Consider the following 229,843-nt stretch of genomic DNA (forward strand, 5'->3'; position numbering starts at 1 on the left):
CCGCATTAGAGCACAGCCGTGATTGCGATTGGGATGCGGTGCAAAAGGGCGTTGAGCCCGCCGAATGCGTTCCAGTTGAAGGCATGCATCCGGCCTATATTCTTTATACATCGGGGACCACCGGCGCGCCCAAAGGCGTTGTCCGCCCCACCGCAGGCCATCTGGTGGCGCTGCACTGGTCGATGAAAAATATCTATAACGTCGATCCCGGTGATGTCTTTTGGGCCGCCTCGGACGTGGGCTGGGTCGTCGGCCACAGTTATATTTGCTATGCACCGCTGATCCATGGAAACACCACGATTGTGTTCGAAGGCAAACCGGTGGGCACGCCTGATGCCGGCACATTCTGGCGCGTTATGTCCGAACATAATGTGCGCAGTTTCTTTACCGCGCCCACAGCGTTTCGGGCGATTAAACGCGAAGACCCCAAGGGCGAATTTAAAGCCAAATATGATCTAAGCGGATTGCGCGCGCTTTATCTAGCTGGCGAGCGCGCCGATCCCGACACAATAAACTGGGCGCAGGATTTGCTGGGCGTTCCGGTGATTGACCATTGGTGGCAAACCGAAACCGGCTGGACCATTGCCGGCAATCCGTTGGGCATTGAAGCCCTGCCCATTAAAGTCGGCAGTCCCTCGGTGGCAATGCCCGGCTATGAGGTCCATATTCTTGATGAAGCAGGCAACCGCCAACCGGAAAACACACTTGGAGCGATTGCCATTAAGCTACCGCTGCCGCCCGGCACCTTGCCAACGCTTTGGAACGCAGACGAACGATATCGCGCATCCTACCTGAACACCTTTCCCGGATACTACGAAACCGGTGATGCAGGCATAATCGACGAAGACGGTTATCTTTACATCATGGCGCGCACGGATGATGTGATCAATGTGGCCGGTCACCGCCTGTCGACCGGTGCCATGGAAGAAGTGCTGGCCAATCATCCTGATGTGGCAGAATGCGCCGTGATCGGGGTCAGTGATCAGCTCAAAGGTCAATTACCGCTTGGGTTTTTATGCCTCAGCAACGGTGTCAATCGCCCCCATAGCGAAATTGTCGCCGAATGCGTGCAAATGATGCGCGATGTGATCGGCCCTGTGGCCGCCTTTAAACTGGCTGTGGTGATCAAACGCTTGCCAAAAACCCGCTCGGGCAAAATTCTGCGTGCTACGATGGTGAAAATTGCAGACAGCGAAACGTTTAAAATGCCGGCCACCATTGATGATCCTGATATTTTAGACGAAATCAAAGAGGCACTGCAAAGCCTAGGATACGCGCAATAATAATTCCTATGGCCTTTTTTGAGGAAAACTCCCAGTTTGGGCACTGACGACAAGGGTTGATTTTTTCTTGCGAAATTTTCTCTGCGGTGTAGCGTTTAAGCCGTGAGGTTATTGGCATGACAAAAAGTGATTTATGGAAATTAGGCGTTGCTGACATTATTGCGGCAACACGGTCAGGCGAACGATCAGCGACTGACATCGTTGAAGCGGCGATTGACAGAATGGATCAGGTCAATCCGGCCTTGAATGCGGTGGTGATGGATTTATCCGATCAGGCCCGGCAGCGCGCGGCCGATTTAGACCGCGCCCGTGAAAGCGGCGCCGACCTAGGCCCACTGCATGGTGTGCCTGTCACCATCAAGGTGAATGTTGATCAAGCCGGATGGGCCACTACAAACGGCGTCAAGGCGCTTGAAAACTTAGTCGCTGTCAGTGATGCCCCGGTGGTGCGAAACCTGCTAAACGCAGGGGCGGTGGTGATCGGGCGCACCAACACGCCCGAGTTTTCCTTTCGCGCCGAGACCGATAATGAGCTGCATGGGCGCACCCATAATCCTTGGGGGGACCATACCTCACCCGGAGGCTCTTCGGGCGGCGCGGGCGCTGCGGTGATGGCCGGTATTGGCGCTTTGGGCCATGGCAATGACATCGGTGGCTCACTGCGCTTTCCCGCTGCAGCGAACGGTGCTGTGACTGTCAAACCGGGCCTTGGCAGGGTACCAGCATGGAACCCAAGCCAGACCGCCGAGCGCGGGCTTTTGGCGCAGTCCATGTCAGTGCAGGGCCTGCTGGCCCGCAGCGCGCAAGATCTGGATTTGGCGATGCCCGCCTTGATAGCGCCCGATGTGCGTGATCCATTTCATGTACCGCTTGGCTACCATGGCGCGACCGACCCGCCCAAGCGGGTCGCGCTGTGCAAAGACACCCCGGGCTTCGATACCCACCCAGACGTTCTTGCCGCGCTTGAAGCCGCCGCAGATGCGCTAAGCGATGCCGGCTATGAGGTAGAGCAAACCGCGCCGCCGCTGTTACAAGAAACCGCTATGGCTGGCTACCGCGCCCTTCTGGGCGAGGTTAAAGCCATGATGGGGCCGGATATCGAAACCTATGGCTCGGACACGCTGCAGCAGATTTTCGCCGAATATCACGAACAATTTTCCCCCTATGAGGGCGTGGAACTGTTGAAAATGATGGCGCAGCGCAGCCATTACGCGCGTGAATGGGCGCTGTTTTTGCAAGAATATCCTCTGGTGCTCTGCCCGTTTCTGCCGCAGCCGTTTTTCACCCCCGGCCGCGATACCGAAGGCGCAGATGGGGTACGCGAAGCGCTCGGTTCGGCGCTGTGGTCTTATTCGATGAATTATGTCGGCCTACCGGCAGGCTGCCTGCCCACGCGTCTGGCCCCCTCAGAGCGAGGGCCAAGGCCGATCAATGTGCAAATTATCGGACAAAGATGGCGCGAGGATAAAATTGTTGAAGCCATGATCGCGGTCGAAGCGCGTCTGGGCACGCTTGCGACAGAGCTTTGGGCGCGTATGGATCAGAAGTAAAAGGTCAGCGCCGCTAAACAAACTGCTCGCGGATCAGCCGTTCTTCCAACCCATGACCGGGATCAAACAATAAACGATGTGCAATCTCGCTCTCAGAGCTGATATCGACACGGGTTACACGGTCAAATGACCGGCTGTCAGCATCGGCCATCACCGGCCGTTTTTCCGGCTCGAGCACCTCAAAACTAACCATGGCCTGTTTGGGCAATAAGGCACCGCGCCAGCGCCTTGGCCGATAGGCATTGAGAGCCGTGAGCGCTAAAACCTCGGCATCAATCGGTAAAATCGGGCCGTGCGAAGAATAATTATAGGCGGTCGATCCGGCTGGGGTTGCAAGCAAAGCCCCATCACAGACCAGCTCTTCCATCCGAACCCGCCCATCGACGGAAATCCGCAGTTTTGCGGCTTGGGGACCTGCGCGCAGCAAGGACACCTCGTTGATCGCCAAACCTGAACGTTCGCTGCCATCGATGCAGCAAGCGCGCATCCGCAGCGGATTGATAACCGCCTCTTCGGCGTTTGCCACCCGCGCTGGTAAATCATCTTCTTGATATGCGTTCATCAAAAAACCAACGGTGCCACGGTTCATCCCGTATACTGGCACCGAATACTCTTGGGTGGCGTGCAGAGTTTGCAGCATAAACCCGTCACCGCCCAAGGCCACAATAACATCTGCCTGATCCATGGGGCAATCCCCATAGCGGGCTTTCAGCGTTGCAAGCCCACGCTGTGCGGTTTCTGCGGCACTGGCCGAAAAGGCAATTTTTCCAGTCATCGCATTCATGTTTCCAATACCCCACATGCGTTTCCAAAAGAGCCAAGCGCCCTATACTGCCACCTTAAATGCCGCGCCATTTAAGCGCAATGTCGCAATCTGCTCTTTTCGCGCGTTTGGCTTTCCGATACCAGAGCGCAACAAGGATTCTATTGCACCGGAGATCGAGCAATGACAGCGAATTTAGGAACGGACGGGTTTTTCACGCAGGCGCTTGGCGAGCGTGATCCTGAGATATTTGCCGCCATCGGGGCCGAGCTGGGCCGGCAGCGCGATGAAATCGAGCTAATTGCCTCGGAAAACATCGTCTCGGCGGCAGTGCTGGAAGCCCAAGGCAGCGTGATGACCAATAAATACGCAGAAGGCTATTCCGGCCGGCGCTATTATGGCGGCTGCCAATTTGTTGATATTGCCGAAGATCTGGCCATCTCGCGCGCCTGCACGCTGTTTGGCTGCGGCTTTGCCAATGTGCAGCCCAACTCGGGCTCACAGGCCAACCAAGGCGTGTTTCAGGCACTGCTGCAACCGGGCGATACCATTTTGGGCATGTCGCTGGATGCAGGCGGCCATCTGACCCATGGGGCGCGGCCCAACCAGTCGGGCAAATGGTTCAACGCGGTGCAATACGGCGTGCGCAAACAGGACAACCTGATTGATTATGATGAAGTGGCCGCGCTGGCCGCCGAGCATAAGCCAAAGCTGATCATCGCCGGCGGCTCTGCGGTGCCGCGGCAGATCAACTTTGCCCGCATGCGCGAGATCGCAGATACGGTCGGTGCCTATCTGCATGTGGATATGGCGCATTTTGCCGGGCTTGTGGCCGCCGGCGAGCATCCCTCGCCCTTCCCCCATGCCCATGTGGCCACCACCACCACCCATAAAACACTGCGCGGCCCGCGCGGCGGAATGATCCTAACCAATGACGAAGCGCTGGCCAAGAAATTCAATTCGGCGATTTTCCCCGGCATTCAGGGCGGCCCGCTGATGCATGTGATCGCCGCCAAGGCGGTAGCCTTTGGCGAAGCGCTGCGGCCCGAGTTCAAAACCTATATCCAGCAGGTGATCACCAATGCCAAAGCGCTGTCGGATCAGCTGATCAAAGGCGGGCTCGATACGGTCACCCATGGCACCGACACCCATGTGGTGCTGGTGGATCTACGGCCCAAAGGGGTCAAGGGCAATGCCACCGAAAAGGCGCTGGGACGGGCGCATATCACCTGCAATAAAAACGGCGTGCCGTTCGATCCCGAAAAGCCGATGGTCACATCGGGCATCCGGCTTGGCTCGCCCGCAGGCACCACCCGCGGCTTTGCAGAGCCCGAGTTCCGCCAGATCGCAGACTGGATCACCGAGGTGGTCGACGGGCTGGCCCAAAACGGCGAGGACGGAAATGCAAGCGTCGAGCAAAACGTCAAAACACAGGTCGAAGCCATGTGCCAACAATTCCCAATGTATCAGAATATTTAACCTTCGGCAGATAAAGCCAAATCAAGCCCCGCAGCGCGGGGCTTTTTATTTTCTGTGGTGGGGACGTCCAAAAAAGCACTTTATGTGCCCAAATATGAACCCAACCTTGAATTATTCTATCACTTCTCAGTTTTCTATGAAATCTGCCCCTTGACCACAGTTAAAAGCAGCGGCATTTCTGCGTCATGTTGGTTTATAAAATACTGCGGCGCCAAGAATGGGTGCAGCTGCAAAATAATGGGCGAAGCGCCGGTTCTTTGGCAGATATCCAAGATGGTTTCGTGCATTTTTCCACCGCCCAGCAGCTTGGCGCCACGGCTGCCAAACATTTCACCAAAGAATCCGGCCTTGAGCTGCTCGCCTGTGACGGCGCAGCGATGGGCGCAGACCTGCACTGGGAGCCATCGCGCGGCGGTGCGCTTTTCCCACATCTTTACCGCGCCTTGTCGATAAAGGATGTGCTCTGGCACCAAATTTTAGAGCTGGGGCCAGACGGCCATATTTTTCCGGAAGGTTTGCAATGAGGCTGCGCGAAAAAATAGGCTTGAAAGCCCTGCAAAAACTGAATCCGGAAACGGCGCACGGGCTAGCAATCAAAGCAATGCAGCTGGGCTTAGCATCAAAAATCACGCCGCCCACTTCGCCGCGTTTGCGCACGCGGATCGGTTCGCTTGAACTGCCTAATCCGGTCGGGCTTGCGGCCGGTTTTGATAAAAACGCGCAGGCGCTTAGTGGTCTTTTGGGATCCGGCTTTGGCTTTATCGAAGCGGGTGCGGCAACGCCACAGCCGCAGCCGGGCAATCCCAAGCCGCGGCTGTTCCGGCTGACCGAAGATAGCGCTGCGATCAACCGCTTTGGCTTTAACAATGACGGGATGGAGCAGATTGCAGCGCGGCTTAAAAACCGTCCCCAAAAGGGCGTTATCGGGCTTAATCTAGGGGCCAATAAAACCAGCCCCGACCGCGCCGCTGATTTTGCCAAAGTGCTGTCATGCTGCGGCGAGCATATTGATTTTGCCACCGTCAATGTCAGCAGCCCAAACACCGAAAAACTGCGCGATCTACAGGGCAAAGCAGCGCTATCGGCCCTGCTTGCAGGGGTCAATGAGGCGCGCGATACGCTGGCGCAGCCTATCCCGGTGTTTTTGAAAATCGCGCCCGATCTGAATGCCGATGAGCTTGCCGATGTGGCCGAGGTTGCGGCGGCGCAAAATATAGCTGCGGTGATTGCCACCAATACAACCTTATCCCGCGACGGGCTGCACAGCCCTCACCGCGGTGAGGCCGGCGGATTATCGGGCGCACCACTGTTTGAAAAATCGACCCGTGTTTTGGCCCAGCTTTCGGAGCTAATGGGGCCAAACGTGCCGTTGATCGGGGTCGGCGGCGTCCGCTCGGGCGCGGATGCCTATGCCAAAATTCGCGCCGGGGCCAGTGCCGTGCAACTTTATACCGGACTGGTTTTTGGCGGTGTCTCCTTGGCAGCAAAGATTGCCACAGACCTTGACCAGCTACTGGAAAAAGACGGCTTTGACAGTTTGGAAAAAGCCATTGGCAGCAACCGCGAGGCATGGCTGTGAATGTAGAAATCTGGCACAATCCACGCTGCTCGAAATCGCGTCAGGCACTGGCGCTGCTTGAACAGCATAACATTGCTGCCACTGTGGTGCTCTATCTGAAAACGCCACCGTCACGCGCGCGGTTAGAACAAGTTCTTCACCTGCTTGACCAGCCCGTGCTTGCCATGGTGCGGCATAAAGAGCCGTTGTTTAAAACGCTCGGTTTGAGCCAATCCAGTACCGATGCAGCATTACTTGAAGCTCTGGCAAATCACCCATCCCTTATCGAACGGCCAATAGTACTAACCGAGACAGCCGCGGTGATAGGGCGGCCACCGGACGCAATACTGACACTTCTATCGGCGACAAAGCGCCGCCCTTAGCGGATCGCGCTGACATATTGGCTGACGCCTCAAGACTATAACTTCTATACTAAACGGTCTTCAAATATGATCAGACTTTAGTTGGCTTTGATCACAAGGCCGGAAAAATGGCTTAGTTAATACCTAACTTTTGCCGTTATAATTATTAATATGACTTTCTTCGAAATCCCCCAAAAGTTCAAAATATATTCTTTCGTACTAAAATAATATCTTTTTTTCCTAATTAATTCGACAAACAGGCCGTTTATGGTGACGAATTACTTATCAAAAGGATATTAACATGAGGTCTACATATTTATTTCTTATTTCCTCATCACTTGTGGTGCTATCGGCCCCTTTGTATGCGGATGACTTTACCGTATCGAGCACATCTTCTAGTACAAACGGTGGCCACACAGTCAATGGCTCGGATAATTTGACGGTTACATCAGCGGGGTCGATATCGCCCGTTAATGCGCATGGGATTTCCACCACCGGGGGATCGAACACGATCACTGTCGAGGGCTCTATCACGACCTTAAATGGTCGTAGCGGCATCCAATCAACCAATGAAAGCGGCAATCAGATTACGCTTTCTGGTTCGGCACATATTACAAGCACTTCTAACGGCGCGCAGGGCACTGGTATCAACATCGGAGGCGGTAGCGGGGGCAATAATAACAGCATCACGCTATCAGATTCAGCAAGAATCACCACGATCGGAAACAGTGGAATTGGCATTTCAATCTTTGGCGACAACAATACTGTAACCCTGTCAAAAGGCACCGAAATTTCAACATCGGGGACCTCAGCAGATGGCATTTATGTCTATGATGGAAGCGGAAACACCATTAATGTTGCAGGGAAAATCAAAGCCACTAATACGGACGCGAAAGCAGTACATCTGGAAGGTGGCGCGAACGGTGTGGTTAATTTTCAAGAGGGCGCATTGATCATCGGCCCAATTCACACAGACAATGATTATGCCACAGGTTCGATTTTAAACATAGATGTGGGTTTAGGGACCTCATATATTTTTACAACCTCAGGCACTTGGACGGTGAATGATCTGGACGGACGCTCATTTACCTATTCGGGCAATGTGGCCTCGTCTCTGAGCGCGGGTAATAGCGAAACCGCCGATGAAATGCTGTTTATGAGCACTGGCAGCCTGCAATCCTCGCTTAAGAGCAATGTCGGCAGCGACGAAAGCGGATGGGTAGATATTTACGCCCGTTCCTCAGAGCGCAAGGCCAATACAGCGCAGCCTACGATGCTTCCCTATAAAGCAAACGCAAGCGGGCTGAGCGTCGGCGTGCCAGTGCTGTCAGGGGCACGCTCTCTAGATGTGGTGATCAACAGCCACCACGCAGCGCTGAATATCGCAGAAGACAGTCAAATTCTTGACAGCCTGTCCACCAAACTTGGGGTGGTACTCACACAAGCACCTACATCTGACGGCTGGCAACTTGCAGGCTCGGCATTTGTTGGCCGCACCAGCCATGACGGAACGCGCGGCAAGGTACTGGATAACCTGGCCGAGACCGGCATGCGCAGCCTGACCTCTGAGTTTTCCAGCAATGATGCGGTTCTGGCCATCAGCGCAAATTATAGCACGGAGCTGAGCAAAACCATGCGCTTTGAAGGCGGCCTTGAAGGCAGTTATGCCTATCAGGACATTGCTGCCTACAGCGAGAGCAGCAATTTTTCCTGGGCAGCGCGCAAACTGGCACAAACGTCAGGCAAGGTATCGGCAGGAGTGGTGTACCAATCTAGCGAAAATCTGAATTATCAATTCCGTCTCGGGGCTCAGCATCGCACCGTGATTCAGGGCGCACAGACATCCTATACGGCCTATGGCACCGCTTATAGCTTGGATGCAGGGCTGACATCGGAAACCTACTACGATGCAGAAGTTCGGTTCAACTATCTCGGCGGTGATGGCATGAACCTAACAGGAAGCCTCGGCGGCTTTAGCTCTGACCTCACCACCAGCGGCATGACGGCGCATCTTTGGCTCAACTGGGCGTTTTAAGCGCTAAAGGGGCCGACAACTTGCAGACTAAGCTTTGTCCGCCGCAGACTCCAGCGCCGGATAGCGCATCGCGAGCGTTGCCCCCCGCGCAACAAGCGAAACAAGCAATGCTATCCAAAGCCCATGCATTGCCAAAAACGGTAGCAGCGCAAGCAGGCACAGGATATATATACCTAGGCTGACCGCCATCATATCACGCATCGCCGCCGTTTGGGTTGCCCCTAAAAATACCCCGTCAAGCATAAAGGCCGGCAAGCTTAGCGCGGCCGCAGCTATTAGATACGGAAGATAGCGTTGTGCCTCGACTTGGACCTCGGTTGCTTTTGTCATCACAGTAATAAGACCCTCACCGCCTAGGCCGATGCCGGCGGCAAGAATGAAAACCATAGCTACCCCCCACTGTGTGCATTTGATCACGCTTTGACGCAGGGCCTGGCGGTTTTTGCCGCCAACCGCCTGACCTACTAGGGTTTCAACTGCAAAGGCAAACCCATCTAGAGCAAAAGACGTTAATGCGAAAAACTGCATCAGCACCTGTGTCGACGCCAGAGGGACATCACCGTAACGCGCGGCCACAAAAGTGAAGGAGACAAAAATCACCTGCAGCATCAAAGTGCGCAGTAAAATATCGCGGTTGACCGTCAGCATACGCACCAACCGCACGCGATTGAGCACAGCATCCCAAGCCCGAAAGGTCGGCGCCATCAGTGTGTGGCGGCAAAACCACAGTCCTAGGCCCAAACCCGACATTTCTGCCAGCACCGTTGCCAGCGCAACGCCTGATGCCCCCCACCCAAGGCCCAGCACAAACCACAAATCCAAAATGATATTGAGCCCGTTCATCCACAGCTGAAGATACAGCACCTCTCTGGTCCGCTCTTGCCCGATCAGCCATCCGACCAACCCCAATACCGCAATCGCCGCTGGCGCGCTATAAATACGAATGCGCAAATAGTCCCGTGCCATGGATTCGACCGCCTCAGAGGCTGGCGAGACCTGAAAAGCGCCCCAGAATAAAGGCGTTTGAAGCACAAATATCAACCCACCTGACACAATGGCAAAAAGCAGGACACGGCTTAAAATAGCGGCTACCTCAGCGCGATCACCAGCGCCAACCGCCTGCGATGTCAGCCCCGTTGTGCCCATCCGCAAAAATCCGAAAAACCAATACACTGTGGTGAGGATCAAAGCGCCGATGGCCACCGCGCCTATCGGAACAGGGGATTTGATCTGTCCCACAACTCCGGTATCGACCAACCCAAGAAGCGGCACCGTAATATTGGCCAGCAAAATCGGAACAGCGATTTTTAAGACACGCGAATGAGTAATTTGCATGCCTTAGCCCGCCATCATGCCTTATTGTCGCTATCTGGCATCAGAAAATGCCCTGTCGCTTGTGCGAAAATCCGGCTCCGGTTGTCTTGCCAGGCTTCCACATAAACCGACGCATAGCGCCGCCCCGAGCGGTTAACCCGTGCACGCGCATAAGCATCGCGCGGCAAACCTGATCTTAGATAATCCACAGAAAAATCAATTGTCTTGGGGATTTTAATCAAGTCGCCCTGCGCAATGGCTTCGGGCGTCAGGGTGCCGGTTTCAACACTTTTCCAAAGTCCAGTCCACCCTAGTTCAATCACCGCCGCCACTTCAAGAAAGGCGGCCGTCGCACCGCCATGCAGCGCTGGAAGCATAGGATTGCCCACCAGTTTTTCATGATAGGGCATCACTGCGGTTAGCTCATCGCCGCGGCGGTCAAATTGAATGCCAAGAAACTGGATATAGGGGATCGACGCCAGCAACGCGGCCAAGGCCGCATCGCGGCGCTGTTTGACCACTTGGACCGGTTCAGGGCGTTTTGATACCATTTTTAAGCTCCCGTCACAAAAGCGCCAGCGGCCGTGGCGACAGGTTTATCATCATTGTCATCAAGCGCCACCGCCCGCACAAAGGCAACGTTGCGGGTCACATTATAACAGGTGGCTTTGGCCCTGATATTTTGGCCCGGTGTGGCGGGCCGCATATAATCAACCCGCAAATCAATGGTCGCGGTCAGACCCTTTTGGTCCGGATGGCTCATTACAGCCGCGCCGCAACACCCGTCAAGCAGTGCAAAGACCGCTCCGCCGTGAATCACGCCTGTTGCAGGGTCGCCAATAAATTTCTCATTATAGGGCATCCCCATTTCCGCCGTCCCTTGACCGATGTCGTCAAGCCATATGCCAAGGGCTTTGGCATGCGGAATGGCTTCGGAGAATTGTTTTGCCAATTTTGTTTTATCGATAGCCATTGATTTCTCTTTCTTGCTGCATCCCTTAGAAACCCAAAACCATAAATCCGCAAGCGTGGCGGTTGCCCTTCTGATCGGATCATCCTAATTTAGGAGTCGGAGAGACAAACAATGCCAGATACTCGTATAACATTCAAAGAAATGTGCGCCACATTCAAGGTAACGCCGCGTACTTTACGCTATTATGAATATATTGAGCTGTTGCAACCCGAGCGCGAAGGCCGCTCGCGGTTTTATGGCCCGCGCGAGATGGCGCGCATGACTTTGATTATGCGGGGCCGCAAATTTGGCTTTCAATTGGAAGAGACGCGGCAATGGCTTTTGATCTATGATCAAGAAGGCACCCAAAAGCAAATGGCCGTGTTTACCAAGATGGCGACTAAAAAAATCGCCGAACTGGAAGAGCAGCAGATCCAATTGGCCCAAACACTTCAAGAGCTTAAAGATATGCGCGAAAAAACCGCGAAGCTTATGAAGGAAAGTTGACGTAACGTTTGGCTTACGTCAACGTCAACTATCGCCTATTCAATGTTCAGTTTTCCGAATCATTGAATAGGCTCTGCTTTGATGACCGACACCCCAATGACCATTCGCGAAATGAGCGATGCGTTCCAAATCACGCCCAGAACCTTGCGGTTTTACGAAGCAAAAGAGCTTTTATTTCCCGTGCGAGAAGGCCAAAAGCGTCTGTTCACTAAGCGTGATCGCGCCCGGCTCAAGCTGATATTGCGCGGAAAGCGATTTGGGTTTTCACTCGAAGAAATTCGCCAGTTGCTTGAAATGTACGATGTGAGCGATCCTGAGCAAACCCAGCTAAAAGAAACCTACACAATCGCACAAAAGCACCTTCAGGAGCTGAAAAACAAACGCGATGAACTGGATGGGGTCATCGCCGATTTTGAAGAACAGATCAAATGGGGCGAAAGCATACTGCGCGCCTCAGGGTCAATGCAAGACGCCACCGAATAACAACTTTATATAACAGAGAACACCATGCCAAATTATACTGCTCCGACCAAAGACATGCTATTCGTGCTTAACGATGTCTTGAAAATTAATACCCTTGATATTCCGGGATATGACGAACTTGAGGCCGATTTCACAGCTGCGGTACTCAACGAATGTGGCAAGTTGACCTCAGAAGTTCTCGCGCCTCTTAACGCGGTCGGCGACCTTGAAGGATGCCGACTTGAAAACGGCGTTGTGCGTACGCCCACAGGGTTCAAGGATGCTTTTGAAGCGGTCAAAGCTGGCGGCTGGGCCGGACTGGATTGCGACCCTGAATATGGTGGGCAGAACATGCCCTATATAATGGCCACCGCAGCGAGCGAAATGTTCGGCTCGGCAAATATGGCATTTAGCATGTATCAGGGCCTCACCCATGGCGCCTACTCGGCGATCCATACCCATGGATCAGAAGACCAAAAGGCAACCTATCTGCCCAAAATGGTCAGCTGCGAGTGGACCGGCACTATGAACCTGACTGAACCGCATTGCGGGACAGATTTGGGTTTGATGCGGACCAAAGCCGAACCTCAAGATGATGGCAGCTATGCCATCACCGGCCAAAAGATTTTCATCTCTGCCGGCGATCATGATATGGCTGAAAATATCATCCATTTGGTCTTGGCAAAAATTCCGGGCGGACCAGAGGGCATCAAAGGCGTGTCGCTTTTTATTGTGCCCAAGTTCCTGGTGAACCAAGACGGCAGCTTAGGTCAGCGCAATGACCTATCCGTCGGGAAACTTGAAGAAAAAATGGGCATTCACGGCAATTCAACCTGTGTGATGAACTATGACGGCGCCACCGGCTATCTGGTGGGCGATGCGCATAAAGGCATGCGCGCGATGTTTACCATGATGAATGAGGCCCGGCTTGGGGTCGGAGTGCAAGGCTATGCGCAGGCCGAAGTGGCCTATCAAAACGCGCTTGCCTATGCCAAAGACCGGCTTCAGGGCCGCGATGTCACCGGGGTAAAAAACCCCGATGGTTCTGCCGATCCCTTGATCGTTCACCCCGACATCCGGCGCAACCTGATGGAGCAGAAAAGCTTTGTCGAAGGCGCGCGTGCCTTTACCTATTGGGGCGCCCATATGATCGACCGGGCGCACCGCTTGAAGGACCAGGATGCAGATGGCTTGGTCAGCCTGCTGACCCCCGTGATCAAAGGGTTTTTAAGCGATAAAGGTTTCGATATGTGCGTTCAGGCGCAGCAAATTTACGGCGGCCATGGCTACATCGAAGAATGGGGCATGTCACAATTTGCCCGTGATGCGCGTATCGCGATGATCTATGAAGGCGCTAATGGCATTCAAGCGCTTGATCTGGTTGGTCGTAAGTTAACACATGACGGCGGCAAGCATGTCATGGCCTTTTTTAATCTGGTTCGCGGATGTATTGATGACAGCACTGATTTAGGTGACGATTTCAATCGCGACTTTTTAGCCCCGCTAAAAACAGCCAGCAAAAATCTGCAGGAAGCGGCGATGTATTTTGCCCAAAATGGCATCAAAACCCCCAACAATGCACTCGCTGGCTCTTATGACTTCATGCATATGTTTGGTCATGTCTGCCTCGGGCTGATGTGGGCGAAAATGGCCAAAGCCAGCCATCTTGCCCTGCGCGAGGGCGCCGATGACGCGGCGTTTCACGAGACAAAGATTGCTACTGGGCAGTATTACATGGCACGGCAACTGCCGGCGACCGCCATGCACCTGGCGCGTATTCAATCGGGCGCGGATACAGTGATGGCGTTAAAGGCGGCAAATTTTTAACCCTACTAGGGGTGGAAAGGGCATACACATGGGCATGCAACATTCCAACTGGATGACAGACGAGCATCAGATGCTCGCCGATATGACGGCTAAGTTCATCTCCGAAGAATGGTCGCCGCAATTTGAACGCTGGCGCAAACAGGGTGAAATGGATCGCGAAACTTGGCAACAAGCCGGCGAACTGGGCCTACTTTGCCCTTCAATCCCAGAGGAGTACGGAGGTCCCGGCGGGGATTTCGGCCATGAAGCAGCGATTTTGATTGAAGGCAGCCGGGCCAATTTGGCCAGCTGGGGCCAAGGCATCCATTCGGGTATCGTAGCGCATTACATATTGGCCTACGGCACAGAGGATCAGAAAAAGCGGCTGCTTCCCAAAATGATCAGCGGCGATCTAGTTAGCGCACTGGCCATGACCGAGCCTTCAGCAGGCTCTGATGTTCAATCGATCAAAACCAAAGCTGTGCGCGATGGAAACGCCTATCGTCTGAGCGGCCAGAAGACCTTCATCACCAATGGGCAGCATGCCAATTTGATCCTAGTGGCCGCGAAAACAAACCCTGAAGAAAAAGCCAAAGGCGTATCTTTGGTGATTTTAGAAACAGATGGCGCAGAGGGTTTTAGTCGCGGCCGTAACCTCGACAAGATCGGGATGAAATCTGCCGATACATCCGAGTTGTTCTTCGACAATATCGAAATTGCGCCAGAAAACATTCTGGGCGGTGAAGAAGGCAAAGGCTTTTACCAGATGATGCAGCAATTGCCGCAGGAAAGGCTGATCATCGGCTGCGGCGCGGTCGGCGCCATGGAGGGTGCAGTGGAACGCACCATTGAGTACTGTAAGGAAAGACAGGCCTTTGGCGGGCCGATCCTGCAATTTCAAAACACCAAGTTTAAGCTGGCTGAATGCAAAACAAAAACCACTGTCGCCCGGGCCTTTTTAGACAATTGTATCGAGGAGCATCTGCGCAGAGAACTCACAGTTGATAAGGCAGCCATGTGCAAATACTGGCTGACAGATACACAGGGCGAAGTTTTGGATGACTGCCTGCAACTTCATGGCGGCTACGGGTTTATGCAGGAATATGCGATTGCCGAGATGTGGACAGATGCGCGGGTTCAGCGGATCTATGGGGGTACCAATGAAATTATGAAGGAGCTGATTGCGCGCAATCTCTAGGTGCGGTTCTTTGACTATGGCGGCTGATTGCCTCCGGCGGGAGTATTTGACCAAAGAAAAAATGCACGCCTGCCTTTGTGTCTAGGACCTCGAGCAGGCGCGACTTTTCCTTCGGCGCCCATCGGCTCTCCAGCCTGTTGCGCGCGCCCAAGATGCAGCAAAGAGTTTAACAAGGCCTAAAAGACACAGATTTTTTCTTTGAGAAAATACTCAAAATTGAAACCGCAGCAATGCAAGGGAAGGTAAGGACAAAAACATGGGCATGAAACTTTACTGCTTTGGGGAAAGCGGCCACAGCTATAAAGCAGCACTAGCGCTAGAATTGGCTGGCTGTAACTGGGCGCCAGTATTTGTTGATTTTTTCGCCGGGGAAACCCGTAGCGACGCCTACCGCGCAGATATCAACATCATGGGCGAGGTGCCGGTTTTGGTGGACGGCGACCTCACGCTCACGCAATCCGGGCGCATTCAGGCCTATATTGCGGAAAAAACCGAACAGCACGGCGGCGCGACAGACGCAGAAAAAGGCGAGGTTTTGCGCTGGATTCTGTGGGATAATTCCAAGTTTTCCACGCCCATCGGAATAACCCGCTTTCTAATGAACTTTATCCCCGAAGCAAAAAGGCCACAGCAGGTGATCGAGTTCAATCAAGCGCGCCTTAAGGCAAACTATAAAATACTCAATGCAGCGCTTGAAGGGCGGGATTTTCTGGTGGGGGACGCAATTACCCACGCAGATATGACCTGTTGCGGATATCTTTATTACCCCGAACCCTTTGGATTTGATCGAAGTGCCTGGCCAAACATTCATCGTTGGCTCACAAATATCTCAGCAACACCGGGCTGGAAGGCCCCTTATGATTTAATGCCCGGCAGCCCTGCTGACCGCACTTGAAGGAGAATGAAATGACCGATGTTTATATTTATGACGCTGTGCGTACCCCGCGCGGCAAGGGGCGCAAAGACGGCAGCCTGCATGAGGTCACAGCGCTGCGGCTGTCGACCACAGCGTTGAACGCGATCAAAGCGCGCAACAATTTAGGCGGGCATGCGGTCGAAGATGTGATCTGGGGCAATGTCACCCAGGTGGGCGAGCAAGGCGCATGTCTGGCGCGCTCGGCGGTTTTAGCCTCAGATTTGGATGAATCCATCCCGGGTTTGGCGATCAACCGGTTCTGCGCTTCGGGGCTAGAGGCGGTAAACTTGGCCGCCAATCAGGTGCGCGGCGGCGCCGGTGATGCCTATATCGCCGGCGGTGTGGAAAGCATGAGCCGCGTTCCCATGGGAAGCGACGGCGGCGCTGTTGCGGTAGATCCTTCATTCACCTTTGATCAGTATTTTGTCCCGCAGGGCATTGGCGCAGATATCATTGCCACCGAGTTTGGCTTTGGCCGTGATGCGGCTGATGCGCTTGCAGTGGAAAGCCAAAAGCGGGCCAAAGCCGCTTGGGATGACAACCGCTTTGCCAAATCCATCGTGCCGGTTGCAGATGTGAACGGGCTGACCATTTTGGATCATGATGAATACATGCGCCCGGGCACTGACATGCAGTCGCTTGGCGCGTTAAAGCCATCGTTTAAGGATCAGGGCGAGGTGATGCCCGGGTTTGATAAGATCGCGCTGATGAAATACCCCCATCTTGAGCGTATCGAGCATATCCACCACGCAGGCAACAGTTCGGGCATTGTGGACGGATCTGCGGCTCTTTTAATTGGCAATAAGGAATTTGGCGAAAAATACGGCATTAAGCCGCGCGCTAAAGTACGCTCGACCGCGAAAATAGGCACTGATCCAACCATCATGCTGACAGGTCCGGTTCCGGTGACAGAAAAAATCCTGCGCGAAAGCGGGATGGAAATTGGCGATATTGACCTTTTCGAAGTGAATGAGGCTTTTGCCAGTGTGGTGATGCGCTTTGAGCAAGCCTTTGACGTAGATCATGACAAAGTGAACGTCAACGGGGGCTCTATTGCCATGGGGCACCCGCTGGGCGCCACTGGAGCGATGATCCTTGGCACATTGCTGGATGAGCTTGAGCGCAGCGACAAAGAAACCGGTCTTGCCACGCTGTGCATCGGCTCGGGCATGGGCGCTGCAACAATTATTGAGCGCGTGTGATGCCGAAAACCACAATCCCTCCTCTTCAGACCGAGCCCTCTGCGATGCATCCAGCACTGGGGGTTTGCCTCGGAGAGTATGAGTATAGCATTATCGGCGAAGCCGGAGGCCTGTCGCAGTTTGGCGTCCACATTGAGGTCCTGAGGCCGGGATCAAAATCGTCGCTGCATCACTGGCATAAAACCGAAGATGAAATGATCTATATGCTTTCTGGCGAAGTTATTCTGGTCGAGGACGATGAAACGCTGTTACGCTCAGGCGATGCAGCGTGTTGGCCAGCAGGAGTTCCCATAGGCCATCATCTTGAAAACAGAAGCGGCGCGAATGCGTCCTATCTTACCGTTGGAACGCGCAACAAGCGGGACGTTATACACTACCCCAATCATGACCTGATAACCCATAAAGACGGAAAGAACCGCCGCTATACTCACAGCGATGGTCGCCCTTTTAGAAAAGGAGTTTGATATGACAGATTTCACAATGACCAAAGATGCCGAAGGCATCGCGACGATTGTATGGGATTGCCAAGGCAAATCCATGAATGTGATGAATTTCGACGCCATGATGCTGCTGGATAGCATGATTGATGACGTCTTGGCCGACGAGGCCGTCAAAGGCGTGATCATTACCAGCGGCAAGAAAGATTTTGCCGGCGGCATGGATCTAAATGTTCTGGCCGATCTCAAAAACGCCTCGGGCAAAGAACCGGCGCAGGGGCTCTTTGATGGCATAATGTCCATGCACCACGCCCTGCGTAAAATTGAACGCGCCGGGATGGACGCCAAAACCAACAAGGGCGGCAAACCCATTGCGGCGGTTCTGCCGGGCACGGCTATGGGCATCGGGCTTGAGCTGCCGATGGCAACGCACCGTGTCTTTGCGGCCGATAACCCTAAGGCAAAGATCGGCTTTCCCGAAATCCTCGTCGGTCTGTTTCCCGGTGCGGGCGGCACAACGCGGCTTGTGCGTAAATTGGGCGCTATGGGCGCATCGCCTTACCTTCTGGAAGGCAAATCCGTGGCGCCAGCCAAGGCAAAATCAGCCGGTCTTATTGATGAGGTCAGCGCTGATCCAATGGCGGATGCACGCGCTTGGGTGCTGTCTGCGACCGATGCAGATCTGGTTAAACCATGGGATGCCAAGGGCTATAAAATGCCCGGCGGCGCGCCCTATCACCCCTCGGGCTTTATGACCTTTATTGGCGCTTCTGCCATGGTCAACGGCAAAACCCAAGGCGCGTTTCCTGCCGCCAAAGCCATGCTCAGCGCCATTTACGAAGGCGCGCAGGTGCCGTTTGACACAGCCCTAAAGATCGAAGCGCGCTGGTTCACCAATATTTTGATGAACCCTTCATCGGCGGCCATGATCCGCAGTCTTTTCCTCAACAAGCAAGCGTTGGAGAAGGGCGCTGTACGGCCAACGGGCGTCGCGGATCAAAGCGTCAAGAAAGTCGGCGTTTTGGGCGCAGGTATGATGGGGGCTGGCATCGCGCTGGTTTCTGCACAGGCGGGTATGGACGTTGTGCTGATTGACCAAAAGCAAGAAGCCGCAGACAAAGGCAAAGCCTATAGCGCCGCCTATATGGACAAGGGCATCAAACGCGGCAGAGCCACGCCTGAGAAAAAGGTAGCGCTGCTGGACCGTATTACCGCCACAACCGATTATGAGGCGCTGAAAGACGCCGATTTAATCATCGAAGCGGTGTTTGAAGATCCGGCAATCAAGGCCACAGTGACCAAAGCAGTTGAAGCGGTGATCCCTGAGGACTGCATCTTTGCCTCAAACACCTCAACCTTGCCCATCACCGAATTGGCCAAAGCCAGCGCACGGCCTGATCAGTTCATCGGCATTCACTTTTTCTCGCCGGTGGAACGCATGATGCTGGTGGAAATCATCAAAGGTAAAGAAACCGGTGACCGCGCGGTGGCCAAAGCGCTGGATTATGTGCGCCAGATCCGCAAAACCCCGATTGTGGTCAATGATGCACGGTTCTTCTATGCCAACCGCTGCATTATCCCCTATATCAACGAGGGCATGCGGATGGTGGCCGAAGGCGTGGCGCCGGCGCTGATTGACAATGCGGCACGGATGCTTGGCTTTCCGGTCGGCCCGCTGCAACTGGTTGATGAAACATCCATTGATCTTGGGGCTAAGATAGCCCGCGCCACCAAAGCCGCGATGGGCAATGCCTATCCTGACAGCGCCGTGGATGAGGTGGTCTTTTGGATGGAAGATCAGGGCCGCATCGGACGCAAAGCCAAAGCCGGTTTTTTCAAATATGACGAAAGCGGCAAACGGCTTGGCTATTGGGAAGGGCTTGGCGATAAATTCGAACGCCTAGAAGATCAGCCCGCGTTGACCGAGGTGCAGCACCGGCTGATGTTCGCCCAAGTGCTTGAGGCGGTGCGCGCCCTAGAAGAAGGCGTGTTGATGGATATCCGCGAAGGCGATGTGGGTGCCATCCTTGGCTGGGGCTTTGCGCCATGGTCGGGCGGGCCTTTAAGCTGGCTTGATATTTTAGGCACGCCCTATGCCGCCGAGCGCTGCGATGAGCTGCAAGCAGCCTATGGTGATCGGTTCGCCTGCCCACCGCTGCTGCGTGAGATGGGCGAAAAAGGCCAAAGCTTCTATGGCCGGTTTGACGCCAAATCAGAAGCTGCCTAATCTGATTTAAACCGCTCCGAAAAGCCTGCCTTATGGCTGGGCTTTTCGGGACAAAAGGCGCGGTTTGGGTTAAAGTGCGCTAGCCAAAACGGTATCCAAATTGGCTGATATCTGCGGCACAAAAGCTGGCAACAATCTCTGCCATCTCATCACTATAGTTCCTGCGGTAATCAGCCGTCCGCGCAGACCGGTTTTCATGCGGCAAGGGCCGCAACGAAAAGCCAAGGTGCTGCTCTAAAGAGATTATATCCTCTTCTAAATGCTCCAGCCGAATAAATAAATCGGCGCGCTCATGACCTTCAGCATCCCGCACATAACTGGCAAAGGTTCCAGTGCGAAAGCTGGTTTGCGTCATAGGATCGCGTAGGAAAGTGGCAAAGTCACTTCTCTTGGCCAGTGCCACCGCTGGATGCCGAAAGCTTTGAGCGCGTAGCCAAGCATAATAGCTAACCAAGCGATCCCAAGGATTGCGCACCAGTGTAAAAATAAAATAGGGCTCAAGCTCTGAGGCGCTGACCACCCCGTCGATATCTGCAAGCGTCGAGTGTTTCCAAAGCCGTCCTTTGGCGCGCAGCTTATCCAAGCGTTTTCGCCGCCGCTTGGCTTTAGGGGTATCGCCGATCAGAATATCATTGGCCATCGCCCGCTGCTCAAGCGCTACGGCTACCGAGGTGCCGCCAGTTTTTGGAATATGAACAAATATATAGTTGCGCCCGGGCGAAATAATCATACCCCGCAGATTAGCGCAATTATTTAGTTTCAGGAAGAGCGCCAGGCAATCACAATACCGGCAGCGGCAACAAGTAAAATTCCGCCCGTTTGAACGGCTGTCACAGTTTGCCCAAACAACATCCACGCGAAAAACGGTCCTGATATAAATACCGAATATTCATAAACTGCCACATAAGAGGCACTGCCGAGTTGATAGGCGCGAATGATAAGTCCGACACCCAAAACCGACCCTACAGCCTGCAGCAAAATAAAAGGCAAAGCTGCTGTGACAGGCCAAACCCAGCCGCGCTGGATGAACCCGGCGGCACCTTCGGGGACTGTAAGTTCAAACTGGCCCAGAACAGCCAAAGCAAGGGCGCCAATAATGGCCTGAATAATTAGCAGCATTGACAGCATTGACAGCGTGCTCTCGCCCTCGCAAAGCTGCCGTGTTGCCACCGCGCCCATGGCATAAAACAGCCCTCCAAAAACGGGTAGAAAGCTGGTCCAAGTCAGTGTTGCCCAGTCACTGTCCAGAACCAGCAAAATGCCAATAAAACCGATGATAACGGCAAATATGCGCGCCGGACCTACCGGCTCACGCAAAATAAACGCCGTGATCAGCAAGATGAAAATCGGCGAGGTGAAAAGACCGGCCAAAGCTTGCGCCAATGGCATAAAGGCCAAAGAGCCGAAATAAAACAGCATCGCAAAAGCGACAAAGAAGCTGCGCAGCGCCACCGCCCAAAGGCGGAGCGCCCAAAGGGTGCCAAAGCCGACAACCGAGGCCAAAACGACCAAGGGCAAACCCATGGCCGCCCGCAAAATCTGAAATTGCCACAGGCCTGCATCGCGGGCGATCAGGGCAATAAAATTATCAATGCAGCCGATCACCATCATAGCCGCAAGCATCGTCAGCGCTGCCGCACGGCCATTAATCGAAGAATTTTGTATCATTCTGCTTTTCTTTGACCAGTTGCTGCATTTAGTCTAGCCCGAAACCGACATGATGAAAGATTCGCTGGGAGGCAAAACATGGGTTGGATGAGCGATGAAACCGGACTGGACAAAAATCAAGCCAATTATGTGCCGCTGACGCCATTATCGCATCTCAAACGCGCCGCCGTGGTTTTTTCGGACTGCCCCGCTGTGGTCTATGGGGCGCACCGCAAAACCTACGGCGAATATTATGCACGCTGCTCGCAGCTCGCGTCAGCTTTGCAGCAACTGGGCGTTGCCTCAGGCGATGTTGTCGCCACGCTGATCCCCAACCTGCCCGCTCAGGCCGAAGCGCATTTTGGTGTGCCAGCCTGCGGCGCGGTGCTTAATACCATTAATACCCGACTAGAGGTTCACACAGTCGCCTATATTTTTGACCATGGTGGGGCCAAGGTGGTGCTCGTGGACAGCCAATTTCTTGAACTGGCCGAAGCGGCCTGCGCCGAAATGGAAAGCACACCGCCGCGCATCATCGAAGTGCCTGACGAAAGCGCCGGTTTTCCGGCCTCCGGCCGCCATCAGACCTATGAAGACTTGCTGACCACTGGGGATGCCACATTCAACTGGCAGATGCCCGAAGACGAATGGGAAAGCCTGGCGCTAAACTACACATCCGGCACCACAGGGCGGCCGAAAGGCGTGGTCTACCACCACCGAGGCGCTTATTTGATGACCATGGGCACGGTGGTCAGCTGGCGAATGCAGCTCAATCCGGTGTTTATGGCGATTGTGCCGCTTTTTCATTGCAACGGCTGGAACCACACTTGGATGATGCCGATGCTGGGCGGCACCTTGGTCTGCTGCCGCGATATCACTGCCGGTGTGATTTATGATGCCATCGCCGAGGAAGGCGTTAAGTTTTTTGGCGGCGCGCCGATTGTGCTAAACATGATCGTCAATGCCAAAGAAGAAGAGCGCCGCGCCTTTGATCATACGGTTGAGGTGTTTACCGCAGGCGCACCCCCTGCCCCTGCAACCTTGGCCAAAATCGAAACCTTGGGCTTTAATGTCACGCAGGTATACGGGCTGACAGAAACCTACGGCCATGTGACCGAATGCGTCTGGCATGATCACCGCTGGGGCGGTTTGGACAGTGACGGGCGCTCGGCGATCAAAGCCCGTCAGGGCGTTGCCTTTCCGATGATGGAACATATCACCGTGATGGACAGCGATATGAACCAAGTGGCCATGGACAGTCAAACCCAGGGCGAAATTATGATCCGCGGCAACTCGGTGATGAAAGGCTATCTAAAAAACCCCGCCGCTACGCAGGAAGCCTTTGCGGGCGGTTATTTTCATTCCGGTGATCTGGCGGTCCAGCATGCCGACAGCTATGTGCAAATCGCCGACCGGGCCAAGGATATCATCATCTCGGGCGGCGAAAATATCAGCTCGGTCGAAGTGGAAGGAACACTTATGGCGCATCCGGCGGTGTCGCTTTGCGCTGTGGTGGCCAAGCCAGATGAAAAATGGGGCGAAGTGCCCTGTGCCTTTGTGGAATTGCTTGAGGGTGCAGAGGTTAGCGAAGCGGATTTAATCGCCTTTGCCCGCAGCAAACTGGCCGGATTTAAAACTCCAAAACAGATTATCTTTCAAGAGCTGCCAAAAACCTCAACCGGAAAGATTCAAAAATTCGAGCTGCGTAAACAGATCACCCCGGCTGGCTGAGCGATTGTGATAAACCCCTGCAGTGTGCTATGATCGGGCAAAACAAAACCTGAGCAGCAGCCGCACATGACCGCATTGAAAAAATATGCCCGCCTTGAGGCGACCGGATTATGGCGTGAGCGCCCCGAAGAGCAGCGGCGCGAGGTGATTGTTTCGGTTGGCAACACAAGCTTGATCATCTCGGATAGTAAAGACCTGCCTTTGGCGCATTGGTCACTGGCAGCCATCGCGCGGGCCAATCCGGGTGAATTTCCCGCGCGTTATCATCCTGATGGGGATGCAGAGGAAAGTCTTGAATTTACCGAAAGTGAAGCGGAAATGGTCAAGGCGATTGAAAAGCTGCGCCGCGTGATCGACCGCCGACGTCCAAAACCGGGAAGGTTACGTTTGGTTATTTCAGGGCTTATTTTGGCAACCCTTTGTGCTTTAGCAGTTTTTTGGATGCCACAAGCGGTTCAAACATATGCCCTGCGCGTGGTGCCAGAGGTCAAAAGGGTTGAGATTGGTCTCAGCCTGATCGAAAAAATGTCGAGCTTATCCGGAGCGCCTTGCCATTCGGACAGCGCCAATACAGCGCTAGACCAACTCAGCCTAAGAATTCTAGGGCACGCAGGACGGCTTCGAGTGTTGCCAAACGGGGTTCAACAAACCGCCCACTTGCCGGGAGGCTTGATTTTAGTTCATCGCGAATTGCTCGAAGATTACGACGATCCGGACGTTGTCGCCGGATATATTTTGGCCGAAACCCTGCGGGCAAAGCAAAGTGACAGCTTGCAGCTCATGCTGTCTTTTACCGGCACATTAAGCGTGTTTCGCCTATTAACCACCGGACAAGTATCCGAGACGACATTGAAACAATATGCCGAGCATCTGTTGCTACAGTCGCCTTTACCAGTCGACAGGGATCTATTGATTGAGCAATTTTCCGCCCAGCGCCTGCGCGCAGCGCCCTATGCCTATGCCATTGATGTCACTGGCGAACAGACCCTTTCGCTCATCGAGGCTGATGATGCCTCGTCGGGCGAATTTATACCCAGCTTGTCAGACAATTACTGGATCCGGCTTCAGACTATCTGTGGCGGTTAGGCCGCCCAACTGCGGTACCTGACTTGCCAAACGACGAAAATCCTCTCACATAGGTCAAGTACTCTAAGGTTTCATTCAATGACGGCACCAGTTCAGCAAAATACCATTTTGGGGGCGCTTTGCCTTTTGGGCGAGATGATTTTTTCATTTGCGATTGCCAGTGCGGTAAAACTCTTAGAGCCACAAATCAGCGTTTTTGTGGTTTTATTTTTCCGCTATCTCTTTTGTCTCCCGCTGCTGTTTGCCTATGGATTCGCCACACGCGGGCGGCATCTTATGCGCATCCAAAACACTCGGATTTTAATACTGCGGACCATTTGTGGATTTTTGGGACTTTTGATGTGGTTTTTGGCCGTGGCCAATATCGACATCAGCTTGGCCACCGCTCTAGCCCAGACCATGCCTATTTTCATTACTGTTCTGGCGGCACTGATTATCGGCGAACAAGTCGGCATGCGCCGTATCGGCGCTGTTAGCTTGGGCTTTGCCGGTGTTCTGCTCTTGTTGTTTCCGATCACCGCTGAACTGGATATCTGGGGTGTCGGCTTTGCCCTATCTGGGGCCTTTTTTGCGGCCCTGATGTTTATATTCCTGCGGGTTTTGGGGCAAAGCGATGCCGTGATCTCATCCGCCCTGTGGTATAATTTGGCCGGTCTTGTTTTGGCTGCAATCCTTTGCTTGCTGTCTGGATTTTCGTGGCCGGCCTTTTCTGCGGCCACATCGCCAAGCATTTGGCAAGCCTTGATCTTGGTGGGCGTCTTGGCAAGCTTTCAGCAAATGCTGCTGGCAAAAAGTCATGCCTATGCCAAAGCTTCAGTTTTGGCACCCGTGCATTACGCCACGATTCCAATTGGTATTTTTGTAGGGGTTATGCTGTTTAACGAAGTGGTCGGGGTTAAATTTTTTATCGGAACCGGCATAATTCTTTTGGCTAATTACTACATTCTGCGCCGCGAGCGGGAGCAGGCGCATAAAGAAACCCCATCCCAATCAAATCTAACTTAAAAAATACGTGCAATGTAGCTTTAGCGGCGCGCCATAAAGGCATCGCCAAAGCCCGCCTTTCGCACCGCAGCCAAGGCCAGTTTGACCTTGCGAGGATCTTCAAACGGGCCAGTTAAGACAACATGATAGGTTTTGTCCGCCCGTGTGATACGCCGGACCTGAACCGGTAGACCCAGCGCCACCAAACGGGCCTTGGTTTTTGCTGCATTCGAACCAACACCGAACGTAGCCACTTGCACCAATAAATTTCCACCTTCTGTGGGCTGCAAAGCTGTCTGTCCCCCGCTGCCATCCGAGACGGCGGCGTTGCGCGGCACAAGCCTAATCGTACCATCGTCTTTTGGCTCAAGCACATAGTCACCTTGCGCCTCTAGAAACATCTTCTGCTGCTCGATATCAGTGAACGGGTATACCAATTGACCATGTTGCGCATGCGGCTTTGCCTTTTCATTCTGATTAATGATTTGGCTTGGCACATCCTGCGACCAGCGTTGGTCCGCATCGCGTAGCCCTTCGGCGGTCTGCAAACCACTATATATATTCAGCCGGTCATCTTCCCAAGCGCTTCTATAACCGTCTGGCACCTCTGTAGGCCCAATTGTGCCACGAACAGTCACAATAGTGGTTTCCATCGCTTCTGGCGCTGCTGCAACATTATCTAACTCTGGCTGCCAGTTCTCAACAGGGGTCTGGATGGACAGCGGATTTACTTGTGCTTTTTGACTTACAGCTGATTTAAAGCTCGGCGCAAACCCACAGATTACTTGGCGCATTCGGTTCACTCTTGGGATCCATTGCACCGTCCCGCCTTGTCCGGCACGAATATAAACGCAGCCTTTACTGTCAACATATTGCGCGCCGGTGAACCCCACAGGCGGCAACTCTGCAGGGCCAGTGGAATTGGCCAAGCTCTCAGCGGCCAAGCTATTGGATAAACTTAAAGCCGCTACGAACGTAAGACTACGAACCATCAGAACTAAAATCTTCATAACAAACCCTTAAACAATGAATTTATTATGCATTAACAGGCGCAAAGAGTAAAGCTATCTACCGATTACTTAGTTCCAAACATGCGATCACCCGCATCGCCAAGTCCCGGGACAATATAGCCTTTTTCATTCAGATGGCTGTCAACAGCCGCAGTAATAATCGGCACATCAGGGTGTGCTTCGTTCATGCGCGCAACGCCTTCGGGGGCTGCCAGCAGACACATAAAGCGAATGTTGCGAGCGCCGGCCTGTTTCAAAAGATCAATTGCCGCGACCGAGGAATTGCCGGTTGCAAGCATCGGGTCAACCGCGATCACCAAGCGATCCTCTAGGGTATGTGGGACTTTGAAATAATACTGCACCGGCTTTAGGGTTTCTTCATCGCGGTAAAGACCGACAAACCCAACCCGCGCGGATGGGATCAGCTCAAGCACCCCGTCCAGTAATCCATTTCCGGCCCGCAAAATCGAGATTAGCGCAAGCTTTTTACCGGCCAGAACAGGCGCATCCATCGGCTTTATCGGTGTGTCGATAGATTTTGTGGTCAGAGCCAGCCCACGAGTGGTTTCATAGGCCAGCAATTGGCTAATTTCCCGTAGCAATTGACGAAATAATGCGGTTGAAGCCCCGGCGTCGCGCATCAAGGTTAGTTTATGCTGCACCAATGGGTGGTCAACAATTGTCAGGTTCTCACTCATGTCTTCTCCAATCTTTCTAGCAGGCTTTGCCGGGTTTCAGCAGAGCAGAACGCGGCCTCGGCGGCTGCTCTATTCAAGGCTGTAAAATCCTTTGATGTCCAGCCAAAAGTATCGGCCAACTGGCGGTATTCTTGGCCAAGGGTGGTGTGAAAAAACGGCGGATCATCAGTGGAAATGGTGGTTTTCACTCCGGCGCTGCGCAACTGCTTGATAGGATGCGCACTCAGGGTTGGATAGACCCCCAAGGCCACGTTTGAACCGGGGCACACCTCAAGCGTGATCTGCCGGGCCACAAGTTCCTCTATCAAAGCCGGATCATCGATCACCTGCACCCCGTGGCCAATCCGCTCGACATTCAGATCAAAGACGGCTTGGCGCACGCTTTCCGCGCCGCCCCATTCGCCGGCATGAGTTGTCAGTTTCAACCGCGCTTCGCGCGCCATATCAAAACTATAAGCATAATCACCCTGCCGGCCCTGTAATTCATCGCCGCCCATGCCAAATCCGACAATAAAATCGCCTGCTGTTTCGGCAGCGCAGCGGGCGGATTTTCTGGCCTGATCAGGGCCGAAATGACGAATGCAGGTGACGATGCCTTTGGTAATAATCCCAAATTCACGCTCGCTGTGACCGGCCGCCTGTTCAATTGCGGCCAGATACTCTTGCCAAGCGGCCAAATCACAGCCTCCGCAGAAATCTGGTGACAGAAAAAATTCGGTATATATCACCCCTTGCTCGGCGCTTTGCTGCAGCACCTCGCAGGTCAATCGGTAAAAATCTTCCGGCGCCGTTAAAACACTGGTCCCGGCCTCATAAACTTTTAAGAAGTGCCCAAAATCCGTGAATGTATAATCGCCGTTTTCGGTAAAAATCCCGCCAATGTCCTTGTTCTTTTCGGCTGCAAGCTGGCGGATAAAATGCGGCGGCGCCGCGCCTTCAAGGTGCAGATGCAACTCAATTTTTGGGCAGGCTTCAATATCCATTGGCGGATGGCTCCTGCCGCGGCACGGGCACGCCAAGATGGTTGGCGATTATCCTGGCCACATCGGCAAAGCCAATATGGCCAATATGCCCCATGGGTTTGCCCGCGCAAAGCACCGGCACGCGCTCGCGGGTATGATCGGTGCCATGCCAGCTTGGATCATTCCCATGATCTGCGGTCAAAATCATCAGGTCATCGGGCCGCAAAGCGGCAAGCACCGGCAACAGCGCAGCATCAAACCATTCAAGCGCGCGGGCATATCCGGCAATATCACGGCGATGACCATAGTGGCTGTCAAATTCGACGAAATTGGCAAACACAAACGCCCCATCAGGTGCATTTTGGGTCTGGCTTAATAAATCACCCATTAATTTTCCATCATTGCCCTTGTGCAGCTTATCAATGCCGCGCATCGAAAAAATATCGCCGATCTTGCCCAGCGCAATTACCGGATGACCCGCCGATTGGACCCATTCGCTCAGCACCGGCTTTGGCGGCGGCATGGCAAAATCGCGGCGATGTTCCGTACGGCTAAACCCGCTTTGCTGCGTTCCAATAAAGGGCCGCGCGATCACCCGGCCAACCCGCATCTCATGCAGTTTCGGGGCGATATCACTGCAGAGCTTGATCAAACGCTCAAGCCCAAAGTGGGTTTCATGGGCTGCAATTTGAAACACGCTATCGGCAGAGGTATAGCAAATCGGGGCCCCGCTTTGGCAATGCTCTGCGCCTAAACGGTCGATAATTTCGGTGCCTGAGGCATGACAATTGCCCAAAATACGCGGAACTTCAGCGGCCTCACAGACCGTTTTTATCACTTCTTGTGGAAAGCTATCTGTTTTATCGGGAAAATAATGCCACTCCCACGGGACAGGCACGCCGGCGAGTTCCCAATGCCCCGATGGCGTATCTTTGCCTTTTGAGACCTCGCTGGCCACGCCCCATCCCGTGTGCGCGGTATCCGGCAGTCCGGCGCCGCCTTTGCCGCATGCAAGCTTTAAGGCAGCGCCGATCCCTAATTTGGTCAGATTAGGCAGATAAAGCGGCCCGCTGCGCCCGTCTTCGGCGCGCCCGGCAGCGCAGGCTTCGGCGATGTGCAACAACGTATTAGCGCCCGTATCCGGAATATCACCGTTAAAATATTCGCCAGCGTCCGGCGCGCCGCCGATCCCAAGCGAATCCATCACCACCAAAAACGCGCGGCCCATTAGTCGAACCGGTCCAGAACAAGGTCTTGCTGTTTGGCGGCTGATTTACCGATGCAAAGCGCCTTTAGAACGGTTGCTGAGGCCGCTTCGGCAGTTTTCACACGGCTTGCATGAACGCGTGCGATCACCGTTCCTTTGGTCACTTTACTGCCCAAAGCGCAGACATCACTTAATCCAACGGCGGGATCAATCGGGTCACTTTCGACCTGACGGCCGCCACCCAGTGCCACCACGGCCAGCCCCAAAGCTTCACAATCCCAAGCAGTGATCACACCGTCTTTGGGTGCAAGCACCTCATGAATAACCGACGCTTCTGGTAAAAACCGCTGCCAGTTTTCGGCAAATTTTAACGGCCCGCCCATCATCGCCACCATCTGGGCGAATTTTTCCGCCGCCTGCCCAGAACTCAGCAGGGTTTCAAGTTTTTCCATAGCCTGCGCCAATGAGGAACTGATGCCTTCTAGAACCAAAAGTTCAGCCGCCAGCCGCAGGCTAAGATCACGCAAACGTCCCGTCCGGTTGTTGCAGAGCACCTGCATCACTTCGGCAATTTCAAGCGCATTGCCCAGTGCAGGGGCCAAAGGCTGATCCATATCGGTGACCAAAGCAGCGGTTTTACACCCGGCACTTTTGGCGGTTTCAACCAAACAGGTGGCAAGTTCCTTGGCCGCTTTGGGCGATTTCATAAAGGCGCCGCTGCCGCATTTGACATCCAAGATCAGACCCTGCAGCCCTGCTGCCAGCTTTTTGGATAGGATTGAGGCGGTGATTAAGTCAAGGCTTTCCACCGTCGCAGTGACATCGCGGATCGCATAGAGCCGCTTGTCGGCCGGTGCGATGCGGGCACTGGCGCTGGCAATGGCGCAGCCCACCTGCCCGACGACTGATCGCAAACGGTCCGTATCTAGATCAACGTTTAATCCGGGGATGGCTTCAAGCTTATCCAATGTGCCGCCGGTATGGCCAAGTCCGCGGCCTGAAATCATCGGCACATAAACCCCTGCGGCCGCCAAAAGTGGCGCCAGAACTAGTGATACACAATCGCCCACCCCGCCGGTGGAATGTTTGTCCAGCACCGGCCCGTCAAAATCCCACTGCAAACAGTCACCGCTGTCGCGCATCGCGCAGGTTAAATTGACCCGCCCATCGGTTCCCAATCCGTTTAAACACACTGCCATGGCAAACGCGCCGGCCTGCGCATCGCTGATCTGGCCATCGGCAAGCCCGTTTGCAAACCAGCTAAGCGCAGCCCCGCTTGGCGTATCGCCGCCCCGCACCTGTGCAATTATGGCCCGGGCATCAAAGCTCATTCCGTGGGCTCCATATAGGCGGCTGTAAACGCACCGGGCAGCAGATCGGCAATCATCACCGTCTGTTCTAGGCCGGCGGTTGTGGCCAATGTCACTTTCACCTCGGGGCCGGAAAATTCGGCCAGCTTTTGCCGGCACCCGCCGCAGGGGCTAACCGGAAAAGGGCTATCGGCGATCACATAAGCTTCGGCGATCTCGGTTTCGCCATCGGCAATCATCGCAGCAATGGCGCCCGCTTCGGCGCAGGTGCCTTCGGGATAGGCCACATTTTCGACATTCACACCCGTATAGATCGCACCGCCTTTGCCGCGCAGGGCCGCGCCCACTTTGAAATTTGAATAAGGCGCATAAGCGTTATGACGAACTTTGGAAGCGGCTTTTTTAAGGGACATAGGCAACTCTTTTACAATCAGGTTTCAACAACATGTGTCGCAAAGCGCCCGGGCAGCGAGACTTCCAACAATTCAAGGTCAGTGCTAGCATTGCTATAGCAGGTGGTCATATTGGGCGGGATCACAAAAGCATCCCCTGCTGCAAGATCAAAGGGATCGCGCCCCTCGCCCTCTAGTGTCATTTGGCCTTCTAGCACAAATGTAAACAGGATGTCGCTTTCATGCCAGCTGCGCTGTGCAGCAGCGCCATCCGGGCGGATCACCTGAACGCCCGCAACATTTTGGGTGTTTTGGGCAATAGTTGTATCGCGGCAGGTAAAACCGGGGATGCGAAAGGGTACCCATTCAGCCTCGGGCGCTTTGTGATGCACAAACTTTTGCCCGTGAAATTGCCGCTCGGGGTTCGGCGGTCCGTTGGGCAGCTCCATCTCGTGATCAATGGTGGTGACATGCTCAGCGGGAACACCAATTTCTATCACTTCGATATTTTCGCTCGCATAAAGCACACGGTGGCGAATTTCGGGGGGCTGGATCACGCAGTTGCCAGCAAAAAGCCGAAACGGCTCGCCCTGATCCTCATAGACCAGATCCACCCAGCCGCGGTAGCAATAGATCAGCTGAAAGCCCACCGTATGGTAATGCACCATATCCGGCACCGGCCCACCGTCGGGAATGCGGATATGACTGGCGATAATAGACCCACCCAACCGGTCGGGGATTAAATCGCGGTAATGCATACCGGCGCGGCCGATCACCCAGGGGGCCTGATCGGCCAGTCGGCGCACTACAAAACTATGCTGTGTATTTGGCAAAACCATAGGGGTGTTTAACCCATCAATTTCGATCTCTGTACCATTGGGGGCGGTAAGCTGCCGATCGCCGTTGGCAAACTGGTCAGGATGCTCGCATAAAATCCGCAAGTGTCCTGGATCACCCTGAAACGCCGTGTCGATCCGGACCCGAAGTCCATGACCGGAAAATACTGCCACCTGCGGATCATCAGCCGGGTAGATCATATCCATCCGCAGTCCCAACACCTTGGTATAGAACGGAATATCCTCGCTTAAAGCGCGTGTGGGCAAAAGCGCCTCGGCAATTGTTTTCGACATTGCTTCAATCCTCCGATGTAAACTCTGCGCAACCTGTGAAGGTTATACAAGTGGCAAGCGGAAAAAACATCGTAGAATTGAAAAAGATACGGCTTTCCAGAGAAAGAAATTTGGTTTAACGTTAAACTAATTATAAAAACCAGACATATGAGAACTAGCAGATGAACGATTCCCCAGCGGATAGCCTACGCCAAGCGGCCCTTAATTATCATCGCCACCCCAAACCCGGTAAGCTCGAAATTCGTGCAACTAAGCCCTTGGCCAATGGCCGCGATCTAGCGCGCGCCTATTCCCCGGGCGTGGCCGAGGCTTCGCTTGAAATTAAAGCCAATCCGGAAACCGCCAATCATTATACATCGCGCGGCAATCTGGTGGCGGTGATCAGCAATGGCTCTGCGGTTCTTGGGCTTGGCAATATCGGCGCCTTGGCTTCAAAACCAGTGATGGAAGGCAAGGCGGTTCTGTTTAAAAAATTTGCCAACATTGACTGTTTTGACATCGAAGTGAATGAAAGCGACCCAGAAAAACTTGCAGATATTGTCTGTGCGCTCGAACCCACTTTTGGGGCAATTAATTTAGAGGACATAAAAGCGCCCGATTGCTTTATCGTCGAGCAACGCTGCCGTGAGCGGATGAATATTCCGGTATTTCATGATGATCAGCATGGCACAGCAATTGTTGTCGGTGCAGCGGCAACCAATGCCCTAAGGGTGGCCAATAAGAAATTTGAGGATATCAAAATCGTATCCACCGGTGGCGGCGCAGCCGGCATTGCCTGTCTAAACATGCTGCTTAAACTGGGGGTTAAGCGGGAAAACGTCTGGCTGGTTGATATTCATGGCTTGGTCTATGAAGGGCGCACCGAAGATATGACACCGCAAAAGGCAGCTTTTGCCCAAGACAGCGCGCATCGCAGTTTGGAAGATGTGATCCCCGGCGCGGATATGTTTTTGGGCCTGTCTGGACCAGAGGTGCTAAGCTCGGATATGGTGGGCAACATGTCTACCCAGCCGATTATTTTTGCGCTGGCCAATCCCACGCCTGAAATTATGCCAGAACTGGCGCGCGCCGCAGCGCCAGATGCCATCATCGCCACGGGCCGCAGTGACTTTCCCAATCAGGTCAATAATGTGCTGTGCTTTCCGTTTATCTTTCGCGGTGCGCTGGATGTGGGCGCAACCGAGATCAACGACGCGATGCAAATTGCCTGTATCCAAGGCATTGCAGATCTTGCGCGCGCAACCACAAGCGCCGAAGCTGCCGCCGCCTATCAGGGTGAAGCGCTTACCTTTGGGCCCGATTACCTCATCCCAAAGCCTTTTGATCCAAGGCTCTCGGCGGTGGTCTCAAGCGCTGTTGCCAAGGCAGCGATGGACAGCAATGTGGCCACCCGTCCCATTGAAGACCTTGAGCAGTATTGCGAAAGCCTCAATCAAAATATCTTTAAATCTGCCCTGCTGATGCGGCCTGTTTTTGATGCTGCAGCTGGAAATTCACGCAAGATTGTATTTTCTGAAGGTGAGGACGAACGGGTTTTGCGCGCCTCACAAGCCATTTTGGAAGAAACCAGCGAATTACCCATTCTAATCGGCCGCCCCGATGTCATCCAGCAGCGCTGCGAGCGACTTGGGCTGGATATACGTCCGGATCAGGATTTCAACATTGTTAACCCTGAAAACGATAGTCGATATCGGGACTATTGGGGCAGCTATCATGATTTGATGGCGCGCCGTGGTGTTACCCCCGATTTGGCCAAGGCGGTCATGCGCACCAACACCACTGCAATCGGTGCGGTCATGGTGCATCGGGGCGAAGCCGATAGTCTAATTTGTGGTACATTTGGTGAATATCGCTGGCATTTAAAATATGTCGACCAAATCCTAGGCAACGATACTTTGCAGCCCAGCGGTGCATTATCGTTGATGATCCTAGAAGACGGGCCGCTGTTTATCGCCGATACGCATGTCTGGGTCACACCAACACCTGAGCAGATAGCAAAGACAGTGATTGGCGCTGCGCGTCATGTGCGGCGCTTTGGGCTGCGCCCGAAAGTTGCCCTTTGTGCACAGTCACAATTTGGCAATATCGATAGCGATACAGGCCAGCGTATGCGCGCCGCATTGGCGATTTTGGACAGCCGTGATCTTGATTTTGAATATGAGGGTGAAATGAACATTGACGCCGCACTAGACGCTGATCTGCGGCAACGCATTTTGCCGTCAAACCGGTTGGACGGTGCTGCCAATGTGTTGATTTTTGCCCATGCTGATGCTGCTTCTGGGGTACGCAATATTTTAAAAATGCGGGCAAGCGGTTTAGAAGTCGGGCCGATTTTGATGGGTATGGGAAATCGGGCGCATATTGTATCACCGGCAATAACCCCGCGCGGATTGCTCAATATGGCGGCCATAGCCGGTACTGATGTCAAGCATTACGGCTAAGATTTGATCGCGCACTTGCACCACCGCGATAAGGACGCGATACCGACGTGATACAGATGCCGGGTTTTGGTAGTTTTCCGCCCTCTATGGTTTTCGCTGGTTGCCACCACGTAGGGCTTTTTCCAACCGGTCCGCATAGGCGCTGCGCTCAACAGCGCTCAACCCAATTAGGTGATCAAGTAACATACTGCGCGCCTCTTGCATCCGCATTTCAGCGCGGCTTGAGTGACCTTGCATCACCTTTGCAAAGGCACCGCTATCAAAGGGATCAGCACGCAGCACAGCAATCGCCTGTTCAAATCCTTGGGCAATTTCAGCGCGTGAATTTTTAGTCTTGCCGCCAGCCGGCCGCATTTTACGCCCCAACTCGCGGCGATGCTTTTTGTCCAATGCCCGCAGATAGATCGATCCGCTGTCAAGGACTTTGGCCGCCGGGTGTGGACCGCCGCCTTGGAACCGCCAAGTTGCCCCAACCACAACGCCAAGGACCGCCATATTCAGCGCCAGTGAGATCACAAATATGACCTTCCATAGCCTCTGTGGCTTTTGGGTTTTGCTTTGCTCGGATTCCATCTTCAGCCCTCCAGATACGTTAGATCAAGTCCTGCAAACGGATCAAGAAAATCAATTTGATCAGTTTTCTGCATTGATATGAATTCTAAGGAACTTATTGATATATTTGTTGAAAATGCGCCAACCCAAATGCCCATGACCGCTGCAGCTGTTAGCCCAGCCAAGGATGGCATGCCGCCAATATCACGCCATAGCTGATGCCACCACGGCAGTACAAATGATTGTTTTACCGATTGTTGATGCAAGGCTGACTGCTGCTGCGATGCATCAACAATGCGCTCAACAAGCGCGGCAGACGGCGCTGGAACGGCCTGTCTAGCGGCGCCAAACAGATCGTCTAATTCGTCATCTGGATTTTGATCAGATTGTGTCATCTTGGTATCCTAACGCCGTTTTACGGTTTTGCAAAAGAGCCTTTAGTTTTTGTTTTCCCCGGGAAATCAAGCTTTCCACTGCTTCGACCGAAAGCTGCATTTCACTGGCGATTTCCGGGTTCGCCAAGCCGTCCAGATGGCGCATACTAACGGCTTGGCGCTGCCGGTCTGGTAAGTCATCTAGCGCCCTGTAAAGCGCGTCAACGCGGGTCTGATCCTGCAATCTGCGGCCTGCGCTTGGACTTGGGTCTGCCGGCTCTGGCAATTCATCAAGAGGAGCGGTGCGCATTTTCCGCAAACGGTCGGTACAGAGATTGGCCACAACCCGATAAAGCCAGGTGGTGACTTGTGCCTGATCCTGCTTCCAGTCCGGCGCAATTCGCCAAAGCCGCACAAAAGTTTCTTGAGTTACATCTTCGGCATCTGCCCGGTTGCGCAATATATGATAGGCTTGTGCAAAAACTTTTGCAGTCAACCGTTCGGTCAAAACACGCGCGGCCTCTTGGGTGCCATTAGCATAGGCCACCAAGAGTGCGTTGTCGCTAAGCGATGCGAGCTGATCAAAAGGCATAATTTACTGACCTGCGCCTAAAGCTACAAAAGTTTGCGAATGCTCTAAGGTTTATTTTTCTTTCGACCTTTATGCCCACGTTCTTTTACCGATGCAAACTCCTCGGCACTAATCATCCCATCACCGTCATTATCGAGATGCTTGAACATTCTATCAGTATTTGGCGCTTTGCGGGCAGCTTGCATTTCAACAAAGCTGAGCAGCCCATCGCCATCTTTATCAAGTTGTTCGATCATTTTGGCGTGACGTGATTTCGCCATCTCAGCCGCCCGCGCCATATGCATTTTGGTGATTTCCTCGGCTGAAAGGCTACCGTCTTTATTGGTGTCGATTTTGTTAAAATGGGCCTGTGCATGACCAGCGACTTCGTCGGGCGAAATCATTTGATCACCATTTATGTCCAGCTCTTCAAAACTTGGGAAACGATCCGGACGATCGCCAGCATGCTTGTCGGCCATAACAAAGGTTGTTGATCCAGCCAAAATCAAAGCTGTTAGGGTGAGGATAGGTATTTTTCGTTGCATTGTTTTTTCCTTATTCAGTTTCTTGCCAATTTTATTGTTTGGTAAACATAGAACGTGCCTTGGCGCATTTTCCGTCGAAAAAAATAGTGCTTTGATTACTTAGCATCGCGAACAAATTTATTGCGACAAGCAGCCACAAGGACTAACGCCCTGAATTGAACTAAAGCAGTAGCACGCTCTAAAAGGTTTAATTGGTCTATTAATGATGGAAACTCTCAACACAGTTGGTTCGCCTGAGGGTCAAAGGAATCTGTTATCCGCAGTTCTAAAAGGCTGGCGTAGAAAGTGTCCTAGCTGCGGTCGGGGCCAGCTTATGGATGGGTATCTTAAAATCCGGCATAGCTGCAGCAACTGCGGTGCTCAGCTCCACCATCATCGCGCCGACGATGGCCCAGCTTACCTTACAATTTTACTAGTCGGGCATATCATAATGCCGCTGCTGCACTACGCATTTATTAAATGGCGCCCAGATCCCTATACTATGCTCGCTATTTTTGGTGTTGGCTGTATTGTATTATCGCTCTATCTTTTGCCTAGACTAAAAGGTGTTGTTGTTGCCTTCCAATGGGCACGACATATGCATGGGTTTTCAACCGAGCAGCAATCCAATAGCGAACAGGGCAAAGATGACCGAAGATAAAACCACAATCAGAAATGCAGCAACCGTGATTGTCGTTCGCGACCGCGATCACACGCCGAAGGTTTTAATGGGTCAAAGGGGTTCAAAAGCTGCCTTTATGCCAAACAAGTTTGTTTTTCCGGGTGGCGCTGTGGATATTCAAGATGGCGCCATTGACCTAAAAGCATCCATCACTGAACCCTGTCGCTCGCGTTTGCAAAAAGATGCTGATCCCACGCTGTGCGACGCTCTTTGTGTTGCGGCTATTCGCGAGCTATTTGAAGAAACTGGTCAAATACTTGGCCAATCCGGTGTTTGGTCGGGCCAACCACCAGAGGATTGGAGCGCATTTGCCAAAAACGGCTATCTTCCAGATGCCAGCAGTCTTCAGTTTGTGTTTCGGGCCATAACCCCTCCGGGCAGGACACGCCGGTTTGATGCTAGATTTTTTATGATTGATGCAGATAAGTTGCAAACAGACCTTGATGATTTCACGGCAGCAAGCGATGAGTTGTCGCATTTGCAATGGATCGCGCTTGAGGACGTCCGCGCTTTTGATCTACCGTTCATTACCGAAGTCGTTTTGGCAGAAGTAACAGCCCGCATCAAAGATACGGCCCCGCCAAAGTCAGTTCCATTTTTTAGAAACGATGATGAAGAAAGTTTGTTTTTGCGTTTGCGCGGCCACAAGGAACCCTATGAAGATTAAGCGCGCAGCACCAAGATCACAATACTGACCACCAAAAATCCAATCCCACCAAGTTCGCGCCCAGTGATCTTTTCGCGAAAAAACAAGACGCTGGCTGCAAGGCTTAGAATAAGTTCAATTTGCCCAACCGCCTTGACATAGGCCGCATTTTGCAAAGTGAAGGCGGTAAACCAGCCCAGCGAGCCACCAAGGCTGGTCAAGCCAACCCATATGGCTGTTTTGCGCGCATTCCAAACCGCCATCAACTGGCCAGGTTCACGCAGATAGAGCCAAATGGTCATAACGGCCATCTGCAATGTAATCACCAACAATAATGTCACACTGGCCCGTAAAATCGCACTATCAAAGCCGACTTCTAAAGTGGCGCCTCGATAGAACACGGCTGAAATTGCAAACAAAGACCCGGATAATATGCCCAGCCCTGTGGCCCGACTGGCAAATCTTGAAAGCCCTGTGGCACCTCCAAGCGGTTGGTCAGACAATAAAAGAACACCGATTAACCCAATCAAAATGGCCACAAGACCAATCAATGATACACCTTCACCCAAAACGAGAATACCTACACAAACCGCTTGGATCACTTCGGTTTTTTTAAAGGTAATGCCAACGGCAAAATTGCGGGTTCGGAACAAAGCAACCACACAAACCGTTGCCAATATCTGGCTTAGGCCGCCGACAGCGGCATATCCCCAAAACGCCAGGGAAAGCTGTGGAGGGGCAAGATCATTGATCCAAAAATATCCGGCAACCGCAATCCAGAAAAGCGGCGCAGAATAACAAAACCTGGCATAGGTAGCGCCGGCGGTGGACAATTGCCCACTGCTAAGAACTTTTTGCAGCATGAACCGTACGGTTTGCAAAGAGGCCGCAATCAAAGAGGCTAAAATCCAAAGCTCCATACTTCCTCTAACTTTGTTTTCAGCGATTTGGCCAGAGTAAATAACACGCCTTAAAAGTTTTGATCGCCTTTAATAAATTTCATTTTGAAATTATGCGGATGTGCCAAAGCCTTGGAATAATTTGCGAGGCAACAATTTTCCAAACAGAAAACACTGTTTTTATAATTTGCGAGTCGCCTGCAATCGGTTTTTCCCAACTCGTGTGTCTTTCGGCAACTGCGCCCTTGAAACCCATATGAATTCTGCGGCATAGAACCTTTATGGCTAAGCTCTATTTTCAATACTCAACTATGAATGCCGGCAAGTCGACACTGCTTTTGCAGGCATCGCATAACTATCGCGAGCGCGGTATGAACACCTATTTGCTGACAGCTCAGTTCGATAATCGTGCAGGCGAAGGCCAGATTGGGTCAAGAATCGGCATTAGCCAAGATGCAGATACGTTTGCGCCGGGGCAAAACCTTTATGATGCGATAGAAACGCATCTGTCCAAAGCCGCCTGTGCTTGTGTTTTTATTGATGAGGCACAGTTTCTTGAAGAGACGCAGGTCTGGCAATTGGCCCGCGCCGTTGATGATTTGAATGTTCCCGTGATGTGTTACGGCCTAAGGGTGGATTTTCAGGGCAAGTTGTTTCCCGGTTCTGCTGCACTTTTGGCGCTGGCCGATGAAATGCGTGAAATTCGCACGATCTGCCATTGTGGTAAAAAAGCGACGATGGTGGTGCGGCAAAACGAAAAAGGCGAGGCCATGACCGAAGGCGAGCAAGTGCAAATTGGGGGAAATGAAACCTATGTCTCGCTCTGCCGCCGCCATTGGAGAGAAGCAACAGGCAACTAATTGTGGCTCAAAGCGGCCGCGCCGCTCAATGAAGGCGCGCACCCAATTCCACCGGTTTATCCGGCCCAATAAGCACAATACCGCCGTCTGGATCGGATAGGCCAAGAACCAGCACTTCGGACATGAATTTTCCGATCTGCCGAGGCGGAAAATTAACCACTGCCATCACCTGCTTGCCAATTAAATCCTTAGGCTGATAATGCGCCGTAATTTGGGCTGAGCTTTTCTTTTCGCCCAGTTCACCCCCGAAATCGACCCAAAGCTTGATCGCAGGTTTGCGCGCTTCTGGATAGGGTTCGGCTTTCATGATTTGGCCCATACGGATATCAACCTTAAGAAAATCATCAAAGCTTATCTCAGCCATTGGCAAGCTCCCGTGATCTGTCTGTAGCTGCTGCCACTGTGTTTTCCATCAATGGTCCAAGGCCACTGCCCTCATTCATGAGAACTTCAAGGCCCGCCTGCGTGGTGCCATTTGGGCTGGTCACATTGACCCGAAGTTGTTCAGGTGTTTCGTCAGAGGTTTCGGCCAATGCACCAGCGCCCGCAACAGTAGCTTTGGCCAATTGCATTGCCATTGCAGAGGATAACCCCTGCGCGCGGCCTGCTGCGGCCAGCGCATCAATCATATAAAATACATACGCAGGCCCCGATCCCGACACGCCTGTCACCGCATCAAGCTGGGCTTCTGCCTCGCACCTAACTGTTTGGCCAATGGCTTTTAACAACTGATCTGCAACCTGTAACTGACCCTCTGAGACGTGAGAATTTGCACTTATAGCAGTGATGCCCTTGCCAATTGCGGCCGGTGTGTTGGGCATTGCACGGATCACCGGTGTTTGCGTGCCTAGCATGCTTTCATAGGCTTTAATCGGCGTTCCAGCAGCAACAGACAGAATAACTGTTTCCGGTGCATCGCCAAAGGCCTCGATTTGCGGCAGGGCCTGCTCCATTAGCTGTGGTTTTACCGCCACCAAGATGATCGCAGGCTGGGGCGGCAAGCTTTGATTGACATGAACGCCCTGCTCTAACAGCCAGCCCGAAGGTTGCGGATCAATAACCCAAACTGCTTTTGGATCCAAACCATCACGCAGCCAACCGGCAAGCATTGCCGATCCCATTTTCCCGCATCCAAGCAGTACCAGACCCTGACGGGATATATCATCAAAATTCATAGTGTCCCCAATGTGATTGATCTTTTCACTTTGGGGCGATGTTACGCGCGTCCGTAAGCCTCTGCAATGGCGACCTGTAGCGCCTGCTTGGGGGATTGATCGCCGTAGACAACCAATTGCAGCGCCGGATAATAGCGCTCGGCAGAGCTGACGGCAGACGAAATCAATGTATCAATTTGTTCCGGGCTCGCAACCTGACCGCCGCTTAAAACCAACCCATACCGGTACACCATCAGGCTGTGATCCTGCCAGAAAGTGAATGCCCCAGTCCAGCATTGGTCATTGATTGAGTTTAAAACCTCAAACAAAGCGCCTTGTTTTTCCTTGGGAGGCTGCATTTCAAACGTACAGATTAGCCTTAAGGTTTCATCAAAGCCTGACCATGCCAATGTAATGGAATATGTTCGCCACTGACCTTCCACCGACATGGCAATTTGATCATCTGCAATCCGATCAAAATCCCATTCATGGTGTTCGGCAATATGCTCAACAATGTCGATAGGATGAATTTCTTCTTCGTAGAAGTGTTCTGTTAGTGCCATAGCGCCACCTCTTTATTTTATTAGCGTGGGGATATGGCAGCATCCCCAAGCGCTTGGTGCCTGCTCTACAGAGTGCGGTTGATGACCGCTACCCTTACTACATATGGTGATGCGCTTTGCTCTCCCTGTAAAGGGAAATCTTTGGTCTACACATAATAATCTGTGGATAGATCAGTTCTGGCTCTTGAATGAGGCCAAGCTGACACAAGGCCACCCAATGGTTCAGGCGGCCTAAGAGTGCAGTCAGGTTTTAGGAGATTTTTTGCCGGTTTTCGCCGGTTTCTCTAACGCATCTAGGCGCAATTTAAGGGCTTCGTTCTCTTCACGGGCCTTGCGTGCCATGGAATGCACTGCATCAAATTCTTCTCGGGTCACAAAATTTTGCTCAGCCAACCAGCGATCAATCAGCGATTTCATTGCATTTTCAGCTTCTTCTTTAGCCCCTTGGGCCACCCCCATCGCATTGGTCATCAGTTGCGACAAATCATCGAACATTTTATTTTTGGTCTGCATGAGACTCTCCAAAGTTGCTTTCTCTCTTATATGGTCACTCTATGGTCAGTCTCAAGGTTGACTTTTTTGTCAAACCAGATGAACAGAAGGGCAAAGGTAAATTATGATTTCATTTCCCAACATATCCCCCGAGATTTTCTCGATTACCATTCTTGGAATGGAATTGGCTTTGAGGTGGTATGCCTTGGCCTATATCATCGGACTTATACTGGGTTGGCGGATTGCAGTATTGGCCGCCAACAGGCCAGCGCTGTGGCGCGATAACCTTTCCCCGATTGAAGCGGTACAAGTCGAAGATCTGCTCACATGGGTGATAGTGGGCGTTATTTTGGGCGGTCGGCTTGGCTATGTTTTCTTTTATCAACCGCTCCATTTTCTCTATCATCCCTTGGAAATTGTGATGATTTGGCAAGGTGGCATGGCCTTCCATGGGGGATTAGCGGGCGTATGTGTCGCCGCATTCCTGTTCTTCCGGCGGAATTTGGTGCCATACGATTCTGGTGCTGACTTACTGGCACTGGCTGCGCCTGTCGGGCTTCTTTTGGGACGTGTGGCTAATTTTATAAACGCCGAACTGTGGGGACGGCCCACTGATGTTCCGTGGGGTGTTATTTTCCCAGGAGAAGCCGCTCAGGCCTGCGGCCAAATTGCCGGCCTTTGTGCACGCCATCCATCCCAGCTTTATGAAGCTGTCCTAGAGGGTTTACTTTTAGGCGGGCTGTTACTGTTTTTAGCGTTTAGAAAGAATGCTTTGAAAAAACCCGGCCTGATCACGGGCATTTTCTTTGCCGGCTATGGCATCGCGCGCAGTATTGTTGAACTGGTGCGTCAACCAGATGCCCAGTTCCAGTCGGCAGAAAACCCATTGGGCTATGTCTATGAAATTTCTGGTATGGGCATCACCATGGGGCAAATTTTGTCTCTGCCAATGATCGTAGCTGGACTGTTTTTAATTTCGCGCGCCCGTAGGCGCAGTATCTCATGACAGAGCTGACGAAAGTCTTACATCACCGCATTACTCAGAATGGCCCGATGTCGCTGGCTGAATTTATGGAAACCTGTCTGCTGCATCCTACGCATGGTTATTATACCCAGCAAAATGTCTTTGGCGTCAGCGGTGATTTTGTGACAGCCCCGGAAACCAGTCAGATGTTTGGAGAATTACTTGGCCTATGCCTTGCGCAAACCTGGCAGGACCAAGGCTGCCCCACGCCTTTTGTTCTGCTTGAACTTGGCCCCGGCCGCGGCACTTTGATGGCAGATATTTTGCGCGCGACCGCACGCATTGAGGGCTTTCACCAGTCCATGCATCTGCATTTATTTGAAGCCTCAAAAAAACTCATTGATCAGCAAAGAAAAAGCTTAAGGGGCTTTGATCCGGTTTGGCTTGACAGTTTGGCAAACTTGCCAAACCTGCCGCTGTTTTGCGTTGCAAATGAATTTTTCGACGCTCTGCCTCTACATCAATATCAGCGCAAGGGGGAAGGCTGGCATGAACGTCAGATCGGCTTAACCGATGGTAAGCTGTCGATCGGATTGAATAAAAACCCAAGCGTCACGCCGCAACTTACAGCCCGAATTGAAGACACGGCAGAGGGCGATATTGTGGAAATCAACCCACAAACCCGAGCTATAGCGACCCAAATCGGCAGCCACATAGAGACCTACAAAGGCGCTGCTTTAATAATCGATTACGGGGATTGGCGCTCGCTTGGGGATACGGTTCAAGCGGTAAAAGATCATCAGTATAGCGATCTTCTTGCAGCCCCGGGCGAGGCCGATCTGACTGCACATGTTGATTTTGAAGCGATCATGAACGCCGCCTCTTGTTCTGCTTCGCGGCTCACACCGCAGGGGGTTTTGCTTGAACGGCTTGGCATTACGCCGCGCGCTCAGGCGTTGGCCAAAAAGCTAAGCGGCCCAGCACTTGAGCAACACATTGCTGCGCATAGACGCTTGACGCATCCAGATGAAATGGGAAAAGTGTTCAAAGCCCTTGCACTCTTTCCAAAGGCTTCCCCACCGCCGCCGGGATTTCAAACATGACACTTGAACGGATCACATCACAGCTTTTACAGCCATTATCGCACGGGTTTTACACCCGATTGGGCGGCGCCTCTTCTGGCATTTTTGCCGGTCTTAATTGTGGCCTGTCATCTTCTGATCAAGCTGAAATCGTTTCAATAAACAGAGCTCGTGTGGCCGAACACATGGGCATAAAATCGCAAAATCTTGTCACCGTTCATCAAATACATTCTGCCGAAGCACTGATAATTGATGCAGCAATACGGCCGGCCACTTCGGCGGATGCATTAGTGACCGCAACCCCACAGCTTGCTCTTGGCATACTTACTGCAGATTGCCAGCCAGTGCTGTTCGCCGATCCTAAAGCCGGCGTCATCGGTGCGGCGCACGCAGGTTGGCGCGGGGCTTTGGACGGTATTCTGGAAGCAACCTTAGAGGCAATGGAACGCCTCGGTGCGGACCGCAACAGCATCAGCGCAGTGATCGGCCCCTGCATAAGCCAAGCCGCCTATGAAGTGGGGCAAGAGTTTTTTGAACGATTTGCAGATCATGACCCAAACGCCTTGCAGTATTTTATAAACAGTCAATCCGTTGGGAAATACCTGTTTGATTTGCCCGGATATGGCCTAAACCGTTTGCGCACGGCTGGTGTTAAAACCGCCACATGGACGCATCATTGCACCTATGCAGATGCACGGCGGTTCTATTCCTATCGCCGCACAACACATAAAGGCCAAGCTGATTATGGCCGGATGATTGCCACTATTAAATTAGGGGATTGAACGGCCTTAGGGCTGCATTGCCAAACGCTCTTCAAGCACTTCAAAAGGCACGCCAGGGTCTTCTTTGGCTGCGCGGATCACAAGGGATGTTTTGACGCTTCCCACATTTGGAGCAGTCAGCAATTCACCCGTTAAAAAAGACTGAAAGCTACTTAAATCCGGCGCCACGCATTTCAGCATAAAATCAACCTCGCCATTGAGCATATGACATTCACGTACCAACGGCCAGGTCACGCAGCGCTCTTCGAATTCGCGCAAATCAACCTCGGCCTGACTTTGCAGACCGACCATCGCAAAAACCTGAACCTCAAAGCCAAGTTGCCGGCTGTTAACCTCAGCGTGATAGCCGCGAATGAACCCAAGCTCTTCTAGCCCGCGCACCCGCCGCAAACACGGAGGCGCCGAAATCCCGACGCGGCGCGCCAGTTCAACATTTGTCATGCGCCCATTGGCCTGCAATTCTGCTAAAATCAGCCGGTCAATAGAGTCTAAACGGGTTAAAGGCATCACAAAGCTCCGCTAATTTTCCGTTTCTTACAGCAATTGGGGGGGCTTGCGCAATATTATTTCAATTTTCCGCAATATTATTCGCAGCAGTGGGCCTGTGGCTTTGCCTGAAAGATAATTGGCTCTAAGGGGTTTTACAGCTGCTCTTAGGGCGATATATGCCTATGGAACGTCCGAAAATGAATAGGTAGATGATGTCTGATACCCGCCATACCAAAGTTTTAATCATCGGCTCTGGCCCAACCGGATACACCGCCGGGGTTTATGCCAGCCGTGCGATGCTAGCGCCCATTTTGGTGCAGGGTATTGAACCGGGTGGGCAGCTGACCACCACCACCGAGGTTGAAAACTGGCCCGGAGATACCGAAGTGCAAGGCCCTGATCTCATGGTCCGGATGGAAGCCCACGCCAAAGCCATGGGCACGGAAATTATTGGCGACATCATTAGCGATCTAGACCTGAGCCAGCGGCCCTTTACAGCCAAGGGTGATAGCGGCACAACCTATACCGCCGATGCAGTGATCCTTGCCACCGGCGCACGTGCCAAATGGCTTGGCCTTCAGTCCGAAGAAAAGTTCAAAGGATTTGGCGTTTCTGCCTGTGCCACCTGCGATGGTTTCTTTTACCGCGGCCAAGAAATCGTTGTCATCGGCGGTGGTAATACAGCCGTAGAAGAAGCGCTGTTTCTGACCAATTTTGCAAGCAAGGTTACGCTGATCCACCGCCGCGATGAGCTGCGGGCAGAAAAGGTTTTACAAAACCGTTTGCTAAAGCATCCCAAAATTGAACCGCTCTGGTTTCACGAATTGGATGAAGTGGTGGGCACTGATGCCCCGCTTGGTGTCGAGGCCGTGCGTGCAAAGCACACAAAAACCGGTGAGATTACGGAAATCTCATGCAAAGGGGTTTTCGTAGCGATCGGCCATGCACCAGCCAATGAACTGGTAAAAGATGTGCTCGAAACCCATAGCGGCGGCTATGTTAAGGTCGAAGCGGGCAGCACCCGCACCTCTATTCCGGGGGTGTTTGCCGCCGGTGATTTAACCGACCATATCTACCGCCAAGCTGTAACCAGCGCAGGTATGGGGTGTATGGCAGCGCTGGATGCGGAAAAATTCATCGCCGAGCAAGAGTAGCACAAGCGCCTGCTTCACGGGGATTAAAGCAGCAGCTCGCCGCTCATCAGCACATGGCCTGATCCAGCAACTTCTACCCCGGTGATCGCGTTGGCGGGGCCAAGAACCTTAACATTTGCCTGCCCGGGCCGACCCATCCAATGACCCTGTTCGGCGATAATTGATGGCTGCTTGATCAATCCGTGATGCCACAGATAGGCGGCCATGGCGCCAGTGGCTGATCCGGTAAAAGAATCTTCAGCCGGGTTGGGCGGCAACATCAAGAGCCGCGAAAAAGTATCTGCCTCATCACTGATGCCTTGCAACGACACCCAAAACGGCTCCATCCAATCGGTTGAATTATATTGTTGCTTTGCAATTTCAATAGCTTGTGGATTTGCATGTAGTTTACGCAGGATGCTGTGATCTTTTACTACAGATATACAAAACGGTATCCCAGTCGAAACAATTTGTGGCGGCGAGATGATATCAGCCGGTTCAATACTGCCGCAATCTGCTATGGTTTCTGGATCAAGAATTGGCCCAAATTCAGGCGCTATTTGTGTCATAAGAATTCTGGGCCGGCCCTGTTCATGTTCAATACGGATAGGAATAATTCCAGCGCCAGTCTCTACGGTCAGACGGTCATTGGTTATCTTTTCTCGATGAAGCAATGAAATGACGGTTGCAACCGTCGGGTGCCCTGCGAAAGGAATTTCACCGCTGGCCAGAAAATATCTGACTTTGACATCTGCTTTGGTCGAGTGTTCCACGAAAGTACATTCTGACAATGATGTTTCGCGGACAAACTTAATGCAAATTTCACCGCTCAGATCGCCAGCGTCGTGAACAACTGCACATCCATTTCCAGCAAAAGCTTCGCTGGCGAACGCATCCACCCAGTCTGTTTGATATCTCATTTATCACATCCCTCTTAGATTAAACACTTATCAATAATATAAGATTAATCTAGCGAACAGGGATCAATTTCACCAGCCTGTGTTGGTATGCAATTAATGAACCGTGACCGGGGATAGATCATTTTGCCGGGCCAGCATAAAGGCCATTTGACGGTCTTTTACCACTGCCAGTCTTTCGCCGTCGGATTTATGCACCGCATACAGGGTTTCGCCATCTTCAATCTGATCCCGAATTTCACCGGGTAAATCCTCGGCTGCCACAGGCCGGACATAAACAATCCTGTCCGTGTTATCGGTATTTTTAAAAGCCTCTACATCCATTGCTCTAGCCTTTTTTTATCTTGATTGTCTGCACCACAGTATCGGGCACCGTTTGAGTAAGATCCACATGCAGCAGCCCATTTTCTAGGATTGCCTCGCCTACATCAACACCTTCGGCCAAAACAAACGACCGTTGAAATTGTCGGGCAGCGATCCCACGGTGTAAAAACATCCGCTCAGCGCCATCCTCTATTTGTCGGCCACGCACCACCAATTGATGATCTTCCACGGTGATGGATAAATCCGCTTCGCTAAAGCCCGCAACAGCCAGTGATATGCGATACGACCGATCCGAGGTTTGCTCAATGTTAAAGGGGGGATATCCTTCGCTTCCGGATTTTGCTGTCCGTTCCAGCAAACGCTCTAATTGTTCGAACCCTAGCATATGAGGATAAGAAGCAAGCGTAAGTTTTGTCATCGAAACGTCCTTTACAAAAGCGACAGTCCTAAACATGTGGCCCCTAAACGGCGACCGTGTTTGAGATATGGGGCTAAAGGTGACGCAACTCAAGGGCTTTGCAGCAAAAATTCTTTTGGCTACACTATTCCTTTAACGACTCAATGGGCCGGCTATGACCGCATCTTCCGACAGTTCAATGAAAAATGAAGAGGTCCTGCGGATAGAACTTGAAGTCTTTCGCCGTGAGCACCGTGATCTTGACGACGCGATTGCAGCATTAAGTGAAAAAGGCACCAGCGATCAATTGACACTGCAGCGTTTAAAAAAGCGCAAATTGCAGTTGAAAGATAAAATTGCCCAAATAGAAGACCGTTTGACACCAGACATTATTGCCTAGCCGCTCACAATCGCTATAGTGCGCCGCTCAAACCGAGGATTGTGAATGACACAGGCAAAAGTTGGGATCATTATGGGCAGCCAGTCGGACTGGCCCACCCTGCGCGAAGCAGCTGAAATTCTGGAGGCTCTGAACATTGCATATGAGCGCAAGATTGTTTCGGCGCACCGCACGCCGGATAGGTTATGGGACTATGGTACAAAGGCCGTATCCCGCGGCCTTCAGGTGATTATCGCAGGCGCTGGGGGCGCCGCGCATCTGCCCGGCATGATGGCATCAAAAACCCGTATTCCCGTGATTGGCGTGCCAGTACAGACCAAAGCACTTTCAGGCGTCGATAGCCTCTATTCCATCTTGCAAATGCCGCGTGGCTATCCGGTGGCAACCATGGCCATTGGCGCAGCCGGCGCACAAAACGGCGCCTTGATGGCCGCTTCCATTCTAGCCCTTCAAGACAGCGAGATCGCCACACGGCTTGAGCAGTGGCGCGCCGATCTCAGCTCTTCTATTCCTGATGAGCCGCACGATGAATGAGCCCCTTGCATCCGGTTCGGTGATCGGCATTTTAGGCGGCGGCCAATTGGGCCGGATGCTTTCTGCGGCGGCAAGCCGGCTTGGGCTTCGCACCCATATATTTGAGCCCTCTGATGCACCGCCCGCCGCCGATGTGGCCCATGCGGCAACCGCTGCGCCCTATGAGGACAGCGCAGCGCTGAAACGCTTTGCCGAAGCGGTGGATGTGATCACCTATGAATTTGAAAACATTCCCACGTCCGCCCTAGATACGCTGGAAAAAATCCGCAATATACGGCCCGGCCGCGAAGCGCTGCGGGTCTCACAAGACCGGCTTACGGAAAAACTTTTCCTAAGCGAATTAGGTCTGAAAACAGCGCCTTACGCTACGGTCGACCAATTTGAAGACCTTGAAAAGGCGGTGCAAACCATCGGCGCCCCTGCAATTTTGAAAACCCGCCGCTTTGGCTATGACGGTAAAGGTCAGGCACGTATTATGGCCGAGCAAGATATAAAACAGGCCTTTGAAGATATGGCAGGTCAGCCCGCGATTCTAGAAGGGTTTGTCGATTTTAGTCATGAAGTATCGGTGATCGGTGCGCGCAATTCCGCGGGCGATGTCGCCTGCTTTGATCCGGGCGAAAATGTCCACCGCGACGGGATTTTGCACAGCACCACAGTGCCCGCAAAGCTGAGCGCAGGCCAACGGATGGATGCGGTTTTGCTCACTGCCAAGATACTCAATACGCTGGACTATGTTGGCGTGATGGGGGTTGAGCTTTTCGTCACAAATGGCGGGCTGGTGGTCAATGAGATTGCGCCAAGGGTGCATAACTCGGGTCATTGGACCCAAAACGGATGTGCGGTTGATCAGTTTGAACAGCATATTCGCGCCGTGGCCGGTTGGCCGCTTGGCGATGGCACGCGGCACAGCGACGTGGTGATGGAAAACCTGATTGGCGAGGATGTCCTAGGGGCGGAAAAACTTGCCAAAGAGCCCCATACGGCACTGCATCTTTACGGTAAAACCGAGGTTAAACCGGGCCGTAAAATGGGCCATGTTAACCGCGTCAAAACCCCGACATAAACCGCCAAAATGCGGTATCGGTATTGCGTTGGTATCACGGCAGTTTCGCAGTGGTGCCAAATTTGGCCCATTTAAAGCCTCTAAGAGCCAAAAAACTGCTGCGCAAGATCGCCGCTCATATAGCTCAAAGCGCCGCCTGCGAAACACGCAGCCACCTGTTGGCTTTTTGCATCAAGGATCAAAAGATCGGCGCGGTAACCTGCCTTTATGTGGCCGCGATCCTTAAGCCCTAAAATAGCTGCTGGTCCGGCTGACACCAGATGCCAAGCCGCCGGCAAACCGATCTCTTTGGCCAGAGCAAGCGCGGCCAATCGTGGTGACGGATAATGATAATCCGAGGCCAGCGCCGAACAGAGCCGCTGTTGGATCAATTCCAAAGCGCTAATATTCTTTTTATGCGAGCCGCCGCGCACAACATTCGGCGCGCCCATTATGATCGGATTGCCCAGCGCCGCCGCCGCTTCGGCGGCCTCTTTGGTTTCGGGAAATTCGCAGAGCGCCGCGCCCTTAGCAGCCCAGCCTTGGCGATCTTGCACACGGGCATCATCATGGCTGCCAAGGAACACCCCTGCCCCCAAGGCAGTGATTAAATCGGGTAGGGCGGCGGCAACCTGATCTGATTTTTCATGCAGCTCTTTGAGCAGATCAAGATGTGCCTCAGGGCTGCGGCCACTTTTGAGCGCTTGGCCCGTAAGCCGCGCCGGGCGTTTGCCCTGTGCCAAAGCCTGATGCGGCAGGTGGTCATTGAACACCACATAAGGCACCGCATAGCGCGCGCAGAGCGCTGCAAATTCTGTGTAGTGATCCAGCATATGGGTTTCAAAGCGCAATTGCGGCAGAAGCGTGCTGGGCACTTTGGGGGCAAACTGTTCTAAATGTTCTAGAAATGTCCGGGCAAATTCAGGGCTGCGCATGCCGCCTTCCCAACTGTAAAACTGCGCCAGAACTGCAGTGGTTATACCGTTCGATGCAAGCTCGCTGTGCAGTGCGTAAAACCCGCTTTGCAAGTCCTTGACTGCGCCGCGGCGCGGGGCGAGATGGCGCTCGAACCCGTCGCCATGCAGATCAACAATGCCTGGCAATATCTGATAGCCTGTTAGGTCAATTTGCCGGCCCGAACTGGCCTCGGCAATCAATCCCTCGGCGATGAAAAGCGGCTCTTGCACCAATCCCTCTGGCCACAGCACCTCGGCGTTGACGAATGACAGCGCCAGTGCGCTCATCGGCCAAGCACCTGCATTAAAGCCTGCCTATCCGTAAGCGACGGGTCAAAGCGGCCAGTCTCAAGATAGATGAGCACCTGCGCCATGACCGCAGGTGAATTCATCATAAAGGTATGCGTGACCGGCAAAATGATATGATCGCTCATGCCGTCCACTTTGGTCGAGGCAACGGCCACCTTGCCATCATCCTGACCGTCAATCAGGGCAGAATAGGCCGGATTAACGGTTTGCGATCCAGCGATGACCCCAAGATCAAAGTCCACATCGGGCAGACGCAGAATGACGCCGTCTTGTCCCAGCTCAAGCGCAGCAGGTCCATTAATCCATTGAAAGGGCGGTAAATCACCCAACACATCTACCAACTCAGACCCGTGGTTTGGCGGCGCCAGCATCACCACCCGTCCAAGATTTTCAGGGCGGTTTTCCGCCAACCAGTAACGGGTTAGAATACCGCCCATAGAATGGCTGACAATATGCGTTGTTTCGCCCCGGCAAGCGTCAAAACCGGCCGGTAGGACCAATCCAGCCAACGTATCAATCGATGCTTTCCTTGAGGGGTAATCCATCAGCGCGGTGCGATAGTCTTGCCGCTGCAAAACTTCGTTGAGCAAGGTTAAAGACAAAGACGAGCGTGCCAGACCATGCAGTAGAATAACACAGTCCGCGCGCGCGCTGATAGGGGCAAACGCGAGAATGAAAACCATTATCCGAAGCATATTTTGGATCATCAATTTATCCTGTTTGTGGATTTTCGGCGGGGGGCAAGCGGCAGAACCGATAGAGCAATACCGCCAAGAACCACCGCAGCCGCGCCAAGGGCCGTAGTGCCAATCACCTCGCCAAGCAGAAGCGCGCCGCCAAGCAGCGCAAGCACCGGCACGCTGAGCTGAGCAACAGCCGCCACACCGGCAGTTATTTTTGGCAGAACCGAATACCAGAGCGCATATCCAAGCCCCGAGGTTACAGCACCGGACAGCACTGCCAAAAAGGCGCCATAGGCGCTTATCCCATCTGGCAGGATTGCCACGGCAGCAACCCCAAGTGGCACCGCATAGATGAAATTTCCTGCCGTATCGGCCAAGGCATCCACGACCTTGCGCCCGATCAGCGAATAGACCCCCCACCCTGCGGCAGCTGCAGCCATCAAAGCCGCGCCGAGCGGATGAACGGCTGCCTCACCCCCGGGCCACAAAAGCCAGCATAAACCGCCAAACGCAATCAGCGCCCCAACCCAACGTCGCGTTGGAATAGGTTCGCCCAAAATGACCGATCCGGCAAACATGGTGATCTGAACCCCGCCAAACAGGATCAGCGCACCAAGTCCGGCGGGCAAGGTGACGTAAGCAAAGGAAAATCCAAGCACATAAAGCGACAGCGCGAGCATACCGTAAGGCTGAAACCGAGGCAGTGAAAATCCGCCGCCACCGCGCGCGCGCAGCAGCAGCGCAAGGCAAAGCGCGCCTGATATAAGCCGCAGCGCCGCGAAAGATGACGGACCGATCGTACCAGTTTGGAGTGCGGCGCGGTTGAGCAGTGAATTGGCGGCAAAAGCCACCATCACCACGATTATTAAACTCACAAGCCGCACCCAAGCATCCTTTTGTCATCTACCCAGCTTCTTACCATAAGCACCAGATAAAAAAAGAGGGCCCAGCACAGGTTTTGTCCCAAGAATGCAAGCTGTATTTCAATTTTAGCACCTTTGGGCCTTTGGTTTTTCTGCTGATTGTTACGGATTGGGTAAACGTCTATATCCCAGCCGCTGTTAGCCGTATGTAGTGCCGTAATCCGCGCTTAAGCGCTGGAATATTTTCCAAGTTTTCTGGTGGCAACACTTTATATCCCCAATCCCATGGGTTTTTAAATACAGGGCTGAGCCGGTTTTGGCTCTTAAATAGTGGATTTACACCTCTGCCTGCCGCGCCCTTTATACTTGGCGGCGCAGCGAGCCTGTTTCTACACTGCAAATTTTGGTTATGCCGTGAGGAACCAATAGATAACTGCAAGGGCGGTCAATACAATCGGCCCTATTCGCGCGGCAACCGGCGCGCCGCCGCGAAACTGCATGAACAAAGTGCTCGCCTGTGTAATAATAAGTCCCGCGATAGCCCATTTCACTGCGGTCAAAGACACTTGGGCCGGAACGGTAAGGTTAAGCAGGATCGCGGCCGCCATAATAAGCAAGCCAGCTCCATTGATTTTCATTAAGGTTGGGCTTTGCCCAAGCATTTCCCCGAACCAAGCCTTTGCACTTTTGGTGCCTAAAAGCGCACCTAAGCCCATTAAGCCTGTCCAACCCGCAATCGCGAGTCCAATTACCCATGTCACCATTGTGATGATTCCCTTTAGTTTTATAAAACACCGCATCTCGTGACATCACGGCTAAAGATAGATGTCAAGATTGCCTAACCATGGCGCATCTATTTTGCACAATGGCAATCCATAAATCGCAGTTCGATTCCTGATTGCACTCAGGAAGACGCGCGCATCACAAGGACTTAGTTTACCGCAAAATATCGCAGGGTGTTTGCCAATCTATTATGTCACTCATTCCCCCAAAAAAATCGGTGATTTGGGCCATAAAAAAAGGTCCGGCTGAAACCGCCGGACCTTTATATTTTTTGCGCTAAAAAGCGGCTGGCTTACATCATGCCGCCCATGCCGCCCATGCCGCCCATGTCCGGCATGCCGCCACCTGCGGCTGCACCGTCTTTGGCTGGCTTGTCAGCAACCATGGCTTCGGTTGTGATCAAAAGACCCGCAATTGATGCCGCATCTTCCAGCGCTGTGCGCACGACTTTCGCCGGATCAAGCACACCGAAGGAAAACAGATCGCCGTATTCTTCGGTTTGCGCGTTGAAGCCAAAGGTGACATCGTCGCTTTCGCGCACTTTGCCAGCAACAACAGCGCCATCAACACCAGCGTTTTCAGCGATTTGGCGCAAAGGCGCTTCGATCGCACGGCGCACAATGGCAACACCAGCGTCTTGATCAGAGTTAGCACCCTTTAGTCCGTCGAGCGCTTTGCCAGCTTGAACCAAAGCAACACCACCGCCAACAACAACACCTTCTTGAACCGCAGCGCGGGTCGCGTTCAGTGCATCATCAACACGATCTTTGCGTTCTTTCACTTCAACTTCTGTCATGCCGCCAACGCGAATAACAGCAACACCGCCGGCCAGTTTGGCCACACGCTCTTGCAGTTTTTCACGGTCGTAATCAGATGTTGTTTCCTCGATCTGGGCGCGGATTTGGTTAACCCGTGCTTCGATCTCGGCTTTTTCGCCCGCACCGTCAACGATGGTTGTTTCGTCTTTGGTAATCTGAACTTTTTTCGCAGTGCCGAGCATGTCCATGGTAACGGACTCAAGCTTCATGCCGAGATCTTCGCTGATCACCTGACCACCGGTCAGAATGGCGATATCTTGCAGCATCGCTTTGCGGCGATCGCCGAAGCCGGGCGCTTTCACGGCCGAGATTTTCAAACCGCCGCGCAGCTTGTTCACCACCAAAGTGGCCAGCGCTTCGCCTTCTACGTCCTCAGCAATGATCATCAAAGGCTTCTGTGACTGGATCACAGACTCCAACAATGGAACCATTGACTGCAGCGATGACAGCTTCTTTTCGTGCAACAGGATCAAGCAATCCTCAAGCTCGGCTGTCATTTTGTCAGCATTGGTCACGAAGTAAGGTGACAGGTATCCGCGGTCGAACTGCATGCCTTCGACAACATCGGTTTCTGTTTCCAGACCTTTGTTCTCTTCAACAGTGATCACGCCCTCGTTGCCAACTTTTTGCATCGCATCTGCGATTTGTTTGCCGATGTCGGCTTCGCCATTGGCAGAAATTGTACCAACCTGCGCCACTTCATCGCTGTCTTTAACTTCGCGTGATGCGCCTTTAATCTCGGCCACGATGGTTGAAGTTGCCAGATCGATGCCACGCTTAAGATCCATCGGGTTCATGCCCGCTGCGACCGACTTCATGCCCTCTTTTACAATGGCCTGAGCCAAAACAGTGGCAGTGGTTGTGCCGTCACCGGCTTCGTCATTGGTGCGGCTGGCGACTTCTTTCACCATTTGCGCGCCCATGTTTTCGAACTTATCTTCCAGTTCGATTTCCTTGGCAACGGTCACACCATCTTTTGTGATGCGCGGTGCACCAAAAGATTTGTCGAGCACCACGTTGCGGCCTTTCGGGCCAAGAGTTACTTTTACGGCGTCAGCCAGAATATTGACACCGCTGAGCATGCGATTGCGTGCATCTGTGTCGAATTTGACGTCCTTAGCAGCCATTGTGCTTATCCTCGTCTAAAAAATTTCAATTAGGGGTACGATTAGGCAATAATGCCTAGAATATCGCTTTCTTTCATGATCAAAAGCTCTTCTCCATCGAGAGTAACTTCTGTACCTGACCATTTGCCAAACAGAACTTTATCTCCTGCAGACACAGCCATTTCAATCAGCTCGCCACTGTCTTTACGGGCGCCTTCGCCGCATGAAACAACGATACCTTCGGCTGGTTTCTCTTTTGCGCTTTCGGGAATGATTAATCCCCCAGCTGTTTTATCATCGCCTTCTACGCGACGGACCAAAACGCGGTCATGAAGCGGTGTAAATGCCATCTCTGAGGCTCCTTACGCTCAAATTTAAATTAAACCCTTGCGGGCCATTATCACTCACACCAGGCGAGTGCTAACGGAACGTAACTAGGTGTGGTTACCCTATCTGTCAACCAGCAAATGCAAAAAAACCAATTTAGTTCAGAACAGGTTTGCCAAATGGCGCGCGGGTAAAATAGAGTGCCATAAAAATCCTCTTAATACGCGCGCGCTGCCCTCTTAAATAGACAAACCGCGCCCCTTTAAAAGGGCCTCAACTTTTGGAAGTCGGCCACGGTAGGCGAGATAAAGCGCCTTAGGATCGTCCGCGCCGCCACGAGACAGAATATTAGCCTCAAGAGACTTTGCCAAATCGGGATCAAACGCATCACCTTTTTCCTCAAACGCGGCAAAGGCATCGGCGTCCATCACTTCGGACCACATATAGCTGTAATAGGCACTTGCGTAATAGCCCCCAGAAAACACATGCCCAAACTGCGGCGTTGCATGGCGCATTCCGATCGCTGGCGGCATGCCCATTGATTGCAAAATATCATCCTGACGCGCGATAATATCTGTCGGCACGTCCTGGGTGTGAAACGCAAGATCAACCATGGCCGAAGCCACATATTCCACGGTCTGAAACCCCATATCAAAGGTCGCCGCTTTCAGCACCTTGTCCAGCAGATCGGCAGGCATCGCGGCACCGGTATCGACATGGGTGGCAAAGCGTTGCAAAACCTCCGGCACTTCGAGCCAATGCTCATAAAGCTGGCTGGGCAATTCCACAAAATCGCGCGGCACTGAAGTGCCCGACACCATTTCATAGCGGACATTTGACAGCATTTGATGCAGTGCATGGCCAAATTCGTGAAATAATGTGCGCGCATCATCATAAGACAGCAAAGCCGGATCGGATTTGGCGAAATTACACACATTGATCACAATCGGGGCTTGCACTTTGGGCAGTTTGGCCTGCGCGCGCATAGCCGAACACCACGCGCCTGAGCGTTTCGATCCACGGGCAAAATAGTCACCAATAAACAGCGCGATATGTTCGCCGTCGCGGGTCACTTCCCACGCGCGGCAATCGGGGTGGTAAAGCGGGATATCAACCGGCTCAAAGCTCAAACCAAACAGCCGCGCGGCACAATCAAATGCTGCATCAATCATTCGGTCAAGCTGAAAATAGGGCTTAAGCGTTGCCTCATCCAGATCATGCTCGGCCTTGCGCCGCTTTTCCGCATAATAGCGCCAATCCCATTTTTCTAGATCGCCATTAAGACCATCGGCCTGCATCATCGCGGTCAGTACTTCTGCGTCCTGCTCGGCGCGCGCTTTTGCTGGCGACCAGACATCATCCAGCAATTGGCGGACATTTTCGGGCGTTTTTGCCATCTCGGTTTCGAGTTTAAATGAGGCAAAGTCTTGATAGCCAAGAAGCGTGGCCATCTCTTGGCGCAGCGCCAACATCTCGCGCGCCAGATCACGGTTGTCGGTCGCGCCCCCGTTTGCACCCCGCGCAGCCCAGGCTTTATACGCTGTCTTGCGCAGATCCCGCTGCGGTGAAAACTGCATGAACGGCACCACCAAAGACCGCGACAAGGTGATAATCGACCCCTCCACGCCTTTTTCAGCGGCGGCTGATTTGGCCGCAGCTTGCAAAAACTCAGGCAGGCCTTCCATGTCGCTGTCAGAGAGCTCCATATGCCAGTCGCGCTCATCTGCCAGTAAGTTTTGCGAAAACTCGGTGCCCAAAACCGCAAGGCGCTCTTTAATCTCTTTCATCCGCACCTCGGCCGCGCCAGTGAGCCCTGCGCCCGCGCGGATAAAATTACGGTGGGTCAGCATCAGCACCCGCGCCTGTTCATCATCTAGATCAAGCGCTTCACGTTTGGCCCAAAGTGCATCAATACGGGCAAAAAGCGCCTTGTTACCGTAAATCTCAGAGCTATGGGCAGATAATTTAGGGGAAAAATCGCGCATTAGTGCTTCGCGCGCTGCGTTACTATCCGCGCCTGCGATGGTGTAGAAAGTGGAAAGAACTTTATCCAGCGCCTCGCCCGTTGCCATTAACGCTTCGATTGTATTGGCAAAGGTTGGCGACTGTGGATTATCCGCGATAACAGCCGTATCCTTCATGTCCTGCGCAAGCGCCTGCTCAAACGCAGGCGCGAAATCATCGTCTGATATTCTATCAAAAGGGGCGATTTGAAACGGTGTGTCCCAGTCCGTCAGCAAGGGGTTAGTCATGAAATCTCCTATTGGTCAATCTTTATCTCTCAGGGCGCTCGCTAAGACGCAGAGCCGCTGCCGCAGATCGGGCAGTCGGCGCAGCGCGGCGCTTTGAGCCGCCGGCCTCCGCCGTAAAGCGCATCATAAATTAGCAATTCGCCCCGTAGCGGCGTGCCGGCCTTGGTGATTAGCTTCATCGCCTCGGCGGCCATCATCGCCCCGATTACGCCGGGCAAGGGCGCAAAAACACCAGCTTCAGCGCAGCTGGGCGCAAGCCCTTCGGCGGGCGCTTCGGGGAAAATACATTGATAACATGGCCCGTCGGTTTTGGGATCAAATACCGATAGCTGACCTTCCCACTGGCTCAGCGCGCCAGATACCAGCGGAATACCCAACGCCACTGCCGTGCGGTTGGCCAGATAGCGCGTGTCGAAATTATCACTTCCATCCAGTACGATGTCGTATTCCGCAAAAAGATCTGCGGCAATCTCTTCGGCAAACCGCCGATGATAGGGCTTTACGGTGACAAAAGGATTTTGAGCCTGCATTGCGGCTTGCGCAGAAAACACCTTGGCCGTTCCAATATCGGCGTCGCGGTGGATCACCTGCCGCTGCAGGTTGGCGTTTTCCACTTTGTCATCATCAATCACGCCAATGGTTCCGACGCCAGCAGCCGCTAGGTATTGCAGCGCTGGCGCGCCAAGCCCGCCAGCGCCGATGACCAAAACCCGTGCCTGTTTTAGGCTTTTTTGCCCCGGGCCACCGATTTCGCGCAGCACAATATGCCGGGCGTAGCGGTTTAGCTCGGTACTGGAAAAACTGTCTTCGTTCAACGGCGGGTCGAGCGCTGCGTCAACATTGGTTTTCTTCCTCAAGGCGGCAAGCACCCGTCGATACAGCAGCACCACTATCATGAGCGCTAGCGCTGTTGCCCAGGGCACAATGGTCTGGCCAGTTGCCATCCGTAGCGCGTGCCCGTCCGGCAACACAAGATGCATCAGCATGATACCTGCATAAAGCCCTGTGAGCAGGCCTAGCCGCAACGCACGCGGCCATCTTAAAAGCTGCCCACCGAACCAGATAAGCAGCGCCAGAACAACAAGAAATATCATTACCCTTGCCCCGTCGAGCCAAAGCCACCAGCACCGCGCTGGGTTGCACTTAAGCCGTCTGACAGCTCAAAACCTGCCTGAGTAACGGGTGCGACCACCATCTGTGCAATCCGGTCGCCGTGGGCGATATGAAAATCCTGACCCGAGGTGTTGATCAAAATCACCCCAACATCGCCGCGATAGTCGCCGTCAATCGTGCCCGGGCTGTTTAAAAGAGTGATCCCATGTTTCAGCGCCAACCCCGATCTTGGCCGCAATTGCACTTCATAACCTTGGGCAATTTCCATCCGCAGACCGGTGGGGATTAAAGCCCGTGCGCCAGCGGCCAGAACCACCCCTGCCGCACGTTCATCAGGCGAAAAATTGGCCCGAATGTCTGCCCCTGCGGCGCCAGATGTTTCATACATTGGTAAAGCCACCGCGCGGTCAGCAACCTCTGACCAGCTCAGTTTTATTTCAACCATCATGCGTCCCTGTCAGTCGCCAAATACTGCGCCATCCTATCAGCCAGTTCACCGGCAACCTGCGCCTTGCCCATACGCGGCCAGCTTTCCGCGCCGTCTTCCGTGATGAATGTAACCGCATTTTCCGACCCACCCATAATGCCGTTCTCGGGCGAGACATCATTGGCAACGATCCAGTCACAGCCCTTGCGCGCGCGCTTTGCAGTGGCATTAGAAAGAAGGTCATCAGTTTCCGCGGCAAAGCCGACCACCAAATCGGGGCGGTTAGACGAAGATTGACTCACACTGGCCAGAATATCAGGATTTTCCGCAAACTCCAAAACCGGAAGCGCGCCTTTTTGTTTTTTAATTTTTGAACTGCTGACCGAAGCTACGTGCCAATCGGCAACGGCGGCAGCAAAAACAGCAGCATCCACCGGCAAAGCCGCTGCCACCGCATCGGCCATCTGCTGCGCGGTTTCCACGGCGATCACTTCGGCGTCCAAGGGCGGCGGCGCTGTGGCGGGCCCCGAGATAAAAACAACCTCTGCGCCGCGATCCGTCAAAGCGCGGGCGATGGCGCTGCCTTGCGCCCCAGAGGACCGGTTGGCGATATAGCGCACCGGATCAATCGGCTCATGGGTAGGCCCCGATGTGACCAGAATTTTTTTACCAGCAAGTGTGCGGTTTTGCACCCGTGCTTCAACGGCCGCAACAATTTCAAGTGGCTCAGCCATGCGCCCCGGACCAAATTCACCGCAGGCCATATCGCCCTCATTGGGCCCGACAAAGCCGATACCGTCCGCCATTAGGCTATCAATATTTCTTTGTGTCGCCGCATGGGTCCACATCCGCACATTCATTGCCGGCGCAATCAGTACGGGCGTATCGGTGGCAAGAAGCAGTGTAGAGGCAAGATCATTGGCATGACCGCCCACCATTTTGGCCATCAAATCGGCTGTGGCTGGCGCAACAACGATCAAATCAGCACTGCGCGACAGCTCAATATGGCCCATTTCCGCTTCAGATGTTAAATCAAACAGCGCCGTGTGAACTTTACTTCCAGAGAGCGCCGATACAGCCATGGGCGTGACAAATTCTGCCGCGGCAGAGGTCATCACAGGCGTCACGCTTGCCCCGCGCTCGCGCAGGCGGCGGATCAAATCGAGCGATTTATAGGCCGCAATACCGCCGCCGATAATCAATAAAATTCGGGTATTTTCCAGCATCATCCGCCTCGGATAGGGTTTCCCAAGACTCTAGGCGCTCTGATGAGGCTCTGCAAGAGCGGCCACTGCGCGCTCTTACAGAAAGTGATGCACCTCTTGGACATTTTTTTGCAAGAAATTGCGCATTTTTCCAAACGCTGCGGCTTCCAGTTGCCGCACACGCTCTTTTGATAGCCCCATTTCCTGACCCAAGGATTCCAATGTTCTTGGCTTTTCGCGCAGCTTGCGCTCACGAACGATGAACTGCTCACGGTCATTTAGTGATGTAAGCGCGTCGCTCAGCCATAAGCGCAGTTTACCTGCGTCATGATCATCTTCAAAGGTTTCGTCGGCCTGCTGGCTATCATCTTGCAGCGTTTCGATCCATTCGCGACCCTCGTCGTCAGATGATTGAACCGCATTTAAGGAAAAGTCTGATCCAGACAGCCGTCCATCCATCATTTCGACATCCTGCAGTGGAACGCCAACTTCGGTGGCTATCTTCTGATAGAGCTGGTGCTTGTCCAGCTGTTCACCCTCTTGAGCAGCTTCGCGCTCGATCTGGGCCTGCACGCGGCGCAGGTTGAAGAACAACGACTTTTGGCTACTGGTTGAACCAGTGCGCACCATCGACCAGTTGCGCATCACATAATCCTGAATACCGGCTTTAATCCACCAGACCGCATAGGTCGAAAACCGAACGCCCCGGTCTGGATCAAACTTGTCAGCGGCTTTCATCAACCCCAATCCGGCCTCTTGGATCAAATCATTCATCGGCGCCCCATAGCGTTTAAACTTAGACGCCATTGAAATCGCCAGACGCATATATGCATTGATCAAGCGATGCAAAGCCTGCTCATCGCGGTGATCCCGCCACGCATATGCCAGCTGCAATTCGGTTTCTGCGTCTAAAAGCTCAGCTTTCATCGCCCGCCGCGAAAACATTTTTTCTGATACGCCATCAAAAGCCATCTTTTAAACCTCTCTCACATAATCAACCGTGATCTTCATTCATCATTGTGTTTTGTATTAGAGTTACGCACAAAGATATTAACTGGATCACTTCGGATAAGAAAATGGGACAACACATTGCTTTGGTGCTTGGTGGCGCCGCATCGGGAAAATCAAGTTGGGCAGAAGCCTATGCAGCGTCGCTTGCGCAAGATTTAATCTATGTCGCAACCGCACAAGCATTTGATAATGAGATGAAAAATAAAATTTTTGCACATCAATCCGCGCGTTCTGACCGTTGGAAAACCTTCGAAGAACCGCTTAATCTTGCAGGGCTTATAGGGACATTACCAGCAGATCACTCGGTGTTGATTGATTGTGCCACCATGTGGCTTAGCAATCAGATGCTTGCGGAAAAAAATTATGATCAGGCTGGTGATGCACTGCTTAAGGCGCTTCCGGCTGCGGCCTCTCCGATTGTGATTGTAAGCAACGAAGTGGGGCACAGCGTGGTGCCGGAAAATGCCCTTGGGCGGCAGTTTCGCGATGCCCAAGGGCAGTTGAACCAACGCCTCGCTGCCGCTGCAGATTTGGTTGTAATGATTACAGCTGGTTTGCCAATGGTTTTAAAAGGTCAGATTGCCGAGAGCCGCTCATGACCAAACTTCATTTGATAAGGCATGGGCCAACGCACGCTAAAACCATGGTTGGCTGGTCCGATCTGCCCGCAGATTTGTCAGATCATGCCGCGCTTGCGCGCTTGCGATCGGAACTGCCCGGCGATGCAGTGATGGTGTCTTCGGATTTGATCAGGGCCAGCGCCACCGCCGATGCGGTAAGCTCGGGTCAGTTGCGCCTTCCAAACCAACCAGAGCTGCGCGAGATAAATTTTGGCGATTGGGAGTTGAAAAGCTTTGATCGGATCAATGCGGATGATCCGGATCGGGTGTTTGAATATTTTGACAGCCCGGGCACGGCCACCCCGCCAAACGGAGAAAACTGGCTCGGCTTTTCCGCTCGGATCAACGCCGCAGTGGATAAGTTGATGACAGCGCATCCGGGCAAAGAGCTCATTATTGTGGTGCATTTCGGGGTGATCATCAGCCAGATTCAGCGCGCCGAAGGCGCAAGCCCAAAGCGCGCCCTGCGCCATGCGATAGACAATTTATCCCTGACCCAAATGAGTCTCAAGAACGGAACTTGGGATATTCATAGGATCAATTACACCGCCTAAAATCTGTACTGCCTTTGCTCCAAGCATCCGAAATTAACCATTTCTAAATCATTTGGCCAAAAACTGTTTTGGCCATGGCTTTTGTTTTATGATCACCCGCGCCCACACTGTGACCTTTGAAGGTATGGAGCCGCGCGAGGTAGATGTGGAATGTGCAATCAGTCCCGGATTACCGGGTTTTGCTATTGTCGGCCTGCCTGACAAAGCTGTGAGCGAGGCCCGCGACCGAATTCGCGCTGTTCTCAATGATCTGTCTTTGGCGCTTCCGGCTAAAAAAATCACCATTAACCTTACTCCTGCGGATTTGCCCAAAACCGGATCCCATTTTGATCTGGCAATCGCGCTTGCGCTTTTGGCAGCGCTAGAGGTGGTGCCGCGCGATGCGGTTGGCGAAGCGATTGCCATAGGCGAGCTATCTTTGGATGGCCGGCTCAATCCGGTGATCGGCGCGCTTCCTGCTGCGCTCAAAGCGGCCGAACTGGGCAAAGCGCTCTACTGCCCTGCGGCCTGCGGCGCCGAGGCAGCTTGGGTTGAAGCAGCCAAGGTGATCGCCGCGCCAAATCTTTTGCAAATGATCCATCATCTGAACGGGCGACGTCCGATTGAACCGGCCAAGCCGGGCGAAATGACCCCTTTGCATATGGGTCCTGATCTGCGCGAAGTCAAAGGCCAGGAACGGGCCAAGCGCGCGCTTGAAATTGCGGCTGCGGGACGCCATCATATGATGATGGTAGGTCCGCCCGGCTCCGGAAAATCAATGCTGGCTGCGCGGCTGCCGGGGATTTTGCCGCCCCTGTCGCCCGTCGAGGCCTTGGAAACATCGATGGTCTATTCGCTGGCTGGTCTCACCCAAGATGGCGGGATCAGCCGCCAAAGACCGTTTCGAGAACCGCATCATACCGCATCGACAGCCGCAATTGTTGGCGGTGGCCGCAACGCAAAGCCAGGGGAAATTTCGCTGGCACATAATGGCGTTTTGTTTATGGATGAATTTCCCGAGTTTCCCAGCAACCTTCTAGAAACCCTGCGCCAGCCGATCGAAACTGGCAGCGTGATGATTGCGCGGGCAAATGCCCATGTGAAATACCCCTGCCGCTTTATGCTGATCGCTGCAGCAAACCCCTGTAAATGCGGCCATCTCAGCGATCCAAACCGCGCTTGCGGGCGTGCCCCGATTTGCGGGGCAGATTATCTTGGGCGTATTTCCGGACCGCTCATGGACCGATTTGATTTGCGGCTTGATGTCCCACCGGTGTCGTTTCACGATCTTGATCTGCCCGCCAACGGGGACAGCTCGGCGGATATTGCGCGCCGCGTGCATGCGGCGCGGGAGCGTCAAACCGAGCGGTACAAAACCCACGAGATGATCCGAACAAACGCTGATGCCGGCGGCGAGGCTTTGGAGGCGGCGCTCAAACTTGCGCCAGAGGCACAGCAGCTTTTGCGCACGGTCGCTGAGCGGTTTCAACTGTCTGCGCGTGGCTATCATCGGGTGCGCCGGGTGGCCCGCACAATTGCCGATCTGGCGGCCAGTGATCAGGTCTGCAAATCGCATCTGGCCGAAGCTGTCAGCTATCGGCTTGGACCCGCAGACGGGCCACAATCCAATCAGCGATCTGCGCCAAACTGGCATCAGCCTCGGGTAAAAGACCCTGACATAGGGGCCAGACATGCGGCAAATCTTGCGCGACGTCACAGCTAACATCAACGCCGCATTGGCGCAATTTTTCAGCCATTCGCAGGGTATCATCTAGCAAAATTTCACTATCTCCTACGGTGAGGTAGATCGGCGGCGCACCGGTATAATTGCCAAACAGCGGCGAGGCGCGCGGATCTGTTGCATCGTTTTCCCCAAGGTACATAGCAACCAACTCACTGGCCCTTTCAGCCGTAAGCAGCACTTCACGTTCGGCATTGTAGACCCAACTTTTGCCCGAAAAGGTCAAATCGGTTAAAGGGGAAAGGCAAAATACTCCGGCTGGCAAAGGCTGACCGTCAGCGATGAGTGCATGCAACAAGGAAAGGGCTAAACCGCCGCCGGCACTGTCGCCGCCAAGGATGATCTGATCGGCCCTGTAGCCCTGCTCAAAAAGGTCTTGATAGGCGGCCAGCGCGTCATCTAATCCGGCCGGAAACGGATGTTCGGGCGCCAGCCGATAGCGCGGCAGACAGGCCATGCTTCCACTAAGTTGAGCGAGCTTGGCCAGCATTGCGCGGTGTGTATCGGGCGAGCCAAATATAAATGCACCGCCGTGCAGATAAAGAATGACCGAATTGGCTGTAGGGTTTTCTGGGGCGATCCAAAGCGCTTCTCTTTGGCCGGATGGCGCGGCAAAACTGCGCCCCGTAAATGTCACCCCGCGCGGCGGCCGAAACCAAAACCGCGCCATCTTTTCAAACCTTTCGCGCAAATCCAGCGGATCAGCTCGGCGCAAATAGGGTTTTTCAAACCACCGCAGCGCAAAGTTTAAAATCTGCCGCCGCAGGGACATCTTAGGCTCTTTTGCTTTCGATCGCCTGCCAGATTTTTTCCGCCACATTGATCCCGTCAAAGCGCTCAAGCTCTTGTATCCCTGTGGGCGATGTAACGTTGATCTCGGTCAAGTATTCACCGATCACATCAATGCCGACAAATATCTGCCCCTTTTCGCGCAGCAGCGGGCCGATGGCGAGGCAAATTTCAAGATCGCGCGCGCTCAGCTCAATTTTTTCCGGCCGCCCGCCCACATGCATGTTCGAGCGGGTTTCCCCGGCCGCTGGCACGCGGTTGATCGCCCCGACCGGTTCGCCGTCGACCAAGATCACCCGTTTATCGCCCTTGCTCACCGCTGGCAGAAATTTTTGCGCAATCAACGGCTCACGTGAAAACCCGGTAAATAGCTCATGCAGCGATGCCAGATTGCGGTCATTTTGATCCAGCCGGAACACGCCGGCGCCGCCATTGCCATAAAGCGGTTTGACGATGATATCACCGTGCTTTTGTTTGAAGGCCTTGATGGTGCCCAAATCACGGGCAATTGTGGTTGGCGGGGTAAGTTCCGGAAATTCCAGCACCAACAGTTTTTCGGGGTAATTGCGCACCCAAAACGGATCATTGACCACAAGCGTTTTGGGATGCACCCGATCCAGCAAATGCGTGGTGGTGATATAATGCATATCAAAGGGCGGGTCCTGACGCAGCCAGATCACATCGAAATCAGCCAAATCTACCTCTTGCTCATCGCCCAGAAGCGCGTGATCGCCCACAACCCTTTGAACTTTTAGTGGCCATCCGCGTGCGGTCAGCCGGCCTTCTTGATACGCCAGCTGGTCCGGAGTGTAGTAAAACAGCTCATGTCCGCGCGCCTGCGCCTCTTCGGCAAGCCGGAATGTGCTGTCCGCTGCGATGTCTATCGGCCCGATTGGATCCATCTGAAATGCGATTTTCAAAACATACCTCTTTACGTTGACTTGCCTTTAAATGGCCAACCGGCGCGGCAATAGCAATAGGTGGGCGGCAACAATCCTCAATCACTGTAAAGCGCATTTTCCAAGATTTCCACATCGGCTTCGGCATTCACCAGCGCCAGATCAAAGCGCATGTCACAAAGTTGGCCTTGGGCAAATGTTTGGCAGAATTCTTCGGCGGTTTGAAACATCCTTTGAATTTGACTGCGGTTTAACCGGCTGGCAGCTGAGGCATGATCCCGCGCCCGCTTAACCTCGACAAACACCCATACTTCGGAGTGAAAAAAGATCAAATCAATCTCGCCCCCCGCACCGCGCCAACGGGTGTGTTTGAGTTGATAGCCACGTTTTTGATAGTGCGCTGCAACCTGTTGCTCGGCCGCAAGACCGTCAAGATAGGCGTGTTTACCTGTCTTTTTCCTTATCAAATTCCAGCGCCATCTGATAAATTTTACGTTTTGGCAGCCCATAAGCCTGGGCCACGGTTTCGGCGGCATCGCGTACACTCATACTTTGCAACGCGCCGCGCAAGGCCGACACTATGTCGTCTTGGTTAACAGAGCCTGAAGCCGCGCGGTCGATAAGTACCACAACTTCGCCTTTGACCGTTAAAGAGCGGGTCCGCTCCACAAGCCCGGCAAGCGTGCCGCGCTGTACCTCTTCAAATTTTTTGGTCAGCTCGCGGCAATAGGCGGCGCTGCGGTCCCCGCCTAGCACTTCAGCAGCATCGCCCAGCATGGCCGCCAACCGCTTGGGCGATTCGTAAAACACCAATGTGGCAGGCACATCAGCCAGCGCTTGCAATTGGCCGCGCCGCGCGTTTTTCGAATTCGGCAAAAACCCGGCAAACAAAAACCGATCCGTTGGCAGACCTGCCAAGGTCAGGGCTGCTAATGCGGCAGAGGGCCCCGGCGCTGTTGTCACAAGATGCCCCTTATTTGCTGCGTCACGCGCAAGATCAAAACCGGGATCTGCAATTAGGGGCGTACCTGCCTCTGACGCATAGGCCACTGATTTTTCTAGACGCAAGTGCTCAAGCAGCTTCGGGCGCATGGTTTTGCCATTATGGTCGTGATACGGCAAAAGAGGCCTATCCCCCAATGCAATGCCGTGAATATCCATCAGTTTTCGCATGCTACGCGTGTCTTCGGCCGCAATCACATCAGCATTTGCCAGAATATCCAGGGCGCGGAGTGTTATATCGCGAGCCGTGCCGATAGGAGTTGCAACAAAGTACAAACCAGGCGCTAAATTGACAGTCTTGTGATTCACCTCTAAACCCGCTTTTTTTGAGCTTTATTATCGCGTTTTGAAAATGGCTGTGATACAGCCATCCGTGACGGAGTTGACACCTATGTTTGACATTATTTTATATATCTGCAAGCGCTTGCGGGCTTTTGGCATTATTTCTTTTAGTTTTTTCCTCGTTGCATGCGGCCTTGAAACCAACAGATTGACCGATGGTCAGGGCGAATATATGGCCGATCCCGTGCAAGTGGCTTTGTTGATCCCAAGCAGCGCCGAGGCCACCGCACCAATCGCAGCCAGTTTAGAAAATGCCGCGCGACTTGCTGTCGCCGATCTTGGCAAAGTGAAAATTGATCTTCGGGTCTATGATACCGCTGGAAATACCGATATTGCGGCGCGTCAGGCACAAAGAGCCGTCAAAGAAGGGGCCAAAATTATAATTGGTCCACTTTATGGCGGGGCTGCGAATGCCGCAGGCTTGGCTGTTGCCAACAAAAACGTGAATATCCTTAGCTTTTCAAACAATAGTGCGATTGCGGGCGGCAATGTTTTTGTTCTTGGCAAGACTTTTGACAATACCGCCAAGCGGATTGTTGAATTTGCCGCGTCGCAGGGCAAAATGCGGGCGGTTATCGTGCACCCAAATAATGTCGAAGGCAGTTTTGGAAGATTGGCCATTGAGCGTGCGGCGATGGATACGCCGCTTGAAATCGTGGCCACCCAAAGCTTTGAATTTTCCCAAGACGGCGTAGTGAATGCTGTGCCGTTGATTCGTGCAGCTGTTGAGATCGAAGAAGCCGATCTGATCTTTTTAACCTCGACCACGGCCGGGGCGCTTGGGCTGTTGATGCAAATGCTGCCCGAAGCCGGTGTGCAGCCCGACAAGGTACAGTTTGCAGGTCTGGCACGTTGGGATGTGCCAGCCCAAAATTTGGCTTTGCCCGGGGTTCAGGGGGGCTGGTTTGCCCTACCCGACTATCGAAAATCCGAACGTTTTTACGCTCGTTACAAAGAAGCCTATGGCGCACAGCCGCATCAACTTGCTGGGCTAGCCTATGATGGTATTGCCGCCATCGGAGCCCTGTTGATGGCAGGGCAAAGTGATAGATTCGACCGCTCGGTCTTGACACAAACGGCTGGTTTTGAGGGAGTTGACGGTATTTTCCGGCTCAACGGCGAAGGCACAAACGAACGCGGCCTCGCCGTTGCCAAAGTCTTTAACAAACGTGTGGTAATCCTTGACCCAGCCCCAAGCACCTTTGACCGCCCTAGTTTCTGATCACTATCGCATTGAAGTTGCACACCAGAGCGTGCAACTTATTTGTGATCCAGTTCAGATTTTTGACCTAAGGGCTACGGCCGAAACCCTTTCTGAGGCAGTCGAAAGCTCAAAAAGCTCAAAAGGCTTGCGCGCGCGTATGGTAGAAGACCTCGGCGCGCGGCAAAAAGCCGGTAGGATAGCAATCGCCAAAGCATTTGAGGAAACACCAGCTGCTGCGCATGAACTGACCCGGTCTTACACATATTTGACCGATTGTCTGGTTCAAACAGTATGGAAAATTGCCACCCAATGGCTGCACCCATTGCCCAACCCAACGGAGGGTGAGCGGTTATCTGTGATTGCCGTTGGCGGCTACGGCCGTGGGGAAATGGCACCCTATTCAGATGTGGATTTACTGTTTCTGACACCATATAAACTGACCCCTTGGGCCGAAAGCGTGATTGAAAGCATGCTTTATATGCTGTGGGATCTAAAGTTAAAAGTCGGCCACTCATCACGGACGGTCAAAGATTGTCTACGGCTGGGAAAAGATGATTACACGATCCGAACGGCGATGCTGGAAAATCGCCGGATATGCGGCGATGAGACTTTAAGCGGTGATCTAAACGCACGGTTATGGTCCGATTTGTTTTCCGGCACCGAGCGCGAATTTATCGAGGCCAAACTGCAAGAGCGCGGCGCGCGGCACATCAAACAGGGCGGCCAGCGCTATATGGTCGAGCCCAATGTCAAAGAGGGCAAAGGCGGGCTACGCGATTTGCAATCGCTTTATTGGATTGCAAAATATGTTCACCGCGCCGACTCGGCCGCAGATTTGGTGGATTTGGGCGTCTTTCGCCCCGAAGAGTATCAGAAGTTTAAGCGCGCTGAGGGCTTTTTATGGGCAGTTCGAGGCCATCTTCATCTCATCGCAGGCCGTGCGGCCGACCAACTGAGCTTCGATCTGCAAGTTGAGGTGGCCGAGCGCATGGGCTATCGCGACCACGCAGGCCGCCGCGGCGTTGAAATTTTCATGCAAGAGTATTTTCGCCACGCGACCGGAGTGGGTGAGTTAACGCGGATTTTTCTAACCGCGCTTGAGGCCATTCATGCCAAAGGAGAGCCGTTACTGGACCGCATATTTCGCAGACGGCCAACGGTGCGACCCGATTATCAGGTAGTACATAACCGGCTGTCGATCAAAACGCCGGATGCATTTCTGCAAAATCCGCTTAATCTTTTACGCCTGTTCCAAGAAGCTCTGCGCACTGGCCTGCTAATCCATCCCGATGCCATGCGGCTGGTATCCGCAAATCTGCACTTGATAGATGATAAGATGCGTAAAGATCCCGAAGCGCAGCAGATATTTGTTGATTTACTGCTGCGCCATGGCAACCCGGAACGCGCCCTTCGGCGGATGAACGAACTTGGGGTGCTTGCGGCTTTTATTCCCGAGTTTGAACCCATTGTCGCAATGATGCAGTTTAATATGTATCATAGCTACACGGTAGATGAGCATACGATACAATGTATCAGAAATCTGGCCCAGATTGAGCGCGAAGAACTGGTCGAAGAGCTGCCGGTGGCAAGCTCAATCCTGAAGCAGGGGATCAACCGCAAAGTGATTTATATTGCGCTTTTATTGCATGATATCGGCAAAGGGCAAAATGAAGATCATTCAGTTCTTGGGGCAAAGATCACCCGCAAAGTTGCCCCCCGACTGGGGCTTAGCAAATCTGATGTGGACACCGCCGAATGGCTGGTGCGCTATCACCTATTAATGTCCGACATGGCGCAAAAACGCGATATCGCCGATCCGCGTACGGTGCGAGACTTTGCCAAAGCGGTGCAAACAGTAAAACGTTTGGATTTGCTAACGGTCTTGACCGTGTGTGACATCCGCGGCGTTGGCCCCGATACGTGGAACAACTGGAAAGCCGCGCTGATCCGGGCGCTTTACCGGCAAACCCTACGCGCTTTGGAAACCGGTCAAGAAGCGCTGAACCGCGAAACGCGCGGCACAGAGGCCAAACAAAACTTGCGCGCTGCGCTGCCAAGCTGGAGCGCCAAAGACCTCAAAACCGAAACCGGCCGGCATTATCCACCCTATTGGCAGGGTCTGCATGTGACCGCCCATGCGGTGTTTGCCCAACTATTGAAAAATATCGGCGAGGATGAAATACGTATTGATCTTCACCCCGATACCGACCGTGATGCCACCCGGGTGTGTTTTGCTCTGGTCGATCATCCCGGGATATTTTCCCGTTTGGCGGGGGCTCTAGCGCTTCTGGGCGCCAATGTGGTAGATGCCCGCAGTTACACTTCAAAAGACGGCTACGCCACCGCTGCGTTCTGGATACAAGACGCCGAAGGGCACCCCTATGATGCTGCCCGATTGCCGCGCTTGCAGCAGATCATCGAAAAAACGCTCAAAGGCGAAGTTGTCGCCCGCGATGCGATCAAAGACAAAGATAAGATTAAAAAGCGCGAACGCGCGTTTAAAGTGCCTACCTCAATCACCTTTGATAACGAAGGATCAGAAATTTATACCATTATTGAGGTCGACACCCGTGATCGGCCGGGGCTTTTGTTTGATCTTACGCGGACGCTGGCCAACGCGAATGTCTACATTAATTCAGCGGTGATTGCGACCTACGGCGAACAGGTGGTTGACAGCTTTTATGTCAAAGACATGTTTGGCTTAAAATTCCACAGTGCCAGCAAACAGCAATCGCTGGAGCGGAAGTTGCGCGACGCCATAGAAAGCGGTGCCCAGAGGGCTGTGCGATGACAACGAAGCGGTCACACCCTGTCAAACTGGCCGGCAACATTATGACCGTCGGCGTTTGGACATTGCTTAGCCGCGTTCTGGGCATGGGCCGCGAAGTGCTGCTTTATGCTCTAATTGGCGCCGGACCGCTGCTGGATGCCTTTATCGTGGCCTTCCGCCTGCCTAATATGTTTCGCCGCTTTACCGCAGAGGGCGCGTTTAATGCCGCCTTTGTGCCGCTGTTTTCAAAACGGCTCGAAGCCAATGATGATCCGCTTGGATTTGCCAGCCAAGCCATGGGCGGTCTTGGATTTGTCCTTCTGCTGCTGTCCGCGCTTGCGATGATCTTTATGCCGGCCCTTGTGTGGGTGACCGCGGGCGGGTTTATCGGCGATGACCGTTTTGATCTGGCCGTGGGCTATGGGCGGGTGATGTTTCCCTATATCCTTCTGATTTCGCTTGCGGCGCTTTTGTCAGGTGCGCTGAATGCTCAAGGCCGCTTTGCCATGGCCGCCGCCGCGCCAGTGTTTTTAAACATTTTAATCATCGCAGCGCTTCTCTTGGCCTGGGCTTTGGGCCGTTCGGCCATTTTATTTTTAATCTGGTCGGTCCCGATAGCAGGGGCGGTGCAACTGGGGCTTTTGTGGTGGGCAGCTTGGCGTGCAGGCTTGAAAATCACCCTCGGCCGACCTCGGCTTAGCCCTGAAATGCGGCATCTGGTCAAGGTGGCAATTCCTGCCGCACTGGCCGGCGGGGTGATGCAGATCAACCTGTTGGTCGGGCAGCTCGTGTCTAGCCAATACGCCGATGCGGTAAGCTGGCTTTATGGCGCGGACCGTCTTTATCAACTTCCGCTTGGGGTGGTTGGCATTGCCGTGGGCATTGTACTGCTGCCTGAGTTGTCGCGCCGGCTGCAAGCCAGCGATGATGACGGCGCGCGCACGGCTTTTTCACGCGCAGGTGAAATTACACTGGCGCTGTCCCTGCCAGCAGCTATAGCTTTGTGCGTTATTCCGCTGCCCCTTGTTTCTGCCCTGTTTGAACATGGGGCCACAGGCCGGTCCGCCGCCGAGGCAATGGCGCTGGCGACTGCGATCTACGGTCTTGGCTTGCCGGCTTTCGTTCTGCAAAAACTGTTGCAGCCAGTTTATTTTGCCCGTGAGGATACCAAAACACCATTTCGCTACGCAGTGGTTTCGATGATTGTCAACGCAGCCCTCGCAGTGGGCTTAATGCCAATCGTGGGTTGGGTTGCACCGGCAATAGCCACCACTGTGTCAGCCTGGCTATTGGTGGTGCTCTTGATGCTGGGCACCCGCCGCTTCGGCGCAGTTGCGCAGTTTGATGCTCGTTTCAAGGCACGGTTGCCGCGCATCACAATTGCAGCGCTAGGCATGGGCGCTTTGCTTTGGGCAGTGGCGGCAACGCTTGATCCTTGGGTCAGCACGACATTGGAAAGGATCGGTTTTGCTGTCTTTCTGGTGCTTGCTGGAATATCGGCCTATGGCGGCCTTGGCAGTGTCGCGGGCGCGTTTTCCGGTGCTGAGTTGCGTCAGGCTCTGCGCCGCAATGGCTAACGTCTAAGGAAGTCAATAACCCGCCTGAACCCGCCGGGCATGAAAAAGAACGACAGGCCAAAGCCAGTCAGAAACCCAACCAATTCTGCCACCCAGTGAAATGTATTGCCAAAGATTATGCCAAAAACCAGTTGGATCGCCAGAAGCAGGGCGATCAGCGAAAATGCTTGGGAGGGCCGTCCGTTCTGAGCCTTGAGTGTAACCCACATCAGGAAAGTATAAGCGCCAATCAGGCCGTAAATTCCAGGATACGCGCCAAAAAGCCATCCGCCTTCGGGCTGCACCAGACAAAATGCCATGGCTCCAAGCGCTGCTGACAGCGCAAAAACAAGCAAAACCGAAACTGCGGAAAACACCGAACCCACCATTTTGCCCATGGCCAGAAAAAGCGCGCAGGCCACGGCGGCCTGTAATGTGCTGACGTGAATAAACGAATAGCTCACAAACCGCGCAAGATGCCCCAATGGGTAATTCTGGTTCTCAATCATCCAGGCAAGCAATGCTGTATTCACCGCATAACTTTCGATCGCATTCACACGGAGGCTACTTCCCCCCTGACCACCAAATAAGCCATAGCTTTCCATAAGGAATATAAATTCCACCAGCGCAATGACCAAAAATAGGGCCGTCACAACAGGCGGCATAGGATTAATAGCTGGGGGCGGTTGATTTTCGGACATTCGGCCGGACCTTTGCTTGACGGGACACATCGCTATGGGTAAGCGAGTTGAACAGAAACTTCCAGATGGAGAATGAATATGTCGGAGGCGGTCCAAACGCATTCGCTCGATAAATTTACCAAACGTGTTTTTTCCGGGGTACAACCCTCGGGAGGATTGACGCTGGGCAATTACCTTGGCGCGATCAAACGCTTTGTGCAGATGCAAGAGGAAGATTTCGAAACCATTTACTGCATGGTGGATTTACACGCGATCACCACAAAAAAAGATCCAGACGAATTGCGTTATAACACCCGCGAGGGGGTAGCGTTTTTCATTGCTGCCGGTCTTGATCCGGCCAAATCCATCCTGTTTAACCAATCCGCTGTGCCAGAGCATGCGCAACTGGCCTGGGTATTTAATTGCGTTGCCCGCATGGGATGGATGAAGCGCATGACCCAGTTCAAGGACAAAGCTGGCAAAAATGCCGAAAATGCCTCGCTCGGGCTGTTTGGTTATCCGGCCCTGATGGCGGCAGATATTCTGGCCTATCATGCCACCCATGTGCCGGTGGGCGATGATCAGAAGCAGCATCTTGAGCTGACCCGTGATATTGCGATCAAGTTCAACCATGATTTTGGGGTTGATTTTTTCCCGGTGATCGAGCCGGTGATTGGCGGGCCTGCAGCGCGCGTGATGAGCCTGCGCGACGGGTCAAAAAAGATGTCAAAATCTGACCCCTCTGATTTGAGCCGGATCAATATGGGCGATGACGTCGACACCATTGCGCAAAAGTTCCGCAAAGCCAAAACCGACCCCGATGCGCTGCCCTCGGAAGAGGCCGGTCTGGAAGGGCGGCCCGAGGCGCGCAATCTGGTGGCGATATACGCTGCGCTTGGCGATCAAAGCGTCCCTGAGGTGCTGGGTGACGTGGGCGGCAAACAGTTTTCCGAGTTCAAGCCAATTCTGGTCGAACGAGCAGTGGAAATCCTGTCGCCGATATCCATGGAAATGACCCGTTTGATGAAAGATCCGGCCGAAATTGATCGCATTCTTGCCGAAGGCGCACCGCGCGCCCGCGCCATTGCCAGCCCGATCATTGAGCAGACCTATGACATCATGGGGCTGCTAAACGCCGGATGACCGCAGCGGCGCATCAGCGCCGCGCTGCAATCCAAGGCTTGCACCCGGGGCTGCAATTTTGCACTCTGCTGCAAACTGCGGCCAAGTGTGGCCGCAACGAACGCAGGAATAGATAAAGTAGGATAGCCCATGGCCACAGGAACCAATATCCGCACATATTTTGAAGGTCGCTGGCATGACGGCGATGTCGCGATCATGAAAGCGGCCGATCATGGGGCATGGCTCGGCTCGGGCGTGTTTGACGGTGCGCGTTCGGTTTCCGGGCTCGCGCCCGATGTGCTCGCCCATTGCGAACGGGTCAACAATTCGGCGCGCGCGCTGATGCTTACCCCGACCGTCGGCGCCGCTGAAATGGTCACTATTATTCGCGAAGGGCTGACCGCCTATGCCGCCGATGCGGCGGTTTATATCCGACCGATGTATTGGGGCATTGATGGTGATGCTTCGGCCATTGTACCGCAATCCGAACTGACAGGCTTTGCCATCTGCCTTGAAGAAATTCCGCTCGCAGATGCGGCAGCAAGCGTGACCTTGACCCGTACCCAGTTTCGGCGGCCGGTTCTAGAAAGCGCAGTGGTTGATGCAAAAGCAGGCTGCCTTTATCCAAATAATGCGCGAATGTTGGTCGAGGCCCGCAGCAAGGGCTTTGGCAATGCCTTGGTTGCGGATGCCATGGGCAATGTGGCCGAAACCGCTACATCCAATGTGTTCATGGCCAAAGATGGCGAAGTGTTTACACCTATTGCCAATGGTACGTTTCTGGCTGGCATCACCCGCGCCCGGCATATGACTAATTTAAGGCAGGATGGCACCCAGGTGCATGAATGTGTTCTTAGCTTTGAAGACTTTGAGGCCGCCGACGAAGTGTTTCTGTCCGGCAATATGCACAAAGTCACGCCGGTAACGGCCTTTGATGAGCAGCAATATCAAATCGGACCCATTGCCCGCCGCGTGCGCGAAATGTATTGGGACTGGGCCAGCGCAGAAGGCAAGCTCTAAAATTCCAACTCAAATGCCCCGTTGCGCTGCCGTGCAACTTGGCGCATGATTTAATTTAAGGAGGCGTCATTTATGCGGAAATTTTTGGTCGTTCTAGATAGCAGTCAAGAGTGCCTGAATGCAATGCGCTTTGCAGCCCTGCGCGCGGCGCACACAGGCGGCGGTGTCGAAGTGTTGGCAGTGATTGAGCCCGAAGAGTTTAACCATTGGATTGGCGTCGGCGATATTATGCGCGAAGAAGCGCGAGAGCGTATTAATGCCCATTTTGAAGTGTTCGCAAAATGGATGCGTGACCGTCAGGGGGTTGACCCCGAGTTGGTGATACGCGAAGGCGAGCCGGTGCCCGAAATTCTAGCGCAGGTCAACGACGACCCTGAAATTGGTGTTTTGGTGCTGGGCGCTGGTACAGATAGCAAAGGCCCCGGGCCCTTGGTCACCCAGTTGACAAAAAGCTCTGGCTCGCTGCCCATTCCGTTTACCATCGTACCGGGAAACCTATCCAAGGAACGGCTTGAGGCGATCACCTAAAAGGGGACTGCCACTTGGGACAAAGAACAATCTCTTTGGTGACATTGGTTGTGCCCGACTATGATCTAGCAATCGCCTATTTCACGACCAAGCTTGGGTTTGTTCTGGTATCTGATAAGGTCGTGTCTGACAGCAAACGCTGGGTTGTTGTGCGGCCGGGGTCCAGCATGGAAGGCTGTGGACTGTTGCTGGCAAAAGCAGCCAACCCAGAGCAGAGCGCCGCGATCGGCCAACAGACCGGTGGCAGGGTGGCATTTTTTCTTAACACCGATGATTTCGCAGCCGATCATGCAAGACTGAGTAATAATGGTATAAAGTTTTGCGAAAAGCCGCGTTACGAACCCTATGGGATCGTAGCAAAATTCCACGATCTCTTTGGCAATACTTGGGATTTACTGCAACGAGCTAAAAATTAATTCTAAATTAGAATCATTCTAAGATATTGACAGCGTATCAAACCAGCGCCATATAGAGAGGCGAATCGGAGGCCTTACATATGTTTATTCAAACCGAATCCACGCCAAATCCCGCGACACTGAAATTCCTGCCCGGGCAGGCTGTTATCCCAGATGGTACAGCGGATTTTCCTTCTGCTGACACCGCCTCAAAGTCACCGCTTGCAGAGCGTTTGTTCGCAGTAAACGGCGTATCGGGGGTGTTTTTCGGACGCGATTTCATCACCATAACAAAAGATGAAAGCTCTGAATGGGATCACATAAAACCAGCTCTGTTGGGCGTCATCATGGAGCATTTTCAGTCTGGTCAGCCTGTGATGCGCGAGACATCCGAGGTCTCTGCCCATGCAGAGCATACCGGAGAAGATGGCGAAATTGTCGATCAAATCAAAGAGCTATTGGACAGCCGCGTGCGCCCCGCAGTGGCGCAGGATGGCGGTGATATTACCTTTTACGGGTTTGAGCGTGGGATTGTTTATCTGCAAATGCAGGGCGCCTGTGCCGGCTGCCCATCCTCGACCATGACCCTAAAAATGGGCATCGAAAACCTGCTGCGTCACTATATTCCCGAGGTCACCGAAGTACGCCCTGTTGCGGTCTGATCGCTGCATACTGGCGTTTGATACATCGGCCGCGCATTGTGCGGCCGCTTTGCTTTTTGGTGACCGCTTAAGAGCGGTCAAAGCCGTAGAAATGAAAAAGGGACAAGCCGAGCATCTGGTGCCGTTGATCCAAGACGTTGTCGCGCAGGCTGGAAAAACTTTGGCGGATATAGATTTAATCGGGGTTGGCATCGGGCCGGGAAATTTTACAGGCATCCGCATCTCCGTTAGCTTTGCGCGCAGCTTAAGCTTGTCGCTTGATCGCCCTGCCCTTGGCGTTGACAGTTTTGCGGCCAGTTATTTTGGCCTTTCAGGCGCCGCCCGGGTGATCGTGCCCGGCCCACAGGACAAAGTTTACCTCAAAGAATATCCAGCCAATGGCGATTTGCCCACGTTGGTAGAAAAATCAACGCTGGAGCGCCCAGGCGCGCCAATCATCGAGCGCGTTGATCCAACGGCCCTTGTCAGCCATATCGCCAGGATTGCCAGCACGGCAGAAGCGCAAAATAATACGCCGCCTGCACCGCTTTATATCAAACCGCCTGATGCTGCTCCGGCGCGCCATACCGCGCCTGTTCTTTTGTCATGATACCAGAGACGATGGCGGCGCTTCACCGGCGAGCCGATGCCGCATCACGCCATTGGAGCGCTGCAGAATATGCGCAGCTCAGCACCGCAGAAAATGGACTTTTGATCTGTGGTAATCATGGGTTTGTGCTAGGACAATTGAGCGCATCTGAGGCTGAGATATTCATGATCATAGTGGATCCCACCCATCAGCGACGCGGCTTAGGACTGGTTTATCTTTCCCGATTTGAAACCAAAGCGCACTCTGCCGGTGCAACCCGCGTTTTCCTAGAGGTGGCAGCATCGAATCAGCCGGCTCAGGCTCTTTATAAACGCGCAGGATATCAACGCGTAGGTACCCGCAAAAATTACTATAAAGCGCCGGAGGCCCAGCCAGAAGATGCCTTGGTTCTGCAAAAAGTGATTGCCTAATCAATAGCTAGATTAAACAGATAAAAAACCAAATCGGGCTTCAAAACCCTACCATCTTAAGGCAGTGTATTTCTGCATTAATCTGACCAAATGCCCGATTCCAATGCTAGAGCATGATTACTTCGTAAAGTTGTAGGCAACAGGGCAAGATTATACTGGACAAGACGAAAGGCAGTGCTCAGTATGATGGTCTGTTGAATGTCATTTTGACATATTTTCAAAAGTTAATCAGGGCGTGATCTATGACACGCTGTTCTCAAGAGGGAGAGTAAAATGCAAACATTTAAAAAGCTTTCGCTGAAAGCTGCGTTGGCAACAGCGTTTACCGTCGCATCCGTAAGCGGCGCACTGGCCTTTAGCGCCTGTCAGGTCACCGATGTAGGTGGAATTGATGATGGTAGCTTCAACGAGACCGCCTGGAAAGGTGTCCAAGACGCGATGAGCGAATTCGGCATTGATGGCCGTTATGTTGAATCACAATCTGGCTCGGACTATGAGCCAAACCTGAACTCTATGAGAGACAACAACTGCGATGTTATTTTCGCTGTCGGATTTTTGATGGGCGATGCCACGCAAGCTGCTGCGCAGGCCAACCCGGATCAAAAATATTCAATCTTGGATTTTGCCTATAACCCAACACTCCCAAATGTTGTCGGTCAGGTTTACGCGACGAACGAAGGTGGCTTTATGGCAGGCTATTTGGCCGCTGGCATGTCGAGCACAGGCATCGTTGGAACCTTTGGCGGCATGAATATTCCGCCAGTGACCGCATTCATGGATGGTTTTGCACATGGGGTTGCGCATTACAACGCAGCCAAGGGCGCAAACATACAAGTATTGGGCTGGAATCCAGACAGCAAAGAAGGCCTCTTTACCGGCAACTTTGACAGCCTTGATGACGGCCGTGCCTTTGCGCAGAACCTGTATGACGAAGGCGCAGACATTGTGATGCCAGTGGCCGGACCCGTTGGATTTGGCTCTTCTGCTTTGGCCAATGAATTGGGCCCTGACGCGCTAAAAATTATCGGTGTTGACGCGGATATGACAGCAACCGATCCTGAGCGGGCGCACGTCTATCTTACGTCTGTGGTCAAACGCATGGACAACACTGTGAAGGCAGTGATCAAACAGGCCATGGATGGTGAATTTGCCGGTGGTATCATGCTTGGCAACGTTGCCAATGGTGGTGTGGCACTTGCACCCTACCACAGCTTTGACAGCGCAATTCCAGCCGACCTCAAAGCTGAAGTTGACGCCATAAGAGCCGGTATTATCGACGGTAGCGTAAACGTCGGCGGTTAATTACCTCTCTCCTTCCGGGGCCTGATTTTGGCCCCGGAAGACACTCAGAAGAAATTTTCTCAACTTACGGTTTTTGGTATCGCCGATGGAAATAGAACTGCGCGGCATCAGCAAACATTTTGGTTCGGTCCGAGCCAATCATAATATCAATTTGAATATTAAACCGGGCCAAGTGCTTGGTTTGCTTGGCGAAAATGGCGCTGGAAAATCCACCTTAATGAATGTTTTATCCGGCCTTTATGCGCCGGATAGCGGGCAAATTATCGTCGATGGGGCCGAAGTAAAATTCAACGGCCCAGGCGAAAGCATTGCACAGGGCATTGGCATGGTGCATCAGCATTTTATGTTGGTGCCGGTCTTCAGTGTCGCCGAGAATGTTATTTTGGGGAATGAAACCGTTGGCTTTGGCGATTACCTCAATCTGAACGAAGCCCGCCGGCGGGTCAAAGAGATAAGCGAAACCTATGGTTTGCACGTGCCAGCAGACGTTCTGATCGAAGATTTGCCTGTGGGCCTTCAACAGCGGGTCGAAATCCTTAAAGTGCTGTTTCGCTCTGCGAATGTATTAATTTTGGACGAGCCGACAGCGGTCTTAACCCCACAAGAAGTAGAGGCCTTCTTTGGCATTGTGCGGGCATTGCGCGACGCCGGAAAAGCCATAGTGTTTATCACCCATAAACTGCATGAAATCCTTGAAATTGCAGATCATGTAAACGTGCTGCGTCAGGGCGAGGTTGTGGGCGGCGGCAACCCGGCTGATTTTTCCGAAGCGGATTTGGCCGAACTGATGGTCGGCCGGCCGGTAAGTTTCAATGTCGCGCGTACGCCGGCCAAAACCGGACATCCGCTACTGCGCGCCCAAGACGTGACCATGCATACAGACACCAATAACATTTGCCTCGACAAAATCAATCTGCAGGTCGCCGCTGGCGAGGTTGTCGGCATTGCCGGCGTGCAGGGCAATGGCCAAACCGAATTGATCGAAGCGATTTGCGGTCTGGCCCCGATCCAATCAGGTATGCTTACCTTTGAAGAGCAGGATATCACTTCTCTTTCGGTGCGCCAGCGCCACCAACTGGGCATTGCGCATATCCCCGAGGACCGGCAAAAGTCGGGAATGATCGGAGCGTTTTCGGTGGCTGAAAACATGGTTTTGAATGCTTATTATGAAAGTGACTATGCCAGTGGCTTTGAAATTGACTGGCAAAAAGCCAATGAAAAGTCGGCCGCATCCTGCGTAAAATATGATGTGCGCACGCCCAGCGTTTTCCTTCCCGCAGGCAGCCTGTCGGGCGGGAACCAACAAAAAATGGTGGTGGCCCGCGAATTGGAGCGGGCGATTAAGCTGGTGGTGGCCGCCCAGCCCACCCGGGGCGTCGATGTCGGCTCGATTGAATATATCCACAAACAGCTGATTGCCTGCCGGGATGCAGGCAACGGCGTGGTGGTGATTTCCTCAGAGCTTGACGAAATAATCAACCTATCAGACCGAATTTATGTCATGTTTGATGGACGTATTTCCGGTGAATTTGACAACCGCACTGGCCAAGCAGACCGGCAATTAATCGGGCTTGCCATGGCTGGGGCCGGAAAAGACGTGGCAGCATGACATCAGATACATCTAAATCAAGCCGCTCTACAATTGATTTGCTGCGCCCGGTTACTGGCTCGCAAGCCACGCTTGGAGAGCTTTTTTTCATTCCGATTGTTGCGGTAATTCTGGCGTTGCTGCTGAGCGCTTTGATCATGCTGGCGACCTCAGTTGCGCCAGCAAATATCGCCAAAAGCTTTGTGGCACTGGCCTATGGATCCGTGGGTTCATTGGCAGCAATATCCGAAACCCTGACCTCAACCATCCCGCTGGTACTGTCTGGACTTGGGATCGGGCTCGCGTTTCGCGCAGGGCTATTCAATATCGGCGCCGAGGGTCAAATCGTCATTGGCGGCCTCGCAGCCGTTATTGCCAGCTTTGCCATCACTGGGCTGCCGTTTTATGTGCATATGCCGCTGGTGCTGACGATCGGTATGCTGGCCGGCGCGCTCTATGCTGGCCTTGCAGGGTTTTTGCGTGCCGCCACTGGAGCGCATGAAGTAATTTCCACGATCATGCTCAACCTGATCGCATTTCGGATGCTCGATTATGTTTTGCGCCAACCGTTTATTCAAAAGGAAGGCCGCTCTGATCCAATTTCTAAAGCGGTTTTAGAAACAGCGGAGTTGCCGCGTCTACTGACGTTTATTGATCCCAATCTCAGGGTTCATGCAGGCCTTGTGATTATGCTTATCAGCGTAGCGCTGATCTATTGGCTGCTGTTTCGCTCAAAACTGGGCTTTGCATTTAGGGTATCAGGTGAAAACCCTGATGCGGCCAAATATGCCGGCATCCGCGCCGGTTTGACTATTGTGCTAGCCATGGCCCTTGCCGGCGGACTGGCCGGGCTGGCAGGCGCTACTCAGGTCACCGGAGTTTTAGGGCGGGCCTCACCCGGATTTTCTGCAGGCATCGGCTTTGATGCTATTGCCGTAGCGCTGCTTGGGCGGTCCCATCCGGTGGGCATTTTGCTTGCCGGGCTGTTGTTTGGGGCCCTTGAAGCTGGCGGGCGGCAAATGCAGGTGGATGCGGGTGTGTCAATTGATTTAATCGGTATTGTGCAGGCTCTGATTATTGTTTTCGTGGCCGCACCGCTTCTTGTGAAGCAAATACTGCCATTCGGTTTCAGCGCGGTGAGCAAAAAGAGTGCAAGTGATGACCAATCTTAACCAACCCGCGGCTCAAAGCCTTACAGCATCCGCGCGATCGCTTGACATGCGCTCTGTAATCACCGGCGGGGCATTGGTCGCGCTGTCGCTTGTGGTTTTGTTTTGGCTTGATACCGGCGTTGATAGCCAATCCACCTTCAAGCTGTCCCGACCGCGCGATGTTTGGGCCATCAGCAATCTTGTGGTGCCAAGCTATTGGGTCAATCTTGCGATCACTGCGGTTCTTGCGTTTTTGGGATTTCGGCAATTTACAAAAGGCGGCGCAAAATGGCGCACCCTGTCTTTGGCGGCGGGTCTGACGCTATTTGTGATTGCCTTTCTGGTCTGGGCAACCGCTGATAAATCCATTTCCTTAACCGGTATGCTGCAGGCCACTGTGGTGCGGGCCACTCCAATAGCCCTCGCCGCGCTGGCAGGGATATTCTGTGAGCGGGTTGCCGTGATCAATATCGGCATTGAAGGCATGCTGCTTGCTGGTGCGTTTTCCGGTGCGCTTTTCGGCTCACTTCTGGGCGGCTGGGTTGGCATTGCCGGTGCTATTTTAACCGGCGGGGTCTTGGGGTTTGTTTTAGCAGCACTGGTCATCACCTATCGGGTAGATCAGATTATCGCCGGCGTGGTGATCAATCTTTTCATCCTTGGGCTGACCTCATATGTATCGAGCCAAGTCTTTACCGAATACCGCTGGCTAAACAACACCACCCCGTTTCGGGCGATTAAGATACCAGTTCTAGGCGATATTCCAGTGCTTGGACCGCTTTTGTTTAATCAGACCATTTTTGTGTATGGCGCTTTTATACTGGTGGCGATCTCAACCTATTATCTGTTTTCCACCCGCCATGGATTGCGGGCGCGCGCTGTGGGTGAGCATCCAAGAGCGGCTGACACACTGGGTATTGGTGTCATCAAGACCCGCTATTCGCATGTCATTGTTGCCGGAATGATTGCCGGCTTTGGCGGCGCATGGTTTACCCTTGGCACGGTGGGCCAGTTTGACGAAAATATGACCAATGGGCGCGGCTTTATCGGCTTGGCCGCGATGATTTTTGGCCGCTGGCATCCAGCGGGGGCCTTAGCAGCAGCGCTTGTATTTGGGTTCGCAGACTCGTTGCAGCAAAAACTATCTATTCTGAATACCCCTATCCCTTCTGAGTTCTTGGCAATGGCACCCTATTTGGTCACAATTATCGTGGTTGCAGGACTTGTTGGCCGGGCTCGCCCGCCCGCTGCGATTGGCAAAGCCTATACCAGCGAATAAATCGGTAGGCATGGACTGGATACAATAAGTCCAGTTGAATAATTATATAAGACCTGCGTGCAGCAATGCACGCAGATGCCTTGCATTTGCAGCATGGTGTAGTTTAGAGGGTGATATGCAAATCTACCTTCCTATCGCAGAAGTTTCTGTCAACGCTTTTTTGTTGCTCGGCCTTGGCGGGCTTGTGGGCATTCTTTCCGGCATGTTTGGGGTTGGTGGCGGTTTTTTAATGACCCCGCTGCTGTTTTTCATCGGCATCCCACCGGCGGTGGCTGTGGCCACCGAAGCCAATCAGATTGTTGCTTCGTCATTTTCGGGTGCTCTGGCCCATTTTAGACGAAAAACCGTCGATCTAAAAATGGGCGGAGTGCTGTTGATCGGAGGGCTTGCTGGGGCCGCTTTGGGTGTGGTTGTATTTAACTACCTGAAAAGCATGGGACAGGTCGATCTGTTGGTCAAACTTTGCTACGTTGTGTTTTTGGGTATTATCGGCAGCCTGATGTTTGTGGAAAGCCTGCGTGCTTTGCGCCGGGCACGTTCGGGAAATGCGCCCAAGTATAAACGCCGCCAACGGGGCTGGGTACACAGCCTACCTTTTAAGATGAGGTTTCGTACCTCGGGGCTCTATATTTCGGCTATTCCTCCAGTTTTGATTGGTTTATTTGTTGGTATTCTGTCAGCAATTATGGGTGTTGGCGGCGGGTTTATCATGGTTCCAGCTATGATTTACATCCTAGGCATGCCCACCAAAGTCGTGGTTGGCACATCACTTTTTCAAATCATTTTCGTCACCGCCTTTACCACTTTATCGCATGCGACGACCAACTATTCCGTCGATATCGCCTTGGCTGTTTTACTGTTGGTAGGCGGTGTGATCGGCGCTCAGATCGGTACCCAGATCGGCACCCGCATGCGCGCTGAGCAACTTAGAATTTTGCTTGCGCTGATGGTTTTGGCTGTTTGCGGTAAATTGGCGTTTGATTTGCTGGTACAGCCCACTGAGCTTTACACCATTGGCGCAGTAGGGGGCCATTGATGCGCGCCTTTATCATTGCCCTTTTGATGCTGGTCAACACAGCGCCGGTTACAGCTGAAGAGGTTGTCTTAGGCATGAGCCATGATGAAGTGGCAATCACTGCCACATTCGACGGCTCGGAAATTCTTGTATTTGGAGCAATCAAACGGGAAACCAAAATTTCGCCAGTTCCCTTGCAGGTGATCGTTGCGGTTTCCGGTCCGTCCGAGCCGCTTTTGGTGCGGCGTAAAGAGCGAAAATTTGGCATTTGGGTAAACACTGACACGGTTGAGGTAGACCTAGCCCCCAGCTTTTATGCCATCGCAACCAGCGCCCCATGGGACCAAGTGGTCACTGATACAGAAGATTTGCGGCATAAAATTTCGATCAACCGCGCTATCCGTTCCGTTGGCGCACCCATGCATATCGAAAATGCCCAAAGTTTCAGTGATGCCGTTATTCGCATCCGCCGAAAAAGTGGTCTTTATCAACTGCGCGAAAATACCGTCGCGGTAGATCAGCAGACGCTGTTTCGCACCTCGATTGAAATGCCGGCAAACGTAACCGAGGGAAATTATAAGACCCGCATTTTCCTTACCCGAAACGGTCAAGTGGTAAATGATTTTGAAACCGATATTGACGTACGTAAAGTTGGACTAGAGCGGTTTTTATTCGCTCTATCGCGGGAAAATCCACTGATCTACGGGTTGATGTCACTGGCAATCGCGATCTTTGCTGGTTGGTCAGCCTCGGCAGTTTTCCAGTTTATCCGGTCACGCTAGTACATGCTTATCGCGGCGCCATGCGAATGGCCCCGTCAAGCCGGATGACTTCACCGTTGAGCATGGTGTTTTCAACAATTTGGCAGACCAGTTTTGCATATTCATCAGGCGCGCCAAGCCGTGCTGGGAACGGCACTTGCTGTCCAAGAGAGGTCTGCACATCTTCAGGAAGCCCTTGCAGCATCGGGGTTAGAAACAGGCCAGGCGCAATGCTGCAAACCCGCACGCCGTTTGGCGCAAGATCACGCGCCATCGGAAGCGTCATTCCAACAATACCGCCTTTTGAGGCCGCATAGGCCACCTGCCCGACCTGACCTTCGTATGCCGCCACCGAGGCCGTGTTGATAATCACGCCCCGCTCGCCGTCTTCATTTAGCGGATCGGCTGAAACCATCAACGCCGCAGCTTGTGAAGCGCAATTGAAAGATCCAAGTAAATTCACGCCAATAACTTTGGCAAAAAGCGCCGGATCATGGGGCACACCCTTGGATACTGTTTTGGCCGGTGTGCCGATACCGGCGCAATTGACCAAAACATGCAGTGCGCCGTGGCGGTCGCGTATGTTTTTAAGGGCCGTGCCCACCTGTGCCGGATCGGTAACATCCACAGCGTTAAAATGCCCGCCGAGATCGGCGGCCAAGGCTGTGCCAAGATCTTTGTTCATATCAAGAATGGCAACCTTTGCACCGCGTGCAGCCAGTGCCGTAGCCGTTGCAGCCCCAAGCCCCGAAGCCCCGCCTGTGACCGCCGCAATCGTTGTTTCATCAATCTTCATACCGGTTCTCCCCTGATGGCTCTATGTTGGGAAAATTATTGCTCAGGTCAATTGCCAGACCGGAATAACCCTGCGTTCCGGATCATAGGCTTGATTTTAACTTTGCGTTGTGAACAGCTTGGCAGAAAGTAAAAGGATCACACCATGCCCCGTACCCCGCCCGCATTGCGCCAAGCCTATTTTGATTTTAGCGTGCTGCAAACCCGCTGGATGGACAATGACCAATATGGCCATATGAATAATATGATCCATTATTCGCTGATTGATACGGCCGTGACCAATTGGCAGTTGCAGCACAAAGTTTTTGACCGGAGCGGTGATGATATTCGCTTTTTGGTGGTCGAAAGCGGCTGTGTTTATCATGCCGAAGCCGGATATCCAGATCTTGTTCATGCGGGCGTCCGGGTTGGGCATATCGGCACTTCATCCTGGCGTTATGAGGTTGGGCTTTTTCGAAATGATGAGACGCGCGCCTTTGCCGAGGGTTTTTTCAGCCAAGTACAGGTCGATGCGCAAACCGGAAAACCCAAACCTCTGTCCGCAGCATACCGTGACCAGCTTAGCCAATTGATCCAGCCGCTTTAAAGTGCAGGTTTGACCCTATCGCTCTCGCAGGGCTTCGCGGGATTTATAAAGCGGTTTGAGCAGATAGCTTAGAATGGTTTTGCTACCTGTGTGTAATTCGGCCTGAACCTGCATGCCGGGCCGAATACTAATTTGGCTTTGGGTCTGAGAGAGATCATCTTGGTTTAGGGTGATGCGCACCCGATAATGCGGCTTTGCTTCGGAGCCGCTGATCTGTCGGGTTTTAAACGTATCCGCTGAGATTACCACAACCTCGCCCTTTAGCGTGCCATAGATTGTATAATCATAAGCGCTGAGTTTAATTGTGACCGCCTGACCGGGACGGATGTTGGCAATATCTTCGGGTTTTACCCGAGCTTCGATAAAAAGCGCCTCATCCAAAGGTATAATTTGAAGTATTTCTTCGCCCGGTCGCACAACCCCACCGATGGTTGTGACCGCCAGTGCATTAACCACGCCGCGCATCGGACTGATTAAAACGGTTCGGTTAAGCTGGTCTTGGGCCGATTTTAGCGTCTGCTTTAAAGTGGCCAGTTCCTTCAGAACATCAGACAGAGCATTGGCGCGTTCCAACTCTGTTCCAGTGACAATTTCATCAAGCTTGATACGCGCATCCGCCAGAATTTTTCGCGATCGCGTGACCTCAATTAACGCTACGACTTTCTTTTCCAACATTTGCTCTAAAAGTTTGGTTTCCTGCTTGGCTTGATCCAGTACCTTCTGAGCGCCTTGGCTGCGGCTGACAAAATCCATTTGCCGGGCGCGCAACAGGGCCTGCTCTGAAGCAGCGATATTGGGGTTGCTGGCAATATGTTTTGGCAAAAGATCCATCTTGAACTTGCCTGCCATTTCCGCCTCAAGCCGTATTTGGCGGATTTCTAACGCATTAATCTGACTTTCCAATTCATCGACAGTGCTTTGAAACCGTGTGCCCTGCAGGCGTGCCAATGTATCACCTTGCTCAACCACATCGCCTTCGGCGACATACAGCTCTGCCAGTATTCCACCTTCCAGGTTTTGAATGATTTGCGGCCGAGAAGAGGAAATTACCTCACCCTCAGAGCGGACAATTTCATCCACCCACGCCAATGAGGACCAGATTAGAAAGACCCCAACCACCACCGCACATAGCCAAATCGTGATGCTTGATCCGCGCAGCCCAGCGCTTAACCGGCCCATTGCGACATGCGATAATGACCAATCCGTCATACCACACCGCTTGCATTTTTCTGCGCGGTACTGACTTTTAGATGTTCTAAAACCGCATCGCGCGGACCATCTGCAGCTAAGCGGCCGTTGTGGAAAATCATCGTTCGTTCCGTTAGTGATAATATCCCAACCCGATGGGTGGCAATAATCGCAGTGCGCCCGCCAAGCCAGCTCTTTAGGCGACTGATCAGCGTCGTTTCCAGCGTTTGATCAAGCGCCGCAGTGGGTTCATCCAGCAAACAAACCTTGGGATCTTGAAGCCATAAACGCGCCCAACCGATGGATTGCCGTTGCCCACTTGACAAGCCTTGCCCACCGTCAGTTATCGGTAAGTCCAAGCCCTTCGAATGACTATTTATAAAAGGTCCAAGACCTGCAAAATCAAGCGCCTTTTGCAATCTGTCATCGTTATTTTCCAATTGATTTAAATTGAGGTTGTCACGCAGGCTGCCACTAAACAATTTGACCTCTGGGCCTAAATACCCAACAAAGCGGCGCAAGTCTGCCGCGGCAAGCTGTGCCATATCCGTCCCATCTAAAAGAACCGACCCCTGTGTGGGTGCATAAAGACCGCTTAGCACCTTAAGAAAGGTAGATTTGCCAGCGCCATTACTGCCGAGGATGGCAGATGTCTGACCCGGTAAAATCCGCAAGGCTGGAACATCCAGAACTCGGCTTTCATTTCCCGGATAGCAAAATTGCAGCTCGCGCAACTCAAAACCACCAGCGGTTTTTTCGCGTCGTAAATAGCTACGCTGGGGCTCAGTATCTTGCGGTGCCTCGGCAATCTGGCTTAGGCCTTCCAGCGCAGTTTTAACGTTGCTCCAGCGGGCCAATGTTGAAGCAAGCTGGGTCAACGGTGCCAAGGTCCGGCTGGTTAATATTCCAACAGCGATAATTGAGCCAACGCTAAACTCGCCGGCAAAGACCATATAAGTACAACAGATCACTGCCGTTATATAAGTGGCCTGCTGCACAGCCTGGCTCCAAAATGTCAGCGCAGAGGCCAACTTACGTTGGTCTGAAGATTTGAGCGCCGACAAAGAGATAAGTTCGCTCCATATCCGTTGAAACCGAGCTTCTGCCCTTTGGGTTTTTACCGTATCAAGCTCAGCAATGGTTTCATGCAGCAAACGGTTGGTATGGGCAGAAGCGCCTTGCATTTCTCGCGTAATTCGAACCATGTGCCGCTGCAAGAATAACCCGGGAAGCACCATGATGACTGCACCCAACACCAGCACGAAAACCAAATTTCCGGCAATCGAATACACCAGTAAAAGAAACACAAAAACAAACGGGATATCCGCCAGATTGCCCAGAGAAGTGGCAGTAAAGAACTCACGCACAGAGCTAAATTCGCGCATTGCAGAAAAAAGCTGATTGGGTGCGCGCTGGGGCGCATCCGACCGCATTCCCAAAAGCCGGTCCATAAGAAGCTTTTGTACCGCAACTTCGATCTGGCGTCCCGCACCATCGACAAGCCGAGAGCGCGCCAACTTGAGAAGCGCCTCGAAGCCAATGGCCATAAGCGCCCCAACTGCAAGCACCCAAAGCGTTGCTTGGGATTGATGTGGAATGACCCGATCATAAACCTGAAGCGAAAAAAGCGCCACGGCTACGGCCAGTATATTACCCACAAGGGACCCAAGAGCGACCTCGCCAAACTGTTTATAGTATGGGCGAAAGGCGGACCAAAACCAATCCTCTGATCCTTTTTTGGAACCATGCTTTTGTGCCAATTCCGGCTCGGACACGGCTGCACGCAACAAAATGCCCGTGAAGAATGGCTCAAACTCCTGCGCTGGCACAATAGCACGCCGGTCTTCGCAGGTTTCATCATAAATTATAAAATCGTTATTTTCTTGACCGATGACCAAGATGTGCTGTCCACTGGTCATTTGTGTAATCGCTGGCCAATGCTGAGGGCCAAGCGTATTCGTTTCGCATATATCCGGTGTGAGACCAGAGGCCTTCAATCCGATGGCCAATGTCTTGATGGAAATTCGTGCAGAACCTGAAAGGTCTGTGCGCAGCGCAACTGATATATCATTTAATACTGCGCGCTGCCCCATCAAACCAGCCAAAACCACGATAAGTTTTGCCCGTGACTGCAGCATTTTGGTGGTCATATCAGCGCCAAAATTTTCTGGTTGAACAACAGGGGCTTTTGGCACGGGCCGATCCTTTTGGTCATTGATGTTCAAACGAGGATCAATATTCAAATTTTCGCTCCATCTGCCAGCAGACCCAAATCACGTGCTATTTGCAATTTTAGTTGTGCAATTTGATATTTAATCTCAAGCAGCCGCCGTTGTTGGCGCGCGTAGCTTTCATAAACTCCAACAACATCCATGACCTGACGTTGACCTGCTTCATACTGGCGGCGAAACAAGGTGAAATTATTCCACGCCTGTTTGCGCAAGGCCCGCGCTTCGGACAATTGGCGCTTGGCGGAAGTTAAATCTTGTAGATAGCCTTGCATCCGGCGATTTGCCGTTTCTTTTGCTTGTTCAACTTGACGATTTGCAACGGTTTGCGCTGCTTTGCCCGCGCGCAAACGTGCTGAGGTGCCGAAGTCAAAAAACCGATCAGATTTCACCCCAATCTCAAGCGCGGGATCGCTGGTGCCACCTGATGCACTGGCAACCAAACTGGGTAATTCACTTGATCGGTCGATCTTTGCAGAGGCAATATCACGGCGCTGTGATGCCTGTGCCTCAAGCACACTCAAAGGGGTGACTTCAGAGCCAGAAATCTCTATCTCTGTTTCCCCCTCAATAGCGTCCAGAGGGCGTGCCGCAATTGCTTCGAGTTCGGCCAAAGCACTTCGTCTATTTTGCCCCCCCCGACTGCGTTCGGCTTTTATCTCTGCAAGCTTTTGATTGAGAATGTTTAAATCAGACATATCTGAAACGCCGCCCTTGACCCTTTCGTTCATAATCCATTGGAATTTTTTCATCTCTGCCAAAACGACATCCGATTGATGCGCCACCTCATCGCCCTTCTGGGCCTGCAGGTAGAGATCAAGCGCCTGATAAACCCGCCCATTGGTATCAAGCGAAAGCGTCACGGCAGCCATTTCAACATCTGCGGCCGCAAAAGCGCGCTGTGCTTTGGCGCGTCCATTGTCGAACAAGACTTGGTCCAGAACTAAATTGGCCACCATATCACCAAGCGATGTAAGGCTAACCACCGACCCCAGACTTGGAAGCCAGTTTTTAGAGGCGGCTTTTGATCTCAGTTTTGCGGCACTTAATTCAGCCGCAGCCACCTGCGCATCTGACGCAAGCACCGCCTCTGCCACTTGGGCATAACTACTGTCGGGTGGTAAAATCGACCACCGGCTTTGAAGCTGATCAATGATCTGTGATTGGCTTGAATTCGATTTTCCAGCGCCGTCCTGATTTGTCTGGCCGTATGGCAATCCAAGCCGGCCAGCTGCTGACCCAAGGCTGCCCTCAGGCATTATGCACCCTGAAACCAAGGGCAGGGTGCAAATTAAAGTCACTTCTCTGAGCCGAGTAAACCGCATCTTTTCCTGCTCTTTTTGACCGCTTTTGGCGGTTCTTTTTTAGGACTAGCCTTTGGGGTATGCTTAGATTGAAACTGCTAAATCCTCGTCAGCTAAAATTCGAGCCTCATCCCCCATCGTATAAAGGACGAACTTGTCACCGTTACCATCGATCACTTCCTCGCCCTTAACCGCGCCTGTTAGCACCAAACTATCATTATCATGACCATAGACCTTGACCGTATCGCTCAGCGAAGACAGCCCCAGCACCTGCTCTTCGGTTAAGGTCACTTCGGTGGCCTCTGCCGATTGCAAGTCGATTACCGTGATTTCATACGCATCCAAATCAAACCCACTTAGATCATGGCTTGATCCAATACCAACATCTAAAATCATCAATGTGCCGTTGCTATTGCCTGCGTCATCTTGTGCAGTCACCACCAAAGTTGAACCGTCTGGAACCGGTGTTTGAAAGTCTATATAAGTCCTGCTGTTGGCTGTATCATTCGAGCTCGTGATATGCAGGGATTGCGCGCTTCCGTCGCTACTGACCTGATCAACAGATAAATTATCAGAAGTTTGGCTAAAACTGACCTTTTTCGTAGTTTTATCACTAAACCCGTATTCATGAGTTTCAATTTGGGGCGCATCTGGACTCGATTGATCAATTTCAATGCTGTCTGTTAATGTCGCCGTATTGCCGGCAGCATCAGTTGCCAGAACGTTAAAATGCGCTGTATATGCGCCATCTGGCAAATCCTGCTGTGGAATGGTCATTGACCAAGCTCCATCCGCTGTTACTGAAGCGTTATAGGTTTTGCCGTTAAACACAACCGACACCTGTGAGCCTGGTTCAACCTGACCTGACAACGGTAAACCAGACTGCAACTCAGCAGAATTAGCCACATTATCACCCCCGGTGACATTTTCTGTCACTGTCAGATGATTGACCACCGTATCAACCGCAATTGTGCCATTGGCATCCGCAGTGTTACCTTGGGCATCAGTGGCCTGCGCCGTGACGTTAAGATTATATTCTCCCGCAGGCGCAGCGCTGCTTGGGAACACAACGCTCCAAGCTCCGTTACCGTCAACCTCAGCCGGCAGGCTTGTGTCCCCAATTGTTACTAAAACAGAAGCCCCTGGATCAGTTTGCCCTGTGACCGTAAAACTGCCATCTGCCAACTCACCACCGCTGATAATACCATTGGTTTCCACAATACCAGTCGCAATTGATACGCTCACATTGGCGGCCCCCGGGGAAGTACCTCCACCTGAAGTCAAGGCACTTAAAACCGATGCGCCTCCCGCAACCAGCGCAGCAGGCGCAGCAGCACCAGTCAGCATCGCTGGTCCCAATGCCAAACCTGTGCCCAGCATGGAAACAGTTTCGTCTTCATAGCCCCCCGGCGCATTGGCCAGTCCCATTGGCTCGGGCTCATCATAAAACAACAAACTATCCGACGGATTCCATTTGCCCCAGGCCTCTTGGCCTTGATATTGCGCGAGCAATTCTTTACCGGCGCCGTTATCAAAAACAACTTCTGAAATCTGTCCGTCTGAGCTGACAAACAATCGGCTATGAGCCGTTCCCTGAGCAGAAAAAAAGTTCTCGATTTCAAGAGAACGACCATCTGCCAGAGTGATCCATAACGAGCTGCCATCCCGACCATAGTTCGTTATCTGATGGCGTGCCAAATGTAGGGAAATATCTTGCGGTACAACGCTGCCCGCTGTCCCCGCCAAATTCAATGAAATTTGCCCGGTGTCGACTTGATTCAAGACGAGACCACGCTCGAAGTCACCCGCACTCCGGCGGACAACGAACTTAATCGCCTGCATAATTTTATCCACTCTACCTCAAACAACCATCTATGGGCTGCATTTTTTTATACCGAGGAGAATACAAAGTTTATTTTTGTTTTTCCACCCTTTTTTGCTTTTTTTGATACTTTAGGATGTTTTTACCAATAAAGTCAGTCCTTGATTGCTCTTTAAACTGCAGGTTTTTTTTCCCTCTACCGGCATTAAACATCTCAATAAAAACACTTTATTTTAAACGTCAAGTCCCACAGCACCTTGACAGAAAAATAGGCAGAAAGTTCAAGAAAAATACAGCTTGCCCTAAAAACCGCGTCTATTTAGCCACAATCAAAGTCTCTTTTACTATCTTAAGTCCATATCTTGCACAGCCACCGGAACGCTTCAATTGAACTCTTGGGGCAATGTTTTCGCCTTAAATAGTGTAATTTTTTAGGTGCAACTTTGTTCTTTAGAATATACCCACTAGTTAACGATGTGGACCATGGTGCTGCAAAAAATATCAAAACGTCTGATTGAGGCAGGAGTAAAAAATCATGCAACGCGTTAAGCTTTCCCCGCAGATTGAAGTATCGCAGCTCGCCTATGGAAAATGGCGCCTCACGGATGACCCAGACATGAGCGTCGAACATATTCGCAACAAACTTGCAGCCTGCCTCGACCAGGGAATAACCACGATTGATCAGGCTGATATCTATGGCGGTTATCAATCCGAAGAAATATTGGGAAACGCACTGCGCGGCACGGCGCTTCGCAATCAAATCGAAATTATCACCAAATGCGACATCATCGCCCCGGTTGGACGCCACCGAAAGGCACGTGTTAAATATTATGATACCACTCGGGCGCACATACTGGCGTCGGTCGACCAGTCTTTGCAACTGATGGCTATTGAACATATTGATCTTTTGCTCTTGCACCGGCCCGATCCGTTAATGAACCATTTCGAAACCGGTGGGGCTTTGGATGAATTGGTTGTCAGCGGCAAGGTTCGCGCGGTTGGTACGTCAAATTTTCACCCGTATGATTGGCAACTACTACAATCGGCAATGAAAACTCCGCTTGTCACCAACCAGATCGAGTTGAGCGTATTGGCGCATGAACCGCTCACCAATGGCGATGTTGCTTTTCATCAAATGAATGCCACCCCGATCATGGCATGGTCGCCGCTGGCAGGGGGGGATTTATTTGCAGCTCGGAACCAAACCCTTCTCGATCTTTTGTCACGTATCGGTTCGCAGCAAGGCGCTGATGCAGCCGCCGTCGCGGTGGCATGGCTTTTAGCGCACCCTGCACGCATCATCCCCGTGATGGGTACCAATTCGATCGCGCGGATAGAGCGGCTTTCCGATGCGCTGACGGTTTCAATAGACCGGCAAACTTGGTATGAAATCTATACCGCTGCGCTTGGCCATGAGGTAGCTTAATGACTGGTCCATCCCCGCTGAACACAGCAACTACTGCCGAACCAAACCATATGCCACTGCGCACAGCACTGGGCCGCTTTGCAACAGGTGTGACTTTGGTCACCTGCCAAGGGGCATCGGGGCCAATAGGCATCACTGCCAACAGCTTTGCCAGTGTCTCGCTTGACCCGCCGCTTGTTCTTTGGCTGCCGGCAAAAGCCACCCGCCGCTATGCATTCTTTGTACAAGCCAAGTCATTTTCCATCCATGTGTTAGATCAAACACAACTTTCAGTCAGCCAAGCTTTTGCCAGAAATGGCAGCGGCTTTGATGGGTTGGAGTGGGATTATGATGACCGCCAAGTGCCGATATTGAAACGCTCACTGGCACGGTTTGACTGCCATTTACACGCGCAATACGATGGTGGCGACCACACGATTATCCTTGGCCATGTAGATCTTTTCGAAATTTCAAAGGGCCAGCCGTTGATCTTTAGCCAAGGCAGCTATGCTTCAGTTCCATCTTGAGCAAAATTTTTCGTATGGGATGGCGAGTCACGAGCACCCCTAGCATCCTATGTATTTTCGAAAAAACCATTTTACCAAAACAGGTTACGCGAAAAAAGTTCTGTTTTTTCCACGTGCACTGTTGCATTGACCCGCGTGATCGGTACTATCTGAATGGGTACAGCCAAACACGGTAATCGTCGATCAGCTCATGCGCTTTTTCAATCTGTTCTTGGGTCATTTTCTTGACAACTTCTTCTTGACTGATCGCCGCATCAGGGTCGCCGCCGATCGCGGAAAGAACATACCACATATAGGCCCGCATCAAGTCCGGCGTCGGCATTCCAAGGCCAACCTCGTAATACCAGCCCACACCAGATTGCGCGCCGGGATGGCCCTTCATCGAGCTGCGCAGATACCAGTCGAACGCCCGCTGATAGTCCTGCTCAACCCCCAAACCCATGGCGTACATGACACCGATCAGTTCTTCGGCGTCGGCATTGCCAGAACGGGCCGCAGGCCACAAAAGCTCGCGCGCCTCGACAAACCGCCCCTCCTCCATCAAATCACGCGCCTCTTCAATTTCGGCCAAAGCCGCACCAACCCAGAGGGCGAATGCCGACGCAATAGTGATGCAATACCGCATATGTTTTTCCTTGGTCTCTTTTTACTCGCAATTTTAATGGCTTCCGTTGGATATAGCCAGACACCGGCGTTGTCAAAAGAGCAATTTCAACCGACAGAGCCGGATAAAGTCAAAATTGGGCAGCTGCTGTTTTACGACAAAATCTTGTCTGGCAACCGCAATATAAGTTGCGGGACCTGCCATCATCATGATCACGGCGGCAGCGACGGGCTCAGCCTTGGTATCGGCGAAGGCGGCAGTGGTCTAAGCACGGAACGGACGGCTGGTGTCGGTGACGACCGCATTCGCAAACGTATCCCGCGCAATGCCACATCACTTTGGAACCTTGGGCATAAATCCATTACTGTGGTTTTTGTCGACGGACGGTTGGAAATTAGCGATCTCTATGGCAACGGATTCAATTCGCCAGCCGAGGAATGGTTGCCATCAGGTCTTGATACGGTGATCGCCGCACAGGCAGTTTTTCCCATGGTGGCGCAGTTTGAAATGGCTGGAAACCCCAAAGAGAACGAAATCGCAGGCGCGGTGCATGACCGCATTGATGCCTCATGGCCGATCTTGGCCAAACGGGTGCGGATTATTCCCGAATACGGCGAAATGTTCGTTGCTGCCTTCGACAATATCAAAAAACCCGAGCAGGTTTCGATTGTTGAGGTCGCCGAGGCGCTGGGTCAGTTCATTAATAACGAATGGCAGAATTTCGATAGCCCGTATGATGCATTGATTTCAGATGGCCTGCCGCTTGCACCAGCCGCAGAGCGCGGCCGGCAATTGTTTTTTGGTGAGGCCAATTGTAGTTCGTGCCACAGTGGCCCTTTGCTTAGCGATCAAAAGTTCCACGCGCTTGGCTTGCCAGCCTTTGGTCCCGGGCGCACACGGCGCTTTGATCCAATGCCGCGCGATGTGGGGCGAATGGGAGAAAGCGATGCGCTTGAGGATGCCTACCGGTTTAAAACGCCAAGGCTGCGCAATATCGCGCTTACTGCACCCTATGGCCATAACGGCGCCTACCCGACTTTAGAAGGTATCATTCGGCACCACTTGAACCCCGCAAAAGCACGTGCAGAATGGACCCGAGATATAGCCAGTTTGCCATCGGTCCCATGGCTGCAAGAGATCGACTTTGTGATCCAAAACGACACACTGGAAATGGCACGGCAGGCGGAAAAGATAGACATCAAACCGGTTGGGCTTTCGGATAAAGACGTCAGCGATCTGGTGGCCTTTATGCACGCGCTGACTGGAAAAACCGCATTGAGCCGTCCTTCAGGTGTGCCCAAAACAGTCCCGAGCGGCCTTGCAGTCGACCGCTAAATTAAGCCCAAGGCGGTTTAGTTTTATTCAAGAAAGCCTCAATGCCGGCCTTGGCCTCAATACCTTCCCAGGTATCCGCAAGCCGCTTTATCGTGTCTTCGATCACCGCGTCATTTATTTTCGGCCCAAGCGCGCGCGCCAGCGCTTTTGAGGCAGTGACCGCCCCCGGGGCAACCTTTAGATAAGGTGTAACCTCGGCCTCAACGCGGGCGTCAAGTTGCTTGGCAGGCACGCAATCTGCAATCAGATCAAGCTCTCGGGCTTCTGGCGCTGCAAATATTCGCGCTGACATAAACACCCGCCTTGCTTTTCCTTCGCCCATACGGGCGATGACATAGGGGCTAATGGTTGCAGGGATGAGTCCAAGCCGGGTTTCGGTCAACCCGAATTTTGTATCGGTTTCAGCAATCACCACATCGCACACACACGCCATTCCAACGCCACCACCAAACGCACCACCATGCACCACACCGATTAAGGGTAATAGCAGTTCATTCAAGCTCTGAAGCATCTGCGCCAGTTTTCGCGCCTCGGCCATGCGCCCAGCGCGATCTGAGTTAATTTGAACCTTCATCCAGTCCAGATCGCCGCCAGCACAAAAAACATCTCCGGCCCCGCGAAGCACAACCACCCGCGCAGCAGGCTCTTTTGCAATGCTGCCCGCAAATTCGGTCAGTTCAGTAATCATCTGCGCCGATAGCGCATTTTTCTTATCTGGCCGATTGAGGGTTAGGTGCACCACCCCGCGGGCGTCAATTTCCGTTGTAATAGCGGTAAATTTATTCATTTCAATTCCTTAACTCTTTGGCAAACTCTGCAGCGTTCTTTAGCCTTTGCACATCAAGCCCGGTGTCAAATCCCAGACTGGCAAGACGCTGAGCCACAGCTTCAGTGGCGACATTGCCCTTGGCACCCGGGGCATAAGGACACCCGCCCAAACCGCCAACAGCCGCATCAAACACCCGCACCCCCCGTGCAAGTGACGTTTCAATGTTGGCCAGCGCTTGTCCGTTGGTGTCGTGATAATGACCGGCCAGAACGGCAGCGGGCAATCGCTCTAAAACCGCATCAAGCAAAGCATTGATTGTTTTGGGCGTGGCTGCGCCAATCGTATCCCCAAGGCTGATTTCATAACATCCCATATCGAACAAATCTTGCGCAACCTCTGCTACCGTATCAGGCTGCACGGCGCCATCATAAGGGCATTCGGTGATGCAGGACACATATCCACGCACCGGAATATTTGCCGCCTGGGCCGCCTCAATGATTGGCACGAAGCGGGCAAGGCTTTCCGCGATGGAACAATTGATATTGGCTTGGCTAAAGCCTTCCGAGGCCGCGCCAAAAATCGCCACCTCATCAGCATTGGCCGCCACGGCATTTGCAAACCCGCGCGCATTTGGCGTCAGGGCTGCATAAACCACACCTACGCGGCGTTCGATTGCGCTTAAAACCTCGGTGGCATCGGCCATTTGCGGCACCCACTTGGGGCTGACAAAACTTGTCACCTCAATTTTTTGAAATCCGCAGGCTGACAGATCGTTGACGAGTTTGATTTTGTCTTTGGCAGCAATGGACCGGGGTTCGTTTTGAAGCCCATCGCGCGGGCCAACTTCAAACAATGTAACAGCGTCAGCCATATGATATCCCTGTTTTTGTCATTTTGCCTATGCGGCCTATACCTTTGGGCCACTCTAAAGCTGGCCCAATAGAAAGTGCAACCCAACTGTTTTAATTGTGGTTGCCGCCCGCGCCAGAATTGCGCATTAATGCAGGAAAGTTGAAATCACGGATATACGCATGCTGGAAAACACTCCCGGGTTACTGAGCTCTGTTCGCGATCGATTTGCCCATGTCGATACCTGCCCCTTTGAAGGCAAAAGAGTTTTTTTTGAAAACGCTGGCGGGGCGTTGACGTTAAAAACTGTTGTGGATACCTCGGCTAAATTTGCTGCCATTCCGGACAATCAGGGCCGCGATAATCCGGCCAGCGATGCGCTTGTGGCCATCATTGCTAAAGCCAAATCGGATATGCAGGTGCTGTTAAATTCGAGTGGAGGTCAGTTTTTTGTCGGCGAAAGTGGCACCGAGCTTTTATTCAGGCTGATTAGAAATGCAATCATGGCCGCCCCGGAAGGCGGCTCTGTGCTGGGCTGTTCGCTGGAACATCCCGCATCGCGCAGCGCCGCGCAGCATTGGGCCAAGATTTCCGGCAGACCCTATGTCAATGTGCCCCATAATGTGGAAACCGGCAGTGTGGACGCCGCCGATTATGCCGCTTTGGTCACCGCTGATACCCGCGTTGCCACCATTTTGCACACTTCGCCTGTGACTGGCATGGGGGTCGATGTAGCTGCGGTTTCTAAAGCCATTCGGGCTGTCGCGCCCGACTGCTATATTATTGTTGATGGCATCCAGCACGCGGCACATGGGGCCATTGATCTCGATAGCTACGATGTCGACGGCTATGCCATCTCACCCTATAAAATGTTCTCGCGCCATGGCTATGGCCTTGCATGGGTGGCAGATCGGCTAACCGATCAACCGCACGAGCAGCTCATCGGCGGGCCTGAGCAGGCTTGGGAATTTGGCACCCGTGATACGGGCGCCTATGCAACACTTTCGGATGTTGCCTCACATTTTGAATGGCTCGGCTCGCAGTTTACCAGTTCAACAGACCGGCGCGACAAGATTGTCGCGGCGGGTCAGGCGATCCATGCCCACGAGGCTATGCTGACGGATGCCATGCTTTATGGCACCGGAAATTTATCCGGACTGAGCGAATTGCCCGGGGTTGAGATTGTCGGCGGGATTGATAACCCTAGGCGCGAAGGGCTGGTGTCGATGCGCATAAAAGGATGGGCCTCTGCTGATCTGGTCACCGCGCTGCGCGGCTATGGTATTCGCACCCATACGCGCAAGGATGACCATTATTCCGGTAATATTTTAACCCCTATGGGGTGGACAGATTGCGTTCGTATTTCGCTATGTCATTACAACAGCCTAAACGAAGTCAGCGCGCTTTTGTCTGCCGTGGCCAAACTCAGCCAAAGCGCTGCGCATTCGCCAAACTCGGCTAAGCGTTAGGCAGGCTAAAAGACCTTTGCCTGCAATTGCGTTTCTGCAAAGGCACAATTGCCCAATCTTTATTACCCTGAACAATGTTTACACTTCCCTGCAGCATGAAGTGGTGTAGAATACACTGTACGCAGCCAATTGCATTATTTTTTGGAAGACCCTTTTTCTTATGACGCTACGCGAATTTATTAAACCATGTAACTTCACCAAACGAGGCGATGGGCCAAAATACTTGCAGCTGCGCAACTTAATCAGAAAAGCAATTCTGTCCGGTGCCCTAGAGCACCACGATGCTTTACCAGCCGAACGAGATTTGGCAGAGTTTTCCGGTTTATCCCGGGTCACTGTGCGAAATGCTATTAAAGCTCTTGTGCGCGAGGGAACCCTTGTCCAAAGAAGAGGCTCTGGCTCATTTGTGTCCGCCTCTCCTAATGACATGCAACAATCAACGACACTGCTTGCCTCTTTTTCCACTGAAATGGCGCGGCGCGGCTTAACCGCGCGATCAACCTGGATAAAAAGAGGCCATTTTCACCCATCACCAGACGAAATATTTGCCTTGGGCCTTCCCCAAAAGTCCATGGTATCTCGGTTAATGCGTGTGCGCTATGCGGATGATCGCTCAATGGCGGTTGAGCGCACTGCGCTTCCAGTTACAATATTGCCAGAGCCTAATATTGTTACAAACTCGCTTTATGCAACCTTAGAAGAATTGGGCAATGCGCCGGTACGCGCCGTGCAAAAGATATCAGCGATTAATCTAAGAAAAGCCGATGCAGAATTATTGAATATTCCCGAGGGATCTGCCGGTTTGAAAATTGAACGGGTCGCCTATCTAGCCAATGGGATGGCATCAGAATTCACCCTTTCGCTCTATCGCGGCGATGCTTATGAGTTTGTCGCCGACCTTTCACCAAAGGAATTAGAGCACGCGTAGACTTTCTACCATAAAACTTTCCGAGGTCACTGGCTTTTGGGGCGTTAAGCCTCTTCGACGCATGGAAACAAATGATTACCCGATTGCAATGGCCTTCACATCTTCGTCAATGAACGGCACATATTGCTCAAAATTATCAGCGAACATTTTTACTAGTTTTTGCGCCTGTACCTCATAGGCTGCACCATCGGTCCAAGTCTTTTTGGGATCAAGCAACTCCGGGTCAACGCCGGGCGCAGTGATCGGCACATCAAATGCAAAGTTCATATCTTTGCGAAACTCTACTTCTGACAATGATCCATTCAGAGCCGCTGTTAGCAGCGACCGAGTGGCTTTAATTGGCATCCGCTGCCCCGTGCCGTAGGCGCCGCCGGTCCAGCCAGTGTTGACCAACCAGCAGGTTGCGCCGTGACTGGCGATCTTTGAGCGCAATAAATTACCATAGATTTCAGGGCGGCGCGGCATAAACGGTGCCCCAAAACAGGTTGAAAAGGTCGGCTCGGGTTCCGTGACCCCGCGCTCGGTTCCGGCCACTTTTGACGTAAATCCAGACAGGAAATGATACATCGCCTGCGCCGGCGAGAGCCGGGCAATGGGCGGCAAAACGCCAAACGCATCACAGGTCAGCATAATAATATTTTTTGGATGACCACCCAGAGCAGTATCCGAGGCATTCTCAATATACTCAAGCGGGTAGGCACAGCGCATGTTGGCGGTCAAACTGTCATCATCAAAATCAAGTTCTTTGGTGTCCGCATCAAACACCATATTTTCAATAACTGTCCCAAATTTGCGCGTGGTTGCATAGATTTCAGGCTCTGCCTCAGCGCTTAAATTTATTGTTTTGGCATAGCAGCCGCCTTCAAAATTAAACGTGCCACGATCCGACCAGCCATGTTCGTCATCACCGATCAAAGTTCGCAAAGGATCTGCCGAGAGCGTTGTTTTGCCAGTGCCAGACAAGCCAAAGAACACCGCTGTGTCCACCGGGTTTCCGGTTGCGTGGTTGGCCGAGCAATGCATCGGCATGATATTTTTTTCGGGCAGCAAATAATTGAGCAGAGTGAACACAGATTTTTTGTTCTCTCCGGCATATTCGGTCCCACCGATCAAAATAAGCTTTTGATCAAAGTTCATCGCAATCACTGTTTCGCTGCGGCAATCATGGCGCGCAGGATCCGCTTGAAAACTTGGGCAGTTGATCACTGTGAAATCAGGCAAAAATTGATCCAGCGCCGCGCGCTCGGGTCGGCGCAGCATGTGGCGGATAAACAGCCCATGCCAGGCCAATTCTGTCACCATGCGGATATTGATGGATACCAATGGGTCCGCTCCGGCAATTAGATCCTGTACAAAGTAGTCATTGCCGCGCATATGGCTGAGCATATCATCGCGCAACCGATCAAATCCTTGTCTGGACATTTTGGCGTTATTTTCCCACCAGATATGATCGGCAACGCTATCGGTGTACACCACATGCTTGTCTTTGGGTGATCGGCCGGTGAATTTTCCAGTGCTGACCAAAAAAGTGCCGCCCTGCCCCAATATGCCTTCCTCGCGTTTCAATGCAGCGGCAACCAAGTCTGGCTCTGAATCGTTGTAATAGACATTTCCCAACCCGGTGATCCCTTGATCTTTGAGTTGGTGCTGCGGGTTTACCCGTCCAAATGTCATCATACTACTCCTGGCGCAGAGCCTGCGCATTTAAGTTTCTTAAAAAAGCCAAAGTATCACTACACCGCCCTAATCTGCAGGCCGTATCGCCGCAGACCCTTTTTCTTTAACATGTTGTTTAACAAGGTGAATAGGGCGCAGCACTGCCGTTAGCGCAACCATTCCCAAGTTAGCGCAACCATGTTCACTATGGGAAACAGAGAGGTCGTAAATTGCCGCAATTCTGCTGTTAAAAATCGCAATTTGCTGTTTTTTTGGAACAAAAGCAGACGAATCACGTTTTGCCATTGATTAAATCCATACGAAAAAGGCATACTCTGACCAATCTATTGGGATTAATGTGAAAGAGATTTTATGTCAAAAATTGCTTTGGTAGATGATGACCGCAACATTTTAACATCAGTATCAATGACCTTGGAAACCGAAGGCTTTGATGTTGATACATACACAGATGGACAGTCCGCGTTGGATGCATTTAGTCGCTCAATGCCAGATTTGGCAATTTTAGACATTAAAATGCCTCGTATGGATGAGATGGACTTGCTGCAAAGATTGCGGCAGAAGTCATCCTTACCAGTAATTTTTCTGACTTCGAAAGATGACGAAATAGATGAAATATTAGGCTTGCGCATGGGGGCAGACGATTATGTGACCAAGCCATTTTCCCAGCGGCTTTTACTTGAGCGCATCCGCTCATTGTTGCGCCGCAAAGATGCAAATGAAGGAAACTTTGTCGGAGAAGAAACCGAAGACACCAAAGTTTTGGTACGCGGCGAGCTTTCGATCGACCCCCTGCGCCATTCTGTGACATGGAAAGGCTTGAGTGTAACCTTGACAGTAACCGAGTTCTTGCTGCTGCAAGCGCTGGCGCAACGCCCCGGATTTGTCAAAACCCGTGATCAGTTGATGGATGTAGCATATGACGAGCAGATTTATGTCGATGACCGCACGATTGACAGCCATATTAAACGCCTGCGCAAAAAAATGCGAAGCGTTGATAACAGTTTTTCCGCGATCGAAACCCTTTATGGGATTGGGTACCGTTACAACGAAGAATAAAAGCTATGTCCAGCATTGACCCAATCAAACATCGCGACGACCCAGCGCTTGAAAAATCTGCGAAAACAATACACCAGCAGCGTCGCAATCGTCCAAATAAGCGAGAAACTGAAAGATCAACTTCGCGTTTAAATCATGGATTTTGGACATTTCGGCACTCTGCATTGACCCGTAGAATTGTTATTTTCAACCTCATTGCGCTGAATTGTCTGATCGCAGCAGCGCTGTATTTTTCTTCCACGCGTGAGAGTTTAGTCTTCCAGCGGTCACAGGCGATGGTTGTTGAAGCTGAGCTTGCAGCAAATATAATTTCTCTTCAGATGGCGCATGAGCAAGCAGAGCTGTCTGCACTTAGCGGGCTGAACAACATGCTCGCCCAGCTCAGGCTCAGTCATGGATCATCGCTTTATGTTTTTGCCGACAAAGGCACGTTGATTGGTGAAATAGAAAATATGAACCGGACAGAAATCGGAAACGTGCTTTTTAGCCAGCCGCCTCAAACTCCGATCACTGACGGGCTAAGCGCCATTTGGTCTGCTTTGAAATTGCTGAACCCGCAATCCAGTTCAGCAGAAACCGGGTCCGATGACCAAGAGGCTCAGGCGCGCAACCTCATAGGTCCAACCCTATTAGGTCAAACACAATTGATCCACCATCAACCTGGCAAAAACAGCAGTAATGTCACTGCGCTTACACCTATATACCAGTTCAACGCCGTAGTTGGGGTTGTCGCTTTGGTTAGCCCTGGAAATCAAATTGATGCCTTGGTCAAATCTGAGCAAGAACGAACCTTGCAACTCATGTTAATCGGAACCCTGTTTTCGATCTTTTTAAGCGTTATTCTTGCCTCCTCAATATCAAACCCGCTTCGAGATCTGGCGAACGCTGCTGAGTTAGGGCGCGAAAAAAATGCCAAAAATGTAAGCCGCGGGCGGATTCGTATCCCTGATCTATCTGATCGGACGGACGAGATTGGACGCCTATCCTCTGCCCTGCGCGGCATGGTCGAGGCCCTTTATGATCGCATCGAGTCTAATGAACAGTTTGCAGCAGATGTAGCGCATGAGATAAAAAATCCGCTGGCCTCTTTGCGCTCTGCAGTCGGCACTTTGCAGCGCAGCAAACGCGAGGACCACCGCACCAAACTGCTTGAAGTGATTGACCATGATGTCCGGCGTTTGGATCGGTTGGTCAGCGATATATCAAACGCATCACGGTTGGACAGTGAATTGGTCAAAGAGGATCAAGAAACGTTCGATTTATTGGCTTTGGTTCGAAACCTTGCAGAGTATCTAGGCGCGGAAGCTCAGGACAAAGGCATAGATTTCATTTCTGACTTTCCGGATAAAATCATTCATGTAAGAGGCCTAGAGGCTAGGTTGGCACAGGTTTTTGTAAACTTGATCAGCAACGCGATTAGTTTTTGCCAAGACGGCGATGCTATCCGCATCTGGGTTCGGGTACGCGAAAATCGAGTGTTGGTGGTGGTTGAGGATACTGGCCCAGGAATTCCGCAAGAAGCCTTGAGTAAAGTATTTAATCGGTTTTACTCAGAACGACCTGCTAGCGAATTTGGCAATAACTCAGGTCTTGGGTTGGCGATTTCAAAGCAGATCATCGAAGCGCATGACGGTGTAATCTGGGCCGAGAATATTCACCCAACTTTGGCCGATGCTGACTCAGAGCCGCTTGGGGCCCGTTTTGTTGTGGGTTTGCCAATTTAAATTGGGGCGAGGTATCTGTGAAGCTGGATAAAGAAACTGTTTTACTCCATGCCAGCTGTGTTTCGGTGAACGGAAATGGCGTTTTGATCTGTGGCCCTGCGGGCAGTGGCAAATCCTCTTTGGCGCTCAACTTAATTGCACTCGGCGCTGAGCTGGTAGCAGACGACCAAACGCTTATACGGCGCGAAAATAAGAATTTGATTGCGCGCTGCCCGGAAACGATATCCCATCTTATCGAAGCGCGCGGCCTTGGGATTTTAACGCCACCGACCCGTTCGGATGTCGCGCTTACCCTTGTGGTTGATTTAGAGACAGTGCAAAGTCAAAGAGTACCACCCCCTGAAGCGTATGAGCTTTTCGGTATCACTTTGCCGCTATTCCGCCGCGCCCCGCTGGACGCATTTCCAGCCGCCCTATATATCTTAGCAAGAGATGGGATGCGGTACGACGTGTGAAAGCGGATCAATGCAAGAAACTTCCACAACGAAATTAGTTTTGGTCACCGGTCCCTCGGGTGCTGGTCGCTCAACTGCAATCAACGCATTGGAAGATCTGGGGTATGAAGTCATTGACAACTTACCGCTGACATTGCTCGAAAGGGTTATGGAACCAGCCGGCATGGCTAAACCGCTGGCCGTTGGGCTTGATACCAGAAACCGCGATTTTTCAGTTCATGGCATGCTGGATATGCTGCATGCATTGAGCCAGAAGACAAATGTTGAAACCAGTTTGGTTTTTATCGGCTGTGAACGACATGTGCTTCTAAAGCGCTTTTCTGAAACCCGTCGCCGCCATCCAATGGCGCCGGCAGAAACCCCCGCGATCGGGATTGAGCGCGAGTTTGACCTTTTGCAGCCAATTCAAGCACGCGCAGATATATTGATCGACACATCAGAAATGACGCCCCATGAATTGCGGGCTGATATCGAACGCTGGTTTTCGACCTCCGCGTCCAAAGGGCTATCGATTTCGGTGCAGTCTTTTTCCTATAAACGCGGTTTGCCACGGGGGGTGGACACATTGTATGACTGCCGGTTTTTACAAAACCCCTATTGGGTTGAGGCCCTTCGCAGACAAAATGGCACCCAGAAAGCCGTTCAAACCTATGTCGGAGAAGACCCGCGATTCGCAGAATTTTTTCAAAAACTTCTTGAATTTAGTTGTTTTTTGCTGCCAGCGTACAACGATGAAGGGAAAACACACTTTTCCATTGGCTTTGGCTGCACTGGCGGCCAACATAGATCGGTTGCCGTAGCGGAAACTTTGGCTGCAGCCCTTGCAGAGCGCGGTTGGCAAGTGTCAATTAGACATCGGGAGCTGGAAAGAAATTCTACCAACCATGACCCATAAACAGTTTGGTCGCAGGGAGGCACGAGCGTGATTGGTATCGTAATCGTCGCGCATGGCGGATTGGCAAAAGAATACCTGCACGCGGTAGAACATGTTGTCGGCGGGCAAGCTGGCATTGTGGCCATTCCAATCGAGCCAGATCATGATCGGCAGAAAAAGCAAGATGAGATTTGTGATGCCGCAAATACGGTTGACACGGGGCACGGTGTGCTCGTGGTAACAGATATGTTTGGCAGCAGTCCCTCGAACTTGTCGCTGCGGGCCTGCCAACCGGAAAACCGCAAGATCATCTATGGTGCTAACTTGCCAATGCTGGTCAAATTGGCCAAATCAAGACATCTTTCGGTCAAAGACGCTGTTGCGACGGCGCTTTCAGCAGGCCGTAAATATATCGATAGCTGCGACGGCTGAGGGATTTATATGGACGACAAAGTCATCCGCGTGTTTGAAATTGTGAATGTAAAAGGTCTTCACGCACGCGCCTCGGCAAAATTTGTAGAAACTGTTGAGGCCTACGACGCCTCTGCAGAGGTTGAAAAAGATGGCCTCAGCGCTTGCGGCGATAGCATCATGGGCCTTTTGATGCTTGCTGCGTCGAAAGGCAGTTCTATCAAAGTAACAGCCCAAGGGTCCGAGCGCTCTGATCTTGTAAACGCAATCGGTGATTTGATTGCAGACCGTTTTGGTGAGCCTGACTAAGCTGGTTACCCGAAGCTTAAATGTTAAAGGACCCTGTACGTGGTTGAAAGCACCAATAGTAAACCCTTTGAAGATCAGGCCCAGGGCGGGCAGGCGCTGCCTCAATTGACGTTGAATGACGAGCCGTATGATCGCCGGCGACTATCTTATGCAGCGACCTTTACCGACCCTAATCAACGGATCACGATCCAAACTATTGAATATATAACCGGCAAGCTACGGCTGCTGCGGAAAATTCGCCAGTTTGAAGCCATGGGCGTACCCCATGGGCAGGCATTTTGGAAACAGGCGCTCGACGTCATGGGGATAGAGTTGCAGACCCCACAAGAACAAATTGACAGTATTCCCAAGGACGGCCCTTTGGTCACAATATCAAATCATCCTCATGGGTTGGTCGACGGGATGATCCTTGGCGAATTGATCGGGCGGGTTAGAACAGACTATAAAATCCTCACCCGCTCTTTACTGACGGGCATCACCGAAATTGACGAATTTATGATCCCAGTCCCTTTTCCGCATGAAGAGGACGCACTAGAGAAAAACCTTGTGATGCGAAAAGAGGCGATGAACCACCTCAAAGACGGCGGCGCTGTGGTTTTATTTCCCTCTGGTGTGGTTGGAGCCTCAGAAACCATGTTTGGCCCAGTGATTGAAAAACAGTGGAACCCGTTTACCGCCAAGATGATCCAGCGATCGCAGGCCAAAGTTCTGCCGGTGTATTTTCAAGGGGGAAATTCAAGGTGGTATCAAATCGCCAATCAAATTTCACCAACCTTGCGCCAAAGCCTGCTGCTTTTTGAAGTTGTCAAAGCCTTGAACAAACCCCAAGCACCTGTGGTTGGCAGTTTGATCGACCGCCCAGAGATCAAGGGCTGGGCGGATAATCCACGTGGTTTTGTTTCTTGGCTGCGTGATGAAACGCTAAAGCTGGGCGCGGCGCCTAGCGCGTAGGCACCGGCACATCGCCGCGATAATCGTAAAAACCGCGTTTTGTTTTGCGCCCAAGCCAGCCAGCCTCGACGTATTTTGTCATCAAAGGACAAGGCCGGTATTTGGTATCAGCCAGTCCTTCATGCAGCACATTCATGATCGCAAGGCAGGTATCAAGCCCGATGAAATCAGCCAGCTCTAGCGGCCCCATCGGATGATTGGCGCCCAGTTTCATGGACTGATCAATAGACTCGACCGATCCAACGCCCTCATATAGCGTATAAACCGCTTCATTAATCATCGGCATTAAAATTCGGTTGACGATAAAGGCTGGAAAATCTTCGGCGCTGGCCGGGGTTTTGCCCAGATTTTCCACCACAGTGCGGCAGGTATCATAGGTTTCTTTATCCGTGGCGATACCGCGTATTAGTTCGACCAGCTGCATCACTGGAACCGGGTTCATAAAATGAAAGCCCATGAACTTTTCCGGCCGTCCAGTGCGGCTGGCAAGCCGCGTGATTGAAATCGACGAGGTGTTCGAGGTCAGGATCGTATGATCCTGAATATGCGGAACCAGCGCATCAAAGATAACCTGTTTGGTGGGCTCATCTTCGGTTGCGGCTTCAATCACCAAATCAGATTGCCCAATATCCGCAATCGAAAGCGTTGTTGTTATCCGGCTGAGCGCCGCGGCTTTATCCGCGTCAGCAATTTTTCCGCTTTTGACTTGCCGCGTCATGTTTTTGTCAATCCGCGTGATGGCCTGAGACAGCACATCTTTGCTTATATCGTTCAAGCACACCTGATATCCGGCCAATGCCATTACATGGGCGATACCGTTTCCCATTTGGCCTGCGCCAATCACCCCGATTTTAGTTACATCCATGCCAAAGCCCCTTGCCGAATTTTCTGCACAATACGCCTCAGGGAAGCCAAGGTGCAAGAGCAGGTCGTGAAAACTCTAATCAAGTTTTCCATTTAGGACTTTCGCAAGGGAATCAGTGCATTTTAAAGTTGGGATTAAATGGTGGTGAGATATGACCTACACAAAACTCGGCCCTCGGGCTTTGGACTACACGCTTTGTCAATATGGCGTCTCGCGAAATATCTTTCGCGGGCCGCGAAAATCTTTTTGCAAACCTTACATTGTCTGCCTCGGGGGCAGCGAAACATTCGGCCAATCGGTACCTGCACCGTTTCCAATTTTGACCGAGCGGTTGATCGGTCAAACTGTGGTCAATCTGGGTGTCACCCATGCCGGCCCTGATTTGTATTTAAAAGACGACGCGGTGATTGATATCGCACGAAAAGCGGAACTTTGCGTTCTGCAAGTCATGGGGGCCAATAACATGTCCAACCCCTATTACAAAGTACATCCGCGCCGCAACGATAGGTTCATCAAAGCCCTGCCGGCATTGGGTGAATTATTTCCAGAAGTGGATTTTACCGAATTCCACTATACCAAACATCTGCTGCACCATCTTAACCTGATGGATTGCGACCGATTTCAACTGATCAGCACTGCACTTAGGAAAACCTGGTGTGATAAAATGAAACGCTTGCTCAAAGTGATCAATAGACCGACGGTTTTGCTGTGGATGCAAAATAAGTCGGCTTGCTTTTCATTCGACAGCGACCCATTGTTTGTGACCCAGAGCGACATTTCAGTGCTCAGCTCGCAGGTTCTTGCCATCAGCAAATACCGTCGCTGTTCCACGCCGACGGCCTATTCAAAATATCAATTTTTTGATACCCTCGATCAAGATTGCCACGCTGAGATTAGCATGAGGTTGGCAACCGACATTCTTGCGCATGTGGCATAGGGTGGGCATAAAAAAGCCCCCGAAACCGAGGGCTTTTCTACAAATATTGTCAAAGGTTTAAGCTAGTTTTTCCGTCAGCTCGGGCACAGCATCAAAAAGGTCTGCGACCAGTCCAAAGTCTGCAACCTGAAAAATCGGTGCCTCTTCGTCCTTATTGATCGCGACAATGATCTTGCTGTCCTTCATACCGGCCAAATGCTGAATGGCGCCGGAAATGCCAACCGCAACATAAAGATCAGGAGCCACCACTTTGCCGGTTTGACCCACTTGCCAGTCGTTTGGCGCATAGCCGCTGTCAACCGCTGCCCGCGATGCACCAACAGCTGCGTTCAACGCATCCGCCAGCTTTTCTATAAGCGCAAAATCATCTTCGCTACCAACGCCGCGGCCACCAGAAACAACCACACCAGCAGAGGTCAACTCGGGCCGGTCGCTTGCCGCTACCTTATCTTCGACCCATTCCGACAGCCCAGGGTTACCTGCGGCGGCAATGTTTTCAATTGCTGCAGAGCCACCTGCGCCTGCTGCATCAAAGTTTGACGTCCGGATTGAGACAACTTTCGTAGCATCTGATGATTGCACCGTTTGCAACGCATTGCCTGCATAGATCGGGCGCTCGAATGTGTTGCCGTCAATTACGGCTGTGATATCAGTAATTACCATCACATCCAGCAGGGCTGCCAAACGCGGCAGGATGTTCTTTGCCGAATTGGTGGCCGGAGCGACGATATGTTCATAATCCCCTGCCAGCGAAACAATCAGATTCGCCACAGGCTCGGCAAGACCATTGCCATAGGCCGCATCATCTGCGCAAAGCACTTTGCTCACGCCTTCAAGACCGGCCGCGGCCTCTGCCGCACCGCTGCATCCTGCAGCAGCGCAAAGCACTGTTACATCGCCCAGTTGCTTGGCTGCTGTTACCGCTTTGGCTGTGGCATCAACCGCCAGATCAGCACCTGAGATTTCCGCAATAAGAAGAACTGCCATTAGACTGCCCCCGCTTCTTTGAGTTTTTCAACCAGCTCATCTACTGAGCCTACCTTTATGCCTGCTGCGCGGCTTTCAGGTTCGGTGGTTTTCACAATGCTCAAGCGCGCCGCTGGATCAACGCCGTAATCCGCGGCGGTTTTCTGATCAAGCGGCTTTTTCTTGGCTTTCATGATGTTTGGAAGAGATGCGTAACGCGGCTCGTTCAACCGCAGATCAACGGTCACAATGGCCGGCATGTTGACCTTGATGGTTTGCAGCCCGCCATCCACTTCGCGCGTGACCACGGCGCTATCGCCGTCCACGTCAAGCTCTGAGGCAAAGGTCGCTTGCGACCAGCCCAGCAGACCGGCGAGCATCTGACCAGTGGCGTTCATGTCATTGTCGATGGCTTGCTTTCCGCAAAGCACCAAACCGGGCGCTTCTTCATCCACCACTGCCTTGAGGATTTTGGCCACCGTCAAAGGTTCAATATCGGTGTGCACATCATCGGCCGCAACCACTAAAATGGCGCGATCAGCCCCCATCGCCAGAGCAGTCCGTAGTGTTTCCTGTGCCTTTTCAACACCCACAGAAATGGCAACCACCTCATCGGCTTTGCCAGCCTCCTTCAAACGGATCGCTTCTTCTACTGCAATCTCGTCAAAGGGGTTCATCGACATTTTTACATTTGCCAGATCAACACCGGATCCATCCGCTTTCACGCGAACCTTCACGTTATAGTCAATCACGCGCTTGACAGGCACCAATACCTTCATGAGCGTAAGTCTCCTTTATTGCGCCGCACCTGCGACCATGAGTCGAATAATGCGTGATTGATATCTGCTTGTTTGGCCTCACAACAGTGTAAAATCGTCACGGTAGCGCTAAAGGACGTCGCGTTTGATGAAAATTACCCGCTTTTTTTCACCTATTATCGCCGGGCACCCATAAAACATCTTCTGAGCCATTGCTGTTGGCCACCCGTGCAGCAACAAAAAACCAGTCACTAAGCCGGTTTAAATATTTCACCGCATCCGAATTGATGGTTTCCATTGTCGCCAGTTCGACGCAAAGCCGCTCTGCACGCCGCGCCACCGTGCGGCACACATGCAAATAAGCCGATAAAGGCGACCCGCCCGGCAAAATAAAACTGCGCAGCGGCTCAAGCACGCTGTTCATTTTATCAATCTCGTTTTCCAACCGCGATACTTGACTAGCAACCATGCGCAAAGGCGGGTACTCAGCATCGGCATCACGCTCTATATCGGGCCGGCACAGATCAGCGCCCAGATCAAAAAGATCGTTTTGAATACGTGCCAGCATTTCATCTATTTCGCCCGATGCATGCAAACGGGCCATTCCAACGGTAGCGTTTAATTCATCCGAGGTGCCGTAGGTCGTCACACGCAAGGAATGTTTGGCTACGCGAACCCCATTGCCCAGCGCGGTTTCTCCCGCATCGCCGGTTTTGGTGTAGATTTTATTTAAAACAACCATCTTATCCCCCTTGCTGCGTGAAAAAGACAAAGAGCAAAATCAAAACCACGGCAACAAACTGCGCGGCAATTCGCAGCCGCATTATTTTATTGGCATATTTTCGGTTAAACTCGCCACCACGGCCAAAGCCACCAATGCCAATCATCAAGATAATTGCCACCGCGCCAAGTGCCACAACGACAATTACAAATAGGGGATCTTCCATAATTCTTTTGCCTTCTTTCCAGCCTAGTTTGGTATCTAGTCGGCTTCACAGCAAAAGCGAAGGGATTTCGTGTTTTGGGGCAGAAATTTACCCCGTTGTTAGCTGAGCAGCCTATCCTGCAGCCGTATCGGTAAAATGCGCCGTATCACGGCCGCGGCATAGGTCGGCACTGTAATATAATAGCAAGGCTTTGGCCGCTTGGCCTCTAGTGCATGCATTAATTTATCGCTGACCGCTTTGGCTGGTAATTCATAGCGGTCAGGCCCACGGCTCTCATATAGCCGCTTCATCAGCCGTTTGCGATATTGATCCGCGCACGGCGACGCTTCCCAGTCAATCCATTTTTCAAAATGTGGGATCGAGTTTTGCCGGATTTTTGAGGTGATCGGCCCCGGCTGAATCAAAACCACATCAATTGGCGTTTCGCGCATTTCCAACCGCAGCGTCTGGGTTAGCCCTTCAAGCGCGAATTTACTGGCCACATAAGCGCCGCGCCACGGGGCTGGCACAAACCCCAGAACCGACGAGCAATTTATAATCCGGCCATGCCCTTGTGCGCGCATAGCCGGAATGATTTGCCGTGTCAGATCGTGATAGCCAAACACATTGGTTTCAAACACTTCGCGCAGGGCACCGCGCGGCAAATCTTCCACTAAGCCGGGGCAGGCAAAAGCCCCATTGTTAAACAGTGCATCAATTCGTCCATCAGTCGCATTCAGCACAAAGTTCACAGCAGCAGAAATACTCGCCTCATCTGCATAATCAAGCGTAAGGCTTTCAAACCCCTGCGCCTTTAATGTCTCGACATCGTCTTGGGCGCGGCAACTGGCAAATACGCGCCATCCCTCTTCGCGCAAACGCAGCGCTGCATCATAGCCAATGCCAGAAGAACAACCGGTGATCAAAATTGTTTTTTGCGCCATCCAAAACTCCAATCGGCCAGCGTGCATTTATTAAACCGAAACCCAGTTTAGACGCTGCGCCACACAGCAACAACCGCCAAAGGTGAAATTAATCCGCTGGCCGCTTTACCTGTCTTGCTGCAACGAGTATCACATCATCTATGACTGATTTGATTGACGACCCCAATATGAGCGGAATTTCCGCCGAACCCCTGCGGCGCGCCATAGGCGAGCGCTATCTAACCTATGCGCTTTCCACAATTATGCACCGCGCGCTGCCTGATGCCCGTGATGGGCTTAAGCCGGTGCACCGGCGCATCCTTTATGCCATGCGCGAGCTTAAGCTCAATGCCAACGGCGGATTTCGCAAATCAGCCAAGATTAGCGGCGATGTGATGGGCAATTATCACCCCCATGGGGATGCGGCAATTTACGATGCCATGGCGCGCTTGGCACAGGATTTTAATGTGCGCTACCCGCTGGTCGACGGGCAGGGCAATTTTGGCAATATCGACGGCGATAACCCGGCCGCCAGCCGCTACACCGAGGCGCGTATGACCACCGTTGCCGAAGCGCTGCTGGAAGGGCTCAATGAAAATGCCGTCGACTTTCGTGACAATTATGACGGCACGCTCACCGAACCTGTGGTTTTGCCGGCCAGCTTTCCCAATCTGCTGGCCAATGGATCAAGCGGCATTGCCGTGGGTATGGCCACTAATATCCCGCCGCATAATATTGCCGAGCTCTGCGATGCCTGCTTGCATTTAATCAAAACCCCCGAAGCGCGCGACGACACGTTGCTGAATTTCATCCCAGGACCTGATTTTCCCACCGGCGGGGTGATCGTGGAAAGCCCCGAGGCCATCGCAAGTGCCTATCGCACGGGGCGCGGATCGTTTCGCTTGCGCTGCCAGTGGCGCGTCGAAGACCTAGGCCGCGGCCAATGGCAGATTGTGGTCACGGAAATTCCCTATCAGGTGCAAAAATCCAAGCTGATCGAAAAAATTGCCGAAGTGATCCAGCTGAAGAAAATTCCGATCCTTGCGGATGTGCGCGATGAAAGCGCTGATGATATCCGGCTTATTTTAGAGCCCCGCTCGAAAAATGTGGATCCCGAGGTGCTGATGGGCATGCTGTTTCGAAATTCGGACCTTGAGATCCGCTTTTCGATGAACATGAACGTGCTGATTGATGGCCTAACGCCCAAGGTCTGTAGCCTTAAAGAGGTTCTAAAAGCCTTCCTTGATCATCGCCGCGATGTGCTGCTGCGCCGCAGTCAGCACCGGATCGACAAAATTGATCACCGGCTTGAAGTGCTCGAAGGCTTTCTGGTGGCGTTTCTTAATCTTGATCGGGTGATTGATATTATCCGCTATGACGACGACCCCAAAGCCGCGCTAATTGCCGAAGACTGGAGTTTATCGCATCCACGGGCAATAAACGAAGACGATTATGTCGGTCCGGACACTACTCAAGAAGGCGAATTAAGCGAGCTGCAGGTTGAGGCTATTTTAAACATGCGGCTGCGCTCGCTGCGCCGGCTCGAAGAGCTTGAACTGACCCGTGAACGCGATGCGCTAATGCTGGAACGGGCCGATCTGCAAGATTTACTCGATCACACTAATTTGCAATGGGATAAAATTTCCGAGCAACTGAGAGCGACCAAGAAAACCTTTGGAAAAGACTATGAAGGCGGCGCGCGGCGCACGATCTTTACCGAAGCTGGCGAAATAGAAGAGGTGCCGCTTGAGGCAATGATCGACCGCGAGCCGATCACCGTTGTCTGCAGCCAGATGGGCTGGATAAGGGCTATGACGGGACATATCGACCTGGCCCGTGAGCTAAAGTTCAAAGACGGTGACGGGCCGCGGTTTATTTTCCATGCTGAAACCACTGATCGGTTGCTGGTGTTTGCCAGCAATGGGCGTTTCTACACCCTATCGGCGGCCAACCTACCCGGCGGGCGCGGCATGGGCGAGCCACTAAGGTTAATGGTGGATTTGCCCAATGAGGCCGAGATTATAGATATCTTCATCCACAAACCCGGGCGCAAGCTGCTTGTGGCTTCAACCTCGGGTGACGGGTTTGTTGTGCCTGAAGACGATGTGCTGGCCCAGACCCGCAGCGGCAGACAGGTGCTGAACGTACGCGGCGATGTAAGCGCCAAAAGCTGTCGCCCGATCCAAGGCGATCATGTGGCTGTTGTGGGAGAAAACCGCAAAATGCTGGTGTTTGCGCTGTCCGAGCTGCCCGAAATGGGACGCGGTAAAGGTGTTCGGCTGCAAAAATACAAAGACGGCGGCATGAGCGATGTCGCAACCTTTGATTTGGCTGCAGGGCTTAGCTGGCTTGACCCAGCGGGCCGCACCCGCACCGAAACCGAACTGGCCGAATGGACATCGAAACGCGCAAGCGCGGGTAAAATGGCGCCGCGCGGTTTCCCGCGCGATAACAGGTTTACTTAAACGGGAAACTATGCACTAATTTCTCCATAAAGTGATCAATGGAAATGAATTATGCAGACGGATAAGATTTACTTTGCCTATGGCAGTCAAGATGGTGAGCTTTTTAAAATAGCGTTGAAAACCGGCATTTTAACGATGATCACGCTCGGAATTTACCGGTTTTGGGCCAAAAGCAGAATACGGCGACATATCTGGTCTTCTGCCTCTATCGGTGAGGATAGGTTTGAGTATCATGGAACCGGATTAGAAAAATTCCTAGGGTTTCTAATCGCGATTGTTGTTTTGGCAATCTACCTTGGGTTAGTGCAGTTAATCCTGATTTACTTTGGCCTAAACTTGTTCCAGATGACCGATGATCCCGCTCAGGTCTTTGCGCAAACCGCCGCCATTTACTTAAACCTGCTCGCAGTTTTGCCACTGGCAGCTTTCGCAACCTACCGTGCTAGACGCTATAAATTGGCCCGCACATCATGGCGTGGTATCAGGTTCGGCATGGATAACGGTGCATGGGGATACGTGTGGCGATATCTTTTCTATAGCCTCCTTACGCTTGTCAGTTTGGGCGCTCTGATGCCGCTTGCAACCTTTAGACTTGAAAAATACATGGCTGACCGGAGTTTTGTTGGCGATGCACCCATCGCGCAAAACGGCAAGTGGGCTGAACTTTACCCGTCAATGAAATATATCTTTTTTGGCGTACTGTGTGTCCTCGGAGCAGTTGTCATCGCATTCGGAGCAATAAAAATTGGCATCATTGCCGGATTTTTGGGCTGCATTGTTCTTGTTTGCGGGCTCGTCCACTATAATGTTCAATCCTTTGCTTATCTAATGACGCATAAAACACTTAATAAAACCGTGGGGTTTAGCGCCACTCCGAGAACAAAGCGCATTTTAGCGACCTATATTCTTGGCGGCATCGTTGTTGGCCTGATAACAGGTATTTTTGGTGCTGTGTTTGGCGGAATATCATTTACACTTTTTTCGGTTGGAAACGCGAGTACTTTAGGTTTCTTGTTCACAGGTCTGACTTATCTAGGGTTTTTTGTGCTAGCAAACGCTCTGTCGCTCATCATGATCACCCAGCCTATTCTTGAGCACATGTTTTCCTCAATTACTGTTCACAATAGCTCTGATTTAGAGAAAATTTTCCAAACTGTTCGAAGATCGCCAGCAGATGCAGAGGGCTTTGCCGATGCGCTTGACATAGGGGGCGCTTTTTGAGCGATACGGTAAAGGGCCGCTTTCATGACGGTATTTCGGCAAAATCTCATCAGGTAAGCGTTACCCATAAAAGCAATGGACAAGAACTTAAGATCACCGGCCCAACTTTACAGGCGGCGATTTACTGGCCACTTGCCGATATACGCGCTGCGCAAAAGCAAGGCCGGGAAAAAACCACAATCCTGTTTTTGGACGCAACCGCAGACGCAGCAGCTCAAAATGACAGCGGACGGCTGATTATTGAGGGTACAGAGGCACAAAACCTGCTCAGCGAAATGCCCAATCTATATCTTAAAAAGACCAAAAGGTCAGATCTGCGCAAAGCGTTGGTCCGCAGTGTAATCGCACTTGGATCTCTTGCGGCGATTTTACTACTGATCCTGCCAAGTTTAGCTCTTATTCTTGCCGAGGCTCTGCCAATTAAGCGCGAGGCGGCGCTCGGTCAGACAGTAATGAAGCAAATTGAACTGCTATTTAGTATTGAAAGCGATGACCCGTTTATCTGCGAAACAGATAAAGGGCGGCGAGCTTTGGACAAAATGACGGCGAAAATACTGTCTGGAGAAAAGCTAGATTATGACTTGCGGGTGCTGGTCACACGTCACGATATGCTAAATGCTTTTGCATTGCCCGGTGGTATTATTCTGCTAACCAACGAGCTTATCCAAAGCGCTGATACACCAGAGGAACTGGCTGGCGTTTTGGCCCATGAACTTGGGCATGTGGTGGCACGCGATCCGCTTCGGGCCTTGATATACTCTGCCAGTACCGCCGGAATTCTGTCGCTTGTGGTCGGCGATTTTAGTGGCGGTACACTGGTCTATATACTTGCAGACCAAGCTCTCAACGGGTCCTATTCTAGACGTGCTGAGCGGCACGCTGACGCATTTTCTATAGAAAAACTGCAACATGGAGAAATTGATCTAAAAGGCTTTGAGCGGTTTTTTGAACGTGTTGAGGAATTAGCGCCAGATTTTCTTGAAAATTTTAGCTATATTTCAACCCATCCACCGACCGCCGAACGCCGCGTGGCAATTGCAACTGCGGCGCGGCACCAATCCACGGTCAAACCGGTTTTAAGCGCCGCTGAATGGCAATTGATCAAAGCTATGTGCAAAAAAAAAGACGGGTGATCACCCCCGCCCTTTCCAAGGCACCATGATCCGCTCGGCCCAGCGCATCAGCATATCAATGCCAAAGCCGATGATCCCAATAAGGATAATGCCCAAGATAACGATATCCGTCTGCTGGAATTTTGAGGCCACCATGATCATCATACCAGCGCCTTTTTCCGCCGCCACAAGTTCTGCCGCCACCACTGTGCCCCAGCACACGCCCATGGCCACCCGCGCGCCGGTAAAGATTTCCGGCAGGCTGTTGGGAATAATCACATAGCGCATAATCTGCCATTTGCTCGCGCCCAGAGAATAGGCCGCATGAACTTTCGAGATTTTGACCCCGGACACCCCAGCCCGGGATGCAATGGCCATAATCCAAAGTGCGGCGAGGAACAGCAAAATCACTTTGCCGACCTCGCCAATTCCGGCCCAAATAATCACCAGCGGGATCAGGGCAAGCGGCGGGACAGGCCGCATAAACTCTACAATCGGATCAAACCACCCGCGAAACCAATCGGACAAGCCCATGGCATAGCCCAAAGGTATGCCCACCATGGCGCCAATTAAAAATCCGACCACAACCCGAAACAGAGAAAAGCCCAGATGTTCGAGCAGCGGGAAATTTTTGAACCCTCCGGTTGATATCTCGATGAGCCGTCTCCAGACCGCCTCGGGCGATGGCAACCAGATCGGCTCCATTTGCCAGCCTTTGTTAGGCTCGATGTTCAACGTGCCTTTGGGCGTCACTGCAACCCGCAAATCATCAAGATAGACCGATTCGCCCTTTGCAATCGGTTGGCCGTTGATCGCAACAACCTTGGCCCCCGATTTGCGGGTTTCATCATCGTTTTTATCCCATTTTAGCAATTTTGTTCGATAGGCTTTGACCGCCATGACATCATTTTTGGCAACGCCATCACCGAGGTCAATCTCGGGCAATTTCACATCTTCCCCGATGCCATGCACGATGACCTGAACAGTGGCATCATCGCGCAGGCCACTATCGGTTTCCGCCGTATAGGTAAATTCGGTTTCGCCTTGAAAGGCACCGGGCATATGAAGAAAGGCAGGTATAATCTTTGATCCGGTGAATGACCCCCAGAAAATCAAAATCAGCACGATGGACACAATAGAGGCTGCAAAATTTGAACTTACAGCGCTTTCATCACCGAATGTCACGGTTTTCAAAGAGCCAAAATCCTGCTTGGGCGTGAGAAGCCGTTTCACCACCCTCCAAACAAAGAGGGTAAGAAGAATTAAGCCTATATAACCGGCGATATAGGGCACCGCCGAGGCTAGAATAACCAGGATGGACCACAGTTCTTGGGAGAGTTTGACCAATACTTCCATCAGACCGCTGCCTCCGTACGTCCCATGATCTCTTCTTCCATATTCCAGATCATTTCCAAAATCTCTTCGCGTTTTTCGCCATAGTCAGCGTGCTTTTTAATTTCGCGCAGGTCCGCATCGACGCCAAGGTCAGCAAACGGCAGACGATATTCGCGGTGAATACGGCCCGGGCGCGGCGCCATCACCAAAAGCCGTTCGCCAAGCAGCAAAGCCTCTTCCACCGAATGGGTGATCAAAATGATGGTTTTGCCGGTCTCTTTCCACAGTTTCAAAACCAGTGACTGCATTTTTTCACGCGTCAGCGCATCGAGCGCGCCCAGCGGCTCATCCATCAAAATGACATCGGGGTCATTGGCCAGACAGCGGGCCAAAGCGACCCTTTGCTGCATGCCGCCAGAAAGTTCATATACAGCTTTATCCTTAAAATCCTGAAGCCCAACCACATCCAACAGATGATCAACTTTTTCGCGGGCTTGCGCAGCGCTGATACCTTTCATCCGTGGGCCAAAGCCGACGTTTTCGCGCACGTTCATCCATTCAAACAGCGCACCTTGTTGAAACACCATGCCGCGCTCGGCGCTAGGGCCAACAACCTTTTCACCATTGAGTAAAATTTCACCCTGAGTTGGCGCAAGAAAGCCGGCAACAATATTAAGCAATGTGGTTTTGCCGCAGCCCGAGGGGCCCAAAACCGACATTAATTCACCCGCTTTTAGATCGAGTGTAACATCCTTAAGCGCTTGGACCCAATCACCGTTTGGCAAATCAAAGCGCATGGATATATTTTGGATGGACAGTCCAGACATGGCCGCCTTTCTCTTCCTACTTTTAGTGGAGACAATTTCAAATGAAACGAAACATTGGCGCATCCCGCGGGCCGGCGAACCGGCCCGCAGTCGTTTACTTACATACCGTGAGCGGTTTCCAGTGGGCCTGTGTTGACGTTGCCAACATAGCTATCCAGTGCTGAATCGATGCTGCCGGCGTTCACAAAGACGTCTGCAACGCCTTTCATGAATTCCTGCGCACCGCCGCCAAGCCATGTTGCAGACAATTGGCTGTCAACCGTTGGGAACACAAATGTTGCCATTGTATCCGCTGTTGCAGCCTCATCCATACCGGCGTCCTTGGCAATCGCAGGAAGCATCATCGCATGGTTGGAAGAGTCTGCCCACATTGCGTTGGCATCGGCTGTAATCTTGAGGAATTTGGCAACCAGATCACTGTTTTCAGCAACCCAACCCGCAGGGCCAGAGGTTACGTCAAACACCAAAATACCAAGCTCGGTTTTTTCATCACCGGTCAGAAGGATGTTACCATACTCTTTGGCGCGGCGCAGCGAACCACCCCAGCCACAGAACATGTCAACAGCGCCATTGCCAATCGCCGCCGCACCATCCGGCGGATCCATGTCCACAACTTCCATGCTGCCAACATCAACGCCAAAATGGCTCATTTGCTTGAGGAAGCCGTAGTGGGCCGCTGTGCCCAAAGGTACAGCCACTTTCTTGCCTGCCAGTTCGGCAGCGCTGTCTTTGTCAATTTCAAGATCGCTTCTGACAACGCAGTTGTCGTTGTCCGCGTAGCTCACAGCAACATCCAGAATTTGCAAGTCTTGACCGGCTGATGTTGCAACCACGAAAGGTGGAACACCTTGGCTAACGGATAGGTGCACATCACCCGAGGCCATCGCCGCCGACATTTTCACACCGGACTCAAAGCTGACCCAGTTCACTTTGACGCCAAGCTCTTCGTCATAAGTGCCCATTTGCTTTGCATATTCAAATGGCATTGGCCACTCAAGGAAATAGGCCACGGTGATTTCACCATGTCCACCGGCAAACGCAGCCTGCGCGCTGAGTGCCATGGTGGTGCCGGCAACAGCGCCCATTAGTTTCGATTTCATCGACATTTATATACTCCCGTTGTTTGCCTCACAATTGAGGCGCCTTCCTTCTGCCAACAGGGCAGAATTTCTGTGCTCGCCACCATAGGGGCAAGCCTGCTTTGCAATCCGACCCGATAAGATGATTCCGATCAACGATTATTTTCAGCGTTGACCATTTTGAACATTCCCTTTTGAGTCATAATTGGAAATTAGTGTTTTATTTTTATTAATAGATTCCAAACAGTTAATCATATTTCCCAGCATAAATCATCGAAAATCTCAATATTTTGGACTTAAATCTAATATAAATCTGGACCTATCTGGAAGTGCAAATAATAGGCTTGACTGGATTCAAAGATTCTATGCGCAGGGGTATTGCACTCCCGCCACAACTTAAGGGTGAAAAAATGGACGGCAACATTCGTGAAAACGACCTGTCAAAAATTGTCGATGCAGACCGAGATCATATTTGGCATCACCTCATTCAGCACAAGCCGTTTGAAACCAGCGAGCCAAGGATCATTGTCGAAGGCAAAGGGATGCGGGTTTGGGACCAGAACGGCAAAGAGCATCTTGATGGGGTGTCCGGCGGTGTATGGACGGTAAATGTTGGCTATGGCCGCGAAAGCATTGCCAATGCAGTGCGCGACCAGCTGATAAAGCTGAATTACTTTGCCGGCTCGGCCGGCTCAATCCCCGGCGCCACTTTTGCCGAGCAGCTGATTGATAAAATGCCGGGAATGCACCGGGTTTATTATTGCAATTCGGGCTCTGAGGCGAATGAGAAAGCCTTTAAAATGGTCCGCCAGATCGCCCATAAACGCTATGGCGGCAAGAAACATAAAATTCTGTATCGCGACCGCGATTATCACGGCACGACCATTGGCACTCTGTCCGCCGGTGGTCAGGATGAACGCAATGCGCAATACGGGCCATTTGCGCCCGGGTTTATCCGCGTGCCGCATTGTTTAGAATATCGTGCCCAATGGGATTTAACCGGCGAAGCCTACGGCAAACGCGCCGCCGATGCGATCGAAGAGGTGATCTTGGCCGAGGGCCCCGATACGGTCGGCGCGCTCTGCCTTGAGCCGGTGACGGCAGGCGGCGGTGTCATCACCCCGCCCGAAGGCTATTGGGACAGGGTGCAAGAAATTTGCAAGAAATATGATATCCTGCTGCATATAGACGAAGTGGTCTGCGGCGTTGGCCGCACGGGCACTTGGTTCGGCTACCAAAATTATGGCGTCAAGCCGGACATGGTCACCATGGCCAAAGGCGTGGCTTCGGGCTATGCGGCGATTGCCTGTCTGGTCACCACAAATGATGTTTTTGACATGTTCAAAGACGATGCCAGTGATCCAATGAATTATTTCCGCGATATATCCACCTTTGGTGGCTGTACAGCGGGGCCGGCGGCAGCAATTGAAAATATGCGCATCATCCAAGACGAAGGCCTGTTGGAAAACACACTGGCTATGGGCGACCGGATGATCGAAAACCTCAATGAACTCGCTGAAAAGCACGCCATCATCGGACAAGTGCGTGGTAAGGGGCTGTTCTGCGGCGCCGAACTGGTCAGTAACCGCGCCAGCAAAGAGCCAGCGCCAGAAAAACAAGTTCAGGCTGTGGTCGCGGACTGTATGGCGCAAGGTGTGATCATCGGTGCCACCAACCGTTCTTTGCCGGGGCTCAACAACACCCTTTGCTTTAGTCCAGCGCTGATCTCGAGCGCGGATGACATTGATCAGATCACCGATGCCGTGGACCAGGCGCTTACGCGCGTCTTTGGCGGTTAAACCGCTAACTTTTTGGCGTATCCTTCCACGCCAGAAAATAGTCCGGACTTTTTCGGATGATCAAAGCCTCCGGTTTGTTGTAATCACAAATCGGGGGCTTTAATTTTCCTCTAGAGTATCGGAACAACTGTGCGCGCTTTTTGGAATAATACCAGTTTGCCAAACCTATAGAGCCAGTTTAAACTACCGGTATGGCTATTCCCATAGAAACATTTTTCCTTGAAGCAAACGAGCTGGGCACGCTGCAGGCCCGCATTCAGCAGATGATCGCAAACGGGATTCTATCTGGTAGGTTTCTGCAGGGCGAAAAGCTGCCCTCGACACGAAGGCTCGCCATGCACCTCGGGGTTAGTAGAATTACAGTAACACTGGCCTACACAGAACTGCTGGCAAATGATTATCTGATTTCAAAAGGCCGCTCGGGCTATTTTGTATCGCCGAACGCACCGGAACCGCCAAAATTTGAACACCGCCCGCAAACCGAAGACCGCGTGGATTGGAGCCGCGCAATCGGGCAGCGGTTTTATGACGACAGTTGGCTCGACAAACCGGAAGATTGGGCGCAGTATAAATACCCATTTATCTATGGCCAAACTGACCCCACGCTGTTTGACCATGCCAATTGGCGACTGTGTGCTTTACAAGCATTAGGGGCTAAGGATTTTCCGGCGCTGACAGCTGATTATTTTGATCGCGATGACCCGCAACTGCTTGAATTTATTGCCCGCCACACATTGCCCCGACGTGGAATTATAGCAGGCACAGATGAAATCTTGGTCACGCTTGGAGCGCAAAATGCACTTTGGCTGGCCACTCAGGTGCTGCTTACACAGCGGCGTACTGCGGTTATAGAAAACCCATGCTATCCGGCGCTGCGCGGTATTTTGCACCAGTCCCGCTGCCATATTACAGCAATTGATGTAGATGATTTTGGCCTGCCGCCAGATGATATCCCCCCGAAAGCAATGTTATTTTTGCCACCCCAAGCCACCAATGCCCAACCACGGCCACGATGCCCTTGGCTCGGCGCAAAGATCTGCTGGACCGCGCCCGTGAGTTGGACGCGCTGATTATCGAAGATGACTACGAGTTTGAGATGTCCTTTTTAAAACCGCCCTCGCCTGCGCTCAAATCGCTCGATCAGGACGGGCGAGTGATTTATGTTGGCTCGTTTTCAAAATCTTTATTCCCTGGTCTAAGGCTTGGCTATCTTGTCGGGTCGGCTCCCTTCATCCGAGAAGCCCGAGCGCTGCGCGCCAGCGTGCTGCGCCACCCCCCCGGTCATATTCAGCGTACGGCGGCCTATTTTTTGAGCCTTGGGCATTACAATTCCCTGATCAAACGGATGGGCAAAACCTACCAAAAGCGCAGCACCGTCATGGAGCAAGCAATCCAAAACTGCGGCTTGAAAATCGCCGGAAAAGGCTCACACGGCGGCTCATCATTTTGGATGCAAGCGCCCAAAGGCACAGATACAGCGGAGCTTGCGATTCGGCTGCGCGACGAGAGTATTCTAATAGAATCGGGCCAGAAATTTTTTGCCGGTGGAACTGCGCCCCACGAATTTTACCGGCTGGCTTATTCTTCAATTCCCACTGATCGCATTGCCCAAGGTATTGAGAAAATAGCCGCAGCAATAGGTTGATCTGGCTATATGCTGACTTGCGATCTGGCCCTAACGGTGCACTGGTCTAGCGCTTAGAAACTTATCAAAATAACAGCGCTACGGGAGCGTTGTCTGATTTGTGCTTTCAGGAGACCTCAGCCAATGAAAATGACCACAGAAGAAGCCTTTATCAAAACTCTTCAAATGCATGGCATTGAACATGCCTTTGGAATTATCGGTTCCGCTTTTATGCCGATTTCCGATCTTTTCCCCCAAGCCGGCATTACATTTTGGGACTGTGCACATGAGGGCTCTGGCGGCATGATGGCCGATGGCTACACACGGGCCTCTGGTAAAATGAGCATGATGATTGCCCAAAACGGCCCCGGCATTACCAATTTCGTCACCGCAGTAAAAACCGCATATTGGAACCACACGCCGCTGCTGTTGGTCACCCCGCAGGCGGCCAATAAAACCATTGGCCAGGGCGGCTTTCAAGAGGTCGAGCAGATGGCCCTTTTCAAAGATATGGTCGCCTATCAAGAAGAGGTACGCGATCCATCACGTGTGGCAGAAGTTCTCAACCGTGTGATCGCCAATGCAAAGCGCGCCTCGGCGCCGGCGCAAATTAACATGCCGCGTGATTACTGGACCCAAGTGATTGATATCGATCTGCCCGAAATGATCGACTACGAGCGGCCAGCCGGTGGTGACAGCGCGCTGCAACAGGCTGCCGACCTGCTCAGCAGCGCAAAAAACCCCGTAATCCTAAACGGCGCAGGTGTTGTGCTGGCCGATGCCATTGGCGACACCATGAAACTGGCCGAGCGTCTGGATGCACCGGTCTGTGTTGGCTATCAACACAATGATGCCTTCCCCGGATCGCATCCACTTTTTGCCGGACCATTGGGCTATAATGGCTCAAAAGCCGGTATGGAGCTAATATCGAAAGCGGATGTGGTACTGTGTCTGGGCACAAGGCTTAATCCGTTTTCCACCCTGCCCGGTTACGGCATTGATTACTGGCCCAAAGAGGCCAAGATCATTCAGGTTGATATCAACCCCGACCGCATTGGGCTGACCAAAAAAGTATCAGTTGGGATCATTGGCGACGCCAAACATGTGGCGAATTCACTGCTTGAGCGCCTTTCAGACAGTGCAGGCGACAGCAGCCGCACCGAGCGCAAGGCCGCCATTGCCCAGACCAAATCACAATGGGCGCAGCAACTGTCCAGCATGGATCACGAAGATGATGATCCCGGCACCTCTTGGAATCAGCGGGCGCGGGACGATAAACCCGAGTGGATGAGCCCACGCATGGCCTGGCGCGCCATTCAAAGCGCTCTGCCCAAAGAGGCTATTATCAGCTCGGACATTGGCAACAACTGTGCGATCGGCAATGCTTATCCTACTTTTGAGACAGGGCGCAAATATCTTGCTCCCGGGCTTTTTGGTCCCTGTGGCTATGGTTTGCCAGCCATCATCGGTGCCAAAATTGGCTGCCCTGATACGCCTGTTGTCGGCTTTGCCGGCGATGGTGCCTTCGGCATCGCCGTGACAGAATTGACGGCCATTGGCCGCTCAGAATGGCCGCCCATCACCATGATCGTGTTCCGCAATTACCAATGGGGCGCCGAAAAGCGTAACTCAACGCTGTGGTATGATGATAATTTTGTGGGCACAGAGCTAGATACCCAAGTCTCTTATGCCGGTATTGCCAATGCCTGCGGGTTGCAAGGGGTGCAGGCACACACAATGGAAGAATTGCGCGACGCGCTGAACACAGCAATCACGGATCAGATGAAAAACGGTAAAACCACCTTGATTGAAGCCTTGATCAACCAAGAACTGGGCGAGCCGTTCCGCCGTGATGCGATGAAAAAGCCTGTTGCAGTGGCGGGCATTTCAGCATCCGACATGCGTGTGCAACAGGCCTGATAAAATGGGCACAGCAGACATTAGTGGGTCTCTGCCTGCGGCTTCGGCCGCAGCGCAGGTGGTCAAGCTAGCTTCTGCTGCGCGCCCAATTATTGCCCTGAGCGAAGGCACAGACCCCCGCGTGGTTGCCGGCGCGGTTGCGGCTCAAAGCGCCGGAATAGCCGATATCGTTCTCATTGGTCCCCGCTCTGATGTGCACCGCGTCCTGTCTGCGGCGGGCGGCCAGGAAAGTGATAGCATGGCGATCCATGATCCAGTGGGATCTGAGCAAAAAGCCGAACTGGCCAAGACGTTTTACCAATTGCGCAAACATAAGGGCATGACGCCTGAGGTAGCCACCAAGGCGGTGCAAGATCCTTTGATCTATGCAGCGCTATTGGTACATCTTGGGCAGGCCCATGGCACGGTGGGCGGCGCGGTTGCAACCACATCCAATGTGGTGCGCGCGGCGCTTCAAGTCATCGGAAAAGCCCAAAATGCCGCGATGGTTTCAAGCTGTTTTTTAATGTTTCCACCGCACAGCTATCCCATGGTGTATTCAGATTGCGGCCTAGTGATTGACCCTGATGCACATGAGCTTGCCGAGATTGCCATAATGGCCGCACAGTCCTGCCGTGATCTGCTTGGCGATACTCCAAAGGTGGCGATGCTGTCCTTTTCTACTAAGGGCAGCGCGGCGCATAAATCTGTTAGCAAAGTGCAGCAGGCAACCGAGATGGTTCAAGCCGCGCAGCCCTCTTTAAAAGTTGATGGGGAGCTCCAATTTGATGCGGCTTTCGACGCAGACGTCGGGGCGGCCAAAGCAGCCGGCTCAGCCGTTGCAGGACGCGCCAATGTGATGGTCTTTCCAAACTTGGACGCCGGAAATATCGGCTATAAAATCACCCAGCGGCTGGGCGGCGCAACCGCCATTGGCCCGATTTTGCAAGGGCTGGCGAAACCGGCCAATGATCTGTCACGCGGCTGCACCGGCGAGGATGTGACGCAAATGATTGCGGTGACTGTATTGCAGCATCTGGGATCGCTATAATGGCCTATTGCCCCAGTTCAATCCGATGAGCACTTTGCTTAATCTGCCAGACCATCAATTCTGGCTTGTCATCCTGATTTGCTTATTGGCCGGGATTGTGCGCGGGTTTTCCGGATTTGCGCTCTCGGCGCTGGTGATGGCATCTGCGGCGCTGATTATTCCACCCATCGAGCTTATACCTGTGTGCTGGTGGCTTGAGCTATGCGCTGGATTGATGATGATCCGCGGCGGCTGGAAAGAAGCAGATCGGCGCTTGGCGATCACGCTTGTTGTTGGCTCCAGCCTTGGGATGCCGCTCGGGCTTTATCTGACCACCCAAGTATCGGTTCCACTTTCTCAGACCCTTGCGCTAGGCTGTATCGCTACTTTGGCAGCCTTACTTTTAGGTAAGATAAAGCTTGATTTTCTGGCCAATCCAAAAGGGCACTTGGGGGTTGGCGTGTGCGCTGGTATCGCCACCGGACTGGCCAGTGTTGGCGGTATGGTGGTTGCGCTATTTGTGCTGGTCAGCAATGTACCCGCGCGGCAAATGCGCGCGACATTAGTGGTTTTTCTTCTTTTGTCCGGGGTCTTATCTCTTATCATATTGATTGCTTTTGGCGTGATGGATGAACGCGCTGCCCTACGCGGCGTCATTCTATCTATTCCCGCCACATTGGGGGTGTATTTGGGAACAAAATTCTTTATCCCAAGGCTGGAACCCTTCTACCGTCCCTTTTGCCTTCTGCTTTTGATTGGCTTGGCATTAATGGGACTTATACGAATTGGACTATAGATCCAGAAAGGACCGTGGGGGCTTAAACCGATGAAATCACAGCCATCTTTAGACACCTCTCCAAAAGTGTCAGACGAGATACGCAAAACAACCTGTTATATGTGCGCCTGCCGGTGCGGCATAAATGTCCATATGAAAGAAGGACAAGTTGCCTATATCGAAGGCAACCGCGATCACCCGGTCAATCAAGGTGTTCTTTGCGCCAAAGGCAGCGCCGGCATCATGCAGGTCAATGCCCCCTCGCGGCTGCGCGCACCGCTCAAACGGGTGGGGCCTCGCGGCTCGGGCCAGTTTAAAGAAATCAGCTGGGATGAAGCGCTTGATATGGCTGTCGGCTTGCTAAGACCGGTGCGTGAGGAAAATCCCGAAAAGCTGGCGTTCTTTACAGGCCGTGATCAGTCACAGTCCTTTACCAGTTTCTGGGCGCAGAATTTTGGCACCCCGAATTATGCCGCACATGGCGGATTTTGTAGCGTGAATATGGCCGCTGCGGGCATTTACACAATGGGCGGGGCGTTTTGGGAATTTGGCCAGCCCGACTGGGATCACACCAAGCTGTTCATGCTGTTTGGCGTGGCAGAAGATCACGACAGTAATCCGATTAAAATGGGCATCGGTAAAATAAAAGCCCGCGGCGCAAAGGTGATCGGCGTTAATCCCATTCGCTCAGGGTATAATGCGGTGGCCGACGATTGGATAGGGATTACCCCGGGCACCGATGGGCTGTTTATTCTGGCGCTGGTGCATGAGCTGCTGAAAGCTGGTAAAATTGATCTAGACTATCTGGCTCAATACACCAATGCACCCGTTTTAGTGGATGCAGAAACCGGTTTGTTGCTGCGTGACGGCGATGGCAAACAGCTGGTAGTTGACCGCGTGACCGGCGCGTTGACGGCCTTCGACCAAAAAGGCGTTCGCCCTGACCTTCGGGGCACGCATAGTGATGGCGCATTGACCCATCGCAGCGTCTTTCAACATATGATAGAGCGCTATCTCGACCCTGAATATGCCCCCGAAGCGGTTAGTGAAAAGACCGGCATTTCTGCTGGCAAAATCCGCGCGATTGCGGCCGAGCTTGCCCGTGTGGCCTTTGACGAAGCCTTTGAGCTGGATCAGCCCTGGACAGATTTTCGCGGTGAGCGGCATGAAAAAATGGTCGGCCGTCCGGTCAGCTTTCATTCCATGCGCGGCATCTCGGCCCATTCCAACGGGTTTCAAACCTGCCGCGCCCTGCATATTCTGCAAATTATACTTGGTACGGTCGAAGTGCCCGGCGGCTTTCGCTTTAAGCCGCCCTATCCCAAGCCATCAGAGATCCATCCAAAGCCGCATTGCAAAGTAACCCCGGGGGCCCCGCTGGATGGCCCGCATTTAGGCTTTGTGCACGGACCCGAAGATCTGGCGCTGAAAGACGATGGCAGCCCGGCCCGCATTGATAAAGCGTTCACCTGGGAAAACCCCATGTCGGCCCATGGGCTGATGCATATGGTGATCTCAAACGCACATGCCGGTGATCCCTATAAAATCGACACGCTGTTCATGTATATGGCCAATATGTCATGGAACAGCTCGATGAACACCAGCGGCGTGATCGAGATGCTCACCGATACGGATGATAGCGGCAATTATGTGATCCCGAACATCATCTATTCGGATGCCTACTCGTCCGAAATGGTGGCCTATGCGGATCTGGTTCTGCCTGACACCACCTATCTTGAACGGCATGATTGTATCAGCCTGCTCGACCGGCCGATTTGCGAAGCTGATGCGGCCGCCGACGCCATCCGCTGGCCGGTGGTCGAGCCGGACCGCGATGTGCGCGGCTTTCAGTCGGTGCTATGCGATCTTGGAGCGCGGCTAAATTTGCCCGGCTTTGTGAATGAAGACGGCAGCCAGAAATATGATGATTATGCCGATTATATCGTGAACCATATCCGCAAACCCGGCATCGGGCCACTGGCCGGATTTCGTGGCAATGGCAATAAAGCAGGGCGCGGGGATGTGAACCCTGATCAGCTTGATCGCTATATCCAAAATGGCGGGTTTTTTGTGGAACATATTCCAGCAGGGGCAAACTATTATAAACCCTGGAATATGGATTATCAAAACTGGGCCGTGGGCATGGGCCTTTATGACAGCCCGCAGCCCTATCTGTTTCAGCTTTATGTGGAACCGATGCGCAAATTCCAACGCGCTGCAGAAGGCCATGGCGACCGTCAGCCGCCCGATCATCTGCGCGCGCGCATCAAATCAACCCTTGACCCATTGCCGATCTGGTACCCGCCGTTTGAAGACAGTCATGTTGACCCCGATGAATACCCTGTTCATGCGCTGACCCAGCGGCCAATGGCCATGTACCACAGCTGGGGCACGCAAAATGCATGGCTGCGCCAAATCCATGGGGTAAACCCGCTTTATCTGCCCACCAAACTGATGCGCGCACATGATTTGCGCGATGGCGATTGGGCCAAAGTCAGCTCGGCGCATGGGGATATCACTGTGCCGGTGATGGAAATGGCCGCTCTAAATGAAAATACCGTCTGGACATGGAACGCCATTGGCAAACGCAAAGGCGCGTGGGCGCTTGATGAAAAAGCCCCCGAGGCGACCAAAGGCTTTTTGCTCAACCATCTGATCCATGAGCTGTTGCCGGCCAAAGGCGACGGTTTGCGCTGGGCAAACTCAGATCCCATCACCGGTCAGGCCGCGTGGTTTGACCTAAGGGTCAAGATTGAAAAATCCACTGCACCGCCGGAAAGCCAACCAAGCTTTGACGCTCTTATATCCCCTGTCGGGCAAGGCCCAGAAACATTAAGGTGGAAGGTAGGCAAATGACCGAACTGCCAGCGACAACAAACCGCCAGCTAGGATTAGTAATTGATCTTGATACCTGTGTCGGCTGTCATGCCTGTGTGATTAGCTGTAAAGGATGGAATACGGAAAACTATGGCGCGCCGCTGAGCGATCAAAGCGCCTATGGCGCTAATCCAAGCGGCACCTTTCTAAACCGCGTCCATTCTTATGAGGTGCAGCCGCCAGAGGGCGCTGCACAGCTTGTGCATTTTCCGAAATCCTGCCTGCATTGCGAAGATGCCCCCTGCGTGACGGTCTGCCCGACCGGCGCCAGTTACAAGCGGGTCGAGGACGGTATTGTTCTGGTCAATGAAAGCGACTGCATTGGCTGCGGACTTTGTGCTTGGGCCTGCCCCTACGGCGCACGCGAGCTTGATGCCGCAGAAGGGGTGATGAAGAAATGTACGCTTTGTGTGGACCGGATCTATAACGAAAACCTGCCCGAAGAAGACCGCGAGCCCGCCTGCGTGCGGACCTGCCCGGCCGGGGCGAGGCACTTTGGGGACTTTGCAGATCCTGAAAGTAACGTTAGCGTTCTAACAGCCGAGCGTGGGGGCATGGACCTTATGCCGGAACAAGGAACAAAGCCGGTGAACAAATACCTGCCCCCTCGGCCCAAGGACCAACTCGGAGACATTGACATTCTTGCGCCACTGCTTAAGCCTGTGGCGGAAGAACCCAAAGGCTTTATGGCCTGGCTTGATAAAACCCTGGAGACCCGCTGATGCATCCCGCCCCATCCGTGATTATTTTCACCTCACTCTCCGGTCTTGGCTTTGGGCTTTTGACATTCCTAGGCTTCGGGATGCCGCCACCAACCGGATTTATGGCCTTTGGCTTTTTTACTGTTGCTTATCTGCTTGCGGTGGGCGGGCTATTGGCATCAACCTTTCACCTCGGTCATCCAGAGCGTGCGCTGAAAGCTTTCACCCAATGGAAAACCAGCTGGCTCAGCCGTGAGGCGTGGCTTTCCGTTGGCGCGCTGCTGGTGATGGCCGCCTACGGCGCAGGCCTTGTCTTTTTTGGTATTGCGGTTGCCCCTCTGGGCTGGCTCGGCGCGATTTTGTCACTGGCGACGGTGTTTGCCACCTCAATGATATATGGCCAGTTGAAAACAGTGCCGCGCTGGAACACGAGACTAACGCCGCTTTTGTTTCTAACGCTGTCTTTGGCCGGCGGCGGCCTGTTGTCTGGTCAGATCAGCTCAGCTTTGATGCTGCTGATGGCGGCCGGCATCGTACAGATTGCCTACTGGATTACCGGTGATCGGGCTTTGGCGCAAAGCGGCACATCGCTGGCCAGCGCCACCGGACTTGGTGAGATCGGCACTGTGCGCGCTTTTGAGCCGCCGCATACAGGCACCAACTATCTGCTGAAGGAATTTGTCCATGTGGTGGGACGCAAGCATGCCTCAAAGCTGCGGATCATTGCGCTTATTTTGATGATCGGAACGCCGGTGGCACTGCTATCAATACCGTTCACCCATTGGATTGCACTGGTGGCCGTGATTGCCCATGTGGCGGGGCTTTTCGTCTCACGCTGGCTGTTCTTTGCCCAAGCCGAACATGTGGTCGGGCTCTATTACGGCAAACGCTGAGCGCAAAAAATTACAAGATAATCTGGTTAATGTTGAGCAGAAGGCCTAACGAAAACCAGCCGTATGAAGCCATCTAACCCCATCATTATAATGCAAAAACCCGAGGCAAGCCTCGGGTTTTTACACTGTGAGTAATAGTAAAGAACCGTTTAGTGCATCTTGGCGTCTACCTCAGTGATCGCGCCGTCGATCAACTTGTTGGCGCTAGCCGCTGTCATTTGTGCCGCGATCACGTTGCGGGCAGCCGCAATGGCCACACCTATCGCCTTGTCGCGCACTTCCCGTTCAACCGAGGCGTGGGCTGAGCTGATCTGCTCTTCTGCGGCGGCCAAGCGGCGCGCAACCGAAGCTCGCAGGTCTTCCTTGGCTTGTTCGGCCGCAGCCTGTGCATCTTTGCGGGCGCTTTCGACAATCCGGTCGGCTTGATCTTGCACTTCTTTTTGCTTGCGCTCGTAAGAGGCCAGAATGCTCTGGGCTTCTTCGCGCAGTTCACGCGCCTGATCCAATTCGGATTTGATGCCTTCGGCGCGCTTATCAAGCATACTGCCCAGCACCGAAGGTACTTTGTAATAAAACAGTACCAGAATGAAAAGGATGAACGCCAAAAGAACAATAAAGTTGGTGTTTTTAAGCGATATGAAAGGGCCAGATGCCGCCAGCGCGGGGCTGGCCACCATCAGGGCAATAAAGGGAGCTAGAAAGCGCATCAATTTATCCTTTCAACTGCTCGGCCACAGCCGCATTGACCTTTTTGGCCTCGGCTTTGCCGCCCAGCGCACTGACCAATTCCGCAGCGGTCGCTTTGGCGACTTCGTCGACACTGTCCAAAGCACTGGCACGAATTTCTGCAATCGCTGCCTCGCTTGCGGCGGCTTTTTCAGCTATTTTCGCATCAGCTTCATCAATCGCCACCTGAAGTTCGGCTTTGATCTCGGCTTTGGTGGCCTCTGTGATCCGCGCGGCTTCCACACGGGCATCAGCAAGCGCTTTGTTATAAGCCTCTTCCGCAGCGGCTGCTTTGGACTTTAGCTCATCTGCAGCAGCAATATCATGCGATATTGTCCCCTGTCGTTCGGCCAGAACCGCAGCAATGCGCGGCAAGGCAATGCGCGACAGGATAAGGTAGATCACGACAAGCGTAACCACCAGCCAGAAAATCTGATTGCCAAAGGTCGAAAAGTCCAGCTGCGGCATACCTGGCGCAGAGGCGTCAGCTGCGTTTCCTGCGGCTTCTGTTGTATTCGATGCCATCTTGTCCTCCGTCGGAACCTGAGGGATGCGGATAAGCCACTTTGCAGCTTACCCGACCATAGGATTGTTTCCGCGGTGAATTATACGGCGAACATAAGCAGCAGAGCAACCAGGAACGAAAAGATACCCAGTGCTTCTGCAAAAGCGATACCAATAAACATGGTCGCTGTTTGGCCCGCTGCAGCGGATGGGTTTCTCAGGGCACCTGAGAGGAAGTTGCCGACCACATGGCCCACACCGACGGCCGCGCCGCCCATTCCTGTACATGCCAGACCTGCACCTATATAGGCACCCATTTGTACGATATCGCCTTCCATTGGCTTTCTCCTTAGATAGTCGTTGATTCTTATTGGTTACAGTTAGTGATGAGGATGAAGCGCGTCTTTGAGATAGACGCACGTCAGAATTGCAAAAACATAGGCCTGGATAAATGACACCAGAACCTCAAGCGCATAGATCGCCGTGATGGCAATCACCGACAGCGGCGCGATCACAGCAATACCGGCAAAGGCGGCAAACACTTTGATCACCGCGTGACCAGCCATCATGTTACCCGCCAGACGAATAGAGTGGCTGACCGGGCGCACGAAGTAGGAAATCACTTCGATCAGCGCGAGGATCGGCCGCAGCACCAAGGGCGCCGAGGAAATCCAAAACAGTGACAGAAACGACATGCCATGTTTGACAAAGCCCAATATCGTCACGGCGAGGAATACCCCCATCGCCATCACCGCCGTTACTGCGATATGCGATGTTGTGGTAAAGGACATCGGCAGCAGACCAAGGAAATTGGCGCAGACGATAAACATAAACAGCGTCATGATATAAGGGAAATACCCAACCGCATCCTTACCGGCCACATCTTCGACCATTTTATAGACAAAACCATAAGCCAGCTCACCAATAGACTGGCTACGGCTTGGGACAATCGCGCGGCGCGCCGTACCGACAACCAAAAGCGCAATGATGGCGACCACGGAAAGGGCCATCCACAAGGTGACGTTTGTAATGGTGTACCATTCAATCGGACCGTCACCGAAAAGCGGTTTAACGATAAACTGATCCATTGGATGGAAAACCAGACCTGAGCCTTCTGATTGTGCTTCGCTTGCCACGGTTCAACCCTCTTTATCTTCTTCGGCTTTCGCCGTTTCCTGACCTTGGACCTCTTGCGCCGTACGAAGCATGGTTTTCACGCCTGCGGCAAAGCCCAGTAAAACAAATATCACCAAAAACACCGGCAATGTATCAAACAAAGCATCTAGCCCGTATCCGATGCCGAAGCCAATTGCGATCCCCGCCACCAGTTCGATCACCATGCGCCAAGCCAGCTGCGCGCCCGTGTAATGGTCGTCCACCTTTGGCTCTGGTGTCTTGGCCACCTTTACAGCCTTGATCCGCTCATCAAGCGATTTTAGCGGGTCAGGGTTGTTGGGGTCAGACAAAGCAAAGCCTCGTTGAACAGTTGCGCTTTGTTAGGCCGCAGAGCAGGCAGAGTCAACAACCAGTTTAGTGCAGCTATAGTCACGTAAAATACTGATTAATATATGTTTTTTTCGACCCTCAAAATTCAAACACCTCCTCGATTGAGGCCTAAGGCACAAAATGCGCCCAAATCGCATATTCAACCATTTGGTTGACGATCATGGGCAGGCAGGCTTAATAGCGCCATGGATGACCCGCTTGATCTTGCCTTTGCCGCTTTGGCCGATCCCACCCGGCGGCGGATTTTAATGCTGCTGCTGGAAGATGATATGGCGGTGACAGATGTGGCCGAACCGTTCGAGATGTCTTTGGCGGCAATATCCAAACACCTTGGCATACTGACCCGCGCCGGCCTGATCAGTCAGGAAAAACGCGGTCGAGTGAAATGGTGCAAGCTTGAGCCCGAAGCCCTGCGCGATGCCAGCATCTGGATGCAAAGCTTTGGCCAGTTTGAGGCCGTGAACCTTGATGCGCTTGAGCGGTTTTTAGAGCACGAGTTTGAACCAGAGGATCGCTCAAAGCCCTAACGGCTGCTTTTGCCAAAGCTGCATCCATAAATAGGGCGTGTGGTTATAACTTGCGCTGCGGGACCACCCTGCATCGGCAAGCGGCTCTTGGAAATCCACCAGTTGCAGCCCGGTCTGCAATGCCTCTTGCATATATTGCGCCAGCGGGCGGTGCCGGTTTTTAATCCGGACCCCGGCCCACTCTACCGTCACGGGATAGGCTTTGAGGTAATCCACAATGGTGACAGTTCCATGGCCCTGCGCATTGCGCTGAATTCCCAGCCCTTCGGTTTGCGCAGCGGTGACCCAACTGTTCAGATTTCCGATCAAGACATGCCCACCGGGCCGGACAACCCGCGCCATCTCGGAAATCGCCGCGCGGCTGTCGGCGATATCAATCAAGCTTAGATAACTGACCACAAGATCGAAAGCGCCCTCCTCATAGGGCAGGTTTTCGCCAACCCCCTCATGATAAACCGCGCCGCCCAGCCGCCGCGCTTCGGCCAAAAGCCGCGCGGTTGGATCAATCCCGACCACCTCGGGCACGGCCTCTGCCATCATCCGGCAAAACCGCCCTTCGCCGCAGCCCACATCCAGCGCCCGCTGCGCCCCGCTGCTGCGCACTGCCGCCATCATCGGGCGATCCAGAACCGCAGCGCGGCTAAAATCGCCGCCCGCCCCCAAACTTTCAATCCATGCCTCAGCCGAAGCGTCCCAATCGCTTTGCATCCCCAATATCCTTTGCAAATAACCTTGACAGTCCAATGCCCAAGCATTAACTGGCCCTCAATCACAACGGAAGTGGAAAAGCTTCCGGTCCTATGCCAATGCAAGGATCGCCCCCCGTCAGCGAGGTTTCGCCCACGGGGGCTGTCGCATTTTGGATCGGGCTTATCTATACTGGCGCCACCGTGGCAAAGCTGCGGCAAACGGGAAAAGGAACCGGGATATGTTTGAAAATCTTTCTCAACGCCTCTCAGGTGTATTTGACCGGCTGACCAAACAGGGTGCGCTGTCCGAAGATGATGTCAAAACCGCCCTGCGCGAAGTGCGTGTTGCCCTGCTAGAAGCGGATGTCTCGCTGCCCGTGGCGCGCAGTTTCGTCAAAGCGATCCAAGAAAAAGCCACCGGCCAAGCGGTCACCAAATCGGTCACCCCCGGTCAGCAGGTGGTTAAGATTGTGCATGATGAGCTGGTGCATGTGCTCACCGGCGACGAAGATCCCGGCGCGCTGAAAATCGACAGCGCCCCCGCACCGATCCTGATGGTCGGCCTACAAGGCTCGGGCAAAACCACCACCACCGCAAAACTGGCAAAACGGCTGAGCGAGCGGGACGGCAAACGGGTGCTGATGGCCTCGCTGGATGTGAACCGCCCCGCCGCGATGGAACAGCTGCAAATTCTCGGCGCGCAAATCGGGGTTGACACCTTGCCCATCGTCAAAGGCGAAGACCCGGTGGCCATTGCCAAACGCGCCAAAACCCAGGCCAGCCTTGGCGGCTATGACGTGTATATGCTCGACACCGCCGGCCGGCTGCATATCGACCAAGAGCTGATCGCTCAGGCCGCCGCCGTGCGCGATGTAGCAAACCCGCGCGAAACCTTGCTGGTGGTGGACGGGCTCACCGGTCAGGACGCGGTCAACGTGGCCACCGAATTTGACGATAAAATCGGCGTCAGCGGCGTGGTTCTAACCCGCATGGATGGCGATGGGCGCGGCGGCGCAGCGCTGTCGATGCGCGCGGTCACCGGCAAACCCATCCGCTTTGTCGGCCTTGGCGAAAAAATGGACGCTCTGGAAACCTTTGAGCCGGACCGGATTGCCGGCCGCATCCTTGGCATGGGCGATATTGTTGCACTGGTGGAAAAGGCCCAAGAAACCATCGAGGCCGAACAGGCCGAGCGGATGATGAAGCGCTTCCAGAAAGGTCAGTTCAATATGAACGACCTGAAAATGCAGCTCGAACAGATGATGAAAATGGGCGGCATGGAAAGCATCATGGGCATGATGCCCGGCATGGGCAAAATGGCCAAACAGGCCGCCGCCGCCGGCATGGACGACAAAGTGTTCAAACAGCAGATCGCGCTGATCCAGTCGATGACCAAGAAAGAGCGCGCCAACCCGCAAATCCTGCAGGCCAGCCGCAAAAAACGCATCGCCAAAGGCGCGGGCATGGAAGTGAGCGAGCTCAACAAGCTGCTCAAAATGCAGCGCCAGATGGGCGATATGATGAAAAAGATGGGTAAAATGGGCAAAGGCGGCATGCTCAAACAGGCCATGAGCGGCATGTTTGGCAAAGGCGGCATGCCCGGCGGAATGCCCGCCGGCATGGACCCCTCGCAAATGGACCCCAAAGCGCTTGAGGCCGCAGCCAAACAGCTTGGCGCCCAAGGCGGCATGCCCGGCGGATTGCCGGGTCTTGGCGGCGGTGCAGGCCTACCCCCGGGCCTTAGCGGATTTGGGAAAAAGAAATGACCACGGCCCCCACCCTCACCACCGAGCGGCTGATTTTGCGCCATCATAAAATGGCGGATTTTGAACCGCTTTATGATCTGCTTGGCAGCGAACGGGCCAAATTCGTGGATGGGCCGCATTCACAGCGGCAAAGCTGGTACTGGATCGCATCCGAAGTTGGCAGCTGGTCGCTCAAAGGCTTTGGCAGCTGGGGGGTTGAATTGCGCGACAGCAACGACTTCATCGGCCAGATTGGCATCAATCAGCCGGCCCATTTTCCAGAAACTGAAATTGGCTGGATTTTTCTTTCAAAGGGTGAAGGCAAAGGCTACGCATTCGAAGCTGCGCGCAAAGCGCTTGCTTGGGCGCAAGACACCCTCCAACGCAGTTCGATTGTAAGTTATATAGCAAAAGACAATCTTCGATCTATAAGCCTCGCAGAGCGCCTCGGTGCCATCCAAGATCCCAATGCTGCCCGCCCTGAAGGCGATAGCAAAGACGACACGCTGGTCTATCGCCACGCTTTGACAAAAAGCCCTGCCTCATGATTTTTTCTTTGTCCAAATACTCCTCTGTGCTTTGGTCAGAAGACGTGCACCCCGCTGCGGGCCCTGCCCCGAAAGGTCATCGCATATGCCTTTGACCAATGCCCCCCGTCTGCTCAGTGAGCGGCTTATCCTGCGCGGCCCCGAGCCGCGCGATATGGAGCCCGTGATCGCATTTATGCAGGATGAAACCCGCGCCAGCGGCTTTGGCCATATCCCCGAGCGCGGCGCGGCGTGGCGCTGGTTTGCGCTAAATGTGGGCCATTGGCACATCCATGGCTACGGTTATTTCACCATTGAAACAAAAACCGGCGAGATCGCCGGCATCAGCGGTATCTGGAACCCCGAAACATGGCCCGAACCAGAAGTGGGCTGGGTGGTCTTTGACGGCTTTGAAGGCCGCGGTATCGCCTATGAAGCCGCTTGCCGCGTCCGCCGCTGGGCCTATGAAGATCTTGGCTTTACCACTTTGACCAGCAATATCGTGCCCGGCAATGACCGCTCGATCGCTTTGGCCGAACGCATGAGCGCAACTTACGAGCGCAGCTATCACAACACCAACATGGGCGAAAACATGCTTTTCCGGCATCCGGCACCCGAGGCTCTGTTATGACCAGCATACCACAGCTTGAAACCGAGCAGCTGATCCTGCGTGCACCTCAAATTGAGGATCTGGATGCTATGGCGCAGTTTTTCGCCTCACCCAGATCCCACAGTGTCGGCGGACCGCTCGATCGCGGTCAGGTCTGGCGCGCGCTGCTACGCAGCGCTGGCCACTGGCAGTTGCGCGGCTATGGGCTTTGGCATGTGATAGAAAAATCCAGCGCAAGCATGTGTGGTTTCTGCGGATTTCTTGAGCATATAGAATGGCCCGAGGCGGAACTCGCCTGGGGGGTACATAACGGATATGAAGGCAAGAGCATTGCCTATGAAGCGGCATTGGCCGCTCGCACTGCCGGCGCCGCGCTCGGCGTGCCACAACCCATTAGCATGATTAATCCGCAAAATACCCGCTCACGCCGGCTCGCCGAGCGGCTTGGCGCTTGGGTAGAAAAAGAAACCGAATTGCTTGGTGAACCGGCGCTGATCTACCGCCATCCGAAACCAGAGGCCGCCTGATGTTTAATATGAAAAATGCACCTGCGCAAAACAGCCGCAATACCGACGCGATACCGCGGTCTGTTTTCATCCAAAAAGGAGAGCTTTGATGACTGACGCCAGCACCCGCGCCGCGACACTTTTAAAAGGACACCGCGATAGCATTGACCGGCTTGATGCAATCCTTGTCTACACATTGGGCGAGCGGTTTAAACACACCCGCTCGGTGGGAAAGCTAAAAGCAGAGCACGATCTGCCACCCGCCGATCCGACCCGTGAAGCCGTGCAGATCGCACGCCTTGAAGAGCTTGCAGCTCAGGCCAATCTGGACCCTGAGTTTGCCAAGAAATTTCTGAATTTCATCATTCAGGAAGTCATCCAACACCACAAACAACATCAATCCTAGGGGCCATGCCCCGACCGCCATTCTAAAGGAGAATATACAATGGCCATGAAAATCCGTCTTGCCCGTGGGGGCAGCAAAAAACGCCCATTTTACCGCATTGTTGCGGCCGACAGCCGCATGCCACGCGATGGCCGCTATGTGGAAAAGCTGGGCACTTACAACCCTTTGCTTGCCAAAGACAGCGAAGATCGGGTCAAGATGAACCTCGAGCGCATCCAGTACTGGCTGGGCGAAGGCGCGCAGGTCAGCGACCGTGTAAGCCGGATGTTAGAGGCCGCCGGCGTGCTTGAGAAAAAGACCCGGAACAACCCGCAAAAAGCCGTGGCTGGCCAGAAAATGCAGGAACGCGCCGAAGAAAAGGCTGCTAAAGCCGCCGAAGCAGCTGAAGCGCCTGCAGAGCCCGTAGAAGAAGTGGCCGAAGCACCAGCAGAGGCAGAAGCAGAAGCACCTGCAGAGGCCGAAGCGGAAGCCCCGGCAGAAGCAGCGGAAGCCCCAGCAGAAGAAGTCCCAGCGGAGGCAGAAGCGGAAGCTCCAGCAGAAGAAGCTCCTGCAGAAGAAGCAGCCGCCGAAGACGCTGAAAAATAAAAGGAGTTTGGGCTCGGAATGGGCAGTTTTGCACCAGTTTTCAAGTCTAAATTCAACGTGCTGAACCCACAGCGGCGCGCCAAGCGCCGCTGTGACCTGCCCTCAACGGACCAAACCGAAACCCGTTGCGGAGTATTTTGATGCTATTCCGCCCAATAAGATTGTTAATTTTTCTTGGCATCGCCTTTGTGGCTGGGATTATATATGAACGGCAATCTGCAAGCGAACGCTGCGAAGAGACTGGCGGCCGCTACGTCAACGACCTATGCGAAAGGTAACCGATGAAAGATGATTTGATCTGTGTCGGTGCAATCGGCGGGGCCTTTGGGGTCCACGGTGAGGTGCGGCTAAAAAGCTTTACCACTGAGCCCGAAGCCATCGCAGAATATGCGCCCGTTTTCACAGAAGATAGCACACGCGCATTTGATGTGGTGCTCACCGGCCGTGTCAAAAACGGTCTGAGCGCCCGTATGTCGGGGATTGTCACAAAAGAAGATGCTGACGCGTTGAAAGGCACGAATTTATTTGTGCCGCGCGACCGTTTGCCAAGCCTGCCGGATGACGAATTTTATCATGCCGATCTCGTGGGGCTGACAGTCTATGACACCGGCGGCGCCCTGCTAGGTGAAGTGCGCTCGGTGCAAAACCACGGTGCCTCGGATCTTTTGGAAATCGACGGCCCCGGGCTTAAAACCACAGCCCTGCTGCCCTTTACCCGCACAGCAGTACCAACCGTCGACCTTTCGGCGGGAAAAATTATTGCAGACCCGCCCGAAGGTTTGCTGCCGGATGCGCCATGACCGGTCCAGCAAAATCCCATGGCCGTAAATCCATATCCGCCAGTTTAAAGCCCCAAGAGCTGATGAGCGCAAATCCAAAGCTCGCTGGGGTTTGGACTGCGCAGGTGATCACGCTTTTCCCCCAGTGCTTTCCTGGAATACTGAGTGAAAGCCTGACCGGAAAAGCCCTAAAAGACGGCAAATGGGCGCTTGAGACAACGGATTTGCGCCGCTTTGGTGAGGGCAGGCATAAAAATGTCGACGACACACCTGCAGGCGGCGGCGCCGGGATGGTGCTGCGCGCCGATATACTGGGCGCGGCGATTGATGACGCGCGCCGCTCTGCGCCCAAAGACCGGCCAATGGTCTATCTGTCCCCGCGCGGGGTGCGCTTTGATCAGGCCATGGCGCGCGACTGGGCTGGGGCAAATGGCATTACGCTGCTGTGCGGCCGCTTTGAAGGCGTCGATCAGCGGGTGCTGGAGCATTACCAGATTGCCGAGGTCTCGCTGGGCGATTTTGTCATGACAGGGGGGGAAATAGCCGCTCAGGCCATGCTGGATGCCACGGTCCGGCTGTTGCCGGATGTTTTGGGCAATGCCGCCTCGGTCGAGGACGAAAGCCATTCAAACGGGCTGCTTGAGCATCCCCAATATACCCGCCCCGCAACGTGGAACGGGCGGAGCATCCCCGAGGTTCTGCAATCCGGTCATCACGGCAATATCGAAAAATGGCGGCGCGAAATGGCCGAGCAGCTGACCCAATCCCGCCGGCCTGATCTTTGGGATAAAAAGCGCTAAAGCGCCGCCGCGACAAACAAGAGCGCGCCGCTTAAAACAGCGCAAAACCCATGTCGGTCTTGCATCTGTATCGCGGCAGTATCGCGATGGTGCGAAAATCGAGCACATCAGGCGTTAAAATTGGATAAAACTTCGACCAAAGGTTGCTGCAAAAACAGCGCGTGCAAGGCCTGCCTCGATCCTGTCAAAACGGCAAGTACCTTCTCAAAAACCTACAGTTTTTCCTTCGGTTTTTGCTATCGCAGAGCGAGACCCTTTTCACCTATAGATTGTGCGTGACAGAAACGACAGTTTCAAATAGTTATTCCATTATCACTGCACCATATTTCCAAGCAGATAACCGAACATTTGACAAAGAGCGTTACAGATATTTCAAATGCTAACCACATAATGCCTCGGCGCAAGTTAATCTTTTTGATTGCTATCGCCATATTTGTTTTGTTTTTTGTTTCTTTGAACAATAGTAGACCTGATCGTTTTCTGTCTACTCTAGATGCCCAAATTCCTATTGGGGAAGATTTTCAAACGGTTGTGCGCGAACTGGAAAAACATGGATTCGACTATAGAATATACGGATACAGCCATGATAGGTTTCGGAGCCCTTCGGGAAATCTGACTATTTCTCCACTGATGACATTTCCAAGTGCACCTGTTGAATTACTTGAAAATTGCAATGAAATTGAATGCTCTGTTATTAGATCAAGTAAACTGGAATCTGTTCACGTATTTGGGTTTCTGAGATTTCATCATACCTATCGATATCTCTGGGTATTTCGCAGAGACCAACTTGCTGGTATTTCCCAAAACAACGGGTACTGGGGATTCATAATATAATTGAAAGGAATTTTGAAATGACAGATTGGACAATTCGAGTAAAAACAGACGAAGTTGTAACAGCCGGCGTGGGTACAGGTTTCAACCATACTCACCCATAGATTGTGAGTGACAGAAATCGGTCTGAGTGGTAAAGTCTTTTTATATTAGAAGACCGAGATTAAAGCGCAAAAGATTATTGATTGTGAATATTCCAAGTTTCATACATGAGTTGAATAACTGCTCGGCGCTCAGATCGAGCCTGACAAAAACGATCGTTTCAAATAGCGCTTTTCGCATCATTTTTATGCTGCAGTCATGATAAAAATCCACCTTAAAACTCTTCTTGCTTTAGTTTTCTTCTTTAGCATTTCGGGCGCGGCATTTGCCAACTCAATAGCTCTAACATCCATTACAGGGGATAAAATTGACCTCAACCAACTAATCGATGTTATTCGAAAAGAGCATTCGGAGACGGATGAAACACGACAAAATTTCATTCTATCTATTCCAGACTTAGTCGGCGATATTGCTCCAACAATAGATCTGGCCTGCGGGCTTCCAAAGTCATATTTGGATGCCAGAAGTCGCATAGAAGAAAATAAATCTGCTTTCGGTGAGCAACTTTATCAGTGCACAGCACAAGTTTTTAAAATTGTATTTGCTAAATTTGGCACTCCAAAGCGTTCGAGTGGTTACCTTGATAACACCGTTCTGTTGGCTCTCGAATGCGGCTACGTCTTAGAAGGTTCCTTTCAGTTCTTCGCACTTGGGGCGGCGATTCAGAGGCAAGAACGTTTAGAAAACAATCTTAGATTTGTATGTAATGACGATTACAGTGCATCACATTTGCACGCGATCAAATTCGCTGTGGAAAAAATATCCAACGACTTGGTATTCTACCACCGCGTTTTGGGTAACTGGGAATTGGTGGATCAATATCTCAATTACCAAGCGAACGTCAGTGAAAATCGCGAGGATGAAATTTGTCAATACCTCAAAGATACGAAAATGCTTGCAATTTATCAGAACCAAGAAGGGGTGCTGCCTCTTGATTGCGCTCGTGTTCTAAGTAACCAAAATTGAAGGAGTTTAAGATAAAATGGCTGATCGAAACAAAGTCTGCTTAACATGATGTTTTTCGATAGTCTTTTTGAATACCTTTCAAAGAAGTTTTTAGAAAAAAAATCGAAAAATCCTTTCATTGCTTTATTACAGAGTGTCGGCTCAATTATGATGTTTATTATGGGCCTTTTCATAGTTTATCTACAAATCAAGGGGTAGCTATAAATGAATGAGAATATCAAATTGTAGGCAACCAATGAAGCGGCGCCAGTACTGCAACCATCAAAACAGGTAACATAAAAATAGTGATTACATTACATACCAACGACCTCGACACTCAAGGTATGTTTGTCCATGAGGCAATGCACACCTTGCAGACGCAAAGTCGCTTAACATGACTTTCTTTGACTGGCTTTTCGAATACCTTTCAAAGAGGTTTCTAGAAAAAAAATCGAAAAATCCTTTCATCGCTTTTTTACAGTATGTCGGCTCAATTATAATAATCATTATGGGTCTTTTCCTAATTTATCTACAAATTTGGAGTTTTATGAATGAATAAAAATATCACAACGATTGATGATAGAGCCATAGATATTCTAACGGGGGAAAAGGACCCACTTCTATAGATATATGTGGATATGGCCTTGATGGACGAGGAAAGCTCAAAACGGTCTGCTAGAGTATCCCTAGTATACCCTGCTGGCAGCTTGGAACCGCCCAGAAAGGTAAAAGACCCCTAATTGGGCACTAAATGCCGATAAATAAGCAGTTTTACCCGTAAAACCTGCGAAAACCGCTTGATAAACAATCGCGGCCACTGTTATAGGCCGCCTAGATTGGTGTGTTGGGGATTTTCTTTGATCGCTCTTATAGACGCCAGTTGATCGCCATATGGCAACAGCAATGACGACCGAACCCTCTGGCGGGCTTATCAATTGGTAGGGACCCGATAAAAGACCAAGAGCTCTGGGGCGCGCAAAACTTTGCGGAACAACCGCAGGCAAAGGAGAAACGCGATGGATTTAATCGCACAGCTCGAGGCGGAGCAAATCGCCTCACTTGGGAAAGAAATTCCCGATTTCAAAGCCGGAGACACAGTGCGCGTCGGTTACAAAGTGACCGAAGGCACCCGCTCGCGGGTACAGAACTACGAAGGTGTTTGCATTGCACGCAACAACGGTAAAGGGATTGCCGGATCGTTCACCGTGCGCAAAATCTCGTTTGGGGAAGGCGTGGAACGTGTGTTCCCGCTGTATTCAACCAATATCGAAAGCATCACAGTAATGCGCCGCGGCCGTGTGCGCCGTGCGAAGCTTTACTATCTGCGCACCCGTCGCGGAAAATCTGCGCGGATCGCAGAGCAGACCAATTACCGGGCACCCAAAGCCGGTGCGGAAAGCTAAGGAGCGGCGAGATGAAAAAAGAGATACACCCAGACTACCACTTCATCGACGTCAAAATGACCGATGGAACCATTGTCAAAATGCGCTCAACCTGGGGCAAGGATGGCGACACGCTATCGCTTGATATTGACCCGTCTGCGCACCCCGCCTGGACCGGCGGTAACACCCGTCTTTTGGACGCGGATGGTCGGGTCTCTAAGTTTAAGAAAAAATACGAAGGTCTGGGCTTCTAAAGCACATATCTTTCGCAATATGCCTATCAACGCCGCAGATCACCTCTGCGGCGTTTGCAGTTTGGCGGCCAAGAATGCCGTGCAGACCCGCGGCTTGCTGACGGCAGACAACGTGTTAGGCTTTACCCGCATGCCCAATTCTTTTAGCATAGGCCTATCAGCATAAAAGGACCCTAAAATGGCGCAAAGACTGCATTTGGTGTTTGGTGGCGAGTTGATTGACCCAGCCGAGACCGTTTTTAAAAATGTGGATGACCTACATGTTGTTGGCATTTTTCCCGATTACCAAACCGCATATGCTGCCTGGAAAGCCGAGGCACAGCGCACCGTAGACAATGCCCATATGCGCTATTTTATCGCCCATCTGCACCGTTTGCGAGATGAAGAGATTGCCACATCGAAAACTGAGGAATTAGAGGTTTGATAGATCATATCGGCCCACCGGACTTATGGTAGACAATGGTTTCGAGTGAGCCCAAAAATGACATCGATTTCGCTGTCGCGCCTGTGGTGTGGATTCATATAGCCGACTGCGCTAATTTTGCCGGTATCGAGTATCTGTCCCTGCGCATGCTGCAGGCTCACCCGGATCTCTATATTGTTCTGACCGGATCACAAGAGAGGTCGCAGAACCTAACGCGGCAAGCGCGCATCCTGGGGCTGCAAATGCCCTTTGATGCCCATTCCATTGATCGCTTTTTAAAAAAATTTACGCCAAACTATCTTTTGTGGGCCGGGGGTAATTTGCACCCGCCCTTGCTTAAAATGGCTGCCGCGCGCGGCCTAGAAATGCTTTTGGTTGACGCAGTTAGCGAAGGCTTTAGCGCGCGCAAGTTCCGGTTTTTGCCAAATGTCAAAGCCCGGGCGCTACGATGGTTTTCCGATTTTTACGCAGTGGACACCCAAGCCGCTCAACATCTGGCAAAACTTGGTATCGCTGCCTCTCGTATTCAATTGAAAGGCGCATTGCAACAAGGCGTCCTGCCAACACGTGCAGGTGATGATAGGCCGGACAACCCGGCCTATGCGCATTTGGCAACCCGGCCTGTTTGGTTGGCTGCGGGGGTATCGAAGGGCGAAATCGAAACGGTTTTATCCGCCCACCGTTTGGTAATGCGCCATGCCCACCGAACCTTGCTAATTTTGGCGCCACAGCAGCCTGAGGATAGCGCTGAGGCAATTCGCCAGTGCCAAGACACCGGATTGCATGCGCTAATTCCATCACAAGCCGAAGGCCCAGATGCCAACACGCATGTGCTAGTGCCGACAGGCGCCGATCCATTAGATTTTTGGTATCACCTTGCTTCGGTTTGCTTTTTGGGTCAGTCGATGGTGGCCCAAGGCCCTGCACTTGACCCCTATTGCGCAGCATCACATGGCTGCGCAATTTTATATGGCCCCATGGTATCAGACTATTCAGACCGCTATCTTAAACTGGCCGAAGCAGGCGCGGCGCGCCAAATTCGTGACAGTGACACGCTTGCCGCTGCTGTGGGTCAGATTTCCGCCCCCGATGTGGCAGCGCAAATGGCCTTTGCCGCTTGGCAGGTGACCTCAGATGGGGCAGAATTAACCGATGCTGTGATTGACCGGGTGCTCAGCCATCTGGACGAGATTGGAGTTTAAGATGCAAGCGCCACGGTTTTGGTTTACCCCGCCCGACAAGCTGCATATTGCAGCGCGCTTGCTGTCCCCAATTGGTCAGCTCTACGCTTATGCGACCGCGCAGCGAACAGCGCAGCACTCTACGGTCACCGCGCAGTCTCCCGTGATTTGCGTTGGAAACCTAAATGCTGGCGGCACAGGCAAAACGCCAACCGTGATTGCGCTCGTGCAGCTGCTGCTCACTTTGGGCAAGCGTCCGCATGTTATCACCAAGGGCTATGGCGGCAATGTGCAGGGCCCGCTGGAGGTTAATCCACGGTACCACAACGCGGATCAAACCGGTGATGAGCCGCTTTTACTGGCGGCTTTTGCGACCACATGGGTGGCCAAAGATCGGGTCAAAGCGCTCAGGGCGGCCGAAAAAGCCGGCGCTGATGTGATTATCATGGATGACGGCTTTCAAGATCCGACCATCCGAAAAGATCTGTCTTTGGTCATTGTGGATGCTGAGCGCGGTTTTGGAAATGCAAAGTGCATTCCTGCAGGCCCGCTGCGCGAACCCGTTTCTGCTGGTCTGGCGCGGGCGGATGCAATTGTGTCCATCGGGCCACAAAAGGCGCAACACGCTTTTAAAAACCAATGGGGCGGCGCCCTTCACCTACCGCATTTTGATGCAGAATTGCGGCCGCTGAGCATGGGTATGGATTGGTCAACCGGCCGCTATCTGGCGTTTGCCGGTATTGGCCATCCGGAGAAGTTTTTTGCAACGCTGCGCGGACTTGGCGCGCAGCTTGTGCATTGCGAAGCTTTGGCAGATCATCAAAGCCTGTCCCCGACCCTTTTGGGCAGATTGCAAGCGCAGGCGCAGGCGCAGCAGGCACAGCTTGTAACCACCGAAAAAGATGCCGCGCGTCTGCCCGATGACTTTCAAGGTGATGTAATTACGCTTCCCGTGCGTCTAGAGGTGCAAGATACCGATCAATTTACCGCGATGGTCAAAAAGGCAATCTCAGCCGATATATTATAGGTTGTTATCGCCCAACTTTGGCGAGGGCTTCTGCAAGCTCAGCTCGGCATCCGAAAACGTAAAGGGTGATCTAACGCTTGGGATACCGTCCAATTCGACCTGCATCTGGCGGTGTATCACTTGCGGGTCGGCAAACACCTCATCCATGGCATTGATCGGACCGGCTGGCACACCTTTGTCTTCACATGCCTTTAAAAGCTGGTCTTTTGTCATGGTTTTTGTCTGCTCGCTCAGGGCAGAAACCATCTTTTCACGATTGGCAATACGGTCTGCATTGGTCAGAAACTGAGGATCCTGGGCCATGGATTCAAGATCCAAGATATTACACAGCCTTTGATATTGGGGGTCATTACCGGTTGCTATGATAATATGGCCATCGCGGCAGTCAAAGACCTGATAGGGCGTCAGGTTGGGATGATAATTGCCCGTGCGCGCCGGCGCGGTTCCGGTTACCAGATAATTCATCGCCTGATTGGCCATCACCGATACCGCACAGTCCAGCAGCGACATATCAATATGCTGGCCGCGTCCGGTGCTGCTGCGCATATGCAATGCCGACAGGATCGCGGTGCTGGCATATATGCCGGTAAAGAGATCGGTTATGGCCACACCGGCGCGCTGCGGCGCGCCATCCGGCTCACCAGTGATCGACATAAATCCGGACATGCCTTGAATAATATAGTCATAGCCGGCCCGATGCGCATAAGGTCCTGTCTGCCCAAAACCGGTGATCGAGCAATAGATCAGCTTTGGATAGCGCGCTGATAAGCTTTGATAATCAAGCCCGTATTTTGCCAATCCGCCAACTTTGAAATTCTCAATCACAATATCTGCGTCTTTGAGCAGCCGGTGCAGTTCCTGCTGTCCCTCGGGGGTGCGAAAATCAATCGTAACACTGGCTTTGCCGCGGTTACAGGAATGGAAATACGCTGCGGTTTTATCATCTTCCCGCTCAATAAACGGCGGGCCCCATTGGCGGGTATCGTCGCCCCGAGGGGCTTCGACTTTGATCACATCCGCGCCAAGATCGGCCAAGGTCTGCCCGGCCCACGGACCAGCGAGGATCCGCGCCAATTCAACAACTTTAAGACCGGTCAGCGGTGTGGTCATTTTTCCGCCAGTTTTTCATCCAGCACCGCAGCAAAATCATCATAGTTCATATTTTTATAAACTTCGCCGTCGATCAAGAACGTCGGGGTGGAGCGAATTCCATCGCGGGTGGCGTTTTCTTGGTACCAAGCGACCAAAGCGCGCAGCTTATCTGCATCCTGCAAGCAGCTTTGCAATTGGTCATCTTGCAAACCAGCCAAGCGGCCAATTTTTCTAAGCTCGCCAATAATCGAAAGGTCATCACCAGCGCGCGCCCATGTGTTCTGCGTGTTCATCATCAGGTCAATCACACCGAAATACCGGTCCGGACCAGTGCAGCGGGCAATCATCGAGGCCCAGATGCCATATTTATCGAAGTAAACTTCGCGAAACTCAAAGCGGATTTTACCACTGTCGATATAGTTTGTTTTCAGGTCTTTATAGGCCTCAGTGTGGAAACTGGCACAATGCGGGCAGGTCAGTGACGCATATTCAACCACAGTGATCGGTGCGTTTTCATCACCTTGAACCATATTGATAATCTCAACCGCCGCAGGTTCCGAGCTATCAGTCTCAGCGGTGGCGGCAAAGGGCAGTGAAAATTCGGCGTTTGTGGCCAAAGAAGAGGGCCATGAAAGCCATAAACCGGCGCCCATAAGCAGAGCGACAGCGCCAAGAGTAAACGACAGTTTGCGCAACATCTAAATACCTTTCAAAGAGTGGTCTTTGGTTTTGAGCTAGTTAGAACGTTCTGACCCAATTGTTCAAGAGCACGCCGCAAATCTTGATCTTCCACCGGGCTCGCAGTTTTTCGCGCTTGCTCAGCAATCTTTTTGTCCACCCCCGGCGCCGCTGGCGCAGGGCGGGGGTCAAACGCGGTCTGCGCTTCGGCAAAGCCAGAGGCCGAAGTATGCGATATTTTAATCCGCGTGATGGCATTATAGCCGTATACGGCGTTGATCCGTTCGCGCAGCTTTTCTTTTTGCATTTCAAGTTCCGGCCCATGTCCGCTGCGGGCCAGCAGCGTCAAAGTGGCGCCCATCCCTTGCGCCGAATAGCTCACATTGGTGGGCTGGGCAATTTTGGCAATATCCGTACCAGCAATCTCTGACCAATGGGTCAGCACCCGCGACTGGGCAAAGCCACGGTTCTGGCTCACATCTTTAATGCGCCGCTCAAGCAACACCGAGGTGCGCTTAAATCCATTTGTTTTGCCTCGGTGCCCAGACATGCCTTGCATCCTTGCGTTCGGCGCTATCTTACTGGTTTAACCACAGCATTCCAGACACTATGTGAAAAAGTGAGATCAAACTTGTGTGACCAACCGCGATCAAATGATCTGCTGAACTGGTATGATCAAAACGCGCGCACCCTGCCCTGGCGGATCGCACCCGCGCTGAGCAAACGTGGTCAACGGCCCGATCCCTATCGGGTCTGGCTGTCCGAGATTATGTTGCAGCAAACCACTGTCGCAGCCGTTAAACCCTATTTTTTGAAATTCACATCGCGCTGGCCTAACGTGCGCGCACTAGCTGCTGCGGTGGACGCGGATGTAATGGCCGCTTGGGCCGGGCTAGGCTATTATGCTAGGGCGCGAAATCTATTAAAATGCGCTCGCGCCGTGACCGATGAGCATAACGGCGTTTTTCCCCAAGAGCATTCAGCGCTGTTAAAATTGCCGGGTATAGGACCCTATACTGCCGCTGCAATTTCGGCCATTGCATTTCAGCAGGTCGCAACTGTAGTGGATGGCAATGTCGAACGGGTGATGGCACGGCTTTATGCAGTGCAGACCCCATTGCCCGATGCCAAACCAGAGCTGACCCAAAAAGCCGCCAGTTTGACCCCCAATGCGCGTCCCGGTGATTATGCACAAGCCGTGATGGATCTTGGTGCAACAGTTTGCACCCCCAAAAACCCAAGCTGCACTCTCTGCCCGTGGTGCGCCAGTTGCGTGGCGGTTTCCATCGGCAGCGCCGCAGAGCTGCCTAAAAAGCGCCCCAAGCCGCAAAAGCCAACCCGGTATGGCATAGTCTATTACGTTGAGCGCGTTGATGGCGCAGTTTTGCTTGAACGCCGGCCTGATCGCGGTTTGCTTGGCGGTATGCTTGGCTGGCCGGGCAGCGCATGGGATGACGCGCCAAAGGACGCGCCACCTGTGCGCGCAACCTGGACCACGCTGCCCCAAAAAGTGCGCCACACCTTTACCCATTTCCATCTCGAACTGACAATCAAAACAGCTCGGCTGACCACGGCAGAGCCGGTGGAGCAAGGCGCATTTATCGACCGGCACCAGTTTCGGCCTGCCGAGTTGCCAACAGTGATGCGCAAAGTGTTTGATCTAGCGAACGCGCCCGAATTGAGTTACGATCAGCCCATATTAAAAAACAGGACATGATATAGCATGACCAAAAATTTGGGAAAATTTACATTTCAGAACGCGATGCCGTTTTGGTGTTCTGTTGGGATGATCCCACTGATTTGGATCGCCGCCAGCCTTGGCGGCTGGGGGTTTTTGCTGGTGTTCTTTACGGTGTGGTATCTGTTTTCCGCGTTAGACGTTTTCACCGGATTAAACCTTGGAAATGCCGATCCGGACACCGAAGATGATGATCTTTTCTGGTATCGGCTGGTCACTGTGATTTGGGCACCGTTGCAGTTTGTGACCCTATTCGGGTTGCTTTGGTATAGCGCTGGCTCAGAGCTGACCGGTTGGGAAAAAATCGGTTTGTTTTTTTCCATGGGAATCATCAGCGGTACCATAGGGATCAATTATTCGCATGAGTTGATGCACCAATCCGATCGCCGCGAGCGAATGTTGGCCGATACGCTGCTTGCCATGGTGCTGTATTCGCATTTTCGCAGTGAACATCTTTTGGTGCATCACCGCTACGTGGGCACGCCGCGCGATGCTGTGACGGCCCGATATGGCGAAGGCTTTTATCGTTTCTTTATCCGTGTTCTGGGTGAATGCTGGGCGTCAGCCTTTAAAGCAGAGCGTGCAAAGCTGGCGAAAAAAGATCTGCCTTGGTATGATACCAGCAATCCGTTTTTCCTCTATTGGGGGCTGCAAGGCGCGATGTTAATTTTGGCCTTTGCGCTTGCAGGTTGGGTAGGCGTTGGACTGTTTATCTGGCAAGCGCTGATCGCCGTGTGGCATCTGGAGCTGGTAAATTATGTGGAGCATTACGGTCTGACGCGCAAACATCTGGGCGACGGCAAATATGAACATGTCAAACCGCACCATTCATGGAATGCCGCCCATCGGGCCACCAATTGGCTTTTGATCAACCTGCAACGCCATTCGGATCATCACTACAAACCCAGCCGCCGCTATCCGCTGCTACAGAACTATTCTATCGGAGAAGCGCCGCAACTTCCCTATGGGTATGGGATCATGACCTTTGCCGCCATGGTGCCACGTCTCTGGCGGGCCCGGATGAATCCACGGGTGCGAAAATGGCGTGAAATGTATTATCCGGAAATTCTTGACTGGTCAGATTACAACACCGGCCAAAACCCGCTTCCAAAATAAAAAACCCCCACCAAGATTGGTGAGGGTTGAGTGGCCTATGCGGGCAGCGCATAGACGGATATTTCCTAGAAATTGATGCGCGGTGGTGGAAATTTTGCACCTGCGCAAAACAGCCGCAATACCGACGCGATACCGACCCGCCGTAATACTAGTTGAGCTGCTCGCCCATTTCAGCGCGAATTTGCTGCCGAAGCAGATCAATCGGTACGGTTTTTCCGTCCCGACGGAAACACCAATAGGTCCAGCCGTTGCAACTTGGAGCGCCCTCTAGGGCAGCGCCAACCTGATGGATTGAGCCTTTGATGTCATCCCCGATAAGCGTACCATCCGCGCGTACTTTGGCTTTGTGCCGGCCGTTCATACTCAGCAGTTCTTCACCCGGGCGCAGCATACCGCGCTCGACCAATTGGCCAAAAGGCACACGCGGCTCGGCCCGTTTGCTAGCGCTCACCTGCAAAGCCTCACGGTCAAATTTGCGTGTGTTTTCAATGCGCTTCTGCGCCACTTTGCGATAGGCCGCCTCACGTTCGATACCGATAAAGTCGCGGCCGAGCATTTTGGCCACCGCGCCAGTGGTACCGGTGCCAAAGAACGGATCAAGCACCACGTCGCCGGGATTGGTTGAACCCACAAGAACCCTGTGCAGAAGGCTTTCGGGTTTTTGCGTCGGATGGGCTTTGTCGCCATTTTCATTCTTGATCCGCTCATGCCCGTTGCAGATCGGCAAAACCCAGTCGCTGCGCATCTGAACGCCTTCGTTCAATGCTTTAAGCGCTTCATAATTAAAGGTATATTTTGCACCTTCGGATTTCGAAGCCCAGATCATGGTTTCATGCGCATTGGTAAATCGCTTGCCGCGAAAGTTTGGCATTGGATTGGATTTGCGCCAAACCACATCGTTTAAAATCCAATACCCATGGTTCTGCAAGGCTGAGCCAACACGGAAAATATTATGATAAGAGCCGATCACCCATATAGCTCCGCTAGGCTTAAGAATGCGCCGCGCGGCTTTGAGCCACTCGTTGGTAAAACGGTCGTAAGCGGCAAAGGATGAAAATTGATCCCAGGCATCATCTACGGCATCCACGCGGCTGTTATCCGGCCGATGCAAGTCGCCCTTTAGTTGCAGATTATACGGTGGATCAGCAAAAATAAGGTCGACGGAATCGCTAGGCAAATTATTCATTGCCGTGATGCAATCGCCGCTAATGATTGTATTTAATGGAAGCGCTTTTGCCTCCTTGGGGAGTGTCTTTGTTTTCATAATCTGCCTCTTGGAACGGCGCGTTTTTGCGCTCTTAACTTGTCCCTAAAATGAGTCAAACATGATTCGGCGTCAATTTCTTTTTTGAATCAAAGGGTTATTTATTTTCTTGATACAAGATATTGTGTACAGGCCGGAAAGAACGCCTATGGTGTGGGGTCACCCCTAACCGCTGCAGTGCCAAAATATGCTGCTTAGACGGGTAGCCGGCATTTTTTTCCCAGCCATATCCCGGATTTTGCAGGCTCAGTTCGACCATTAACCGGTCGCGAACCGTTTTTGCAACAATGGACGCCGCCGCAATCGAGAGCGATTTACCATCACCTTTTACGATAGGTTGCGCTGGGATGTTGATAGGGTCAGGCACCCGATTGCCATCGATCAAAAGATGCGCAGGTTGCGGGTTAAGCGCGGCGACCGCGTTGCGCATTGCCAAAAGGCTTGCCTGTAAAATATTAATCCTGTCAATCTCTTCGACCGAGACATGCGCGACAGCAACTGTTGCGCTTTTGAGGATCAAATCATAGAGATTTTCACGGCGTTTGGCGGATAACTTTTTGGAATCGTTTAACCCCTGCGGGATATTAGAGGGATCAAGAATAACCGCCGCTGCCGTAACGGGACCAGCCAAAGGGCCACGGCCAACCTCATCCACCCCGGCGATCAGGGGATACCCCTGCCCCATTAAACTTGCTTCAAACGTAAAATCCGGGCCATCCATGGGCCAAAACAAACGCCATTAAAGGCTAGGTTGCAAGCTGCAAAATTTGGTTTTGGGAGCAGACGACATGAATAAAAGGCAAATGGCGATCCCGACAGGATTCGAACCTGTAACCTGCCCCTTAGGAGGGGGCTGCTCTATCCAGTTGAGCCACGGGACCTAAGAATTGATCTAGACCTAATTTTAGGATTTGTCATCTGAAAATACCCATCGCGCCCTTGCCTTTTTCATTAAATTAAGCGCGCTGCACGCAATATCTTGAAACTCTTTGGAACAATGGGATAACGTGGGGTAACAAGCCTTTTAAGGAGCGTTTCTTTTGCGCGAAATACCGCCCCGCACTTTGACACTGCGAGATGTTTCAGAAGCCTCAGGGGTTTCGGACATGACGGTGAGCCGTGTTCTGCGAGGGCGGGGGGATGTATCGCAGGCAACCCGGGAAAAAGTTTTGCTTGCCGCCAAAGAGCTAGGCTATGTGCCCAATAAAATTGCCGGCGCTCTGGCCAGTCAACGGGTTAATCTGGTGGCTGTTATTATCCCTTCGATGTCCAATATGGTATTTCCCGAAGTGATGATGGGGATAAACGAGGTTCTGGGCAGTACGGATTTACAGGCTGTTGTTGGCATTACCAATTATCTGCCGGAGCAGGAAGAAAAGGTGCTCTATCAGATGCTGTCATGGCGGCCCTCTGGCGTTATTATTGCCGGACTAGAGCATACCGATGCCAGTTCAAAGATGTTGCAAGCGGCTGGCATTCCAATTGTTGAGATTATGGATACGGATGGCAGCCCGGTTGATTGCGCGGTCGGCATTTCGCACCGCCGAGCGGGACGGCAAATGGCGCAGGAGATTATTTCTGCAGGCTACCGGAAAATTGGATTTCTTGGCACAAAAATGCCGCTGGACCACCGGGCACGCAAGCGCTTCGAAGGCTTTACCGAAGCCTTGGCAAAATCTGGCATCGAAATCAGCGATCAAGAATTTTACTCAGGTGGATCAGCGCTGGCCAAGGGCCGGGATATGACAATTGAAATTTTAAGCCGCTCTCCAGATTTGGATTTTTTATATTATTCAAATGATATGATCGGCGCCGGAGGCCTTTTACATCTATTGGGTAAAGGCATTGATATCCCAAAAAGCATTGGCTTGGCCGGCTTTAATGGCGTCGAACTGCTAGAAGGTTTACCTATGCAATTGGCAACCATGGATGCTTGCCGCAGTGAAATTGGCCGGCGCGCTGCCGAAATAATCTGTGCCCGTATCGATGGGACGTTTAATGAAACCCAAAAAATTGTTGAATTGGCGCCAACACTAAACCGCGGGGCTACTCTTAGAAGCTGACGGGTCGAAAACAGAGCAGGGTTTTCAGGAAACTGTCATCTAACCAACCTACAGCTAGGCGAAACCTTTAGGAACCGCGATGTCGTATTCCCGCTATGCAATTTACTATATGCCTCATGGCGCTTTTGCTGAGTTCGGCGCGCATTGGTTGGGATGGGACCCACAAACCGGGACCGAAACAAAGGGAATTGCCTTAGAAGGTTTGCCACGCCCACGGGAAATACTCACCAAATCCCCAAAGAAATACGGGCTGCATGCAACTTTGAAAGCTCCTTTCCGTCTTGCACAGGGAAAAACTGAGGCCGGGCTTATGTCAGCGTTCAAGGCGTTTTGCAAAACTCAAAAATCGGCCTGCGCAGGGCAGCTTCAGTTTAGCAATAAGGGGGGATTTTTATCGCTACGGCCATCAAGCCCGCTTAAACAGCTGAACCAGCTGGCCGCAGACTGTGTGACTGCTTTTGACAGATTTCGCAGTCCTGCAACGCCCCAAGACCTCATGCGCCGCCGCAAAGCGAATTTGACCGCTGCTCAGGACGAATTATTGCGAACTTGGGGATATCCCTATGTTATGGACGAATTTCGATTTCACATTACCTTAATGGGGCGCGTTGATGGCTCAGAAGCTGAGCAGGTTACCACCGCGCTTGAACCGGTGCTAAATCCTCTGCTTACAAATCCATTCACCATCAACGACCTTGTTCTTGCCGCGGAAAGACAAGATGGACGCTTTTGCATTTTGAAACGGGCAAAACTGCTAGACTAGACAGGCTCGTGCATGTCTTTGATATAAGTGTTCTGGCACCTGTTACTTTTGCGAATTTAGGAAGAGAGTTTGACGATCTCTTCTTTTATTCGGAGCTTTTGCTTTTTCAAATCGACGATGTGCAATGTGTCTGCACCTGTATTTTTTTGGGCCTGCTCAACAGCCTGTGATAACGCTTCATGTTTCTTTCTGAGTTCTTGAACATGCGCAACAACGCTCATTTTTAACCTCCTTTTTTTTTAATATCTTCATGTCAGCACAATTTCCCCCACCTGTCACGCTGCAGATGCAAAATAGACAGAAAATGGTGAAAACTTGCTTACTTTTGAAGAGAGAGACGCCAGATTATAGAATTACTTCACTCAATTTGCGCTCCATGCCGTAGAACTTGGTTGATTAAATCTGTGTAACTTTCGCCATCTGTGGTGTGTTCCGTGCCTTTGTGCATTACAATCGGTGCCTCAAGGCAAAATCCTGCTCGGCCTGATTTGCGTGCGCGCAAAATCAATAATTCGCTGGCGCGGCCTACCCGCGCGCTAAAGGGCAGGATACGCAGGCTACCAAGCTCTTTTGGAAGGGCATTCAGCAATTCTGGCAAGCGCTCACTGCGAAAAATAAAATGAACATAGCCTTTCGGTTTAACGCGTTTTGCCGCAACCGAGGCCCAGCTTTTAAGCGGGGTTTGTTCGCCCATGGACCGTTCGCGGGATGGATCGGGCGCGGGGGTTGTTTTTAACCGATCAAAATAGGGCGGGTTGGCAATCACATGATCAAATTGGCTGCTTTTCAAACCCTGAGGTAAAACAGCCAAATCGCCGATCACCACATCCATTGTTAACTGGTTGTGGGCGGCATTTTCCTGCGCCAACTGAGCCAGATCAGATTGGATTTCTATTCCAGTGAGCTGCAAATCGGGCACGCGGCGGCCCAAGCATAACGATGCCACACCTACACCGCATCCCAATTCCAAAACGCTCTGCATTGGTTTGGCATTCACTGACGCGGCAAGCAAAACGGGGTCGACACCAGCCCGATAGCCATTTCTGGGTTGTTTAATCAACAATTTGCCGCCCAGAAATTCGTCTTCTGTGATGTGTGAGGAAATAACAGTCATGCGCAGGGAATTTTATGATCTTGCATAAGGTCAACGGCTTCTTGCAAATCAAGATCAATAACCATTAAACGGCGCGGCAATATGCCCAAGGACCCCTCTAGAACACTTGTATTTACGTCTAGCTCAAAACTTTCTATACCTGCGTCATCAAGAACAGCCCGCGCATAGGCGATCACGGTGATATCATTGGTGCGCAGCAACTCTTTCATAAGCCCAAGAATAGTCAGGCAGAACCATATTGTCGAGACAGACGGAAAAAAGAGCCTAGAATGTCAGCCACAGTCATGACACAGCCAAATGATAGTCTCGCCGCGCTTTTGGCGCCGAAGCTCGCAGCTGTAAACACTCTTATTTCCAAGCGCATGGCCTCTAAACATGCGCCCCGAATTCCTGAGCTTACCGCGCATCTTGTTGCCGCCGGAGGCAAACGTTTGCGGCCCATGCTCACTTTGGCCAGCGCAATGATGTGCGGGTACAAAGGCCCCTATGACATTCATCTGGCTGCAACCGTTGAATTTATCCACACAGCAACACTTTTGCATGATGACGTAGTTGACGAAAGCACACAGCGCCGGGGCCGGCCGACCGCCAATTTGCTGTGGGATAATAAATCATCCATCCTCGTGGGCGATTATTTATTTTCACGCGCTTTTCAGCTGATGGTCGAAACTGGATCCCTGCAGGTGCTGGATATTTTGTCAAACGCGTCGGCGACCATTGCAGAAGGCGAAGTACTGCAATTAACCGCAGCGCGTGATTTAAGCACAACCGAAGCCATTTACATGCAAGTGGTGCGCGGCAAAACGGCAGCACTTTTTTCGGCATCCACAGAAGTGGGCGGCGTTATTGCGGGCGCGCCGCAAGCGCATTGTAAGGCGCTTTATGACTATGGTGATGCATTGGGAATTGCGTTTCAAATTGTCGACGACCTGCTTGATGTCACCGGTGATAGTAACGCCACAGGAAAAAACATTGGGGACGACTTTCGCGAAAGAAAACTGACGCTTCCCTTCATCAAAGCCATTTCGAAAGCCAATCCAGAAGAGCGTGAATTTTGGTCAAGAACAATTGCAACGGGCGCACAAAAGGATGGTGATTTAGAACACGCTCTTGATCTTCTTTCCCTTCATGGTGCGATTGATGAAACGCGCCAAGATGCACTATATTGGGCAAACCGTGCACAGCAGTCTATTTCACTGCTACCTAAGCATGATATTCGTGACATCCTACATTCTTTGGCACTTTATGTGGTGGATAGGATCAATTAAACCACGCTGCGCGTAAGGCTTTGAGTGGCCACGACCCACCAGTCTGGATAGCTCTGTTTCAGCAAGGCCGCCAAAGTTTCACACTGCTCGGCGGTTTCGGTGATGGCAAAACAGGTCGCTCCAGACCCGGACATTCGTGCTAATTTAGTGCCTGAAAAATCATTTAAAGCCGCTAAAACCGCCCCAATGACTGGGCGTAATTTGATCGCTGGCCGCTCAAGGTCATTGCGCCGCGCATTGAGCCAGTTCAGCCAATTGGATAAGTCCTTAGGGCTGGGCATATCATCGGGAAGTGCCGGGTTTTCTTTTTGCTCCAGGGCCTGAAAAACGTCAGCGGTGTTTAATGAAACCCCGGGATTTACCAACACAATAGGAAGCGAAGGTGGCGCCCCCATGCGAACGAGCTTTTCACCAATCCCGCGCATACGGGTCAGTTCAGTAGTCATGCACAGAGGTACATCTGCGCCCAAATCCATAAGATCCAGTTCAAGGCGCTCTGCATTGGGATATAGTTGCGACAGGGCTCGAATAACTGCAGCCGCATCACTAGAGCCGCCTCCAATTCCCGCAGCTGGCGGAAGGTTTTTTTCCAATTGAATAGAAGCGCCATCACCTGGGTTTGTCATTTCAGCCGCACGCCAGACCAAGTTTTCAGCACCTTTTGGAACATTCTGACCGTAAGGCCCCGAGAGCTTTAATCCCCAATCTGCATCAGGGGACACGGAAATCCGATCCCCAAACTTTGTAAAAAGCACCAAGGAGTCCAGCGCATGATAGCCATCCTTATTTTGTCCTGTCACATGCAAACACAAATTAATTTTTGCCGGCGCAAATTCATTAATCATCACTTTGCGCAACGGTCAGTGGATCCGCGCCTTCTTCTTGCAGCACCACATCCAAACCCACATCAAGCTTACGTCTAATCCGGTCGGCTTCAGCTTCTTCCGGATCAAATGACAACGCTCTTTGCCATTGGAAATAAGCTTCGCGTTTGCGCCCGACAGCCCAGTAAACATCACCAAGATGATCGTTTACAATTGGATCGACGGGCTCTAACTCGGCAGCCCGCTCTAAATGTGGAACTGCCTCTTTATACTTCTGCATGCGAAACAACACCCAGCCAAGACTATCTACGATGAAACCGCTGCTCGGCCTAAGATCAACAGCTTTTTCGATCATCGCCAAAGCCTCGTCGAGCTGAATTTTCTTTTCAACAAGCGAATACCCCAGATAATTCAAGACCAAGGGTTGGTCGGGGTTAAGCTGCAGTGCTTTACGAAAGTCACGATCCGCTTTGGGCCATTTGTTCAAGCGCTCATAGGCTATCCCACGGGCATAAAAAAGCCGCCAAGCCGATTGGTCTTTGGGGTCTGTCAGTTCGATGGCATCATTGAAAACCTCGATGGCTTCCTGATATCGCTCATCATATCGCAAAATATTGCCAAGCGTGCGGTACGCGCGCACCATCAATGGATGGCTGCGTGTCAGGTTTTCCAACGCCTCTATCGCGGCCTCGACATTTCCACTGTCGCGAAGCGCTTCAGCGCGCCCCAATTCCGCAAGATGAAAAATCGGGTTATCAGGTGAAATTTCTTGATAGACTTTCGTTGCCAATTCATATTGGCCCATATTTTCCAACACATTCGCTGCCAATAAGATAGCTTCAACATGTTCAGATGATAACAATTCTGCCACTCGAGCATGCATCAAAGAATATTCATCCTGAGCTTCAGAGCTTAGCGCTTTTGCGATGGCAAAGAACACCTCTGCTATGCCATCGGCTACAGACCCGATTAGGCGTTCGTTTGGCATTCGACTGGCTTTAATGTCATCCTGCAATTCCAACAATTCAGGATCTAAATTTTCTCCAAAATATTTCTCAAGAACCGCTTCTGCCTGATTAAATTCGCCCTGCGCCATCAAGGATTGCAATCTTACAATAACCGCTCGCCGCGATAGGGCACCTGCCTGTTGCCCAATATCTTTAAAAATGGCCTCAGCAAGTTCAAAATCCCCCATTACATGGTGCATCAATGCCCTATGGTAACTGACCAGTCCCTGAGAAGGCTCTTGATCTTTTAACCCGTCCATTATTGCAAAAGCGGTTTGGGCATCACCTGCGCCCACATTGGCCCACGCCAATAGCAAACCATCCACAACTTGGTGACCAATGCCTTTTTGGGCATCCAGTTGCGCAACAAGCGCTTTAAAGTCCTGTACGCGAACAGCCCTTGTGATCAAAGCCACATGGGCAACTTGACTGTCAACGCCATCATCAACGATCCGATCAGCAATAGGGTAGACATCCTCAAAAACGCCAAGTGCGATTTTCGACAGAATTAGCGTTTCCATTGCATCTATGTTGCTAGAGTCTTCGCCAACAACTTGTTCCAAATACTTAGAAGCTGTTTGAAATTCCCGAGCAAAACTTGCATGTCGAGCAGCCAGATATGGCCCCGCAAGACCTTCTTGTGCGGCTGCTGGTTCCAACAGTCCAAGCGTAAGCGCAAGTAAAAGCGATTTTTTGATCAACAAACCAGTCTCATGAATTATTTTATGTCTATTAACTAGGGCTTACAACTGGCCATGGCAATGCCGAGCATGCCTAACAAGTGTTAAAACCGTTCTATTTCTTGGTCATGAACACGCTCAACGGCGCCAATAACGTCACCGCCCATCACATATTGGGATAGTTCGGTCCATCCCCACCTTGCGGCGTGACCCAATTAATATTCTGGCTCGGGTCTTTGATATCGCACGTTTTGCAATGCACACAGTTCTGAAAATTGATCACAAACCGATCCTCTTTTCCTTCTTCGGACACAACCTCATAGACGCCCGCCGGACAATAGCGCTGTGCAGGCTCCGCATAGGTCGGTAGGTTGACCGCCAAAGGCACAGATGCATCGGAAAGCTGCAAATGCACCGGCTGTTGCTCTTCATGGTTTGTCATGGAAAATGACACATTGGTCAAACGATCAAAGCTCAGCTTTCCATCCGGTTTCGGGTAATCAATTTCACAGTGCTTAGATGCAGGTTCTGTGGCCTCTGCATCGGTTTTCCCGTGCTTTAACGTGCCGAACAGCGAAACGCCAAAGATCGTTTGAAACCACATGTCAAATCCGCCGAGCGCAAGCCCACCAAGTGGCCCAAAACGGCTATTTAGTGGCGCTACATTGCGCACCTTTTTCAAATCCTTGCCAACGGGTCCTTTGCGCAACGAAGCATCATACTCTTCCAGTACATCCCCGGACCGGCCGGCTTGAATTGCCTTATACGCTGCCTCAGCCGCCTCAATACCTGAATGCATTGCATTGTGATTACCTTTGATCCGCGGCAAGTTAACAAGTCCAACAGAACACCCCAATAAAGCACCCCCTGGAAAAGCTGACTGCGGAATTGACTGAAAGCCGCCCTTGGTCACCGCGCGGGCGCCATAAGCCACGCGTTTTCCACCCTCAAGCAGTGCAGCAATCTTTGGGTGGTGTTTGAAGCGCTGAAATTCCATGTAGGGAAACAGATGCGGGTTTTTATAATTCAAATCGACGATATAGCCGACGTAAACCTGATTATTATCCAGATGATAGACGAAAGAGCCGCCGGAGTTTTTGAACCCCAAAGGCCAGCCCATGGTATGGGTGACTTCGCCTTCATTATGGTTTTCTGGCTTCACTTCCCAGATTTCTTTCATGCCAATGCCAAATTTTGGCACATCACATTGGGCCGCTAGGTCGTATTTTTCCAGCACTTGCTTGGACAGTGACCCACGCACGCCTTCGGATAAAAATACATATTTGCCGTGCAATTCCATGCCGGGTTCATATCCATCTGAGGGCGTGCCATCGGGGTTCTTGCCAAACTCACCAGCCACCACGCCTTTGACTTCGCCGTTCTCGCCAAACACCAATTCCGAACAGGCCATTCCCGGGAAAACTTCTACCCCTAATTCTTCGGCCTGCTCTGCCATCCAGCGGCATACATTGCCCATTGAAACAATATAGTTGCCGTGGTTGTTCATCAAAGGCGGCATGACCAAATTTGGAAGCCGAAGTTGACCGCCCTCCCCCAGAACGTAGAAATTGTCTTCTTTAACGGGCACAGTGAGCGGGGCGCCACGTTCTTTCCAATCTGGCATCAAACGGGTGAGGCCAGAGGGGTCCAAAACCGCGCCCGAAAGAATATGCGCGCCCACCTCGGACCCTTTTTCCAACACCACAACATCAAGATCAGAATCGAGTTGTTTAAGCCGTATGGCCGCCGAAAGACCCGACGGACCCGCTCCGACTATTACCACATCATATTCCATTGCTTCCCGTTCGGTATTAGACATTTGTTTTCCTCATTGGGGTGTGCACATAATATTGTTGCGCATGAATATCCTGCCGTAAAGGCTAACGTCAATCTAAACGCGGCGGTAATTTAGCCTTTTGCGGCTCAGTTTTGGGCAGAAGGTGGCAAACCGCTTTAAACTTTGACATGTTTTACTTGCATTCTCAGGTAGCCTTTGTCCAAATAAGCATTATAACCGAGCAAATCGTCGTTTTTGCGACCCATGACAAAGCGGACTTGATATGGAAAAAATCCCAATGACACGCGCGGGATACACTGCGCTTGAGGTCGAGCTAAAACAGCTAAAGTCGGTCGAGAGACCCGCAATTATTAAAGCCATTGCCGAAGCGCGCGAGCATGGCGATCTGTCAGAAAATGCAGAATACCACTCAGCCCGCGAAAAACATAGCTTCATTGAAGGCCGTGTCAAAGAGCTTGAAAGTGTTTTATCGCTCGCAGAGGTAATCGATCCCTCGCAAATGTCGGGTTCGATTAAATTTGGGGCAACTGTTGGTCTGGTGGATGAAGACACCGACGAAGAAAAAACCTGGCAGATTGTCGGCGAACACGAGGCCAGTATCGAGCGCGGCTTATTAAATATTAAATCACCTTTGGCACGGGCACTGATTGGCAAAGAAGAAGGCGACAGCGTGGAAGTAAAAACCCCAGGTGGGCAAAAATCTTACGAAATCTTGAGCGTTCATTACGCGTGACATCAGTTCTAAATAAATTGTATTAAATGAGTGAACATAAAAACCTGCAGACGCCGTCTGATGGATTATCAGCGCCAGCCAACCGTCAATCCCAAAACGTGATCGTTACGGTTACGATTGGTCTGGCGGTCATCTGGGTTATTTTTAGCGGTTTTGTATTCTGGAATAATCCACCTATGAGCCCAGAGGTTACTTTGGTTTTTATCGGCGCGGCCATTTTACCAGCATCAATCCTTTTGATTTGTGCCCTAATGGTTAAGAAATCTCAAATTCTACAACAAGATGCTCAAAGGTTGCATACGGTCGTAGAGGCCCTGCGCCATTCATTTATTGAACAAAACAAAACAGATTCTCAGACAAGTTTGAACGCCTCTGTAAATCGCAAGCTGGCCGAAATAGCCGAAGAACAACGTAAAATCCATAGCCTGATCAGCCAATTTCCCGCCTTACAAACCGATGGTGCGGCAGGACAATCAAGATCGGAAAGCCATCTAAGTTCCCAAGAGGAGCCCAATGACCAAACCGTATTGGAACTTGGAACGCCGCTCGAAGTTTTTACAGCGCCTCTATCAAACGCAGATTATATCCGTGCTTTGAACTTTCCTGAAACCCCAGATGATACGGTAGGCTTTGCGGTCATGAACCGCGCCATGAAGGATCACCTAACATCACAAATGATCCGCGCTGCTCAGGATATTTTAACATTGCTCAGCCAGGATGGCATTTACATGGATGATCTGCGGCCAGACATGGCTCGGCCGGATATCTGGCGGCAATTTGCAAAAGGCGATAGAGGCAGATCCATTGCTGCTTTGGGCGGCATACAAGATCGTTCTTCTTTGGCTTTAAGCAACGGGCGAATGAAACAAGACGCTGTTTTCCGTGATACTGCGCATCATTTCCTTCGCGTTTTTGACACTTGTTTTTCGAAATTCGAACCAACCGCAAGCGATGCAGAAATATCTGCCTTTTCTGAAACGCGCACAGCGCGGGCCTTTATGCTTTTGGGGCGGGTGGCCGGCACCTTTAGCTAAAGAGACCAAGCTTGCAGGCTTTGGTTCAAAGACCTAGTGCGTTAAAGGGGATAAATCGAACCTTATCTCCGGGCTTTATTATTGCGGCTTCTTCGCCAAGCTCGACCAAACCTTCGGCCCAACTCAACCCGCTAATACGGCCAGATCCTTCAGAACCAAAGGCCTCTACACGGCCCTCTCTTATGCGCGCGCGTAAAAATTCACTTCGGCCCGGCTTTTTGGATTTATGGAATGCAGCTGGCACGCTAAAACCTTGCGGGACTGGCCAGTCTCCTCCAGCCATCTGCTGCAAAGCCGGCGCTGCAAAAATGGCCGTGCATACGAATGCCGCAACTGGGTTTCCAGGCAGTCCGAAAACCGGCACCCCTTGCCAAAGCCCCATAGCCAATGGCCGTCCCGGCTTCACCGCGACGCGCCAAAGCGCCATTGATCCGGTGCTGGTTAGCAGAGCCGACATATGGTCTTCTGCGCCTGCTGAAGCGCCTCCTGAGGTCAAAATCACATCACATCGACTGGCCGCACTGTTCAGTTGCGCGCGCAGCTTTTCGGGATCATCCGGCGCGGTGCCTAAATCCATTACAGCATAGCCTAGACGGCGCAAAAGCCCCAAAAGCATTGGTCGGTTGGCATCGTAGATTTGACCAAATTTCGCCGACTGGGACGCTTCAATCAATTCATCGCCGGTTGACAAAACCCCTACGCTCAATGTGTCATACACTGGTAGATCCGCAATACCGGCAGAGGCCAAAAGCCCTAAATCAGCCACTGTAACCTTGCGGCCCCGGCTTAAAACACCTTGGCCTGCTTGAATATCTTCGCCCATCAACCGGGTATTTTTTCCTTGGCGCAAAGGGCCGTGAAAGGCAACTTCTTTCCCATCAGTTGCCACATCCTCTTGAAGCACAATTGTGTCGACCCCTTTGGGCAGGGCAGCGCCGGTTAATACCTGTATCGCCGACCCTTTTGGAACGCTCCCTTGATAAGGCTGACCCGCTGCGGCGCGGCCTTTAATCAGTGGCAGAATCAGCGAAGCGCTTTGATCGCTGAGCGTCCCATCAAAGCCGTATCCATCTACAGCACTATTGGCGTGCGGCGGACTACTACGCTGCGCATAAAGATCGCTAGATAAAAACCGCCCAACCGCCTGCTGAAGCGGAAGCTCGGTCGAAGCGACCCGGCATGTCAGTTTTTCTTTTAAAAGCGCGAGCGCCGTTTTAACGGGCATCCAATCAACGCCTGCAGGCAAAGCGAAACAATCATCACGCAAGGGCGGCGGTGTAATCATTGGCGCCCCCGCACAAAAGAGCTGCCCATAATCCATCCTTCTTCAATTCGAATATTTGCAGGTATATCGGCAGGGATCAAGCTTTGGAAGAGAGGGTCAGTTTGAAACATACGTTGCAATTGTTCACAACTACCGCGGACCTGCTGTGCATCCAGAATATCATATAACTGATCGGGCCAACGCTTGATGTAATCTTCCATAATTTCTTTTGCAGCCAGAATGCTCGGGTAAATTTCACCCACCACAACGGATGCGCGCGGCAGCAGTTTGCACCCTTCGATCGGCCAGACCTGACAGCGTTGGCCAAGCCATTTGCGCAGCTCTGAAAGATAGGGCAGGCCCAGCAAAGATTGTGATCCCACTGCACCAGTGGTGTACAGCTTCCACGCGCTATGGGCTTTGGCCGCAAGATCGGTTTGCCGGTATTCTGGTAATCCGTGGGAATGGCGCGCCGCGCCTTTATGCGGCAGACTGGGGAACTTCAGCTGCGCTGGTGCCCCCCAAAACGGGCCAATGCCAGCAAAGATTTTATTGATCTCGGCGGCCACCTCAAATCGGTTATTGCTATTATCTGGCGCATCTTCAATCCGTTCCTTTAACCAGTCCCAAACAGCCAGTGCCTCTGGCATGCCAGTCAGCGCTTTGGCAAAGCCTTGCGGATATCCAAGGGAAAAATCAAAACCTACAAATGTTTTCCTGCCGGCCGTCATTTCTGTTTCCAATAGCGCGTAAAGATGCTGCATCACTGCGCGCCGCGTGCGAAAATAAAGCGGGTGCGCGATTGGCTGCCCTCGTCGCTGTGCACATAGGTAAATCGCGTCTTTAACCGGCTTTTTGGCAGAAGGCTTCGAGCGCGCTGACCAGTCGATAGCGATGATCGTATCTATGCTCACAGTGCTACCTCTGAATGGATGAAATCTGCAATAGCGGCTGTATCATCAAGATCAAAAACAGGCCGATCAAGGGTCATTGCAACATCGCTTGCAACCGCGTGAATGGTCGGATCATTTGTGGCAATAAGGTCCGTGCCTGTGACCGCGCGAAAGGTTTCTATCTTTGGATGGCGGTCGCGTTTAAACCCTTCGATCAAGACCAGGTCAACAGGCGAAAGTTTTGCAAGCAGCACCTCAAGGCTGGGCTCTGCTTCGTCGCGCAGCTCATGCATCAGCGCAAAGCGGTTGCGCGAGGCCAGTAATACCTCACCTGCGCCCGCCATTCTATGGCGATGACTGTCTTTACCGCTGCGGTCCACATCAAAACTGTGATGGGCGTGCTTGATTGTGGATACTGAAAAGCCACGCTTGACAAATTCACTGACCAACCTTTCCATAAGGCCCGTTTTGCCCGAATTCTTCCACCCTGTAACGCCGTAGATTTTCATGCGCGATCCTTTAGCAATGCACTTGCCGTTTCCAAGTCCTGCGGCGTGTTCACATTAAAGAACGGATCAAAAGGTGTCGATGAAAACGCAGCCTGCCCTGCGCCGTGCATTTCCGTCCACTGCACAATTTTGCGCAACCCATTTTGCAAATGCCCGCGCAAGTCCTCCCTTAAAGCAACCGGCCAGAGGCCAAAGGTTGGCTGCCGCATAGACACGCCATTTGGCTCTTTTGTAGCGGCAAGGGCCAAAGGCACCGTCATGCCCTCAGAGGCCAGAATGAGCTGGGGCACAAGATCACAGGGGAAAAAAGGCGTATCCGCCGCAACCGTAACGATGTATTCGCCGCCCTGTGCACAGGCCCAGTCCAAACCGGCAAGAACCCCGGCAAGCGGCCCAGCATATCCGTCAACACTGTCGGCAAAGACGGGCAGTCCAAGATCTTCAAACCGGTCAGGATCGCCGTTGGCGTTCAATCCGACTTGCGCAACCTGCGGGGCCAACCGCTCAACGACCCGCGACATCATGGATTGTCCCTGCAGTACCAGCCGGCCTTTATCCCCGCCCCCCATGCGGCGGGCCAGACCGCCAGCCAGTATCACTCCGAGCGGTTGCTTCATTCCTCTAAGCCTTTGCGCATTGCTGCTCTAGGGTCATCCGGAATTTTTTCCATATCCGCGTCCCAAATCAGTCGCTCTTCGCCCGCAAGACAGACAAATCGCTTGCCGCGTAGCCGCCCGATCAAAGTCAGACCAACTTGCTTGGCAATCTCGACCCCCCACGCGGTAAACCCCGAACGGGAGGCGAGGATCGGGATCCCCATATGCGCAGTTTTGATCACCATTTCCGATGTCAATCGCCCGGTGGTATAAAGTATTTTATCACTTGCCGTTACCGATTGAGACAGCATCCATCCCGCGACTTTATCCACGGCATTATGACGCCCTACATCTTCCATATAAACCAGTGGCTGATCTTGGTGGCACAGAACAGTCCCATGAATGGCACCGGCTTTTAAATAAAGCGAGGGCGTGCGGTTAATTTTTGCAGCAAGTGCATAGAGCCAAGATGTTTTTATATCTGATCGGGGCAGTTTTACCGCTTCAAGGCCTTCCATCATATCACCAAACACGGTTCCAACGGCGCATCCGCTTGTGCGGGTTTTCTTTTGCAGTTTTGCTTCGTAATCCGTGGTTCGCGCCGTACGCACAACAATGGTTTCAAGCTCTTCATCAAATGCAATATCGGTGATCTGATCATCGGGCTGTAACATTCCCTGATTGCGCAAAAATCCAAGCGCTAAGTACTCGGGGTAATCCCCAATGGTCATGGCTGTGACAATTTCCTGCGAATTGAGGAAAATCGTCAACGGGCGCTCTTCGACTACATCCAGCACCTGGTGCTGGCCTTGATGATCTAAACCCGTTACTTGAGCTGTTAAGCTCCGTGCAACACTCATCGGCGCAATCAGATAGTCAGTTGTCGATTTGGTCATCAATATTTGCCCCAAGGCTATTTTAGAATTGCATCGCTCTATTGTGCTACTTTAGGTATCATATATGTCAATCCCACAGCCGTCAGGTTTTTTCATAAAGGGTGTACTAAACGGCGCCCCACATACGCTTGTCATTGGACCTTTCGGTTTTTTATTCGGAGTGGTCGCAACCGAAGCAGGCCTTAGTGTTTTTGAAGCGCTGAGCTTTAGCGTGCTGGTGGTGGCTGGCGCAGCGCAGCTTACCGCGCTGGAATTGATGCAAGACAACACCCCCACTGTAATTGTTATTTTATCTGCGTTGGCTTTGAATTTGCGCATGGCGCTTTATTCGGCCGCAATGACACCTCATTTGGGCACAGCAAGGTTTTGGCAGAGGATGGCGGCGGCATATACAATGGTTGATCAAAGCTATGCCACAAGCATTCTACAATATGAAAACAACCCTCAAATGAACATGCCGCAAAAACTGGCGTTTTTCTTTGGTGTTGCGACGCCTGTGATCCCGATTTGGTACGCGTTAACTTTTTTTGGGGCATTGGCCGGTCAATCCGTTCCCGCCGAAATCCCGTTGGATTTTGCCACCCCGCTTACATTTATTGCCCTTCTCGCCCCATTGCTACGCACTGTGCCGCATATTCTCGCCGCTCTGGCGTCGGTCATTGCGGGGCTTTTGTTTCATGCCATGCCGTATAACCTTGGGATTATGCTCGCAGGTGTGATCGGGATGAGCGTCGGCGCTTGGAGTGAACAGCGCGGGTTTGGAGAGCGCCGCGGATGAATTTTGCACAAGAAAGCAATTTATGGCTTGTGATCTGGGCGCTTTGCCTTGGCACGTTTGGATTGCGCTTTTTATTTCTAGGCGTGGTGGGTGATCGAAAAATGCCGCCGTGGGTTCTGCGCCATCTGCGCTACACGGCGGTCGGCTTGCTGCCTGGTTTAATTGCACCGCTGGTACTTTGGCCAGAGGCCACCGGCGGCGCTCTAGATTGGCCCCGTTTGATCGCGGCGGCCGTTACCTTGGCGGTGGGTTACAAGACAAAAAATGTATTTGCCGCAATCCTACTAGGCGCGCTCTGCCTTTATGTCACAGGGCAAATGGCATAAGATTAAATCTTGGAAAAGTTTAGGCAGAAACTGCCTAAACACATCACGTCTCAAAATGACGTGCGTAGACTACCCATTTACGAGTGCAATAAACACCAACGCAACCACACAGAAAATCGCTGTTTTTGTCACTAAAGACATAAACCCTTCAAATGTTTTTTCTTGGTCCTCAGTGTCCATTGATCCGTGTTCATGCTTGGCCATTCGGCTACTCCTAGTCAAAGCTCTCATTCTGTCTCTAGCGGATTTGTTGGCCGCTGTCATCCTCTAGCCAAACTCTTTTGATGCTGCCTCTCGTCGCACCCCTTCAAAAGCTCAAAAATGCGCGCGCGGCGCAGCGCCGGCGTCCTAGCGATGATAGCGATACACACCATCTGGGTCCAAGCGGCGGGTTACATCCCCCTTTAAATAGAGATGATTAAGATGCGCCACTGCCTCAACCAGAGCTAGGCCATATTCATCTGCGCCAATACGCCGCTTAAAAAGCGGCTGAAAGCATTCTGTCGCCGCTTTGGGCTGATCCAAAAAAGCGATTAGTCTTTCCAAAGCGCTATGGTGGTTTTCAATCATATGTTTAAACCGAAAGGGCAGACCCTTGAATGGTAGTTTATGGCCGGACAGAACCAATTGATCTGGATGTGCTAGTTTTGCCAACCGGCCACAGGATTCAAACCAGTCGCCAACCGGATCTGCCTCTGGCTCTGTGGCATACACCCCGAGATTTGGGCTAATTGATGAAATAATTTGATCCCCAGCAAGCACCAGATTATCAGAGCTGTTCCAGAGGGTGGCATGTTCTGGTGCATGGCCGTGCCCGATATGGACCTGCCAGTGCCTACCGCCTATTTCAATCACATCATCCTGCTGTATTCTGTGAAAGCCCAGCGGCATCGGATGGACCGCATCAGCGAAATTAAACGGCTTTCCATTGGCCCGCTCATCAATGATGTCCTGCGCCATTCCAGAGCGCTGCCAGAACCGCAAGGTTTCGGGAGGCGGTGTTTTTTGCACATCCAAACAAAGCATCCGCGCCATCAGCCAAGCGGTGCGTGTTGTCCATAGTTCTGCATTGAATTCGCTTTGAAACCAACCTGCAAGCCCGATGTGATCCGGATGGTGATGGGTTATGATCACCCGTCCTACAGATTTTTGCGAAAAAACGCCGCCAAGTAAATCGCGCCATATCTGTCGGGTTTTATCCGACCCCATGCCGGTATCAACAACGGTCCAACTGTTACCATCATCTAAGACATAGGTATTCACATGGTCCAACTTCATCGGCAGTGGCAACCTGACCCAAAACACCCCTTTGGCCACTTCCACTGCAGAGCCGATCTCGGGCGGCGATGTCCAAGGGGTCGTGATCAGTTGCAGGTCATCCGTCATTCTTAGGCCAGTTCCTCTAGGCGAAAGGCATACAGATCCTCGGCCCCTTGGCGGGCCTGATCCAATAAACCGATATGTTCGGGGAGCAAACTGTTGATGTAAAATCTGGCAAGTTTCCCCCGAGGGCCTGGCTCTGGCTCGCTCATTGCTGCATGAAGATGGAAGTGCGCGCCCAGAACCCTTGCAAAGGCACGCAAAAAGCCTGTTGCGCCAGCAAAGCGGTCATTAAACTCTGTTTGCGTCGCCATCCATTCCACGGCTTCGCGCAGGGTTTCTGTTGCCTGCCAAACCTTATCGGCCAAATCAGGATGGCTTTGCTTTGCGCTTTCACTTTCGCTTGCAAACTGATCCAACAGCGCAAAAGCGGCCTCGCCGCCGTCAAGCATTTTGCGGCCCACAAGGTCCATCGCCTGAATTCCGTTTGTGCCTTCATAAATTGCGGTGACGCGCACATCGCGGCTATACTGTGCGGCTCCGGTTTCTTCGATAAATCCCATGCCGCCATGCACTTGCACGCCCATTTCTGCAACGGCAATCCCCACATCGGTTCCAAAAGCTTTGGTAATAGGGGTCAGCAACGCCGCGCGGGCCTGCCACGCAGGGTCTGCCGTGGCAGAGCTTAAATCAATGGCCACAGCATTGGCCAAAGCAATCGCGCGGGCAGCAAAAATATCGGCTTTCATGGTCAACAGCATGCGCCGCACATCCGCATGATCAAGAATAGTTCCAGAGGCATCAGCAATGGGGCTGCGGCCTTGCTTGCGCTCGCGTGCATAAGAGAGCGCATGTTGATACGCGCCTTCTGCAGCGCCAATGCCCTGACCACCCACACCCAACCGCGCGTTATTCATCATAGTGAACATCGCCCGCATACCGTCATGCGGCGCGCCGATCAGCCAGCCGGTTGCCCCGTCATACTGCATCACCGCTGTCGGGCTGCCATGCAGGCCCATTTTATGTTCCAAGCTTACAACCTTCAAAGCATTGGCCACCCCGGGGTTTCCATCGCTGTCCGGGATCAGTTTGGGCACCAAAAATAACGAAATCCCCTTAGTTCCACCGGCCCCACCGGGAAGGCGCGCCAGAACCAAGTGGCACACATTTTCAGAAAAATCATTATCCCCCCATGAGATATAGATTTTTTGCCCAGACACCGCATAGGTTCCATCACCGTTATCCTCTGCTTTGGCGCTTAAGGCGCCAACATCTGATCCGGCCTGCGGTTCGGTTAAATTCATTGTTCCGCACCATTCCCCAGAAATCAGCTTTGGCAGATATAAGGATTTGATCGCATCGCTGGCGTGATGTTCAAGCGCCTCGATCTGGCCTTGGGTCATCAAAGGATTGAGTTGCAGCGACAGACATGCGCCTGCCATCATTTCATTCACGGCTGTGGTGATTGTCATCGGAAGCCCCATACCGCCATACTCTGGGCTGGCCGACATTGAAACCCATCCCCCCTCTGCAATCGCTTTATAGCCTTCGTTAAAGCCTGCTGAGGTTCTCACTTTACCATTTTCCATCCGAGCCGGATCAGTGTCACCTGCACGCTGTAAAGGCGCCAAGACATCCTGACACATGCGCCCAGCCTCGGCCAAAATTGCCTCAACCATATCCTGTGTTGACTCGTTAAAACGTGACGTGTTGCTCACCTGATCAAAGCCCACCACATGATCCAAAAGAAACTTGTACTCGTCTATCGGTGCTTGATATGGCATTGGACCTCCTCGAAAGTAGACTTGGCAACGCAAACATTTGCTATTATGCGCAACTCACTGTGATAACTTAATCGACCGTCTTTAACCAGCAACCAAAACGCAGCGTCAATATGAAAACTATCCGCACCCAATCTCTTTCCCCCGCTGCTGCGCATCTTAAACAGGCAAGCAGTATTTTGCAGGATGGCGGTTTGGTGGCCTTTCCAACCGAAACAGTCTATGGGCTTGGCGCGGATGCAAGCAATGACCATGCGGTCGCAAAAATTTACCACGCCAAAGGCAGGCCGCAGTTCAATCCATTGATCGTGCATGTAGCAAACGTGCAAACGGCGCGCAGATTTGTTCAATGGAGTGATCTGGCCGATCAACTGGCGAAAGCGTTCTGGCCGGGGCCCTTAACGCTTGTGCTGCCGCGAAAAAAAGAGGCACGCCTCTCGAATTTGCTCAGTGCAGGTTTGCCAACCATCGCCATCCGGGTTCCCAACCATCCTGTGGCCAAAGCTTTACTGGAAAAATTTGGCGGCGCCGTTGCAGCGCCATCGGCAAACCCATCGGGACAGATTAGCCCAACAAGCGCGGCGCATGTGCGATCCGGCCTAAAGGGCCGCATCGACGCGATTGTGGACGGAGGGCTGTGCACTGTTGGGCTTGAATCCACCATTATTCGACTAGATGACACCGCAGTGCTCTTACGTCCCGGCGGCGTTGCCGCCGAAGATATAAAAAATGAAATTGGCAAGCCTGTTCACATCCAGACGACTGTCGACAAAATCACCACGCCCGGTCAGATGGATTCGCATTATGCGCCGCGTGCACAGGTTCGGCTGGATGCCAAAAACTGGCGACCAGATGAAGCACGGTTAGGGTTTGGAGCGGTTGATTGTGATCTTAACCTATCACTTTCGGCTGATTTAATTGAAGCGGCGGCAAACCTATTTAGTCATTTGCACCGCCTAGATGCAGAAGGAAAAGCAATGATCGCGGTATCCCCAATCCCGCAAACCGGGCTTGGGCTAGCAATCAATGACCGGCTTCAAAGAGCAGCTGCGCCACGTTAAAACGCATCACGCCGTTCCCCCGTAACTTGATAGCATCAACGCATCAATGCCCATCAATCCCAGTGCAGATTGCCATTTACCCCCGTGGTCAACGCTTAAGACCATATCCTCATTGGCATCAGAAACAAGCCAGCCGTTATTGGCGATCTCGTCTTCGATCTGACCCGCGCCCCATCCAGAATACCCCATGAATAAACTTGCCTGCTCAGGTGCAGAGCCGGTTGCAACAGCTTCGATGATATCCTTGGTTGCTGTCATCGAAAGCGTTTGCCCGATAGGTTGCGTTGAAACCTCTGCCTGATAATCTTGCGAATGCACAACAAATCCGCGCGACTGATCAACTGGGCCGCCAAAAAGCACCGGAATAGAGCGAGCATTGGTAGTTTCTATGGACAACTGACTGCAAAGTTCTTTGAAGGACGCATGTTCTATTGGTCGGTTGATGACCAAGCCCATTGCGCCCTCTGAGCTGTGCGAGCACATATAAATCACAGAGCCATCAAATCGCGGATCCATCATCCCTGGCATCGCAATCAGGAGCTTTCCAGCAAGTTCCAAACTTTGATCAGGCCTGCTCATGCCAAATCCTTTCTTTATGTTCAGAATGACCTGTGACAGCCTTCTATGCAACTGCAATGTCCTGCGCACGGCCAAATCGCATAAAAGTGTCTTGGCAAATGGCAAATATTCGCGCATTCACTGTGCATGAAGCTAACACATGTTATTTTTTCCTGGCTAAGTTTTTGGGCCTTATTGAGCGCGCACAATCTTGCAGCTGACACTCAAGGTATCAACGCGCATGGACTGCGCAGCGGTTGGCTCAAATCCAACGGGCAGTATACGGCGGCATTGGAAATTCATCTTGCACCGGGGTGGAAAACCTATTGGCGCGCGCCGGGCGACACGGGCTTTCCTCCGCAATTTGACTTTAGTGGTTCTCGCAATGCGCAAGAGTTAGAGATTATCTGGCCTGCTCCTATCCTATTTGGTCCGCAAGATATGTGGTCAATTGGTTATTCTGGTCATGTGGTTTTACCATTGCTTGTTCAGCCCTCAGACCCCCAAAGCTTGGTCGAGCTTAATCTAAAGGCCTCTCTAGGTATTTGTGACGATATCTGCATACCGGCAGCACTTTCCTTTTCAGGCGTTTTATCCCCCGACAGCCGAACTCCCGACCCCAAGATTATTGCTGCACTGGCCAATCTGCCCTACTCAAAAAGCGAGGCTGACCTCAAAGAGCTCGCCTGCACGTTTAGTGCATCTGGCGATACCCTTGAAATAGATGTTCAGCTGTCTTTGCCGCCCACCGGCGACCAAGAAATTGTGATGCTTGAATATTCTCAGTTGGGACATTGGATATCTATGCAGCATCCCAAACGAAATGGGCAGGTTCTTTCGGCTAAGGGGTTCTTGCATGGCGATTTAGGTCGGCCCTCTGATCTGCGTGGATCAGACTTGAGTATAACTGTTGTTGGGTCAAACCACACAGTTGATGCCGGCACCTGCGCCCCTTAAGCGCGCAGACGGCCAACACCCTGCACAATCAAACTCGCAAGAAACGCAACGAGGATAATCCCGCAAACCCCAGTAAAAAACACTGCAAACGCGATTGGCATTGAGGCCGCATTCACTGGAAATGGCAGCCCGTTGGCGAGGCTTTGCGGCATGGCTCCAAAATTCATCACCCAACCCATGGTGACAGCAAACCAACCAGCGATCAAAAGCCCTAAACCCCAAGTTGCCGCGCGCACAGATTTAGCGCGGCCAAACAAAGCATGGCGAAGCGAAACGAAATGACGGCGCACGTCATGCTGTGCAGCGATCAAGGCTGGGACAACCAACAACACCAAGAGCATGCCAAACCCCAAACCATAGACCAATGTAATCACTGTGGGTTTGAGAAACTGCGCCTGCGAGGAACGCTCATACAGCAAAGGCGCAAGGCCAAGCACCGTTGTTAAAGTGGTCAACATAACTGGCCTGAGACGATCCACCGTGCCTTCAATCACCGACGGGATAAGCCCGCGCTCTTTGGCATATTCATCAATCGATGTAATCAGCACGATGGAATCGTTAATAATAATTCCTGTCATTCCCAAAAGTCCAACCACGGTAAACAGCGATAACGGAACATCCCAAATGTAATGCCCGTATATCGTGCCGACCAACCCAAAGGGAATAACAGCCATCACCACGACCGGCCGTGTCCAGCTGGCAAAAACCCATGTCAGGACCAGATAGATGCCGACCAAACATAGGATCATTCCGGTGCGCGCATCGTTGAGAAACTCATCTTCCTGTTCTGACAGTCCTGCAAGCCGCCAATCTACTTGGTGTTTGCTGGCAATTTCGGGCAGTATTTCGCTTTCAAGTGCTAAAGACACTTCTTCTGCCGCTGCCGGATCATCCTCGGAAATATCGCCCGTAATGGAAATCAGCCGAATTCCGTTTTCGCGGCGCACAGTTGAAAAGCCGGACCGGCGGTTGACGCTTACAATATCGGCCAACGGCACGTAATTCCCTGCAATAGTCCGCAACTGCATGCGTTCAAGAAAATCTGCCGTAAGCTCGTTTTTAGGTAATTCTACACGAATCGCTGCACTGCGCGGCCCCATCGGAAAACTCGCAGCTTCCAACCCGTTTAAACGGTTGCGCAGAACGCGCCCTAACCCGTCAATGGTAAATCCTAATGCTTGGCCCTGGGCTGTGAGTTCTAAGATTAGCTCTTCTTTGTCATAGGATAAGTCATCTTCAACTGCCGAGACCTCTGAAAATCGGCTCAGGGCGGCCTTTAAATCTTCTGACGCTGCTTTTAAGGATTCTGCTTTTGCGCCATAGAACTGTACATCTAACGCGTCACCACCCGGCCCCGATCGCCATCCCCTGAACGAGATTGTTTCGACCAAAGGATGCCGGCGTACTTTATCCTGCAACTCGCCCACAAAGGCGAAACTGGAATACGATCTAAAATCAGGGTCGATCAGTTCAATGGAAATACCGCCCAATTGATCCGGTGTTTTGGTTTCAGTGCCGGATAAACCGCGCCCAGAATTGCCGCCAATTTGGGCCACCACGTAATCCAAAGGGTTGCTGCCGTAGCGTTCCTCATAATCGCGCCCTAACTCTTCGGTTGCACGCTGCATTTCGCGCATCATTTCCATCGTATCTTCACGCCCAGCAGAGGAAACCATGGCAAAATTACCGCTCACCGAAGACTGCTCTGGTGCGTTGAAAAACCGCCATTTCACTTGGCCGGACATAAACATAGCAATTTGGCTCGCCAAAATCGCAACGGTGCCTGCAAGCACGACATAGCGGCCACGAATGACCAAAGCCATCAACCGGCGAAACAGGGTTTCGCGCACCCATTCGAAACCAATATTTACCACCCGGCTCGGCATGTCATACCAGTGATTTTTCACTCCGTGCTTGAGCGAGTGCGCCATGTGGTTGGGCAAAATCAAAAAGCACTCAATAAATGAGGCCGCCAGCACCACCACAACGGTAAACGGAATATCTGCAATCAAATCACCAAACCGGCCACCCACCGCAACCAGCCCGAAAAAGGCTATGATCGTGGTCGTGGTTGCCGCAAACACAGGAAGCGCCATACGGCGCGCAGCAGTTTCAGAAGCTTCAATAGGTCCAAGCCCCTTACGGGCACGGCTGTCAGCATGTTCACCAACCACAATAGCGTCATCCACCACAATCCCCAAAGTGATGATCAAAGCGAACAATGAAATCATATTAATGGTTATGCCCGCAGCATACATAATTGCAAGCGCAGCAAGCATCGCCGTAGGAATACCGGCGGCAACCCAGAAAGCCGTGCGGGCATTGAGAAATAGGAACAGCAATATCAGCACAAGCCCAAGACCACTAAGCCCATTATCAAGCAGCATGTTCAGGCGACCCGAAATATACTCTGCACGGGTTCTGATCAATTCGATCTGGGCCCCTTCCGGTAGGGTTTCCGATAACCGGTCGGCAATCCGCTGAACTGTATCCTGAATTTCGATGGCGTCGCCCTGTTGCGACCGGTCCACACGCACCGCAATAGCCGGGTTTTCACTAACAAAATATCCCCTTTGGCGGTCGACCCCTTCGACGCGAACCTGTGCAATATCCCCGATGCGCAAATAGGATCCATCCGCGTTCGAGCGCAGTACAATCCGCCTAATCTGCTCTGCCGAGCGCTTTTCCACACCGGTTCGCACCCGCGCATTTGCGCCGCTCACATCGCCAGCAGGGTCGGCGCTGACTTCTTGCGCGATCACCGCCGCGATTTGCTGCATGGTGATGTCATGCGCCACCAAATTAACCGCCGGCACTTCAATGATTGTTTCCGGGGCTGCCACGCCGGTGACGGTGGCCCGTGTCACCCCTTCGGCGAACAGACGTAAAACCAACTCATCGGCAAATAGAGCCAACTGCGCAGGATCAAGCGGGCCGGAAATGATGACGTCTGTCACACGGTCGCGCCAAGCCCCGCGCCGCACCAATGGATCTTCGGCGTCATCGGGCAGCGTAGTGACCTGATCCACAGCTGTTTCAATATCGGCAGCCGCGCGCGCCATATCCCAGCCGGGTTCAAATTCTAAAAGAATGTTGGCGCGTTCTTCGCGCGATGTGCTTTTTGCACCTGTTACACCTTCAACAGAAAGCAAGGCAGGCTCAAGCAGTTGCACAATCGCGTCATCAACATCTTCTGCGCCCGCGCCGCGCCACGCGACACTGACAGTGACATTGTCAATAATAACATCTGGAAAGAACTGCGCACGCATGCGCGGCAAGCTGACCAGACCGGCAATAATCAAAACCACCAATAATAAATTTGCAGCTGTGCCATGGCGGGTGAAATACGACAGAATGCCGCCAGCGGCTTTTGGAAGATCACGTACCATGTTTATCCTCCCATCCGGCTTTCAATACGCTCAACCACCTTGGCCGGGACTTTGTCCTGCTTGAGCTGGGTTAAAATCCGTTCTTTGGCATCTTTGGGAATATATGCGTTGCCCTCAATCGCCGCGATAAGCTTGGCGCGCCGCTCGTCGCTGAGTTCAACGACTTCGGGCTCTTTAGGGGTGCTTGCCTCACCACTTCTAAGCGGTTTAACCTTGATCCCACTGCCTAAGACCGGCGTTTGCTCGGCCACGACCTCGCGGCCGCTTAAACCGCGGCCACGCACCAAAATGTGGTCACCCTGTTGGCGAAAGACCCGAACCTCGGTACTTTGAAGCCTGTCATCCTCGGTCAAAACCAAAACAGCGTTATCTGCATTTAGGGCAGATGACGGCAGCTTAATAATGTTGTCCATCGTTGGCTCACTCAGCGCCACAGTGACAAAATCACCCGGCTTTAATCCGCGCGGGTTTTGCAATTTGGCAAACAAGAGCCGTCCAGTTTGTCCAGCGCCAACAGATCCGCTGTCGCGGCTTAACACGGCATCTGTGGTCAGCTCTGTTCCAAAGACATTAAGCGAGACTTTAGCCTGGCTTTTGATCAGCTTTCCGGACCGATCAAGCAGGCGTGCGTATTGTTCAGTTGATACCCGAAATGCAACTTCAAGGGTTTCGGGATCAATTAAGCTGCCAATTTTCTCATTCGGGCTGACCAAACCGCCTTTCACCAAGCTGATACTGCCCAGCGTCCCGCTGAATTCCGACGTTAGAACGGTATCTTTCCACCGCCGACTTGCATCTTGCAAAGCCAACTCTGCTCGGGCGAGGCGGGTTTGTGCTTGAGCGCCGCGGGCTTTGGCCTGATCTACCGCGCTGCGCCGCGACAGCACTGCCTGGGTGGCAGAAGACGCTGCCAGCTCGGCAGTTTCCACAGCCGCAGAGGTGCCAACACCGCGTTTTTTCAAGTCTAATTGGCGTTCAAGGGCGCGGCTGCGCAGATCGGCCTGATCCCGTGCAGCTTGCAATTCATCGTTAATTAGCACCAGCGCACGGTCGGCCTCTTCCACTTCGGCCATCGCGTCGGTCACATCCGCCTCTGCACGGCCGACAGCCGAACGCGCATCTGCATCATTCAACCGCACAAGCACCTCGCCTGCTTGCACCTGACCCCCTTCGACAAAGCCTTCTGCCAATTCGATCACCTGCCCCCCTGTGGCCATTCGCAAATCAAGCGTGCGGCGGCTTTGAACCTCGCCAAAAGCTTCTAGCATCGGGGTAATAGATTGCGGCTCTGCAGTGACTACATTGACGGTAAATACCCGTTCTCGTTGCTGCGACGTTCGGGGCTTGCGCGACATGCTGTCTTTCATCGCTGAGCTTACCATCTGCCCTGCATAGGCAAATAGCCCCACGGTTAAGGATAGCAGCAGGAGCCCAACCAGGCTTTTCCTAAAAAATCGCATGTTTTAGCCCCTTTCAGCGGGAAAAACCCGCTTATGCTGTTAAGTTGTAGTGTGCATTCTAGGTTTGCCAAGCCAGTTTTATACGGTTGGTCGCTTCACTTCCGTTGGAGATTTTCTTCCAAGCGGGGCATTATTTCCACAAAATTGCATGGCTGGTGACGAAAATCGAGCTGTTTGAGCAAAATTTCATCCCATGCATCACGGCAGGCGCCAGGGCTTCCAGGCAAGGCAAAAAGGTAGGTGCCCTTCGCGACACCAGCTGTGGCGCGGCTTTGCACTGCCGAGGTGCCAATTTTCTGCATGCTCACCATGGTAAATACCGTACCAAAGGCATCAATTTCTTTTTCATAAACATCCCGGTGGGCTTCCACGGTTATGTCACGGCCCGTAAGACCCGTTCCACCGGTGCTGATCACAACATCAACATTCGGGCTGTCGATCCACTGCCGCAACTGCTGGGCAATTTCAATGCGTTCATCGGGCACTATGGTGCGTTCTGCCAAATGATGGCCCGCTGCTGCAAGCCGGTCAACCAAAGTCTGCCCCGATTTGTCGTCAGCCAGACTTCGGCTATCAGACACTGTCAGAATGGCTATTTTTACAGGAATAAACTCAAGTGTTTCGTCGATGCGGCTCATGATACGCTCAGTTTTGCTTTCAACATTAAAAGATCGGCCCAGGCCAATTTTTTAGCGCTTGGATTGCGCAAAAGATAGGCCGGATGGAACATCGGTATCACATCTATATCGCAACTTTTTTGCAGCTGTCCGCGCAGCTTGGAAATCCCACGTTTGCCCAGCAATGCCTGACAGGAAATATTCCCCATCGCCACCACAACAGTTGGTTTAACCAACGCGATATGCTGTAGTAAGAAAGGCGTCAGCATAGCGATCTCTTCAGGGCTGGGTTCGCGGTTTTGCGGCGGGCGCCATGGCACAACATTGGTGATATAGGCCGCATTTTCCACAGCCTTCGCATGCCTGTCCAAACCGATTGCAGCCAGCATTTTATCCAAAAGCTGACCGGCGCGGCCGACAAAAGGCTTGCCTTGCTGGTCTTCATCGCGGCCGGGCGCCTCGCCGACAATCATCACACGCGCCTTGTGGCTTCCATCGCTGAACACCAAATTGCGCGCGCCGCGCTTTAGCTCACAATGCTCAAAGCTGGCCAATGCAGCCTTTAAAGTGTCCAGCGAATTGGCCGCTTCGGCCACCTGTTTGGCAATTTGAACAGGATCTTGATGGGGAATGGGCCGAGGCGCAGATTGGGCAGCCGCGGTTTTAGCAGCGGCCGGCTTTGGGGCTGCTGCCTCAAGCGCAAAGCGGTCCACCGGCGCATCCAAGATTGCCTCGGTTGCTCCCAGTTCCACCTGCCATTCCAAAAGCGCGCGTGCGCTGTGCCAGTCAATTTGCGATTCCATAGATGAAAGTCTAGCCTGTGCAGCCCAAAAGGAAAAGGAGTCCGGTTGAGATGCAAAAGACTGCCGGCATAAGTACATCGCTTTTCTCATGTAATATGCGCAGTTAAAAAATTTACCTCTTTAGCTTTTGGATCGCCGTTTGAATATCCGGCCGTCTGTCACTGCAAAACCCAACGCAATAATTACAAATCCCGCCCATGCCTCTGGCCGCATCTGCTCGCCCAGAAAGACTGCGCCAAGGACAATTGCAAATGGGGGTATGAGCAAGGTGACGAGCATTAAGTTTGCAGCGCCAGCCCGCACCAAAGTGGCAAAATAAAGCATATACGCCACCGCCGTTGACAGGATTGCGATGCCCAAAAGGGCGGCCCAGACACTTAACGACAGGGAAAAGCTTGGCGGCCCATCAAAAATTACCGCAATCGGGATCATCAAAAAACTACTCGCTGCCACCATTCCAAATGCATTCATTAGCGGTGGCTGGCCAGAAAGCGTTGTTTTGCCCCAGACACTCGCAAAAGAATAAGAGACAGCTGCACCCAGCATAGCAAGCTGCGCCAGGTTACGCGGGTCAAAACCGGTCAAGACAGACGGTCCCATAATAAAGGCCACACCAATAAGACCAAGCACTGCACCCCAAAGCTTGTATAGGGTCAACCGCTCATCTGAAAGCAGCGCTCCGGCGATCACAGCACCAAAGATAGCCGTGGTTCCGTTCAGAATTGCGGCCAAACCACTGTCAATATACACTTGCGCCCAAATTATTAATGAAAAAGGGATCGCGTTATTGAGCGCGCCCATTATCAGATAAGCGCCCCAAACCCGCAGTGATGTTGGAAACGCAATGCCTTGCCTGCGCACAATTAGGCCAAGAACTGGAACCGCCCAGAAAACGCGGTGCAAAGTAATGGTCAACGGCGGAACCTCTTGCAAGGCAATTTCAACAAAGAAAAAGGAACCGCCCCAAATTATTGCCAGTAGCGCAAGCATGGCCGCAGACCTAAGATCCAATGATGATGATTTTTCAGCTGTCACCAAGCCATCCCGAAAATGTTTCAGTAATTTCCTGTATCATACCAAGCCTTTGCATCACGACCCGAAACTTGCGTATTTTTCACTATTGCAAAGCAATTTTTATTTCTATTTCGCCGGCTGTAACGCGAGGTATCAACTATAGACCCCTGCGCGGGCCATCCGTTCCTGACCGCGCGGTTCTTGATACCGATGTGGCGCACTGCGCATTTCCAAGCGGTTGCACCAAAAAGCAAATTCAGCCCGCATAAGAATCTATGGTAGAAAGTGACTGAGGGCTTGTGCCAAGGCCTCTAGCACTTTATGAACCGTTCAAATTCAGCGGAGCGCATTTATGGGGTTCACCGACAAACACCTTTTGGGCATTGAGCCACTTTCCCCCGCTGCTATTTCCGAAATTCTTGATCTTGCCGACAGCTATGTTGATCTAAACCGGCGCTCGAATAAACATTCGGACGTTTTGGCCGGTCTGACCCAGATCAATATGTTTTTTGAAAACTCAACCCGTACGCAGGCCTCGTTTGAGCTGGCAGGTAAACGGCTGGGCGCCGATGTGATGAATATGGCCATGCAGGCCAGTTCGATCAAAAAGGGCGAAACCCTGATTGATACGGCGCTAACGCTAAACGCAATGCACCCTGATCTTTTGGTTGTGCGGCATCCGCAATCTGGCGCCGTTGATCTGCTGGCGCAAAAGGTCAATTGCAGTGTGTTAAACGCAGGCGACGGACGCCATGAACACCCCACGCAGGCGCTTTTGGATGCGCTGACCATCCGCCGCGCCAAAGGCCGTCTGCATCGGTTGAGCATCGCGATCTGCGGCGATATCGCCCACAGCCGCGTGGCACGGTCCAATATTATCCTGTTGGGCAAAATGGAAAACCGCATCCGCCTGATCGGACCGCCAACGTTGATGCCTTCGGGCATCGCCGAATTTGGCTGCGAGGTCTATGAGGACATGCAACAAGGGCTGCAGGATGTGGATGTGGTAATGATGCTGCGTTTGCAGCGCGAACGGATGGACGGCGGGTTTATCCCCTCTGAGCGCGAATATTACCACCGCTACGGGCTGGATGCAGATAAACTGCAAGTGGCCAAGGATGATGCTATTGTTATGCATCCCGGCCCGATGAACCGCGGCGTTGAAATTGACGGTGATATTGCCGATGACATCAACCGTTCGGTGATTCAGGATCAGGTGGAAATGGGTGTGGCGGTGCGTATGGCGGCAATGGATTTGCTGGCACGCAACCGGCGGGTCCACGCGCCGGAGGTTGTGGTATGACCAAAATACTGTTGACCAATGCGCGCCTCATTGATCCCGAAGCAGGTAATGAAACAGACGGCAGCCTGTTGATCAAAGATGGTGTGATCCAAGCGGTTGGATCTGTTGTTGACACCCCGCCAAAGGGCGCTGTGGTCATTGATTGCGGCGGCAAGGTGCTTGCCCCCGGGATCATTGATATCGGCGTTAAAGTCTGCGAGCCGGGCGAGCGCCATAAGGAATCGTTTAAATCCGCAGGACAAGCAGCGGCCGCCGGCGGCGTGACGACTGTAGTAACTCGTCCCGATACCCTGCCGGCGATTGACACCCCCGAAACGCTTGAATTTACCCGCAGGCGCGCCAATGAAGCCGCGCCAGTGAATGTACTGTCCATGGCGGCGCTGACCAAGGGCCGCGACGGGCGCGAAATGACCGAGATCGGCTTTTTGCTGGATGCTGGCGCAGTGGGCTTTACCGATTGTGACAGGGTGATCACCGATACTAAAGTGCTTGTGCGTGCACTTTCCTATGCGCGCTCGCTTGGGGCTCTGGTGATGGGTCATCCGCAAGATCCGGGGCTGTCAAAGGGCGCTGCGGCTACATCGGGCAAGTTTGCATCCCTGCGCGGATTACCAGCCGTTTCCCCCATGGCTGAGCGCATGGCCATTGACCGCGACATCGCGATGATCGAAATGACCGGCGTGCGCTATCATTTTGATCAGATCACCACTGGCCGCGCGCTGCCTGCACTGCGCCGCGCCAAGGACAACGGGCTTGATGTCACGGCAGGCACCTCGATCCACCACCTGACACTCAATGAATTTGATGTGGCCGACTACCGGACATTTTTTAAAGTCAAACCGCCGCTACGCGCCGAAGAGGATCGGCAATTGATCATAGAAGCAGTGCGCGATGGTGTAATCGACATCATTTGCTCTATGCACACGCCGCAGGATGAAGAAAGCAAGCGGTTGCCTTTTGAAGCGGCCGCCTCGGGTGCGGTGGGGCTTGAAACGCTTTTGCCTGCGGCGCTGCGGCTGTATCATTCCGGCGATCTTGATCTGCCAACCCTGTTTCGGGCGCTATCGCTTAATCCGGCCAAACGGCTTGGCCTTTCGGCAGGGCGGCTATCGGTGGGGGCACCGGCCGATCTTGTGCTGTTTGATCCCGGTGCGCCGTTTGTTCTCGACCGTTTCAAGCTGCATTCAAAGTCGAAAAACACGCCCTTTGACGGGGCGCGGATGCAGGGCAAAGTTCTGCGCACGTTTGTGGCGGGCAAAGAGGTTTTTGAGGCATGATACTTTTTCCCGATATAACCAGCGATGGCGCCACCCTGATCCTATGGGCCATTGCCGGATATGGGCTTGGCTCAATCCCGTTTGGCATGGTACTGGCACGGATGATGGGGCTGGGCAATCTGCGCGATATCGGATCGGGCAGCATTGGTGCCACAAATGTGCTGCGCACGGGCAGTAAAACCGCTGCTGCGCTCACGCTTTTACTAGATGGCGGCAAAGGCATCTTCGCCGTTGTGCTGGCGCAGATGACGGCAGGAGAGGCCGCAGCGCAAATCGCCGCACTTTTTGCCATGCTTGGCCATTGCTATCCGGTCTGGCTTCGGTTTCGCGGCGGCAAAGGCGTGGCGACCTTGTTTGGGGTCGTTTTGGCGCTCTACTGGCCACTGGGCGTGGCCTGCTGCGCCGCTTGGCTGGTGGTGGCCGCCGTGCGGCGTATATCGTCGCTGTCGGCACTGGTCGCGGTGGCCAGCTCGTTGGTTTGGTGCGTCGTCTATGCCCGCCCTGACCTTGTTGCTTTATGTCTCGCCTTCACTGCTTTGGTGTTTTGGCGACATCGCGAAAATATTGCTCGGCTTTTGGCCGGCACCGAGCCCAAGATTGGTCAGAAAGATGCGCAAAGCGATGAGAGCAGCGCAGGCTAAGTCCCGAATGCAGCCATCTGAGCGCTAAAATAATTCTGGATTTTGGTCACTGTTGGAGCAAACAATGGATGCACTTCACGGTGAAGATCAGGGCCAAGCGGCCGCCAGAAAAATTCAAAAACCAAGCCTTCTTCCGCCGGGCTTCCCACGGCGGTATGGCTCCAGTGATCGGGCAGCGGATGGCGCACTTCAAGTGCAAAAATATGCCAGATATGTTTTTCCAAATGTCTATCTTTGTTGGCGCCAGCACCCATACGGCGATGCCAAACACCTATCGGCTGCGGTTTGAGCGTGAGGTACAGCCCAGATTCTTCATGAAGCTCACGCAGTGCCGCCGCCGCATAAGCTTCCTTTGTTTCAACCGTTCCTTTGGGAAGTTGCACCCCAGCAAAAGGGTGGCGAAACACCAACAGTTCAGAACCTCTACCATAGTCGCGGACCACGGCCGCTACCGCTTTATGAACCACCGTCATTACAAAATATCCTTAATCAACGCATACTAAAATTATTTTTAGGCCTTATCGCGTTTTCTAAAGCATCAAACAGCCACAGCCGTCTGTATATTTTGCCCTTATGTCACGACAGCCCTGAAACCAATACTGGCCTTCAGAGCCGCCCAAGTGCAAGAACAAAAATATTTTTGTTAAATTCCTCTTAGATGCGCCCAAAGAGCGCCATCAATGTTAGCCACCTAGGTTTTGTTTTCTAACGCAGTTAGGCAGGATATTACCAATTCTCTATTCGATTTTTCGGCCCCTAATGGGATCGCCCATCCTGATTTTTCAAGAATGCTGCGTTTATTATACCCAGATGCCTTTTCCAATTCTGCCATAACACCGGCAGCAAGAGGGTCAGCCTCTGAGGCTGCGAGGCAATAGGGTGTAAGAGCTTCAGCAACGGCCGCTATAGAAGATTTTTCTGACATTTTTAAAGCAGTGCCACCTTTGACCCAGCCGCCCCAATTAAAACCTATAATTGCAAGAGCCACGCCACCGGCCACTGCGCCCCAAAGCGCAGGTCCAGTCCATTCTGGAAGTTTCATAAATAAATCCGATCAATTTTGAGAAAATGCACACAGAATTGTGTACTGTTCTTGGGTCTTACCACAAGTTTGACAAATCATTGCATGTTTTCATCATCTGCCTAAAATCGCATCAGGCGATCAGCTGTAGAACCGGACTATCTTTTATTGTGACTTCGGTATTCGGTTGGAGACATTCGAAAAACCCGTTCAAATTCGCGGTAAAAATTTGACCGGGTCAAAAACCCGGATTGTTCCAAAATCTGATTTACACTTAGAGCGGTTGTGACCAACAGAGATGCAGCCTTTTGCAACCTGAATCTATTTACATATTGCGATACATTCATACCTTGAGACTGATTAATCGCCTCAGAAACAGAGCGCGTTGGCAAATGAAGGCGCTTTGCTAAACGTTCAAGCGAAAGATTGGGATCAAGATAAAGCTGGTTTTTCTCTAAAAGATCTCGGGTTAAGCGCTCAACCTCAAGCGCCTTCTCATTCACGTCATCTGTGGTTTTGGTAGGGTGTTTTAACGCGCGTTTTTCTTGGCTTGCAAAAAATATAAACATGAGCCCACCGAAAAGGATGACAACAGAAATCAACGAAGCATTGGAAATCAAGGCAAGCGCATTTTTAAGCTGCTGGTGCGCGAACCGTACTGCAATCATAGTGTCTATAATGACCATAATTCCAAGAAGGGATGCCGCGCCAAGCATCCATAGCCGAAGCGCCCTAATGCTATCAAATTTTGCATTTCGTAGGCTATCCGCACCCCGGCGCCACAACACTAAAAGGGCAATGCAATAGATCGAATAGCTAAAGCTAATAAAGAAATCATAAGCTGGGCGTAGTTCACGGAATAAAAAAGGTAACAGAGATGCCGTAGTTGCAATGCCTAAATTTATTGCAATATAGATCCTCATCTGCGCTGGCGCATGCATCAATGACAGAAACCCAAGATACACCAACGGGCCAATGAAAAGTGGTATAATCCTCTGCACCACGATTATATTTTCAAAATCATAGCCAAATCGCAGTCCGACCATTAACGCCGCCAGTGCAACTGAACCAAAAAAAGCAGTGAAAAAATACCGTGCAAGACGGCTTCCCACATCAACACGCCAAACAAGCGCACAAAAGACTGCACACAGCAAAAACTCAATAATCGGCAGAGGCAGTGATAACAAATCTTGTTTTCTTGTCCTATTTGATGCTCGTGGTGTCCTGATGTTCTCTCTGGATGTCCTAGATAACGATTAAGGACCCCAAAACGGCAATTACACTGTTGTTATTATTACATTTAAACTGACTTTAAGCTCATGAATATATTGAATTGGAGTAACAAAATGAAGTTCAGATCATTAATATACACGCTATTGATATTTACGCTAGAGTCTGCGTCAGCACAGGCAGAAACAGCACAGCATCAAACCGGCCTTATCACCCTAAAGATCACGTCGCCGGACAGCAGTCGCCATTTAAATGGTTACATTTGGTATCCAACCCATCAGCAAACTGGCGCCCAAAGCGCCCATGGAAATGCGGTTTGGGAAAACATCAGCGTCATTCCAAATGCTCAACCCATTGATGGGAAATTGCCTTTGTTCATCTTTTCACATGGCATGTTTGGCAATGCCAGAAATCAAGCGTGGCTGGCTTCGGCGCTTAGTCAATCGGGTTATTTTGTAGCCGCCATCAATCACCCCGGAACCTCAACATTTCTGCGTGATGCCTATGACAGGCGTCAGCTTTGGAAGCGGCCGCAGGATATTTCAAGAACCATAGACCATATCATCAATCATCCCGATTTCGCCAAGCGCGTGGATGAAAACCGCATCTTTATGGCGGGCCATTCTTTGGGTGGATTTACCGCGGTTTTATTGGCCGGAGGACGCTACGACCCTGATAAGATTGCTACGCATTGTGTGCAATTTCCCCAAGATTTTATCTGTCGAATAGTAAAGGAATGGCGTATTGCAAAAACAGCCGAGGACCAAAGCAAGATGTCTCAGGATCTGTCAGATTCAAGAATAGCAGGCTTTGCCGTTTTTGATCTTGGCGGCACACAAAGTTTTTCAACTGAAAGCCTTAGCAAAATCGAGCGCCCGCTTTTGGTTATTGGGGCAAAAGCCAATTACGCCAACATAAATCTCGATGGTGAATCCCGCGCTTTGGTTGCAGCGCTTCCAGCGCAGTCTAAGCGCTATCTAGAACCGGAAGGGCTGTCACATTTTGACTTTCTTGGGGTCTGTACGGATCAGGCATTGGATATTTTGAAAGCAGAAGACCCCGAGGACGTGTTTGTCTGCGAAAACGGTGGGGACGCACGCCGCGAAAAACATCAAATGCTAACCCAAGCTGTGCTCAATTTTTTTGAAAATCTCTAAGGTGGCAACCACAAAATTAAAACCAACACCGCCGAATGACATGCAGTGTTGGTTCTTTGAAACCTCGCAAACACGGGGATTTTACTTATTCTAGATCGTATCTGCCCAAAACCCATCAATCGCCTGTGCGGTCTCGGCCGCATGGGTGATTGGCACCATATGGCCCGCGCCACCAATTACCGCGCGCTGCGTCTGCGGCAATCGATTTTGCAGCGCGGTATTTACGGCCCCTGCACTAGGGTGCGACGCAGCCCCTTCAATCAACAGCACTGGCACATCAACAGAGGCCAACCGGCCAGGTTTTGAAAACCCGTAACGATCTCCGATTACGTTATGCTCGCCCGCTTTGATCATACCAATTTTATCGATCATCGTCTGCTTCGCGCGCGGCGGCACATCTTCCCAGCGGCGACCATCACCCCACATGCGGGAAAACTCGCGCGCTGCGGTTTCCAGATCACCGCGCTGCCAAGCCTCTTCGAACCCTTGATGATCTTGGGCATAAAGAGCTTTAAGCTCTGGATTGTCAGCAAAGGCAAGATTGATCAGCACCGGCTCGATCAGTACCAGTGAGCGTACCATTTTTGGCAGTTCAAGTGCTAGCCTCAGTGCAATTGTGCCGCCGTACGAGTGCCCGATCAAATCCATCGGCTGATCCAGAAAAGTTTTTGCAATCTCTGTGCCAATAGTATGAAAATCACCTTGCTCGTGCCAGGGCGCAGATTTGCCATGTCCGGGCAAGTCAAAGGCGATAAAACGTTGGGCAGAGCCAAGATGTTCCGTCAGCCCACGCCATGCACCCGCGTTGCCCATGGTGCAATGCAGCATTAAAACCGGTCTGCCATCCCCTTCCGAGTGCGTATAGTGGGTCAAATGCCCAGCGCGGTTTTCAATTGGCATTAAAGCGCACCAGACAAATGTGCATCAAGATCGTCAAGCCGGTCCTGCCCCCAAAAACGTTGGTCCCCATCAACAATATAAAACGGGGCACCAAACGCGCCAGCGTTCACCGCTGCTTCGAGATTGGCGGCATATTCTTCGGCCCCTTGCAACAAACCGCCGGCCGCCAGCGCAGGGTCAAATCCCGCCGCTGTCAGACAGTCGCGGATGACATCATCTTCGGCGATATTGCGATCTTCGGCCCAGCAGGCACGGGTCATCGCATGAACCAATGTGCCCAGATCACCACCGCCATTGTTTTTGGCCGCAATAAAGGCATACGAGGCCGGTGCCTGATTGGTTGGCCAATGCGCAGGGTTCAAATTTATGGGCAGAGCTAGTTTTTTTGCCTGACGTGTAAGTTCTTGCAATCGATACTCACGACGGCTGATGTGGCGCTCTTTAGGGACCAAACCGCCTGTGCGTGAAAACAGCGCCGCCACATCCAGTGGCCGATAGATAATATCGGCACTGTGGCGCGCTGCTATATCGCTTAATCTTTCGCCCGCAAGATAGGTGTAGGGCGAAATAACCGAAAAATAATACTCAATTGTTGGCAAATTCTCTCTCCTGCGCATCCACCACTTTGCCAGACGATAACGTCATGCTAAGCGGTGTCAACGTCACGAATCTGTCACATAGTGCATCTGGGGAAAAGTTATATGCCAACTATCACTGAACCGAAGCTAATCTCGGGAAACGCAAACCTGTCTTTAGCCAAAGCTATTTCGCGGCGCATGTCGCTTCATCGCGGCCTTAACGTGGGCTTGGTAGATGCCCGCGTTGAACGGTTCAACGATCAAGAAATCTTTGTCGAGGTTTATGAAAACGTGCGCGGCGAGGATATGTTTATCATCCAGTCCACATCAAATCCTGCCAATGATAACCTGATGGAACTTCTGATTATGGCCGATGCCTTGCGGCGGTCTTCGGCCAGCCGGATCACCGCGGTTATTCCCTATTTTGGATATGCACGGCAGGACCGTAGATCAAAAGCCCGGACCCCAATCAGTGCCAAGCTGGTGGCCAATATGCTGGTTGAGGCCGGCATCGAGCGGGTGCTGACCATGGATTTACACGCAGCACAAATTCAGGGATTTTTCGATATTCCGGTGGACAACCTCTATGCCTCGCCAATTTTCGCTTTGGATATTATGCACCAGTTCAAAGGTCAGCTTGATGATGTGATGGTTGTATCGCCAGACGTGGGCGGTGTAGCCCGCGTACGAGAGTTGGCTAAACGGATCAGCGCACCACTTTCCATCGTGGACAAACGCCGTGAAAAACACGGTGAAGTGGCTGAGATGACCGTGATTGGAAACGTTGAAGGCAAAAAATGTATCATTGTAGATGATATTTGCGACACTGCTGGCACGCTGTGCAAAGCGGCCGAAGTTTTGCTTGAAAACGGTGCCTCGGAAGTTCACTCATACATCACCCACGGGGTCTTATCTGGCCCTGCGGTCGAACGGATTTCAAAATCAGTAATGAAATCACTGGTGATCACCGATTCCATCGAAGCCAGCGATCCAGTGAAAGCCGCACCAAACATTCGCATTGTGCCTACAGCGCCCATGTTTGCCCAGGCAATCTTGAATAGTTGGAACGGCACATCGGTGTCTTCACTGTTTGAAACCGATACACTAGATGCGATTTATGACGGGCATTTCTTTAACTCTTGAGGTATGTGGGCAAAAAACCCTAACCAACAAAAAAACGGGCTCCTGCAAACAGGGGCCCGTTACCTTTTTAAGTCAACTGAAGTTTAGCCGCGGCCAAACTCTGGATAGGCTTCCATACCCAGTTCGGACATGTCCAAGCCGTTCACCTCATCATCTTCGCTGACGCGGATACCGATGGTTGAGCGCAGCACGAACCAGACAATACCGGACGCGATGACCACAAAGATACCAACCACAATGATGGAATAAAGCTGGGTGACCAGCGAAGCATCAGAGTTGGTGAAGACCACAGCGATTGTGCCCCAGATACCAGCAAACAAGTGTACTGGGATCGCGCCAACCACATCGTCGATTTTGAAGCGGTCAAGCATTGGCACTGTGAGTACCACGATAACACCACCCACGGCGCCAATTAGCGTCGCTGCACCAAGGCTTGGGGTCAGCGGCTCAGCCGTGATTGACACCAGACCAGCCAACGCACCGTTCAAAACCATCGTGAGGTCAGGCTTCTTGTACAGCAGCTGTGATAGGATCAAAGCCGCAACTGCACCGCCGGCTGCTGCCGTGTTGGTGTTGCTAAAGATCCGGCTGATATCGGCCACATTGCCCGCAGTATCCATATAAAGCTGAGAACCACCGTTGAAGCCAAACCAACCAAGCCACAGGATAAATGTACCCAAAGTTGCTAGCGTCAGATTAGAGCCAGGGATCGGGACGGTTTTGCCTTCTTTGGTGTATTTGCCAATCCGTGGGCCAAGGATGATCGCGCCTGTCAGCGCAGCCCAGCCACCAACTGAGTGCACAACAGTTGATCCAGCAAAATCCAAGAAGCCCATGGCATCAAGGAAGCCGCCGCCCCATTTCCAGCTGGCTTGGATCGGGTAGATCACAGATGTGAGCAAAATGGTAAAGGCTAAAAATGGCCAGAGCTTGATCCGCTCAGCCAAGGCGCCGGAAACGATCGACGCTGTTGCCGCACAAAACATCAGCTGGAAGAAAAAGTCAGACCCAACAGATGCGTAGGTAAGATCAGGCTCTTCGCCGGCCAGTCCAACGGCTTCAAGCGCTGTTATGCTAAAGCCACCAAGCATGCCTTCGATACTCCAGCCATCTCCAGGATACATCAGGTTATAGCCGATCAGGTAGTAAAAGATCGACGCCAGAGAAAACAGCCCAATATTTTTCGTGAGCTGCATGGTGACGTTCTTTGACCGCACTAGACCGGCCTCGAGCATGGCGAAGCCTGCCGCCATCCAAAACACCAAAAATCCAGCGACGAGGAACATGAATGTGGTGAAAATAAAGCCAATCTCACCGTTAAGTGGCGTGACATCAGCCTCTTGTGCCAAGCCGAGTGTCGGAAGGCAAACTGCCAGCATTGCGCCAGCGAGAGTGAATGTTCTTTTGGTAAACATTGTTCAAGGGTTCCTTTGTTAGATAGCCTCTGGACCGGACTCGCCGGTGCGCACTCTGACGGTCTGTGCGACATCAAGAACAAAAATCTTGCCATCGCCAATTTTGCCCGTTTGAGCAGTTTTCATTATGGTTTCGACGACTTGGTCAGCCGATGCGCTCTCAACCACAATTTCGAGTTTGATTTTGGGAACAAAATTCACCGCATATTCCGCCCCGCGATAGATTTCGGTATGTCCAGATTGGGCACCAAAACCTTTTATTTCCGACACCATCATCCCCCGAACACCAATCTCGGTCAGCGCTTCGCGCACATCTTCGAGTTTGAACGGTTTGATGGCTGCAATGATCAATTTCACCGTGTTTTCCTTCCTTAGTCGGGCCAATGAATGGCCAAATTGAGAAACGTTGCGAGCCCACAAAAGTGCTGCTGGTTTTAAAAGGGAAGGAGAGCCAGGGGTAAAATTAGTCAAAAATATGGCAAAAGCGCATATTTTTTGCGCATTTATGTTATTTTGATTATTTTTTAATCTTAAACGGAATGAAATTACCGGACGAAATGCCCTAAACAAGCAGACAAAAGCCGACTATGCTGCGCAAAACAAAGACGCCTTGAGGCTTTACAAATACATGGCAGGCACCCGTAAACCGACCAAACAATTGGTCGCCGACAATCGATATCCGAAGCGCCGCGGCGCTGGCGGCGCACCAAAAGTGAGCGCCTCTAAAAAAACAAGCCGGTCACCGAAGCAGAAGCCGAAAGGCAATATGATAACTCGGTTCATCAAATGGGTGCTGCGGTTGATTTGGAAATTGATATGGGCGGTGCTGTGGCGCACCGGCCTAACCATTGCTGTGCTGGTTTGTCTTGCAATCGGCTATGTGTGGTTCAGCCTGCCACCCGTAGGCGAGCTTTTGGATGGCCGAGCGCGGGGCTCTGTTACCCTGCTTGATTATCAAGACGAGATTTTTGCCTGGCGCGGGGATCAATTCGGCGGTGTTATCAATGCAAAGACAGTTTCTCCCCATTTAAAAAATGCGGTTGTCGCAACAGAGGACAAACGCTTTTATCGCCATTTTGGTCTAAGCCCACGCGGCATTGCAAGCGCAGTCCGGATAAACCTAAGCGAAGGCCGCGGGCCGCTATCCGGTCATGGCGGATCAACAATCACCCAACAGTCTGCAAAATTGCTGTGCCTCGGCGTGCCCTATGACCAAAACCGCTGGGCCAGCGAACGCGCCTATGAAGCCGATTGCCGCCAAGGGTCTCTATGGCGCAAAGTGAAAGAAGCGATCTATGCGCTCGCGATGGAGGCCAAATACAGCAAAGACGACATATTGACGATTTACCTAAACCGGGCCTTTCTGGGCGCAGGCGCTCGCGGATTTGAGGCTGCTGCACAGCGCTACTTTGGCCGGTCGGCGGCCGATGTTAGCCCAGCAGAAGCCGCCATGCTTGCCGGTTTGCTAGTGGCCCCGACCCGCTATGCCCCAACCAACAATCTGATACGGTCGCAAAACCGCGCCGGAGTGATTATCGGCCTGATGGAAGAGCAGTCCTATCTCAGCGCGCAAGAAGCCGCAGCCGCACGGCAAAAACCTGCCGTGCTATCGCCCGCAGCCGAAGCCAATGCAGGTGGATACTTTGCAGATTGGGTGATGGAAAGCGGGCCACTTTTCTTTACCCGCAATACCACCGAAGATGTGAAGATTAAAACCACGCTCGATCCTACCATCCAAAGGGCGGCGGAAGAGGCACTTGAGTATGTTTTCAAAGATCTGGTCAAAACAGGATCCGAAGCGCAGGCCGCGATCGTGGTCATGTCGGCTGATGGCGCCGTGCGCGCGATGGTGGGCGGGCGTAAGCTAAAAGTCTCCGGGGCTTTTAACCGCGCCACCCAAGCCCTGCGCCAAACCGGTTCGGCTTTTAAGCCTTTCGTCTATGCCACCGCGCTGGAACTAGGTTACTCACCGCTCGACATGCTTGAGGACAGCCCCCTAACGCTAACAATCCCCGGTTCAGGCGATTGGAGCCCCAAAAACTACTCAGAAGAGTTTTTGGGCCAGGTCACCTTAAGCGAAGCTCTCACCAAATCCCTCAACATTCCAGCCGTACGTCTTTCAGAAGCTGTTGGCCGCGAAAATGTGCGCATAGTGGCCGCTGACTTTGGCCTTGGAACCGATCTGGCAGAAGGTCCGGCGATTGCGCTTGGGGTGTCGGAGGCAACGCTTATTGATATGGTCGGCGCGTATGCCGGAATTTTAAATGGTGGCTCGGCAGTCACCCCCTATGGCTTGCTTGAGCTTCGCTTGAACGAGGACAATGAACCTGTAATGGGGGCCGGCGGCGGCATCGGGGAAAGAGTGATCCGGCAATCTGCTGCTGAGCAGCTGGTCTATATGATGGAAAAAGTTGTCGACGAGGGTACCGGGCAACGCGCCGGGCTTGAGGGCTGGCAAGTGGCGGGCAAAACCGGCACCACGCAAGCGGCCCGAGATGCCTGGTTTATCGGCTTTACTGCCGATTATGTGGCAGGCGTTTGGATGGGCTATGATGACAACCGGCCCCTTACGGCGGTCACTGGCGGCGGACTACCTGCACAGATCTGGCATGAAACCATGACCCGAGTACATCAAACGGATATGCCAAAGCCACTGCCGATGTCTGCACCGCAGCCGCCGGGCGGGCCCGCGCCCACAGGGGGATTTTTCAATCGCAATGGTACCGGTGAGCAGGATCGCCCAAGAGGTGCAATCAATACCCTTTTACGCCGCTTGCTTGGCAGCCCTTAATTGCATCGCGGGCAGCAATTTTAACCCATTTTTTCCAGATCGGAAATCAGCGCCTTTAGATCGCCGCGCCGTTGATCCAGCATCGCACCAATTTCTGTGCGCTCGGTCAGAAGCATATTGATACCTTCCATGAAGATATTGAAAAAAAGCGGCCGCCCTGAACGATCAGAGACCAAAAATATAAGCTCCATCTTCGAGCCGCCCCGAAACTCGACAATGGCCTTAACCTCATGAAAGCTTTTGACAGCTTTCGTTGACTTCACATCAATCCGGCCGCCGACAAATTCATTAAACTGCGCGCCATATTTACGCGAGAAGTAACTTGAAAAAGCGTCCGTGAAAGCCGCCATCTGAGCCGGGGATGCGCTGCGCGCGTCACGCCCCAGCGCATATCGCGCTATGGTTTTTACATCTGCGTAGCGCTGAAAAATTTTCTCGAAATCAGCCAGTATGGCAGGTTCACTTTGACCCGATTGAATAACCGTATTGATATCATCGACCACATTGCCAACAAGTTTTTTGGCTTGAGCTGTGCTGAGCGCCCAAACCGGCGCTGCCACATGAATGCACGCAGCCGCAAGCCCCAAAATTACAGTTCTGCGCTGCGGTTTATTCTTCTTCAAATATGTCGTCATAGGGGTCAAAATAGACATCCTCTTGTTGGCCACCAATTTCAAAACGCCGTTGTTGCAGGAATATACCACGCATTTGGGCATAGCTATCCGCACTTTCATAAAGCACAGAATCAATCATTCCTGCAAATTGGCCGCGTTGACTTAGAATTGATCCAACGCGGGTCGATGTTGCTATTACTTGTTGCTCGGCGGTTGCAAACTGGCCAATCGGGTTAAGAACGTAATCAATAGCAGTTCCAACTGCATCCCGGCCCGTTGACGGACCAAGCAGAGGCAATTCTAGGTATGCACCCTCACTTACACCCCAAACATGCAGAGTCTGGCCAAAATCTGAACGCCCACCATCAATCCCAAACTCAGCAGCAGGGGTTGCAATACCTGCAAGGCCCAGCGTTGAATTTATGCCGAATTTTGCAGTATTCTGCACAGCCGATATCAATTCGCCCTGCAGCAGATCATTCACAATATGGCTCGGCACAGAAAGGTTACTTGCCACGTTGCCGATCATGGTTTCAACAGTATCGTTCACGGCTCTAGAATACCCGACGGCCAATGGCCGAAAGAGCCTTTTATCAAGGGCTTTATTGACGGCGTGCGTTTGACGGTTGGTGGACTCATAGGGGTCGTGAATATCAGTGACAAGCATCTGAGGGCTGCACGCACTGAGCACGACCAGCGCAATCGCCAAACACAGCTTATATAAAAAAGCCATTTGTACCACCATTTAACACTGCCGCCGGATCAATCGCACAAAAAAATTTGATTCCACTATAGTTATATATCGCATCAAGGCATGAGTTCCACCCAAGACCCACATCACGACAAAATGTAATGCACTCTAGCCATAAGTTAAATGATGTGTAATACTTTTGGATTATTCGCTCCACTAAAGAATATATTTATGGCAATTACATCACACCAATATGGCCAACAAGAACTGATTAAAGCGCGCAATGAAAGCCGTTGGTTTTACTGGGGTGTCGGCCTATTTAGCTGCTTTGCCAACCTTCTACTACTAACCGGCCCACTTTATATGCTGCAAATCTACGACCGCGTGCTGAGCAGCCGGTCCGAAGCAACTTTGGTGGCTTTGACAATAGTGGTTGTATTTTTATATGCCGTGATGGGTCTTTTGGATTTTGCCCGCGGCCGGATTATGGCCCGCGTCGGTGCGCGGTTTCAGGCGCGGCTGGACCGCCGGGTTTTTGATGCAATGCTGCGCAGATCCGCAGTGAAGCAAGACCCTTTGGCGGCCAGTGCTGCAAATGACCTTGAAATGATTCAGCGATTGATGACATCGCCGGTTCTTATGGCCTTTTTCGATCTGCCTTGGACGCCAATTTTCCTTTTAGGAATTAGCCTTTTTCACCCATGGCTTGGGATGTTGGCCCTAAGTGGTGGCGCTATTTTAATCGGTTTTGCCCTGCTCAACCAACTGACCACGCGCGTGGCAGGCGCAAAAGCAAATCAGGCGAGCTTTCGCGCAACACAAACTGCCGAGCATATGCGCAGCGAAGCGGAAATGATCCGCGCACTAAACATGTCGGCAGGTGCTTTCGAGCGCTGGCAAACCCTGCGCAATTCGGCCTTGGTAAATCAACTGACGAATTCTGATTATAGCGGCGGTTTCACAGTTATGATCAAAACATTCCGGCTGTTTCTGCAATCTGCGATGCTGGGTCTTGGTGCTTATCTTGTGCTGCAAGAACAACTCACCCCCGGCGCCATGATTGCCGGATCGATTTTACTTGGCCGCGCCTTGGCCCCAATCGAATTGGCGGTCGGGCAATGGGCTTTGGTACAGCGCGGCCGCAAAGGTTGGAAAAACCTGTCGAAGCTTTTAAGCGAAACGCCACCCGAAACACAGCGTACCCCGCTTCCGATTCCAAAAGCGCAGCTTGAAGCACAGGCTTTGACCGTCTTTCCGCCGGGTGAACAAACCGCAGCGCTCAAATCTTTGACCTTTAGCATACCGCCGGGCTCTGCTGTTGGGGTCATAGGCCCATCGGGTGCTGGTAAATCCACTCTGGCCCGCACTTTAACAGGGGTCTGGCCGCCGGCCGGCGGTAAAATCCGGCTTGATGGTGCGCCACTTGACAATTATGCCTCTGAGTTTTTGGGCGAACATATCGGCTATCTGCCCCAACGGGTGCAGCTTTTTGATGGCACAATTGCTGAAAATATTGCGCGGCTCTCCCCCGATCGCCCGCCAGAGCATATCATTGAAGCGGCCCAAAAAGCCGCTGCGCATGAGATGATCCTATCGTTTCCCGATGGCTATGACACCCAAGTGAGCGCCTTTGGCGGTCAGCTGTCCGGCGGTCAAATTCAACGTATCGGGCTTGCCCGTGCGCTGTGCGGTGATCCAGTGATTGTCGTGCTGGATGAGCCCAACTCAAACCTTGACCATGAAGGCGGACTTGCCTTGAACGCCGCCATTCGCGCACTAAAAGCCGAAAGAAAAACAGTGCTGATTATGGCCCACAGGCCGGCAGCCATTCAAGAGTGCAACCTGCTTTTGATGCTGGACGGGGGCCAATGTAAAGCCTTTGGTCCAAAAGAGGATGTGTTAAAATCAACAGTACAAAACTATCAGGCGTTGGCCCAACCATCCCCGTCTAAAGAGGCAACATGACAGGCTCTACAGCCGTTTTTGCCCTTAGGTGGCCAATGCTTTTGGGGCTTTTTTCACTGCTGGTTTTGGTTGGCGGGTTCGGCAGCTGGGCAACCTTTAGCTCACTATCGGGCGCCATTATTGCCAGCGGCCAGATTGAGGTGGAAAAAAACCGTCAAGTGGTGCAACACCCCGATGGGGGCGTCGTGGCGGAAATCGTTGTTGAAGAAGGCGAGTTGGTCCAACGCAATGCAGTTTTGGTGCGCCTCGACCCCAGTGCCGAACAGTCCGAGATGGCGATTATCGAAGGTCAGCTTTTTGAAATGATGGCCCGGCGCGGCCGTCTTGAGGCTGAGCGCGATGCGCTTTCAAAGATTAGCTTTGATCCAAGACTTGCGCACCAAGCCTCAAAAGATCCGGAAGTTGCTGAATTGATGCAGGGCCAGAAACGGCTGTTTGAGGCGCGCGGGGCCTCAATAGATCATCAAAGTGAACAGCTGGCAAAACAACGCGAACAGGTGCTCAATCAAATCGAAGGCCTTGCTGCGCAGCAAACAGCCCTAAGTATACAACTGGAACTGACCGAGGAAGAGTTAACAAACCAGCAAACCCTGTTTGACCGTGGTTTGGCGCAGGCTGCAAAACTCCTTGACCTAAAGCGCGCAGCCGCGCAATTGCACGGCCAAATTGGTGATCTCACTGCCAGAACAGCCCAAGCATCCGTCCGGATCACCGAGCTTAATGTCGAAATTGATGCGCTGCAGACCCAGCGGCGTGAAAAAGCCATCAGCGATCTGCGAGATCAGCAATTTAGGTTTCTTGAACTGGAAGAGCGACATCGTGCGCTACAGCAAAAGCTAGCGCGGATGGACATTCGAGCGCCGGTTTCCGGCATTGTCTACGGGCTTGCAGTGCATGCGCCGCGCTCGGTAATACGGCCTGCCGATCCAGTTTTATTTCTGATCCCACAAGACCGGCCTTTGGTGATAGCCGCGCGCATCGAGCCTATTCATGTTGATCAAATATTTCTAGGCCAAGAGGTGGCCTTACGGTTCTCTGCACTGGATCAGCGCAGCACGCCGGAACTTTTCGGGACGGTCACGCTTATTTCGGCCGATGCGTTTCAAGACCAAAATGGCCAACAGCCCTATTACCGCGCGGAAATTATACTACGCGATGGCGAGTTGGCGCGGCTTCCTCCTGAGATAACGCTTATCCCCGGGATGCCGGTTGATGCTTTTATCCGTACCGCCGAACGCAGTCCGCTAAATTATTTTCTCAAACCTTTGAGCGATTATTTCATCCGCGCATTCCGCGAAACCTAAACCGGCTCTTTTCGTGGCAGAAAATTAGGGCTAAGTAGGGTTTAACGCATGCAAAAAGGATTTAGCCATGAGTGGGAATTTTGAAAGCAAACTGGCGCAAATCGGCGTCACCTTACCCGATGCACCAGCGGCAGCGGCGAATTATGTGCCTTTTGTCACTGTCGGGGACATTGTACATGTCTCGGGTCAAATTCCCGGCACAATGGGCGGGCTAATTACTGGCAAGCTTGGGGCGGATATGACCACTGAAGAGGGCGCAGAGGCGGCCAAAGCCTGCGCCATTAATCTGCTTGCTCAGGTCAAAGCCGCCTGCGGCGGCGATCTTGACCGCTTGGTGCGGGTCGTCAAGCTGACCGGATTTGTCAATTCAACCCCGGACTACACAGAGCAGCCTCAGGTCATCAACGGGGCATCAAATTTCTTGGCTGAAGCGCTAGGTGAAGCCGGCAGACATGCGCGGTCCGCCGTGTCAGCGGCGGCTTTACCATTGGGAATAGCCGTCGAAATCGAAGGCATTTTTCAAATAAAATGACCCTGCTGCTGCCCGACGCGTTCCTGCAGGTGCCCATAGCGCATCGCGGCTTTCACGGTGGGCAAAATGGCGTTGAAAATAGCCGCGAAGCGATTGCCAAGGCTGTTGCCCTTGGCTATGGGATCGAGCTTGATCTACAATGCTCGTCCGATGGTCAGGCAATGGTGTTTCATGACGAAACGCTCAACCGTATGACCGGCGTAGCCGGGCGAGTAATGGATAAAACTGCCGCCGAACTTGGTGCAGTTCAGCTGCTTGGTGGGCAAACTGGCATACCGGCACTTGTGGATATTTTGGCTCAAGTTGCCGGTAAAGTTCCTCTGCTGATCGAGATTAAATATAAGCACGGTGAGCTTGACCCAACTGACGGGCAGCTAGAAGGCGCAACTGCTGCGGCCTTGCATAGCTATCGCGGCCCAGTGGCCGTTATGTCTTTCAATCCACATTCTGTGGCCCACATGGCCAAGCTTGCGCCGGAAATTCCCCGTGGCCTAACCACGGATAGCTTTTCTGCCAAAGACTGGCCCGACATATCCGAACAGCGTTTGCAGCAGCTTCGGCGACTTGATGGGTACGATGCAATGGAAGCAGGATTTATAAGCCACGATCAGAGCGATCTGGCCAACGCCCGTGTGGCCGAAGTTAAATCAGCTGGGCATCCGGTACTGTGCTGGACTATCACATCAGAGGCCGAAGAAGCGATTGCACGGCAGATGGCCGACAATATTACCTTTGAAGGCTATGCCGCGCGGATTACCCCTTGATCCTAGCGCCCATCACGCCACATCAAGAAAGGGCAACGGAGGTCATAAATGAGCCGGGCATCGCTTCGGGTTGAGATTATCTCATCGCTTTCAGAGATTGGCGAAAGTGACTGGGACAGCTGCGCCTGCCCCGAGGCTGTGAGCGGCCGCGCGCTTGATCCCTTTACCACCCACCGGTTTCTTAAAGCCCTGGAAGACAGTGGATCAGTCGGCCCTGGCACCGGGTGGGAGCCGTATTATTTAACCGCCTATCAAGATGACATGCTGATTGGCTGCGCGCCGATGTACCTTAAGCTGCACTCGCAGGGTGAATATATTTTTGACCACAATTGGGCCCATGCCTATGAGCAGGCCGGTGGGCGCTATTACCCTAAATTGCAGCTTGCTGTGCCCTTTACTCCGGCCACTGGGCGCCGGTTTCTTGTACGTCCAGAACACCGTACGTTGGCCACCAACACATTGATTCAAGCCATTCAGCAATTTGCCCAAACCAATAAACTGTCCTCAGCACATGTTACGTTTTGCACCGCCGAAGAAGCCGCGCAGGGCACCGAGGAAGGCCTGCTGCATCGGGTCACGCAACAATTTCACTGGTATAATAAAAACTATCCCGACTTTGAGGCTTTTTTGGGCGACCTGTCGTCCCGCAAACGTAAAAACATCCGAAAAGAGCGCGCCCGCGCGAAAGGTTTTGGCGGTGACATTCAAGTGTTTACCGGGGAACAATTGCAACCCGAGCATTGGGATGCATTTTGGCGGTTTTATCAAGATACCGGTGCCCGAAAATGGGGCCGACCCTATCTCACGCGCGATTTTTATGATTTGGCGCAAGAGCGCCTGCAAAATGATATTGCTTTGGTGATGGCCACGCGCGACGATACCTATATTGCCGGCGCACTGAACTTTATTGGGCGCGATGCCTTGTTCGGACGCTATTGGGGCGCGGTAGAAGATCACCCCTGCCTACATTTTGAAGTCTGTTATTATCAGGCGATAGACTTTGCCATAACGCAGGGGCTTGCGCGGGTCGAAGCCGGAGCGCAGGGTGAGCACAAGCTGGCACGCGGCTATCTGCCGGTGCAAACCCATTCGCTGCATTGGCTGGCCGAACCCAGCTTTCAACAGGCTGTGGAACAATATCTAGAAGCCGAGAAGCGGGCGATCTGTGAGGATATCGAAATCCTGACCAGCTACGGCCCTTTTCGAAAACCGACTGTGGAGGAAATAGAATGAATTCACCTTTATCTGACCAAGACCGTACTCAGGCGCTGGCCGAGTGTTTAAACAATGGCTGGAGCATGGATCAAGACCGAGATGCCATTAAAAAGAGCTTTCGCTTTGGTAATTTCATCGAGACATTTGGCTGGATGAGCAAAGTGGCTCTTTGGGCCGAAAAGCTAAACCATCACCCAGAGTGGTTTAATGTGTATAACCGGGTTGAGGTCACGCTGAGCACTCATGATGTCGGAGGGCTCAGCGCTCTTGATGTAAAACTGGCCGAGAAAATGGACCAGCTGGCAAAATAGGCTTAAATCGCGACCAGCAAAGCATCCGCGCCAGATGTGGTAATCGCAGCGCGCTTTTCTTCGATAAGCAGCGCGGCGACCAGGCCATCTTCGGCAAGCATTGCATAGCGCTGAGAGCGGTCATAAAACCCGATTACAGGCGCATCAAAGGTCAAGCCCATTGCCTTGGAAAACTGAGCATCCGAATCAGCAAGAAATGTAAGCTCTCCTTCATCGGCGGCTGATGATTTTTCCCAGGCACGCATGACATAAGGATCGTTGACGCACACAATTAAAATTTCTTCGACGCCCTTGGCCGCCAACGCCTCTTTATGCATCAAGATGTTTGGAATATGATTACCTGTACAGGTCGCGGAGAACGCGCCCGGCATTGCAAAAATCGCAACCTTCCGTCCTGCAAGCTTAGCGCTAAGCTCAACAGTTTCGGGGCCTTTATCGCCCATTTTTAAAAATGTTGCCTCTGGCAGTCGCTGACCCACAGATATCGTCATATTGCTTTGTCCTTTGATTGCATTTTGGTCCACACTCAATATAGGGTTGCAATGAAAATGACCACACCGCTCAAGGAGACGTAATGAAAATTGTGGTAGTTGGCGCCGGTCAGGCGGGGGCATCTTTGGTGGCAAAATTGCGCAGCAGTGGCCATCAGGGTGAGATCACCATGATCGGCAGTGAGCCCGAACTGCCCTATCAGCGCCCGCCTTTGTCAAAAAAATATCTCTTGGGCGAGATTGGCAAAGAGCGGCTCTTTTTGCGACCGCAAAACTTTTATGACGACCAAACCATTACTTTGGCATTAGGCCGTAGCGTTGATGCGGTGGATCGCACCGCCAAAACGGTGACTGCAGGTGATACCCTCTATCCCTATGATCATTTGGTGCTGACCACCGGGTCTTCGCCGCGGCGTCTGCCAAAAAGCATCGGCGGCACCTTGGCAGGTGTTTACACGATGCGCGACCTTGCCGATGCCGATGCCATGGCACCAGAATTTATGGCCGGACGGCGGGTGTTAATTGTCGGCGGTGGGTATATTGGGCTTGAGGCGGCGGCAGTGGCTGCGCGCCTAGGGCTTAACGTCACTTTGGTGGAAATGTCCGAACGGATTTTACAGCGCGTCGCCGCGCCGCAAACGTCCGATTATTTCCGGTCTCTGCACCAAAGTCACGGGGTCAACATTCAAGAAGGAACCGGACTGACCCAATTGCACAGCACAGAGGGCCGCGTTAGCGGCGCATCCCTGAGCGACGGCCGCAAGATCGCTGTTGATTTTGTCATCGTTGGCGTAGGGATTACGCCGCAGAGCGATATTGCCAAGGCCGCCGGTTTGACCGTTGAGGACGGGATCCAAGTCAACGCCCTTGGGCAAACATCGGATCCGGCGATCTGGGCTGCGGGCGATTGCGCCGTCTTTCCCTATAAAGATGGCAAGCTGCGACTGGAAAGCGTGCAAAACGCTATTGATCAGGCCGAAGCAGTCGCCAGCAATATTCTAGGTGCTGAACAGGCCTATATCCCCCAACCTTGGTTCTGGTCCGATCAATATGATGTGAAACTGCAAATTGCAGGATTGAACACAGGTTACGACAGTATTGTAACCCGCGCTGCACCAGATGAACCAAATTTGGTATCTTTTTGGTACTATCAAGGCGATAGACTGCTGGCAGTGGATGCGATGAACGATCCACGGGCCTATATGGTTGGAAAACGGCTGATTGAAAATGGAAACTCCCCCGCCCCTGCGGTGATTGCAGACCCTAAGATCAATCTTAAAAGCCTGTTAAAGCCATGAGAATCATTGCAGGAACCTTTCGAGGCAGGCGGCTGGCAACGGTGGGAAAAACCGACAATGCCGCACATTTGCGCCCCACCACTGACCGCGTCCGTGAAAATCTGTTCAATTTACTCAGCAGCGAAAGAATCAGTAATCGCCTGGCCAATGCCCGTGTTCTTGATCTTTTTTCAGGCACGGGTGCGTTGGCATTTGAGGCATTATCCCGCGGTGCAAGCAGTATTTGGATGGTTGATAACGGCGCGAAATCTGCTGCAATAGTGCAGAAAAATATCGCGCTGTTTAAAACCGACGCACAAGTGGTGTTCAAAAAACTTGATGCAACGCGGCTTTCGAAATGTCCTGTAGATGCATTTGATTTGATTTTTCTGGATCCGCCTTATGGAAAAGGGTTGGGCGAAAAAGCTTTGAAAATAGCCCTTGAGCGCGGCTGGATTGCCCCCGAAGCCTACATAGTATGGGAAGAATCCTGTCCGATGACGGCCCCCACCGGATTTATCCTGTTTGATCAACGCAAATATGGCAATACGCATGTAACAATACTGCAGCGGGCGGTGTTATGAAAATGGTGGCTCAATCAATTCGCGAATGATATCAGGCACATCACTTAACGGCCGGCGCATACCGGCTTGACGCGCCATGGGCAAAATATCGTCTGAACGCTGCGGCAATAATTCAAATGCACAGCGAGATGCGCGCCGCCGCCCAACATATTCATTGCGCGACACGATTGAAAATCCGGTGAGGATACTATCGCTAAAATAGGCTCTCCCAAGATAGGTCATACTAATGTACCAAGACGGGTGTGGGCTGATCCCAAGCAAAGTAAATCCGTCTGCCGTGCTTAGGACTGCGCCGCGATGTTCCCGTGGATTGAAATTGTCCTTTCCAACCAAACGTCGTGCATTTGTTGGACGATCAAACGATTTGAACACCCTGCTGCCATTAACAGTTTTCACCAAAACAAGATTGCTAACAGCGGTTCTCGTATCCATGAAAGAATTACGCCACAGACAATGAATACCATCAGGGATTTCATACTGCGCCACACCCAAAGAAATACTGCGTTCAAAGTAATTCACCGCATTATGCAGGTAGCTGCCTTCAATCCCAATATTACGGGCGTTTTTTCCATTACGAACCATTTCTATTTGGTCGTCGGTCAGCTTTTCCAGAATGATCCGGGAATCTACCTGAAAATAGTCACATATTTTTTCCAGAACATTAGGCTTTGGAAAAGAATGGCCACTCATATACCGATTGAACTGTACGCGGTTAATATCCAAATCACGACAAACGGCCGCTATAGACGGCCGACTGGTACATAATTTTCGCAAATTCTGACCAAACACACCCAAAACACTCAATGTAAACTCCTGATCCAATGATTGCCCTAAAGGCCAAAACCTTAATATTTATGAATTTTTTTCAAGAATCCAAACAAACTATAACAAAAGTGATTATCTCACTTATCTTCAGGTTGTGATATAACTTAATTGTTAATGCTGTCTCATTTATTTAAAATTCAATATTTTTAAGTGCTTGAGGGTATGTACATTTTGGTTATCTCTTATTGACCGAAAAGAATAGCACAGCCTATAAAATTACCAAAGGTTGTAATTTTCTACAACGGTAATTTTTCAGCACATAATTTTTTAGTGACAAACAGACACGTAATGGATAAGTCATGCCACAAATTTTACACCCTTAAGGGTATTTTTTTAATACCAAAGAACTACCAAATGTTGTACATTGGTCAATATCAAACTCAGAGATTCGGAACAGCAGGCTTTAAAAAATAGACGATACCGAAATGAGGAGCACAAGATGCCCAACTGGAATGATCTAAAATGCTTAATGCATCTGGCAAGAAGCCAAACGATGACAAATGCAGCTTTTGCACTAAAGGCCAATGTCTCAACTGTGTCACGGCGGCTAGAGCGGCTTAACAGCTCTCTCGCCGAACCGGCGTTGGTCAAATTTGGCAATGGCTGGAAACTTACACCATATGGCGATAAGCTCGCCGAAGCCGCCGCGCATTTTCAAGTTTCCCTCAATCGAATAGAAACCGAAGAAATAAATGGTGACAATGCAAAACAAGTGTCTCGCAAAATAACATTGTCAGCGCCTCATGTGCTCGTTTCCGCCTATCTAAGCGGTTTTTTTGCCGGCTTTGCAGATCTGCACCCCGGTATTGAGCTTAACATCGTTGCGGAAAACAAACATGAACGTACAGCTGACGGCACGGTTGATCTTGCCTTGCATTTAGAACGGCCGAGCAAGGGGCGCTTGATGTGCCGAAAGGTTGGCGTCCTCCAAACTGGAATTTTCGCCAAAAAATCCACCCATCCGACAAAGTGGATTGGGCTTGATCACAGCATGGATAATTGGCCTGAAATGGAACGAGCGAAGCAAATTTTTAAGTCCGAGCCAGAACTTCGAATCAACACACTTGAATGCATCAAAAGCGCTGTCGAGAAAACTGGTTGGGCTGGGCTGGGTATTGATGCGCTCTATCCAGAGCATCAGGGCTGGAAAACAATAGAAGCCGATGCTTTTGCTGGTGAGAACAAAACTCTGGATGGTTTGAAGTCGAGTTATGCCCGCGAAGTTTGGTTGGTATATCATGAAACTCGGCGCCACGACGCGGCATTGCGTTATGTATGCGACTGGATCATTCAGGTCTTTCAAAAAAGCCAATTCAAAAAAGACAACATTGGCTCACATGAATCAGAGTGCCGCATTTAAAAGGTGGTAATATAGGCCTATATTGAACTCCTTCCGAACCCACAGGTTTTGGCGAAGCATTTTTGATTTTATTTTTTTGAAAAGGTCGGATGAAAGCGATCCGTCGGTGACAGGGTAAAAATATCAGCCCCCGTCGCCGTCACGCCAACAGAATGCTCAAACTGCGCCGAAAGTGATTTATCACGGGTCACCGCAGTCCAGTCATCCGAAAGAACCTTGGTTTCGGGGCGCCCAAGATTAACCATGGGTTCAATGGTGAAAAACATTCCCTCTTCCAACACCGCGCCGGTACCCGGGCGGCCAAAGTGAAGCACATTTGGCGGTGAATGAAACACCCGGCCCAGCCCATGGCCACAAAAATCGCGCACCACTGACATTCTTTGGGATTCTACATAGCTTTGAATTGCATAGCCAATGTCTCCAAAGGTATTGCCAGGCTTAACAGCCTCGATCCCTTTAAACAGCGAGTCGTGCGTTACTTGGATAAGGCGCTCTGCCTTGCGCGATAGCTGGCCAGCGACATACATTCGCGATGTATCCCCAAACCAACCGTCGACAACCACCGTCACATCAATATTTAGGATATCGCCGTCTTTAAGTTTTTTATCGCTGGGAATGCCGTGGCAAACCACATGGTTTACGCTTATGCAACTGGCATGTTGATAGCCGCGGTACCCAATGGTAGCAGAGGTTGCGCCCGCCGCATTCACTTTTGCTTCGATGGCCTCATTCAGGGCACCAGTAGTTTGACCAGGCACAACCAGATCGCATATTTCATCCAAAATCTGCGCAGCCAAGGCGCCGGCTTTATGCATACCGGCAAAATCTGCTGGGCTGAAAAGACTGATACCATCGCGTGTTTTGCGCTGGGGGTCACCTTTGGTCAAATACACTCTCCTTGAAGCATTTTACCGCTCTCTAGCGCCGAAACGCATGAATTGCCAGTCACCGTTAGCCCATAATTGCTAATTCAGCCCCAAGGTCAATGTGTTCTGGGGAAATTTGGGCGGCAAAACACCGCAGCTCAACCCCCACAGCACGGGCTTTTTGATAGGCTGCGGCATAGGCCGGATCAATATCTTGGGCCACATCGAAATGGGTGCAATCGGTGCGCTGTACGAGATAAAGCATGACCGCGCGGTGTCCGGCTTCAACCATGGCTTGCAACTCGTTCAAATGTTTGGTGCCACGTGCCGTGACACTGTCTGGAAACTCGGCAAGGCCAGCTTGGCGTTGCAAAGTCACGCTTTTGACCTCAACATAGATATCTGGCTGGCCGCCTGAGCTGAGCAAAAAATCAATCCTGCTCTTGGCCCCATAGCGCACCTCGGGCCGGCAGGTATCAAAAGCGTCCAAACCCGCAACGTGGCGCGTGATGAGGGCTTCTTTAATCACCTTATTGGCAAGGCTGGTATCAACACCGGTAAAATGGCCACTCTCGTGCTCAATCAACCGCCAGCCAAATTTTAACTTTTTCTTGGGCTCATCATTTGGCTCAACCCAGATTTTTGTACCTTCATCCGCCAGACCCATCATGGATCCTGGATTGGCACAATGGGCGGTGACGGTTTGTCCGTCTTGCAGTTCGATATCAGCAAGGAACCGTTTATAACGGCGGATCAAACGGGCGGGAACAAGAGGGGTTTGAAACTGCATATTATGGCCCTATACCCTCAAAAAGGAAAAGAAAAGGAAGTAAAATGTCAAATCCAACTGCCGCGATGCTGGTCATAGGTGATGAGATTCTATCGGGCCGCACACGAGATGCAAACATGCATTATCTGGCCGGCGAACTGACCAAGGCAGGCATTGATCTCAAAGAGGTGCGGATCGTCTCTGATACAGCGGCGGATATTATCGCTGCCACGCGCAGTTTGGCGAAGCGGTATGATCATCTCTTCACCTCAGGTGGGATCGGGCCGACACATGATGATATCACCGCAGATTGCATTGCAGAGGCTTTTGACGCGGCAATTGATGTACGGGCCGATGCCAAGGCCTTGCTCACCACTCATTACCAACGCCAAGGCCTAGAGCTTAATGCCGCGCGGCTGCGCATGGCGCGTATTCCCGACGGCGCCAAGCTTATTGATAACCCGGTTTCGGTGGCGCCCGGATTTAGTCTGGGAAATACCCATGTGATGGCCGGGGTACCAGCGGTTTTTAAAGCCATGGTGGCAAGCGTGCTACCGCAATTGACAGGGGGCGCACCACTGCAAAGTGACACGCTTCGCCTAGAGCGCGGTGAAGGGGATGTCGCCCAACCGCTGGGCGCGGTGGCAAAGCTTTATCCAGAGCTGTCGATCGGCTCTTATCCGTTTCAAAAAGATGGCATTTATGGCACCAATATTGTATTGCGCGGAACAGACCCGAACCAGCTTGAGGCGGCGAAGAAAAAATTGCAACAGATGCTCATCGAATGATCTGTGACCATGCGCCCCCTTGGGTAGTGGTTGATGCCACTTGGCCCCCGGCAGCCAAGCACGTGCTGGGCCCATGGACCATTAGACAGGGCTTGGGCGGCGGCAAACGGGTCTCTGCGGCCTCAGCAGAGCAAAGCGTGGGCAGTGATGAGATTGACGCCGCCCAGGCGGCCATGAGGGACTTGGACCAACCTGCCCTCTTTGCAATCCGGGATAGGGCGCAAACCTCCCAACAAAGTTTGGATGACCAACTTACCGCGCGCGGTTACGAATGCGTTGATCCAACTAATTTTTATTCTGCTCCGGTAGCGGTTATTGCCACAGAGAGGCCCCCAAGGGTCAGTATGTTTTCGGTTTGGGAGCCTTTGGAAATCCAGCGTGAAATATGGGCGAGCGGTGGCATCGGGCCAGCCCGCCAGATAATTATGCAGCGGGCGCAGGGCCCTAAAACCAGCCTTTTGATGCGCTGGGACGATCATCCGGCAGGCACCGGATTTGTGGCGATTTTCGGCTCTGTGGCGATGGTGCATGCCCTTGAGATTTTGCCCCATCAGCGCCGCAAAGGCGTGGCACGTTGGGCCATGCGCCAGGCTGCGTTTTGGGCGCAAAGCCAAGGAGCCACGACGATCACAGTGCTCTGCACTCAAGAAAATACCGCCGCGAACCAGCTTTACTGTTCACTCGGGATGCAACTTGTGGGACAGTACCATTATCGCATGAAAAAGGAGCTGTCATGAACCCCAAGCAATCCGCCACTGCCCTCGACCTACCGCCTGTCGACCCGTTGCCTGAGGCAACGCAAAAGTATTTTGACGTTTGTCAGGACAAACTGGGTATGGTGCCGAATGTGCTGACAGCGCATGCGTTTGATATTGAAAAGCTCAATGCTTTTACCGGGCTTTATAACAACCTGATGCTGGCCGACAGCGGGCTAAGCAAACTTGAACGCGAAATGATTGCAGTCACCGTTTCATCCGTTAATAAATGCTTTTATTGTCTGACCGCCCATGGTGCAGCGGTGCGTGAGCTTTCAGGCGATCCAATCCTTGGCGAAATGATTGTGATGAATTACCGCTCAGCACCGCTGAATGACCGGCAGCGCGCAATGCTTGCGTTTACTGAAAAGGTGACCAAAAACAGCGCCGAGATCGAAGAAGCCGATCGCCAGCACCTACGCGACGTGGGTTTTAATGATCGCGATATCTGGGACATTGCCAATGTGGCGGCATTTTTTAATATGACCAACCGGGTGGCCAGTGCCACCGACATGCGGCCCAATGACGACTATCACGCGCTACATCGTTAAGATATCCCTCTGCATTGTCTTCACCTTTTGGTGCATGGCAGCTGCGGCGCAGGTTACTTTGACCGTGCCAAACGGAGCCAAACAGCAAATTGTCGAGCACAGCAAAGTGGCAAAATACGAAATGCCCATTGGCTCTTGGGCGGATGGGGCGGTTCCAACAAAGCGAATAACTGGCCCCCTCTGGCAACGGGCATGGCAGTTACAAAGCCCTTCGATCACTATAGATCAATTCGCCGCGCCTATTTTGAGCCAAATGAAAGAGGCCGGATATGACGTTGTTTTCGATTGTCACGACGTGCAGTGCGGCGGGTTTGATTTTCGCTATTCGATCAAAGTATTCCTTGCACCGCAGATGTTCGTCAATCTGCGCAATTTTCGTTTTATTGCCTTTGAAAAAGCCAATAGCGTTAAAACCCTGCTGGCAAGCAAAGCTGGCAGCACATTGAGTTTTCAACTGATCGAAGTGAACCCAGAGGCTTCAGCGACCGCCGAGATATCTCAAAGGCTTCCCAAGTTGGCCCGCCAGACATTTTACACCGACATGCAAACCGAACTGCTTCAAAACGGTTATGCCGTGCTTTCCGACTTGGATTATGAACCCGGATCATCAAAACTTGGAGCGGGGCCATTTCGCTCTTTGCAGGAACTGGCCGATTTTATGGAAAACCAGCCAGAAGCTGAGATTATTTTGGTTGGCCATACTGACAACACGGGTGCCAGTGATGCCAATATTGCCCTCTCTAAGCGCCGCGCGGCCTCGGTCGTTGAGCGGTTGGTCACTAAATACGGTATTGCGGCCAAACAGCTTACCGCCGATGGTGTTGGCTTTCTTGCTCCTTTGACAGCAAACACTGCAGATAGTGGCCGCGAACGAAACCGCCGTGTCGAAGCGGTGATAAAACGCTTGCAGTGATTTACAAAAGATCAAAGCTTTGGGCGTCTAACTTTTCGGCGAGAAATTCGATCAAAGCGCGCAGTTTGGGCTGAAGATACCGCTCTGGTGAATACGTGATGTAAATGCCTTGTCGATTTTTCGGCAGTTCCGGCATAACATCCACAACCCGGCCGTCTTTGAGCGCGTCCGCATATAGATAACTCGGCAAATAGGCGATGCCCAAACCCGAAATTGCCGCGTTTAGCAGCGACTGGCTATCATTTACGTTCAAAGCACCAGAGGTTCTGATATGCCGCGTTTCCCCGCTGGTTGCTGGAATATGCCACACAGATGTCACTGCGCTCGACGCATGATGCAAGAGCCTGTGAGCCGTTAGATCATCAATCCGTTGGGGCCGGCCATAATCGGCCAAATATTGCGGACTAGCAACCATACGCAGCGTGGTTTCGCCAAGCTTACGAACAGACATCATATTATCTTGCATTGCGCCAATGCGAATGGCTGCATCATACTCTCCATTACCTAATTCAATAGGCTCGGCATTCACCTCAATCGTCATCGAAATATCACGGTAGCTTAGCAAAAAGCAGTTCAGGATTGGCGCTAGCGGGCTGCCAGTAAAATCTGCGTCAACATTGATCCGCAAGTCACCAACAGGTATCGCGCGCAAGGCTGAAGCCATCGCATCCGCATCCCCAGCATCACTTAGAACCCGCCGCGCGCGATCATAATAGATCAATCCGATTTCTGTCGGATTAACGCGCCGGGTGGTGCGGTTCAAAAGCCGCGTGCCCAGCCGGGTTTCCAAACTGGATACATGCTTTGAAACCGCCGATTTTGATACCCCCATTTTTCTGGCCGCATCGGTAAACCCGCCTTGGTCTACCACGGTTGCAAATGCCTCCATCTCGGTTAAACGATCCATTACCTATCCTATTCATCAACAAAATTACCCTCTCTACATCGGATAGAATTCTGTCAGGACTGCGGCAGATCGTGGACATTGCCGGGGTTTTTAGCGGACTGTTTCTAGGCACTTAAAGCGATAAGGCAAGCCGGACACCTTGATCAATCGCCCTTTTGGCATCAAGCTCAGCGGCCAGATCAGCGCCGCCAATGATATGCGGCTGGCGTCCCTGTGCGATCAGATCATCTGCCAGCCCACGCTCAGAAAGCTGGCCAGCACAAAGAACAATGCTATCCGCTTTGATCACCTCGGGTGCGTCCCGGGCTTCGCCGCGCGACACCATGATACCTTCATCAGTGATGCGTTCATAATTCACCCCGCCAACCATTTTCACGCCTTTCATGTTGAGCGCGGCGCGATGGATCCAGCCGGTGGTTTTACCGAGTCGCTTGCCTGGCTTTTCCGATTTTCGTTGTAATAGCGTCACTTCACGGGCTGCAGGCTGCGGCTGTGCACCCTCGGCGGCCAATCCGCCGGCGGTCTGTTCAGGATCGCCAACGCCCCACTCTCGCAGCCATTCAGGAAGGTTTTCGGTAGCGCTGTGACCTGTTTCATGCACCAGATATTCCGATACATCAAAGCCAATACCACCAGCGCCAATCACGGCAACTTTTTTACCCAGTTTCGCGCGCCCGCTCAGCACATCAAGATAGCCGTAAACATGCGCGCTGTCCTGACCGGGAATTTGCGGATCACGCGGCATAACACCGGTGGCCACGATGATTTCATCAAAGGCAGCAAGATCATCGGCATGCGCTGTCTGAGAAAGTCGGACCTTTATTTTCAGATCATCCACCATGGTTTTGAACCAGTCGACAAGGCCCCAAAATTCCTCTTTTCCCGGCACCTGTTTGGCCAGATTAAGCTGACCGCCAATTTCATCAGACTTTTCAAAAACCGTCACGCTATGGCCACATTGGGCCGCGGTGATTGCGGTGGCAAGACCAGCGGGGCCAGCACCAACGATTGCAACATTTTTGGGGGTTTGCGCGGGCTTTACCGTCAGCTCGGTTTCAAAGCAGGCCCGTGGATTGACCAGACAAGAGCTGATTTTGCCGCCAAATGTGTGGTCCAGACAGGCTTGATTACAGGCGATGCAAGGGGCAATTTGTGCAGCCTTTCCCGCCGCCGCCTTGGCCACAAAGTCCGCATCTGCCAAAAACGGCCGCGCCATGCTGACCATATCGGCGCAGCCGGTCGCAAGCACATCTTCAGCCACTTCAGGGGTATTGATGCGATTTGACGTAATCAGCGGAATTCCAACCTTGCCCATCAGCTTTTTGGTCACCCAGGCAAAGGCTGCGCGCGGCACCGATGTGGCAATAGTCGGAATGCGCGCTTCGTGCCAGCCAATACCGGTGTTGATAATAGTCGCGCCTGCTGCTTCAACCGCTTGGGCCAATTTGACCACCTCATCATGGGTCGAACCATTCGGGATAAGATCAATCATCGACAGCCGATAGATCACAATGAAGTCGGCACCCACCGCCTCGCGCACGCGGCGCACCACTTCAACCGGCAGCCGCATGCGGTTTTCATAGCTTCCGCCCCAGCGGTCTGTGCGCTTGTTGGTATGGGTGACCAGAAACTGGTTTAGAAAATAGCCCTCGGATCCCATCACCTCGACGCCATCATAGCCCGCCTTGCGTGCGCGCAGCGCGGTGGCTGCAATATCACTAATTTGTTTTTCGATGCCGGCCTCATCCAGCTCTTTCGGAGGAAACGGCGATATGGGGGATTTCACTGGCGAAGGCCCAACACATTCGGGGCTATAGGCATAGCGGCCCGCGTGCAGGATTTGCATGGCGATTTTCCCATCGGCTTCATGCACCCTGTCGGTCACGACCTTATGATTGGCAATGTCATCATCATTATAAAGCCCGGCGGCACTGGCAAACACGCCGCCTTCACGGTTTGGCGCAATGCCCCCAGTAACCATAAGCCCGACCCCGCCGCGCGCGCGTTCTGCGTAAAATTCGGCTACCCGGTTCCAATCTTTGGTTTCCTCTAGATTGGTGTGCATAGACCCCATCAGCACGCGGTTTTTTAAGGTGGTAAACCCAAGATCGAGCGGGGCAAGCATATGCGGATAAGACGTGGGCATGGCGGGTCCTCATTCAGATTAGCTGCCAAATCATTGCCTAATAGAGCTGCGTTGTCACCTACAACGCAGCGTCAACCCTATCCCTTAGGTATCCGCACAATGCCGCCGAAATGCCCGTTTGAGAAGATCCAGCTCTGCACTTAAAAGGTAAATTTCTGCGCGCAAATCTTGATCGACCAAATCACCGCCGATCAGCGTGAACCGCGCTAAAACCTCAGAGCTTTCATATTCGGTGATGACAAAACTATGCACCCCTGCACCCACAGCCGACGGCGGGATGGGGATATGCAAATGCAAATCATCTGTATCCTGCGTGCGGATGACTTTGGCTGCATCAACCGGCTCTCCATGCAAGGTCACATCAAAAACTGGCAAGTGATCCGAACCCGGCGCAACCCCACTGACAAGGCCGAGCCAGAGACCATTTTTAAACTCGAGTTCTTGAACCTTTAGCGTCATATTATGCGTCCTTAAAACCCAGACCGAGGGCGTCTATAAAAGGTTAAATCGCGAATTTTTATCTGATTCATTTGGGGCGTTTCAAAAATAAAATCAAGCCAGATTTCTTCAATGCGATTTTCATTCAACATCAGATAACCGAGGTCAAAACCGACAGAGGACACTTTGTCATCATTCGAAAACTCGCGGATGATTTGTTCCACATTTGGCCCATGTTTGATATTCAGCCGAGCAAGAGTTTTGAGAGGTCTTTCGCTCTCAATAATGGCTTCAAGCTCAACAACATGTCCGGTTTTAAATCCTAAAGTAGCCTTTTGGGGCAGAGTAATGGCCAACGATAGGTAGGACCCATCAAACTGAAACACCTCCAACATACAGCCAAATGGGGCAAGATCGATGTGACGCAGGTTGCGAAATTGTTTGATGGTCAAATCTGCCATCTTGCAATCATGAAAAAGTCGAACCTCTTGGCCCAGCGGGGTCTCAGAGCGCGCCGAGGCAACGCCTGTTGGTGCGATGGCGCTAGACCATAGCTCAGGTCGCCAGGCCCAATCTACATCTGCTGGTTTTTGAAATCCAGAATGTCTAAGCTTGCTCCGCAAAATTCGGCTGTCCGCCCTACGAATAAAATCATCCAACGCACCGCGCCAATCCAGCGCTGCGTTGCGTAACTGGACCAATTCTAAAGCGGCCATGTCGGGTATTTTTCGAAGATCCCGCCGCCATAATTTTGATGCTTGGGCAATGATTGCCCGCTCAAACCAATTCTGCACAAAAATTACTTTCCTAAAGAACACATCAAGGTATAGGCGAGCCAGCCTGCGGCTTCAAATTATTTTTTGTCTGCGTCACGACGGGGCGTATCAGGAGCTTGGCCGGGCCTTGGGACGCAATACAGAAAATACTGTTGGTCTGGCCTGTGGACGCTGGGCGGACTTTAAAGCTTGTTGAGCCTGCGCCGTTTGGGACGCAGATACCGCCGTCAGAGTATCACGTAAAATATCGGTGGCCATTTTATCGGTAAATGTAATACCTTTGGGCACATATAGCGTGGCAATGCTTATATACCCACCGCGTAGCCCCAGACCTTGCCAGAAATCCCGTTGCGCTGTGGCCAAAGACTGTTCTTTTTGCGGTGAAATACGCGCCAGAACCATTTTTGGGGATTTTTTTATTATCTTAAAGGCGCCGGATGGGGCCGAGGCGCGCAGCAGTTCATCAGCGCCCTTTAGACCGCTTGGGTCTGCCGGCGCAACCGTTAGGGTGATCAATCCAACCTCGTCAAAGCCCTCTACTGTTGGGCATGGGGTTGTAACCAGAAACCCCACGCCGTCCTTTTCCTTGATCAGCTTTCTGGCAATGCAATAGCCCTGCGGACTGGCAAAGGCAGCGCCTGCAGAAAATTGATGCTGAGTGGCGTATTCGGCTCGGTCAAGCCTTGGAAATTGCGGCAATTGAATGCATCCAGCCAACACAAGGGCAGGTAAAATCAGCCCCCATCGGAGACCTATCCAACGGGTGGCTGTCATAGTCTTACAAATCCATATATTCGTGCTTTTCAGCTTTGCCGCCCGGGTGTGTCACCGCGCCTTTGTAGATTTCGCCAACCTGCTGCGCATATTTCCACAGCGCCCCAGAGGCATAGATGGTTTCGCGCGGGCCAGCCCAGTCCGCTTTGCGCTGCGCCAGCTCTTCATCGCTCAGATCGACCGAGATTGAGCCCTCGATCGCATTCAGCGTGATCACATCACCGTCTTTCAGCAGGGCAATCGGGCCGCCATGCGCGGCTTCCGGACCCACATGGCCAACACAAAAGCCGCGGGTGGCGCCGGAAAAACGGCCATCAGTGATCAGCGCGACTTTTTTGCCCATCCCCTGCCCTGATAGCGCCGCAGTTGTGGCCAGCATTTCGCGCATCCCGGGCCCGCCCGACGGACCTTCGTTGCGGATGACAAACACATCGCCTTCGTCATAATCGCGGCCCTGAACTGCCTCAAAGGCGTCCTGCTCGCATTCGAAAACCCGCGCCGGTCCGGTGAAAATCTGATGCTGCGAGGCCATGCCTGCAACCTTAACAATCGCACCTTCGGGGGCCAGATTGCCTTTCAGACCAACAACACCACCAGTTTTGGTAATCGGTGCATCGATTGGGTAAATCACCTTGCCATCGGCTTCGCGGGAAATTTTATCCAGCGCTTCGCCCATGGTTTCGCCTGATGCGGTCATACAATCTTCATGCAAAAGCCCCGCCTTGCGCAGCTCTTTCATCACCACCGGCACGCCGCCCACCTCATAAAGGTCTTTGGCCACATATTGCCCGCCCGGCTTAAGATCGACAAAATACGGCGTATCGCGGAAAATTTCGCACACGTCATCAAGATAAAAATCAATGCCCGCCTCATGCGCGATGGCTGGCAAATGCAGGCCGGCATTGGTGGACCCACCTGTGCAGGCCACCACCCGCGCCGCATTTTCAAGCGATTTTAATGTCACCACATCGCGGGCCTTAATATTTTTCTCCAATAGCGCCATCACTGCGCGGCCAGAGGCTTCGGCATATTGATCGCGGCTTTCATAGGGCGCCGGCGCGCCGGATGAATTCATCAGCGCGAGCCCGATCGCCTCGGAAACGCAAGCCATAGTATTGGCGGTAAACTGGCCGCCGCAAGCACCCGCCGAGGGGCAGGCCACCGCTTCAAGCTTTTCCAGCTCACAGGTGCTTAGATTACCGGCCTGATGCTGGCCCACAGCCTCGAACACATCCTGAACCGTTACATCTTTACCGTCCAGACGGCCCGGCAGGATAGAGCCGCCATATAAAAACACAGAGGGCACATTAAGCCGCACCATGGCCATCATCATCCCGGGCAGCGATTTATCGCATCCGGCCAGACCAACCAGCGCATCATAGCAATGGCCGCGCATGGTCAACTCGACCGTATCAGCAATCGCTTCGCGGCTGGCCAGCGAGCTACGCATGCCCTCATGGCCCATGGCGATCCCGTCGGTGACGGTGATGGTGGTAAATTCACGCGGAGTGCCCAGCGCCTGCTTGACCCCCATCTTGGCCGATTGCGCCTGACGATTGAGCGCAATGTTACAGGGCGCTGCTTCGTTCCAACAGGTGGCAACGCCGACCAGTGGTTGATGAATTTCTTCTTCGGTCATGCCCATCGCGTAATAATAGGACCGATGCGGCGCGCGTGCCGGGCCTTCGGTTACATGGCGACTTGGCAATTTGGCTTTGTCGAACTTGCTCACTGGGAAACCTTTCCTGTTGGGTTTGCATGGTCATACAAAAGCCCCAGCGCCGAGACAAGCCTGATCTGACCTACTGCTGTGCCGTCGAATATAAGCGCGCGCGCAAAAATGCTGCCGGCATGGCAGTAAATAGACTTTGGCGCCAGATGTGTATTGCATTAAGTGCTATGGCGTGTAACAATTTTGTTCATTATTTATTAAAGATATTTTAAGGACTTCTGGTATGTTCGATGACCGCTTACGCACTGTAACAGCAGATTTTTCATCACACATAGACTATGGCTCTGAAATCTGGCGGATTATTCTGGGGATTATTCTGGTAAGCGTGTTTTACACGGCAGTTAACTTCGGTCTAGCCTTTTTAGGGAATTGGTTTAGTTCTGATCTCTTAAAAGAAATTTTTATCTCTGAGCAAGGCCTGGGTCACAGCCCTATGGCCCTGGCCGGTTTGTTTGTGACCTTTCTACCCGTTTGGTTCGCGCTTGCACTGGTGCTGCCGCTTGTGCACCGGCGCACGCCACTGGCACTTTTGGGGCCATCGCAACTGGTTAACTGGCAACAGTTTTTCACCGCAGCCAAAGTCGTCTTGATCCTTGCGTTCGGCTTTGAAGTCCTGTTTCAGATACCGGCTCTGCTCTTGGACCTACCGCTTTACAACGCGCATATGGCGCTTGATCTGCCGCAATGGGCGCTTTGGTTACTGCCAATGTTGCTTTTGCTCTTTGTGCAAATCGGGGCCGAAGAACTGCTGTTTCGCGGTTATCTTTTACAAATGATCCGCGCCCGTGGCGGCGGCTTTTGGCTGTCGATTGCGCTGCCATCACTGGCCTTTGGGCTGTTGCATTATAGCCCCGCCACCTATGGCCAAAACGCCTTTCTAGTGGTGGCCGCAACAACAGCTTTGGGCATTTTGCTGTGCAAGGTAACACTGCGTACCGGCAATCTGGGCGCAGCACTGGGTATTCACTTTGCCAACAACCTGACGGTGATGTTTCTGCTTGGGATAGATGGTAACATGAACGGCATGGCGCTGTTTTCAACGAAAGCTGACCTCAGCTCACCACTGATGTCCGGCAATCTTATCTTGATGATCATCCTTATGCTGGCAGTCTATCGGATCTGGGCCCGCCGCATGGATAATGCGCGCAGCTTACGCGACGTTCTTTGAAAAGGCCTTGTTAGGTGGCCCTCGTCTGGCTAGCGTGACTTAAGCGACCCTGCGAAGGAGCCAAAGATGACGCCCGGAAAGCACTATCTAAGCTCGGATGAGATACGACCCTTGGCGGCCAGATCCGATCTTTGGGGTGCTCTTTTAGTATTGCATTGCTGGGGCGTTATTGCGCTTGCACTGGCGCTATTTTCGCTTTGGCCCAATCTGCTTACTGCCGCAGTGGCCATCATGATCATTGGATCGCGGCAACTGGGCTTTGCGATTTTAATGCATGAGGCGGCGCATAATGCGCTGTTTCGCAGCCGTGCCCTCAATCAATTTGTCGGTGACTGGCTGTGCGGGCGTCCGATCCTTGCGGATTTGGCCGAATACCGCCAGTACCACTTGCAACATCACCGCCATACCCAAAGCGAGGATGATCCAGATTTGCGGCTGTCAAAGCCGTTTCCCACCACCCGCGCGTCGCTGCGCCGCAAATTGATCCGCGATATCACCGGCCAGACCGGCCTCAAGCAGCGCGCACAGCAAATCATGTTTGCCTTTAAAATGGCCGGTGATGTAGAAGACGGGCCCAGCTCGCAAGAGCTGGCGCAGGCCTTTTCCGGCAGCTCGCTAGGGCGGGCGGTGATTGCCAATATCGGGGTATTCGTGGTTTTTTGGGCTGTGGGCGCATGGTGGTGGTGGCTGTGCTTTTGGCTTTTGCCATTGCTCACATGGTATCAACTTGTGCTGCGGGTGCGCAATATTGCCGAACATGGCGCGGTTGAGTTTTCTGATAACCCGCTTAAAAACGTGCGCACCACCCATGCCGGGCCGCTGACCCGCCTGATGCTGGCGCCCTATTGGGTCAATTACCATCTTGAGCACCATCTTGTGATGCATGTGCCCTGTCGCAACTTACCAAAAATGCACCAGCTTATGCTGCAAAAAGGTCATGGGCCAAAGATGGAGCTTGGGCGCAACTATTGGCAGGTTCTGCTGCAGGCTTCAAGCAAAGCTGCCTAAACGCTGCGCATCGGTTTTCATAAAACAGTTGGCAAAAGCCGGCGGATCGCCGATTGCAATTTTGTCAAACTGGTCTTATTTGAGTCCAAAGCGCATCGCCACATGGGAACCAAGGCATGAACTGGATCACAAACTACGTCCGCCCTCGGATTAATTCGATCTTTTCGCGGCGTGAAGTACCGGAAAATCTGTGGTCTAAATGTAGCGGCTGTGGCACCATGCTGTTTCATCGCGAGCTTAGCGAAAACCTTAATGTGTGCACCCAATGCGGGCATCATATGGCGATCAGCCCACGGGAGCGGTTCATAGGACTGTTTGATGGCGGGATATTCATTGAAGTTGCGGTTCCCGAGCCGATCGCCGATCCGCTGCAATTCAAGGATCAAAAGAAATACCCCGACCGGATGAAGGCAGCGCAGAAATCAACTGAAGAAAAAGAAGCCATGCTGGTGGCAGAAGGCGACATTGGCCGCACCCCGATTGTGGCCGCTGCGCAGGATTTTTCCTTTATGGGCGGATCCATGGGCATGTATGTGGGCAATGCCATTATCGCCGCTGCTGAGCGCGCGGTGGAATTAAAGCGGCCTTTGGTGCTGTTTTCCGCAGCCGGCGGCGCACGGATGCAAGAGGGCATTTTAAGCTTGATGCAAATGCCGCGCACCACGGTGGCGGTGCAAATGCTCAAAGAAGCCGGCCTGCCCTATATCGTCGTGCTGACCCATCCGACCACCGGCGGCGTTACCGCATCCTATGCGATGCTAGGCGATGTGCATATTGCCGAACCCAATGCATTGATTTGCTTTGCCGGACCACGGGTGATTGAACAAACAATTCGCGAAAAGCTGCCCGAGGGCTTTCAACGGGCCGAATACCTTCTGGATCATGGCATGCTCGACCGCGTGACCCCGCGCGGGGATATGCGCGATGAGCTGGTCACCATCATTCGGATGCTGCTGGGTCTAAGTCCGGCGGTCAAAGGGGATTTGCCAAAGCCTGACACCCCTGCGGCGCCAGCGGCAGAACCCGCAAAGGACACAGCAAAAGACGCGGCTAAGACCGCCCCATGACCGCAGCTGGATCCGACATCATCCTTGAGCGGATGATGGCTCTGCACCCAAAGGTTATCGACCTGACATTAGACCGCGTCTGGCGGCTGCTGGCCGCTTTGGACAATCCGCAAAACACTGTGCCGCCCGTGGTGCATATTGCAGGAACAAACGGCAAGGGCAGCACTTTGGCCATGATCAGAGCGGGGTTAGAGGCAGCAGACAAGTGCGTGCATGCCTATACCTCGCCGCATCTGGCACGGTTTCACGAACGTATCCGGCTGGCGGGCAGATTGATCTCAGAGCCTGATCTGACAGCGCTGCTGGATGAATGCTATAAAGCCAACGATGGCGCGGATATTACCTATTTTGAAATCACCACCTGCGCCGCGCTACTGGGCATGGCGCGCAGTACGGCCGACTATACCCTGCTTGAGGTCGGACTTGGCGGCCGTCTGGATGCCACCAATGTGATCGCAAAGCCAGCGCTCAGCATCATTACGCCGGTGTCGATAGACCACCAACAGTTTCTGGGCGAAACCCTGCCGGAAATTGCCGGTGAAAAGGCCGGCATCATAAAACGCGGCGTGCCGCTGGTGTTGGGCCCGCAATCTGATGCCGCGCTTGAGGTGATCGAAACCAAAGCAAACGCGCTTGGCGCGCCTCTGATCGTGCATGGCCAGCACTGGCATGTCAGCACTGAATACGGCCGGATGATTTACCAAGACGAGCGTGGTCTTCTGGATTTGCCGCTGCCCAACCTGCCCGGGGCGCATCAGCTGCAAAATGCCGGCACCGCCATAGCGGCGCTGCGCCAGCTTGGTCAGCCCAATGAGATTTGCGAACAGGCCGTCAGCACGGCGCAATGGCTGGCGCGAATGCAGCGGCTGCGCGGCGGCCCGCTGGTTGAAGCCGCACCGCAGGCCGAGCTATGGCTGGATGGCGGTCACAATCCAGCGGCGAGCAAAGCAATTGCCACGCATCTGGCCACCCTGCCCAAACAGCCGACCTATTTAATCTGTGGGATGCTCAATACCAAAGATGTCGCAGGATATATGCGCCCGCTGGCCAGCGTTGCGCAGGGGCTCTATGGCGTTTCCATCCCCGGCGAGCTCAATACGCTAAAAGCTGATGAAACCGCCGCATTGGCCGCTGCCTTCACCGCCGAGCATGGCCTGCAAGCGCAGGCGGCTGAAAGCACCATCGAAGCGGTTCGCCGTATTGTCGTGCAAGAGCCAGCGGCGCGGATATTAATCTGCGGCTCGCTTTATCTGGCCGGTGCGGTACTGCGTGAACATCACTAAAACGGTGCCGAGCTGCCCATAAGCCGTATACCGTCACCCCGCCCAATCCGCCGATTGCATTTCGCGCAGGCGACTGGCGGTGCGTTCAAATTCAAACGTGCCTTCCCCTTCGACATACAGCATTTCCGGCGCAGCGGCAGCCGAACAGATCAACCGCACGCGGGCCTCGTATAAAGTGTCGATCAGGGTGACAAATCGCTTGGCTTCGTTAAAATTGCTGCGGCCCATCTGCGGTACATCCTCAATCACCAGCACCCGCAGATGTTCGGCAATGGCCAGATAATCGGCCGGCCCAAGTGGCTGACCGCATAGATCATAAAAGGCAAACCGCCCAACCCCGTTGAAATAGCGCGGGATCGGCAAGTCGCGGCCTTTGACAAACAAATGAAAGCGCGCTTCTTCGCCGCCGGTCAAATCCTGCCAGATCTGGTCAATCTGATCTGTTGCTGCGGCGCCAGAGGGCGCAAAATACACCTGCGCCCCTGCCATGCGGTTTTGCCGGTAATCTGTATCGCTTTGCATTGGATGGACCACCAGATCACGCTCGATAAACGCTATGAACGGCAAAAATAACTGCCGGTTCAGGCCGTTTTTGTAAAGATCCTTGGGCGGCCGGTTTGAGGTTGTAATTACTGCCACCCCATGTCCGAACAGCAGTTCAAACAATCGGCCGACGATCATCGCATCAGCGATGTCTTTGATCTGCATTTCATCCAATGCCAAAACCTTGAGCCCTTTTGAGATGTCTTTGGCGACCTGCGCCAAAGCATCTTTGGTGGCTGTTTTACGCGCCTCATGCAGGGCATTTTGAACCTCTTGCATAAAACTGTGGAAATGTACGCGGCGTACAACATCTGACAGGCTCTCGACAAATAAATCCATCAAAAAGGATTTTCCGCAACCCACGCCGCCCCAGATATACAGCCCCTTGGGCGCCGGGGCCGCTTTGCGAAAAAGACCGCGACGCACCGGAGCAACAACCGCCTGTTGCAACCGATCGAGCTGCAGCAGAAGCGCCTCTTGTGCCGCATCAGCAGTGATTTTTTGCTCGGCAATCAGAGCGGTGTATCTATCCGTTACGCTGCGCATAACTGCCAAATACAGCCCAACGCAGCAGAATTAAAGAGCACAGCGATCAAAACTTCCCCAGCGTCAAAATTGACCCCGCATCAAAAAGACCTGTAGCGTTTCAAACATCAGCAGCCAAAAAGTTAGGGCGCAATGTCAAAATCATCGACCATGTTCACACCCGTGCTAATCGCAGGCTGTATGATCATTTTGATCAGCTTTTTAGTGCGCGCATCATTCGGCGTGTTTCAAATTCCCATTGCCGAGGATTTTGGCTGGCTGCGGGTTGAATTTTCACTGGCCATCGCCATCCAGAACCTTGCATGGGGTATCGGCCAGCCCATATTTGGCGCTTTAGCGGAAAAAATTGGCGATCGGCGCGCAATCTTTGCCGGCGGTTTGTTTTATGCGGCAGGCTTGGTGCTTTCTTCTTTTGCGGTGTCGCCAGAGGCGCATCAATTTTACGCTCTGCTGATTGGCTTTGGGGTCGCAGGCACAGGCTTTGGCGTTATTCTAGCGGTAGTCGGCCGTGCCAGCCGCCCAGAGCACCGCTCTATGTCTTTAGCCATTGCAACGGCGGCAGGCAGCGGCGGTCAAGTGATCGGGCCACCTTTGGCCGAATGGCTTTTGGGGCTGATGAGCTGGCCATCCGTTTTTCTGCTTTTTGCCGCCGCAATTCTTGGCAGCTTGCTAATCCTGCCGTTGATGCGCGCGCCTGCACTAGCAGATAAAGACGAGATAGAACAATCGATGGGTGAGGTGTTGCGCGACGCGATGCGCGATCCCAGCTTTGCCATGATCTTTTTCGGGTTTTTCAGCTGCGGCTATCAACTCGGATTTATCTCGGCACATTTCCCAGCGATGATTACTGAAATGTGCGGCCCGCTGGCCCCCAGCAGTCCGCTGAACAGCCTTGGAATTACCACAACCTCTGCCTTGGGCGCCTTTGCCCTCTCTTTGATCGGCATTGCCAATGTGGCCGGGACCCTTTTGGCCGGCCATCTGGGTAATAAGATTGCCAAAAAATATCTTTTATCGGGTATTTATTTTGGCCGCACGGTGATAGCCGCCGTGTTTATCATGCTGCCTATCACGCCGCTGAGCGTGGTTGTATTTTCTGCCACCATGGGAACGCTTTGGCTGGCCACCGTACCGCTGACCAGCGGGCTAATCGCGCATCTGTACGGGTTGAGGTATATGGGAACGCTATACGGCATTGTATTTTTCTCGCATCAGCTGGGCAGTTTTCTAGGGGTGTGGCTTGGCGGGCGGATGTATGACATCTACGGCAGCTATACGGCTGTCTGGTGGGTCGGCATCGGGGTGGGCGCCTTTAGCGCTTTGGTGCACCTTCCCGTGCGTGAGGGGCGGCCAGTTGCCGCCGCTGCGTAGCCCGTTCAAAAGTAATTATTCACCGGCGTAGACCCACCCACGCGATACAGCCGCAATACAGACGCGATACTGCAGCCTGGTTTGGCCGGTTTAACCGCCGTTTGAGGCAGGTGGTGGCACCACGTCAAGCACTGACTGTGACTGGGTATAGGGCAGGCTATGACCGACATCTGGCACCACCACTTGGGCGGCATCCGGGTTCCACCGTGCCAACTTATCCTTGCAATAAAGTGGGATAACATCATCTTCTGCACCCCATATGGCGGTCACCTTTGTGCCGGCAGCGTGGATCTTTTGATGGTCGGTTTTTGCCTGCACCCGCAGCCCGTTACGCAAAGAGGACAGCACCGACGGCAGAAACCCGCGATATTGCAATTCACGCTGCTGCCGATCGACAACAAACGGCACCGCAGAGGCTAAAACGCGTTCTTTTTCCGTCGCTTTGCGATGGCTACGCCCATAGCTCGCCATGAAAAGCCAG

The 229,843-nt window shown here is 52.5% G+C and carries 235 protein-coding genes, 1 tRNA gene and 1 pseudogene (2 of these 237 only partly in view); 123 read left to right on the forward strand and 114 right to left on the reverse strand.

All coding sequences use genetic code 11. From position 1 onward, the window contains the following. Window positions 1-1,283 carry the 3' portion of an AMP-binding protein gene (locus tag GN278_13460; protein XAT61669.1) on the forward strand. The gene continues 607 nt to the left of window position 1, outside the view, so only the last 1,283 of its 1,890 coding nucleotides appear in the window; the start codon falls outside the window, past its left edge; its stop codon occupies window positions 1,281-1,283. A gap of 116 nt (window positions 1,284-1,399) precedes the next feature. Beyond that, window positions 1,400-2,833, forward strand: a complete 1,434-nt coding sequence (locus tag GN278_13465; GenBank protein XAT61670.1) for an amidase — start codon at window positions 1,400-1,402, stop codon at window positions 2,831-2,833. Between the two features lie 13 nt (window positions 2,834-2,846). Here the strand turns inward: GN278_13465 and GN278_13470 are convergent, their stop codons facing one another. After that, window positions 2,847-3,608: an NAD kinase gene (locus GN278_13470; protein XAT61671.1), complete on the reverse strand. Its 762-nt coding sequence runs from the start codon at window positions 3,606-3,608 to the stop codon at window positions 2,847-2,849. Between the two features lie 171 nt (window positions 3,609-3,779). On the opposite strand from GN278_13470, the gene GN278_13475 reads away from it, so the two are divergent. The 5 genes from GN278_13475 to GN278_13495 all read left to right on the forward strand — a co-directional run bounded on the left by GN278_13475 (window position 3,780) and on the right by GN278_13495 (window position 9,030). Then, the gene (locus GN278_13475; GenBank protein ID XAT61672.1) at window positions 3,780-5,075 is read left to right on the forward strand and encodes a serine hydroxymethyltransferase; all 1,296 of its coding nucleotides are present in this window, start codon (window positions 3,780-3,782) and stop codon (window positions 5,073-5,075) included. Window positions 5,076-5,260: 185 nt separating this feature from the next. Continuing rightward, the gene (locus GN278_13480; protein ID XAT61673.1) at window positions 5,261-5,599 is read left to right on the forward strand and encodes a DUF952 domain-containing protein; all 339 of its coding nucleotides are present in this window, start codon (window positions 5,261-5,263) and stop codon (window positions 5,597-5,599) included. Then, window positions 5,596-6,654 (forward strand): quinone-dependent dihydroorotate dehydrogenase, encoded by a 1,059-nt coding sequence (locus GN278_13485; protein XAT61674.1) that lies wholly within the window; start codon window positions 5,596-5,598, stop codon window positions 6,652-6,654. Before GN278_13480 ends, GN278_13485 begins: the two co-directional genes overlap by 4 nt. Further along, window positions 6,645-7,016 carry an arsenate reductase (glutaredoxin) gene (gene arsC / locus GN278_13490; protein XAT61675.1) on the forward strand — a complete coding sequence of 124 codons (372 nt, stop codon included), beginning with the start codon at window positions 6,645-6,647 and terminating at the stop codon, window positions 7,014-7,016. The genes GN278_13485 and arsC overlap by 10 nt, the downstream gene beginning before the upstream one ends. A gap of 280 nt (window positions 7,017-7,296) precedes the next feature. Further along, complete coding sequence (locus GN278_13495; GenBank protein XAT61676.1) at window positions 7,297-9,030, forward strand: hypothetical protein; 1,734 nt, start codon at window positions 7,297-7,299, stop codon at window positions 9,028-9,030. 27 nt (window positions 9,031-9,057) lie between these two features. Here the strand turns inward: GN278_13495 and GN278_13500 are convergent, their stop codons facing one another. Genes GN278_13500 through GN278_13510 form a run of 3 tightly spaced genes read right to left on the reverse strand, consistent with a single transcriptional unit; the run spans window position 9,058 to window position 11,317 of the window. Continuing rightward, window positions 9,058-10,365 (reverse strand): MATE family efflux transporter, encoded by a 1,308-nt coding sequence (locus GN278_13500; protein ID XAT61677.1) that lies wholly within the window; start codon window positions 10,363-10,365, stop codon window positions 9,058-9,060. A gap of 14 nt (window positions 10,366-10,379) precedes the next feature. After that, window positions 10,380-10,895 (reverse strand): PaaI family thioesterase, encoded by a 516-nt coding sequence (locus tag GN278_13505; GenBank protein ID XAT61678.1) that lies wholly within the window; start codon window positions 10,893-10,895, stop codon window positions 10,380-10,382. A 2-nt stretch (window positions 10,896-10,897) separates the two neighbouring features. Continuing rightward, entirely contained in the window at window positions 10,898-11,317 is a 420-nt protein-coding gene (locus tag GN278_13510) for a hotdog fold thioesterase (protein ID XAT61679.1), read from the reverse strand. A 111-nt stretch (window positions 11,318-11,428) separates the two neighbouring features. On the opposite strand from GN278_13510, the gene GN278_13515 reads away from it, so the two are divergent. The 8 genes from GN278_13515 (at window position 11,429) to GN278_13550 (ending at window position 20,051) form a co-directional block, all read left to right on the forward strand. Continuing rightward, window positions 11,429-11,803 (forward strand): MerR family DNA-binding protein, encoded by a 375-nt coding sequence (locus tag GN278_13515; GenBank protein ID XAT61680.1) that lies wholly within the window; start codon window positions 11,429-11,431, stop codon window positions 11,801-11,803. A 96-nt stretch (window positions 11,804-11,899) separates the two neighbouring features. Further along, the gene (locus tag GN278_13520) at window positions 11,900-12,286 is read left to right on the forward strand and encodes a MerR family DNA-binding protein (protein XAT62675.1); all 387 of its coding nucleotides are present in this window, start codon (window positions 11,900-11,902) and stop codon (window positions 12,284-12,286) included. A 24-nt stretch (window positions 12,287-12,310) separates the two neighbouring features. After that, on the forward strand, window positions 12,311-14,092 hold the full coding sequence (locus GN278_13525) for an acyl-CoA dehydrogenase (GenBank protein ID XAT61681.1): 1,782 nt from the start codon (window positions 12,311-12,313) through the stop codon (window positions 14,090-14,092). 28 nt (window positions 14,093-14,120) lie between these two features. Next, window positions 14,121-15,269: an acyl-CoA dehydrogenase gene (locus GN278_13530; protein XAT61682.1), complete on the forward strand. Its 1,149-nt coding sequence runs from the start codon at window positions 14,121-14,123 to the stop codon at window positions 15,267-15,269. Between the two features lie 256 nt (window positions 15,270-15,525). Further along, a complete protein-coding gene (locus GN278_13535; protein XAT61683.1) occupies window positions 15,526-16,164 on the forward strand; it encodes a glutathione S-transferase in 639 nt (212 codons plus the stop codon). Window positions 16,165-16,175: 11 nt separating this feature from the next. Beyond that, window positions 16,176-17,387 carry an acetyl-CoA C-acetyltransferase gene (locus GN278_13540; protein ID XAT61684.1) on the forward strand — a complete coding sequence of 404 codons (1,212 nt, stop codon included), beginning with the start codon at window positions 16,176-16,178 and terminating at the stop codon, window positions 17,385-17,387. Continuing rightward, the gene (locus GN278_13545; GenBank protein XAT61685.1) at window positions 17,387-17,851 is read left to right on the forward strand and encodes a cupin domain-containing protein; all 465 of its coding nucleotides are present in this window, start codon (window positions 17,387-17,389) and stop codon (window positions 17,849-17,851) included. Before GN278_13540 ends, GN278_13545 begins: the two co-directional genes overlap by 1 nt. 1 nt (window position 17,852) lies before the next feature. Next, window positions 17,853-20,051, forward strand: a complete 2,199-nt coding sequence (locus GN278_13550; GenBank protein ID XAT61686.1) for a 3-hydroxyacyl-CoA dehydrogenase — start codon at window positions 17,853-17,855, stop codon at window positions 20,049-20,051. 79 nt (window positions 20,052-20,130) lie between these two features. On the opposite strand, the gene GN278_13555 is transcribed toward GN278_13550, so the two are convergent. Next, window positions 20,131-20,781 (reverse strand): Type II secretory pathway, pullulanase PulA, encoded by a 651-nt coding sequence (locus tag GN278_13555; protein XAT61687.1) that lies wholly within the window; start codon window positions 20,779-20,781, stop codon window positions 20,131-20,133. Window positions 20,782-20,810: 29 nt separating this feature from the next. After that, window positions 20,811-21,719 carry an EamA family transporter gene (locus GN278_13560; GenBank protein ID XAT61688.1) on the reverse strand — a complete coding sequence of 303 codons (909 nt, stop codon included), beginning with the start codon at window positions 21,717-21,719 and terminating at the stop codon, window positions 20,811-20,813. Between the two features lie 78 nt (window positions 21,720-21,797). Between GN278_13560 and GN278_13565 the strand changes: the two genes are divergently transcribed. The 3 genes from GN278_13565 to GN278_13575 all read left to right on the forward strand — a co-directional run bounded on the left by GN278_13565 (window position 21,798) and on the right by GN278_13575 (window position 25,520). Further along, window positions 21,798-23,429 (forward strand): AMP-binding protein, encoded by a 1,632-nt coding sequence (locus tag GN278_13565; protein XAT61689.1) that lies wholly within the window; start codon window positions 21,798-21,800, stop codon window positions 23,427-23,429. Between the two features lie 66 nt (window positions 23,430-23,495). Beyond that, window positions 23,496-24,515 carry a hypothetical protein gene (locus tag GN278_13570; protein ID XAT61690.1) on the forward strand — a complete coding sequence of 340 codons (1,020 nt, stop codon included), beginning with the start codon at window positions 23,496-23,498 and terminating at the stop codon, window positions 24,513-24,515. A 78-nt stretch (window positions 24,516-24,593) separates the two neighbouring features. After that, complete coding sequence (locus GN278_13575; GenBank protein ID XAT61691.1) at window positions 24,594-25,520, forward strand: EamA family transporter; 927 nt, start codon at window positions 24,594-24,596, stop codon at window positions 25,518-25,520. 20 nt (window positions 25,521-25,540) lie between these two features. On the opposite strand, the gene GN278_13580 is transcribed toward GN278_13575, so the two are convergent. From GN278_13580 to GN278_13610, 7 genes are all read right to left on the reverse strand, one after another. Continuing rightward, a complete protein-coding gene (locus tag GN278_13580) occupies window positions 25,541-26,509 on the reverse strand; it encodes a hypothetical protein (GenBank protein XAT61692.1) in 969 nt (322 codons plus the stop codon). 65 nt (window positions 26,510-26,574) lie between these two features. Further along, window positions 26,575-27,207 carry a uracil phosphoribosyltransferase gene (locus GN278_13585; protein ID XAT61693.1) on the reverse strand — a complete coding sequence of 211 codons (633 nt, stop codon included), beginning with the start codon at window positions 27,205-27,207 and terminating at the stop codon, window positions 26,575-26,577. Then, window positions 27,204-28,190, reverse strand: a complete 987-nt coding sequence (locus GN278_13590; GenBank protein ID XAT61694.1) for an adenosine deaminase — start codon at window positions 28,188-28,190, stop codon at window positions 27,204-27,206. The genes GN278_13585 and GN278_13590 overlap by 4 nt, the downstream gene beginning before the upstream one ends. Beyond that, window positions 28,180-29,397: a phosphopentomutase gene (locus GN278_13595; GenBank protein ID XAT61695.1), complete on the reverse strand. Its 1,218-nt coding sequence runs from the start codon at window positions 29,395-29,397 to the stop codon at window positions 28,180-28,182. Before GN278_13595 ends, GN278_13590 begins: the two co-directional genes overlap by 11 nt. Then, window positions 29,397-30,707: a thymidine phosphorylase gene (locus tag GN278_13600; protein XAT61696.1), complete on the reverse strand. Its 1,311-nt coding sequence runs from the start codon at window positions 30,705-30,707 to the stop codon at window positions 29,397-29,399. Before GN278_13600 ends, GN278_13595 begins: the two co-directional genes overlap by 1 nt. Then, window positions 30,704-31,099, reverse strand: a complete 396-nt coding sequence (locus GN278_13605) for a cytidine deaminase (GenBank protein XAT61697.1) — start codon at window positions 31,097-31,099, stop codon at window positions 30,704-30,706. Before GN278_13605 ends, GN278_13600 begins: the two co-directional genes overlap by 4 nt. 17 nt (window positions 31,100-31,116) lie before the next feature. Continuing rightward, complete coding sequence (locus tag GN278_13610; protein XAT61698.1) at window positions 31,117-32,208, reverse strand: cupin domain-containing protein; 1,092 nt, start codon at window positions 32,206-32,208, stop codon at window positions 31,117-31,119. A 161-nt stretch (window positions 32,209-32,369) separates the two neighbouring features. Between GN278_13610 and GN278_13615 the strand changes: the two genes are divergently transcribed. Next, window positions 32,370-34,649, forward strand: a complete 2,280-nt coding sequence (locus GN278_13615; protein ID XAT61699.1) for an NADP-dependent malic enzyme — start codon at window positions 32,370-32,372, stop codon at window positions 34,647-34,649. An 84-nt stretch (window positions 34,650-34,733) separates the two neighbouring features. Here the strand turns inward: GN278_13615 and GN278_13620 are convergent, their stop codons facing one another. The 4 genes from GN278_13620 to GN278_13635 are packed head-to-tail and all read right to left on the reverse strand — an operon-like array spanning window position 34,734 to window position 36,691. After that, a complete protein-coding gene (locus GN278_13620) occupies window positions 34,734-35,222 on the reverse strand; it encodes a periplasmic heavy metal sensor (protein XAT61700.1) in 489 nt (162 codons plus the stop codon). A gap of 2 nt (window positions 35,223-35,224) precedes the next feature. Further along, a complete protein-coding gene (locus tag GN278_13625) occupies window positions 35,225-35,596 on the reverse strand; it encodes a hypothetical protein (protein ID XAT61701.1) in 372 nt (123 codons plus the stop codon). Then, a complete protein-coding gene (locus tag GN278_13630; GenBank protein ID XAT61702.1) occupies window positions 35,583-36,167 on the reverse strand; it encodes a sigma-70 family RNA polymerase sigma factor in 585 nt (194 codons plus the stop codon). Before GN278_13630 ends, GN278_13625 begins: the two co-directional genes overlap by 14 nt. Before the next feature lie 44 nt (window positions 36,168-36,211). Next, entirely contained in the window at window positions 36,212-36,691 is a 480-nt protein-coding gene (locus tag GN278_13635) for a hypothetical protein (GenBank protein XAT62676.1), read from the reverse strand. Window positions 36,692-36,893: 202 nt separating this feature from the next. Here GN278_13635 and GN278_13640 point away from each other — a divergent pair, with 202 nt between their 5' ends. Beyond that, the gene (locus GN278_13640) at window positions 36,894-37,331 is read left to right on the forward strand and encodes a DUF983 domain-containing protein (GenBank protein ID XAT61703.1); all 438 of its coding nucleotides are present in this window, start codon (window positions 36,894-36,896) and stop codon (window positions 37,329-37,331) included. Then, the gene (locus GN278_13645; protein XAT61704.1) at window positions 37,318-38,019 is read left to right on the forward strand and encodes a DNA mismatch repair protein MutT; all 702 of its coding nucleotides are present in this window, start codon (window positions 37,318-37,320) and stop codon (window positions 38,017-38,019) included. Before GN278_13640 ends, GN278_13645 begins: the two co-directional genes overlap by 14 nt. Here GN278_13645 and GN278_13650 read toward each other — a convergent pair. Continuing rightward, the gene (locus tag GN278_13650; GenBank protein XAT61705.1) at window positions 38,016-38,918 is read right to left on the reverse strand and encodes an EamA/RhaT family transporter; all 903 of its coding nucleotides are present in this window, start codon (window positions 38,916-38,918) and stop codon (window positions 38,016-38,018) included. The genes GN278_13645 and GN278_13650 overlap by 4 nt on opposite strands. Before the next feature lie 260 nt (window positions 38,919-39,178). On the opposite strand from GN278_13650, the gene GN278_13655 reads away from it, so the two are divergent. Continuing rightward, window positions 39,179-39,757, forward strand: a complete 579-nt coding sequence (locus GN278_13655; GenBank protein ID XAT61706.1) for a thymidine kinase — start codon at window positions 39,179-39,181, stop codon at window positions 39,755-39,757. A 25-nt stretch (window positions 39,758-39,782) separates the two neighbouring features. On the opposite strand, the gene GN278_13660 is transcribed toward GN278_13655, so the two are convergent. The 4 genes from GN278_13660 to GN278_13675 form a co-directional block, all read right to left on the reverse strand. Next, window positions 39,783-40,121 (reverse strand): tRNA-binding protein, encoded by a 339-nt coding sequence (locus tag GN278_13660; GenBank protein ID XAT61707.1) that lies wholly within the window; start codon window positions 40,119-40,121, stop codon window positions 39,783-39,785. Beyond that, window positions 40,114-40,932 (reverse strand): pyrroline-5-carboxylate reductase, encoded by an 819-nt coding sequence (locus GN278_13665; protein XAT61708.1) that lies wholly within the window; start codon window positions 40,930-40,932, stop codon window positions 40,114-40,116. The genes GN278_13660 and GN278_13665 overlap by 8 nt, the downstream gene beginning before the upstream one ends. A gap of 41 nt (window positions 40,933-40,973) precedes the next feature. Then, window positions 40,974-41,474 carry a diacylglyceryl transferase gene (locus tag GN278_13670; protein ID XAT61709.1) on the reverse strand — a complete coding sequence of 167 codons (501 nt, stop codon included), beginning with the start codon at window positions 41,472-41,474 and terminating at the stop codon, window positions 40,974-40,976. Between the two features lie 243 nt (window positions 41,475-41,717). Then, window positions 41,718-41,987 (reverse strand): accessory factor UbiK family protein, encoded by a 270-nt coding sequence (locus GN278_13675; protein ID XAT61710.1) that lies wholly within the window; start codon window positions 41,985-41,987, stop codon window positions 41,718-41,720. A 103-nt stretch (window positions 41,988-42,090) separates the two neighbouring features. Here GN278_13675 and GN278_13680 point away from each other — a divergent pair, with 103 nt between their 5' ends. Genes GN278_13680 through pgeF form a run of 3 tightly spaced genes read left to right on the forward strand, consistent with a single transcriptional unit; the run spans window position 42,091 to window position 44,794 of the window. Further along, window positions 42,091-42,972: a prolipoprotein diacylglyceryl transferase gene (locus tag GN278_13680; protein XAT61711.1), complete on the forward strand. Its 882-nt coding sequence runs from the start codon at window positions 42,091-42,093 to the stop codon at window positions 42,970-42,972. Next, window positions 42,969-44,033, forward strand: a complete 1,065-nt coding sequence (locus GN278_13685; protein ID XAT61712.1) for a class I SAM-dependent methyltransferase — start codon at window positions 42,969-42,971, stop codon at window positions 44,031-44,033. Before GN278_13680 ends, GN278_13685 begins: the two co-directional genes overlap by 4 nt. Then, window positions 44,030-44,794, forward strand: a complete 765-nt coding sequence (gene pgeF, locus GN278_13690) for a peptidoglycan editing factor PgeF (protein ID XAT61713.1) — start codon at window positions 44,030-44,032, stop codon at window positions 44,792-44,794. The genes GN278_13685 and pgeF overlap by 4 nt, the downstream gene beginning before the upstream one ends. A gap of 6 nt (window positions 44,795-44,800) precedes the next feature. On the opposite strand, the gene GN278_13695 is transcribed toward pgeF, so the two are convergent. Continuing rightward, complete coding sequence (locus GN278_13695; protein XAT61714.1) at window positions 44,801-45,301, reverse strand: winged helix-turn-helix transcriptional regulator; 501 nt, start codon at window positions 45,299-45,301, stop codon at window positions 44,801-44,803. Between the two features lie 194 nt (window positions 45,302-45,495). On the opposite strand from GN278_13695, the gene trxB reads away from it, so the two are divergent. Continuing rightward, on the forward strand, window positions 45,496-46,437 hold the full coding sequence (gene trxB, locus GN278_13700; GenBank protein ID XAT62677.1) for a thioredoxin-disulfide reductase: 942 nt from the start codon (window positions 45,496-45,498) through the stop codon (window positions 46,435-46,437). A 23-nt stretch (window positions 46,438-46,460) separates the two neighbouring features. Here trxB and GN278_13705 read toward each other — a convergent pair whose 3' ends face one another. The 3 genes from GN278_13705 to GN278_13715 all read right to left on the reverse strand — a co-directional run bounded on the left by GN278_13705 (window position 46,461) and on the right by GN278_13715 (window position 48,075). Then, complete coding sequence (locus tag GN278_13705; protein ID XAT61715.1) at window positions 46,461-47,336, reverse strand: PhzF family phenazine biosynthesis isomerase; 876 nt, start codon at window positions 47,334-47,336, stop codon at window positions 46,461-46,463. A gap of 93 nt (window positions 47,337-47,429) precedes the next feature. Continuing rightward, window positions 47,430-47,657: a DUF1150 family protein gene (locus GN278_13710; GenBank protein ID XAT61716.1), complete on the reverse strand. Its 228-nt coding sequence runs from the start codon at window positions 47,655-47,657 to the stop codon at window positions 47,430-47,432. A gap of 4 nt (window positions 47,658-47,661) precedes the next feature. Beyond that, window positions 47,662-48,075 (reverse strand): Hsp20 family protein, encoded by a 414-nt coding sequence (locus GN278_13715; protein XAT61717.1) that lies wholly within the window; start codon window positions 48,073-48,075, stop codon window positions 47,662-47,664. Between the two features lie 154 nt (window positions 48,076-48,229). On the opposite strand from GN278_13715, the gene GN278_13720 reads away from it, so the two are divergent. Genes GN278_13720 through GN278_13730 form a run of 3 tightly spaced genes read left to right on the forward strand, consistent with a single transcriptional unit; the run spans window position 48,230 to window position 50,054 of the window. Next, window positions 48,230-48,454, forward strand: a complete 225-nt coding sequence (locus tag GN278_13720) for a DUF465 domain-containing protein (protein XAT61718.1) — start codon at window positions 48,230-48,232, stop codon at window positions 48,452-48,454. Window positions 48,455-48,499: 45 nt separating this feature from the next. Continuing rightward, window positions 48,500-48,988 carry a 5-(carboxyamino)imidazole ribonucleotide mutase gene (purE, locus tag GN278_13725; GenBank protein XAT61719.1) on the forward strand — a complete coding sequence of 163 codons (489 nt, stop codon included), beginning with the start codon at window positions 48,500-48,502 and terminating at the stop codon, window positions 48,986-48,988. Next, window positions 48,981-50,054: a 5-(carboxyamino)imidazole ribonucleotide synthase gene (locus tag GN278_13730; protein ID XAT61720.1), complete on the forward strand. Its 1,074-nt coding sequence runs from the start codon at window positions 48,981-48,983 to the stop codon at window positions 50,052-50,054. The genes purE and GN278_13730 overlap by 8 nt, the downstream gene beginning before the upstream one ends. 80 nt (window positions 50,055-50,134) lie before the next feature. On the opposite strand, the gene GN278_13735 is transcribed toward GN278_13730, so the two are convergent. From GN278_13735 to GN278_13785, 11 genes are all read right to left on the reverse strand, one after another. Then, a complete protein-coding gene (locus GN278_13735; protein XAT61721.1) occupies window positions 50,135-51,277 on the reverse strand; it encodes an alpha-D-ribose 1-methylphosphonate 5-triphosphate diphosphatase in 1,143 nt (380 codons plus the stop codon). Then, window positions 51,274-51,993 carry an alpha/beta hydrolase gene (locus tag GN278_13740; protein ID XAT62678.1) on the reverse strand — a complete coding sequence of 240 codons (720 nt, stop codon included), beginning with the start codon at window positions 51,991-51,993 and terminating at the stop codon, window positions 51,274-51,276. The genes GN278_13735 and GN278_13740 overlap by 4 nt, the downstream gene beginning before the upstream one ends. An 11-nt stretch (window positions 51,994-52,004) precedes the next feature. After that, entirely contained in the window at window positions 52,005-52,865 is an 861-nt protein-coding gene (locus tag GN278_13745) for an EamA family transporter (GenBank protein ID XAT61722.1), read from the reverse strand. Window positions 52,866-53,251: 386 nt separating this feature from the next. Further along, on the reverse strand, window positions 53,252-53,608 hold the full coding sequence (locus GN278_13750; GenBank protein ID XAT61723.1) for a hypothetical protein: 357 nt from the start codon (window positions 53,606-53,608) through the stop codon (window positions 53,252-53,254). A gap of 311 nt (window positions 53,609-53,919) precedes the next feature. After that, window positions 53,920-55,572, reverse strand: coding sequence for a chaperonin GroEL (gene groL / locus GN278_13755; protein XAT61724.1), 1,653 nt, complete (start codon window positions 55,570-55,572; stop codon window positions 53,920-53,922). A gap of 41 nt (window positions 55,573-55,613) precedes the next feature. Further along, the gene (locus GN278_13760) at window positions 55,614-55,901 is read right to left on the reverse strand and encodes a co-chaperone GroES (protein XAT61725.1); all 288 of its coding nucleotides are present in this window, start codon (window positions 55,899-55,901) and stop codon (window positions 55,614-55,616) included. Window positions 55,902-56,117: 216 nt separating this feature from the next. Beyond that, window positions 56,118-58,130: a peptidase M3 gene (locus GN278_13765; GenBank protein ID XAT61726.1), complete on the reverse strand. Its 2,013-nt coding sequence runs from the start codon at window positions 58,128-58,130 to the stop codon at window positions 56,118-56,120. Window positions 58,131-58,171: 41 nt separating this feature from the next. Further along, window positions 58,172-59,224, reverse strand: a complete 1,053-nt coding sequence (gene moeB / locus GN278_13770) for a molybdopterin-synthase adenylyltransferase MoeB (protein XAT61727.1) — start codon at window positions 59,222-59,224, stop codon at window positions 58,172-58,174. Beyond that, entirely contained in the window at window positions 59,224-59,688 is a 465-nt protein-coding gene (locus tag GN278_13775) for a dUTP diphosphatase (GenBank protein ID XAT61728.1), read from the reverse strand. The genes moeB and GN278_13775 overlap by 1 nt, the downstream gene beginning before the upstream one ends. After that, a complete protein-coding gene (coaBC, locus tag GN278_13780) occupies window positions 59,688-60,896 on the reverse strand; it encodes a bifunctional phosphopantothenoylcysteine decarboxylase/phosphopantothenate--cysteine ligase CoaBC (GenBank protein ID XAT62679.1) in 1,209 nt (402 codons plus the stop codon). Before coaBC ends, GN278_13775 begins: the two co-directional genes overlap by 1 nt. 75 nt (window positions 60,897-60,971) lie before the next feature. Continuing rightward, complete coding sequence (locus tag GN278_13785) at window positions 60,972-61,847, reverse strand: RNA polymerase factor sigma-32 (GenBank protein XAT61729.1); 876 nt, start codon at window positions 61,845-61,847, stop codon at window positions 60,972-60,974. A 104-nt stretch (window positions 61,848-61,951) separates the two neighbouring features. Here GN278_13785 and cobU point away from each other — a divergent pair, with 104 nt between their 5' ends. The 3 genes from cobU to GN278_13800 all read left to right on the forward strand — a co-directional run bounded on the left by cobU (window position 61,952) and on the right by GN278_13800 (window position 64,762). Further along, on the forward strand, window positions 61,952-62,485 hold the full coding sequence (gene cobU, locus GN278_13790) for a bifunctional adenosylcobinamide kinase/adenosylcobinamide-phosphate guanylyltransferase (GenBank protein XAT61730.1): 534 nt from the start codon (window positions 61,952-61,954) through the stop codon (window positions 62,483-62,485). Further along, window positions 62,482-63,060, forward strand: coding sequence for a histidine phosphatase family protein (locus GN278_13795; GenBank protein XAT61731.1), 579 nt, complete (start codon window positions 62,482-62,484; stop codon window positions 63,058-63,060). The genes cobU and GN278_13795 overlap by 4 nt, the downstream gene beginning before the upstream one ends. An 88-nt stretch (window positions 63,061-63,148) precedes the next feature. Beyond that, a complete protein-coding gene (locus tag GN278_13800; protein ID XAT61732.1) occupies window positions 63,149-64,762 on the forward strand; it encodes a YifB family Mg chelatase-like AAA ATPase in 1,614 nt (537 codons plus the stop codon). Here GN278_13800 and GN278_13805 read toward each other — a convergent pair. The 4 genes from GN278_13805 to rsmI form a co-directional block, all read right to left on the reverse strand. Further along, the gene (locus tag GN278_13805; protein ID XAT61733.1) at window positions 64,629-65,552 is read right to left on the reverse strand and encodes an alpha/beta hydrolase fold domain-containing protein; all 924 of its coding nucleotides are present in this window, start codon (window positions 65,550-65,552) and stop codon (window positions 64,629-64,631) included. The two genes, GN278_13800 and GN278_13805, sit on opposite strands and share 134 nt — an antisense overlap. A gap of 1 nt (window position 65,553) precedes the next feature. Next, entirely contained in the window at window positions 65,554-66,489 is a 936-nt protein-coding gene (gene gshB, locus GN278_13810; protein XAT61734.1) for a glutathione synthase, read from the reverse strand. Window positions 66,490-66,566: 77 nt separating this feature from the next. Next, on the reverse strand, window positions 66,567-66,977 hold the full coding sequence (locus GN278_13815; protein XAT61735.1) for a hypothetical protein: 411 nt from the start codon (window positions 66,975-66,977) through the stop codon (window positions 66,567-66,569). After that, the gene (gene rsmI, locus GN278_13820; GenBank protein ID XAT61736.1) at window positions 66,913-67,779 is read right to left on the reverse strand and encodes a 16S rRNA (cytidine(1402)-2'-O)-methyltransferase; all 867 of its coding nucleotides are present in this window, start codon (window positions 67,777-67,779) and stop codon (window positions 66,913-66,915) included. Before rsmI ends, GN278_13815 begins: the two co-directional genes overlap by 65 nt. 82 nt (window positions 67,780-67,861) lie before the next feature. Here rsmI and GN278_13825 point away from each other — a divergent pair, with 82 nt between their 5' ends. Genes GN278_13825 through murJ form a run of 3 tightly spaced genes read left to right on the forward strand, consistent with a single transcriptional unit; the run spans window position 67,862 to window position 73,363 of the window. Further along, window positions 67,862-69,034, forward strand: a complete 1,173-nt coding sequence (locus GN278_13825) for an ABC transporter substrate-binding protein (protein ID XAT61737.1) — start codon at window positions 67,862-67,864, stop codon at window positions 69,032-69,034. Beyond that, entirely contained in the window at window positions 69,015-71,807 is a 2,793-nt protein-coding gene (locus GN278_13830; GenBank protein XAT62680.1) for a [protein-PII] uridylyltransferase, read from the forward strand. Before GN278_13825 ends, GN278_13830 begins: the two co-directional genes overlap by 20 nt. Continuing rightward, window positions 71,804-73,363 carry a murein biosynthesis integral membrane protein MurJ gene (gene murJ / locus GN278_13835; protein ID XAT61738.1) on the forward strand — a complete coding sequence of 520 codons (1,560 nt, stop codon included), beginning with the start codon at window positions 71,804-71,806 and terminating at the stop codon, window positions 73,361-73,363. The genes GN278_13830 and murJ overlap by 4 nt, the downstream gene beginning before the upstream one ends. Here the strand turns inward: murJ and GN278_13840 are convergent. Further along, the gene (locus GN278_13840; GenBank protein ID XAT61739.1) at window positions 73,360-74,145 is read right to left on the reverse strand and encodes a rhomboid family intramembrane serine protease; all 786 of its coding nucleotides are present in this window, start codon (window positions 74,143-74,145) and stop codon (window positions 73,360-73,362) included. The genes murJ and GN278_13840 overlap by 4 nt on opposite strands. On the opposite strand from GN278_13840, the gene trpS reads away from it, so the two are divergent. From trpS to GN278_13905, 13 genes are all read left to right on the forward strand, one after another. Further along, window positions 74,122-75,165 carry a tryptophan--tRNA ligase gene (gene trpS / locus GN278_13845; protein ID XAT61740.1) on the forward strand — a complete coding sequence of 348 codons (1,044 nt, stop codon included), beginning with the start codon at window positions 74,122-74,124 and terminating at the stop codon, window positions 75,163-75,165. The two genes, GN278_13840 and trpS, sit on opposite strands and share 24 nt — an antisense overlap. Window positions 75,166-75,294: 129 nt before the next feature. After that, a complete protein-coding gene (locus GN278_13850; protein XAT61741.1) occupies window positions 75,295-76,164 on the forward strand; it encodes a branched-chain amino acid aminotransferase in 870 nt (289 codons plus the stop codon). A 72-nt stretch (window positions 76,165-76,236) separates the two neighbouring features. Then, a complete protein-coding gene (locus tag GN278_13855) occupies window positions 76,237-76,692 on the forward strand; it encodes a universal stress protein (GenBank protein ID XAT61742.1) in 456 nt (151 codons plus the stop codon). A gap of 14 nt (window positions 76,693-76,706) precedes the next feature. Further along, window positions 76,707-77,108 carry a VOC family protein gene (locus tag GN278_13860; GenBank protein ID XAT61743.1) on the forward strand — a complete coding sequence of 134 codons (402 nt, stop codon included), beginning with the start codon at window positions 76,707-76,709 and terminating at the stop codon, window positions 77,106-77,108. A gap of 80 nt (window positions 77,109-77,188) precedes the next feature. Then, a complete protein-coding gene (locus GN278_13865; protein ID XAT61744.1) occupies window positions 77,189-77,749 on the forward strand; it encodes a NifU family protein in 561 nt (186 codons plus the stop codon). After that, window positions 77,739-78,338 (forward strand): tRNA (adenosine(37)-N6)-threonylcarbamoyltransferase complex dimerization subunit type 1 TsaB, encoded by a 600-nt coding sequence (tsaB, locus tag GN278_13870; GenBank protein ID XAT61745.1) that lies wholly within the window; start codon window positions 77,739-77,741, stop codon window positions 78,336-78,338. Before GN278_13865 ends, tsaB begins: the two co-directional genes overlap by 11 nt. After that, the gene (rimI, locus tag GN278_13875; protein XAT61746.1) at window positions 78,335-78,748 is read left to right on the forward strand and encodes a ribosomal protein S18-alanine N-acetyltransferase; all 414 of its coding nucleotides are present in this window, start codon (window positions 78,335-78,337) and stop codon (window positions 78,746-78,748) included. Before tsaB ends, rimI begins: the two co-directional genes overlap by 4 nt. A gap of 273 nt (window positions 78,749-79,021) precedes the next feature. Then, on the forward strand, window positions 79,022-80,050 hold the full coding sequence (locus tag GN278_13880; GenBank protein XAT61747.1) for a BMP family ABC transporter substrate-binding protein: 1,029 nt from the start codon (window positions 79,022-79,024) through the stop codon (window positions 80,048-80,050). An 85-nt stretch (window positions 80,051-80,135) separates the two neighbouring features. Further along, the gene (locus GN278_13885; protein XAT61748.1) at window positions 80,136-81,659 is read left to right on the forward strand and encodes an ATP-binding cassette domain-containing protein; all 1,524 of its coding nucleotides are present in this window, start codon (window positions 80,136-80,138) and stop codon (window positions 81,657-81,659) included. After that, window positions 81,656-82,810, forward strand: a complete 1,155-nt coding sequence (locus GN278_13890) for an ABC transporter permease (protein XAT61749.1) — start codon at window positions 81,656-81,658, stop codon at window positions 82,808-82,810. Before GN278_13885 ends, GN278_13890 begins: the two co-directional genes overlap by 4 nt. After that, window positions 82,797-84,068: an ABC transporter permease gene (locus GN278_13895; GenBank protein ID XAT61750.1), complete on the forward strand. Its 1,272-nt coding sequence runs from the start codon at window positions 82,797-82,799 to the stop codon at window positions 84,066-84,068. Before GN278_13890 ends, GN278_13895 begins: the two co-directional genes overlap by 14 nt. 115 nt (window positions 84,069-84,183) lie before the next feature. Further along, complete coding sequence (locus tag GN278_13900; protein ID XAT61751.1) at window positions 84,184-85,104, forward strand: TSUP family transporter; 921 nt, start codon at window positions 84,184-84,186, stop codon at window positions 85,102-85,104. Next, window positions 85,104-85,865 carry a hypothetical protein gene (locus GN278_13905; GenBank protein ID XAT61752.1) on the forward strand — a complete coding sequence of 254 codons (762 nt, stop codon included), beginning with the start codon at window positions 85,104-85,106 and terminating at the stop codon, window positions 85,863-85,865. The genes GN278_13900 and GN278_13905 overlap by 1 nt, the downstream gene beginning before the upstream one ends. Window positions 85,866-85,872: 7 nt before the next feature. On the opposite strand, the gene GN278_13910 is transcribed toward GN278_13905, so the two are convergent. Then, on the reverse strand, window positions 85,873-86,640 hold the full coding sequence (locus GN278_13910) for an SDR family NAD(P)-dependent oxidoreductase (protein XAT61753.1): 768 nt from the start codon (window positions 86,638-86,640) through the stop codon (window positions 85,873-85,875). Window positions 86,641-86,784: 144 nt separating this feature from the next. Here GN278_13910 and GN278_13915 point away from each other — a divergent pair, with 144 nt between their 5' ends. Continuing rightward, on the forward strand, window positions 86,785-87,225 hold the full coding sequence (locus GN278_13915) for an acyl-CoA thioesterase (protein XAT61754.1): 441 nt from the start codon (window positions 86,785-86,787) through the stop codon (window positions 87,223-87,225). A 15-nt stretch (window positions 87,226-87,240) separates the two neighbouring features. Here the strand turns inward: GN278_13915 and GN278_13920 are convergent, their stop codons facing one another. The 4 genes from GN278_13920 to GN278_13935 form a co-directional block, all read right to left on the reverse strand. After that, a complete protein-coding gene (locus tag GN278_13920) occupies window positions 87,241-88,434 on the reverse strand; it encodes an HlyD family efflux transporter periplasmic adaptor subunit (GenBank protein ID XAT61755.1) in 1,194 nt (397 codons plus the stop codon). Then, window positions 88,431-90,563: an ATP-binding cassette domain-containing protein gene (locus GN278_13925; protein XAT62681.1), complete on the reverse strand. Its 2,133-nt coding sequence runs from the start codon at window positions 90,561-90,563 to the stop codon at window positions 88,431-88,433. The genes GN278_13920 and GN278_13925 overlap by 4 nt, the downstream gene beginning before the upstream one ends. Window positions 90,564-90,652: 89 nt before the next feature. Continuing rightward, window positions 90,653-91,966 carry a TolC family protein gene (locus tag GN278_13930; GenBank protein XAT61756.1) on the reverse strand — a complete coding sequence of 438 codons (1,314 nt, stop codon included), beginning with the start codon at window positions 91,964-91,966 and terminating at the stop codon, window positions 90,653-90,655. Window positions 91,967-92,029: 63 nt separating this feature from the next. Further along, on the reverse strand, window positions 92,030-93,787 hold the full coding sequence (locus GN278_13935; protein XAT61757.1) for a hypothetical protein: 1,758 nt from the start codon (window positions 93,785-93,787) through the stop codon (window positions 92,030-92,032). A gap of 515 nt (window positions 93,788-94,302) precedes the next feature. Here GN278_13935 and GN278_13940 point away from each other — a divergent pair. Together GN278_13940 and GN278_13945 are read left to right on the forward strand one after the other, a co-directional pair. Next, window positions 94,303-95,193 (forward strand): oxidoreductase, encoded by an 891-nt coding sequence (locus GN278_13940; protein ID XAT61758.1) that lies wholly within the window; start codon window positions 94,303-94,305, stop codon window positions 95,191-95,193. Between the two features lie 50 nt (window positions 95,194-95,243). After that, window positions 95,244-95,699 (forward strand): flavin reductase, encoded by a 456-nt coding sequence (locus GN278_13945; protein XAT62682.1) that lies wholly within the window; start codon window positions 95,244-95,246, stop codon window positions 95,697-95,699. Window positions 95,700-95,844: 145 nt separating this feature from the next. Here GN278_13945 and GN278_13950 read toward each other — a convergent pair whose 3' ends face one another. Next, window positions 95,845-96,324 carry a sel1 repeat family protein gene (locus tag GN278_13950; GenBank protein ID XAT61759.1) on the reverse strand — a complete coding sequence of 160 codons (480 nt, stop codon included), beginning with the start codon at window positions 96,322-96,324 and terminating at the stop codon, window positions 95,845-95,847. 36 nt (window positions 96,325-96,360) lie between these two features. Here GN278_13950 and GN278_13955 point away from each other — a divergent pair, with 36 nt between their 5' ends. Beyond that, window positions 96,361-97,638 (forward strand): methylamine utilization protein MauG, encoded by a 1,278-nt coding sequence (locus GN278_13955; protein XAT61760.1) that lies wholly within the window; start codon window positions 96,361-96,363, stop codon window positions 97,636-97,638. A 1-nt stretch (window position 97,639) separates the two neighbouring features. On the opposite strand, the gene GN278_13960 is transcribed toward GN278_13955, so the two are convergent. Together GN278_13960 and GN278_13965 are read right to left on the reverse strand one after the other, a co-directional pair. Then, on the reverse strand, window positions 97,640-98,425 hold the full coding sequence (locus GN278_13960; protein XAT61761.1) for a crotonase/enoyl-CoA hydratase family protein: 786 nt from the start codon (window positions 98,423-98,425) through the stop codon (window positions 97,640-97,642). 1 nt (window position 98,426) lies between these two features. Next, a complete protein-coding gene (locus GN278_13965) occupies window positions 98,427-99,278 on the reverse strand; it encodes a hydroxymethylglutaryl-CoA lyase (GenBank protein ID XAT61762.1) in 852 nt (283 codons plus the stop codon). 160 nt (window positions 99,279-99,438) lie between these two features. Between GN278_13965 and GN278_13970 the strand changes: the two genes are divergently transcribed. Then, window positions 99,439-100,725 (forward strand): aminotransferase class V-fold PLP-dependent enzyme, encoded by a 1,287-nt coding sequence (locus GN278_13970; protein ID XAT61763.1) that lies wholly within the window; start codon window positions 99,439-99,441, stop codon window positions 100,723-100,725. 160 nt (window positions 100,726-100,885) lie between these two features. Next, the gene (locus GN278_13975) at window positions 100,886-101,653 is read left to right on the forward strand and encodes a UTRA domain-containing protein (protein XAT61764.1); all 768 of its coding nucleotides are present in this window, start codon (window positions 100,886-100,888) and stop codon (window positions 101,651-101,653) included. Window positions 101,654-101,728: 75 nt separating this feature from the next. Here the strand turns inward: GN278_13975 and GN278_13980 are convergent, their stop codons facing one another. Together GN278_13980 and GN278_13985 are read right to left on the reverse strand one after the other, a co-directional pair. After that, window positions 101,729-103,327: a phosphoenolpyruvate carboxykinase gene (locus tag GN278_13980; protein ID XAT62683.1), complete on the reverse strand. Its 1,599-nt coding sequence runs from the start codon at window positions 103,325-103,327 to the stop codon at window positions 101,729-101,731. 69 nt (window positions 103,328-103,396) lie between these two features. Continuing rightward, complete coding sequence (locus GN278_13985) at window positions 103,397-103,615, reverse strand: hypothetical protein (protein XAT61765.1); 219 nt, start codon at window positions 103,613-103,615, stop codon at window positions 103,397-103,399. Between the two features lie 66 nt (window positions 103,616-103,681). Between GN278_13985 and GN278_13990 the strand changes: the two genes are divergently transcribed. From GN278_13990 to GN278_14020, 7 genes are read left to right on the forward strand one after another with little or no spacing between them, the layout of a single operon-like run. After that, window positions 103,682-104,386, forward strand: a complete 705-nt coding sequence (locus GN278_13990) for a response regulator (GenBank protein XAT61766.1) — start codon at window positions 103,682-103,684, stop codon at window positions 104,384-104,386. Window positions 104,387-104,391: 5 nt separating this feature from the next. Continuing rightward, window positions 104,392-106,110: a HAMP domain-containing protein gene (locus GN278_13995; GenBank protein ID XAT61767.1), complete on the forward strand. Its 1,719-nt coding sequence runs from the start codon at window positions 104,392-104,394 to the stop codon at window positions 106,108-106,110. 23 nt (window positions 106,111-106,133) lie between these two features. Further along, window positions 106,134-106,565, forward strand: a complete 432-nt coding sequence (locus tag GN278_14000; protein XAT62684.1) for a serine kinase — start codon at window positions 106,134-106,136, stop codon at window positions 106,563-106,565. Between the two features lie 10 nt (window positions 106,566-106,575). Further along, window positions 106,576-107,460: an RNase adapter RapZ gene (rapZ, locus tag GN278_14005; GenBank protein ID XAT61768.1), complete on the forward strand. Its 885-nt coding sequence runs from the start codon at window positions 106,576-106,578 to the stop codon at window positions 107,458-107,460. 27 nt (window positions 107,461-107,487) lie between these two features. Continuing rightward, window positions 107,488-107,871 (forward strand): PTS fructose transporter subunit IIA, encoded by a 384-nt coding sequence (locus GN278_14010; GenBank protein XAT61769.1) that lies wholly within the window; start codon window positions 107,488-107,490, stop codon window positions 107,869-107,871. 9 nt (window positions 107,872-107,880) lie between these two features. Continuing rightward, the gene (locus GN278_14015) at window positions 107,881-108,159 is read left to right on the forward strand and encodes an HPr family phosphocarrier protein (protein XAT61770.1); all 279 of its coding nucleotides are present in this window, start codon (window positions 107,881-107,883) and stop codon (window positions 108,157-108,159) included. Window positions 108,160-108,198: 39 nt separating this feature from the next. After that, a complete protein-coding gene (locus tag GN278_14020) occupies window positions 108,199-109,110 on the forward strand; it encodes an acyltransferase (GenBank protein XAT61771.1) in 912 nt (303 codons plus the stop codon). Here GN278_14020 and GN278_14025 read toward each other — a convergent pair. After that, a complete protein-coding gene (locus GN278_14025; protein XAT61772.1) occupies window positions 109,100-109,975 on the reverse strand; it encodes a 3-hydroxybutyryl-CoA dehydrogenase in 876 nt (291 codons plus the stop codon). The genes GN278_14020 and GN278_14025 overlap by 11 nt on opposite strands. A 151-nt stretch (window positions 109,976-110,126) precedes the next feature. On the opposite strand from GN278_14025, the gene GN278_14030 reads away from it, so the two are divergent. Further along, a complete protein-coding gene (locus GN278_14030) occupies window positions 110,127-110,912 on the forward strand; it encodes a hypothetical protein (GenBank protein XAT61773.1) in 786 nt (261 codons plus the stop codon). 57 nt (window positions 110,913-110,969) lie between these two features. Here the strand turns inward: GN278_14030 and GN278_14035 are convergent, their stop codons facing one another. The 5 genes from GN278_14035 to GN278_14055 form a co-directional block, all read right to left on the reverse strand. After that, window positions 110,970-111,899, reverse strand: a complete 930-nt coding sequence (locus GN278_14035; protein XAT61774.1) for an electron transfer flavoprotein subunit alpha/FixB family protein — start codon at window positions 111,897-111,899, stop codon at window positions 110,970-110,972. Beyond that, a complete protein-coding gene (locus GN278_14040; protein XAT61775.1) occupies window positions 111,899-112,657 on the reverse strand; it encodes an electron transfer flavoprotein subunit beta/FixA family protein in 759 nt (252 codons plus the stop codon). The genes GN278_14035 and GN278_14040 overlap by 1 nt, the downstream gene beginning before the upstream one ends. Window positions 112,658-112,805: 148 nt before the next feature. Further along, entirely contained in the window at window positions 112,806-113,378 is a 573-nt protein-coding gene (locus tag GN278_14045; GenBank protein ID XAT61776.1) for a cob(I)yrinic acid a,c-diamide adenosyltransferase, read from the reverse strand. Between the two features lies 1 nt (window position 113,379). Beyond that, on the reverse strand, window positions 113,380-113,586 hold the full coding sequence (locus tag GN278_14050) for a twin transmembrane helix small protein (protein ID XAT61777.1): 207 nt from the start codon (window positions 113,584-113,586) through the stop codon (window positions 113,380-113,382). Between the two features lie 95 nt (window positions 113,587-113,681). Further along, window positions 113,682-114,506 carry an SDR family NAD(P)-dependent oxidoreductase gene (locus tag GN278_14055; GenBank protein XAT61778.1) on the reverse strand — a complete coding sequence of 275 codons (825 nt, stop codon included), beginning with the start codon at window positions 114,504-114,506 and terminating at the stop codon, window positions 113,682-113,684. Window positions 114,507-114,646: 140 nt separating this feature from the next. On the opposite strand from GN278_14055, the gene parC reads away from it, so the two are divergent. From parC to GN278_14070, 3 genes are read left to right on the forward strand one after another with little or no spacing between them, the layout of a single operon-like run. Continuing rightward, window positions 114,647-116,950, forward strand: a complete 2,304-nt coding sequence (gene parC, locus GN278_14060) for a DNA topoisomerase IV subunit A (GenBank protein XAT61779.1) — start codon at window positions 114,647-114,649, stop codon at window positions 116,948-116,950. Between the two features lie 51 nt (window positions 116,951-117,001). Then, window positions 117,002-118,171 (forward strand): DUF898 family protein, encoded by a 1,170-nt coding sequence (locus GN278_14065; protein XAT61780.1) that lies wholly within the window; start codon window positions 117,002-117,004, stop codon window positions 118,169-118,171. Next, window positions 118,168-119,304: a M48 family metalloprotease gene (locus GN278_14070; GenBank protein ID XAT61781.1), complete on the forward strand. Its 1,137-nt coding sequence runs from the start codon at window positions 118,168-118,170 to the stop codon at window positions 119,302-119,304. Before GN278_14065 ends, GN278_14070 begins: the two co-directional genes overlap by 4 nt. Here GN278_14070 and GN278_14075 read toward each other — a convergent pair whose 3' ends face one another. The 3 genes from GN278_14075 to GN278_14085 all read right to left on the reverse strand — a co-directional run bounded on the left by GN278_14075 (window position 119,305) and on the right by GN278_14085 (window position 122,545). Further along, a complete protein-coding gene (locus tag GN278_14075) occupies window positions 119,305-120,639 on the reverse strand; it encodes an ABC transporter permease subunit (protein ID XAT61782.1) in 1,335 nt (444 codons plus the stop codon). Further along, window positions 120,639-121,445: an ATP-binding cassette domain-containing protein gene (locus GN278_14080; protein XAT61783.1), complete on the reverse strand. Its 807-nt coding sequence runs from the start codon at window positions 121,443-121,445 to the stop codon at window positions 120,639-120,641. The genes GN278_14075 and GN278_14080 overlap by 1 nt, the downstream gene beginning before the upstream one ends. Window positions 121,446-121,543: 98 nt before the next feature. Then, on the reverse strand, window positions 121,544-122,545 hold the full coding sequence (locus GN278_14085; protein XAT62685.1) for a taurine ABC transporter substrate-binding protein: 1,002 nt from the start codon (window positions 122,543-122,545) through the stop codon (window positions 121,544-121,546). A 389-nt stretch (window positions 122,546-122,934) separates the two neighbouring features. Here GN278_14085 and GN278_14090 point away from each other — a divergent pair, with 389 nt between their 5' ends. The 8 genes and pseudogenes from GN278_14090 to GN278_14125 all read left to right on the forward strand — a co-directional run bounded on the left by GN278_14090 (window position 122,935) and on the right by GN278_14125 (window position 134,122). Then, window positions 122,935-124,323, forward strand: a complete 1,389-nt coding sequence (locus GN278_14090; GenBank protein XAT61784.1) for an aminotransferase class III-fold pyridoxal phosphate-dependent enzyme — start codon at window positions 122,935-122,937, stop codon at window positions 124,321-124,323. Window positions 124,324-124,514: 191 nt separating this feature from the next. Continuing rightward, window positions 124,515-125,968: pseudogene (locus tag GN278_14095) on the forward strand (aminotransferase class I/II-fold pyridoxal phosphate-dependent enzyme). Window positions 125,969-126,091: 123 nt separating this feature from the next. Beyond that, entirely contained in the window at window positions 126,092-127,867 is a 1,776-nt protein-coding gene (gene xsc / locus GN278_14100) for a sulfoacetaldehyde acetyltransferase (GenBank protein ID XAT61785.1), read from the forward strand. 4 nt (window positions 127,868-127,871) lie between these two features. After that, a complete protein-coding gene (gene pta, locus GN278_14105; protein XAT61786.1) occupies window positions 127,872-128,897 on the forward strand; it encodes a phosphate acetyltransferase in 1,026 nt (341 codons plus the stop codon). A 25-nt stretch (window positions 128,898-128,922) separates the two neighbouring features. Next, window positions 128,923-129,672 (forward strand): TSUP family transporter, encoded by a 750-nt coding sequence (locus GN278_14110; protein ID XAT61787.1) that lies wholly within the window; start codon window positions 128,923-128,925, stop codon window positions 129,670-129,672. 30 nt (window positions 129,673-129,702) lie between these two features. Beyond that, complete coding sequence (locus tag GN278_14115) at window positions 129,703-132,507, forward strand: molybdopterin-dependent oxidoreductase (GenBank protein ID XAT61788.1); 2,805 nt, start codon at window positions 129,703-129,705, stop codon at window positions 132,505-132,507. Further along, complete coding sequence (locus tag GN278_14120; GenBank protein ID XAT61789.1) at window positions 132,504-133,250, forward strand: 4Fe-4S dicluster domain-containing protein; 747 nt, start codon at window positions 132,504-132,506, stop codon at window positions 133,248-133,250. Before GN278_14115 ends, GN278_14120 begins: the two co-directional genes overlap by 4 nt. Further along, on the forward strand, window positions 133,250-134,122 hold the full coding sequence (locus tag GN278_14125) for a dibenzothiophene desulfurase (protein XAT61790.1): 873 nt from the start codon (window positions 133,250-133,252) through the stop codon (window positions 134,120-134,122). Before GN278_14120 ends, GN278_14125 begins: the two co-directional genes overlap by 1 nt. A 149-nt stretch (window positions 134,123-134,271) precedes the next feature. Here the strand turns inward: GN278_14125 and GN278_14130 are convergent, their stop codons facing one another. From GN278_14130 to GN278_14150, 5 genes are all read right to left on the reverse strand, one after another. Beyond that, window positions 134,272-134,829, reverse strand: coding sequence for a F0F1 ATP synthase subunit B (locus tag GN278_14130; protein ID XAT61791.1), 558 nt, complete (start codon window positions 134,827-134,829; stop codon window positions 134,272-134,274). Between the two features lie 4 nt (window positions 134,830-134,833). Then, window positions 134,834-135,373: a F0F1 ATP synthase subunit B' gene (locus GN278_14135; GenBank protein XAT61792.1), complete on the reverse strand. Its 540-nt coding sequence runs from the start codon at window positions 135,371-135,373 to the stop codon at window positions 134,834-134,836. 80 nt (window positions 135,374-135,453) lie between these two features. After that, on the reverse strand, window positions 135,454-135,690 hold the full coding sequence (locus tag GN278_14140; protein XAT61793.1) for a F0F1 ATP synthase subunit C: 237 nt from the start codon (window positions 135,688-135,690) through the stop codon (window positions 135,454-135,456). 42 nt (window positions 135,691-135,732) lie between these two features. Further along, a complete protein-coding gene (locus GN278_14145; GenBank protein XAT62686.1) occupies window positions 135,733-136,440 on the reverse strand; it encodes a F0F1 ATP synthase subunit A in 708 nt (235 codons plus the stop codon). Window positions 136,441-136,491: 51 nt separating this feature from the next. Then, complete coding sequence (locus GN278_14150; protein XAT61794.1) at window positions 136,492-136,818, reverse strand: F0F1 ATP synthase subunit I; 327 nt, start codon at window positions 136,816-136,818, stop codon at window positions 136,492-136,494. 225 nt (window positions 136,819-137,043) lie between these two features. On the opposite strand from GN278_14150, the gene GN278_14155 reads away from it, so the two are divergent. After that, entirely contained in the window at window positions 137,044-137,385 is a 342-nt protein-coding gene (locus tag GN278_14155; GenBank protein XAT61795.1) for a metalloregulator ArsR/SmtB family transcription factor, read from the forward strand. Here the strand turns inward: GN278_14155 and GN278_14160 are convergent. Next, on the reverse strand, window positions 137,374-138,093 hold the full coding sequence (locus GN278_14160) for a methyltransferase domain-containing protein (protein XAT61796.1): 720 nt from the start codon (window positions 138,091-138,093) through the stop codon (window positions 137,374-137,376). The two genes, GN278_14155 and GN278_14160, sit on opposite strands and share 12 nt — an antisense overlap. Window positions 138,094-138,313: 220 nt before the next feature. Between GN278_14160 and GN278_14165 the strand changes: the two genes are divergently transcribed. The 14 genes from GN278_14165 (at window position 138,314) to GN278_14230 (ending at window position 150,178) form a co-directional block, all read left to right on the forward strand. Then, window positions 138,314-139,840: a signal recognition particle protein gene (locus tag GN278_14165; GenBank protein XAT61797.1), complete on the forward strand. Its 1,527-nt coding sequence runs from the start codon at window positions 138,314-138,316 to the stop codon at window positions 139,838-139,840. Further along, window positions 139,837-140,367 carry a GNAT family N-acetyltransferase gene (locus tag GN278_14170; GenBank protein XAT61798.1) on the forward strand — a complete coding sequence of 177 codons (531 nt, stop codon included), beginning with the start codon at window positions 139,837-139,839 and terminating at the stop codon, window positions 140,365-140,367. Before GN278_14165 ends, GN278_14170 begins: the two co-directional genes overlap by 4 nt. An 85-nt stretch (window positions 140,368-140,452) precedes the next feature. Beyond that, complete coding sequence (locus tag GN278_14175; GenBank protein ID XAT61799.1) at window positions 140,453-140,977, forward strand: GNAT family N-acetyltransferase; 525 nt, start codon at window positions 140,453-140,455, stop codon at window positions 140,975-140,977. Next, window positions 140,974-141,483 (forward strand): GNAT family N-acetyltransferase, encoded by a 510-nt coding sequence (locus GN278_14180; GenBank protein XAT61800.1) that lies wholly within the window; start codon window positions 140,974-140,976, stop codon window positions 141,481-141,483. Before GN278_14175 ends, GN278_14180 begins: the two co-directional genes overlap by 4 nt. An 88-nt stretch (window positions 141,484-141,571) precedes the next feature. Further along, a complete protein-coding gene (locus GN278_14185; GenBank protein ID XAT61801.1) occupies window positions 141,572-141,868 on the forward strand; it encodes a chorismate mutase in 297 nt (98 codons plus the stop codon). Between the two features lie 39 nt (window positions 141,869-141,907). Further along, the gene (gene rpsP / locus GN278_14190) at window positions 141,908-142,453 is read left to right on the forward strand and encodes a 30S ribosomal protein S16 (protein ID XAT61802.1); all 546 of its coding nucleotides are present in this window, start codon (window positions 141,908-141,910) and stop codon (window positions 142,451-142,453) included. A gap of 281 nt (window positions 142,454-142,734) precedes the next feature. Continuing rightward, window positions 142,735-143,253, forward strand: a complete 519-nt coding sequence (rimM, locus tag GN278_14195; protein ID XAT61803.1) for a 16S rRNA processing protein RimM — start codon at window positions 142,735-142,737, stop codon at window positions 143,251-143,253. Next, complete coding sequence (gene trmD / locus GN278_14200) at window positions 143,250-144,032, forward strand: tRNA (guanosine(37)-N1)-methyltransferase TrmD (GenBank protein XAT61804.1); 783 nt, start codon at window positions 143,250-143,252, stop codon at window positions 144,030-144,032. The genes rimM and trmD overlap by 4 nt, the downstream gene beginning before the upstream one ends. A 1,131-nt stretch (window positions 144,033-145,163) precedes the next feature. Further along, window positions 145,164-145,931, forward strand: a complete 768-nt coding sequence (locus GN278_14205; GenBank protein XAT61805.1) for a hypothetical protein — start codon at window positions 145,164-145,166, stop codon at window positions 145,929-145,931. Window positions 145,932-146,926: 995 nt separating this feature from the next. Next, on the forward strand, window positions 146,927-147,313 hold the full coding sequence (gene rplS, locus GN278_14210) for a 50S ribosomal protein L19 (GenBank protein ID XAT61806.1): 387 nt from the start codon (window positions 146,927-146,929) through the stop codon (window positions 147,311-147,313). Between the two features lie 11 nt (window positions 147,314-147,324). Further along, window positions 147,325-147,546 carry a 50S ribosomal protein L31 gene (gene rpmE / locus GN278_14215; protein XAT61807.1) on the forward strand — a complete coding sequence of 74 codons (222 nt, stop codon included), beginning with the start codon at window positions 147,325-147,327 and terminating at the stop codon, window positions 147,544-147,546. Window positions 147,547-147,724: 178 nt separating this feature from the next. Continuing rightward, entirely contained in the window at window positions 147,725-147,970 is a 246-nt protein-coding gene (locus GN278_14220) for a DUF4170 domain-containing protein (protein XAT61808.1), read from the forward strand. Window positions 147,971-148,005: 35 nt separating this feature from the next. Further along, entirely contained in the window at window positions 148,006-149,172 is a 1,167-nt protein-coding gene (locus tag GN278_14225; GenBank protein XAT61809.1) for a hypothetical protein, read from the forward strand. Between the two features lies 1 nt (window position 149,173). Then, entirely contained in the window at window positions 149,174-150,178 is a 1,005-nt protein-coding gene (locus GN278_14230) for a tetraacyldisaccharide 4'-kinase (GenBank protein XAT61810.1), read from the forward strand. Here GN278_14230 and GN278_14235 read toward each other — a convergent pair. From GN278_14235 to GN278_14245, 3 genes are read right to left on the reverse strand one after another with little or no spacing between them, the layout of a single operon-like run. After that, the gene (locus tag GN278_14235) at window positions 150,173-151,288 is read right to left on the reverse strand and encodes a CoA transferase (GenBank protein XAT61811.1); all 1,116 of its coding nucleotides are present in this window, start codon (window positions 151,286-151,288) and stop codon (window positions 150,173-150,175) included. The two genes, GN278_14230 and GN278_14235, sit on opposite strands and share 6 nt — an antisense overlap. Continuing rightward, window positions 151,285-151,968: a thioredoxin domain-containing protein gene (locus GN278_14240; protein XAT61812.1), complete on the reverse strand. Its 684-nt coding sequence runs from the start codon at window positions 151,966-151,968 to the stop codon at window positions 151,285-151,287. Before GN278_14240 ends, GN278_14235 begins: the two co-directional genes overlap by 4 nt. Window positions 151,969-151,979: 11 nt before the next feature. Next, the gene (locus GN278_14245) at window positions 151,980-152,498 is read right to left on the reverse strand and encodes a DUF721 domain-containing protein (GenBank protein ID XAT61813.1); all 519 of its coding nucleotides are present in this window, start codon (window positions 152,496-152,498) and stop codon (window positions 151,980-151,982) included. Between the two features lie 81 nt (window positions 152,499-152,579). Here GN278_14245 and mutY point away from each other — a divergent pair, with 81 nt between their 5' ends. Both mutY and GN278_14255 read left to right on the forward strand, forming a co-directional pair. Then, the gene (gene mutY / locus GN278_14250; GenBank protein ID XAT61814.1) at window positions 152,580-153,665 is read left to right on the forward strand and encodes an A/G-specific adenine glycosylase; all 1,086 of its coding nucleotides are present in this window, start codon (window positions 152,580-152,582) and stop codon (window positions 153,663-153,665) included. A 6-nt stretch (window positions 153,666-153,671) separates the two neighbouring features. Next, window positions 153,672-154,802, forward strand: a complete 1,131-nt coding sequence (locus GN278_14255; GenBank protein ID XAT61815.1) for an alkane 1-monooxygenase — start codon at window positions 153,672-153,674, stop codon at window positions 154,800-154,802. A 148-nt stretch (window positions 154,803-154,950) separates the two neighbouring features. Here GN278_14255 and GN278_14260 read toward each other — a convergent pair whose 3' ends face one another. From GN278_14260 to GN278_14270, 3 genes are all read right to left on the reverse strand, one after another. Beyond that, a complete protein-coding gene (locus tag GN278_14260) occupies window positions 154,951-156,066 on the reverse strand; it encodes a site-specific DNA-methyltransferase (protein XAT61816.1) in 1,116 nt (371 codons plus the stop codon). A gap of 97 nt (window positions 156,067-156,163) precedes the next feature. Continuing rightward, window positions 156,164-156,787, reverse strand: a complete 624-nt coding sequence (locus tag GN278_14265) for a ribonuclease HII (protein ID XAT61817.1) — start codon at window positions 156,785-156,787, stop codon at window positions 156,164-156,166. An 83-nt stretch (window positions 156,788-156,870) separates the two neighbouring features. Next, window positions 156,871-156,947: transfer RNA gene (locus GN278_14270), tRNA-Arg, on the reverse strand. Between the two features lie 159 nt (window positions 156,948-157,106). On the opposite strand from GN278_14270, the gene GN278_14275 reads away from it, so the two are divergent. Together GN278_14275 and GN278_14280 are read left to right on the forward strand one after the other, a co-directional pair. Continuing rightward, window positions 157,107-158,129 (forward strand): LacI family DNA-binding transcriptional regulator, encoded by a 1,023-nt coding sequence (locus GN278_14275; protein XAT61818.1) that lies wholly within the window; start codon window positions 157,107-157,109, stop codon window positions 158,127-158,129. Window positions 158,130-158,208: 79 nt separating this feature from the next. Then, window positions 158,209-158,892, forward strand: a complete 684-nt coding sequence (locus GN278_14280; GenBank protein XAT61819.1) for a DUF1045 domain-containing protein — start codon at window positions 158,209-158,211, stop codon at window positions 158,890-158,892. A 56-nt stretch (window positions 158,893-158,948) separates the two neighbouring features. Here GN278_14280 and GN278_14285 read toward each other — a convergent pair whose 3' ends face one another. From GN278_14285 to GN278_14295, 3 genes are all read right to left on the reverse strand, one after another. Next, the gene (locus tag GN278_14285; GenBank protein XAT61820.1) at window positions 158,949-159,113 is read right to left on the reverse strand and encodes a DUF465 domain-containing protein; all 165 of its coding nucleotides are present in this window, start codon (window positions 159,111-159,113) and stop codon (window positions 158,949-158,951) included. Window positions 159,114-159,250: 137 nt separating this feature from the next. Beyond that, window positions 159,251-160,006: a methyltransferase gene (locus GN278_14290; GenBank protein ID XAT61821.1), complete on the reverse strand. Its 756-nt coding sequence runs from the start codon at window positions 160,004-160,006 to the stop codon at window positions 159,251-159,253. Next, a complete protein-coding gene (locus GN278_14295; GenBank protein ID XAT61822.1) occupies window positions 160,003-160,215 on the reverse strand; it encodes a DUF2007 domain-containing protein in 213 nt (70 codons plus the stop codon). Before GN278_14295 ends, GN278_14290 begins: the two co-directional genes overlap by 4 nt. A gap of 60 nt (window positions 160,216-160,275) precedes the next feature. On the opposite strand from GN278_14295, the gene GN278_14300 reads away from it, so the two are divergent. Then, entirely contained in the window at window positions 160,276-161,274 is a 999-nt protein-coding gene (locus tag GN278_14300) for a polyprenyl synthetase family protein (GenBank protein ID XAT61823.1), read from the forward strand. Here GN278_14300 and GN278_14305 read toward each other — a convergent pair. From GN278_14305 to GN278_14315, 3 genes are all read right to left on the reverse strand, one after another. Next, window positions 161,271-162,119, reverse strand: a complete 849-nt coding sequence (locus GN278_14305) for a 4-(cytidine 5'-diphospho)-2-C-methyl-D-erythritol kinase (protein ID XAT61824.1) — start codon at window positions 162,117-162,119, stop codon at window positions 161,271-161,273. The genes GN278_14300 and GN278_14305 overlap by 4 nt on opposite strands. Continuing rightward, window positions 162,112-163,809, reverse strand: a complete 1,698-nt coding sequence (locus GN278_14310; GenBank protein ID XAT61825.1) for a tetratricopeptide repeat protein — start codon at window positions 163,807-163,809, stop codon at window positions 162,112-162,114. The genes GN278_14305 and GN278_14310 overlap by 8 nt, the downstream gene beginning before the upstream one ends. A 142-nt stretch (window positions 163,810-163,951) precedes the next feature. Next, a complete protein-coding gene (locus GN278_14315; protein XAT61826.1) occupies window positions 163,952-165,604 on the reverse strand; it encodes an FAD-binding protein in 1,653 nt (550 codons plus the stop codon). 241 nt (window positions 165,605-165,845) lie between these two features. Here GN278_14315 and greA point away from each other — a divergent pair, with 241 nt between their 5' ends. Together greA and GN278_14325 are read left to right on the forward strand one after the other, a co-directional pair. Beyond that, the gene (gene greA / locus GN278_14320) at window positions 165,846-166,316 is read left to right on the forward strand and encodes a transcription elongation factor GreA (protein XAT61827.1); all 471 of its coding nucleotides are present in this window, start codon (window positions 165,846-165,848) and stop codon (window positions 166,314-166,316) included. A 26-nt stretch (window positions 166,317-166,342) separates the two neighbouring features. Beyond that, window positions 166,343-167,350 (forward strand): hypothetical protein, encoded by a 1,008-nt coding sequence (locus GN278_14325; protein XAT61828.1) that lies wholly within the window; start codon window positions 166,343-166,345, stop codon window positions 167,348-167,350. Window positions 167,351-167,375: 25 nt separating this feature from the next. Here GN278_14325 and GN278_14330 read toward each other — a convergent pair whose 3' ends face one another. The 5 genes from GN278_14330 to GN278_14350 are packed head-to-tail and all read right to left on the reverse strand — an operon-like array spanning window position 167,376 to window position 171,508. Beyond that, the gene (locus GN278_14330; GenBank protein XAT61829.1) at window positions 167,376-168,671 is read right to left on the reverse strand and encodes a molybdopterin molybdenumtransferase MoeA; all 1,296 of its coding nucleotides are present in this window, start codon (window positions 168,669-168,671) and stop codon (window positions 167,376-167,378) included. Beyond that, window positions 168,632-169,528, reverse strand: coding sequence for a hypothetical protein (locus tag GN278_14335; GenBank protein XAT61830.1), 897 nt, complete (start codon window positions 169,526-169,528; stop codon window positions 168,632-168,634). The genes GN278_14330 and GN278_14335 overlap by 40 nt, the downstream gene beginning before the upstream one ends. Then, window positions 169,525-170,016: a molybdopterin-guanine dinucleotide biosynthesis protein B gene (gene mobB, locus GN278_14340; protein XAT61831.1), complete on the reverse strand. Its 492-nt coding sequence runs from the start codon at window positions 170,014-170,016 to the stop codon at window positions 169,525-169,527. The genes GN278_14335 and mobB overlap by 4 nt, the downstream gene beginning before the upstream one ends. Then, window positions 170,013-170,633, reverse strand: coding sequence for a molybdenum cofactor guanylyltransferase MobA (gene mobA, locus GN278_14345; protein XAT61832.1), 621 nt, complete (start codon window positions 170,631-170,633; stop codon window positions 170,013-170,015). Before mobA ends, mobB begins: the two co-directional genes overlap by 4 nt. Beyond that, a complete protein-coding gene (locus GN278_14350) occupies window positions 170,630-171,508 on the reverse strand; it encodes a sulfurtransferase FdhD (protein XAT61833.1) in 879 nt (292 codons plus the stop codon). Before GN278_14350 ends, mobA begins: the two co-directional genes overlap by 4 nt. Before the next feature lie 64 nt (window positions 171,509-171,572). On the opposite strand from GN278_14350, the gene GN278_14355 reads away from it, so the two are divergent. Together GN278_14355 and GN278_14360 are read left to right on the forward strand one after the other, a co-directional pair. Then, window positions 171,573-172,286 carry a branched-chain amino acid ABC transporter permease gene (locus tag GN278_14355; protein XAT61834.1) on the forward strand — a complete coding sequence of 238 codons (714 nt, stop codon included), beginning with the start codon at window positions 171,573-171,575 and terminating at the stop codon, window positions 172,284-172,286. Beyond that, on the forward strand, window positions 172,283-172,612 hold the full coding sequence (locus GN278_14360) for an AzlD domain-containing protein (protein ID XAT61835.1): 330 nt from the start codon (window positions 172,283-172,285) through the stop codon (window positions 172,610-172,612). The genes GN278_14355 and GN278_14360 overlap by 4 nt, the downstream gene beginning before the upstream one ends. Before the next feature lie 69 nt (window positions 172,613-172,681). On the opposite strand, the gene GN278_14365 is transcribed toward GN278_14360, so the two are convergent. The 3 genes from GN278_14365 to GN278_14375 form a co-directional block, all read right to left on the reverse strand. After that, window positions 172,682-172,816 (reverse strand): aa3-type cytochrome c oxidase subunit IV, encoded by a 135-nt coding sequence (locus tag GN278_14365; GenBank protein ID XAT61836.1) that lies wholly within the window; start codon window positions 172,814-172,816, stop codon window positions 172,682-172,684. A gap of 144 nt (window positions 172,817-172,960) precedes the next feature. Further along, window positions 172,961-173,998: an MBL fold metallo-hydrolase gene (locus GN278_14370; protein ID XAT61837.1), complete on the reverse strand. Its 1,038-nt coding sequence runs from the start codon at window positions 173,996-173,998 to the stop codon at window positions 172,961-172,963. 2 nt (window positions 173,999-174,000) lie between these two features. Next, window positions 174,001-175,716 carry an acyl-CoA dehydrogenase gene (locus GN278_14375; protein XAT61838.1) on the reverse strand — a complete coding sequence of 572 codons (1,716 nt, stop codon included), beginning with the start codon at window positions 175,714-175,716 and terminating at the stop codon, window positions 174,001-174,003. Between the two features lie 110 nt (window positions 175,717-175,826). Between GN278_14375 and GN278_14380 the strand changes: the two genes are divergently transcribed. Next, window positions 175,827-176,774, forward strand: a complete 948-nt coding sequence (locus GN278_14380) for a threonylcarbamoyl-AMP synthase (GenBank protein ID XAT61839.1) — start codon at window positions 175,827-175,829, stop codon at window positions 176,772-176,774. 6 nt (window positions 176,775-176,780) lie between these two features. Here the strand turns inward: GN278_14380 and GN278_14385 are convergent, their stop codons facing one another. Then, window positions 176,781-177,353, reverse strand: coding sequence for a hypothetical protein (locus tag GN278_14385; GenBank protein XAT61840.1), 573 nt, complete (start codon window positions 177,351-177,353; stop codon window positions 176,781-176,783). Between the two features lie 126 nt (window positions 177,354-177,479). Here GN278_14385 and GN278_14390 point away from each other — a divergent pair, with 126 nt between their 5' ends. Further along, entirely contained in the window at window positions 177,480-178,289 is an 810-nt protein-coding gene (locus GN278_14390) for a hypothetical protein (GenBank protein ID XAT61841.1), read from the forward strand. Here GN278_14390 and GN278_14395 read toward each other — a convergent pair. The 5 genes from GN278_14395 to GN278_14415 all read right to left on the reverse strand — a co-directional run bounded on the left by GN278_14395 (window position 178,286) and on the right by GN278_14415 (window position 185,548). Next, entirely contained in the window at window positions 178,286-181,678 is a 3,393-nt protein-coding gene (locus tag GN278_14395; protein XAT61842.1) for an AcrB/AcrD/AcrF family protein, read from the reverse strand. The two genes, GN278_14390 and GN278_14395, sit on opposite strands and share 4 nt — an antisense overlap. A gap of 2 nt (window positions 181,679-181,680) precedes the next feature. Next, the gene (locus GN278_14400) at window positions 181,681-183,138 is read right to left on the reverse strand and encodes an HlyD family efflux transporter periplasmic adaptor subunit (GenBank protein XAT61843.1); all 1,458 of its coding nucleotides are present in this window, start codon (window positions 183,136-183,138) and stop codon (window positions 181,681-181,683) included. Between the two features lie 95 nt (window positions 183,139-183,233). Continuing rightward, window positions 183,234-183,776, reverse strand: a complete 543-nt coding sequence (moaB, locus tag GN278_14405; protein ID XAT61844.1) for a molybdenum cofactor biosynthesis protein B — start codon at window positions 183,774-183,776, stop codon at window positions 183,234-183,236. Next, on the reverse strand, window positions 183,773-184,558 hold the full coding sequence (locus GN278_14410) for a uracil-DNA glycosylase (GenBank protein XAT61845.1): 786 nt from the start codon (window positions 184,556-184,558) through the stop codon (window positions 183,773-183,775). Before GN278_14410 ends, moaB begins: the two co-directional genes overlap by 4 nt. A 120-nt stretch (window positions 184,559-184,678) precedes the next feature. Further along, on the reverse strand, window positions 184,679-185,548 hold the full coding sequence (locus tag GN278_14415) for an EamA family transporter (protein ID XAT62687.1): 870 nt from the start codon (window positions 185,546-185,548) through the stop codon (window positions 184,679-184,681). A gap of 376 nt (window positions 185,549-185,924) precedes the next feature. Between GN278_14415 and GN278_14420 the strand changes: the two genes are divergently transcribed. The 3 genes from GN278_14420 to plsY are packed head-to-tail and all read left to right on the forward strand — an operon-like array spanning window position 185,925 to window position 188,793. Further along, on the forward strand, window positions 185,925-186,875 hold the full coding sequence (locus tag GN278_14420) for an aspartate carbamoyltransferase catalytic subunit (protein XAT61846.1): 951 nt from the start codon (window positions 185,925-185,927) through the stop codon (window positions 186,873-186,875). Beyond that, window positions 186,872-188,152: an amidohydrolase family protein gene (locus tag GN278_14425; protein XAT61847.1), complete on the forward strand. Its 1,281-nt coding sequence runs from the start codon at window positions 186,872-186,874 to the stop codon at window positions 188,150-188,152. Before GN278_14420 ends, GN278_14425 begins: the two co-directional genes overlap by 4 nt. After that, a complete protein-coding gene (gene plsY, locus GN278_14430) occupies window positions 188,149-188,793 on the forward strand; it encodes a glycerol-3-phosphate 1-O-acyltransferase PlsY (GenBank protein XAT61848.1) in 645 nt (214 codons plus the stop codon). Before GN278_14425 ends, plsY begins: the two co-directional genes overlap by 4 nt. On the opposite strand, the gene GN278_14435 is transcribed toward plsY, so the two are convergent. From GN278_14435 to GN278_14445, 3 genes are all read right to left on the reverse strand, one after another. Next, window positions 188,790-189,266 carry an NUDIX domain-containing protein gene (locus GN278_14435; GenBank protein ID XAT61849.1) on the reverse strand — a complete coding sequence of 159 codons (477 nt, stop codon included), beginning with the start codon at window positions 189,264-189,266 and terminating at the stop codon, window positions 188,790-188,792. The genes plsY and GN278_14435 overlap by 4 nt on opposite strands. Window positions 189,267-189,484: 218 nt before the next feature. After that, window positions 189,485-189,835: a hypothetical protein gene (locus tag GN278_14440; GenBank protein ID XAT61850.1), complete on the reverse strand. Its 351-nt coding sequence runs from the start codon at window positions 189,833-189,835 to the stop codon at window positions 189,485-189,487. Between the two features lie 137 nt (window positions 189,836-189,972). Next, a complete protein-coding gene (locus tag GN278_14445; protein XAT61851.1) occupies window positions 189,973-191,001 on the reverse strand; it encodes a helix-turn-helix domain-containing protein in 1,029 nt (342 codons plus the stop codon). Window positions 191,002-191,133: 132 nt separating this feature from the next. Here GN278_14445 and GN278_14450 point away from each other — a divergent pair, with 132 nt between their 5' ends. Next, window positions 191,134-192,201, forward strand: coding sequence for a hypothetical protein (locus GN278_14450; protein XAT61852.1), 1,068 nt, complete (start codon window positions 191,134-191,136; stop codon window positions 192,199-192,201). A gap of 90 nt (window positions 192,202-192,291) precedes the next feature. Here the strand turns inward: GN278_14450 and GN278_14455 are convergent, their stop codons facing one another. Together GN278_14455 and GN278_14460 are read right to left on the reverse strand one after the other, a co-directional pair. Then, complete coding sequence (locus GN278_14455) at window positions 192,292-193,101, reverse strand: alpha/beta fold hydrolase (protein ID XAT61853.1); 810 nt, start codon at window positions 193,099-193,101, stop codon at window positions 192,292-192,294. Next, entirely contained in the window at window positions 193,101-193,700 is a 600-nt protein-coding gene (locus GN278_14460) for a 2-hydroxychromene-2-carboxylate isomerase (GenBank protein XAT61854.1), read from the reverse strand. Before GN278_14460 ends, GN278_14455 begins: the two co-directional genes overlap by 1 nt. A gap of 102 nt (window positions 193,701-193,802) precedes the next feature. On the opposite strand from GN278_14460, the gene prs reads away from it, so the two are divergent. Next, window positions 193,803-194,822 carry a ribose-phosphate diphosphokinase gene (gene prs, locus GN278_14465; GenBank protein ID XAT61855.1) on the forward strand — a complete coding sequence of 340 codons (1,020 nt, stop codon included), beginning with the start codon at window positions 193,803-193,805 and terminating at the stop codon, window positions 194,820-194,822. A gap of 83 nt (window positions 194,823-194,905) precedes the next feature. Here the strand turns inward: prs and amt are convergent, their stop codons facing one another. Further along, entirely contained in the window at window positions 194,906-196,237 is a 1,332-nt protein-coding gene (gene amt / locus GN278_14470) for an ammonium transporter (protein XAT61856.1), read from the reverse strand. Window positions 196,238-196,255: 18 nt separating this feature from the next. Then, complete coding sequence (locus GN278_14475) at window positions 196,256-196,594, reverse strand: P-II family nitrogen regulator (protein ID XAT61857.1); 339 nt, start codon at window positions 196,592-196,594, stop codon at window positions 196,256-196,258. Window positions 196,595-196,865: 271 nt separating this feature from the next. On the opposite strand from GN278_14475, the gene GN278_14480 reads away from it, so the two are divergent. After that, complete coding sequence (locus tag GN278_14480) at window positions 196,866-199,028, forward strand: glycosyl transferase (protein XAT61858.1); 2,163 nt, start codon at window positions 196,866-196,868, stop codon at window positions 199,026-199,028. A gap of 20 nt (window positions 199,029-199,048) precedes the next feature. On the opposite strand, the gene GN278_14485 is transcribed toward GN278_14480, so the two are convergent. Both GN278_14485 and GN278_14490 read right to left on the reverse strand, forming a co-directional pair. Then, complete coding sequence (locus tag GN278_14485; protein ID XAT62688.1) at window positions 199,049-199,663, reverse strand: ABC transporter substrate-binding protein; 615 nt, start codon at window positions 199,661-199,663, stop codon at window positions 199,049-199,051. Then, a complete protein-coding gene (locus GN278_14490) occupies window positions 199,638-200,309 on the reverse strand; it encodes a VacJ family lipoprotein (protein XAT62689.1) in 672 nt (223 codons plus the stop codon). The genes GN278_14485 and GN278_14490 overlap by 26 nt, the downstream gene beginning before the upstream one ends. A gap of 255 nt (window positions 200,310-200,564) precedes the next feature. On the opposite strand from GN278_14490, the gene GN278_14495 reads away from it, so the two are divergent. The 6 genes from GN278_14495 to GN278_14520 all read left to right on the forward strand — a co-directional run bounded on the left by GN278_14495 (window position 200,565) and on the right by GN278_14520 (window position 206,424). Further along, entirely contained in the window at window positions 200,565-202,298 is a 1,734-nt protein-coding gene (locus GN278_14495) for a type I secretion system permease/ATPase (protein XAT61859.1), read from the forward strand. After that, entirely contained in the window at window positions 202,295-203,602 is a 1,308-nt protein-coding gene (locus GN278_14500) for an HlyD family type I secretion periplasmic adaptor subunit (protein XAT61860.1), read from the forward strand. The genes GN278_14495 and GN278_14500 overlap by 4 nt, the downstream gene beginning before the upstream one ends. Window positions 203,603-203,669: 67 nt before the next feature. Beyond that, window positions 203,670-204,134 (forward strand): RidA family protein, encoded by a 465-nt coding sequence (locus tag GN278_14505; protein XAT61861.1) that lies wholly within the window; start codon window positions 203,670-203,672, stop codon window positions 204,132-204,134. Next, window positions 204,131-204,898, forward strand: coding sequence for a phosphodiesterase (locus tag GN278_14510; GenBank protein ID XAT61862.1), 768 nt, complete (start codon window positions 204,131-204,133; stop codon window positions 204,896-204,898). Before GN278_14505 ends, GN278_14510 begins: the two co-directional genes overlap by 4 nt. Window positions 204,899-204,946: 48 nt before the next feature. Further along, window positions 204,947-206,131: a GNAT family N-acetyltransferase gene (locus GN278_14515; protein XAT61863.1), complete on the forward strand. Its 1,185-nt coding sequence runs from the start codon at window positions 204,947-204,949 to the stop codon at window positions 206,129-206,131. After that, window positions 206,128-206,424, forward strand: a complete 297-nt coding sequence (locus tag GN278_14520; GenBank protein ID XAT61864.1) for a 4a-hydroxytetrahydrobiopterin dehydratase — start codon at window positions 206,128-206,130, stop codon at window positions 206,422-206,424. The genes GN278_14515 and GN278_14520 overlap by 4 nt, the downstream gene beginning before the upstream one ends. Window positions 206,425-206,426: 2 nt before the next feature. Here the strand turns inward: GN278_14520 and GN278_14525 are convergent, their stop codons facing one another. After that, window positions 206,427-206,915 (reverse strand): redoxin family protein, encoded by a 489-nt coding sequence (locus GN278_14525; GenBank protein XAT61865.1) that lies wholly within the window; start codon window positions 206,913-206,915, stop codon window positions 206,427-206,429. Window positions 206,916-206,998: 83 nt separating this feature from the next. Here GN278_14525 and GN278_14530 point away from each other — a divergent pair, with 83 nt between their 5' ends. Both GN278_14530 and rsmD read left to right on the forward strand, forming a co-directional pair. After that, the gene (locus GN278_14530) at window positions 206,999-208,213 is read left to right on the forward strand and encodes a pyridine nucleotide-disulfide oxidoreductase (GenBank protein ID XAT61866.1); all 1,215 of its coding nucleotides are present in this window, start codon (window positions 206,999-207,001) and stop codon (window positions 208,211-208,213) included. Continuing rightward, window positions 208,210-208,776 (forward strand): 16S rRNA (guanine(966)-N(2))-methyltransferase RsmD, encoded by a 567-nt coding sequence (gene rsmD / locus GN278_14535; GenBank protein ID XAT61867.1) that lies wholly within the window; start codon window positions 208,210-208,212, stop codon window positions 208,774-208,776. The genes GN278_14530 and rsmD overlap by 4 nt, the downstream gene beginning before the upstream one ends. Here the strand turns inward: rsmD and GN278_14540 are convergent. Beyond that, window positions 208,771-209,580, reverse strand: coding sequence for a hypothetical protein (locus tag GN278_14540; protein ID XAT61868.1), 810 nt, complete (start codon window positions 209,578-209,580; stop codon window positions 208,771-208,773). The two genes, rsmD and GN278_14540, sit on opposite strands and share 6 nt — an antisense overlap. Before the next feature lie 460 nt (window positions 209,581-210,040). Between GN278_14540 and GN278_14545 the strand changes: the two genes are divergently transcribed. Then, a complete protein-coding gene (locus GN278_14545) occupies window positions 210,041-210,961 on the forward strand; it encodes a LysR family transcriptional regulator (GenBank protein XAT61869.1) in 921 nt (306 codons plus the stop codon). A gap of 68 nt (window positions 210,962-211,029) precedes the next feature. Here the strand turns inward: GN278_14545 and map are convergent, their stop codons facing one another. Then, the gene (gene map, locus GN278_14550) at window positions 211,030-211,776 is read right to left on the reverse strand and encodes a type I methionyl aminopeptidase (GenBank protein ID XAT62690.1); all 747 of its coding nucleotides are present in this window, start codon (window positions 211,774-211,776) and stop codon (window positions 211,030-211,032) included. Between the two features lie 136 nt (window positions 211,777-211,912). Then, complete coding sequence (gene sfsA, locus GN278_14555) at window positions 211,913-212,617, reverse strand: DNA/RNA nuclease SfsA (GenBank protein ID XAT61870.1); 705 nt, start codon at window positions 212,615-212,617, stop codon at window positions 211,913-211,915. A 44-nt stretch (window positions 212,618-212,661) separates the two neighbouring features. Between sfsA and GN278_14560 the strand changes: the two genes are divergently transcribed. Genes GN278_14560 through GN278_14575 form a run of 4 tightly spaced genes read left to right on the forward strand, consistent with a single transcriptional unit; the run spans window position 212,662 to window position 215,603 of the window. Then, entirely contained in the window at window positions 212,662-213,384 is a 723-nt protein-coding gene (locus GN278_14560) for a competence/damage-inducible protein A (protein ID XAT61871.1), read from the forward strand. After that, window positions 213,381-214,121, forward strand: a complete 741-nt coding sequence (locus tag GN278_14565; GenBank protein ID XAT61872.1) for a GNAT family N-acetyltransferase — start codon at window positions 213,381-213,383, stop codon at window positions 214,119-214,121. Before GN278_14560 ends, GN278_14565 begins: the two co-directional genes overlap by 4 nt. Continuing rightward, the gene (locus GN278_14570) at window positions 214,118-214,690 is read left to right on the forward strand and encodes a peroxidase-related enzyme (protein XAT61873.1); all 573 of its coding nucleotides are present in this window, start codon (window positions 214,118-214,120) and stop codon (window positions 214,688-214,690) included. The genes GN278_14565 and GN278_14570 overlap by 4 nt, the downstream gene beginning before the upstream one ends. Then, window positions 214,662-215,603, forward strand: a complete 942-nt coding sequence (locus GN278_14575) for an OmpA family protein (protein ID XAT61874.1) — start codon at window positions 214,662-214,664, stop codon at window positions 215,601-215,603. The genes GN278_14570 and GN278_14575 overlap by 29 nt, the downstream gene beginning before the upstream one ends. 1 nt (window position 215,604) lies before the next feature. Here the strand turns inward: GN278_14575 and GN278_14580 are convergent, their stop codons facing one another. The 6 genes from GN278_14580 to ilvD form a co-directional block, all read right to left on the reverse strand. Next, window positions 215,605-216,510, reverse strand: coding sequence for a LysR family transcriptional regulator (locus GN278_14580; protein XAT61875.1), 906 nt, complete (start codon window positions 216,508-216,510; stop codon window positions 215,605-215,607). Window positions 216,511-216,622: 112 nt separating this feature from the next. Then, window positions 216,623-218,656, reverse strand: coding sequence for an FAD-dependent oxidoreductase (locus GN278_14585; protein ID XAT61876.1), 2,034 nt, complete (start codon window positions 218,654-218,656; stop codon window positions 216,623-216,625). Between the two features lie 84 nt (window positions 218,657-218,740). Continuing rightward, a complete protein-coding gene (locus tag GN278_14590; GenBank protein ID XAT61877.1) occupies window positions 218,741-219,115 on the reverse strand; it encodes a hypothetical protein in 375 nt (124 codons plus the stop codon). Window positions 219,116-219,126: 11 nt separating this feature from the next. Then, window positions 219,127-219,888 carry a hypothetical protein gene (locus tag GN278_14595; GenBank protein XAT61878.1) on the reverse strand — a complete coding sequence of 254 codons (762 nt, stop codon included), beginning with the start codon at window positions 219,886-219,888 and terminating at the stop codon, window positions 219,127-219,129. Between the two features lie 90 nt (window positions 219,889-219,978). Further along, window positions 219,979-220,644: a hypothetical protein gene (locus GN278_14600; GenBank protein ID XAT61879.1), complete on the reverse strand. Its 666-nt coding sequence runs from the start codon at window positions 220,642-220,644 to the stop codon at window positions 219,979-219,981. A gap of 4 nt (window positions 220,645-220,648) precedes the next feature. Continuing rightward, on the reverse strand, window positions 220,649-222,376 hold the full coding sequence (gene ilvD, locus GN278_14605; GenBank protein ID XAT61880.1) for a dihydroxy-acid dehydratase: 1,728 nt from the start codon (window positions 222,374-222,376) through the stop codon (window positions 220,649-220,651). 223 nt (window positions 222,377-222,599) lie between these two features. Here ilvD and GN278_14610 point away from each other — a divergent pair, with 223 nt between their 5' ends. From GN278_14610 to GN278_14625, 4 genes are all read left to right on the forward strand, one after another. Next, a complete protein-coding gene (locus tag GN278_14610; protein XAT61881.1) occupies window positions 222,600-223,544 on the forward strand; it encodes a CPBP family intramembrane metalloprotease in 945 nt (314 codons plus the stop codon). Window positions 223,545-223,610: 66 nt separating this feature from the next. Then, complete coding sequence (locus GN278_14615) at window positions 223,611-224,552, forward strand: fatty acid desaturase (GenBank protein ID XAT61882.1); 942 nt, start codon at window positions 223,611-223,613, stop codon at window positions 224,550-224,552. A gap of 116 nt (window positions 224,553-224,668) precedes the next feature. Further along, window positions 224,669-225,619, forward strand: a complete 951-nt coding sequence (locus GN278_14620; GenBank protein ID XAT61883.1) for an acetyl-CoA carboxylase carboxyltransferase subunit beta — start codon at window positions 224,669-224,671, stop codon at window positions 225,617-225,619. Next, entirely contained in the window at window positions 225,616-226,902 is a 1,287-nt protein-coding gene (locus GN278_14625) for a bifunctional folylpolyglutamate synthase/dihydrofolate synthase (GenBank protein ID XAT61884.1), read from the forward strand. The genes GN278_14620 and GN278_14625 overlap by 4 nt, the downstream gene beginning before the upstream one ends. A gap of 33 nt (window positions 226,903-226,935) precedes the next feature. On the opposite strand, the gene zapE is transcribed toward GN278_14625, so the two are convergent. Next, window positions 226,936-227,991, reverse strand: coding sequence for a cell division protein ZapE (gene zapE, locus GN278_14630; GenBank protein XAT61885.1), 1,056 nt, complete (start codon window positions 227,989-227,991; stop codon window positions 226,936-226,938). Between the two features lie 132 nt (window positions 227,992-228,123). On the opposite strand from zapE, the gene GN278_14635 reads away from it, so the two are divergent. Further along, entirely contained in the window at window positions 228,124-229,362 is a 1,239-nt protein-coding gene (locus GN278_14635) for an MFS transporter (GenBank protein ID XAT61886.1), read from the forward strand. A gap of 90 nt (window positions 229,363-229,452) precedes the next feature. Here GN278_14635 and GN278_14640 read toward each other — a convergent pair whose 3' ends face one another. Further along, a protein-coding gene (locus GN278_14640; protein XAT61887.1) for an alpha/beta fold hydrolase crosses the window boundary here: on the reverse strand, window positions 229,453-229,843 show its 3' end. 539 nt of this gene lie beyond the right edge of the window; 391 of the gene's 930 nt are visible here — the last part of the coding sequence; its start codon lies off the right edge, out of view; the stop codon is at window positions 229,453-229,455.

It is taken from the genome of Rhodobacteraceae bacterium Araon29 (assembly GCA_039640505.1).
GTDB lineage: Bacteria > Pseudomonadota > Alphaproteobacteria > Rhodobacterales > Rhodobacteraceae > CABZJG01.

Coding starts and splice junctions, on each gene's coding strand:
- GN278_13465 (XAT61670.1), top strand. CDS start 1,400: ATGACAAAAAGTGATTTATGGAAATTAGGCGTTGCTGACATTATTGCG.
- GN278_13470 (XAT61671.1), bottom strand. CDS start 3,608: ATGACTGGAAAAATTGCCTTTTCGGCCAGTGCCGCAGAAACCGCACAG.
- GN278_13475 (XAT61672.1), top strand. CDS start 3,780: ATGACAGCGAATTTAGGAACGGACGGGTTTTTCACGCAGGCGCTTGGC.
- GN278_13480 (XAT61673.1), top strand. CDS start 5,261: ATGTTGGTTTATAAAATACTGCGGCGCCAAGAATGGGTGCAGCTGCAA.
- GN278_13485 (XAT61674.1), top strand. CDS start 5,596: ATGAGGCTGCGCGAAAAAATAGGCTTGAAAGCCCTGCAAAAACTGAAT.
- arsC (XAT61675.1), top strand. CDS start 6,645: ATGGCTGTGAATGTAGAAATCTGGCACAATCCACGCTGCTCGAAATCG.
- GN278_13495 (XAT61676.1), top strand. CDS start 7,297: ATGAGGTCTACATATTTATTTCTTATTTCCTCATCACTTGTGGTGCTA.
- GN278_13500 (XAT61677.1), bottom strand. CDS start 10,365: ATGCAAATTACTCATTCGCGTGTCTTAAAAATCGCTGTTCCGATTTTG.
- GN278_13505 (XAT61678.1), bottom strand. CDS start 10,895: ATGGTATCAAAACGCCCTGAACCGGTCCAAGTGGTCAAACAGCGCCGC.
- GN278_13510 (XAT61679.1), bottom strand. CDS start 11,317: ATGGCTATCGATAAAACAAAATTGGCAAAACAATTCTCCGAAGCCATT.
- GN278_13515 (XAT61680.1), top strand. CDS start 11,429: ATGCCAGATACTCGTATAACATTCAAAGAAATGTGCGCCACATTCAAG.
- GN278_13520 (XAT62675.1), top strand. CDS start 11,900: ATGACCATTCGCGAAATGAGCGATGCGTTCCAAATCACGCCCAGAACC.
- GN278_13525 (XAT61681.1), top strand. CDS start 12,311: ATGCCAAATTATACTGCTCCGACCAAAGACATGCTATTCGTGCTTAAC.
- GN278_13530 (XAT61682.1), top strand. CDS start 14,121: ATGGGCATGCAACATTCCAACTGGATGACAGACGAGCATCAGATGCTC.
- GN278_13535 (XAT61683.1), top strand. CDS start 15,526: ATGGGCATGAAACTTTACTGCTTTGGGGAAAGCGGCCACAGCTATAAA.
- GN278_13540 (XAT61684.1), top strand. CDS start 16,176: ATGACCGATGTTTATATTTATGACGCTGTGCGTACCCCGCGCGGCAAG.
- GN278_13545 (XAT61685.1), top strand. CDS start 17,387: ATGCCGAAAACCACAATCCCTCCTCTTCAGACCGAGCCCTCTGCGATG.
- GN278_13550 (XAT61686.1), top strand. CDS start 17,853: ATGACAGATTTCACAATGACCAAAGATGCCGAAGGCATCGCGACGATT.
- GN278_13555 (XAT61687.1), bottom strand. CDS start 20,781: ATGATTATTTCGCCCGGGCGCAACTATATATTTGTTCATATTCCAAAA.
- GN278_13560 (XAT61688.1), bottom strand. CDS start 21,719: ATGATACAAAATTCTTCGATTAATGGCCGTGCGGCAGCGCTGACGATG.
- GN278_13565 (XAT61689.1), top strand. CDS start 21,798: ATGGGTTGGATGAGCGATGAAACCGGACTGGACAAAAATCAAGCCAAT.
- GN278_13570 (XAT61690.1), top strand. CDS start 23,496: ATGACCGCATTGAAAAAATATGCCCGCCTTGAGGCGACCGGATTATGG.
- GN278_13575 (XAT61691.1), top strand. CDS start 24,594: ATGACGGCACCAGTTCAGCAAAATACCATTTTGGGGGCGCTTTGCCTT.
- GN278_13580 (XAT61692.1), bottom strand. CDS start 26,509: ATGAAGATTTTAGTTCTGATGGTTCGTAGTCTTACGTTCGTAGCGGCT.
- GN278_13585 (XAT61693.1), bottom strand. CDS start 27,207: ATGAGTGAGAACCTGACAATTGTTGACCACCCATTGGTGCAGCATAAA.
- GN278_13590 (XAT61694.1), bottom strand. CDS start 28,190: ATGGATATTGAAGCCTGCCCAAAAATTGAGTTGCATCTGCACCTTGAA.
- GN278_13595 (XAT61695.1), bottom strand. CDS start 29,397: ATGGGCCGCGCGTTTTTGGTGGTGATGGATTCGCTTGGGATCGGCGGC.
- GN278_13600 (XAT61696.1), bottom strand. CDS start 30,707: ATGAGCTTTGATGCCCGGGCCATAATTGCACAGGTGCGGGGCGGCGAT.
- GN278_13605 (XAT61697.1), bottom strand. CDS start 31,099: ATGTCCCTTAAAAAAGCCGCTTCCAAAGTTCGTCATAACGCTTATGCG.
- GN278_13610 (XAT61698.1), bottom strand. CDS start 32,208: ATGTCGAAAACAATTGCCGAGGCGCTTTTGCCCACACGCGCTTTAAGC.
- GN278_13615 (XAT61699.1), top strand. CDS start 32,370: ATGAACGATTCCCCAGCGGATAGCCTACGCCAAGCGGCCCTTAATTAT.
- GN278_13620 (XAT61700.1), bottom strand. CDS start 35,222: ATGGAATCCGAGCAAAGCAAAACCCAAAAGCCACAGAGGCTATGGAAG.
- GN278_13625 (XAT61701.1), bottom strand. CDS start 35,596: ATGACACAATCTGATCAAAATCCAGATGACGAATTAGACGATCTGTTT.
- GN278_13630 (XAT61702.1), bottom strand. CDS start 36,167: ATGCCTTTTGATCAGCTCGCATCGCTTAGCGACAACGCACTCTTGGTG.
- GN278_13635 (XAT62676.1), bottom strand. CDS start 36,691: ATGCAACGAAAAATACCTATCCTCACCCTAACAGCTTTGATTTTGGCT.
- GN278_13640 (XAT61703.1), top strand. CDS start 36,894: ATGATGGAAACTCTCAACACAGTTGGTTCGCCTGAGGGTCAAAGGAAT.
- GN278_13645 (XAT61704.1), top strand. CDS start 37,318: ATGACCGAAGATAAAACCACAATCAGAAATGCAGCAACCGTGATTGTC.
- GN278_13650 (XAT61705.1), bottom strand. CDS start 38,918: ATGGAGCTTTGGATTTTAGCCTCTTTGATTGCGGCCTCTTTGCAAACC.
- GN278_13655 (XAT61706.1), top strand. CDS start 39,179: ATGGCTAAGCTCTATTTTCAATACTCAACTATGAATGCCGGCAAGTCG.
- GN278_13660 (XAT61707.1), bottom strand. CDS start 40,121: ATGGCTGAGATAAGCTTTGATGATTTTCTTAAGGTTGATATCCGTATG.
- GN278_13665 (XAT61708.1), bottom strand. CDS start 40,932: ATGAATTTTGATGATATATCCCGTCAGGGTCTGGTACTGCTTGGATGC.
- GN278_13670 (XAT61709.1), bottom strand. CDS start 41,474: ATGGCACTAACAGAACACTTCTACGAAGAAGAAATTCATCCTATCGAC.
- GN278_13675 (XAT61710.1), bottom strand. CDS start 41,987: ATGCAGACCAAAAATAAAATGTTCGATGATTTGTCGCAACTGATGACC.
- GN278_13680 (XAT61711.1), top strand. CDS start 42,091: ATGATTTCATTTCCCAACATATCCCCCGAGATTTTCTCGATTACCATT.
- GN278_13685 (XAT61712.1), top strand. CDS start 42,969: ATGACAGAGCTGACGAAAGTCTTACATCACCGCATTACTCAGAATGGC.
- pgeF (XAT61713.1), top strand. CDS start 44,030: ATGACACTTGAACGGATCACATCACAGCTTTTACAGCCATTATCGCAC.
- GN278_13695 (XAT61714.1), bottom strand. CDS start 45,301: ATGCCTTTAACCCGTTTAGACTCTATTGACCGGCTGATTTTAGCAGAA.
- trxB (XAT62677.1), top strand. CDS start 45,496: ATGTCTGATACCCGCCATACCAAAGTTTTAATCATCGGCTCTGGCCCA.
- GN278_13705 (XAT61715.1), bottom strand. CDS start 47,336: ATGAGATATCAAACAGACTGGGTGGATGCGTTCGCCAGCGAAGCTTTT.
- GN278_13710 (XAT61716.1), bottom strand. CDS start 47,657: ATGGATGTAGAGGCTTTTAAAAATACCGATAACACGGACAGGATTGTT.
- GN278_13715 (XAT61717.1), bottom strand. CDS start 48,075: ATGACAAAACTTACGCTTGCTTCTTATCCTCATATGCTAGGGTTCGAA.
- GN278_13720 (XAT61718.1), top strand. CDS start 48,230: ATGACCGCATCTTCCGACAGTTCAATGAAAAATGAAGAGGTCCTGCGG.
- purE (XAT61719.1), top strand. CDS start 48,500: ATGACACAGGCAAAAGTTGGGATCATTATGGGCAGCCAGTCGGACTGG.
- GN278_13730 (XAT61720.1), top strand. CDS start 48,981: ATGAATGAGCCCCTTGCATCCGGTTCGGTGATCGGCATTTTAGGCGGC.
- GN278_13735 (XAT61721.1), bottom strand. CDS start 51,277: ATGAGCGCACTGGCGCTGTCATTCGTCAACGCCGAGGTGCTGTGGCCA.
- GN278_13740 (XAT62678.1), bottom strand. CDS start 51,993: ATGCTTCGGATAATGGTTTTCATTCTCGCGTTTGCCCCTATCAGCGCG.
- GN278_13750 (XAT61723.1), bottom strand. CDS start 53,608: ATGGTGACATGGGTAATTGGACTCGCGATTGCGGGTTGGACAGGCTTA.
- groL (XAT61724.1), bottom strand. CDS start 55,572: ATGGCTGCTAAGGACGTCAAATTCGACACAGATGCACGCAATCGCATG.
- GN278_13760 (XAT61725.1), bottom strand. CDS start 55,901: ATGGCATTTACACCGCTTCATGACCGCGTTTTGGTCCGTCGCGTAGAA.
- GN278_13765 (XAT61726.1), bottom strand. CDS start 58,130: ATGACTAACCCCTTGCTGACGGACTGGGACACACCGTTTCAAATCGCC.
- moeB (XAT61727.1), bottom strand. CDS start 59,224: ATGATATTTCTTGTTGTTCTGGCGCTGCTTATCTGGTTCGGTGGGCAG.
- GN278_13775 (XAT61728.1), bottom strand. CDS start 59,688: ATGGTTGAAATAAAACTGAGCTGGTCAGAGGTTGCTGACCGCGCGGTG.
- coaBC (XAT62679.1), bottom strand. CDS start 60,896: ATGCTGGAAAATACCCGAATTTTATTGATTATCGGCGGCGGTATTGCG.
- GN278_13785 (XAT61729.1), bottom strand. CDS start 61,847: ATGGCTTTTGATGGCGTATCAGAAAAAATGTTTTCGCGGCGGGCGATG.
- cobU (XAT61730.1), top strand. CDS start 61,952: ATGGGACAACACATTGCTTTGGTGCTTGGTGGCGCCGCATCGGGAAAA.
- GN278_13795 (XAT61731.1), top strand. CDS start 62,482: ATGACCAAACTTCATTTGATAAGGCATGGGCCAACGCACGCTAAAACC.
- GN278_13800 (XAT61732.1), top strand. CDS start 63,149: ATGATCACCCGCGCCCACACTGTGACCTTTGAAGGTATGGAGCCGCGC.
- GN278_13805 (XAT61733.1), bottom strand. CDS start 65,552: ATGTCCCTGCGGCGGCAGATTTTAAACTTTGCGCTGCGGTGGTTTGAA.
- GN278_13815 (XAT61735.1), bottom strand. CDS start 66,977: ATGGGCTGCCAAAACGTAAAATTTATCAGATGGCGCTGGAATTTGATA.
- GN278_13825 (XAT61737.1), top strand. CDS start 67,862: ATGTTTGACATTATTTTATATATCTGCAAGCGCTTGCGGGCTTTTGGC.
- murJ (XAT61738.1), top strand. CDS start 71,804: ATGACAACGAAGCGGTCACACCCTGTCAAACTGGCCGGCAACATTATG.
- trpS (XAT61740.1), top strand. CDS start 74,122: ATGTCGGAGGCGGTCCAAACGCATTCGCTCGATAAATTTACCAAACGT.
- GN278_13840 (XAT61739.1), bottom strand. CDS start 74,145: ATGCGTTTGGACCGCCTCCGACATATTCATTCTCCATCTGGAAGTTTC.
- GN278_13850 (XAT61741.1), top strand. CDS start 75,295: ATGGCCACAGGAACCAATATCCGCACATATTTTGAAGGTCGCTGGCAT.
- GN278_13855 (XAT61742.1), top strand. CDS start 76,237: ATGCGGAAATTTTTGGTCGTTCTAGATAGCAGTCAAGAGTGCCTGAAT.
- GN278_13865 (XAT61744.1), top strand. CDS start 77,189: ATGTTTATTCAAACCGAATCCACGCCAAATCCCGCGACACTGAAATTC.
- rimI (XAT61746.1), top strand. CDS start 78,335: ATGATACCAGAGACGATGGCGGCGCTTCACCGGCGAGCCGATGCCGCA.
- GN278_13880 (XAT61747.1), top strand. CDS start 79,022: ATGCAAACATTTAAAAAGCTTTCGCTGAAAGCTGCGTTGGCAACAGCG.
- GN278_13885 (XAT61748.1), top strand. CDS start 80,136: ATGGAAATAGAACTGCGCGGCATCAGCAAACATTTTGGTTCGGTCCGA.
- GN278_13890 (XAT61749.1), top strand. CDS start 81,656: ATGACATCAGATACATCTAAATCAAGCCGCTCTACAATTGATTTGCTG.
- GN278_13895 (XAT61750.1), top strand. CDS start 82,797: ATGACCAATCTTAACCAACCCGCGGCTCAAAGCCTTACAGCATCCGCG.
- GN278_13900 (XAT61751.1), top strand. CDS start 84,184: ATGCAAATCTACCTTCCTATCGCAGAAGTTTCTGTCAACGCTTTTTTG.
- GN278_13905 (XAT61752.1), top strand. CDS start 85,104: ATGCGCGCCTTTATCATTGCCCTTTTGATGCTGGTCAACACAGCGCCG.
- GN278_13910 (XAT61753.1), bottom strand. CDS start 86,640: ATGAAGATTGATGAAACAACGATTGCGGCGGTCACAGGCGGGGCTTCG.
- GN278_13915 (XAT61754.1), top strand. CDS start 86,785: ATGCCCCGTACCCCGCCCGCATTGCGCCAAGCCTATTTTGATTTTAGC.
- GN278_13920 (XAT61755.1), bottom strand. CDS start 88,434: ATGACGGATTGGTCATTATCGCATGTCGCAATGGGCCGGTTAAGCGCT.
- GN278_13925 (XAT62681.1), bottom strand. CDS start 90,563: ATGACCACCAAAATGCTGCAGTCACGGGCAAAACTTATCGTGGTTTTG.
- GN278_13930 (XAT61756.1), bottom strand. CDS start 91,966: ATGCGGTTTACTCGGCTCAGAGAAGTGACTTTAATTTGCACCCTGCCC.
- GN278_13935 (XAT61757.1), bottom strand. CDS start 93,787: ATGCAGGCGATTAAGTTCGTTGTCCGCCGGAGTGCGGGTGACTTCGAG.
- GN278_13940 (XAT61758.1), top strand. CDS start 94,303: ATGCAACGCGTTAAGCTTTCCCCGCAGATTGAAGTATCGCAGCTCGCC.
- GN278_13945 (XAT62682.1), top strand. CDS start 95,244: ATGCCACTGCGCACAGCACTGGGCCGCTTTGCAACAGGTGTGACTTTG.
- GN278_13950 (XAT61759.1), bottom strand. CDS start 96,324: ATGCGGTATTGCATCACTATTGCGTCGGCATTCGCCCTCTGGGTTGGT.
- GN278_13955 (XAT61760.1), top strand. CDS start 96,361: ATGGCTTCCGTTGGATATAGCCAGACACCGGCGTTGTCAAAAGAGCAA.
- GN278_13960 (XAT61761.1), bottom strand. CDS start 98,425: ATGAATAAATTTACCGCTATTACAACGGAAATTGACGCCCGCGGGGTG.
- GN278_13965 (XAT61762.1), bottom strand. CDS start 99,278: ATGGCTGACGCTGTTACATTGTTTGAAGTTGGCCCGCGCGATGGGCTT.
- GN278_13970 (XAT61763.1), top strand. CDS start 99,439: ATGCTGGAAAACACTCCCGGGTTACTGAGCTCTGTTCGCGATCGATTT.
- GN278_13975 (XAT61764.1), top strand. CDS start 100,886: ATGACGCTACGCGAATTTATTAAACCATGTAACTTCACCAAACGAGGC.
- GN278_13980 (XAT62683.1), bottom strand. CDS start 103,327: ATGACATTTGGACGGGTAAACCCGCAGCACCAACTCAAAGATCAAGGG.
- GN278_13985 (XAT61765.1), bottom strand. CDS start 103,615: ATGGCAAAACGTGATTCGTCTGCTTTTGTTCCAAAAAAACAGCAAATT.
- GN278_13990 (XAT61766.1), top strand. CDS start 103,682: ATGTCAAAAATTGCTTTGGTAGATGATGACCGCAACATTTTAACATCA.
- GN278_13995 (XAT61767.1), top strand. CDS start 104,392: ATGTCCAGCATTGACCCAATCAAACATCGCGACGACCCAGCGCTTGAA.
- rapZ (XAT61768.1), top strand. CDS start 106,576: ATGCAAGAAACTTCCACAACGAAATTAGTTTTGGTCACCGGTCCCTCG.
- GN278_14015 (XAT61770.1), top strand. CDS start 107,881: ATGGACGACAAAGTCATCCGCGTGTTTGAAATTGTGAATGTAAAAGGT.
- GN278_14025 (XAT61772.1), bottom strand. CDS start 109,975: ATGGATGTAACTAAAATCGGGGTGATTGGCGCAGGCCAAATGGGAAAC.
- GN278_14030 (XAT61773.1), top strand. CDS start 110,127: ATGACCTACACAAAACTCGGCCCTCGGGCTTTGGACTACACGCTTTGT.
- GN278_14035 (XAT61774.1), bottom strand. CDS start 111,899: ATGGCAGTTCTTCTTATTGCGGAAATCTCAGGTGCTGATCTGGCGGTT.
- GN278_14040 (XAT61775.1), bottom strand. CDS start 112,657: ATGAAGGTATTGGTGCCTGTCAAGCGCGTGATTGACTATAACGTGAAG.
- GN278_14045 (XAT61776.1), bottom strand. CDS start 113,378: ATGGTTGTTTTAAATAAAATCTACACCAAAACCGGCGATGCGGGAGAA.
- GN278_14055 (XAT61778.1), bottom strand. CDS start 114,506: ATGGCGCAAAAAACAATTTTGATCACCGGTTGTTCTTCTGGCATTGGC.
- parC (XAT61779.1), top strand. CDS start 114,647: ATGACTGATTTGATTGACGACCCCAATATGAGCGGAATTTCCGCCGAA.
- GN278_14065 (XAT61780.1), top strand. CDS start 117,002: ATGCAGACGGATAAGATTTACTTTGCCTATGGCAGTCAAGATGGTGAG.
- GN278_14075 (XAT61782.1), bottom strand. CDS start 120,639: ATGGAAGTATTGGTCAAACTCTCCCAAGAACTGTGGTCCATCCTGGTT.
- GN278_14080 (XAT61783.1), bottom strand. CDS start 121,445: ATGTCTGGACTGTCCATCCAAAATATATCCATGCGCTTTGATTTGCCA.
- GN278_14085 (XAT62685.1), bottom strand. CDS start 122,545: ATGAAATCGAAACTAATGGGCGCTGTTGCCGGCACCACCATGGCACTC.
- GN278_14090 (XAT61784.1), top strand. CDS start 122,935: ATGGACGGCAACATTCGTGAAAACGACCTGTCAAAAATTGTCGATGCA.
- xsc (XAT61785.1), top strand. CDS start 126,092: ATGAAAATGACCACAGAAGAAGCCTTTATCAAAACTCTTCAAATGCAT.
- pta (XAT61786.1), top strand. CDS start 127,872: ATGGGCACAGCAGACATTAGTGGGTCTCTGCCTGCGGCTTCGGCCGCA.
- GN278_14110 (XAT61787.1), top strand. CDS start 128,923: ATGAGCACTTTGCTTAATCTGCCAGACCATCAATTCTGGCTTGTCATC.
- GN278_14115 (XAT61788.1), top strand. CDS start 129,703: ATGAAATCACAGCCATCTTTAGACACCTCTCCAAAAGTGTCAGACGAG.
- GN278_14120 (XAT61789.1), top strand. CDS start 132,504: ATGACCGAACTGCCAGCGACAACAAACCGCCAGCTAGGATTAGTAATT.
- GN278_14125 (XAT61790.1), top strand. CDS start 133,250: ATGCATCCCGCCCCATCCGTGATTATTTTCACCTCACTCTCCGGTCTT.
- GN278_14130 (XAT61791.1), bottom strand. CDS start 134,829: ATGCGCTTTCTAGCTCCCTTTATTGCCCTGATGGTGGCCAGCCCCGCG.
- GN278_14135 (XAT61792.1), bottom strand. CDS start 135,373: ATGGCATCGAATACAACAGAAGCCGCAGGAAACGCAGCTGACGCCTCT.
- GN278_14140 (XAT61793.1), bottom strand. CDS start 135,690: ATGGAAGGCGATATCGTACAAATGGGTGCCTATATAGGTGCAGGTCTG.
- GN278_14145 (XAT62686.1), bottom strand. CDS start 136,440: ATGGATCAGTTTATCGTTAAACCGCTTTTCGGTGACGGTCCGATTGAA.
- GN278_14155 (XAT61795.1), top strand. CDS start 137,044: ATGGATGACCCGCTTGATCTTGCCTTTGCCGCTTTGGCCGATCCCACC.
- GN278_14160 (XAT61796.1), bottom strand. CDS start 138,093: ATGCAAAGCGATTGGGACGCTTCGGCTGAGGCATGGATTGAAAGTTTG.
- GN278_14165 (XAT61797.1), top strand. CDS start 138,314: ATGTTTGAAAATCTTTCTCAACGCCTCTCAGGTGTATTTGACCGGCTG.
- GN278_14170 (XAT61798.1), top strand. CDS start 139,837: ATGACCACGGCCCCCACCCTCACCACCGAGCGGCTGATTTTGCGCCAT.
- GN278_14175 (XAT61799.1), top strand. CDS start 140,453: ATGCCTTTGACCAATGCCCCCCGTCTGCTCAGTGAGCGGCTTATCCTG.
- GN278_14180 (XAT61800.1), top strand. CDS start 140,974: ATGACCAGCATACCACAGCTTGAAACCGAGCAGCTGATCCTGCGTGCA.
- GN278_14185 (XAT61801.1), top strand. CDS start 141,572: ATGACTGACGCCAGCACCCGCGCCGCGACACTTTTAAAAGGACACCGC.
- rpsP (XAT61802.1), top strand. CDS start 141,908: ATGGCCATGAAAATCCGTCTTGCCCGTGGGGGCAGCAAAAAACGCCCA.
- rimM (XAT61803.1), top strand. CDS start 142,735: ATGAAAGATGATTTGATCTGTGTCGGTGCAATCGGCGGGGCCTTTGGG.
- trmD (XAT61804.1), top strand. CDS start 143,250: ATGACCGGTCCAGCAAAATCCCATGGCCGTAAATCCATATCCGCCAGT.
- GN278_14205 (XAT61805.1), top strand. CDS start 145,164: ATGATAAAAATCCACCTTAAAACTCTTCTTGCTTTAGTTTTCTTCTTT.
- rplS (XAT61806.1), top strand. CDS start 146,927: ATGGATTTAATCGCACAGCTCGAGGCGGAGCAAATCGCCTCACTTGGG.
- rpmE (XAT61807.1), top strand. CDS start 147,325: ATGAAAAAAGAGATACACCCAGACTACCACTTCATCGACGTCAAAATG.
- GN278_14220 (XAT61808.1), top strand. CDS start 147,725: ATGGCGCAAAGACTGCATTTGGTGTTTGGTGGCGAGTTGATTGACCCA.
- GN278_14225 (XAT61809.1), top strand. CDS start 148,006: ATGGTTTCGAGTGAGCCCAAAAATGACATCGATTTCGCTGTCGCGCCT.
- GN278_14230 (XAT61810.1), top strand. CDS start 149,174: ATGCAAGCGCCACGGTTTTGGTTTACCCCGCCCGACAAGCTGCATATT.
- GN278_14235 (XAT61811.1), bottom strand. CDS start 151,288: ATGACCACACCGCTGACCGGTCTTAAAGTTGTTGAATTGGCGCGGATC.
- GN278_14240 (XAT61812.1), bottom strand. CDS start 151,968: ATGTTGCGCAAACTGTCGTTTACTCTTGGCGCTGTCGCTCTGCTTATG.
- GN278_14245 (XAT61813.1), bottom strand. CDS start 152,498: ATGTCTGGGCACCGAGGCAAAACAAATGGATTTAAGCGCACCTCGGTG.
- GN278_14255 (XAT61815.1), top strand. CDS start 153,672: ATGACCAAAAATTTGGGAAAATTTACATTTCAGAACGCGATGCCGTTT.
- GN278_14260 (XAT61816.1), bottom strand. CDS start 156,066: ATGAAAACAAAGACACTCCCCAAGGAGGCAAAAGCGCTTCCATTAAAT.
- GN278_14265 (XAT61817.1), bottom strand. CDS start 156,787: ATGGATGGCCCGGATTTTACGTTTGAAGCAAGTTTAATGGGGCAGGGG.
- GN278_14280 (XAT61819.1), top strand. CDS start 158,209: ATGTCGTATTCCCGCTATGCAATTTACTATATGCCTCATGGCGCTTTT.
- GN278_14285 (XAT61820.1), bottom strand. CDS start 159,113: ATGAGCGTTGTTGCGCATGTTCAAGAACTCAGAAAGAAACATGAAGCG.
- GN278_14290 (XAT61821.1), bottom strand. CDS start 160,006: ATGACTGTTATTTCCTCACACATCACAGAAGACGAATTTCTGGGCGGC.
- GN278_14295 (XAT61822.1), bottom strand. CDS start 160,215: ATGAAAGAGTTGCTGCGCACCAATGATATCACCGTGATCGCCTATGCG.
- GN278_14300 (XAT61823.1), top strand. CDS start 160,276: ATGTCAGCCACAGTCATGACACAGCCAAATGATAGTCTCGCCGCGCTT.
- GN278_14305 (XAT61824.1), bottom strand. CDS start 162,119: ATGATTAATGAATTTGCGCCGGCAAAAATTAATTTGTGTTTGCATGTG.
- GN278_14315 (XAT61826.1), bottom strand. CDS start 165,604: ATGTCTAATACCGAACGGGAAGCAATGGAATATGATGTGGTAATAGTC.
- greA (XAT61827.1), top strand. CDS start 165,846: ATGGAAAAAATCCCAATGACACGCGCGGGATACACTGCGCTTGAGGTC.
- GN278_14325 (XAT61828.1), top strand. CDS start 166,343: ATGAGTGAACATAAAAACCTGCAGACGCCGTCTGATGGATTATCAGCG.
- GN278_14330 (XAT61829.1), bottom strand. CDS start 168,671: ATGGATTATGGGCAGCTCTTTTGTGCGGGGGCGCCAATGATTACACCG.
- mobB (XAT61831.1), bottom strand. CDS start 170,016: ATGAAAATCTACGGCGTTACAGGGTGGAAGAATTCGGGCAAAACGGGC.
- mobA (XAT61832.1), bottom strand. CDS start 170,633: ATGAAGCAACCGCTCGGAGTGATACTGGCTGGCGGTCTGGCCCGCCGC.
- GN278_14350 (XAT61833.1), bottom strand. CDS start 171,508: ATGACCAAATCGACAACTGACTATCTGATTGCGCCGATGAGTGTTGCA.
- GN278_14355 (XAT61834.1), top strand. CDS start 171,573: ATGTCAATCCCACAGCCGTCAGGTTTTTTCATAAAGGGTGTACTAAAC.
- GN278_14360 (XAT61835.1), top strand. CDS start 172,283: ATGAATTTTGCACAAGAAAGCAATTTATGGCTTGTGATCTGGGCGCTT.
- GN278_14365 (XAT61836.1), bottom strand. CDS start 172,816: ATGGCCAAGCATGAACACGGATCAATGGACACTGAGGACCAAGAAAAA.
- GN278_14370 (XAT61837.1), bottom strand. CDS start 173,998: ATGACGGATGACCTGCAACTGATCACGACCCCTTGGACATCGCCGCCC.
- GN278_14375 (XAT61838.1), bottom strand. CDS start 175,716: ATGCCATATCAAGCACCGATAGACGAGTACAAGTTTCTTTTGGATCAT.
- GN278_14380 (XAT61839.1), top strand. CDS start 175,827: ATGAAAACTATCCGCACCCAATCTCTTTCCCCCGCTGCTGCGCATCTT.
- GN278_14385 (XAT61840.1), bottom strand. CDS start 177,353: ATGAGCAGGCCTGATCAAAGTTTGGAACTTGCTGGAAAGCTCCTGATT.
- GN278_14390 (XAT61841.1), top strand. CDS start 177,480: ATGAAGCTAACACATGTTATTTTTTCCTGGCTAAGTTTTTGGGCCTTA.
- GN278_14395 (XAT61842.1), bottom strand. CDS start 181,678: ATGGTACGTGATCTTCCAAAAGCCGCTGGCGGCATTCTGTCGTATTTC.
- GN278_14400 (XAT61843.1), bottom strand. CDS start 183,138: ATGCGATTTTTTAGGAAAAGCCTGGTTGGGCTCCTGCTGCTATCCTTA.
- moaB (XAT61844.1), bottom strand. CDS start 183,776: ATGAGCCGCATCGACGAAACACTTGAGTTTATTCCTGTAAAAATAGCC.
- GN278_14410 (XAT61845.1), bottom strand. CDS start 184,558: ATGGAATCGCAAATTGACTGGCACAGCGCACGCGCGCTTTTGGAATGG.
- GN278_14415 (XAT62687.1), bottom strand. CDS start 185,548: ATGCTTGCGCTACTGGCAATAATTTGGGGCGGTTCCTTTTTCTTTGTT.
- GN278_14420 (XAT61846.1), top strand. CDS start 185,925: ATGGGGTTCACCGACAAACACCTTTTGGGCATTGAGCCACTTTCCCCC.
- GN278_14425 (XAT61847.1), top strand. CDS start 186,872: ATGACCAAAATACTGTTGACCAATGCGCGCCTCATTGATCCCGAAGCA.
- plsY (XAT61848.1), top strand. CDS start 188,149: ATGATACTTTTTCCCGATATAACCAGCGATGGCGCCACCCTGATCCTA.
- GN278_14435 (XAT61849.1), bottom strand. CDS start 189,266: ATGACGGTGGTTCATAAAGCGGTAGCGGCCGTGGTCCGCGACTATGGT.
- GN278_14440 (XAT61850.1), bottom strand. CDS start 189,835: ATGAAACTTCCAGAATGGACTGGACCTGCGCTTTGGGGCGCAGTGGCC.
- GN278_14450 (XAT61852.1), top strand. CDS start 191,134: ATGAATATATTGAATTGGAGTAACAAAATGAAGTTCAGATCATTAATA.
- GN278_14455 (XAT61853.1), bottom strand. CDS start 193,101: ATGCCAATTGAAAACCGCGCTGGGCATTTGACCCACTATACGCACTCG.
- prs (XAT61855.1), top strand. CDS start 193,803: ATGCCAACTATCACTGAACCGAAGCTAATCTCGGGAAACGCAAACCTG.
- amt (XAT61856.1), bottom strand. CDS start 196,237: ATGTTTACCAAAAGAACATTCACTCTCGCTGGCGCAATGCTGGCAGTT.
- GN278_14480 (XAT61858.1), top strand. CDS start 196,866: ATGGCAGGCACCCGTAAACCGACCAAACAATTGGTCGCCGACAATCGA.
- GN278_14485 (XAT62688.1), bottom strand. CDS start 199,663: ATGACGACATATTTGAAGAAGAATAAACCGCAGCGCAGAACTGTAATT.
- GN278_14490 (XAT62689.1), bottom strand. CDS start 200,309: ATGCTTGTCACTGATATTCACGACCCCTATGAGTCCACCAACCGTCAA.
- GN278_14495 (XAT61859.1), top strand. CDS start 200,565: ATGGCAATTACATCACACCAATATGGCCAACAAGAACTGATTAAAGCG.
- GN278_14500 (XAT61860.1), top strand. CDS start 202,295: ATGACAGGCTCTACAGCCGTTTTTGCCCTTAGGTGGCCAATGCTTTTG.
- GN278_14505 (XAT61861.1), top strand. CDS start 203,670: ATGAGTGGGAATTTTGAAAGCAAACTGGCGCAAATCGGCGTCACCTTA.
- GN278_14510 (XAT61862.1), top strand. CDS start 204,131: ATGACCCTGCTGCTGCCCGACGCGTTCCTGCAGGTGCCCATAGCGCAT.
- GN278_14515 (XAT61863.1), top strand. CDS start 204,947: ATGAGCCGGGCATCGCTTCGGGTTGAGATTATCTCATCGCTTTCAGAG.
- GN278_14520 (XAT61864.1), top strand. CDS start 206,128: ATGAATTCACCTTTATCTGACCAAGACCGTACTCAGGCGCTGGCCGAG.
- GN278_14525 (XAT61865.1), bottom strand. CDS start 206,915: ATGACGATATCTGTGGGTCAGCGACTGCCAGAGGCAACATTTTTAAAA.
- GN278_14530 (XAT61866.1), top strand. CDS start 206,999: ATGAAAATTGTGGTAGTTGGCGCCGGTCAGGCGGGGGCATCTTTGGTG.
- rsmD (XAT61867.1), top strand. CDS start 208,210: ATGAGAATCATTGCAGGAACCTTTCGAGGCAGGCGGCTGGCAACGGTG.
- GN278_14545 (XAT61869.1), top strand. CDS start 210,041: ATGCCCAACTGGAATGATCTAAAATGCTTAATGCATCTGGCAAGAAGC.
- map (XAT62690.1), bottom strand. CDS start 211,776: ATGCATAAAGCCGGCGCCTTGGCTGCGCAGATTTTGGATGAAATATGC.
- sfsA (XAT61870.1), bottom strand. CDS start 212,617: ATGCAGTTTCAAACCCCTCTTGTTCCCGCCCGTTTGATCCGCCGTTAT.
- GN278_14560 (XAT61871.1), top strand. CDS start 212,662: ATGTCAAATCCAACTGCCGCGATGCTGGTCATAGGTGATGAGATTCTA.
- GN278_14565 (XAT61872.1), top strand. CDS start 213,381: ATGATCTGTGACCATGCGCCCCCTTGGGTAGTGGTTGATGCCACTTGG.
- GN278_14570 (XAT61873.1), top strand. CDS start 214,118: ATGAACCCCAAGCAATCCGCCACTGCCCTCGACCTACCGCCTGTCGAC.
- GN278_14575 (XAT61874.1), top strand. CDS start 214,662: ATGACGACTATCACGCGCTACATCGTTAAGATATCCCTCTGCATTGTC.
- GN278_14580 (XAT61875.1), bottom strand. CDS start 216,510: ATGGATCGTTTAACCGAGATGGAGGCATTTGCAACCGTGGTAGACCAA.
- GN278_14585 (XAT61876.1), bottom strand. CDS start 218,656: ATGCCCACGTCTTATCCGCATATGCTTGCCCCGCTCGATCTTGGGTTT.
- GN278_14590 (XAT61877.1), bottom strand. CDS start 219,115: ATGACGCTAAAGGTTCAAGAACTCGAGTTTAAAAATGGTCTCTGGCTC.
- GN278_14600 (XAT61879.1), bottom strand. CDS start 220,644: ATGACAGCCACCCGTTGGATAGGTCTCCGATGGGGGCTGATTTTACCT.
- GN278_14610 (XAT61881.1), top strand. CDS start 222,600: ATGTTCGATGACCGCTTACGCACTGTAACAGCAGATTTTTCATCACAC.
- GN278_14615 (XAT61882.1), top strand. CDS start 223,611: ATGACGCCCGGAAAGCACTATCTAAGCTCGGATGAGATACGACCCTTG.
- GN278_14620 (XAT61883.1), top strand. CDS start 224,669: ATGAACTGGATCACAAACTACGTCCGCCCTCGGATTAATTCGATCTTT.
- GN278_14625 (XAT61884.1), top strand. CDS start 225,616: ATGACCGCAGCTGGATCCGACATCATCCTTGAGCGGATGATGGCTCTG.
- zapE (XAT61885.1), bottom strand. CDS start 227,991: ATGCGCAGCGTAACGGATAGATACACCGCTCTGATTGCCGAGCAAAAA.
- GN278_14635 (XAT61886.1), top strand. CDS start 228,124: ATGTCAAAATCATCGACCATGTTCACACCCGTGCTAATCGCAGGCTGT.